This is a genomic window from Anabaena lutea FACHB-196 (assembly GCF_014698305.1).
Taxonomy (GTDB): domain Bacteria; phylum Cyanobacteriota; class Cyanobacteriia; order Cyanobacteriales; family Nostocaceae; genus Anabaena; species Anabaena lutea.
In genome coordinates this window covers 288,357-495,722 of record NZ_JACJST010000002.1, presented here as the reverse complement: position 1 = coordinate 495,722, position 207,366 = coordinate 288,357, and the positions used below count along the sequence as shown (strand labels likewise).

The following is a 207,366-nucleotide window of genomic DNA, read 5'->3' as shown; positions in this document are numbered from 1 at the left end:
TCACCCGTCCGCCACTAAATCCCTAAGGATTCCGTTCGACTTGCATGTGTTAAGCATACCGCCAGCGTTCATCCTGAGCCAGGATCAAACTCTCCGTTTTGGTTCGTTTGCTTCTTTTAGCTCTCTTGACCGTCTTTTTCAACCTCGGTCAGGTTATTTTCTTTACTGACGCAGGGTACTTGTTGTATACTGTCTTTCAAACTATAATATTTTCAAGGTTCGGTGTCCTTCCGAGTTCGCTTTGCGGCGTTCTCTCTCCGGCACTTATTTAATATATCGAACCTCCTTTACAATGTCAACTCTTTTTCCAACTTTTTTCTGGGAATTTTTTTAACGGCTCAAAACTGCTCACAATGCTGGGTTTAGGCAACAATGGTTTATGAATTGTTGACTTAAGGAAGAGTAGAGCGTGAATTTTCAGTCAGTAATAGCTATATTGCATCAGTTTTGGGGCGATCGCGGCTGCTTAATTGCCCAACCTTATGACATGGAGAAGGGTGCAGGTACTAAGAACCCCCATACTTTTTTAAGGGCGTTAGGGCCAGAACCTTGGTCTGTGGCTTATGTTGAACCTTGTCGTCGTCCAACAGATGGGCGTTACGGCGAAAATCCGAACCGCTTCCAGCACTACTATCAATATCAAGTGTTGATTAAGCCTTCACCCGATAATATCCAGGAAATCTATCTTGATTCGTTGAGGGCGTTGGGTATTCGTCCCGAAGACCACGATATTCGTTTTGTGGAAGATAACTGGGAAGATGCAACGGTGGGGGCTTGGGGTACTGGCTGGGAAGTCTGGTTAGATGGAATGGAAATTACTCAATTTACATATTTCCAACAATGTGGGGGAATTGATTGTCGTCCGGTGTCGATTGAGATTACCTATGGATTGGAGAGATTGGTGATGTACCTCCAACAGGTGGAAGCAATTACGAATATCCAGTGGACGGACAATATTACATATGGTGATGTTCATCTTCAGGGTGAGATTGAACAGTGTACTTACAATTTTGAAGCGTCGAATCCAGAGATGTTGCTGACGCTCTTTAACTTATATGAGCAGGAAGCTACTCAATTAACTGAGAGAGGCCTTGTTTTACCCAGCTTAGATTATGTAATTAAGTGTTCCCATAGTTTCAACCTGCTCGATGCACGAGGTGTAATTTCAGTAACAGAAAGAACTCGCTACATTACGAGGATTCGGCATTTGGCGAGGAAGGTGGCTCATTTGTATGTTGAGCAAAGAGAAAAGTTGGGATTTCCACTTCAGATGACTACTGTTGGTACGAAATAGAAATAATGTTAGCGTTACCGGGTTTAAACTGGTAACGCACAAACTCTGAGGCTATCTTCTGTTATATGTTAATGCTCATCATGATCAATTCCAGTGGAATCCCAGGCTGAATTTTCTTACGATTCTTCCAAATCAGTTCCTTCAATTCCACAGGTCCAACTTCCATGACAGGATTATAAAGAACATGAGAAAGCGTCCACATCAATGTAACTTGAGAGGCATTCTTTTTGAATACACTCAAAGGATCATAAGCAGGATTTTTATCATCCCATAGACCGATAGCTGTATATTCAATATCGCCACCATCATCGTACTGCTTATTATTGACCCAAGAATGGAAGAATGTGCAGTGATAGATAATATATACGCACAATTGCTTCAAATCGTCGATGCTCTTAATAGCAAGAGTTCCCAATTCTGGTTTTAAAATTGAGTGTTCTATCAAATCTGTGGACATACCTTCAATTTCTGACCAATTAGCTTGGATAGCTGCTTTATTTTTTTGGAAGAAATTTCTGACATATTCTTCTAAAAGATTCCACATCGCCAAAGCAGCTTTGTCAAAATGATTGTTATCAATTCGATCTGGTAAGGCTTGAATCGAGGGTTTCCAATGGTAAGAAAGTTGGCTAACATACTCTGTAAGAATTTCGTCTACTCCTGTTGGCTTCACTACAGAGGCCTCAGGGATAAAACCTGTCTCTCCTATAATCAATGCAGCGCCAAGTTTGTTAATATTGAGCAACCCTTCCAAATGAGGCTCAATCAGTTGTTTGATCGGATGATTCACAATATTCCGATAAAATGCCATTGCGTACTGATCCATATTCATATGAGTACGCCCTAAATGGGACTGTATCTCGTGGAAGACAAACTCAGCACTGCGGAATAATTTTTTCGACCATTCCCACTTCTCATCACTAGGAACGTGAGTTGATGTGATTCCATCTAAAGAAAACTGAATTGAGTGAACTTGCAATTCAGCTTTTTTCAATATGAATCGAGCTTCGATGACATCAGGCAAAATACCAGCAGGATCTTTTTGATAATCAGCGCAATTGTAGCGCACTACGTATTGCCAAGGTTTTCTCTGAACTCGATTGAGTTTACCAGGGTTAAAGCCATTTAAGCGACGCTCTACGAAAAATTCATTGCTGAATTTATGGGGATGACACCTGGTTAAGTTTGCTGGCATCCATTTAGTAACATTCGCTCCCATCATACCAAGCACGCCGTAAATACCCGATAAAGGAGGTGTTGGTGGTGTTGCGGACGGAGGATTAAGCGTCACCATTTTTGTCAGCGCAGCATAATGAAGTGTAGGCTGTACATTTTCTGGTAACGGGCTATTGAAATCAAATCTCGCTATGTCTTTTCCTGGTGTGCCGTAGTAGACAAAGATATCTTTAGGGCTTGGGGAATTGGTGTTTGCACTCATAATTAATTCAGCAGGGTTGTGTTGTTGTTTGTTACGTATATTCGCAAAAATTTAATATATGACTGAGCATATATAATTAATCGAGCCTGTTTCTTTGCTAGATTGTGCTAATATCAGTGCTAAATTTGCGGGAGCATTGTAAAAATTGAATTGTAGTGGTTTAGCAATTTCATTAGGAATGATTGACTTAACTGAAATTAATGGAATATTTCATAATGGGCAAACTACTTCATCCCAAAATATTGTGCAATCTTTAGCTCATTCATTGCACTCAAGAGACGGTTAAATTCCTCGTAACTGGACTTGTAAAATATACGGTCATTCACGGTTTTTAACCTGCTGACAAAAAAGGAATGGGTTGCTCGCATCCCGTCCTGCTTTACCACTTGTTCAAAAGCTAAGGCAATTTCCGATATTAGTTTCTGAAAGACCAGATCAATATCCCGAACCAGAGGATCATCTTGATGCTTAATTGGCAAATCTTGAAACATAGGCAATATTTTTCCCCGGCTGTATAGGCTTAAGTTCGGTTTTTACACTGTTTTGTATTTAATTGTTTGCTAATTTTTAACTATTGACGATAGTATTACTTACTGTCAAAAAAGTGAGAAATGTTTTAATTTTCTTAATGATTACGACTTAAATACTCAAAATCAATCTTTTTCTGTTGGTAATAGATAGGAAAACAGAAAAAATTTAAGTATTTTTATTAAAAACTGATTAAATTACTTAAGACATAATTAGGTTAAACTTAGTTAACTTTAAGAAAAGTAAAGAAGATGAGCGAAAAATTGAGTGAACTGCTAGAACCAATTGCGGCTTGGTTTCGTTCACTGGGTGTTCCTGAACTGATTGTGCATTGGGGACATCCAGTGATGATGGGAATTGTGATTTTTGTAGTGGGGATTTTTGTGGGAGTGGCAGGTTGGCGTGGTAAGTTACTGGAGGGTAAGGATAAAGATGCAGCCATTAAAAACCGTAGCGCCCATCGTCAGTTAGCTCCTTGGTTGTTTGTATTCTTGGCAGGTGGATACATTGGTGGGGTTTTGTCGTTGGTGATGCAGCGAAAACCACTATTAGAAAGTCCTCACTTTTGGACTGGTTCGCTGGTGTTGATACTGCTATTAATTAATGGTGTAATTTCTCTAAGTGGATTTTTTGGTAACAAAGCCAGTTTACGTGCGGTTCACGCTTATTTAGGGACTACAGCACTGGGAATTATGTTTCTTCATGCTGTATTAGGGTTAAATTTGGGTATATCTTTGTGATGATGTTATTGCCAAAGCCACCAAAGATGAATTATTTGTGTGAAAAGCAGATTAAGTATTTATAAACTTTTCTACAGGAAAGTTGATCGGGTATTTTCAATGCTAAGTGCTTTGGCAATAAAATTTTATGATGCAGACTAGTGGAATAATTATTTGTCTTAGTTATATTTTGGGCTTGCTGTTTACAGCAATTCCTTGGGGTGGTGTATGGATGTTGGTTATGGGTGCAGTGGGAGCAATTCTATTTCCCAGAATATATGCTAATCCCCGGAAATTTACCCTTAAACAAGAAAATGCTCTGACCAAAAGCAGGTCAGTAGCTAACGGTTGGACAAATGTTGCTCATCCTAACGTATGGCTAATAGCTGGCTTAGTTGGGGTTTTAGCAACTTTATATTTTCAATTGCGGATACCACAACCAGGGATTAAGGATATTAGTCAGTTTGTTTCTGGGGAAAATAATAGTAATCAAGAACAATTGGTGATTGTACGTGGCAAAGTTGCTAGTAATCCCCGTTTGACTCGCAGTCAGCGGGGACAGTTTTTGCTGGAAGTGACACAGATGGATGAAGTAAAAAATGCCACAAGACCAGCAGAGGCACCAAAAGGGGTAACAGGTAAATTATATGTGACAGTACCCATACTTCAGGTTACTGGTTTATACCCTGCTCAACAAATTGCTGTGACAGGGATTTTATATAAACCGCAAGCAGCATTAAATCCAGGTGCTTTTGACTTTCAGAAATATTTAAAACAGGAAGGTATTTTTGCGGGTTTGATTGGTAAACAGATAAATTTCATTGATGAAGAGAGAAAATGGGGCTGGTGGCTCTTAAGGGAGCAAATTGTGCGATCGCAAGTTCGTTGGTTGGGTGTTCCCGAAGGACCACTTGTCAGTGCTATGGTTTTGGGTAATAAAGCTGTTGATTTACCCTACGATATTCGTGATTTATTTGTGAAGGTGGGGTTAGCTCATGCTTTAGCAGCGTCTGGGTTTCAAACTTCCTTAATTTTGGGTGTAATTTTACAACTGACAAGGCGTGCAAAAAAGAGAACACAGATTATTCTCGGCTCATTGGGTTTAGTTATTTTCCTCTGTTTAGTAGGGTTTCAGGCTGCGGTACTGAGAGCCGTAATTATGGGTTTTGCAGCCTTGATTGGTTTGGCCTTAGATAGGAAAGTTCAGCAATTGGGGTCATTGCTACTGGCAGCTACACTATTATTGTTATTTAATCCTCTCTGGATTTGGGATTTAGGCTTTCAACTCAGTTTTTTGGCAACACTGGGATTAATTGTCACCGCATCACCAATCACTAAACGATTGGATTGGTTACCACCTGCGATCGCATCTTTAATTTCTGTTCCTTTAGCTGCTACCATTTGGACTTTACCGCTACTGTTACAGGTGTTTAGTGTGGTAGGAGTTTACAGTGTGCCATTGAATATCATCACTACCCCATTAATTTCTGTTATTAGTATCGGTGGCATGATTAGCGGTTTAGTAAGTTTAATCTTGCCAGATTTAGGAAGTACTGTAGCGAGTTTTTTATATTACCCAACCCATTGGTTAATTCAACTAGCCGAATTTTTTGCAAATCTACCTGGAAGCTCAATTGCAGTTGGTAGTATATCTACTTGGCAAATGCTGATGGTTTACGGATTAATTATATCTACTTGGTTAGTGCGGTGGTGGCAAAAAAGATGGTGGTTTGCTTATTTAATTTCTGTGGCTTTAGTACTCATCCCAGTTTGGCATTCTGCGAGTAATTTATTACGAATCACATTATTAACAACGGATACTGAACCAGTTTTGATCATTCAAGATCGAGGCCAAGTCACTCTAATTAATAGCGGGGATGAAGGTACAGGAAGATTCACTATTCTACCGTTTCTACAGCAACAGGGTATTAATCGCATAGATTGGGCGATCGCGAGTAAATTCTTACCTAATCAAAGTGATGCTTGGTTAGAAGTTCTACAGAACTTACCGATTAAAAAGTTTTACGCCTATTCCTCTGGGCTAGAAAATAATATTGAATCTCAAGCAATTCAACAAAAACTGCAAAAGCATCAAGGATTTTATCAACCTTTAACATTAGGAGAAACTGTGAATACTGGTTCGACTCTTGCTCAATTTGTCAATGAGAAATTACCTATTTTACGATTACAGATTTTTGGACAAAATTGGTTATTAGTAAGCAGTGCCAAGTCTCAACAAATAGCAGAGTTAGTCAAAACAGGGGGTTTATCTCGTCCGCAAGTGCTTTGGTGTCCATCGGAATCTTTGAAGGATTTAGTTCTAGCACTAAAACCACAAGTTGCGATCGCTACTTCTAATAACCTGGATAGAGAAACTATGTCTGCATTAAATACAGGAAACACAAAATTGTTCTTCACAGGCAAAGATGGAGCTATTCAATGGACACCCAATGGTGACTTTGAAGGGTTTGTTCAAGTACAAGAAAACAAATCTTCAGGTTTGTAAGAAGTTTGGGGATAGCAGCGTAGCCATAATATCCTGAATCCAGATGCTATTATGATATAATGGCGTAAAATAGTATTGCCCTTGTTCACTAATATTTGGTGAATGAAAAATTGGAGAGGTGTCCGAGTGGTTGATGGTGACGCACTCGAAATGCGTTTTGGGGTAACTCAACGGGGGTTCGAATCCCCCCCTCTCCGTTGATTTTCTTAACTACGAACTGTTGCTGGCCAAAGTTCTCGCAATGCGGGTGGCATCATGTTAATAACATCTTCTATTTCTCCTGGGGAAACCCGTTGAGCCATAATCTTGAATACCGCACGCACCAAAGATTCAGCATCAACATCAGGATTAATGTTGTGGAAGTAATGACGGATATGGTTCAAAAATTCTTCCTGTGTCCGATCCTTGGTTTGTTTTGCGCCTGGTCGCCAATTTTCGTAGTAAAATCCCGCTAGTAAGATAGGTAACTGCGCTCCTAAATGAGCAGCTTCTTCTACTGTTAAGCGGTCCCGCAATGCGTGTAATGTCGCTCGCAACCCTTGGAAAACTTGGTGTTTATTTTCCCAACCCAATTCTTTTCCTAACTCATTGATCCAAGGAATTGTTTTCTGTACAGTCGCATCAAAAGTATCTAATCCTGTCATCGTCATAAATTTTACTCCTGTTTCTGTCGATATGCTGAAATAAGTCCGCCTCGAAACCCGATTATTACCAAAAATCATGGGTTTTCATGGGCTGTTTTCTCTTCAGCGCAATACTGTGAATTCTGTTTTTAATCTCAAAAACTAGTATCAGATCAGATTATAGAAATCCAGATATGTCCTTACTTCTAGCTAATGGAGCATGATTTTGTATCCATTCCTATATCTAGTAGGAGATTAAAAATAAAAAAGCTTCACTTTGGTAGCTGAAGCTAGAGAGTAGTAATCATGACTCAGCAGTGAAAACTCAGCACCACTGAATCAATTTTGGGTTAAACTAATCTCAGTGTGTGAGAAGTCAAAAATGCCAAATCGCAACCAGACGCAAGTATTTGCTTTAAGTTTTCTGAGTGTCTGTTTTTGTCTAGGTATTAGTTTAGGAGTAACGATCAAGTTTGGAAAAATACAGCAATCAGACGCTGCTGCGACAGAAATTCCCTTATTTTCCCCTGATTTCCCATCAGGTGTAAGTGAGGAGCAACAAACAATCACCATTAAAGCCGTTGGGGATATTATTCCCGGTACAAATTTTCCTAACTATAGATTACCAAGCGATAGCTACGCTCGCCGAAGGCATCGCAATCAGTTATTACCACAGTCCGTCAGAACTCAATTACAAGGACCCGACGACTTATAATTTTTTTTAAAATGGATTATCAGCAGCCAAACTTAACACAACCCATTCTTAATTCCCCGAAGAAGTAGAATTTGTTTCTTGAGTTGGTACTACCACCGCAGAAGAATCAGAACCCTGAGATGCTTTTGGTGTTTCAGGTATAACTACAGAATTTTTAGGTTGTGGTGCAGATGGTACGACAACAGAATTGTCTGGTTTTGCAGGTTTGGGTGAGTCGTTTTGGGGAATAGGAACTGGTGGGATATTTTCTGAAGCTTGTGTGGGAGCAACTTCAGGATATGATTTGGCTTCCCTGAGTTTCTCGCTTAGGGACGGTGTAGGAGTAACAACAGGTTTAGATCTGCGTTGCTTAGTTTTACGAGGTGAGGATTCGGAATAGTTATTTTGAGGTTTTTGAGTTGAGGATTCGGAATAGTTATTTTGAGGTTCTTGAGTTGAGGATTCGGAAGCAGCGCTACTACTATCAGGAGTTGGTTCTGGAGAAACACGACGATTGCGCTTACGTCGTTCATAAGTAGAGAAAGATGCAGATTCACGTCGAGAATCAGTTTGATTATCTTTACTTTCAGGTGACTGTGTATTCTTAACCACAGGTTTTGGTGTAGCAACTTCAACTTCTGGCTTAGGTTGCTCAGAAAGCGGCTGAGGCGCTAACTTTGACTGCGATTGAGGTAACATTTTCGTGAGACTAAATGCTGCTGTTCCCGTAATTAAAAATACTCCAATCCCGATAAATACCTTAGATACTCCTACTTTTTTTGGTATTCCTGTGACTTCCGTACTTGGTGATGGTGTGGAAAGAATAGTAGGTGCAGATTTATTTACCAAATTTTCTAACTTTTGGGTAGATAAATCTATAGTCGGTGCTGGTTGAGTTAGTAATTGCTGTGTTATGTCTGACCCACTTCCAGGTAGTATTTGCAGCCACTCTGCGACTGTGGGAGGACGAAAACGGGACTCAACCGCCATACCACGCATGACAGCTTGATTAACAGCTGCACTCAAGTGGGGTTGTAGTTCACGGGGAGAGGGCATTGGTTCGCGATCGCGCAATAATGATGGTAAAGGAACTTGTCCTGTTAACAGTGCATACAAAGTTGCAGCCAAACCATAAACATCCGTTGCTGGTGTACGAGGTGCTTGGGTTAAATACTGTTCAATAGGTGCATAACCCTCACTAACTAAACCTGTGTGGGTTTGCCTAACACCGCTATTAAATTCCCTGGCAATGCCAAAATCAATTAGCACGACCTCCTGAGTTCCTTGGCGGAGGATGATATTATCAGGTTTAATATCCCGGTGCAGCAAACCATTTTTATGTACTATTTCTAATGCTGCGCCAATTTGGCGGATATAATGAATTGCTATTTCTTCTGAAAGCGGTATTCCTGGTAAAACAAACGCTTCACCTAAATTTTCCCCAGGAATATATTCCATCACCATGTAAGGTAGCCCATCCTCAACAAAAAAGTCACTAACCCGAACAATATTGGGATGGACGCAAGAGGCTAATCTTTTGGCTTCGTCTTGGAATTGTAGCTCGAATTTGGGAAAATCAGAATGTTGTCGTAACCGTTCATTAATAGTCTTCATCACTACCTCTTGACCCAAGTAGTGATGCATGGCTTTAAAAGTAATACCAAATCCCCCTTTCCCTATTTCCTGGATAATGGTATATTTTCCACCTTGCAAAATTGTACCTGTTAACATCGGGAATCTGGAGTCCTAAGTGAGCAGTTGACACTCCCCTAAACGGTTTTGTCTTTCTCATCATACATTCAAGAAGATTGGGGAGATGGGGAGAATTGTCTGTTCCCCGTTGAAAGTTCTTAAAACCTTTGACCTAGTCCAATATGCACTTGGCTATCTCCTTGGTCATTAATGCCATAATCAGCCCGAATTAAACCCAAAGGTGAGTCAACCCGCACTCCTGCACCATAACCAAAACCATTCCCCGGCTTACCACGTACACCCGCTGGATCTCCTAAAACCGTGTCCCCAGAACCTAAATCGGAAGCAAAGTCGGCAAATAGTACACCCCCAGCAATGGGAAAAATGGGAAAGCGGTATTCAGCAGAAGCTAACACATAACTGCGACCACTACCAACTTTTCCAGAATCATAGCCGCGTACTGAATTAGAACCACCCAAATTGAAGGTTTCGTAAGGAGGTAAATCACCAACTACAGTACCAGCTTGCAAATTTAAAGCAAATACTTGTGGCTGTTTGCTGTTAAATAATTTGACTGGCATATACTGGCTATAATTGCCCCGAAGACGATTCATGGTAATTTGACCATGACCAATGGGGATAGATTGTTCAGTGCTGAAAGTTAGGATAGAACCTTGAGTAGGTTTAACAGGATTATCTCGTTCGTCTTTAGTGGCTGAGAAAGATACGGTAGTCAGGTCATCAATTCCCGTTCCACTGAATGATAATTGGTTTTGATTGGCATCAGTTGGGGTAATATTACCTTGGCGATCGCGGATAGTAGTACGAGAGTAGTTAAGTCCTACAGAAGCGTCCCAACCATCAGTTTTCTGCTGAAGACTCACACTACCGCCAATTCGTCCTTCGCGTACCTTATCGTCATTTTCTAGCCTAATTTCATCATCAAAAGTATCCGAAAGTTCCCGCCGGCGGAAGGTTTTGATGTTGTAACCTAAGCGATTGGGGTCAGTTGCCCGATAAGGACTGGTGAAATTAGTATTAAACAGTACATCTTGTCTATTTATCTCAACATTGGCTGCCAATGTGTCATTAACTCCGCCAATATTTTGATCTCTGTAACTTAAGATGACTGACAGCCCATCATCAGCATTATAACCGCCGCCCAAATTAACTGAACGCGCCCCAACTTCCTTGAGTTCGTATATCAAATCTAGTTTGGTTGCATCTCCTTCAAAAGCTACATTGACGCTTTGAAATAAACCCAATTTATATAAAGCTTGTATATCTTGCTGGGCTAAATTGTCTTGAAAGACTTTACCTGGTTGTAACTTCAGTTGCTGTTTGATAAAATCGGCTTTAGTACGGCCCTTGACTGGGTTTCCATTGCTATCAACGTTTTTTCCCTCTTCGTTTAGAAAGCGAAATTTGATCTCACTTACCAAACCTTCAGCTACATTCACGGTGAGGATACCTTGGCGGTTGGGTTGAATCGATAGTACCCTCGCTAGGGTATAACCATTATCGGTATACCACTGGTTAATTTGTTTAACGGTTTGTTGTAGTCCTGCTGGGCTAATATCTTTACCAATCTGAGATTGAAAACTTTCTAAAGCTACTTTATAGGTGAGAACCTTGGCACCAGATAGTTGCAGAGTTCTGACTACTATTGGTTTGACTTGATATACTACATTCAAGCCTGTGGGCGTAATGCTGCTGTTGACTGTGGCACTGGCAAATAAACCAGTATCTAAAATTGCTGTTACATCTGTTTGGAGTTGGTTTTGGCTAGTATCTCCACCTATTTGGGTTTTAATAACTTTGCCAATTATCTGCTCTAATTCGGGACTAGCTCCAATTATCTGGACATTAGTAGCGGTAACTACTAAGTTATTGTCTGTAGGAATAATATTGCTGGCACTTTTTGACACAACCACTCGCTCAGGGGCAAATTCCATAGCAAATGTAGTTTCTGGAGATGCTACGGTTTCTAATTGTGTTGGCTCGGCTTCTACAAATGGTACTACCACCACATCGGTGGTTGTATTGGTTTGTTCTTCTTGATTTGTGATGGCAGTAGGCGCAGCAGTTGCTTGCTGAGTGACATTACTAGCTGCTACAGTAGCTAATGTAAAAATTGCCGCAGAAGAAAGTCGCATAATTAGTATTGATTAACTTAATTAACTCAGTCAGCAGTCAACATTGAAGAAGACACGGGGACACGGGGACACGGAGACGCTCTTACACCCCAGGTCTAAAGCCAGGGGATTCCAGCAAGGAATGTCTTTTTTCTTCTCCACGACTGTAGTCGGGGGCTTGAAACCATTTGCGTCGAACGTCGGACACAGGCGACTCTCCGCGTCCTCTTCAGTCAAGTCAACTACTGGGGATAATATGTAGTTCCCATACCTGTAGATAAACAGACTATTAATTGTAATTTTTTGTTTCTTGTCAATTTCTGTTGCTGATCTGCAAGATGGTTGATGAGTATTTAGATCTAGGGAGTTTTTACCAGATTAAATTTAGGCTTACTTGGTAAAGGACAATACCTATTATGAGATTTTATGATCACAAATTGCAATAGGCAGTTATATCGCCTCCGGTTGACTACTTATGATTAGGTCTGACGCTCTTACGCGGAGAGTTCTTGAATAAGCAATTAGCCGGACTTAATAAGTACCCCGACAGAATTAATTACACGGATTGTTTTCCTGTTAAGAGTTCCCTCTCTCTACTATTGAATTTAATTTTGTCCGACTACTTATGAGACAGGATATAGTGCATTTACCCGAAAATGGCTGTAAAGAAGACACGAAAGTCTAAAATCTAAAATTTAAAATCTAAAATTTAAAATCCTATGCGTGATTTATCCCCATTAAACCAAGTTGCAGACTCGGCAGCTACTACTTCTCCTTTGCAGTTACTAGTTTTAAGTAATGGTCATGGAGAAGATGTGATTGCTGTCCGCATTTTGCAGGAACTTCAACAACTCTCTTCCCCACCAGATATCTTTGCTTTACCTATAGTGGGTGAAGGACGTGCTTACCAACAGTTGAATATTCCTTGTATTGGTTCGGTGCAGACTATGCCTTCTGGTGGCTTTATTTATATGGATAGTCGCCAGTTGATGCGAGATGTCCGTGGCGGTTTAGTGCAACTGACTTGGAAGCAAATTCAAGCTGTTCGTGGTTGGGTGAGTGATCAAACCAAGTTAGGTAATAAAAAGGCTATCTTAGCGGTGGGAGATATTGTACCGCTGTTGTTTGCCGCGATAAGTGGTGCTAATTATGCGTTTATTGGCACGGCCAAATCTGAATATTATGTCAGGGATGAGGTGGGTTTGTTACCCAGAAAGTCAAAATCGGCACGGTGGGAAAATTTTTCTGGTTCCATTTATCATCCTTGGGAAAGGTGGTTGATGAGTCGTCGTCGTTGTCGTGCGGTGTTTCCTAGAGATTCGCTGACTACGGAAATTTTAAAAAAATGGCCAATTCCGGCTTTTGATTTGGGTAATCCGATGATGGACGGTTTGGAGAAGACTTTTAGCACTCCAAAGTTTTATGCGGCTGATACTGAAAATGAAGAGCTAGTTCGTCCTTTGATTGTGACTCTGCTCCCCGGTTCCCGTGAGCCAGAGGCTTATAGTAACTGGGAAATAATGATGGTTGCTGTGTCTGGGTTGATGGCTAGTTTTCGGGAGCGAGATTCTATTTTACCCTCGGCAGGGACTGTGATTTTTTTAGGTGCGATCGCTCCTGGGTTAGATTGCACCATTTTATCCCAAACTTTGCAAATCCAAGGTTGGCGTTCCTGTCCTGAATCTCCTATCCAACTTTCTGATGCTAATATTTTGACTTTTAAGCAAAGAAATGCATACTTAGTTCTTAGCCAACAAGCTTATAATGACTGCTTACATTGGGGAGATTTAGCGATCGCTATGGCAGGGACAGCAACAGAACAATTTGTTGGTTTAGGCAAACCTGCGATCGCAATTCCAGGGAATGGTCCACAATATAACCCTGCTTTTGCTGAGGCTCAGAGTCGTCTTTTAGGTGCATCTCTGATTTTAGTAGACCAACCAGCAAAAGTTGCCCAAGCAGTAAAATCCCTACTCAAAAATCCCGACAGTTTACAAGTAATTGCTGAAAACGGTGTTCAGCGCATGGGAAGATCAGGTGCAGCAAAACGTATTGCCGAATGTTTACAAGCTCGATTGTGAAAAAATAATCTCAACCAACTAACCCAGAACGCAAGGCTCTAACAGCAGCTTGCGTCCGGTCATCAGCACAAAGTTTATTCAAAATGTTACGAACATGAGTTTTGACTGTACCTACTGTGATGTAGAGTTTTTCCGCAATTTGTCCATTACTACAACCAGCAACAATCAACTCTAGAATTTCCAATTCCCGTTGAGTCAAAGGGTAGGTTTCCAAAACTTGCTCATATTCTGTAGCTAGAGCCTCAATTTTTACAGTCTTTGGCTTATCAGATGATTGGCTATCTCCTGGTATCCCCTGTCGCATCTTTCGTAACACCACATTGGCAATGGACGGATCAATCCAAGAGTTACCACCATAAGTTGCTTGTATGGCCTCAGTTAACTTACTGATGCTGGTCTCCTTCATATAATAAGAATCTGCTCCAGCGGCAAAAGCAGCCAGTACGGCATCTTCTGTATGATCCATTGTCAAAATGAGAATTTTTGTGTTCGACTGTCCAGTTTCTGTTTGGTACCGCTTGAACTTACGTGTAAGCTCAATGCCATCCATATCTGGCAACCCAATGTCCACCACAGCCACATCTGGCTTAGTAGTTTCTAAAAGTTTTAATCCCTGAGTGGCATTTGCCGCTTCACCAACAACTTTTAACGCGCTGTGTGACTGCAATGCAGCCCTTAGTCCCATACGCGTTAAATCATGATCTTCAATTAAAACAATGCTAATTTCACTCATTTTTACACTCAACTCTTTATCTGACTACTTTTCCAAAGTTAAGACTTTAGTGTAAGTGTTGGCTCTGATTTCCCCACACTAAAGGTAGATGATATTTTGGCTGTCCTGCATCCATCGATAGAAATAATAAATTTCCCTTTTTTATGTAAGGTGAAAGTAAAAATCTAACTACGGGTATATAGCTATTCGCCAAAAAAAGGTGAAATATGGATCAGAATAATCCTGCATCATACTATCCATTGGTTACTACTCCGAGTTTATTGAGTCGAAACTCCTCCTTAATTTTATTTGCCAGCCTGGGGTAAAGCTGACAATAATCCACAAATTATCACAAGCTAAAGTTATTTGAGAAACAAGTCACAAATTCTCAAAAGCCATCTTGAGCTAGACTATCGAATTCATAAAATTCATGGAGCTATATGTCATATTCATAAAACTCACCTTTTCTCAACTCTCATTCTTCGATTATAGGTGTGGATTCCCAAAAATACTTATTGACAGAAAAATGTTAAATTTTATATTTGGGATTGCCGATCAAAAAATAGCCGATTTTTGAGCCAATCGTATTAACTATGGCAAAAATAGTCAATTGCAAATTATAAATTTTAAACTTGGGAGATTGAAGCCTGGAGACAGTTAAAAATTTAAATTGGAGATAGTAAAAATATGTAGTTTTTTATCCAGATTATTCAAAGAATAGCTTCAGTTAAGCTTAATTTTTCGACAAAAATTTTGACTTTTAGCACCTGACTTAATCAAGCAACAGATTTAGGTAATTTTTATAAATTTTACAAATTACCATCTCACAGCTAAATGTCAAGTATCCCAGAAGTCTACTCACAAAAGTAGGTATTTTTTTAGATAGGCATAGGTGAAACTATTTATTCAAGATAATTTTTTTAAGCTCAGAGGTTAATACCATTTTGGATTTTAGATTTTGGATTGTCAAGGACTTACTACATCAAATTTGCAGGTTTCCATTTGTCACCATCATTTTTAAAATTGTGTGAAGAGAACAGCCTAAAAGTATTTATTTTTCCTGAATGGCTAACATTAAACATGAAAATCAATACATAGTACTGCTCAGACTTAAAAAAATAAATTTCAACTATTTCATTTTTTTAATAAGGAGTCAACTAACACTAATTATTCAGCATCTAGCAAAAATCTACTGAATGAAAACTCTCAAATCCTTGATATGTAATGTTTCCATGCAACTCTCACTAATGACTGAGGACGGCGAACACTTACTCATTTACAATTATATTGAGATGAGTAAAGTACATAATTTGACTGCATATCAATTTCACTTAACTTAGGAGATAATGATTTTAATATGCATAATTACTAATTACTTACCAGTCATTAGTAATTAAATTGAAGTGATTGTACTTTAACTACAACTGTAAAAAGTAGATTCAATTAAAAGGATTTAAAGAAAATATAAAATATTCTCTTTAAATGCTAGTAAAAGACAGCAAAATTGATTAATATAGTATAAATAGATAAATAGAGGATAAAAAACTTAATGTAATAAACCTGAGTTCGATATTGTGTGAAATACCTAAATCACTACCGAAATATAGAATTCCTAGTTAATTTGTTTGAAAGTGATCTGCGCTCTATACTTAAAAAAACTCAGTATCCTTATTTCCTATTAAGAGTTAAGAGTGAAAAGTTAAGAGCCTCCATGAGTAACTACAGCCATGTCACGTCACCTATCAGTAATCAAACTGGATTTCTATAGATATTAAATGCTCAAAATCAACAGGGGTAAATGTTGTATTTACATAGCTTGAAAACCTAAATCCTGTACATCAACCTGTATTGGACAGCGAAAATAAAAACCGATGGAAGAGACGCTGAAAATCTTGGTTGTGAATAATGATGAAGCAGATCGCATGGCAGTACGTCTAGCCCTGGCTAAAGCAGGTATTTGCATGGAACTGCATGAAGTCAGTGAAATTAATAAGGCACTGGCTGCTCTCAAAAGTACTAATTTTGATTGTGTTTTTCTTGATAATTCTTTACCAGATCAAGATGGATTAAATTCAATTCACAAGCTACGTTCTTTAGAAATCAAAGTTCCTTTAGTCATTCTCTCTGCTCAAGGAAATGAACAAATAGCTGTCGAGTTAATGAAAGCAGGTGCTACAGACTATCTTCCTAAGTCTAAACTATCTCCAGAAACTTTGGCACAGACTTTGCGGAATGCAATTCGGTTATACCGTGCTGAAATGGAGGCAGCTTTAGCAAATCAAAAGCTGAAAGAAAGTTATGAACAACTGCTTCATAAGAACCAAGAATTGGAGAAACAACGCCAACAAATTCAGCTACAAAACTTGAAATTATTGGAAGCATCACGGCTCAAGTCACAATTTTTAGCAACTATATCTCATGAGTTGCGAACACCGATGAATGCCATTATTGGTTTTTCACAAATATTGTTACGTCCCAAATTTGCTCAACTTACCAATCAGCAAGCAGATCTGGTAGAGCGTATCCTCAATAATGGTAAGCATTTGCTGATGTTACTCAATGAAGTGTTGGACTTTTCTAAACTGGAGTCTGGTAAATTAGATCTAAAGCCGGAAATATTTGACTTGTCTAAAATAGTTAATAAGACGGTAGAAGAAATACGTTCTTTAGCTGAAGCCAAAAAATTATCTCTGGTAGTAAAAACAGATTTACAAAATACTTTAGTTTTTAATGATCCAGTGCGAGTACATCAGATTGTAATTAACCTATTATCCAATGCAGTTAAGTTTACAGAAAATGGAGGTATTTGGGTAGAAGTAAAAGAAACGGCTAACAATCGAGTAACTATTAGTATTAGGGATACAGGAATAGGTATTTCTCCTGGAGATTTTGAACATATTTTTGAAGCATTTCGACAAGTAGATCAAGGAATTAGCCGCAAATATCCGGGAACTGGTTTGGGTTTAGCAATTATTGATTCCTTGGTACAAATGATGGGAGGAGAAATATTTCTAGAAAGTCAATTAGAAGTAGGTTCAATATTTATAATTGAATTACCACGCCAAATAATATTAGCACCTAGTTTAGCAGATAGTTCTAGTTTAAATTTTGGTAGTGATAATTTGTATTATTCTCATAATAATCATCCCGAATTTCCATCTAAATTTAGTAAATATTCTCTGGGATATCCTAATCTCAAACTCTAATTAAATTAGATAATTTAGACCCTTTATCAAGCAGTTAATAAACCATGTCTGTTGTCATAAACGATAAAATTGATCGAATCCTGGCAGTTGATGATACTAGAGATAATCTCATTTTAGTACAAACAATTTTAGAGAGTGAGGGGTATGAAATAGATTTAGCAGCCGATGGTGCAACTGCTTTACAAAAAGTGGCTCAATTTCCACCTCAGCTGATTCTCCTAGATGTAATGATGCCGGGAATGGATGGTTATGAAGTTACGCGTAGAATTCGTAATAATCCTGAACTGGGGTATATTCCGATTTTGCTGATCACAGCCTTTCACGAATCTAGTGTTGTCGAAGGATTGGATGCTGGGGCTGATGATTTTATTCGTAAACCCTTTGATACAGATGAATTACTAGCTAGAGTGCGATCGCTCCTTCGTCTCAAGCATAGTATAGACGAACAGCAAAAAATGACACGCCAGCGAGAAGATTTTGTTTCTCGTCTAACTCATGATTTGCGAACACCTTTAGTAGCTGCTGATCGAATGCTGAGTTTGTTTCAACAGGAAACTTTCTGCAAGATTTCTCCAGAAATGAAACAAGCGATATCTGTCATGATTCGCAGTAATCAAAATTTAATGGAAATGGTCAATACCTTACTAGAAGTTTATCGCTTTGAAGCCGGAAAAAAGACTTTAAATTTACAAAGCTGCGACTTAAAAGAAATAGCACAAGAAGTAGTAAGTGAACTCAATCTCCTTGCTAATGAGAAAGATTTGACTCTGAAATTAGATACGCATCAGTTAAATCAAAAAGGCGATGATGCTGGCTTTACTATTGGTGATAGACTCGAACTCAGAAGAGTTTTAAATAATTTAATTGGTAATGCTATCAAGTTTACAGATAAAGGCAGTATAGAGATTCGCATTTTTGAAAATTTACCTAGTACTGCCGATCAAGCTGAAATTATCATTGAAGTTGCCGATACAGGTTATGGAATTACACTTGAAGATCAAGCAACTATTTTTGAGAGGTTTCGTCAAGGGAGAAACAAAAGATCAGGTAGTGGTTTAGGACTACATTTATCACGCTGTATCGTAGAAGCACACGGAGGAAAAATCGAACTTTTTTCAGAATTAGGTAAAGGTAGTGTATTCACAGTTCGACTACCACAAAAAACTTGATTGATGTCATAAAACATAGTAAACATTTGGGAATTTTTAATTTTGCAGTTTCAATTCCCCAGAGGGGTTGACTGATTTACAGCGGGATTAGCTATTCCTGGTATACTTCAACAGCTGAATGTGGCTGCAATTTTTCTTGTAGCAAACGACAAATAATCATCTCTAAATCTTCAAGCATATAGGGTTTACTAATATAGTCGTTAAAACCCGCTCTCAGGAAGCGATCTTCCTGATCTCTACCAGCTAAAGCAGTGACTGCAACTACTGGAATATTCCAGGTTAGTGGTTCACGCTTTAAATATTTCATCACATCCAAACCACTCAGACCAGGTAACAGAATATCTAATAAAATTAAGTCTGGCTGATAATTTTTGGCTACTAGTAGAGTGCTGGAACTATCCGTTTGACAAATAAATCTACACCCAATTGATTCCAGGGCATAACTAAGTAACAGTAGACTGTCATCATGATCTTCTACAACCAAAATCAAAGGCTTCGGAGAAGTTTGCTTTTTTTCATCACTCATGAATGAATTTGCCAGATACATCTCTTATCCAGAAGATTATATTGGGATAGATCCTTTTTCTCCTATAAACAAACGACATATCCCACGAACTATCAGATAAAGCTAAATCTGGTTGATATCTTGTTTCATTTGGGTTCAGTTGAGAACCTTTACCCATCTTAAAAAAACAGGACAATCTTGAACTAAATAAATTTATTATACACTTTTTGATCATATGCAAAATTACAGAATATTTTCTTCATGCCTTCATCATAACTTTACATAAAAAAAATCAACATTGACTTCCGTACTATCCGAGTAATTATTGTCATAATTGGGGAATTGATAAAATTGATAAATATGACTTCGATATCATCTGAAGAACTGTCAATTTGTCAATAAATTAGCTGATACTGGCTCAAACATAACTATTTTGAACAGAATACTTGACACAGATGAAATATTATATTACATTGTAATATTAAAGTTTAGTGTTAATTAATGCAGGAAAATTTTCATGTCATAGCGAGTGAATTATGTAAAGTTATGTTATGCATTGCTCTTTTCACAATTTCATAAAAATTACTGAATTTTACGGCTTGCGTACATTTGTATAAAACTTACAGCAAATTGCCAGTTGTAGTAAGTACAAACTAAAAATCAAAATTTATCTCTAGGTAGCGTAAACCATATATTACCCTACGGTATCAAAGAGCAAGCAGCTTTCACTCCTGACTTCTACTAAGAATAAACTCTTTGGCTCTGGCAACTTGCGCTCAGGTAGTTTATAGTACGAGAAAAGTTTTGCTCCCATCTCCTGTATCACCAGAAAATAATTCGACTTTCCTAAATCACATAAAATATGGATTTTGATTATTTCCGAAGCAACGACGGTAATTCTACGAATAACAACCGCCAAAACCTACTCGCTAGTGGTTGGCGGCCATTTCATCGTGACTTTGATTGGAACTATCTCTGGCAAGTAATCTCTCATGATACCCAGGAGTTGACCCAAAAAAGTATTAATCTAGCTAGTTATTATGCTGATGCTTTAGCTAGAAAAGATTATGCTTGGTGGGCAAATATATTAAATCTAGCTTCTGACTATACTCGTGGTGAATTACAAAAATATTGGAATTTCATTACACCAGAACCACTGACACCAGATTATCGCTACAAAGATGTTTTAAGTACAGAAACGCCTATAGTACAATTTGTCAGTCGCAACAGTATTCCCATTGATTATGTACTTAATCTCTTGCAAGAAATTACTGTTTTGCGAGTTTTACGGTTATTAGATCGTCCTGATATTATTACCCAATATTATTCAGAGAGAGATTTTTATTTTCCTGTCGAGAAGTTTGTAAATTGGGAACGTTTAGATGTATTAAATACTGTCTATGCTTATTGGGCAAAGTACGATATTTGGCTGCAAATTGATCCCTATGATCGCGGACGAAGACAATATACTTTAATGTCGCAAAATTTGGCATCTTTAATTAATAAAGCTACTTATGATTTAGCGGTGATGTTGAGTGGATATCAAAGTCGTGTAGGTAAGGTTCACAGTCAATTTCCTATTCGCACATTTCCCAAAGATATTCAAGATTTCAGTGATTTAGTTCAGCAAGCCATTCTCAATCAAAATCAACTAGCAGTTGTAGTACATGGAGAACCAGGGACAGGTAAAACAGCATGGACACAATCAGTAGCCAAGGAAATTCTTGTACCTTTAGGGTATGTAATTTTTATTTTGGATCATGATGCTATCACCAACTTTGTTCCGCCAACTTACTTAGAAAAAATTTGTATTATTATCAATGAAGCTGACAATTTAGCACAAGATCGGGCTTCTGAAGTAGCACAATATAATAACAAAACTGAACATATTTTGGCGTTGCTAGATGGAACTTTGTACCAGAGTGTTATTGACGAATCTGGAGTGCAGATAAAACAACGTTTGGTGGTATTAATGACTTGTAACACCACGGAAAGATTAGATCCAGCTATGTTACGTAAAGGCAGAGTAGATTTGATATGTGAGTTTACTGAGAGATTTGTTTAAAAATCAGTTATCAGTAATTATGATGATTTCAGTCGCATTAGCCTGGATAGGAAAACAAATTTTCTCAATTTAATCTCAATTGAAATATTATGAGTCCACAATCTCCCTTGCAGTTAACTAAAGGGGCAATTCTGCGTTTAAGCCTGTTATTTTTGGCAATGCTGGGGTTTGTTTTGTGGTTAAATCAGTCTGGTTCAATAGAAAATGCCCAACTTTTAGAAACTCTTTACCGTCAGGGAAATTACATTGAGGCAGTATTATGGGGTTTATTTTCCTTGGGATTTATAGTATATAGCTACAAACGAGATTCGCTTATTGCTAAACGCAAAAATCAAATTACTGCGGTGATTTTTCTGTTGTTCGGGTTATCTGATATTATTGAAGTTCAAACTGAAGGATGGTGGAAACCTTGGTGGTTGTTCCTCTGGAAAGCAAGTTGTGTTTTAGGCTTTCTGGTTTGCTTTTGGGATTATTGGAAAACTCATCGTTCAAATGAACAAAATTTTAATCACCTGTTTTGTGCCAAAACGCAAAAACCGAAATAGATTAACTGACAATGAGTAATTCACGCTTAGTTAAAATCAGCAAATTTCTGAGTAAATATTTACGTCATCAACCAGAAGAAATAGGAATTAAATTAGTTCCTGGTGGTTGGGTTTCTGTGGATGAATTGCTAACTGCTTGTGCTAAAAACAAATTTCCCATTACCCGACAAGAATTACAGGAAGTAGTTACCACTAATGATAAAAAACGCTTTTCCTTTGATTCTACTCATACTTTCATTCGTGCTAATCAAGGACACAGTATAAAAATTGATTTACAGTTAGAACTGGCTGTTCCCCCAGATGTGCTTTATCACGGTACAGGACACAAATCTGTAGATGCGATTATGCAAACAGGAATTTCTAAAATGTCACGTCATCATGTGCATTTATCTTCTGATATGGCCACAGCTAAAATAGTGGGTGCAAGGCATGGTAAACCCGTTATTTTTGCTGTAGATGCTGGTAAGATGTATGCAGCAGGTTATATTTTCTATTGTTCTGATAATGGTGTTTGGTTAGTGGATCATGTACCACTTGAATATTTACAGCTATTTTTAGGTAAATGAATCACACAGCAGAAATTAAAACAAACCCTCTCCTTAACAAGAAGAGGGATGTGCTTCAGGACGTTATTGAGGTTTTATGTAATGCCCGCGATCGCCCTGGAATCTTAGTATTCATTAAAGAAAAAGACCAACTTAAGCAATCACCTTTGCTTTTGACCAGACACCATTCTCATCTTCATCAAATTGTTGGCGAACAGCATTCCAAGCTGATTGTTCAGCTGTAAATTCGTCATTTGTTTCATTAAGTACGACGTTATAGCGCTCAATAAATAGTCCTTGGGCTTCTTTTGAAAGATGAGTGCGAACTTCTGGAGCTAAATCCTCTGGACTGTTACATCGGCCAGGACAAGGATGATCCAAGGCTTTATCAATTGTGTGAATTTCTTCACCACCAGCGCTTTCAAATAGCAATTGAAATTCACCTGTGCGATCGCTCGGAATTTCCGCCATCAATAGGAATTCCCCAGCTTCTAAGCGGGTTTGGTAAATAGTGGCTTTGTCTTCTGGCATTCCCAAAGTAGTGAGAACCGATACTAAACCAGCACCTGCACTACCTGCGATCGCACCACTAGCTGCCCCCAACAACACTGCACCAATTGGTCCTGCTGCCACAATCGGTCCCACAAAGGGAATAAATAATACACCGACACCCGTTAACAAACTCAGGAAAGAACCAAACAAAGAACCAAAAATTGCTCCTGTTTTCAAACCTCCCAGAATTACATCTCTCTTCGTCAGAAAACCAGAAATTCTTGTTTCAGACTGGAAATTTCTGCCCATCACAGAAATATAATCCTTGGGTACGCCTCTATCTAGCAAACGGCGAATTACATCATCAATTTGCTTTTGTTCTTTAAATACAGCCGAGATAGTACGTTCAGCTTGATATCCTTCAGACACTTGTATACTCCTTTATTATTTGTGTTGACAATTCTTGACTACACACCCACTGGTGTTTTAGTCTTTGTTGCTTGCTGTTTACCATCTGGTTGCAGCGCCTCTCCTTCAATAAATGAGCGCAACATCCAAGCTATTTGCTCATGTTCTTCCATGAGATTAGTCAAAAAGTCAGCAGTTCCCTGATCATGAAACTCATCACTACACTGATCTACATGATCTCTTAAATTGCGAATAATCTGCTCATGATCTTTAACCAAGTGAGCTACCATCCCCGTGGCTAAGGGAATTTTATCAGCGTGTTCTTTGAGAGTAGCAACCTTGAGAAATCCCTCCATTGTGCCAATGGGATAACAACCCAAAGCCCGAATTCTTTCAGCCAATTTATCAATATTTTCGGTCAGTGCGTTATAGTGTTCTTCCCAAAGCTGGTGCAGAGTACGGAACTGAGGACCAACAACATCCCAATGATACTTTTTAGTTTTTACTAGCAATACATAAGAGTCTGCTAAATCTTGATTCAGCAAATTCACGACACTTTGGCGTTGTTCGTCTGTCAAACCAATATTTATTTTATTCATTGTCATCCTTCCCTACCTTTACCTACTTATATAAGTAAGTTCACAAAATATAGACATAATCCACATCGCTCTAAAGGAATAAAAGAAAATTAACTATTCATTCTTGATGATTTTTAATTTATGTTATGACTCTAAATGATCTGAAAATCTCAAGCCAGACAACACAAAATAGGATCAATTTATAATACTTACATTACTCATTGATCCTACACCAAATTATGAATAATTCTTACTTATCTTTGCCTGTAACTTTTTCCAAAAAGCCTTTTACTTCCTGTTCTACTGAAGTTGCATTCTGGGAATTTGCGGGAGTCTTCATCTTGTCAATGTCAGCATCTCCTTGGACTTCGTTAAGTCCTCTCTTTGTTTTTTCTTGAGTTTCTTTCAGTCCTATTGGTGGAGCTTTAGCCGCTTCATCAGTTTGGCGTTGAGTTTCCAGTAATTGTGTCGTACCTTCTGTGGTATCACTTTGATAACTACTGATAGCTAAAGCAGGAAAAGCATTAAATAAAAATATGAATGCACAAGCAAAAGCCACAATTAGAGATCTAGATGCTGACTCAAATCTAGATTTAGCAAAATCAAGAATCTTCATTTGATATTTTCCACTCTATTCTGTTCTTCAATCTTAGTAAGGTTCAACATTTATTAAATCAATCTTCAGAGAGAATTAGCCTGAATATCTAAGGAGATAAAAATCACTCTTTAGATATAAAACAAGATTGATAGCTCATATCTTGCACCATGATCCTTGCCGCAAAATCATGGTTTATAACTCTGACAATTTCGTGTTCAAGGGTATTATCCACCTACCTTTATTGAGAAGATGCAAGATGTGAGAATATGCCAATGTTAGATATTATGCAAAATTACGAAAACCTGCATTTGAGTATTTTCTTGCTCACCTTATAGCGGTTCTCGGTTGAGAGAGATACAAGAACCCCCCCGCAAGCGAGGAGAGGGCTATGATGTACCTTATTCAAGTGCATACCGCTATATCTTGTTGACAGCATCACGAAAACTAGAATGATAAAAGCCGTAGAAAATATTCCCTGGGATAGATGGCGGATTTAAAAACTCTACCCAATTTTCTAACAATTCTTCTATTTCATATTCATCTGTATCTAGAATTTCCGCTATATCAGCAACGGATATAGGTTGTGTTTGCTGCGCTAAAACTTTCAACACCGCTAGGGGAAAATCTTCACCTTTGGAGGGGAGCATTTTTTGTAAATGCTGTTGGTAATAAGATTCTAAACCAGGAGGTAGAGATGTTTCTAACTGGGAAGGTTCGCTATAGAAACCGTCAGCAATAGCAGCTAAAACTTGACTCACATACATAAAATTATTTTCGCTGCGGTTGGTTAAATTAGCAATAAATTTTGCTTCATTTATCTGGTGGGTATTTAACCAAGATTTGAGAATTGACCTCTCCCCCAACTTCTCTCCTACAAGGAAAGGGGAGTTAGATGATTCTTGTTCCCCCATTACCTCGTAGGGAAGGGGGGTTAGGGGGGTTAGGTTTTTTATAATATAAGCTTGAATATCTCGGTTATTTTCCTTTGGATAATCTGCTAAATTCAAACTTTGCACCGGTGCTTCAATTAATAAACCAGAATTATCTGATAAAAACGGATGACGGGAAAGGAGAAAATAAACCCCATGCGGAAGGTAGCGGGGAAGATAAAAAATATTTGTTCCTGGTGTTTGTAAATTGCGGTTGATGCAGTTTAACCCATCAATGGCAATAATTAATTTTTGATTTGCTTGTAATAAATTTTCGCTGATTTGTTGGAGAAGCAAGGATAAAAACCAACTCCCTTCTGTTGCGTTATCTGGTAAATTTGGCAGGGATATATTTTGAAAGTTGGCGATGATTTGAGAACATATATAAGTTAAAAACTCCTCAGCATGATTTTTTCCCTCTAACTCCGCGTTGTAATAAATAACATGAGGATTTTCCTGAATATATTTAAAAATAATCGCACTTTTACCGCTACCCGGTGCGCCGATAATAGTAAAATAACCCCGGTTATAGCGGTGGAGAAAATTATTAATAGCAGTGAAGACAAAATCACGACCGATAAAATTCGCGTTTTTGGTGTTAATAACTTCCGTGAATTGTTGCTGAGTATCCAGGTAATTATTAACCGTTGGTGGTCTGGGTGTGGAGTTCATAAATTTACTCTCCCGCATTTTCCAACTTTAAAAAATGCACCATCCCCGAATCGTCACCCGCAACAATTGTTAACCCATCGGGTGCAACTGCACAGGAATTGATGGGATATTCACCTGTGAAAGTAGCTATCTCCTCCCCTGTCTCTAAATTCCACACCTTGACAGTATTGTCATCAGAACTAGAAATTAACCTTTGACCGTCCGCTGTTACTGCTAATGCGTATACCGAAGAACGATGACCTGTTAGGCGGAATATTTCTTTTCCCGTCTCTAAATTCCACACTTTCACAGCACCGTCACCAGAACCAGAAATCAACCTTTGACCATCCGCTGTTACTGCCACGGCGTTTACCAAACTACTATGATCTGTGGGAACGGTGAAATTGTCCTCCCCTGTCTCTAAATTCCACACCTTGACAGTATTGTCATGAGAACCAGAAATCACCTGTTTACCGTCGGCTGTGACTGCCACTGCTTTTACCAAACTACTGTGACCTTTCAGGGTAAACAGTTCTTCTCCCGTCTCTAAATTCCACACCTTGACAGTATTGTCATCAGAACCAGAAATCACCCGTTTACCGTCGTTTGTTACTGCCACTGCGTTTACTAACCCACTATGACCTTTCAGGGTGAACAGTTCTTCTCCCGTCTCTAAATTCCACACCTTGACAGTATTGTCATCAGAACCAGAAATCACCCGTTTACCGTCGGTTGTGAATGCTATTGCGTTTATTGAAATCATATGACCTGTGGAGATGAACAATTCCTCCCCAGTTGTTAAATTCCACACCTTGACAGTATTGTCATCAGAACCAGAAATCACCCGTTGACAGTCAGTTGTAACTGCTACTGCTTCTACCAAACTACTATGACCTGTAAAGGTGAATAGTTCCTTTCCCGTTGTTAAATTCCACACCTTCACAGTTCTGTCATCAGAACCAGAAATCACCCGTTCAGAGTCTACCGTAACTGCCACTGCATTTACTGAACCACTATGACCTGTGAGGGTAAACTTCTCCTCCCCTGTCTCTAAATTCCACACCTTCACAGTTCTGTCATTAGAACCAGAAATCACCCGTTCAGAGTCTGCCGTAACTGCCACTGCATTTACTGAACCACTATGACCTGTGAGGGTAAACTTCTCCTCCCCTGTCTCTAAATTCCACACCTTCACAGTACCGTCACCAGAACTAGAAATCACCCGTTTAGAGTCTGCCGTAACTGCCACTACGTTTACCGAACGACTATGACCTGTGAGAGTAAGAAGTAAGCATCCCCCTGGTGGTGTGAGACCGGGGGTGAGGGGACGCAACCAAGGGTAAGTTTGAATTTGTGATATTTGTTGTAATAGTTGTTTAATTTCTGGGGTATGGATAGCTTGTAACCTTCCCCATAATTGACTGGGTAATTGTTGTTTATCCTGGGTGACTATGTGTGCAGAGAGTCGCAAAGCACTTTGAATATATTGTAAGGTTTTGATTTGGTCTGGGTGGATTTCGGTTTGGGTAGCATCCAGTAAATCATAATCTTCAATTAATGCTTGGATGCCAAATTCAGGATGATTGATTTTGGCGGATATGAATTGATAATCTGTGAGGATGTGGTAATACTTTTCATACTGACCAGAATTAACCAAACTATAAGGATATCTACCCAGACGAATTTTTTGTTTATATAATTTTTGAGCAGAGGATTTTTTTTCAATTTGTTTCATTTTCATCCTCATCCTGTTCTAAATAATTAGCAATACGTTTGTTTACGTCCTCAAATAACTTACGAGTTCTTTTAACTTCTCTTTTTGCTGTCAAGAAATCTAAGAAACTAGCATGATAGATGCTGTAACAGGTATCTTCATCTATGGTTTGTTTTCTCAAATATTCAATCCATTCATCTAAAATATTCTGCACATCACATTCATCTTGATTGAGAATATCAATTATCATATTACAGGGAATTGGTGTACCAATTTCCACTAAAGTAAACAGAATCATTACTTTCATTTGTTTAGATGAATCATTCATTTTCATGCGTTCCCAATGGGTTTGATAATAATTCTGTAACCCTTCAGGTAGTTGGTTTAAATTCAAATCATCATATTTACCCTTTGCTATGGTTGGTAACACATAGCGCAAGTACATAAAATTATTTTCGCTCTTTTCTGCTAATTGCTGCACAAAAGCGTCACGGGTGATATTTTGGCTTTTTATCCAATTTTGTAACCCTGCTTTATGTTCTGGATCATTTTCTAAACAGAAACGGATATACTTTTGAATATCATTCCGGTTTTCTTCATCATACTTCTTGTCAGTTAAATCTAATTCTTCTTGCTTGACTCCTTCAGTATAAAGTCGTTTTTTACTCGGTTCATAGCGTCGTCTGGTCAGGAAGAAGTAAACATTGTCTGGCAGAGTTTTTGGTAAATATAAAATATTTTCTGCTCCTGGTTCTTGGTCTACTTCATCTAACGCATCAAGGACAATGATTAATTTTTCATTATTGCTCAGGTTTTCCGTAGCTTTTACCAGTAATGTTGATAAATCTGCTTTTTCAACATTTGCTAATTGATAGCGGTCAATTAGTTGTTTGCAAATGCTTTCAAGGAATAATTCAGGACGGTTACGACCATCTACCAAGACGTTAAAATAACAAATTGCTTTATTTTCAGAAACGTATTTTGCAGCGATGGTACTTTTGCCCATTCCCGCATCACCGATAACTGTAAAATAGCCTTTACTATTGGTTCTGATGAAGTTTTCAAAGGCATCAAATACAAATCCACGACCGCAGAAGGATTGTATTTTTTCGGTGATTAATGATGTAAATTCTGGTGAGATGGATTTATCAGTAATAGGATTTTTAATATCATTTGATTGAGTTTTATGATATTGCTTTTTTAAATAAGTTCGTAATTTCTCAAATTTACCTGCACCGTCTTTTTCTCTCAGTTCAGGACATACATTTTCAAACTTTTTATAAATCTTTTGTAGGCGACTGGTGACTGTAGATTCCTCTATTTGAAATTCTTCACATAGTTGAGTTTTATTGAGTTGTGCATTTTCATGAGGGAGTGCTTTTAATAAACTTTCTGTTTCTTGAGTAGATAAACCTTGTTTACCTGCTTCTTGGTTGAGAAAATCTTGCCAATTCATAGATGTTGTTTAGATTTTAGTAAGGATTATAACTGATTTTTGGTAAAAATGGTCTGGTTAATGTTTTTTAACCGTAATTTTTCGATTTGCATTATAAACCGCCTGGGAATCAATTCCCAGTCTCATAGCTCAAGTCCACTTTAGTGGACTAAAAGATTTTTCCAACGATTTGGGATAAATTGTACTATAAAATTGCTTTGATTGAAATTGATAGATTAGGAAAAAATGAAATGGCTGTACTTTTAATATACCTTAAATGTACTTTGGATATACTTCGTTTATATGTACTTCTAATATACCTATCTCTATACTTTTGACCAACTTTATTGCTTGAAATTGATGACAAGATAAAGATGTGTAAAAAATCCACAAGCAAACTTAAACCTTAAACAAAATTAGATAGTTATGTCTTTTAACTTCTTCAACAACCACAATAATGATGATCTAGTCAAAATCAAAGTAGAAGCGCAGCAAGTAATAATCGACCGGTATAAATTAGCCTCTTACATTGCTGCTGGTGTAGTTGCTGCTTCTGCCATGATGGCTTTAGGCGGTGTTGGTTTGCTATACTTTGGTAAAATTTCAGAAGCAACTTTAACAACAGGTGTGGGTGCTTTAGCTACCATGACTAGCATTCAATATGCAAAACAAACCAAAGATGAATTATTTGATATGTTGAAAGACATAAAGGAAGATCATTAATTAATATCAGTTACCATGCTGCAAATTATTTAGTCATCTTTAGATGACTTCAGCTATGAGACTGGGAATTAATTCCCAGTCGAAACTACCCCAAATTTAGATTTTCTGTTAAAACTGTAAAAGCTTAAATTCCCATGCTGTGAAATATATCATAAAACTTTATGCCGCCAAGTTATAATTCTACTTCCATCAACAATGATAACAAAACAATAAAAATAATTAGTATTGCAACAATAGCATTATTTTTAGCCGCTTGTAACAACACCGAAATCAAAACCGAATTAAAAACAAACAGCCAACCATTAAAAGTTGCCATTCCTGAAAATCAAGCAAATACAAAATCACAACCACCAGCTAAAATCGAAAACCTGAATTTTACCGTTCCTGCTAAATTCCAAGGAAAGACAGTTTATAAAGTCGAACCCAGAAACAAGGAGAAAGTCATTGCTTTAACTATTGATGATGGACCCTGGCCAAAAACCACAGTAGAAATGTTGGATATCCTCAAACAAAATGATGTGAAAGCCACATTTTTTTGGGTAGGAAGTGCCTTAAAATCCAATCCCGAAATCGCCAAACGAGTTGTAGCGGAAGGACACGCTATTGGAAATCATACCTGGAATCATTTATATAAACGCATGGATGCAGCCACAGCTAAAAATGAAATTGAAAAAACCAATGAATTAATCTATCAAACAACAGGTGTAAAAACATCTATATTCCGTCCACCAGGAGGCTATTTAAACAACGGATTAGCCACTTATGCTAAAAGTCAAAAAAACTCTGTTGTCATGTGGTCATTGACTTCAGCAGACACCGATCCTCGTGCAAAATATCAAGTATTTGTGAAAAATGTTGTTAAAGGTGCAAAACCAGGAGCAATTGTGTTAATGCATGATGGTGGAGGAAATCGTGAAAGAACTGTCAAAGCCTTACCAGAAATTATCACTGGACTAAAACAACAAGGTTATAGATTTGTTACCATTCCTGAATTATTAGAAATGGAAAAATAGATATAGCATTTCCTAGTCTAATGAAGTACAAAATTATCTGCGTACCCTGCGGGAAGCAAGCTATATCTGCGTCCATCTGTCTTGAAAAGTTGAGCCACTTGCTTGCGGGGGTTCCCCCCGTTGTGCAAAGTGGCGTTCCTACGCCGGGAAACCCGGCTACGAGGAACTTTTCGCTGCGTTTAATTATTACTGCTTGTACCTCACTTGAATGGGAATTGCTATAGCCGTGGACAGGGTGGTTAGGACATCAATTGATAATGAAACTCTTACTACAAGAGGGTTTTACTCCTGAACCGGAGGTCTGCGAAGCGTCTCCTGACTCCTGCTATATAATACATAACTTTAAGTCAAAGCCTTGCCAGAAATCATCAATAGACTCAAACAGCAAGGCTACCGATTTGTCACACTTCCTGAATTATTAAAAATGCAACAATAATCGCTAATCAACATTCAGCACTTTTAACAGAATCACAAACTTGAGACTCATGCCAAAGTTTATTTAAAAAGAACTCGGTGCGATCGCTCATAGTAGTCACAAACACGCCCACAGCATCATCAGCACCATCTGATAACCAAGAACCTTGGAGCGTCACTTCCAGATATTCAGCATCACCAGTACACAGGGCAATGATTTCACTATCATTTCGTTGCACCTCCAACTTCAGCCTTTCTACTCCCGGTAAATCAACAGGAAGCAAAAAGGAAGCTGTACTAGGTTCACAGCAGAGAGGTTGACCAACCCGTAGTGCAAAAATCGCTCTTTGCGCCACCCATTCCTCTATTGGCAGAGTAAGACACTCTAAAAAAAAGCTCCCTTCAGTGTAAGTTAATTTAAGCATTTTCTATGCTCTCCTGTTATTCCAGGTTTGCTTGGATATCAACCCAAAACTTTTCCGCAAAAGAAACAGCTGGGTGAATTGGTGGTTTTGGCTTGCTCCGCAGTTGCATACCAACTTCAGCTGGAGTCTTATCGCCTTTACGAGAGTTACATCTTTCACAAGCTGTGACTACGTTATCCCAGGTATGTGGACCGCCTTTAGAACGCGGAATCACATGATCTAGCGTTAGATGTTTCTTGCTACCGCAATATTGACAATTATGGTGATCTCGTCGCAGCACTTCCCGCCGATTGACTGGGGGAACTTTCCACATCCGTTCAGCAGCAGCAATTTTTAGGCGGATGTGCTTGGGTACAGAAATTACCAAGCTAGGTGAGTGAATTAACCAGCCGTCTTCTGTGGAAAAATCCACCGGTTCTGCCTTATTGGTCACTAACAACACAATCGCTCGCTTGATATTTACCCGACACAGTGGCAAGTAATTTTGAGAAAACACCACTACGGATTGCTCTAACATTCGCATTGCGCTCGTCACAGCCTGACTCCTTATTAAAAAACCCCCACTTCTGATTTAGATGAAGCGGGGGTTAGAAATTGACCTGATGGCTTTCTGGTCTTATTGTGGTCAAGCATTTCTTCGCTTGTACCTCCCGCTTCTTACATCTAGTTCTGGTTTGCTATTCAGCACATTTAGGCTGATATATCTAGGATCATAATAAAAATCATCATTACCCTCTGTGTTTTGCCCTTGATGCTGGCTATCGGCACTTATAGATAAATACTCCACTTCCGCAGCACCAAATTCCCAACTGCCAGGGAATTGGGCGACACGCGAAGAAGTAGAGATGGGGTAAATGGATTTCACGGAAAATTTCACCTATTGAACATTTCTTTAAACATACTACACTTGTATTACTATCCTGTCTATAGTTATAAGGAGAAAAAATCATGCAGACAATCGCACGCACCTCAACCACCGATATGGAAGTCACCAGCATCCGTTTGGAGCGGGAACTGAAAGATAAACTCAAAGAGATAGCTGGCAATCAGGGATATCAAGCTCTGATTAGAGATATCCTCTGGAATTATGTACAGCAAAAATCAGGTGAGTGGAAACCGCGATTTTCACGCGCAGATATTCGAGCCAGTATTCCTGCTACTGCACAGCAAGAAGAGCGATGTGTACTTACAGGTACATCAATTCAACCTCAACAGCCCATGTTACTGGGATTAACAAGAAATGGCGATATGGTTCCTCTGAGTGTCGAGAGTCTGGCTATCTAGTACATTAGTCTTATTTTTTGGTAACAGGGAACATACTGGATATGGTGTGGTGTAAAGCCACACCATATGCCAATTACTAATTGCTAAGAGAACTCCACAAAAAAGATGATCCAATTTCACCAAATCAAAGCGACTTTTCTTCCCCCTGCTCCCTGCTCCCCGCCCCCCTGCCGTTACAACGACGGGATATTTTTTTAGTTGGAAGTCTCTAAGGGGTTTTAAACGCAAATTTTCGATAACTACCTTCCGATAGATAGCTATTGGAAGTTAATCGTGAAAAAATCAAACTTTAGTACCTAGAAAATCCCGAATTCATACTTTACTCAAATCCAGTCGGACGCTGTTGAGGGGATTAGCTTTGATGTCTGCCAATCAATCTTTAACATCCACACCAGTTAAAAGTTGCATTCTCGTGCCTCAGCATTATCAGAGGCAACCAGTGATTTCTCGCTTAGTTTCCCGTTACAGCCTGACTGTGAATATTAAAGCCGCGTCACTAATATCAGGCAGTGATAACGAAGGTTGGTTTGATTTGGAAATTTCTGGTAATCCCCAAAAACTAGTAAATAGCTTATCTTACTTGCAAGAATTGGGAGTAAATTTAGCACAAATAGCGATCGCAAACCAAATTCAATCTCCACAAAACCAACCGTATTTTCCCAATATAGATAAAAATTTGATTTTCCAAAAGCTCGGACGCGTCAAAACTCAGTGGCCAGAAGAATTCCAGCAATTGATCTCTACAGGTCAGACCAATAGAGTCCGCTTACAATTATGCATTCTCAAAGCCTATCATGAGAAACCTATCATTTCCCAGTTAGTTTCTCGCTATGGTTTAACAGTCAACATTACCAACGCCTTACTCCCTCCCAATGAAGAAGATGATGGTTGGTTTGACCTAGATTTGTGGGGAAGAAAAAACCAAATCTACTCCAGTTTGATTTATTTAGAAACCCTCGGTCTACCTCTGTGGTTAGATTTGTCTAAATTTTATAGCGATCGCAATTTAAGTCAATAGCTTCATTGTCTAAATCTCATAATACCAAATATCCTCTTCTCTCACCATAATTCGATTTAGAGATAGCCTATCAATCAAACCCTCTTGCTCCAATTGTCCCAGCAGACGAGTGATTGTGACACGAGTTGAACCAATTAGTTCTGCCAAGTCTTCATGGGTTAGACGCATATCTATTAAACGTCCTTGCGCCATTTCTGAACCAAACTTTTGTGATAGCCATGCTAATAATTTAATCAGCATAGTTTCCACTTTTTTGTGACTACGAATCACCATCAATTCTTCTGCTTGTTGGATATGATTCAGCAAAGTTTCTGCCAATTCAGTCCACTCCTCCAAAGGTAAAGCAATCGCCTCTACTTTTGTCAAGCACTCCATCTGATAGGGGTTCATTCTAGAAATATCTCTACTAACAACATCACCTGGTCCCCACAATCCCAAAGCTACTGTTGTACCGTCTTCTAGATAAGTAAAAGTCCTGACAAAACCGCTTTCTATTTTCCAAAGAGTATGTTTCTGATTTGGCAATAGAGATCTCCGTGTAAAATGCTGCCGAGAATTTTTAGTAGCTGACTGGGTAAGACCTGTGTATAATGACATCATCTTCTATCTTACAGTTTGCCGATGTACTAACCGTAGTATACATAATATCAGCTTCTAAATTTCTGCATCATCTAGAAACTCGGACAGCAGGAGACAAGAGGAAAGTTTCTCTACCAGACGCTGCGCGAACAGTGGGGAGTCTGATGGATCTTATTCTCCACCAGAAAAGAACAGCGGTAAAACAAATGCTGCCATAATTCCACCCAATACAATCACCTCGATAATTTTTATTAATAAACTACTCGCTATAAACTGATTAATTTCTTCTCTAAAATTATTGGGAAAATTACTCAACCAACCGCACAAAAGACTATACCAGTTAGCAGGACTATCTTCTGGGCGGAATTTCCATGACAATATTGATAGTAATAATGGTACACCACCAACTTTAGCCGACATCAAAACATGAATGGCTACAAAACAAATCATAATCACCCAAGCTATGAGGTGAAGATAATACCAAATATGATCAAGTTCTCCTGTAGGTAGCCATTCTTCCTTCATCATTCTGCCAGATATTACTGCTAAAACAGCAGCAATTAAAATTTTAGTATTTACTAAACGTTGCAGGCTAACCCACCAAGTTGGTTTACCAATTTGAGTCAGTTTTTGGATTGAGTCTGGTTGTAGTAAGCGTCTTTTTCCAGCATGAAAGCTATAAAGAGCGAAAACTGGGAGTAAAATTAAGAAAAATAGCCCCAATGTCCCGTGAATATCCTGTATGGGATTAATTTTGGGAATAGGGATTTGGCCAAATCTTTTATCAAAAGTATTGTAAACAAGGAATCCGCTAATAATTGCGCCAATTGCTAAAATCCCGCTCAAACCATGCAGGATTCGCAATATCAAGGGTTGATAGGGTGCTGAACGATTCATAAGCTAATGGGGTAAGTTTTTCAATTGTCTAATTTTGCCATAGATATTAATTCGTAATTCTTCAGGAGTACCGAGTAACCCCATAACTAAAGTTAGGGGACTGAAACAAGGAAGCATTATTTCTCTGGCAATAATCTTGAAATAAACATTTTTCCTTCTTCCATGAATGAATTCAGGGGCTTTAGACCTATTTGTGCTGAGTTCTAAATAGGATTATCACTCATTACTAGTACCGCTTTCTCGGAATTAAAAATTAACAATTAAAAATTAAAAAAGTAGATTAAACAGGCTTTTTCAGTATTTTTAATGCTTGCTTAACTTACGGACTGTTGTACTAGTTACTCAGTACTGACTAAACGCCGAGCTACCGCTAACAGCACTATTTCGGTAAATTACTGCACAATCTAGAAACTCGGCCAGCAGGAGACACGGGGAAAGTTTCTTTGCTATAGGCTGTGCGAACACAGGGAAATTGAGTCTGAGTTTATACCAGTTATGAACTGAAGTGGATCTGGCGAAAAATGGCGTTTTCCTTCTTCTTCCCATATTCTGGATAATTTCCCTGAAAGATGACCCATGATTAAGAATTCTGTAGAATAATCCACGGCAAGTCGATAGAATTATGATAGTTAAATATGTTTAAGTGGGATGATATGACATCTAACACTTAAATAAAAATTAATTTCGCAAAAACCACGATAAATCTATCAATGTACCGCACTATACTGAATACAGACTTGAATAGCCAAAATTACACCCTCCTGGATCTTTCAGCCAAAGTCGAATATGCACTACTGGCACTGTTAGAACTGGCAAGCCACCATGACAAAAAAGTGCCTCGGACAATGAGCGAGATAACTGCCAAGCAACCCATACCAGAACGCTATCTAGAACAAATTCTCACTCACCTGCGCCGTGCTGGTGTGGTGCAGAGTCAGCGAGGCTCTAAAGGAGGTTTCGTTTTAGTGCGTGAACCTTGGCAGATCACTTTGTTAGAAATTGTCACTTTGGTAGAAGGTGAGCGGAAAGAGAAAGAAGCCTCGGAGTCTACCACTCTAGAAAAAACTCTGGTTCATGAAGTCTGGGAACAAGCCAATATAGCTTCAATTGAAGTTTTGCGTAGCTTTACACTCCAAGACTTATGTCAGCAAAGAGAGACTCGCGCCCAACAAAATCCCATGTATTACATTTAGCCATCAAAGGGTACACCTATGCGAATAGCAAAAAATATCACCGAGTTAGTCGGAAAAACTCCTCTTGTTCAGTTAAACAAGATTCCCCAAGCTGAGGGTGCAGTGGCGCGAATTGTCGTCAAACTAGAAAGCATGAATCCATCTGCTTCCGTTAAAGATCGGATTGGTGTGAGCATGGTGGAAGCGGCAGAAGAAGCGGGTTTTATTCACCCTGGAAAAACTACTCTAGTAGAGCCAACTTCTGGTAACACGGGAATTGCCTTGGCAATGGTAGCGGCTGCAAAAGGCTATCATTTGATTCTTACCATGCCGGATACAATGAGCCAAGAACGGCGGTTGATGCTGAAAGCCTATGGCGCTCAATTGGAATTAACGCCGGGGGTGGAAGGAATGCGTGGGGCTATAGGCAGAGCCGAGGAAATTGTAGCGAGAACGCCTAACGCCTATATGTTGCAACAGTTCCGTAACCCTGCTAACCCTAGAGTTCATGCTCGCACCACAGCGGAAGAAATTTGGGAAGATACGGACGGAGAAGTTGATATTCTCGTAGCAGGAGTGGGTACTGGGGGGACAATTACGGGAGTTTCAGAAGTGATTAAACAACGGAAACCCAGTTTTCAAGCCGTTGCGGTGGAACCAACCACGAGTCCTGTTTTAGGAGGAGGAAAAGCAGGCCCACACAAGATTCAGGGTATTGGCCCAGGATTTATCCCTGCAATTTACCGTGCAGAATTCATAGATGAAGTTATTCAGGTGACAGATGACCAAGCGATCGCTTACAGTCGTCGTTTAGCCAAGGAAGAAGGATTGCTATCGGGCATTTCTGCTGGTGCGGCTTTATTGGCTGCAATCCAATTAGCACAGCGTCCAGAAAACGTAGGTAAGTTGATTGTGATGATTCAGCCTAGCTTCGGTGAACGCTACCTCAGCACTTCCCTATTTAAAGAACTAGAAGAAAATGAATGGTTGACTAAAGTTTAATACAGCCGGAGGAGGCCGGGAGCAGAAAAGTCGTTGTGATTTTTGAAAAAATGCGTAAACCTGTGCCTAACTATCGGCTGTAACTTAATTGTCTCCAATTTCATGGGGATAATCATTTTTTTTCAGCAAAACTAGTAAGCAAATACAACTAGCAACTAGCTTTATTGGACTTAAAGCTCCACCTTTCAAAACGATAAAAGCACCTAAACCCATCAGTATAAAAGGTACGAGATGATTACCATAGCCTGTAAAAATCTCTGCAATCCCTCTCTGATGGGTTAGCTTGTATGCGGCATAGCACCAAACTGCTAATAGTAAAAAAAATAAACTTATAGTTACCAACAAACTACATAAGTTATTATTAGCAAATAATGGCACATAAATGCTAATATTATCACTCCCATTAGCAACCGTTAAAGATGCTACTGTGTACGTTTGGGGATTTAAAAAATTAGTAATAGTGGAGGTTTCAGAAAGTAGGATTTCATCTGTTATTTCTGCAAAGGAATCTGTTTCCTGATTCACCAAGCTGCTGATACCGATGACGATAGGTATTAAACCCAGTAATCCCATCCATTCTGCTGGGAAGATTAAACCACCAAAGAAACCAGGTAAACTGAGAATGACTAGAACAATGAAACCTAAATACTGACCTGCAACAATATGATGGGGACGTAAAGTAGCATTTACCTGAGAAAAAAACAGCAGGAGAATGAGAATATCATCAATATTCGTGGCGCTAAATGTAATTAACCCTGTAGTAATTGTAGTAACTAACTCACTCATTTAATTTAGGACTGTTTCATATAGGGACAAATATTGCTATGTTGATCAATTATATTTGATAAAATCTACCATGAATCGGCTTGAGACAGCTTTTACAGAAGGGATAATCGCCTTTGCAGCTACTAATATTGATGACATTGTTATCCTGCTGCTGTTTTTCTCACAGCTAGATAGTAATTTTCGACGTAGACATATCGTAATTGGGCAATATTTGGGTTTTACTGCCATTATTTTAGCCAGCTTACCAGGGTTTTTTGGTGGTTTAGTCATCCAGCGAGAAATAATTGGATTATTAGGACTATTACCAATAGCCATTGGCTTGAAGCAACTACTAAATCGGGAATCAGAAACTACGGAAGTTCAGACGGTGACTACTGATTTTAAACAGTCATCACACCCTAATCCGGTATTATCTTTTCTATTGAGCATTTTGCATCCTCAAACTTATAAAGTTGCAGCTGTAACAATTGCTAATGGAGGTGACAATATTAGTATTTATATACCTTTATTTGCTGGTCATGACTTTGCCAGCTTAGGAGTGATTTTAGGTGTATTTTTGGCTATGGTCGGGGTTTGGTGCTATATTGCTTACTTGTTAACCCGTCAAGCTACCATTGCTAATATTTTAAGTCGCTATGGTCAGGCTATTGTGCCTTTTGTGTTAATTGGCTTAGGTTTATTTATCATGTACGAAAGAGGTACATTTAACTTAATACCCTGGACGCAGAGAAATTAAAACATTTCAGGGAAATAAAATTAAATATCAATCAAATTACGCTTGAGCAACTAATTTCCAACTTACCATCATCAAGATGGCATAAACAATAAACCGCAGTGGACGTTGAGGAGTTATCTGACAGATTTTAGCACCTAGTAATACCCCTGGAACTGAGCCTATCCATATTGGTATAACCAGACTCCAATCAACTGTTCCTAATGTTAGATGTCCGAAAGAGGTGAATAGCAATAAAATTGCCGCCTGTGCAATATCTGTACCGACTAATTTACGTGCATCGAGACGAAAAAAGGCAATTAAAACTAAAGCAAACATGGAACCAGAGGAGACACTGGTTAAACCCACGAAACATCCTAAAACTGCTGCTATGGTGATGGTTAGAAAACGTCCCCACTTGGTTTTTACATCTAATTTTGGCAGTTCAGGTAAATTGAATTTGGGGAAAAATGTCATCAGCAACAATTGTATTAGTGCTAACACAGTGACTAATAGAATCATGACCCCCAGTAACCGCAACAAAATGTGATCTAGGTTAGATGTTCCACTCTGTCTGATCATGTGTAAGATTCCCACTCCTACCATTGAACCAGAAACACTACCTGTTGCTAACCATTTGACTATTTCTGGATCGAGGGTTTTCTGTTCCCAGTGCTTGATGCTACCAACTACCTTCATGAGTGTGGCAGCGACAACGTCAGAACTGACAGCAATGGAAGGGGGAACTTGAAACACAAAAATCAACATTGGGGTAATGAGAGAGGCTCCCCCAATTCCTGTTAAACCAACGATGATGCCAATGAAGAAGCTAAATAACGGTAGTAATAAATAGTTCATACTCCTGCCCAGAAATGGGGTTTGTAAGGGTGATTCTCTGACTTAAGAAGCTGGAGAGTAGGCTGTAAGCACTTTATATAGCTTTTACCTTTTTCTAGCCGCATCCTAATAAACGGTAACTCGATTGGATTACCGTATTTTAAACTTAAAAATGATCAAATGTCTAGTGTCTGTGACTTAAGTTATACCGTTTTACTTGAAAGTTGATACAAACAGACGTTATTATACGGAGATTAATTTGTAGTTTTAATGAAGTGAATTGATATTATGAATACGTTAACGCGTTAAAACAGAATCCGAGCAAACATCCACTAAGTGAGTACCAATCAAAATGAACTGGGTGAAAAACATTAATCCAGAGCGTAAGTCACCACGCAGGTTTATCCAAAATCTAATTTTGTCCCATTGGCGTTCTCTGTTACTCCTGTTTATGGGAGTTTATTTACCTTTGCAAGTCTTTGAAATCTTGGCAGTGAAGTTATGGCAGAATGAGAGCGGCTTTCCCTGGGATGTGCCGATTTTGTTAGCCATTCACTCTATAGCACAGCCACAACTGGATATTTTAGCAGTGGTGCTGACAAAGTTTGGGTCATTTAGGACTGTTTTACCTGTGTTGAGTGCGATCGCTCTGATACTATTAACGCAACGAAGATGGCGATCTCTAACTTATCTAGTCACTACAGCATTCGGAAACATCCTCATCAACCGCACCGCTAAACAATTAATGCATCGAATGCGTCCCCATCTGTGGGAGTCTAAAGCGCCAGAATTTGATTATGCTTTTCCTAGTGGCCATGCGATGACAAGTATGACATTGGTAGCAATCTTGGTAATTTTAAATTGGAATCGCCCTTGGCGCTGGTTAGTAGTAATGTTTGGTAGTTTGTTTCTCTTCGCTATTGCTTGGACACGTCTCTATCTGGGAGTTCACTTCCCCAGTGATATTCTCGCCGGCTGGATGGTTGCATTAGCTTGGGCTATTGGCGTGAGTTTAATTATCAAACCTAATTGGCAACCAACAACTACCATAAATACCAACACACAACAAGAAACTTCCCTACTACCGGAAGAGAAAAAATTAATAGATCAGGACTGAATTCCAGGAAGAGAGGCTCAAGATGGGGAGAGGCAAAAACAGATCAGCAGGAATTTGAAACCTTGACGGAAATAGAGCCAAACCGCGTATCCTACTCTCAGTCAGCTACACCCTTGGCGTACCGGAAGCTCTATTCTATTCGCCAAGGCTGTAATTTTTAGAATTTAATCCCCAAAAGTGACCTAATTTAAGCTTTTTTGGTAGGTGCATTAGTAACTCGTGCATCTACAACTGCTTGCGATACATTAGGGATAAACCAGTTCACTTCACCTGGTTTGAGAATTTTTGTTCCAGCTTGATTAAATTCAATTATTCCAGTTTCTGGATTAGTCTTCAAGACTACATTTATGCCGTTGGGAACCTTAATCACAACGCCACCAGTTAATTCTTGATTTTGTCCATCTTGACCTAAAGCAATAGCTGTGACATCAGTTGGTAGATAAATGCCTTTGCAATTCCATTTATCTTTAGTTATCTTACCATCACCTAGAAAATACAATGCTGCACCAGAGGAGTAATTATCATCTTCTGCATCTGGTTCTGTTCCATATATTGCTAGAGTTTGACCAGTCTGATTACTACATTGCCCCCAGTCAATTCCTGACTCAAAGGCAACTTTTTGAAACTCTAATTCATTGATTTTTTGGTCGAGTGCTTCTGGTGTATCACCTTCTAGTTGAGCCTGTGTCTTTTTAGCAATTTTCAACTGATTCAGTTCTTGATTCAAATTTATGTAATCAGGGTTTTTGAGAAATTCTGGAGCATCGGCTAATACAGGTGCAGTAAATATCAAATTTACTAGCAATACCGCCACCATCAAAACGTATTTTAAGGGTTTCATATCTTTGTCTCAACTTTTACAACTTGCAGCTTATGACTATCTTTCGTCATTGTCAATATTATACATAGCCACAAAATAAAAGATTCAGAAATTAAGTTTTAGCAATACTTAAAATTTGTTCGCATAGTAATTTATCACCTAATAATACCATTTAAAACATAGGTTGGCAAGACTAAATAATATTGTTATTTTTATACTAAACTTTTTAAGCCAGAAAATTTTATAAGTCTAACAAGCCTTGTATACAGCAGGTTTAATGCCTCTACATAACTAGAATGCTACTAATTCCGATTCATTTAAAGTGTATTTTGGATAACACAAATTTCATGCAATTTACTTAAAAAATACCTGCTAAAAATACAGCAATTAATTTGAACTAATCCGATGCATTTACTGTAAATTAAATGATTTAAAAAGATTTAAGGTTTATTTTTAACAAATGCTTGATTAATCAAAATACCTAGGGTAGTATTAAACCTGAATTAAAAAATACAACTATGGATAGATGCACCATTTCATAGACATACCACTATCTAGAAGCGATAGTTTAGGATTTATGCAGCAGAATATTTGACCCGCAGATAACTATAAATTCCTATAAACCTATAGTTATAAGCGCCATTGAAAACGATATAAATTCCAACATGAAACAAGAAATTACATCCTCATCTCATCAAAGTATTCATGGCTTAAAGCCAGATTGTCTTTCTTTTTCGGAAGTATTAGCCCAATCTTTTGCAGTAATTGCGCCCACAACAATACCAGCATCTAACATTGGCTTGATTGTGGCATTATCAGGAAACGGTACTTGGTTAAGTTTTCTGATTGGCTTAGTAGGGCTATTATTTGTCAGCATTAACATCAACCAATTTGCTAGTCGTTCTGCTTCTCCAGGTTCCCTCTACTCTTACATCACAAAAGGTCTTGGCCCGACAGCAGGTGTAATTTGCGGTTGGAGTCTAGTACTGGCTTATTTATTCACTGGAATGTCAGTTCTGTGTGGATTTAGCAATTTTACGGGAATGTTAATAGGTCATCTAGGCATTCATCCTTCCAGCATCACACTCTTAGCTATTGGTGCAGGAATTTCCTGGTATGCAGCTTATAAAGATATCCAACTTTCAGCTGTAGCAATGTTGTGGTTAGAAGGTGCTTCCCTTGTCCTGATATCAGTCTTATGTATCATCATCTGGGCGCACAAAGGTTTTGCTCTCGATATTTCCCAATTGACTCTTTCAGGTGTAACTCCCGGTAACATAGCGACGGGACTGGTTTTGGTAATGTTTGGTTTTTCTGGCTTTGAAAGTGCGACAAGCTTGGGTGACGAAGCCAAAAAACCATTGCGGACAATACCCAGAGCCGTTATGGGCAGTGTAATACTTGCAGGTTTATTTTTTATTTGTACAACTTATATAGAAGTAATGGCCTTTAGGGGTACGGGCATATCCATTACTAACAGTGAAGAGCCTCTAACTTTCCTCTCCCAACAAGCAGGAGTTGGTTTTTTAGGAGAATTAGTGGCTTTGGGTGCATTGTTCAGCTTCTTTGCTTGCATTTTAGGAAGTATCAACCCAGCAGCTAGAGTAGCCTTTTTAATGGCTCGTCATGGTTTGTTTCATGCCTCTTTAGGTAATGCCCACGCAGCTAACAGAACACCCCACGTTGCAGTCACGATGTGTTCATTTCTAACATTTCTCATACCTGCGGTGATGTCTCTATTTGATATCAAACTCTTTGAGAGTATGGGTTATTTAGGAGCAATGTGTAGTTATGGATTTTTAACAGTCTATATCCTGATTTCCATTGCGGCTCCTGTGTACTTACACAAAATTAGAAAACTCCGGACTAGAGATGTGGTGTTTTCAGTTGTGGCGGTAGCATTCATGATGATTCCAGTTGTCGGGAGTGTGGGAATTCCTGGAAGTACGATGTTTCCAGCACCGGAAGCTCCTTATAACTTCTTTCCTTACTTATTTTTGCTTTACATAGTTGCTACTTGTGGTTGGTTCACATTGAAAAGGCAACGTTCTCCACATTTAGTTGCAGGTATGCGTAAAGGTATTGAAGATATTCATGCCAGATTTGCCGATAGGAACAGCCATTAGTTTTTTAGTTGGTTTATTTAAGTACAACGCTTCCCATCTAAATCTAAAGTCCAAAATCCAAAATCTAAAATCTAAAATCTAAAATTAATATGAGCGGGTTAGTTACTGCAATTAGTACAGGGTCATTTGCTTTCAGTGCCACGAACATTGATGATTTAGTTATCCTGACGTTATTTTTCTCTCAGGTGAATTCAAAGTTCCGTCGTTGGCATATTGTGATTGGACAGTATTTAGGTTTCTCAGCTTTAATACTCGCCAGTTTACCGGCTTTTTTTGGAGGTTTAATTTTACCACGTCCTTGGATTGGGTTATTTGGCTTATTACCCATTGCTATTGGTATCAAGTGTTTGTTGAACCGAGATGCAGATGAGTCAGAGGAAGTGGAAACAGTAGCAGAAGTTTCTCCCCAATCACTTTTAGCCAAATTTTTCAATCTGCAAACTTACACTGTGGCTGCTGTTACCTTCGCTAATGGGACAGATAATATTAGTATTTATGTGCCAATATTTGCCAGCAGCAGTTGGCAGAGTTTGCTAATCATTCTGGGAGTATTTTTTCTTCTGGTAGGGGTTTTATGCTACATGGCATATAAATTAACTCACAATCGAGCAATTGCTGATATTTTCACCCAATACGGTAATAAATTTATGCCTTTTGTCTTAATGGGACTTGGTGCTTTTATTGTCTTAGATAGTGGTAGTTTCAGCCTGCTTAATTTATGGAAATGGCACCTATAGCAATATGCTTGTCAATTGCAGTAATAATCATTGCCTGAAACTAGTAATGCTTTGCGGAATTAAAAATCAAAAAAGAAAATTACACAAGTTTTTTAGTAATTTTTAATGTTTGCTTAACTTAAACCAAGGTTGAAGTCAAAAGTAATAAAGCTTGTGAGATGAGAACTTCTTAGTTGATTTGGAATCATAGCTTTATTTCCGCCGTGCTTTACTAGTTAATGTAGAGAAAAATTAAGTTTTTTTTACTAATAATATTTAGCCTGCACAAGCTGGCTACGTAATGAATAATTATCTTAGTTATTTGCTTTCCAAAATTCAATCTGCTAATTCATCTGTAAAGTAGACCAAAATTTCTGGGAGTTATAAAAATAAGTTGTAAAAAAAAGAGGGATATAATTTGAACATACTTGAATTTTCTTTATTAGTGTGGCTGGGATCATTTAGTGCTGGCTTGGTTGGAGCCTTAACTGGCTTAGGCGGTGGAGTTGTGATAGTTCCGTTATTAACTTCTGTCTTTGGAGTTGATATACGTTACGCTGTCGGTGCTTCACTAGTATCTGTTATTGCTACATCTTTGGGTGCAGCATCTACATATATCAGGAAAGGCTACACGAATCTGCGCTTGGGGATGTTTTTAGAAGTAGCCACAACAACTGGCGCGATAGTTGGTGCTTTAATTGCCAGTTTTATTACAGTAAAAATGCTGACTATTGTGCTGGCGGTTGTGCTAATTTATTCAGCTTATTTATCGCAACGACCTAGACCAGAACATTTTGAAAGTGAGACGGTAGAGCCTTTAGCAGAATATCTCCACCTCAATGGTACTTACCCAACCCCGGATGGACTCATGCCTTATCAGGTACATTCTTTACCAGCGGGTTTTAGCATCATGTTAGTAGCTGGAGTGCTTTCTGGTTTGTTGGGGATTGGTTCAGGGGGATTTAAAGTATTAGCAATGGATCAAGCCATGCGTCTACCTTTTAAAGTTTCCACCACTACTAGTAATTTTATGATTGGCGTTACAGCCGCAGCATCTGCGGGGGTTTACCTAACACGAGGTTACATAGATCCTGGTTTGTCTATGCCAGTTATGTTGGGGGTGCTACCTGGTGCTTTTTTGGGAGCCAGAATTTTAATCGGCGCTAAAACACAAATTTTGAGAATTATCTTCAGTTTTGTATTGTTGGTAATGGCTTTAAAGATGGTCTACAACAGTCTAATAGGGGGACTGTAATTATGTATAAAATTAATTCTGGTTTTCGGTGGACGACGACAGCAGAGACAGAACGGGAAATTTTTGCACTAGCTTTAGCTCCAGAAGATATAGATTCTGATATTCAACAGTTAGAAGAACATCGCCTTAGTAATGTGGGGCAGTTAAATCATAACTGTGAGATGGATAGTAATAAAAAACTTACAAAAACTCAAAGTGAGCAAGAATTAGAATATTTACTGAGTAATTTGCTTAAATATGGTGTTCTAATCGCTAGTACTGTGGTTTTATTTGGGGGTATATTGTATTTGATTCATCACGGTTCTGAACCTGCTGAATATCAGTTTTTTCGAGGTACACAATCTGAGTTTCGCTCCCCAGGAGGTGTAGTTACTGCGGTTTTATCAGGTAGTCGGCGTGGAATTATTCAATTGGGACTTTTACTATTAATTGCTACCCCAATTTTGCGTGTAATTGTTTCTTTATTTAGTTTTCTCATCAGGCGAGAATTTATCTATGTCATTATCACCTCTATAGTGTTGGCTAGTCTAACTTATAGTCTAGTCGGGGCTTATTATTAATAAGTTGATCAACTTAATTAAACATAAAAACTTTTTGCATAGAGGCGGAGCATCTGCCCCCAGTACCGCCTGGGAATTCATTCCCAGTCTCATAGCTGAAGTCATCTAAAGATGACTAAATCATCTGAAACTTTAACTTGTCACCAATGCCCCACACTCAGCATTATCTCTATTGACAGAAGTCATAAGCTTACTTAAGCCGATACGCTGAGATTGGTACGTCCGGGTGTAATAGGGCAATTGTCACTAAGTAACATTGCTGAAACTCCTAGAAATTCTTATTTGGCTTCTAGCCTATGTAGTAAATGGCTCTACCTAATATTGCTAGAATTAATCTCAAACGTAGGTTAACCAACGCGATCGCTTTACCAATTGGTTTGATGCTCTTGCTGACAGGAGCTACGCTTTGGCAAATTACACGATTGGTCTCCACAATTAAGTGGGTTGATCATACAGACCTAGTGATTGCTCAAGCAAATTATACCCAACGACTGCTTGTTGATATGGAAACTGGCATCCGAGGTTATCTCTTATCTGGAGAACTGGAATTTCTTGAACCCTATCAACAGGCAAGTCCACGGATTAATCCTGCCTTTAATCGCCTAGCTGATCTGGTTGCAGATAACCACCAGCAAACGCAAAACTTAACTCACTTGCGATCGCACTATGAGATATGGAAAACTTCTGCACCCTCCCTAATTGCATCACGACAGCGAGGTGAACCAATATCCATTATGGCTTTAAGCACCCGTAAGCAGCAAATGGATGCTATACGCACTCATATTACCCAGTTTATACATTTAGAGGAAAGTTTACGGAATGCTCGCACCGATGCTGTTAGACAGACTACCCGCATAGTCATTGGTACAAGTATTGGGTTAACACTTGTTCTTGGTAGTATTCTGGCTTACTTAATCAGGCGGGAAATTCTCTTAGTTTCTCGAACCTATGAACAGGCTTTGACAGTTGCCCACCAGCAGACAGACATTTCTCAACGTTCGGCGGAACGATTAGCCGAACTGCATAAAATTGACCAAGCCATTTTATCGGCTCAGTCTTTAGAATATATGATTCGTGTTGCGCTTTCCCGCCTGCGTCAGATTATCCCCTCTCAACAAGCTTTCGTCATCTTATTTGATTTTCAGACCGGAAAAGGACAAGTGCTGGCAGGTAGTGCAGATGGGGAATTAAAACCACCTGAAGGAACAACTTTAGCGATTGAGGATTTTGCCCCACCAGAAGTTTTACAACAAGGACTCACCCGTTATGTTGAAGATTTGACAATTGTTGAGCAATGCCCCCCTATTTTAGATAGATTATTAACCACGGGAAATCTGAGTTGCATTACTGTACCGATGAAGGTTGAACAAACCTTAATTGGTGAGCTAAATTTAGCAGCGACACAACGGGCGGCTTTTGATGGGGAAACGCACGAAATAGTTCAAGAAGTAGCTGATCAATTAGCGATCGCCATTCACCAATCCCATCTTCGGGAACAATTGCAACGCTATACAGCTGAGTTGGAACAACGGGTGATTGAAAGAACAGCACAACTACAGGATGCTTACACAGAACTAGAATCCTTCAGTTACTCAACCGCCCACGACCTCCGAACACCATTAGTTGGACTCCAGGGATTAACCCAAGCATTTTTAGAAGACTATAGCCATGTCCTAGATACTTACGGACAAGAATACATTCATCGTATTTATGATACAGCCCACCACATGGATGAGTTGATTGATGATCTGCTGAAATATAGCCGCATCAGTCGCATTGAGCTAAAGCTAGAAGCAATTGATCTGAATGTTGTCATCTCGGCAGCACTCAACCAGTTAAAAGCCAAAATTCAACAGCAGCAAGCAAATATTACGATTGAGGCACAAATGCCTAGCGTGATAGGACATCAGACAACACTGGTTCAGGTGATAGCTAACCTGCTGAGTAATGGCATTAAATTTGTGAAGCCAGGATTACAACCGCAAATTCATATTTGGGCTGAAGAAATTTCGCTACAACTGTCAGAAGTATCACCCCAAGCTCATCAGTGGGTACGTCTATGGGTAGAGGACAACGGAATTGGCATACCCGCAGAATATACAGATCGCATCTTTCGTGTATTTGAACGGTTAAATGGAGCAGAAACTTATCCAGGTACGGGAATCGGTTTGGCTATTGTGCGTAAGGGTATTGAGCGTATGGGTGGACAAGTGGGAGTAGAATCCCATGTAAATCAAGGAAGTCGATTTTGGTTGGAACTACCGAAAGCGAATTTTAACTAAATTAAACTCAGAACAAATTTCTGATAAATATTAAAAAATTTATCTATGATAGTACATGGGTTAGTATGTTTTCTGTATGTCAATTTACCATTTGTGTGAACATTGATATTTCCATTCAGGAAATTTGTTTAAATAATAATGTTGAAACAGCCATTGCGAATTTTACTGATTGATGATAGCCCAAATGAGCGAATATTAATCATTCGGCAATTAGAACAAGAATTTGGCGAGGTTGATGTAGAGCAGATTATAGATGCACAAGGACTAGTTCAATCAATTAATTCAGTAAATTTTGACTTAGTAATTACTGATTATCATCTAATTTGGACAAATGGGATTGAAATTTTGCGGGCTATTAAAGCCCGTTATCCAGAAAAGCCTGTGGTGATGTTTACCAACACAGGTAGCCAAGAGATTGCTGTTGAGGCTATGAAACTGGGGTTAGATGACTATGTAATTAAGTCACCAGAACACTATTTTCGTCTGCGAGTAGCTGTCCGCAATGCTTTAGAAAGAACTGAAGAACGTCAAAGAAGTTTCCTGTTAGATTTACGGCTGCAATCGCTTTTAGAACGGTTGAATGTTGGTGTATTTCGGGCATTACCAGATGGACAACTTTTGGAAGCAAATAGTGCTTTTTTGCAATTGATTGGACTGGAAGCTTTTCCTACAGAACAACAAGTAAATTTAAATGACTATGCTTTACAAGTTGGTAATTATTCTCAGTCTAAGCCGTGGGAGAGACAGGTAGAGCTACAACGTTCTGATGGCAGTAAGGTTTGGGTTTTACTGAACGAATCCGTGAGTAAATTTGATGGAACAACATTAATTGATGGTTTAGTTGAAGATATAACTGAGCGTGTTCAAGCGGAACAACAAATTCAACAACTCAACGCAACTTTGGAGCAGCGAGTCGTTGAACGTACACAACAGCTAGAACAAGTCAATAAAGATTTAGAAACATTTGCCTATTCTATGTCTCACGATATTCGTGAGCCTCTACGAACCATTCACGGATTTGCCAGAGTAATTTTTGAAGATTTTGGCGACCGCCTAGAAACAACAGGTCAAGATTATTTGCAACGCATTATAACGGCAGTACAAACTTTAGATGACCTGATTCAAAATCTATTAGTTTATAGCCGTTTTAGCCGTACCGAAATTTTATTACAGCCTGTTGCATTGGATGCAATTGTCGATAGTGCTTTATCTCAGTTAAGAGAAGTAATTCAAGAGCAAGGTGCAGCAATTACCGTTGTCAGACCTTTACCGATTGTAATGGGCAATTATTATATGTTGATTCAAGTCGTCTTGAATTTGTTGAGTAATGCGATTAAATTTGTTGCTCCTAATACACAACCCCAAATCAAAATTTTGGCGGAAGCAAGTGATCAAACCGTTTGTTTTTGGGTAAAAGATCATGGTATTGGAATTGCTCCTGAAAATCAACAACGTATTTTTCAAACGTTTATTCGATTAAATGGTGCTGATTTTTACAAAGGAAATGGCATTGGATTAGCCCTTGTCTGTAAAGGAGTAGAGCGCATGGGAGGCAAAGTTGGAGTACAGTCGGAACTTGGAAAAGGTAGCTGCTTTTGGATCAAATTGCCACTATATGAGGAAAAGTAATGTACACAGGGTCGAGTACGATTTTATTAGTAGATGACAACAATAATGAAGTTTTTTTGATTGAAAGGGCGTTTCGGAAGGCGAATATTGCCAATCAACTCAAAGTAGTTGGTGATGGGGAAGCGGCTATTCATTATCTTTTAGGTAAAGGTGACTATAGCGATCGCCATGTCTATCCTTTTCCCATGCTGATGCTGCTGGATTTAAAACTCCCCCGCAAGTCAGGACTAGAGGTACTGGAGTGGTTGCGCCAACAACCGGGTATCAAGCGTTTACCTGTGATTGCACTGACCTCTTCTAAACAATCTGCTGACATTAATCGCGCCTACGAACTAGGAATTAATTCTTATTTAGTGAAACCCATTACATTTGATCGCCTAGTGGAAGTGATTCAAGCATTTGACAACTATTGGACAACAATTAGTGAAAGACCCGACTTACAAGAATCAGATTTTTAGTGCTGAGTGAGGAATCGGTTATTAGTTTTTCTCTTCTGCTTCCCTTACTCCCCCTGCTTCCCCTGCTCCCCCTGCTTCCCCTGCTCTCCAGTTCCCAGTCCCACCTGTATGTTACACGTTTTGTTAATTGATGACAGCGAGAATGATCGGCTTTTGGCAATTCGTGAGCTGAAGCGAGAATTTGCTGATATACAAATTGAGGAAATCAAAAACCCGCAAGATTTAGCACAGGCACTAGAAAAAGGTATTTTCGATATAGTCGTTACTGACTACCAAATCCTCTGGACTGATGGTTTGACGATTTTGCGAACCTTCAAGCAACGATATCCTAACCGCCCAGTTGTGATGTTCACCAGTAGCGGGAGTCAGGAAGTAGCAGTAGAGGCGATGAAGTCGGGGTTGGATGACTATGTACTGAAGTCACCCAAACACTCTTCTCGGTTAGCAACAGCTGTCAAACTGGCTGTGGAACGGACAGAGGCTCGACACAAAGCGGCACACCTAGAAATTCGTCTCAATTCTCTGTTGAATCAGTTAGAAGTGGGTGTGTTTCGCGCTACATTGGACGGGCAATTATTGGAAGCGAACCATGCTTTTTTGCACCTCATAGGGGTGAGTACGCTCTCACAAGCACAAAATTTTCATTTAAGCGAGATTTTTTGCTGTTCTCAAGATATGGTTCATTATCAAGGGGAGCGATCACCGTTCGCGGAGCGTCTGTCTACGACACGCTACGCGAACGCAGAGAAGGTGGGCGTTCCGCCATCGCCGGAGGCAGATCTGCAAGCATTACAACCAAACCAGTTACGAACTGCGGAAGGAAAACTTCATCGACCTGATGGTACTATCCTTTGGGTCAAATGGAGCGAAACTCTGACCAATGTAGATGGTGAAGTTGTGATCGATGGGTTAGTCGAAAATATTACTAATCGCAAACGCTCGGAGGAAGCCTTACAACTACTAGCACAAGCTGGAGCAGTCTTAAATTCTTCCCTTGACTACGAGAAAACGTTGGCCAATGTGGCAGATTTAACAGTACCATCCTTAGCTGACTGGTGTGTGCTGGATGTTTTGGAAGAAGATGACAGTATGAGACGTTTTGCTGTTGTGCATCAAGATCCAGCAAAAGTAGAATTGGCGCGTGAACTGCAACGTCGCTATCCCATTAATCCTAATACACCTCATGGTGTAACTAATGTTTTACGAACTAAACAATCAGAAATTTACCCAATTATTACTGACGAACAACTGGTAGTGAGTGCCAGTGATGCTGAACATTTGCACATTTTACGGGAACTAGGGTTGAAGTCAGCAATGATAGTGCCGTTATTGGCACGAGGACGGATTTTGGGAGTTCTGACATTAATTGCATCAGAGTCAGGACGAACTTATAACAGTTTTGATTTATCCATTGCTGAGGAATTAGCCACTCGTGCGGCCTTGGCAATTGATAATGGTCGTTTATACTTAGTTGCACAACGCGATCGCACTACCGCCGAAACTGCGAGTCGATTAAAAGATGAGTTTTTGGCTACCCTATCCCACGAATTACGAACCCCACTCAACGCCATTCTGGGTTGGTCGCAAATGCTGCTGAACAAAATATCTAATAGCAGCACTTCTAGACGGGCTTTAGAAACTATTGTCCGTAATGCCAAGGCTCAAACGCAAATTGTCGAAGATATATTAGATGTTTCTCAGATTATTAGAGGTAAACTTCCTCTTCAGGTTGTCCCTGTTGATTTAGTACCGATTATCAAAACAGTGATTATTTCCTTGCATCCGGCAATTACAGCCAAAGCAATTCACCTAGAAGTGCATTTAAACCTAGTGGAAGGAAAAGTATTAGGAGATGCAGCACGACTACAACAAATTTTTTGGAATTTGTTGTCAAATGCAGTCAAGTTTACTCCTCAGTCCGGCGATATCTTAGTACAGCTGGCGCAGGTAGATACAGAAGCCCACATTATAGTTCAAGATACTGGCATTGGAATTAGTGCTGAATTTCTGCCCTTTGTATTTGACCGCTTTCGACAGGCGGATGGTTCCACAACGCGTTTTTACGGAGGCTTAGGATTAGGATTAGCGATCGTCCGCCATCTCGCGGAATTACATGGTGGTACTGTTGAAGCAGCCAGTTTAGGTGAAGGACAGGGTGCTACTTTCACAGTGAAACTGCCGTTGATGCCAAAACAATCTTCAGACAGAAATTACCTAGCTGAAGGCAATACTACAATGTCACATGGTAGCCAAATTCATCATCAAACTCAGAATCATGAGTTGTGCCTTACGGACTTACGAATATTAGTTGTTGACGATGAGGCAGACTTACGAGAGTTGCTGACCTTTATTTTAGAGCAAGAAGGCGCACAGGTTGTTGTTGCTGCCTCAGCACAGGAAGCGATGGTAGCCGTTTGCAATTCTCAATTTAACCTGTTTGTGTTTGATATTGGGATGCCCGAAGAAAATGGATATATGCTACTGAGTAGAGTCCGGAGCCTGGAAGGGCATAATCGACACACTCCAGCGATCGCCCTGACAGCTTACGCGTCCGAGGAATATCGGCAACAGGCTCTAGCAGTTGGTTTTCAACAATACATTGCTAAACCTGTAGAACCTGATGAATTTGTGGCGGCTGTAGCTCATCTGGCGGGACGACTTAAGCAAAATTTGTAACTTCTAAAGTTTAGAGCAACCCCTCACCACTGTTTGTAGGGGTAAATATAGCGAAGACGACTCTTACCATGTAGCCACATATCAAGCAGCCTCTTGTCAGTGGAACCATAATATTGCCGTTTTTACGTACTTATGCTTCTAATTCAAATTGGCAATATTATCCTTCCAATGCCTCTAATCTTTGCAGGTTATATATTTGACGATAAAAGGGTTAATAACGCATTTGGACTAAGAATGTAGGATTGAAATCTCCCAAAAACTCAAACCATTCTGACATAAATATTTGGCAATCATATGCACAACTTAAAAATCAAATCTTAAGATTTACTTTTTTTAGCAAGCTTATGATTCCATTTTTGGATGACGGCAATATTATGGTTCCAATACATCAAAAAAGGATGCGATCGCAAATACGAAAGATTCAACATTACAGCCTTGGTAGCGGCAATATTATGGTTCCAGTCGCGGCAATATTATCGTCCCACCGACACCAATAAAGCTAAAACCGAGACAAATTAGAAGATTCAGCTCAGAGGAAGGCTGAAACAAGGGTATTTTCTAAAAACTGTTTACCGCAGTCTTTGCAGAGATAGCGTTGCTTACCGTGACGATACCCATTTTTAGATAAACGGGATGAATGACAGTGAGGGCATATCATTACTTTCATTACTTGTGGCGGGGCTGGCTGTACATAGGGTGTTAAGTACGCTACTAATAAAGCTTTAATTTCTGCATAACGAGCTTGTCTTTGGTGTTGATCATGGCGTAAAGCATTGAGTAGTAAAGCATTGTAAGATAAATGAACCGTTTCTGCTAAAAGTTCGCTTTTTTCTACAGCTAAGTCTGGATTCCACCTGCGAAACAAGCCAGCAAATTGTTGTATCAACCACTCATTAAAGGTTTCGTTAAATAGCTTAAACAACTCTGGTGCAACAAAATACTGAATATACACAACACGTGGTATGGGATCTGCAAAATATTCACCATAGGTATTCACCACAAGCTCAATAAACTCTGATAATGAATGCTGGTCTGCTGACTGCATCAACTGATCATGAATGGCTGTTACTCGTTCCATGTGACGAGCTTCCAGAGCATGAAAAATTGCCAGTTTATCAGGAAAAAACTGATATAGAGAACCAATTGCCGTTTCAGCTTTCGCCGCTATGATATGGGTAGTTGCGGCTTCATACCCCACTTCAACAAAAACTGCTGCTGCTGCTTGAAGAATTTTCTCTACTCGTTGTTGACTGCGTTTTTGCTTGGGTTGACGGCGCATGGGGATAGATTTTGGTTTGGTCACGTTCTTGACAAATGTGAATAATGTGTCGTATTTTAAAAATTAAAGATGAAACTTTTGTCACAATTTTACTCTAACGATCGCCATGATTGAGCAATAAGCTCGCGCCATCGTATTCATTTCACATACCTTCAAACCAATGCTTGGGAGACTCCTATGGAAACAATTCTGCCGGGTGCGCCTTGGTTAATTGCCCATCGTTCCATGTTGGGCATTAATAAACCGTATAAAGTCACGCTCAATGAACATGATTATGTACTGTGGCAAAATCAGCAAGGTGAAGTATTTGCCCTCGATAACATTTGTCCTCATCTGCAAGCACCGTTATCAAATGGCTGGATTTGCCAAGACACAAATGCGAAGACCTACGGTCGGTCTACGACCATCGCTTGTCCTTTTCATGCACTAAAGTTTGATGGACAGGGAAGACTGCACAACGCAGGTAAAGTGGGCAGTCAACCTCTGCTAAGTCCTCTAGAAATCGTGATTAAAGACGATTGTATTTGGAGCTATGGCGGTCATACTCCCAAAATTCCAATCCCGGATCTTATCCCCAAAGTCAGTGCAGGTATGAGCTTTTTAGGAATTGCGGGAGAAAAAAGTATTTGCGGTACTTTTTTGGACAGTATTTCCATCAATTATGACTACAACCATCAAAACGGTACACACCGGGAGTTATTTGGTATTAAAGCCAATCGCATCCCCGTATTTGAGCATGATGGATATTGGGCAAAAGTTGTGCAAGAACTAGATCGAGACGATAGTACATGGAATGATATCCTCCGCAATCCTGTGATCCTCACTGCTCCCAAAACTTACACCGGAACGTTAGAATATGCTTTTCCCGCACTGACAACTTTTTGTGTTGATTTCCCCATTGGTGAAGTTTTGCAAGTTCATGTCTTGTACCCAGAAACTGCAACCCAAACTAAAACCTTTGTTTTAGTCTACAGTAAACCCAAACACCCAATTTTCAAACCGCTACTAGGGCGCTTTGTGTTAAGTGCAGTGGCCACAGTGGTAGAACAAGATGCACGTACCATTGAAACTTCTTATCCTCGCCAGTCAGCCAAGATTCGCCTCCCCAATGAAGAAATTATGTTTCATGCCCAAAAGCTATATCGTCAATGGTGAGCCACAATTGACGCGTTACCCCTTTTCTGTCACTCTCCGAAAAGCTTTATCATTTCTGAATTCTAAAGCTACTATACAGTAGGCGATCGCCCAGTTATTTCTGAATAGAAATTCCACAAGATGACCAAACCACGAAAATTTAACGATAAACACCTGAATTAGTTGATATTGCGTCTCTTGAGAACTTTTTATTAATAAGAGAAATCGGAAAGTGACAGAAGAGGGATAGGTGTAAAATTTATCACAATGTAAATTTTTTGTAACAAATTCAACGCAGTCGCCATTTTATAATAAATCGTTCCAGATTGCTATATTTCTTGCATATTAATTTCTAGGTCATTCTCAATGATATGATTCATCAAGTTTGTGATTATAGCTATTGTTTCTTTTTTTTCTTTCTCATTAACTCTAGGTTTCCATTGCTCTTGTATAGCTTTAGTTAAAAACCCCAATGGTTTAGGAATTTTATTTTCTTTTTGTTGATAATAGACAGCAATAGCTGTAATTACAATTTCATAATCATTATCCATAATTAAGTGTTTAATAGAAGAATCTGCTTTTACATTGCTAATTTTTTCAAAAACTTTTACAAGAGCAATTTTTTTAATTTTTATATTTAACTCATCTTTAAATTGTCTCAACTTACTAATATTTTGTTCTTGAACTAAAAAATGAGACAAGTAACGTTCCACTCCTTTTCTTTCGGCTAAAACTTTTTCAATTCTTTTGTCAATATCGTTATTCATATCCTGAGTTCTCTTATTAAGAAAATCAGTAATTTCATTATATTCTTCCCAAGTTCTCATAAATTGTATCGGGTTATTTTTAATAAAATTTTCTCCTATAATTTCTTTAAAATTACTTTCGTCTTTATCTGTACAACAAATGATTCTTATATCTTCATAAGAAAAAATAAAATCTGTATTATTTGGCGAAGTATAACGCCACTCTCTCTCCCAAATATATCCTTCATACTTGTTATCTTCTAACAAAGGAAACATTATTTTTTTAATTGATTCAAGAGTTAGTAAAGTATCTTCATGTATTTTTTTTAATTGTTGACTTATTTGGTCATATTCGCATTCTAAAGTTGTCCAGTTATCTGAATCAAACGTTTTAAGCATTTTAATTAAGCCAAAGACTTGGGATTGTACTTGCTTATTTGCATAAAAAGTCGGATAAACTCCTTTTGCGACCATTGCTCTCTTGTCAAAGCCTATACCATATTTTAAGTTTTCTCTATCTTTGCTGTTAGACCATCTATATCTAAAGAAATCAAGCGCAAAAGGGGGGGTATCAGTAAAACATACCATAGGTACATTGTATTTATCGTCGCTACAGTGCCTTGGTGTTTGTGCAATTAATTTTCCCTCATTTTCTCCCACTTCTTGATCTTGTAAAATACTCTGAAGGCTTTCTTCGGTTGTCATATGAAATAAATAAGGAGACATATCTGGTTTTTCAATCGAAGTCAGCTTAAAAGTGGGTGTCCAATTACGCGGTGTGTTTGACATAGATAAAAGTGAAAGTACAAAGTTATGATTAGTATGCCCAGTTTTCTCTTAAAAGCTAACTACTTTTCATCAGTACCGGATACGACATTTGACAACGTAGCCATAAGGATTTCAGGTACAAAAACCAGAGGTGCTTAAATGGTAAAGTATACTTTTTTAGTATATAGATAAAGGCGGTTGCCTTCAGTTTGTTACAAAAAATCTACATCGTGATAAATTTTGCGCGTATCTTGTCTTTACCCCTACTGTAGCTAAAAATTTTGTAGTTATACTGATTTCCCATCCTGTTCGAGTAACAATAGTAGCTTACGCAGCATGGGAATAAATAGTTGTAATTCATCAGTTGTGAATTGAGATAACAGTTGTTTTTCTTTCTCAAACAGAATCGGCATCACAGTATCCGCAAGGTGTATTCCTTTGGGAGTCAGTTGTACTATGACACTACGCCGATCCTCTGCATCTCGGATACGCGTGACTATGCCATCTTGTTCTAGGCGATCAATTCGGTTTGTCATTGCGCCGGAAGACAGCATCAGCAAACTATAGAGTTCAGTGGGTTTTAAGCAAAAAGGTTGTCCTTGTCGTCGCAGTGTGGCTAACACATCAAATGACCAGACGTTCAAGCCATAGTCAACCAGTATACTTTCTCGGTGTTTTTCTAGAAGACGGGCTATTCGTAGTACCCGCCCAATTATCGCTATGGCTGAGGTATCCAACGGCGGTAATTCCTGTTGCCATTCCTCAAGAATGATGTCAATTCGATCTTTACTCATATTGCCATTTTATCTTGACATCGAGATTCTTGACTTTTCTCTTTATTTTAAGTATCTTGATATCAAGATAAATATTCAAGAACTCTCTATCCTCCACACAAAACAACAGCTATGACACCCATACGTTTAAGCATCCAGGGAACTGTCCCTAATAGTCAAAGCTATTTATATGTTCTGCTGGCATTGGTGAATGGTGCTATATTGCCGATTCAAAGCAATCTCAATGCTCAATTAGCGCGATCGCTCAATTCTGTACCCCTAGCCGCAGATATTTCTTACCTTGTCGGCTCAATTGCCTTGATGAGTTTGTTATGCACAGGTTGGTTTGGTCATCCAGATTGGTCTGCTTTAGCCAAAGCTCCCCGATGGACTCTGATGGGTGGTTTATTTGGAGTTTGGTATATTACCGCCAGCGCGTACTTCACATCTATTTTGGGGACTACCTTGACTCAGGGGTTAATTATATGTGGACAAGCAATTACTGGTTTAGTAACTGACCATTTTGGCTGGTTAGGAGTGAACCGCCGTCGCCTCACAGCTAATCGTCGTCTAGTTATAGGACTGTTAATTGTGGCAATTTTTTTACTTTCGCTACCAACCTAATACTTTTTTAGGATCATCATTATGGATATTTTATTAGCATTGCTTGGTGCTGGTTCGGCTGGTGGTTTTTCAACAATTGGAACAGCCATTAATGCCCAATTAAAGACAACACTCCACTCTCCAATAGCAGCAGCAGCAATTAATTTCTTAGTTGGGTTGAGTATCCTCACATTGCTGCTAAGACTTGGTATTTTCAAACCCTTCAATCTTGACTTACTTTTTATAACTCCTTGGTGGGCATTTTTAGGCGGTTTACTAGGGGCAATTTTCGTCAGCTTAAGTACCTTAATAGTTCCTAAATTAGGTTTAACTACAACTACTTTAGTGGTAGTATTTAGCCAAATGTTTATGTCAATGGTAATTGATAAATTAGGATGGTTTGGTGCTATTAAATATCCGATTACCACACCCAAAATATTAGGAATTGCCACATTAGTAATAGCGATTCTAATTAATCAATTGGATACAAACTATTCTCACAAAAATGTCAATTAGTGCCTGGGATAAGTTTGAAAAATTGTTATATTTTTAAACTTATCTGCTCACGGTAAAATTACACAACTTATTCCCTTACATCTAAAATAGCAAAAACTATGGAATGGCTTAATCAACCTCCTAGCTGGTCGCATTCTGAGCAGCAAATCATCATTAAAACTGCACCAAAAACCGATTTTTGGCGGATAACTCACTATGGTTTTATTCGTGATAGTGGACATTTCTACTTTGACCGAGTGAGTACAGATTTTGTTGTTGATGTCAAGATTAAAGGCAAATATCAAGACTTATATGATCAGGCAGGAATTATGATTCGTGCTGATGAAAAACATTGGATTAAAACTGGAATTGAATATGTTGATGGAGTGCAAAATGTGAGTGCTGTCGTCACTCATAACTATTCAGATTGGTCATTTACACCTTTATTAAATCCTCCTCATATTTTTCAGCTACGGGTTGAGCGATGTCAAGAGGCTATTCATATCGCTTATTTAGATGAATATGACCGCTATGTTCCCTTGAGAATGGCTTATTTTCCAGTTCAGCAAGATATTCAAGTTGGAATTATGTGTGCGTCACCACAAGGAAATGGGTATGAGGTAATTTTTGAAGATTATCAATTAACAAAAAAAGGTGAAAATTAATGATAGATATTCAAGATTTAGCTAATTCTATCCTCCAAAAGCAATCAGAATTGTCAATAGATAGAGGTTTTTTAGCAGGGGAAACGCATCTAAATTATATTGACAAAATACCATTTTAGTGTATGAAAACAGAAAAAACATTTACAGCAGATTTCAGGTTTATGAGGTACAGTAACAACAATTAGTAAACCAGTTTTTTAAATGCTGAGGATTAATTAAATCGAGAGCAGTAGCAATGAGAATATCAACCATTTGTGCAGTGGTGGGAGAAAAGGAGCGTAAAAAAGCTTTTAATTGTGACCACCAGTGTTCGATAGGATTGAAGTCAGGAGAATAGGGCGATTGATAAAGAACTTTGGGCAGGGGGCTTTCTCGCAGGGGGAAAAAGGGTTTTATTGTGCTTACCTACTTAGCTTAAGTTGACACCAGTGGGTTTTGACTCCCCTAAGCAACTTACACTTCTTGCACTGGACTTATTTGTAATTTTTGGGTAAACTACAGTAAGTCGATAGCAATAACGTACTTATATGCAAAACCTGCCAAAACTGTCTCAAATCTTCAACAGCATCTCTGAGAAGTTAGAACAAGGTTCACCGGATGAATTAAAAATCAATATTATCCAAAAGCTCAGAGGTGTATTTTTGCTGGTTCTCGGATATTTACTTTCTCCACTCTGTTGGTGGAATGACTTATTATTTAATTTGCCAATTGCTTATTTTTTTGGTTATATTTGCAGTTTCTTTTCTCCAAAATTATTGTTACCCTGCTCAATTATTGGTTACTGGCTTTCTAATGTTGTGGGTATTCTTTTGATGCAATATGGATCTCAAGATATTTTCCAAAAGGAACCATCAGAACGAAACCTGAAAAAAGAGTTATTGAGTGGTTTAGTTTCTTCAACAGTTTATACTTTGGTAATTGTGGGATTAATTCACTTGAAGATTCTTGATATTCCTATTTTATTTGCTAATGGTTAATTAGCATAATTTAACTACCATATTCTACTGTAATTTAGCAATGCTTATATCTCCAAGTTAATGAATAAATTGGAGATATTTTTTAATTTTAATAAGCTTTCATAAATTCTCGAAAATTCCAAAATTTAGGACTTTCTTTACCAACAATTAATGGTAATTTACCATTCCATTTGTTTATAGCTTGTCTTTGAAGTATTTCGCTAGTTAAGCCATCACGAAGTAATCTCTGTACTTCCGCTTCTCCTTTGGCTAAATTAACTTTTGCATCAGCTTCTCTTAATGCCTTGACAGCGATAAATTCCGCTTGTTTAGCTTCCTGTTCGGCTATTTGTTTTGACTCCACTGCGGCTCTAAACCGTTCTGAAAAATGAACATGAACTAGAGAAATATCGTCAACACCAATATAATAATTACCCAGTCGTGTAGTTAATAAATCATCTATTCCAGCTTTGACTTCTCCGCGTTTAGTAATAATTTCTTCAGCAGTATATTTAGCAATAACTGCTTTTAAAATTTCTTCTACTGCTGGGTTAATAATGCGGTTAATTATTTCTTGTTCCTCACCAATTTCCTGAAAAATAGCATTAGCTTCCTCTGGAATAATATGCCAATTCAGCGCTACATCTGTAAAGACATCTTGTAAATCTTTAGAAGAAGCTTCAGCAGATATTTCTTGTTTTTGTATGCGGATACTTAACTTTTTTACAGTATTGACTACAGGAATAATCATGTGTATTCCTTCTCCTAGTATCTGAGGTTGCACTTTACCAAATTCCATTAATACACCACGTTCTCCGGCATTAACAATTACAAATGGTGTGAGAAAGATTGTAATTAGAAATAGTAGTGCAGTCAACTTACCAGCACTATTAATAGTTTGATGTCTTTTCATCTGGGTTTAATTGCTTATACTTACTTGTATTTATTATATTTAAATGTATAAAATATAACTATTTATCTCAAATCCACAAACTCTGCAAAAACATATCCAAATCAGTTGATTTTGTGCGATTTTTACATAAGTACGAAAAACTGATAGGAATATGTGGTTTAATACCATAAATCACATTATCTCATAGTCATGCCTAAGCAGATCAACACTTAAAGGCACAAATCAGTTCAGCAGATTACTTGATCTGCGTGCATACACCTTACTGCCTCAACTTCTTAGTAGTGAAGGATAGGAAAGTTTTGTCTTTTCTATTATCACTAACTATATCGGAAAACAGTAGTATTTATTCGGCTAAATTTGCCCTGGAATGATGGAAATTTCTTCTAAAGTCAGATATGCCTTGTTAGCGCTGCTAGAACTAGCTAGATATTACGAGCGGGGAGAGTACTTGCAAATTGAACAAATTGCCAATGTTCAGCAAATACCAGATCGCTATTTAGGACAACTTTTAATGATACTGAGGCGTTCTGGCTTAGTCCGTAGTCAACGGGGAGCCAAAGGGGGTTATCTACTGAGTAAACCACCACAGCAAATCACACTGTTAGAAATTTTGACTTGTTTAGACGGTATAAATACCCATGAAAAATTTCAGAAAACGGAGTTTTCAACTATGGAAAATATGATTATTGCGGGAATTTGGGAAGAAGCGGCAGGTGCTGCGATCGCAGTTTTTGAAGGTTATACTTTACAGGATATGTGGGATAAAAGACAGCAGGTACAACAGATTCAACCCATGTACCATATCTAGCTGCCTGGTTTGAGTCGATGACGTGTAGTTGGACCTATCGACTCAAGCCGTTAGACAAAACCATCTCATCCTCAGCATCAGAGGCTTTGCCAATTACCCCGCAGCATATTGCTATCACATTAAAAACGAACGAGCCAGGAAAAAACTAGCAATAGATTTAGCATCTACTGGTTCTCCTTCACGAATGGCTTTTTCTAGTTCTTCGGGAGTCAACAAAACTGTTTCTAGATCTTCATCTTCGTCTTGTTTTGGAGGTATCTCCAGCTTTTGCAAATCTCGCGCCAAAAAAGCAAAGATAATCTCATCGGAATAACCAGGAGCCAGAAAAAACTCTCCCAACTTATCCCACTTATGAGCGCGGTAGCCAGTTTCTTCCTCAATTTCCCTTTGTATAGTTTCTAAGGGATCTTCATTGGGTTCTAGAGTTCCTGCGGGAAATTCTAATAACCTGCCCTGTATGGCAAAACGATACTGGCGGACAAGCACCAGTTTACCCTCTGGGGTGACAGGAATAGCAAGAGCGCCACCTGGATGACGAATACACTCCCACTCGCCTTCCGATTTGTTAGGTAAACGCAAGCGATTGACTTCAAAATTAAACTTGCGTCCTTTGTGGAACAAGCGTTGTTTCAGCAGCTGTGGTAATTCTCTACCTAGTGGCATAGTAAGATTGTATGGTCTGCGAATACACAGAATATATACTGTAGCTTTTTTATGTAATCAGTATTTTTCTGTTTTTAAGGATGGTAATTCTTATTGCTCTTAACTAAATGTACATCACAAGTGTCTACATCTTGGAGGAGATCTTGAATTACCCGTTGGGAAACTGGTTCTATCCAATCGGGGGCAATTTCTGCCAGTGGAACCAAGACAAAAGCTCGTTCAGACATCCGGGGATGGGGAATCTGAAGATTTGGCTGATCTACGATTATGTCATCGTATAACAATAAATCTAAATCTAAGGTTCTAGGACCCCAACGTTCTTGACGCACACGCCCAAACTTTTGTTCAATTGTTAACAAAGTCTCTAACAATGCTTGAGGGAATAATTGTACTTTTAAGATGGCACAGCCATTCAAGTAATCCGGTTGGGGTGGACCGATGGCTTTAGTTGTATACCAACTAGATTTGGCTTCGAGGATAATGCCTGGAGTTTGGGCTAAAGTCTCTAGAGATGCTTCTAAGATTTTTTGGGGATCACCCATGTTACTGCCAAGAGCAATAGCACTTCTCTTAGAAACGCTATGCGATCGCCACAATTTTGGAGACAGAGTTGCGCTCTCTAGGTTGGCTCTGATCGCTGTTTGTTTATTGGTTGCAGGTGTTTCCAATGGTTTTTATATTCCCCAAAATTATTTAATAATCGGAAGAAAGCACGTTAACTAACAGGTTGGGAAAAAACCAGAAGTCAGTACTGAATTAAGTTGATTATTTATGGGATATTATACTAGCACTAAGGTTTGAGGCTAACGCCAAATCAGGTCATGATATTTATGTGGCAACGACTTTGAGCAACAGTCAACAAATACAAACAACTGTGACGAGGAGAAACTGCTTTTGCCACTTGGGAATCATCACAAAAAAGAGGAGTCCAGACATGACAACTTACCACAGACCATGTTGGTGAAAGCAAAACAGTTACTGAGCCAGATGACCAACATATCATCTGGGATGGTTGCCAGGATTGGTAAGAGCGATAAACCCTTTTATCGTCGGATTTGGTTTTGGACAGGTTTGGGTTTAGGTGGCGGAATTATTGCTTTTAGTTACGGCATAGGTTCTATAGATCGCTCTTTACCCGATAAAGCTGAACTGAATGCGGTAGTGCGAGAGCAAACACTGACTATTAAAGCTGGGGATGGAACTATTCTCCAACAGCAAGGAGAAGCAACGAGGGAACAGCTGAAGCTAGAACAAATACCAGATAACTTAAAGAAAGCTTTTATTGCTTCAGAAGACCGAAGATTTACACAGCACAGTGGGGTAGATACTCAAGGTATTATCAGAGCCGTTGTGAATAATTTGCGATCGCAAAATGTGGTGGAAGGTGGTAGTACCATCACCCAACAGGTAGCGCGAATTCTCTTCCTCACCCAAGAACGAACTCTCTGGCGCAAACTCAAAGAAGTTCGTTTGGCTCAAAAAATGGAGCAAGAATTAACCAAAGACCAGATTTTAGAACGTTACCTAAATCTGGTTTATTTAGGTTCTGGAGCCTACGGTGTGGGAGATGCCGCCTGGGTATATTTCAGTAAATCGGTAGATCAACTCACTTTGTCAGAAATGGCAACCATTGCCGGATTAGCCCCTGCTCCCAACATCTACGCCCCAGATAAGAATCCCAAAGCGGCAATAGAGCGGCGAAATCTGGTTTTGCAGCGGATGCAGGAAGATAACGTAATTACACCAGAACAAAGACAAGCTGCAATTCAGGAACCACTGACTGTTAACAGTAGTTTACCCAAACGATTACAAGTCGATTTCCCTTACTTTACTACCTACGTTCAGCAGGAATTGCCCAAATATGTTTCTGCCGATGTATTAGCAGGAGGAGGGTTAGTAGTAGAAACAACCTTAAACCCCAATTGGCAAAAAGCAGCCGAAGAGGCAGTTGCCAAAACTTTAAGAAATCAAGGTAGATGGGAGAATTTTAAAGAAGCAGCTTTAGTAGCCATAGATCCCCGCAATGGCGAAATCCAAGCAATGGTAGGGGGTAAAGACTTTAGTAAAAACCAGTTTAATCGAGTTACTCAAGCACAAAGGCAACCAGGCTCGACATTTAAGGGTTTTGTCTATGCTACTGCGATCGCTACAGGTAAGAGTCCCTATGACAGCTACTTAGATCAACCTTTGGTAGTAGATGGTTATGAACCAAAAAACTACAACGAAAAATTCTATGGCTGGATGAACCTCAGAGATGCCCTGACTCGCTCCATCAACACAATTGCCGTCAGGGTATTAATCGATGTAGGATTTGAGCCAACCATCAAACTTGCCCATGAGATGGGAATTAAATCCGAACTTAAGCCGACTTATTCTTTGGCTCTCGGTTCAAATGAAGTTAATCTCCTGGAATTAACCAGTGCTTATGGTTCTTTTGCTAACCAAGGATTACATACAGAAGTTCATGGCATTCGTCGGATACTGAACCGTCAAGGTGAGGTAATTTGGTCTGCTGATTTCCCTTCTAAACAGGTCTTGGATGCAGATAGTAGCGCCATTATGACCTGGATGCTACGCAACGTAGTCTCACAGGGAACTGGTGCCGCCGCCCAATTAGATGATAGACAAGTTGCTGGGAAAACTGGTACTTCCGATGAATCCCGTGATTTATGGTTTATTGGTTATATTCCTCAAGTCGTAGCAGGGGTTTGGCTAGGTAACGATAATAACCGCCCAACCTATGGTAGCAGTAGCAGCGCCGCTTATACCTGGCATGAATTTATGGAAAAAGCGGTGGAGGGTATGTCTGTAGAAAAGTTTCCTGCCCGTCCCAAGTTGGAAGATCGTAAAGGGACAATTACAGCCAAGCCTATCAAACCGAAAAAACTTGTCAATGTCTCGGTTTCTAATAACGATGAAAAAACAGATGAGGATAATACCAGCAATTCTGATTCATCTAGGAGACGCAGACGCAGAAGACGAGATACGCAAGTAGAAGAGCAGTCATCGAACTATACCCCCAGACGCAGAAGACGTTACCAACAACAACAAGAAGATACCACTCCTAGAAGAAGACGGCGCGATCGCTCTCAAGAATCAACCAGTAATTCTGCTTCAGAATCATCTCCTCGTTCACGTCGGCGCAACAGAACCAGAAATAATGGTGCTTCTAATTCTTCACCTGCTGTAAATAATGGTTCTTCTTCATCTGTGCCTTCTTGGCGGGAGAGACTTAAACCAGGTGCTTCTTCTGAATAATTAAAATCCCCCTCAACATCTTTTTTCACCCTCAAATGTCAAGTATTTCCAGCTAGAGGGGGATGTAAGTGACAAGCTCGTTTTATACTTTGTTAAGAAGTGTTACCTCAAAGTAGGAGAATATACTCGTGCATTTATTACTTGAATCAGCAGCGCCTGCTGCCGCAGGCCCACATTTCCCATTAGCTTTTACTTTGGTGTATGTAGTTGGTTTTATTGCTGCTGTCACCATTGGCTCAATTGCTTGGTACAACTCAAAACGTCCCGCAGGCTGGGAAAGCAAAGATCGTCCTGACTTTGTACCCAAGATTGATAAAGAGTAAGGTTTAGTAATTGGGAATCGAGGATTGGAAATTCGATTTTGGATTGCTGATTTTAGATTGTATTTAAGAGACTCCAATCTAAAATCTAAAATCTAAAATCTAAAATTTTCTTCCCCATTCCCCATTACCTTAATTTTGAACCTCAACCCAACGACGGTAAAGCTTTTGAATTTGTTTAAGCAACCCCATATGAGCCGATTGGCTTGACTCATGAGACTTGCTTAACTCCTCCAAGGTTGTTAGCAGTCTGGCTTCTTCAATTCCTACTTCACCGTCACTGTAAATTAAGCCACTGATGGCTTCAATTAAATTTTCACAATCTTCCAAACTAGGGCAATCGCCTAGATACTCCCGGACCCATTTATAACACTCTTTTGGCTGTACTGGAACTAATTCATACAACCAAGGCTTAATTTCCGGATCGTTAGCCAAGCCTTTAGCCTGGGCTATTTCCCGTAAATATTGCCTTTCCTCAGGCTGGATTCTGCCATCAATCCAAGCGGCTCCAATCAGGATTTTAACTAAGTTTTTTACATTAGAATGAGTAACCATTGCTGCCTCCTCTGGTAGATTGCGGCTTCAATCAAATCGTACAATCGTTAGCAGTATTCACTCTGAATTATTGGTTTTTCTTAAGCGCACCATGAAAAAGCCATCCATATCCTGTTGATGAGGCCATACTTTCAAGCAGCCTGAACGCTCACTATAGGCAGAGTATGGTAACTCCAGCTTAGTAGGAGGCTCAATTTGCCAAGCCGGATAATCAGCTAAAAACCTGGAAATTACTTCCTCATTCTCCGTTGGATGCAGTGTACAAGTTGCATAAACTAGAAATCCACCTGATTTGACAAAATTAGATATATGTGATAAAAGACTCAACTGGAGTTGAGAGAGTTCCTTGACAGATTCTGGTGTCTGTCGCCAACGCGCATCAGCATGACGGTGCATAGTTCCCAAACCAGAGCAGGGGGCATCTAGTAATACACGGTCAGCAGTTTGGTAAAATTGTGGTAGATTACGGCTGTCACCAGTGCAGATTTCGATAGATTGTAAATTCAGACGTTGAGCATTTTCTTTGAGTTTGCGTAGCCGAGAAGCAGTTTTGTCGCAAGCCCAAACCTTACCCCTATCTCCCATTAACTCAGCAATATGAGTTGTTTTACCCCCTGGTGCAGCACAAACATCAATCACCACATCACCAGGTTTGGGGTCAAGCAAATAACCAACTAATTGAGCGCTACTATCTTGGACAGTCCACCAACCTTCACGGAAACCAGGTAAATTTTGAATTCCGCCAGTATTACCAATTAACCGTAAAGCTTGAGGTAAATGGGGAATGCGACTCACCAAAACACCAGCAGAATTAAATGCTGATTCAACTTCTTCTAAGGAACTGCGAAGAATATTTACCCGCAAATCAATAGTTGGCGTTTGATTCATCCACGCACAGAGTTTTTCCGTCTCCTCAAAACCCAATTGTTCTAACCACACCTCAATTATCCAGTCAGGAAAACTATATAAAATACCCAACCGTTCCACCGGATTTTCTGGTAATTTCAAAGGGTCTGGTGATGTTTCAGCAAGACGTAAATACTGACGTAACAACCCATTGACAAAACCTGTGAGTCCAGAAAAAGCATTTTCTTTTGCTAGTTCAACGGTAGTGTTCACAGCCGCAGAAGCAGGTATTCTTTGTTGATAACGTAATTGATAAAAACCAATATGTAAGATAGTACGGAGGTCTGGTGGTTGCTGCTGGGCTTTTTTGGTAGCGATTTGGTCAATCAGAGTATCTAGGGTGCGTTGTCTTCTCACACTGCCATAGACTAATTCTGTCATCAGGCGACGGTCATGATCGGGTAACTTTACTTTTTGCAACACACGATCTAGTGCCACATCAGCATAAGCACCTTTGTGAACTTCTCTGAGAGCAATAAAAGCTAATTGACGGGGATTTGTCATGATATGATAGATTCAAGAATAGAATATTAAAAATACAGCGAATTGTAGGTAACTTAAGTACAAAATAGAAGTTAAAAACCATGCATCAACAAGGTTTTACTTATGTAGACTTTTCTTTTGCATTAAGAGGATGTTTGAAAAGTATTGCATGAAACCAATCAACCCCAAACCAAAAACCTAACCCCCCTTTCCCCCTTCCCTACAAGAGAATGGGGGTTTCAAAGTCTCTCTCCTCGTAGGAGAGAGGTTTGGAGAGAGGTTTTTCAGTAAATTTTTAGACTTCTCAAACAACCTCTAAGACTTGTCAAGTCTAACACGCTATGGCATGAAGTTAAAGTTACTAAAATTGTTTCTAAGATTGTTATTTATTGGCTATGATAGAAGTCAAAAAATCAGTAACTGAAATTGGATTTAGATTACCATTTATTCTTTTTGAACAAGTAAAAGCATGGGAATATTCTATAGATCAACTCGTATTTGAAGAACAGTTAGAAACAGGTTCTTTTAAAGGTAAATTTCGAGTTAGTCCAGCTATTTTACCGATGATGCATATGGCACAAGAACAGGGAAAAATTATGCCCTATTATGGTGCCGGAGGAAGTAGTGGATGTTGTATTTATTCTTTTCAAATTAACGATGATAAATGTAAATTTCAAGTCCACCATTCAGTAGCAGGTGAATTTTTAGTTCTTGATTTAGAAATCAAGAAATTAGATCCTATTGAACCTCTGGTAAGAAAGACAGAAATTCAGTTTTCATTTTTACCATACGTCACTGACGAACCACTAGAACAACCTTGGACTGGTGAAAGAAACCAAACACTTATCTGTAAAATTTTTGACCAAGAATATGAAAATTTAAAACAATGGCAACACTGGGTAGATGAAGAAGCCTTAACATCAAGATATATTTATCAATTTGGACAAGTGAGTATGGGAGCAACAGGTTTTTCCATCAAAGTTCAAGATACTAAAACCGGAAATATTGTTGATATTACTGACTATGACAATTGGTAGTTTTACACCATGTTTTTCAGATTCCCGACTTCAGAGGGAAGCCGGGAGGCGTTTTAAATATTTATAGAAGGGTCTATACTATTGAATTCAAGCTCACAGGCTTTAGAAACTACTTCTAGGGGTAATTTATCAAAACTGATTAATGGTAAATAATCAGGGTTACTTGTCAACTCCTGAGCTAATAAATACCCAGCAATTGTCCAGGTTTGATACTTCCTAGCTTGTTTACCAATTAGTCTGCCTTTTTTACCATCGTAATATTCTGGCCATTCATCTTCACTGAGTTTAGCTTTAGCAATTTCAATAGCTTTTTTTGCTAAATGAAGTTTCTTCGTCTTCACTGCTGCTGCTGCTAACATCCACATCAAAACAGGCCAGCTACCACCATTATGATATGACCAAGGTATGTTTTTCGGATCACATCCTGTTACAACTCTATATTCTTCACCTTGTAAAGCGGGATAACAGATTTTCATCGGCATATCTGCGACTAAATCATCCCATCGTTTTTCAATGAGATTCATAATTGCTTGAGACTGTTCTTCAGTAGACAAATCAGAAATTATCGCCATCAAGTTTCCCAGAGTAAAGAAACGAGGATCTAACTGTGATGGACCGACATTTCCAGCAAAATAGCCGCCTTTTTTGGGTAGCCATTTGTCTAATTCATCATAATGCAAAGAATCTGCATAAATATTGAAAAGATTGACAGCAGCTTTTCCGTACTCTTCACCTTTAAAGCGATAAATTGCATTCAGACGATTAATATCTATCCAATAATGCTGACGAATATGACCACACAATAGAGGTAATCGATTATCAATTGCTTCTACTATATCTTGATTGCCTTTACAAATTAGAAGTTCTCTCGCTGCACGTAAGGCCGCAAAAAATAGAACTTGAATTTCTAGAGGATGTCCATAAATACCCATGCGTCTATCTATCATACACGCGCCATCAGGAACTAATAGCGTTGGGTACATATCAAAACGATTAGCCAAACAGATATCCATAATTAACCTAATTCCGGTTTGGAATTCAGGTTGATAAGCAAGGGAAGAATCGTTAGTAGCGACTACATAAGCACGTAATAAAATTAGCCACCATAAACAAGAATCAACGGGTGTGACTCTAGCAATAGCGTGTTCTCCAAAATCAGCTTCTAAAAATTCTTCCCCATTTACAGAAACTACTTTGAAACTAGCTGGAATTAATCCTCTACCTGGTTTATAGGCATCTAATGCCTTTTCTTTAGGCTGTAACTTTAATGTTTCTTCTAGGAAATTTTTGACAATATCTGTTCTGCCTTTAATCAAAAAAATTAAAGCGGAAGAAACAAAATCACGGACGAAGCATTGGTCATAATTAAGGGCTTCTACAGAAGGATCATAAGCAGCTAAAGTACCTACAGGAAGACCTTTATAGTAGAGAATTGAATTCTCTAATACTTGCCATGCTTCCTTTTCTATATTGTTATTTGTGTCTAATTTGTTTAGTTGCATTACCAGACTAACTCCATTTACATAGTAGATTTGTTGGGAGTAGATGCACCTTTAATTATTCTTTATGCCATTTTCATCATAACTTTGAAATAGCAAATATCAATGCAGTCAAATCCTAAAACTCACGCGATATAAAGCCATGACTGCATAATCTTTAGCAGCTTTTTCAATGACTAAAAATACACACCCCTTGTGTGTATAATATCCTAACTATAGTATATATACTTAATCAGGAATTGACTATTGAGATGACAAAATATATTATTCCCCTACAGACTAACAATTTATAACGTTTTTTATGAATATGCAATATAAACGGTCAAAAAATTGGGGGATTAATACTGATGAAGGTATATATATTCTACACTAATAACCATTTAAAAATAGAGCTTATAGTAGCAAAATCCCCAAATTTTCACTGCTTAATCAATTATGTGTGCTTAATTGCTGCTGAAACTTTTGATATGCCTGATTAACTGCTTGCATGGCAGTTTTAGCACTAGGCAAACTGTTAATATCAGGATGATATAATCTGGCTAATCTCAGGTAGGCAAGTTTTACCTCTTTAGGATGAGTTTTAGGTTCTACACCTAAAATTTCCCACCATTCCCCTGTTAAGGATAAATTATCACCGCTTTGAATTTGTTGCCAAATCTTGATAGTTCCACCTTTACCGCCAACAAATTCATTTCTTGGCTAATAGCAAAATTCAGCTAAAGTGGAATCAATCGCTAATTTTTTAACCCAACATAAATAAGTCAAGCTCATCTATATTGTGAATAATATCCGCATCAGGAACGCCGTATGCTTCAGCTAATTTAATACTAGCTTGCTGTCTTAATTCAAGGTTTAAATTAGCATCAAAAGCTGCCTGAGCTAGATTACCTAATCTTTCATAAGTAGCGATAAGATGAGCAACAGTAGCCTTGTAAGCCTGATCTATTTGAGCAAGGAATTTTTGATAATTTTGCTCTACTTGCTTGCATAGGTTTGTATCTACTCCTAAAAAATCTTTACAAAAATCAGAAACCATACGTCCAGCAATTGTACCAATAACTGCACCAACAACAGGAAGAGGAATTAATGCTTGTCCTATAGATGCTCCAGCCGCTACTATTGCCGAATCTGCACAAGCAAATAAACTTAATTCTACAAACTCTTCCGAAGAAATTTCACCATGATTCAAACTACTAACTAAACTAGCAACTTCTATACCAGCACTGACAAATGCACCAGCTAAAGGAGCAGACATTTCAGCGAAATTAGTTAATCCATAAATTGCCGTTGCTGATATACTACTAAGTGCAGCACTTTTAGCTGTATCTATTCCAATTTCTTGCCAGTCTTGAAGTGTTAACTCACCTTTAAAAATATTTTTTCCTTCTCTATATTTACCATAAATTTTAGTAGTAAATCTAATGCTACCTCCAATAACCGCACCTTTTACAGCAACTCGACCAAAATCAGCTAAGTTAGGTTGAGATTCTGCACGTATTTTGTCTTTAATTTCTGCGTTATCCTTCTTTAATTCTTTTTCATGACGATCTAGTGTTTCATCCACTTTATTTATTTGTACATCTGAATAGTTAGATGATGCTGGTTGAACAGTTTGATTAAAAGGACGGCCAGACATCTGTTCTATATTTTGAATTTTTTCTTGTATATTTTGATATTGACTTATATCATCACCTTTCAAAATTTTTTGAATTTCTTCATACTGGTTTTTAGGAATATGGTAAAAAGAGCCGTCTCTTCCAAAATTATCATATTTCTTCATGTGTTCAATAATATGATCCAGGGTATTTCCAGTACCATTGATAAATTTAGACTGTACCTGAATCCCATTAATTAAATAATCTTCTGGTGCTGTTCTCCCAACTCCCTCAAATGTAGCGCGAGGAGTAGAAGAATTTAACAAAGATTTTGCATTACGAATACCAACTTCTACTTGTTCTGCAATTTCACCATGTTTTGTACTTGCATTTCCTAAAATATTTTCAGGAGTAGCTAAAAAATCACGAACTTTATCAACTTCTTGAATAGCAGCAAAAAAGGCGTGATCTTGCTTACTGAGTTCCGCCGCTATTTGTTCTGCTTTATGTATATTATCTTCTGCTACAATTGCAGCTATAAATTGAGTTGTTTGATGTTTATTTTCCAAATTATCCATATACAAAGCCTTTTATTTTTCAAGTTACAAAATAATTGAGCTACCAACAAAAAAAGGTTAGTAGCTCATAATAAATTCACAAATTATTTCTACAGCTTTAGGTCTACTGTTTTCTTGAGTAACTGACTTAGTGCCTGTATAGAATTAATTAACGCCCCAAGTCTTTGTTGTAAGGACTGACTAAAGCTACTGTAATCTTTAGGCGCATTTTGTTGAAAGTATTTAATTTCGGTGTAAATAAGGTCAGCTAGTCTAACAGTTTCTCTTTCAAGTAATTCTACTTCTTGCTTTGTACTGTTAACTTTAGATATAGAAGTTTCTAGTTCCCAAGCACGACTATTAGCTTCTTTACCAATTTTCTTATTTTCATGCTCTAAAAATAAACCGCCACCCATTAAACTTGCCCCTCCTATAGCCCAACCAACAGGACCAGCTAATGCGAGAAGTGTATTTCCAGCAGCCATTCCACCACCCCCAGCAGCTACAGTACCCCATCCTAACCAAGCTAAAGCAGCATTAGTAGCCGCAGCACCGGAAAGAGAGGAAATTGCTACACCTGTTGATGCTGTCCCAAAAGTGGTTGCAAATGCCATAGCAGCCGTTGGTCCGAGAACAGCTACTCCTGCTCCTGCCATCACACCAGCACCAGCAGTAGAACCTGCGACTAATTCTGTGTTTGGGTTGGCATTAATTAGTTCCCAATCTTTGCCAGTAATTTCTTTAAGTTGAAATTTCAGAGCAGCAACAACTTTGTTAAATTCTTTTGGTGAATTTGCCAGTGTATTTATGTATTGTTCGCATAATTTAATAGTTTCAACACCGCACTCAACTCGTTTTTGATAAAGATTTGCAGCCGAGTTTTGTAAAGACTTACAGGCAGTTTCATAATTATTCGCTGCACGGCGTAGTCTTTCTTGAGCTTCTTTTCTGAATTTCTTTTTAAACATTGATACTCCTAATAGATGAACAAGAAAATTAGTTAATTTTCTAATATTTTATAAACATAGTATTGTGCGTTTTTTATTTATAAATTTTTGTACCTTTAATTGTACCGTACTGTCAAAGTATTTAACATACGATTTTCTGTATTTACAATAGTAGAATTACTGTATCGCAACATCCAGTTACAACAAAACTTATATAAAATTACTTAAAAATATACCCGACATCTTACCTACCCATCGAAAGTCATTCCGCGCTCTTCTCTGCGCCTCTGCGTCTCTGCGCGAAACAAAACTCTTATCCAACTCAAAACGCCAACTTCACATCCCCTAACGGTAAGGTAATAAAAGCCATATTTAGTAAAAATAAACAAAATAAATGACATCCATAGATTCCCACAAAAAAGCCAAAGCCCTCAAACCCGGAAGCGTGCGCCCCGCGAAAGAACTTTGTAGCGAATGCGGACTATGCGACACCTACTATATCCACTACGTCAAAGAAGCTTGCGCCTTCATCACCCAAAGAATAGACGAACTAGAAACCACTACCCATAACCGCCCCCGCAACCTAGAAGACGAAAACGAACTTTACTTTGGAGTTCATCAAGAAATGATGTCCGCCAGAAAACAACAACCCATAGAAGGCGCACAATGGACAGGAATAGTTAGCAGTATAGCCATAGAAATGCTCAATCGTGGCTTAGTGGAAGGAGTTGTCTGTGTCCAAAACACCAAAGAAGACCGCTTTCAACCTATGCCCATCATAGCGCGAACCCCCGAAGAAATACTAGCAGCGAAAGTAAATAAACCTACCCTATCTCCCAACCTATCCGTATTAGAACAGATAGAACAATCAGGAATGAAGCGGTTATTAGTCATCGGTGTAGGTTGTCAAATCCAAGCATTACGAGCCGTAGAGAAAAAACTCGGCTTAGAAAAACTCTATGTACTCGGAACACCATGCGTAGATAACGTTACCCGCGCCGGACTGCAAAAATTCCTAGAAACCACCAGCCGTTCCCCCGAAACAGTAGTCAGTTACGAATTCATGCAAGACTTTCGAGTCCACTTCAAACACGAAGACGGTTCAGAAGAAACAGTACCCTTCTTCGGCTTAAAAACCAACGTTCTCAAAGATATCTTTGCTCCTTCCTGTATGAGTTGCTTCGATTACGTCAACTCCCTTGCGGATATAGTCGTCGGGTATATGGGCGCACCCTTCCGCTGGCAATGGATAGTAGTCAGAAATGATACAGGCAAAGAAATGCTGGAACTGGTGAAAGACCAACTCGACACCCAGCCAGTTATGTCTCAAGGCAACCGAAAACCCGCTGTACAACAAAGCATACCAGCTTACGATCAAGCCGTTACCTTACCGATGTGGGCAGCGAAATTAATGGGAGTAGTGATAGATAAAATTGGCCCCAAAGGACTGGAATATGCGAGATTTTCCATAGATTCGCACTTTGCGAGAAATTACTTGTATGTAAAGCGGAATCATGGGGAAAAATTAGAAGCTCATGTACCGGAGTTTGCGAAGCGGATAGTGGGACAGTATAAGTTACCGGAATGATAGCTCACGCAGAGGCGCAGAGACACAGAGAGTTTTCAGAGTCCGTTGACTACTCGTGTGATGCCGTCTTTGATGAGTGGGACGTTAAAGTTAATTAGTAGTCCAACTTTTTTATTAGCAAGGCGTAGATAGGTTAATAGCTGCTTTTTGTGTACAGGGTGGATAGTTTCCACTGATTTGAGTTCGACAATCACCTTGTCTTCAACTATCAAATCAGCACGGAAACCCTCCTCCAAAACCACACCCTCATAGATGATGGGAATAATTACCTGTCTTTCCACCTCCAACTTTCGCCTCCTTAACTCAACATCCATAACCGTCTCATACACCGACTCCAACAAACCAGGCCCTAAAGAAGTGTGAACCTTGTAAGCCACATCAACAATCACTCCCGAAATCTCATTCTCAATCATACTCTCTGTGCCTCTGCGCCTCTGCGTGCAAAAATCTTAATTCATGCCTCTCCCACAGCCTCAATAGCCGCTTGTAAAGCTATAGATACATGAGTCCAATGAGTCCCCCCCTGGCAATAAACCACATAAGGTTCTCTTAATGGACCATCTGCCGATAACTCCAAGGTACTCCCCTCAATAAATGTCCCCCCAGCCATGACTACTTGGCTCTCGTACCCCGGCATATCGTCGGGTATGGGGTCTAGATAAGAACCTATGGGTGAAGACTGTTGGATGGCTTTACAGAAGGCAATCAGCTTTTTAGCAGAACCCAATTTAATCGCTTGGATAACATCTCCTCTGGGTGCTAAAGGTGCAGGATTGACTGGATAACCAAGTTTGTCAAATACATAACCTGTGAGGTAAGTTCCTTTCATGGCCTCACCTACCATCTGTGGTGCTAAAAATAACCCTTGGAATAAGAGGCGATTTTGGTCAAAGGTAGCACCCCCAGCACTACCAATACCAGGTGCTGTTAGGCGACAAGCAGCCGCTTCTACTAAGTCAGCCCGACCGGCAATATAACCACCAGCACTAACTATTGTCCCCCCAGGATTTTTAATCAGTGACCCCGCCATTAAGTCAGCACCTACGGCTGTGGGTTCTTGGGTTTCTATGAATTCGCCGTAGCAGTTGTCTACAAAGCAAATGGTGTTGGGATTTTGCTGTTTGACTATATGGACTATTTTTTCAATGTCGCCAATCGACAAGCTGGGCCGCCAAGAATAGCCGCAGGAACGCTGAATTAACACTAACCTAGTATTATCAGTAATGCTAGTGTTTAATGTTTGCCAATCTACTGTTCCTTGAGAACTTAACTCCAATTGTCGATAATTTATGCCAAAATCAATAAGGGAACCTTGGCCTTGTCCTCGCAAGCCAATCACCTCTTCTAGTGTATCGTAGGGAGAACCGACCACTGCTAACATCTCATCCCCAGGACGGAGTACACCAAACAGCGCACAGGCGATCGCATGAGTTCCCGAAACAAACTGCACTCGCACCACCGCAGCCTCGGCAGCCATCACTTCGGCAAATACTTTATCTAAGGTTTCTCTTCCTAAATCATCGTGTCCGTAGCCACTTACGCCTGCAAAATGGTGTGCGCCTACTCGGTGATGACGAAAGGCATCTAATACTCGTTTAAGATTATGCTTGACCTGAGCGTCAATACCAGAAAAAATCTCTAATAGTGCCTGTTCTGCTTGCCGCAGCTGTTGTAAGCTGTTCATCGTTTCCTCATCCAAAAAATTAAAATATACATATGCGGATTTTAGGATCGCGCAGATTAGGCTGAACAATTTCTATTCAGGTTACTGCATGACAATTGCTACTTCTAAACCTCAAGTTAACTGGGTTAACACCCTATTTTTCGTTGCACTGCACGTCGGCGCTCTGTTCGTTTTGGTTCCTAGTAACTTTAGCTGGAACGCCGTTGGTGTGGCATTATTTCTCTACTGGGTGACTGGTGGTTTAGGCATTACCTTGGGATATCACCGTCTTGTGACCCACCGCAGTTTTCAAACTCCCAAGTGGTTAGAGTATGTCCTCGTTATTTTTGGGACATTCTCCTGTGAGGGCGGACCGATTGAGTGGGTAGGTACACACCGTATCCATCACTTGCACTCGGATACAGAAAAAGATCCCCATGATTCAAATAGAGGTTTCTGGTGGAGCCATATGGGCTGGATGATTCATTTCGCTCCGGCTCACGATCAAGTTCCCCGTTTCACTAAAGACATTATCGATGACCCAGTTTATCAGTTTTTACAGAAAAATTTCATTTTCTTACAAATTGCTTTGGGTTTAGCACTATTTTTCTTAGGTGGCTGGTCTTTTGTCGTTTGGGGAATTTTCTTTCGGATTATCTGGGTTTACCACTGTACCTGGTTGGTTAACAGTGCTACCCACAAATTTGGCTATCGCAGTCATGAATCTGGTGATAAATCCACTAACTGCTGGTGGGTAGCTCTACTAGTATTTGGTGAAGGTTGGCACAATAATCACCACGCCTTTCAATACTCAGCCCGTCATGGCTTAGAATGGTGGGAAATCGATATGACTTGGATGACAATTCAATTGCTGCAATTACTTGGCCTAGCTACAAATGTAAAGCTGGCAGACAGAAAGCAGTAACCCAACACTATTAAATAGTCACATGGTCAATAGTCATAAGGTCAATTATTTATTGACTGGCGATTATTGACTGTTGGCTTGTGGAGATTAATTCATTTTCTCCAGACACTACAAAATTTTTTCTTCATTTCGGAAATTTTTAGCAAATTTTTTTTGTCCGTGCGTTACGGTAACTTAGCTTGCTATAATCCGAAGAATTAATGTTACAAAACTTTGCGAATAGTTACTTTTTAGTGACTTTGTAAGGGATTTTGTTCTTTTTCAGGTATACATGACTACAACAATTAACAGCCAGATAAATAACGTCTCTACTGACTTTGGTAATTCCCAACTGAAGCTGAAACATATTATCAAAAGTCTGCCAAAGGAATGTTTTCAGAAAAATACTCGCAAAGCTTGGACACAAGCTATACTTAGCCTCTTCATGGCTGGCTTCGGCTACTTTTTCCTGGCAATTTCTCCTTGGTTCCTCCTACCTTTAGCCTGGATTTTTACAGGAACTGCTTTAACAGGTTTTTTTGTGATTGGACATGACTGCGGTCATCGTTCATTTGCTAAACGTCGTTGGGTAAATGACTTAGTTGGGCATTTCTTCATGATGCCTTTAATATATCCATTCCATAGTTGGCGTATTAAACATAATTATCACCATAAACATACAAACAAGCTGGATGAAGATAACGCTTGGCATCCTATCAGACCAGAAGTTTTTCAAAGTTGGGATAAAACCAGACAGTCAGCTTTTGTATTGTTCATGAAGAAACGCCTCTGGTGGGTAGGTTCTATTGGACATTGGGCTGTTGTGCATTTTGATGCCCGAAAGTTCCAACCAAAAGAACAATCTAGCGTCAAGCTTTCTGTAGCTGTCGTTATCATATTTGCAGCTATCGTTTTCCCCACACTCATTGCTACAACTGGTATTTGGGGATTTATAAAATTTTGGTTTATTCCCTGGATGGTTTACCATTTCTGGATGAGTACATTCACAATTGTTCACCATACAACCGCAGATGTTCCCTTTACAACAGCTGATAAGTGGAATGAAGCTTTAGCGCAGCTATTTGGGACAATTCACTGCGATTATCCTCGTTGGGTAGAAATTCTTTGCCACGATATCAATGTCCACGTCCCCCATCATATTTCTACTGCTATTCCGTCTTATAATTTGCGGTTGGCTTACAGCAGCATTAAAGAAAATTGGAGCAGTTATTTACATGATGAGTGTCAGTTTTCATGGTCTTTAATGAAGCAAATTACAGACGAATGTCAACTCTATACAACTGATGTTGGCTATAAGACTTTCTCAGAACATTACGCAGGGCAATGAATTAATAATTCAGGATGATTGTTAGGACTTTAACTTTTATCCTCTTTACCTGATCTATGGCAATTCTCCACGCAGAAATAGTCTGAGGGAAATTGCCAGCTTTTACCTGCTTTTAAGTTGGTTAATTCTGAAAATTTTCTCCAATTTGGCATAGATTAAGGTAATATCAATTACCAACGAAATAAGTTCCGCTTTACATCAAATCACCAAATCCAGTGCAACTAGATACAATCAATTTAAAACAGTCAATTAGCTCTGAATCATCTGAAGAAACAACTAAGTTACCCTTTACCCTTCAGGACTTAAAAGCTGCCATTCCTGCTGAATGTTTTCAGCCTAGTGTGATTAAATCACTTTATTATTTCTTTCGTGACATCTTGATTATTGGTCTGCTTTATGCAGTTGCTAATTATCTAGATTCTTGGTATTTTTGGCCAATTTTCTGGCTAATGCAAGGAACAATGTTTTGGGCTTTGTTTGTAGTTGGTCATGACTGCGGACATCAATCTTTTTCTAAGCATAAATGGTTGAATGATTTAGTTGGTCATCTCTCTCACATTCCCATTCTAGTTCCTTATCACGGTTGGCGAATTAGTCACAGAACTCACCACAAAAATACTGGCAGCTTGGAGAATGATGAAAGCTGGTATCCCATATCTGAATCAGAGTACAATGCGATGCCTTTATTACAAAAAATAGGGCGTTTTTATCTGTTCTTGTTGGCTTATCCAGTGTATTTGTTTAAGCGTTCTCCGGGTAAAGAAGGCTCTCACTTTTCACCCAGTAGCCCGCTTTTCAAGCCGTCGGAAAAATGGGATATCATTACTAGCACCACACTCTGGATTGGCTTTGTAGCTTTGTTAGGTTTCCTTACCTACGAATGGGGTTGGATGTGGTTGTTAAAATACTACGCTGCTCCCTATATTGTGTTTATCATTTGGCTGGATTTGGTGACATTTTTACATCACACTGAGCCAGGAATTCCCTGGTATCGTGGAGAAGAATGGACTTTCCTGAAAGGTGCGATTTCTAGTGTTGATAGAGATTACGGTTTTATCAATCATATCCATCACGATATAGGTACTCACGTTGCTCACCATATCTTCCTAAATATGCCTCACTACAATTTGTTGAAGGCAACTGAGGCGATTAAACCAATTATGGGTGAGTACTTCCAGGAATCGAAAGAGCCTGTTTGGAAGTCTTTATGGCGTTCTGCTGTCAGTTGTCATTTTGTTCCAGATACAGGAAGCAAGGTTTATTATACTTCACACAATAAGTAAATTATCCTGCTATTGCCCCACAGATTTCTAGTCTGTGGCTATATAAATGAAGTTCGCATGAGCGGACTTTTTTTGTTTCAAATCGTCTACTTTTGGTGTTGAAATCTGGGAATTATCTTATTTATTCACTATTAAAATCTGTGAATTTTTTAATCTATCTAACCACTTTTGTAAATAAACTCTATTTGCTTTTTTTTCATCTAAATCTTGAGTATCAAGCGAATAAGGTAATAATCCTAAAATCGCTGCTGTGGTTACGCAAAACATCGACTTTTGAAAACTCATACAAATTTTTACCCGCAAATCATCTTCACCCCGAAGACTGCGACGATAAATATTATGTAAATATTCTGGCAAGTAATGGCGCATATCCTGCATTAACAAGGTGGGGGGAATACCTGCACCACCAATAGGCAAAGGGTCTGCGTATAATGCACCATACTCAAATCGAGATTGATCTGGTGGAATTTGATATGCTTGGGCATTGTAGGAAACTACGCCCATGAAAGGAGTTCCTCGGAAGAAAATAGCTTCTACATAAGGTATTGCTGTATCGGCAAGAAAAGTTAAACCTGCTGATTTGGGAATAATGTCATAGACTTTATCCCTAATTTTGACTGCATAAGTAATTGGCTTAACTGCATCTGCTACTAAAGCTGTTTTAATGTGATCTACAACTTGGGGAATTGATTTAATTTCGCCTTGATCATAACGATCTGATAGGCTCAGAAACATATCTGCCATCACCCGCCAAAATTGACCCAAACCAGTGTAATAAGCAGAGACGCGTAACTGTTCTATTAAAAAGTCTGGAAACAGTTGATTCAGTCCCTGCATTAAGGGATCATTTTTCAATTTAGCAGTAATAACAGCTTTAGCTAATTCTTGAAATTCTTTTGTGTCTAGATATGCATCTAATCCCCCGCCACCATGCCACATCATGGTTTTCATGCAATATTCAGCATACTCAAAATTAATTCTGTCATGCCACCAGTGATGGAGTAATTTTGAGAACGAAACTTTACCATTAAAGTATTTAAAAAAGGGAAAAATTACTAAAAACTGATGTTCGGCTATGTAAATGAGGTTTTGGGAATAAGCATCTAAAACTACACCATAGCTTTTAAGAATACCAACTACTTCCAAAACATTTTCTGGAGTATCTTTAAGTAACGCTTCTCCATTTTCTAAGCGTTGAATATATTCCGATAAAGGGTGATTTACAGGTTTATTTTTAACATTAAGCATTACTATTTCTCCAGATAATTAAAAATAAATAAGGTTGAGGGAAAGGAAATTACAGATGAGATTGTAGTAGAGATTAAGCACTACTACAAACCCAACACTTTTTAAGTTTTCCCTGGTTTCTCTACTGACACAGTTGCAACTAGGCTAGGTGTATTTACCATTGCTGTGATTGTAGGTTCAGTCAAATGCACTAACCAAGAGGGTTGGATACCGAAAATGACGATTAATAGAGCTAGGATAAGTGCAGGAATGCGATCGCTCCAATATACTCTTGGTAAATTGCTCACCTGTGCAGATAAACGCCCAAAAAAGGCACGGTTGAGCAGAATTAGGAAGTAAACGGCAGTTAAGCCTGTACCTAGCATTGATATCAATGTTTGGATGGGGAAAACGGCTAAACTACCCCGAAAAATGATGAATTCGGAAATAAAACCCACCATTCCTGGTATACCTGCACTGGCCATGACTCCTAAAACCATCAAAGTACCAATCACAGGCATTCCCCGTTCTGGGTTCAGCAGCCCGCGAAGCACATCTAAATCACGGCTACCTGCTTTTTTATAGACAACTCCCACCAGCAGAAACATCAGGGCGGAAATTAAGCCGTGACTAACCATTTGCATGACAGCACCTAATACACTTACGGGTGTGGCGGCAGCAGCGGCTAACAAGACGTAGCCCATGTGTCCGATAGAACTATAGGCTACCATTTTTTTCATGTCTGTTTGCGCGATCGCACAAGATGCACCAAACAGCACACTAATCACTGCCCATGTTGCTAACCAAGGGGCTACATATGCCCAAGCTTCAGGTAACAAGTTCATCCCAAACCGCAATAAACCGTAAGTTCCTAATTTCAACAATACTCCAGCCAACAGTACAGAAATTGGTGTGGAAGCTTCGACGTGGGCATCTGGTAACCAAGTATGGAAAGGAACAAGGGGAATTTTAATGCCAAAACCCACCAAAATTCCTCCTAGTAGCAACAGTTGTGTGGACAAAGATAAGTTTTGGGCGTTCAAAGTTGCTAGTCCAAAACTAGGAGAATTACTCAGCCAAACCATTCCCAAGAAACTGGCCAAAATAAAGATGGCGGAAACAGCAGTATAAATCAGGAATTTCGTCGCTGCATAACCGCGTCTTTCACCACCCCAAATTGCAATTAGCAGATAGAGGGGAATCAGTTCCAACTCGTAAAATATGAAAAATAACAATAAATCCTGTGATAAAAAGGCTCCAATTACCCCAACACTTAACAGTAGGATTAAGGAATAATAAAATCTAGGACGTTGAAGAGATTCATCGCTGCTATAAATGGCAATGCAGGTTAAAAGTCCATTTAACAATAGCAGTGGCAATGATAAACCATCTATTCCTAAATTATAGTTTAAGCCTAAAACATCTACCCAGGGCAGTGACTCAGCAAACTGTTGTCCAATTTCCCCAGGATTAAACTGAATGGCTAGAAAAACTGTCCATAAGAAAGTAATTACAGCACAGCCTAAAGCCAATCTGCGGGAAAGTTTCCCACTCATAGTAGCAGGATAGAAACCTATTAGAGTTGCACCCAGCAACGGCAGCAAAATCAACGTACTCAGCATAATCAAGTGTTCAGAAGATGGGGAAGTGGGAAGATAGGGAGGTGGGGAGATGAGAAAAATCATCATTATCTCCAGCAAGACTGCCTCCAGCCTCCTAAAAAGGTAATTTATCGAATAAACCTAATGACAAACTGATGACAAAACCCAGGACGCTAATTACTACCAAAATAGTCAACATATAGGCTTGGGATTGACCAGAAATGCTGTATTTTAGACTTTGCCCGCTAAAAATTGCCGCAAAGCCGACTAAGTTTACCAGACCATCTACTAAATAGCGATCGCTCCACGCAGAAATCCTGGATAATAAAGCTACTGCTCCGACAATGGTGAGGCGATAAACTCGGTCAATGTAAAAGTCATAACCTAACAAGTCTTGGATAAATCTCCAAGCCAGAATTCTTGATCTTGACCAAGCTTTGTGCAGATAAATTGTTGAACCAATACCCACACCCAATAAGGTAGAAGCTAGTAAAGACAATAATATATACCAATCAATACTTTCCCAGCTAGGTAGTAAATACCATTGTTGAAGCATTAGAGGTAATAATAGTGTCAAGATAGTCAATGTCACCATGGGGAAGGCCATTTGCCAACCTACTTCTGGGGCGCGGCGAGTTTTCGGCTGTGGTGTTCCCCAAAAGACTAAGCGGAAGATTCTAGTTAAATTCAATGCTGTCAAGCCATTGACTAACACTAAAACCACAATTACCCAAGGGCTAACTTTCACTAAGCCATCAGCCCATCCTAACATTGCCCAAAAGCTTCCCAGTGGTAGCAATGTCACCATTCCCGCTGAACCGACAACAAAGGCGGTGGTAGTAGCTGGCATTCGTGACCACAAACCACCCATTTCTGTCAAGTCTTGACTTTGGGTGGTATGTATGATCGAACCAGAACTCATAAATAATAATGCTTTAGCGATCGCATGGGTTAACAGTAACATGAGAGCCACGCCCCCTTGTTCTAAACCCACAGCTAAAAATACCAAGCCCATATAGGCACTGGTTGAGTGAGATAAAGCCCGTTTAATATCAATTTGGGCTAGTGATACCAATGTTGCACCCAGCGCTGTCACCGTACCCATAACTACCAAGGCATTCAGTGCCACTGGCGATAGTGCTAACAATGGTTGAATCTTGTATAACATATAAGCCCCACCAGCTACCACTAGTGAGTTACGCATTACCGACGCTGGGTTAGGACCTTCCATGGCCTCATCTAACCACAAATGCAGAGGAAATTGAGCGCATTTACCCGCAGGACCGGCTATCAAAGCCACACCTAACAAGGTTGATGTTAGTGGATTTAACTCAGCAGTTTGCGCCCACTCATACAAGTCAGAAAAGTTCAAACTACCGGCTAAAGTAGAAAGTGTTACCACAGCCATTAGCAGTAACAAATCTCCCACCCGTTTTGTTAAAAAAGCATCTCGCGCTGCTGTGACTACCAATGGTTGAGCATACCAAAATCCCACCAGTAAATAAGTGGAAAGGGTCAGAACTTCTAGTAGGGCATAACTGAGGAACAAAGAATCGCTAATGGCTAAACCACTCAGTGCTGCTTCAAAAAATCCTAGCAGTCCAAAAAACCGTGCTAACGACCAGTCTTTTTCCATGTAGCCCAGGGCATAAATTTGGGCTAACAGACTTAATCCTGTAATTAAAACTATTGCCCCTATACTAACTGGTGAGATTTCCAACGCAAATGATAAATTGAAATCCGCAGCTTGGAACCAATTAACTACTAAGGTTTTTGGATCTCTCTCCCATATATCGTTAAATACAAATAAGCTATGGAAAAAAGCCAAAAGAGTCGTCAACAAGTTGAAGTAGGCAGCAGGTCTTGGTCCTGTACGTTGAATTATTCCCATGCCCCACGGCAAGGTTAAAATTGCACCTAATAAGCTATAAAAAGGCACAAACCAACTTGTGAAATATAAAAACTCATTCATTTAGATTTTCCTTAATCACTCAACCTTTAGTTTCTTAAACAGCCTTAAAACCATCATTCGCTTAAAAAAAATTAATTTTGCTAAAATCAAGTTTTTCTTAACTATTTTTCCCATAAACTTAAATGAGCATTTTTACTTTAGCCTCCGTTATTAAATGGCAGTTAAATATAACTTTACATATTTAAATGCATTTATATGTTTTCAGAAATTCTCTGGTTGTAAATTTCTATTTCTACTCTGAACAAAGAATTTTATAGAATATATTAAAAAAAATTATATATCTTTTAATGGGTCTATGTACAGATAGCAAAACATGAAAAAAGACTGAGACAGTATAATATACAGCCTCTGGATGCCCCTGATCTAATAGGATTAGCCCTGGTTATGAATGTTATTTTCTAAATGTAATAAAGAAATTATAAAGCATAAGCGTCCCCTCTAGGAATCCGTGAACTTTGATCTCATTAGAGGGGCTATTAAGTTTTGTTAAGTTTTTTAAAACTTTTTTATTACAAACTATTATAGTAATTTATGTTGCCAGGGATGCCAAGGTTTCCTATGCTTAATTTTAGAAGTGTTTTCTTCGCTCAAGATGAGCATCCCCGTCAAAAATTTCAACCCATAGTACAGATTGAATTAATTTTTTAGGAGTTCTGCGATGCCAATTGCAGTTGGAATGATTGAAACGAAAGGCTTTCCGGCAGTAGTAGAAGCTGCTGATGCGATGGTGAAAGCAGCCCGTGTAACTCTGGTAGGATATGAAAAAATCGGTAGCGCTCGTGTTACCGTGATTGTCCGGGGAGATGTATCCGAAGTGCAAGCTTCAGTAGCGGCTGGTGTTGACGCAGCTAGAAGAGTCAACGGTGGTGAAGTGTTATCCACACACATCATTGCCCGTCCCCACGAAAACCTAGAATATGTCTTACCGATTCGGTATACAGAAGCAGTAGAACAGTTCCGTACTTAAAAACTGTTTAAACAAAGTGATTAACGGGGTTGCTTGCTTGAGTAAAAATTTGGCCAGGTCTGAACACGAACAGCTTGGCGCAAGCCATAAACTTAATTTAAGGATGAAAACTAATGTCAATTGCAGTGGGAATGGTTGAAACGCTGGGCTTTCCAGCAGTAGTAGAAGCTGCTGATGCGATGGTGAAAGCCGCTCGCGTTACCCTAGTAGGATACGAAAAAATCGGTAGCGGCAGAGTGACAGTCATCGTTCGGGGTGACGTTTCTGAAGTACAAGCTTCAGTAGCAGCAGGGATTGAAAATGTAAAACGAGTCAACGGTGGACAAGTGCTGTCTACTCATATCATTGCTCGTCCTCACGAAAACTTGGAATACGTCCTACCAATTCGTTATACCGAAGATGTAGAACAATTCCGGGAAGGTGTAAATGCAATTCGTCCTTTCGGTAGAAGACCGTAATTTATAATGCAAATTGCCAAAGTTCGTGGCACAGTAGTCAGCACGCAAAAAGATCCAAGTCTTAGAGGTGTCAAACTACTGCTGTTGCAATTAGTAGATGAAGACGGAAACCTCCTGCCCGAATACGAGGTAGCAGCCGATAGTGTGGGCGCAGGGGTGGAAGAGTGGGTACTGGTCAGTCGAAACGGTGCCGCTCGTCAAGTTCTAGGCAATGAACAACGTCCGTTAGATGCAGCAGTAGTGGCGATAATAGACACCATTCATGTTGAAGATCGCCTCATCTACAGCAAAAAAGAACAATATAGATAGTCACCCCTGACAGGGAATTCAAAATTCAAAATTCAAAATTGATTTACTGTTTTGAACGCTGAATTTTGAATTGGAGCGTAGCGACCGACTACTAACAAAAAGCTTAATTCAGGAGGAATGTCCCAATGGTAGTCCGCAGCACGGCGGCCCCCCCAACCCCGTGGTCAAGGAGTTTAGCTGAACCCAGAATCCATGAAACTGCATTTGTACACTCTTCTGCCAACATTATTGGGGATGTATTGATAGGTGCAAATGTCATCATTGCTCCAGGGACTTCAATTAGAGCGGATGAAGGTACACCCTTTTATATTGGTGAAAACACTAATATTCAAGATGGTGTCGTCATTCATGGCTTGGAGCAAGGTCGAGTAATTGGTGATGATCAACAAGAATACTCGGTCTGGGTTGGTGAAGATGCTTCTATTACCCACATGGCTCTAATTCATGGGCCAGCTTATGTAGGGGATCACTCCTTTATTGGCTTTCGCTCTACGGTATTTAATGCCAAGGTGGGTGCAGGTTGCATTGTGATGATGCACGCTTTAATTCAAGATGTAGAAATCCCCCCAGGTAAATATGTCCCTTCGGGAGCGATAATTACTACCCAGCAGCAAGCTGACCGATTACCAGATGTACAAGCTCAAGATCAGCAGTTTGCTCATCATGTAGTCGGTATTAATCAGGCATTGCGGACTGGTTATCGCTGTGCTGCGGATAGCAAGTGTATTGCACCCATTCGGGATGAACTTAATCTTTCTGGGGCTAAATCTTATACAAGTATTGTTGTTGAAGAATTGGAAAGGAGTAGTGAAGTGGCGAGCAATAGCTTGGGTGCAGAAACGGTAGATCAGTTGCGTTATCTACTACAACAAGGGTATAAGATCGGTTCAGAACACGTTGATCAAAGACGGTTCCGCACAGGTTCATGGCAAAGCTGTCAGCCCATTGAAACCAGGTCTTTAGAAGCAGCGATCGCAGCTTTAGAAAGTTGTCTGGTAGACCACAGAGGCGAGTATGTCCGTCTGTTTGGTATTGACAATGGTAGACGGAGAGTACTAGAAACCATCATTCAACGTCCAGATGGTGTAGTTGGTAGTGCATCCACCTTTAAGCCATCTGCGGCTCCCAGCAATGGCAGCTACAACGGCAATGGTAATGGTAACGGCACCAGTAGCAGTAAACTCAGCGCCGAAACAGTAGACCAAATCCGTCAACTTTTAGCAGGCGGATACAAAATCGGTACAGAACACGTAGATGAGCGCCGGTTCCGCACAGGTTCTTGGAACAGCTGTAAGCCCATAGAAACAACTTCTGCTAAAGAAGTGGTTTCCGCCCTAGAAGAGTGTATAGACAGCCATCAAGGCGAGTATGTGCGGTTGATAGGGATTGACCCCAAAGCCAAACGCCGGGTACTAGAAAGCATTATCCAACGTCCAAATGGTCAAGTAGCCCCATCTGGTAGCACCAAATCATTTGTAAGTGCATCTTCTGGATCTGCTACTGCCACGGCAACAGTTACCAGCACTCGGTTGAGCGCAGAAGTAATAGATCAACTGCGGCAATTATTGGCTGGTGGATTTAAAATTAGCCTAGAACACGTAGACCAACGCCGTTTCCGTACAGGTACTTGGGCTAGTTGCGGTCAAATTCAGGCAACATCTGAACGAGATGCGATCGCAGCTTTGGAAGCACATCTCTCTGAATATCCAGGAGAATATGTGCGCTTAATTGGTATTGATGCCACAGCCAAGCGCCGGGTATTGGAAGCAATTATCCAACGTCCATAATAATTAGGGAACAGGGAACAGGTAACACAACTTTGGATTTTAGATTTTAGATTTTAGATTGACCCCAACAGTCAAGCCGGGGGCTTCTCTACGAGACACTATCGCGTTCAGACCTGTTTGGATTTTGAATCTTCAATCCAAAATTCAAAATTTAAAATCTAAAATTCGGTGATTCTTAATTTTTTCCCCACCTCCCCACCTCAAAATTATTCTCAATACTCATTTTTCCGGCTTCCAAGGTGACAAATTCCATGTCTGTGCCGCTGCTACGCTTGGGCAACAGTTTTGATTCTCACATTAGTGGTGAGGTGAATATTCATCCCAGTGCGGTAATAGCATCAGGGGTAATCATTCAAGCAGCTGCCAACAGCAAAATTATTATCGGACCTGGTGTCTGTATTGGCATGGGGTCAATTCTCCAAGTCAATGAAGGTATTCTAGAAGTAGAAGCAGGAGTGAACCTGGGAGCCGGTTTTTTGATGGTTGGTCAAGGCAAAATTGGCACTAATGCTTGTATTGGTGCAGCAACGACAGTATTCAACTGTTCTGTCGCATCGGGAGAAGTAGTTGCACCCGGTTCTCTTTTGGGAGACACTAGTCGCCAAGTTGGCAAAACCCAACAACTTGAACCATCCTCCAATAATTCCACTGCCACAAAAGTTCCAGAGGAAAAGCCAGAAGAACCGATAATTTCTTCAACTCATTTCTCAGCTTCAGCCTTTGTGGAGTTCCAACACCAGCCTAATTCCGTTCATCAGCCTTCTCCGACTCCCAAAAGCCAATCTCCCCCAGTAGAGGAACAGGTTCAAGTTGCTGAATCTAACGAAGAAGAAGCTACTTTCCCCGCATCTACCGAAATTAGTAATCCAGAATCAGCACCCAGCCCAGCTGAAACTGAACCCCATAATACTTTTGGGACTCAAATTTACGGGCAAGGTAGCATCAATCGGCTTTTGATCACATTGTTTCCCCATAGACAATCCTTGAACGACAAACACTCTGACAATTCCTCGTAGTAAGTGTTAATTGTTAAGTGGAGAGTTTTGTGAGTATCCTGGAGAATTCATGATGGAAACATCTAATCAACGGTCTCTTACCACTATCCAGCCTGTACGTCGCCGTCATCGAGATAACTTCAAGGATACTGCCTTGGGTTTAGTATCTACTCTGAGCTTTCCAGCCATAGTTGGAACAGCTGACATGATGTTGAAATCGGCTGGAGTTCATTTAGTGGGTTATGAAAAAATTGGTAGTGGTCACTGTACGGCAATTATCCGAGGTGGTATTGCTGATGTACGCTTGGCTGTAGAAGCTGGTGTCCAAACTGCTGAACAATTTGGTCAACTGGTTTCTAGTTTGGTGATTCCCAGACCTTATCCCAATCTAGACATTGTGCTGCCTATTACTAACCGTATCAGTAAATTGATGGAAGAAGGCAGTTATAGCCGATTGAGTAATCAAGCAATTGGTTTGGTAGAAACGCGAGGTTTTCCAGCTATGGTAGGCGCTTGTGATGCCATGCTTAAATCTGCTGATGTTCATTTGGCAGCCTATGAAAAAATTGGTGCGGGTTTGTGTACAGCGATTATTCGAGGTTCTGTAGCTAATGTTGCCGTGGCAGTAGAAGCGGGAATGTTTGAAGCAGAACGCATTGGGGAATTGAGTGCAGTGATGGTTATTCCTCGTCCATTGGATGAAATGGAGCTAACTTTGCCTGTGGCTAGTTGTTGGATAGAAGAACGTGAACCATTAAATATACCTTTAAATATTAGGGATAAAATTGTAGACGCGGAAGCTGTGGAGTTGCCAGATTTAGCTAAATTACCTATGAAAGTTAAGGAAGAGCTATGGAATGATGAATGATGAATTCTAAATAATAAATTATTCAATATTCAGCATTCATCTGGAGTTGGAAGGCATTTTTTGTCTTGCTTATTTTTTGATAATAACTTCTTAACTCCATAAGTCCAATACCGCACTTCTGATAGCGAGCATAGATTTTTATCTATATTAAACCTCATAACTTTGTATCACTAAACATTACATCAGGGAGTAGTGTTCAGTGATACTAGATTTATATCTACGAATTGCTATTAGAGGAGAATCACCTTGAACCAAGCGACGTTGCACCAGTTGAAGGTGTTCGAGGCTGCGGCACGGCACGGCAGCTTTACTCGTGCTGCTGAGGAATTATTTCTCACCCAACCTACCGTATCGATGCAAATCAAGCAACTAACAAAATCGGTAGGATTGCCATTATTTGAGCAGGTGGGAAAACGCTTATTTTTGACGGAAGCCGGACGGGAACTATTTACTACTTGTCGTCAAATTTTTGAGACTATAGCTCAATTTGAAATGACGGTGGCAGATTTAAAAGGGCTAAAACAAGGGCAATTGCGGTTGGCGGTGATTACAACAGCAAAATATATTATCCCGCGTTTGTTGGGTCCATTTTGCCAACTTTACCCTGGAATTGATATCTCCCTACAAGTCACTAATCATGAACGGATTTTGGAACGCATGATTGGGAATATGGATGACTTGTATATTATGAGCCAGGTTCCAGAGCATTTAGATGTCCATGTCGAGGCATTTTTAGAAAATCCTTTGGTAGTTTTTGCACCTGCCAATCATCCCTTGGCACAGGAGAAAAATATCCCCATAGAAAAATTGGTAGATCAACCATTTATCATGCGCGAACCTGGTTCAGGTACACGCCGTGCGGTGCAATCTCTCTTTGAAGAACATGGGATAAAGGTGAAGGTGAAACTGGAATTGGGGAGTAATGAGGCAATTAAACAAGCAATAGCCGGGGGTTTAGGAATTTCAATATTATCTCGTCATACTTTATTGACAGATAGTTCTGAGTTCAGCATTTTGGATGTGCAGCACTTTCCCATGAAGCGCACTTGGTATATGGTTTACCCATCTGGTAAACAATTATCGATTGTGGCTCGTACTTATTATGAGTATCTACTAGAGGCGGCTAAGAAGATTGTGGAGCATGAAGTGATTACTTCAGTTCCACAACAAACTTTACATTCAAAATCTGAGATCCCTTGACGCTGAAACCGGAAACCATTGACAATTAACCAGCAGAACTATTAAACCAGGGAAAAGGATTCAGAAAACTCTTAACTGGTAACTGATAAACATGGGGAAAAACTGGCAATGGTGAACCCGGAAATATTATCTTGGCGCAAAACAGTAGAAAACCAGATTGTTGCTGTCACTGTCTATGGTGACAAAGCTTTAGTTACAAGACGAGGTGTTATTTCCTTAACGGGAGAAGAACGAGAGTTGTTAATTACACCATTGCCTGTAACTCTAGAAACTGAGTCTGTGAGGGTAAGCGGTACTGGTACGGTAGGGGTGCGGTTGCTGGGAGTGAGTAGCGATCGCATTTATACTACCGAACCTGTGGTTGAAAGAGTGGCGCAGTTAACGAAACAAATTCAGCAACTAGAAGCAGAAAAACGCCATTTACAAGCTCAAATAGATGCTTTGGCATTGCAATCTCATTTTATTACAGGCTTGGGGGAAAAGACAGAAGAACCCTTTGCTCAGAGCTTGTCACGGAAAAATCTGAGTTTGAGTGAAACTTTGGATTTTCTCAACTTTATTGGTAGTCAGTATAGCGAATATGCGATCGCTTCCGGGGAATGCAAAACCCAACAGCAAGAATTAGAAAAGCAATTACAACCACTCCGCACCGCATTGCAAAAAATCCCAACACCACACCCGAAAGAAAGCTTGAGTGTGATTGTCGGTGTGGAAGTTGCGGGGGAAGGTGAGTTTGAGCTAGAGATGTCTTATTTGGTGAATCGTGCTAACTGGAAGCCGCTTTATGACTTGCGGGTTGATAGTAGCAGCAATATCTTATATCTGAGCTACCTGGCAGAAGTTACCCAAACTACAGGTGAAGATTGGCTTGGTGTAGCGCTGACTTTTTCTACCGCTAAACCGGGATTAGGTACAATCCCACCCAAGCTAAAGCCTTGGTATATTGATACACCACGTACACGCGCAGATGATTCTTTGACTATGCAGCGTTCAATGTCTCCTCCACCTGCTATGGCTGTGCTGATGCCTCCTCCTAATAATGCGCCAAAGGCTGCAAAAAAGGAAGAAGAGGAAAATTTCATCAGTGCTGAAACAGTCGTAACGGAAGTATCTAAACAAGGCAGCGTAGTTACTTTTAAACTAAATAGTGGTGGTAATATTCCCAGTGATGGCGCACCTCATAAAACCACAATTTTTCAAGATGATTATCCTTGTAAATTAAATTATGTAGGAATGCCACGTTTAGTTAGTTTTGCTTATTTACAAGCTACTATGAAAAATAGTCCTGATGGTGCAACTTTATTACCAGGGAAGGCAAATATTTTTCGGGACAGTATCTTTGTTGGTGCAACTCAATTAGAACATATTGCTCCAGGACAGGAATTTAAAATTAATTTGGGTATAGATGAAGGTTTAAAAATTGAACGCGATTTAGTTGAACGTCAGGTAGATAAGAAACTGATGAGTAGTCAACGCCGGATTACTTATGCTTATCGGGTAGTAATTACTAATTTGTTAAATCAAGAAGCAAGTTTGAAATTAACTGAACAATTACCAGTTAGTCGCAATGAGCTAATTAAGGTGCGTCTTTCTTGTTCTCAGCCACAAATTCAATTAAGTGAAATCGGAATTTTGGAGTGGGATATTGTGTTGGCAGCGCATGAACAACAGGAGGTATATTATCAGTTTACTGTTGAACATCCGCCAGAGTTAACAGTGTTGGGGTTGGATATTTGAATTGGGGATTGGGAATGATCACACTAATAGGAGAATTAAAAAGAAGGTAACCGTTCAGGGGGGTAGGAGAGCGATGCCTGCGGCGAGCTTCGCTATCGTTAAAAATTCCCCAAAAAATCTGTTAAATAATGTAGAGAAGTGTGATCATCTAAAAAAGATCACACTCCCTAAATTACGCCTTCATCAAAGATAAAATAATCCCAACTAATGAACCTAAAATTAGTCCTATACCACTCAAAGAACTGATAGCAAAACCTATCACGCGCTTTTCTGCTGCTTGATAATATCCCCAAGCATAAGCAATACGTCCTATTATCCAAGTTGTACCGAGAACAGAACCCCAAATGGGACTAACGTAAACAGAAAACAACCATAAAGCGGGTAAAAATAAAGCAAGTTGTTCTAAGGTGTTTTGCTGAACCCTTAGCACTCTTTCAAAATCAAGATTTCCTGTGGTTTGTGGTACGGGAACTTGATATTTTACTCTAGCTCTACCAACGTTAATTGTGACAACAAAGTAAAGTATGAGCGCGGATACGGTAACTAAACTAGGAAAAGGAGACATAAATCAAAATTCTAGTACATAGGCTGATAATGACATATTTAACTTCATTTACTTGCCATTACCAGAGATTTTGTCATAACTTAGATAGGATATGGTTTGTAATTGCTAATCTAAATAATGTTCGCGATCGCAATCACCAGACTGGAAAGTACTTAAAATATGATCAGATACAAATCTTGAAAGCGGGCGATGGGACTCGAACCCACGACATTCTGCATGGGAAGCAGACATTCTACCACTGAATTACACCCGCAAGTTGGAATTATGTTAATTACTAGGTGATATTATATCATAATTGAGCAAAATCTCAGAAGAAGCTTAATTTATTTATATATTTTTTATCCTCCCCCAAGGATAGATGAGGAAAAATTGAGAAGGATAATGTACACTTAATCAAATGGGAGTCTAAAGCACCAACGTCTCTGACTATACTCACTTCTTGATTCCATGCTCTTCATAAACTTTCAAAGCTTTGCCCTTCTGAGGAAGCGATCGCTTGTTTTAGCGATAACACCCCGGTTTAGCTGGCACCACCACCTTTATCCATAGCGAAACCGAGGGCTTTCAATTGACCGAAATTTCAGCAGGCGAACTCGATTATACAAAATATATACCCTGAGAATCAAGTATGTTCAATACAACTGAAATTATCATTAATGCTTTTGTAAATCAAATTCGAGAGGGCTATCAACGCACCTACGGTAACTTAAAAACTGATTATCAAGACATCATTGCTTGGGCTGGTAACATGGCATTAGAAAACATTGCCAACAGTGATGCCCTATATCACAATGTTGAACACTCCGTCCTCGTCACCCTTGTGGGACAAGAAATGTTGCGTGGTAAACACATTCGAGAAGGTGGTGTTTCCAGCGAAGACTGGTTACACTTCATTATCTCCTTGTTGTGTCACGATATCGGCTACGTGAAAGGAGTTTGCCGCGAAGACAGAGAATCAGAATCTCTATATGCAACAGGGCAAAATGGTAACATGATTGCTCTCCCCCACGGTGCTTCTGATGCTAGTCTCACACCTTATCATGTAGATCGAGCCAAACTATTTATTGGTGAACGATTTGGTGGACACACTTTAATAGATGCTGAAGTCATTAAGGTAAATATTGAATTAACTCGGTTCCCTGTACCAACAGCAGAAGATCATCAAGATACCAATCACTTTGCCGGTTTAGTACGTGCTGCTGATTTAATCGGGCAATTAAGTGATCCACGTTATTTGAGAAAAATCACTAGTTTATTCTACGAATTTGAAGAAACTGGGATGAACAAAATTTTAGGCTATCAACATCCTGGAGATTTACGCAAAAATTACGCCAAATTTTACTGGCATGGTGTCTATCCATATATCAAAGATGGACTGCGATATCTATCTCTAACACAACAGGGAAAACAGATCATAGCAAATCTTTATTCCAATGTATTTGTAGTTGAACATGAAAAGCAAAATGAAGACCTACTGTATTTAGTTGAAAAATTACACGCTTAAATATCACAGTTTTCATTTGATTCTCAGAGGATGCTTAAAAGGTATTTTTGGTAACATCAAAAACCCAGAAAACTAACCCTCCATCTCTAGGATAAAATGGGGGTTTCCAAGCCTCTTTCCTTGCAGGAGAGAGGTCAATGTGTATTTACTACAAAGGAGAACCGCCATAAAAAAAGTTAAATTAATTTTGCACAGATCCTTAATACATCACCTTTAATTTGTGAAGAAAAACTATGAATTGGTGGCAGAGACTGAAAAAAAATCCCTTGGCACGATTTGGGGCAATCTTACTGTTAGTGTTCTATTTATCAGTAATCGCAGCTGATTTCATCGCACCTTACAACCCTTATAATTCTCAGCCAAATGGTTCACTACTGCCACCAACTCGCATTTATTGGGTTTCCCAGACAGGTAAATTTATTGGACCCCATATATATCCGACAACTCAAGGGGATACAAATTTAGAAACAGGGGAAAGAAAACTAATTGTTGATTTTAAAAAGCCTTCCCCTCTCAGTTTATTTGTTGCCGGACCCGAATATCGATTATTCCAGATGAATTTGCCCCTACCACCAAAGTGGGATGAAGTCACCATTATCCCTGGTATACCCTTAAATCTTCATTTGTTTGGCTCAACTGGCGAAGCAAAATGGAATATTTTGGGTACTGATGAACAAGGACGAGATCAATTTAGCCGTCTGCTTTATGGTGGTCGTATTAGTTTATTTATCGGGATTTTCGGCATTATTATTACCTATCCCCTTGGTTTACTAATAGGTGGTATTTCCGGCTATTTTGGTGGTGTGATTGATAGTGTGATCATGCGCTTGGCAGAAGTGTTGATGACTTTTCCTAGCATTTATTTATTAGTAGCATTATCAGGAATTTTAAGTCCACAATTAACTAGTACACAGCGCTTTTTACTAATTGTTGTGATTACTTCCGTTATTAGTTGGGCAGGTTTAGCTAGGGTAATTCGCGGACAAGTACTCTCAATCAAAGAAAGAGAATTTGTACAAGCAGCACAAGCTATGGGTGGTAAACCAATTTATATTATTCTCCGCCATGTTTTGCCGCAAACTGCTAGTTATGTGGTTATATCTGCAACACTGTCAATTCCCAGTTTTATTGGTGCAGAAGCAGTATTGAGTTTAATTGGTTTAGGCATTCAACAACCAGATCCTTCTTGGGGAAATATGCTTTCTCTGGCTAGTAATGCTTCTATTTTAGTATTACAACCTTGGCTAATTCTACCGCCGGCAATCCTGATTATTCTCACTGTTTTGGCATTTAACTTATTAGGTGATGGGTTAAGAGATGCCCTTGATCCTCGCAGTTTACAGAGATAGAATTCCTCTAAAGTTATTCTTAACTATGTCGAGACTCCTGGTTACTCAATATCAAGCCGAAGTAGAAAAAATCATTCAATATGGTGGTTCTCGGAAAGAAACATCTATTCGTGTTGCTTTTCAAAACCTTCTCAATGAATATTGCAAACCTAGAGATTTTCTACTCATTCCTGAATTAGATTATAAACTACCAAATGGTAAACTTGTTTATCCAGATGGGACAATTAAAGATGCTTTGCGGTTAGATTGGGGTTATTGGGAAAGTAAAGACCAATATGATAAATTAGACGAAGAAATAGAAAAGAAATTAAATAAAGGTTATCCAGATAGTAATATTTTATTTGAAGATTCCCAAACTGCGGTTTTAATTCAATCTAGCACAGAAACTATGCGTGTATCTATGAAAGATGCTGACGCAATAGATGGGATTATTACCAGTTTTATTAATTATGTTCGTCCTGAAGTTAGAGATTTTCGGGAAGCGATAGAAATCTTTAAACAAGATTTACCCACCATCTTAAATTCTCTCAGAGATTTGATTGATAGTCAAGGAATAAATAACATATCTTTTAAAACTGCGCGAGATAAGTTTTGGGGAATTTGCAAAGAATCAATTAACCCAGAAATCACTTTACTTGATATTCGGGAAATGATGATTCAGCATATTTTAACAGAAGATATTTTTATCAATATTTTTAGTGAGTCACAGTTTCATCAAGAAAATAATGTAGCGAGAGAATTACAAGGAATAATTTCTACCTTTTTTACTGGAAGTGTCAAGCGCAATACTCTAGGAAGCATTGAAAGATATTATGCAGTTATTAGACGGACTGCGGCAAATATTTATAATCATCAAGAAAAACAAAAGTTTCTCAAAGCTTTGTATGAGAATTTCTACAAAGCATATAATCCCAAAGCTGCGGATAGATTGGGAATTGTGTATACTCCTAATGAAATTGTCCGGTTTATGATTGAAAGTGTCGATTTTTTAGTTCATAAACATTTTGGGAAGTTGTTAGCGGATAAAGATGTAGAAATTTTAGATCCTGCGACGGGAACAGGGACTTTTATTACAGAATTAATTGATTATTTACCGCAACATAGTTTGGAACATAAATATAAACATGAAATTCATTGTAATGAGGTAGCGATTCTACCTTATTACATTGCAAATTTGAATATTGAATTTACCTATAAGCAAAAGATGGGTGTGTATGAGGAGTTTGAAAATATTTGTTTTGTAGATACTTTGGATAATACTTCTTTTGCGGGTAAGCAAATGGATTTATTCGCTATGAGTGTGGAGAATACCGCAAGAATTAAAAGACAGAATGATAAAACTATTTCGGTTATTATTGGTAATCCTCCTTATAATGCAAAACAGGAAAACTTCAATGATAATAATGCTAATCGTTATTATAAAGCCATAGATAAGTTAATTAAGGAAAGTTATATTAAATATAGCAAAGCTCAAAATAATATTGTTGTTTATGATATGTATACTCGGTTTATTAGATGGGCTTCTGATAGATTAAGTAAAAATGGGATTATTGCATTTATCACTAATTCATCGTTTATTGATGGTAGAACTTTTGACGGTTTTAGAAAAGCTGTAACTGATGATTTTAGTTATATTTACATTATAGATTTACATGGTGATGTTAGGAAGAATCCCAAACTTTCAGGAACAACTCATAATGTTTTTGGGATTCAAACTGGTGTCGCTATTATGTTTATGGTGAAAAAACAGAAAAGTGATTTTAATAGTTGTCAAATATTCCATATTCGTCGTCCAGATTTTGATACAGCAAGTGAAAAATTAAAGTTTTTATCTCAAACTAAATTTAATCAAATTCCTTTTGAACATATTACCCCAGATGAAAAACATAATTGGATAAATCAATCTGATAATGATTTTGGTAGTCTTTTACCTTTGGTTGATAAAGATGTGAAAGTAGGTAAAGGAGAAGAAGCAGTATTTAAGTTATTTTCTTCAGGTTTGAAAACACAGAGGGATGAATGGGTTTATGATTTATGTGATCAAAATTTAATAAATAAGATGAAATGGTTTGTTGACATTTATCAAAATCAATTTGATAAAGAACCAACAGAAGAACTATCACAACAAATAAAATGGGATGAGGACTTAAAAATCTACTTTAAAAGAGGTATAAAAAAAGAGTTTGATAAATTAAATATCAAGTCAAGTCTTTACAGACCATTTTATAAAGAGAAACTTTATTTAGATCAACACTTTAATGGAAGAACATACCAATGGTTTAACATATACAATGATGAAGATATAAACTATTATATATCTATACCTGGTATTGGTGCATCAAAACCGTTTCAGTGTTTAATAACAAATAAAATTACTTGTCTTGATTTTTTGGAAAAAACTCAATGTCTCCCCCTTTACCGTTACGATAAAGAAGGAAAACGCATTGATAATATTACCGACTGGGGATTAAAACAAATTCAAACCCATTATCAAGATACAACAATTACCAAAATAGATATTTTTCATTATACCTACGCAGTCTTACATAACCCAGCATATCGCAGCAAATACGAACTCAACCTCAAACGCGAATTTCCCCGTTTACCATATTATGAAAACTTCCAACAATGGGTTAACTGGGGAAAACAACTCACGGAAATTCATATTAATTATGAAACAGTCACACCTTATAATTTAACCCGTCTTGATATTCCTTTAAAAGACAATCAAAAAACACCAAAACCCAAACTTAAAGCCGATAAAACCAAAAATAGCATTATCTTAGATGATGTCACTACATTAGAAAATATTCCTAACATAGCTTGGGAATATATGCTAGGTAATCGTTGCGCGTTAGAATGGATATTAGATCAATATAAAGAAAAGAAACCAAAAGATCCCACAATTGCGGAAAAATTCAATAATTATCATTTCGCAGATTATAAAGAAGAGGTAATTGATTTATTAATGAGAGTCTGTACAGTGAGTGTAGAAACAATGAATATTATTAGAGAAATGGAGAATGTCTGAATCAGGATAACCAGGATTTTAGGATTTACAAGATTAATAAATATAACATCCTGTTAATCTTTAAATCCTCCAAATCCTGATTCAGACAATAAAAATATTTAATATCTAATTCTTGGATCTACATAAGCATTGAGAATATCAATCAAAATGCTTGCACTCACAACAATTGCTCCAAAAAATACTAACACTCCCTGAACTGTGGGATAATCTCGGTCAGAAATCGCTTGATATAATCTATTTGCTAACCCCGGCCAGGAAAATGTCACTTCCGTTAAAATTGCTCCACCTAATAAGGAAGCAAATGTTAATCCTAATACCGTAATTACAGGAATCAAGGCATTTTTCAAAGCATGGGAGACTAAAATCTTATTTTCAGAAATTCCCCGCGCCCTAGCGGCTTCTACATAATCTGCTTTTAAGGTTTGTTTTAAATTCACCCGCACAATGCGCTCAAAAATTCCACTCAGCAAAATTCCTAAAGTCAAACTTGGTAAAGCTAAATGATGTAAAGATGTGAAAAATTGACTGAAATTACCACTCAACAAACTATCAATTGTATATAAACCCGTGATAGTTGCAGGTGCGGGAAGATTGGGGGGAAAACGGTTGGAATTGGGAAACCAACCCAGTTGAACTGAGAAAATTAATTGTAACAGCATTCCCGCCCAAAACATGGGTAGTGCATAGGTGATAATACCAAACAAACGCCCACCAATATCAAAATAAGTACCCGGACGAGAAGCGGAAATAGTACCCACTAAAACGCCGACAATGAGCGCTACAGCCATACTAGCAAAAGCTAACTCTACAGTTGCGGGAAAATATTGTCCAATTATTTCGCCAACATTCTGTCCTCGACTGGTTAAAGAAGTTCCTAAATCAAAACGTAGTAAATTGGCTAAATAATTGAGATATTGTAACCAAATAGGTAAATCTAAACCGAGTTGTTTTCTTAATTCTTCTTTAGCACTTTCTGGCGCACGTCCACCCAAAATTGCATCTGCTGGATCTCCTGGGGTTGCTCTCAGTAAAAGAAAAACAATTGTGATAATGGTTAATAGTTGCAGTGGCGCAAATAGCAACCGGGAAACAATGTAATACTGTAATGCTTTAGAACGAGACATATTTTTATTAATTCAAAATTCAAACTCCAACTCGTTCCTTGTCTATGGCAAGGAATGCAGCCTTGAGACTCTGTCTCATAAATTTAACCTCGTTTTTTGTCTCTGACAAGGAATTTAGTCTTGAGGCTCTGCTTGCATAAATTAGCATGAGGCAGAGCCTCTAAATGGCATTCCCAGCCGGAGTCTGGGAACGAGATTAAACCTGTTCCCTAGTGATTATTTTTTAATTGTTTTATAAATCAGGTTTTGGGTAGGATCAATTTTGACATTATTTACACCTTTTTGGGCAAATACATAATCTTTGTTTTGCCATAAAGGAATGTAAGGAACATCAGTAAGTACTTGTGTTTGAATGTCAGTAAATATTTTCTGACGTGCTTGTGGATTTTGTTCTTTACGTTGTTGATCAATTAGTTTATTGACAGCTTCGTTATAGTAAAAAGAACCTTGGGTTTGACTTCCTCCATTTTCGCATCCTTTAGCAACGGAACCTTTTTCACAAGCCAAAAATGGCTGAACGTAATTATCTGGGTCTAAAAAATCTGGATACCAATCTAGTAAAGCTGCTGGATATAAACCTTTGCTAATTTCTTTAAAAAAGGTAGCACCTTCTACAGTTTTAACTTCTAATTGTAAGATCCCATCCATTTTGGTATCAGCCAGAGATTTTAGTGTCTGCGCTGCTAAACTGCGAGTAGGTGAACTTGCTGGATACCAAACTTGGACTTTGGCAGGATTTTCTTTAGAAAAACCAGCAGCAGTTAAGGTTTTTTTGGCTTGCTCAAAGTTAGCATCACCATATTTATCTTTAAATAATGGTTGGGAAACATTGAATGTGGTGGGAATCATGCTGTAAAGTGGTTCAGCTTGACCAAATAAGACCCGATCATTTAATAATGGACGATCAATTAATGATGCGATCGCATTTCTGACTTCTGGTTTGTCTAACGGTTTCTGATTGCGATTCAACACCATATAACTAACTACACTACTTTGGGCGTTAATGGCTTGCCAATCTCCTTTTTTAGCACCTTCTTCTAAACTGCGAATTTGGTCTGGTTGCAAAGATAAGTAAGCTACATCTACAGCACCAGTTCGGAAAGCATTAAACAAATTAACTGGACTAGTCTGAATTTGGACATTAATACCTTTATTGGCTGGTTTTTCACCCCAATACTGCTCAAATACATCAAATCGCAGCGAATCAGTCCCATACTGCGCTAACTTATAAGCACCAGTCCCGACAAAGATATTCGGCTTAAATTTCCCAGTCCCGATTTCATAAGCTTTGGGGGAAACGGCACACACCCCAGAAAAGGCTAATAGGGAGGGAAACGCCGCAAAGGGCTTTTTGAGTTTAATTGTTAATTCATAGTCCCCTGTCGCTTTCACAGAAGCCACTGTATCGGAAAGCAAGAAAGATGGCTTACCTTTATTTTCGATAAAACGCTGGATACTAAACTCCATTGCTTTAGCGTTGAAGGGAGTCTGATCATGAAACACCACTCCCTGACGGATAGGTATGGTGTAAGTTAAACCATCTGCACTAACTTTAGGTAATGCTGTTGCTAGTTGAGGCTTAATTTCTGTACTACCTGGTTCGTAGGTGTACAAGCGATCGCTCATATTGAATACTAAACCTAATGATGCCAATTCATACGCATCAGCCGGATCAAGAGTTCTGGGCTTTGATGTCGTACCTATGGTAATCCGTCCATCACCAGCAGGAGTATTGACAACACCAGTTGTTGGGGTAGTTGTCTGTGTGCGAGGGGTACAGCTAACAGCCAACAATAAACATAGACAGAACAAAGATAGGAATTTTGCCATCCTAACCGACTGTCTCATAGACAAGGAAAACCAAGTTCTTATCATTAATATTTTTTCAATCAGCAGTTAATTATTCTAGGATATATATTTAGCTAATTACATCTTGTCAGATTGTCTTCACAAGAATAGCATCTCATCCTTGTAAAACTTGAGCAGCCGTCAACTTGAGATCAGGAAAGAGCAAAGAAACAATCAAGCTATCATTTTCATATACCTGTTGTTCATAAAAACCCTCCACCCATTCCAATACTGTCACCTTTTGGTCAATGGGATCAACAATCCAATATTCAGCAATACCCCGCGCTGCATACTCGGATCTCTTGTAGCGATAATCACGGTTAGCCTGATTAGGACTCACTACTTCAACTACCAGTAAGGGTGGTGGCATATCCATATATACCAGTGAACGAGTAGCACCTGCCATTGCAACAGCTAACTCTTCAGAAAAGACTACCAGATCAGGTACACGCACACCTACTCGTCTGCTATTCACAGCCACCTCAGCCTTCATCCGCAATCTAGAGGAAGGAATTCCACAGCTTAAAAAATAGGCAACCAAAAACATTGCGATCCTTTGATTTATATCACTTTCTGAAGGCATGGAAATTAATTCTCCATTTTCCAACTCATATAAATTATCTGTACCATCGTCATAGTTGAGAAATTCCTCAAAGGACATCTTTTTAGCAATTGCTACTGTCATGGCCTTTTCTCCCGTGGGTTAGCTCGTCTTAATTATCGCTTAGTTTTTTTGCTCTCTCATTCTTCAATTAAGTCTCTCTCAACAACCTCACCTGCTTTTACTGATTGAATTAAGCCGAGAAGATGCTTGGCTTTAACAGGATTTGACAGTAAATATAATGTTTCTTGCCATGATAAAAATTCGTCTAGAGAAATCAAAATAGCTTTGTTGCCTTTGTTATTACAAATAATAGTCGGTTGTACATCTGCAATAACACGATCTATCAAACCATCTAAGTCATGACTTGCCTCTTGAGTAGTCATTGCATCCATTTCATCCTCCTGCAAATAATCATTTATTTGATTTGCTAGAGTCTTCGTGGCTTTCTTTTAGTCTGGAATAAATTTCATTGGCTCGTACTAATGCTTTAATTTATGATTCCCATTATTTATGTTCCAAAATCAAGAATAGTAAATGATAAATCAATTAAACAATTTTAGAAGCAATATCAATATCCAGGTATTACACAAAATTTTTCGGAATATATACCCAATTACAGGCTTTTGCGTCTATTTCTCCCTAAAAGTCAGAATTTATATGCGTAAACTTAGTGTAAAATCAAACTTGTAATTATTCAACAAGCGATAGCGTTCGCGGAGCGTCCCGGAGGGAACTAGCGCTGCTGCAAGCAGTTCGCTGGGTATTGTGGACTTAAAAAACTTCAGCTTTCCAGATAGATCTGATGATAATCAGCAGTAGCTTGGGGTTTGGTCGCGATATTTGAGACACAAGCTAGGTAATCGCATCTATTTACACGCTTGCAAACCGTTCCATCAAAAGTTACAATTTTTTAAACATTCTCATTTTTGCTTGGCAATTGCGTAAACGCTCAAACAGAAACCTCCTGAAAGTTCGCAAGCCTCACCCAAAAGTCTTATAAGCTTTTGGCTGCTGACCAACCCTCAGCAGTTATACGGTCGTTTCGCGACTTTCAAGGATAAAGCTTTTGTAGCTGAAAAGCATTGCTAAACCACAGGCTAATCTGTGGTAAAACTCAAGACTGGCAATAACAAAAAACTCAGAGAGTTCTCTAAAAAACGAGCGTCTTTTATGAGAACCTCAGTAAGAAAATTGCTTTGTAAACTAACTCATCTAGGAGGATTGTAGTCAATGGGACTACCCTGGTATCGAGTACATACAGTTGTCCTGAACGATCCAGGTCGGCTGATTTCTGTACACTTAATGCACACAGCCCTAGTTGCTGGCTGGGCTGGCTCAATGGCGCTGTACGAACTAGCTACTTACAACCCCAGTGATCCAGTTCTCAACCCCATGTGGCGACAAGGGATGTTCGTTCTCCCCTTCATGTCACGGTTAGGTGTCACCCAATCTTGGGGCGGTTGGAGCGTCACTGGCGCTCAAGCAACTGACCCTGGTTTTTGGTCATTTGAAGGCGTTGCAGCCGCTCACATCGTTCTTTCCGGTCTGTTATTCCTAGCTGCCGTTTGGCACTGGGTTTACTGGGATTTGGAACTCTTTAGAGATCCTCGCACCGGCGAACCTGCACTAGACTTGCCAAAAATGTTTGGCATTCACCTGTTCTTATCTGGTTTACTTTGTTTTGGTTTTGGTGCTTTTCACCTCACTGGACTATTTGGCCCAGGTATGTGGGTTTCTGATGCCTTTGGTGTAAATGGTAGCATCCAGGCAGTAGCACCAGAATGGGGCCCAGCTGGGTTCAACCCCTATAACCCCGGTGGCGTTGTGGCTCACCACATTGCAGCTGGTGTTGTTGGCATTATCGCTGGTTTATTCCACCTCACAGTTAGACCCCCTGAAAGGCTCTACAAAGCCCTACGGATGGGGAACATTGAAACAGTACTTTCCAGCAGTATCGCAGCGGTTTTCTTTGCCGCTTTCGTCGTGGCTGGTACTATGTGGTACGGTAACGCTACCACCCCTATCGAACTGTTTGGCCCTACCCGCTATCAGTGGGATCAAGGCTACTTCCGCCAAGAAATTGAGCGCCGTGTGCAAACTAGTGTTGGACAAGGTGCAAGCCTTACAGAAGCTTGGTCACAAATCCCCGAAAAACTGGCTTTCTACGATTACGTCGGTAATAGCCCCGCCAAAGGTGGACTGTTCCGTACAGGGCCAATGGTTAAGGGTGATGGCATTGCTCAATCTTGGCAAGGTCACGCAGTATTCAAAGATTCTGAAGGTCGGGAACTGACAGTCCGTCGTCTACCTAACTTCTTTGAAACCTTCCCAGTAATTCTGACTGATGCTGATGGTGTGATCCGCGCTGATATCCCCTTCCGTCGGGCAGAATCCAAATACAGCTTTGAGCAAACAGGCGTTACTGTTAGCTTCTACGGCGGCGATCTCAATGGTAAAACATTTACAGATCCTGCTGATGTGAAGAAATATGCCCGTAAGGCTCAAGGCGGCGAAATATTTGAATTTGACCGGGAAACCTTGAACTCAGATGGCGTATTCCGCACATCTCCCAGAGGTTGGTTTACCTTTGGTCACGCTGTATTTGCGCTGCTGTTCTTCTTTGGACACCTGTGGCACGGTTCTCGGACAATCTACCGAGACGTATTTGCTGGTGTGGAAGCAGATCTAGAAGAGCAAGTAGAATGGGGTCTGTTCCAGAAAGTGGGTGACAAATCAACCCGCCGGAAAGAAGCTCTCTAAATTCTTGGGGAACTGGGCATTAGGAACTGGGGATATTACCCAACACCTAATCCCAGTCCTTGGTACACTAATATTACCGGCTGGATAAACAGGAACTCGGAATATGGAAAGTGTTGCGTACATCTTGATTTTGACTTTGGCAATAGGCGTTCTCTTTTTTGCGATCGCATTCCGCGAACCTCCCCGCTTTGAGAGAAAAGATAAATAGATACCTATTTCCAGGCTTGTAAAGCAATCTAAAGATTCTATCCGTTGCCGCCTGTTTAGGTAGCAACGGATAATTTTGCGAGTATCTTTTGCTAAACTTATGAGGCTACAACCGCCAACTACTGAAAAACTTTTTGATATGTGATATAATATCCTATCTGGAAGTTCATATGTGTGAACCTAGCTCTTCTGCGCTAGGATAAACAAAGGTGTAAGTGTAAACTTCTTTAAAAAAAGCCCTTACCCGTTGTGGGACAGACAATCGCTCCTTGTGGTGGGTAAAGTCATTAGACTCCCCGTAAAGCAAGAAACTGCTTTTCTTGATCAGCAGCAGACAGTCGAATACACATTGTTAATTGTGGCAAAAACTTGACGGAGAACAGAACCAGGAACAAATCAGCATGGTCAATCAGAACTTAACCGCTACAGAAATTGGATTTACTCACGAAGATTTCGCTGCTCTACTCGATAAGTACGATTATCACTTTAGCCCTGGTGATGTTGTGCCAGGTACAGTTTTCAGTATAGAGCCGCGCGGCGCTCTGATTGACATCGGTGCTAAAACAGCAGCATACATACCTATACAGGAAATGTCTATTAACCGGGTGGATAGCCCGGAAGAAGTCTTACAATCAAACGAAACACGGGAATTTTTCATCCTCACTGATGAAAACGAAGATGGTCAGTTAACCCTTTCCATTCGTCGTATTGAATACATGAGGGCATGGGAGCGAGTACGGCAGTTACAAGCAGAAGATGCTACTGTCCGTTCTGGTGTGTTTGCCACTAACCGTGGGGGAGCATTGGTACGAATTGAGGGATTGCGCGGCTTTATCCCCGGCTCCCACATCAGTACCCGCAAACCTAAAGAAGAATTGGTAGGCGAAGAACTACCTTTGAAATTCCTAGAAGTAGACGAAGAACGTAATCGCTTAGTTCTCTCTCATCGTCGCGCGCTAGTTGAGCGGAAGATGAACCGCTTGGAAGTTGGTGAAGTAGTAATTGGTACTGTTCGCGGTATTAAGCCCTACGGTGCATTCATCGACATCGGTGGTGTGAGCGGACTGCTCCACATTTCTGAAATTTCCCATGAGCATATTGACACACCTCACAGCGTGTTCAATGTCAATGATGAAGTGAAAGTGATGATCATTGACTTGGATGCAGAAAGAGGAAGGATTTCCCTGTCTACCAAACAGTTGGAACCTGAACCTGGTGACATGATTAAGAACCGTGATTTGGTCTATGATAAGGCCGAAGAAATGGCAGCTAAGTATAGGGAACAGATGTTAGCGAAACAGCAAGGTATCACTGCGACACCAGTGGAAGCTGTAGAAGCCGTGGAAGTTGTGGAATCTGTGGAAGCTGAAGCAGAAATCCCACCAGCAACTGAAACTGATGAAGAGATCCCAGCCGCTGTTGAAGAATAATACATTGTTAGTTGCAATAACTTGCAACTAAGCGCATCGAACCATTTAATAAAGAGGGATTTTCCCTCTTTTTTTGTGCTAATAGGGGATTAATAACTGATGCCGACTATTAAATGTAGAGAAATCAAGTTTTCTGATATTCAGGCAATTTTATTTGATAAAAATGGTACTTTAGAAGACTCAGAAGCCTATTTGCGATCGCTTGGACAAAGAGGCGCACGCATGATAGACGCGCAAATTCCTGGAATTGGGGAACCTTTATTGATGGCTTTTGGTATTAATAGCGATAAATTAGATCCTGCTGGTTTAATAGCAGTAGCAAGTCGCCGAGAAACCGAAATCGCCGCCGCTGCATATATTGCCGAAACTGGTCGAGGCTGGTTTGAGTCTTTAAAAATCGCCCGTCAAGCTTTGGCAGAAGCTGAACAATACATTGGTAAAACTCCCGCACCGCTGTTTGTGGGTAGCTTGGAGGTGCTGAAGTCTCTATCAGCAGCAGGTTTAAAACTTGGTATCCTCTCAGCAGCCACAACTCAAGATGTGAGGAAATTCGTTACCCATCACCAATTAGGCAATTATCTTCAACTCGAAATGGGAGTTGATGAAGGACCAAGTAAACCAGATCCAGTACTATTTTTGCAAGCTTGCCAAATTTTGGGAGTAGACCCAGGTAAAACACTCATGGTAGGTGATTCCGTCGGTGATATGCAAATGGCGCGGAATGCTCAAGCCGCAGGTTGCATTGGTATTACTTGGATTGGTAATTCTGGTAACGTTCAAGGTGCAGATGTAGTGATTAACCAGCTTGATGAAATCCAGGTTATGGAATTTTGATTTGGCGGCATCTGCACTTTACACATAGACTCCAAATCAAAATTTTAAATTAATGAATTAATTTAAATTTGGAATTGTTAACTCACCACAGGAGTTGACAATATTAATCATGCTGCCAAATTTTGATAGTATGATCAGCACTACCACTAATTATAGTTTTTCCATCAGGGCTGAAAGCTACACAATAAACAGTTAATGAATGTTCTGAGAGAGTATTGATTAATTCTTTTGTCCCTAGATGCCAAAGCTTAATTGTTTTATCATTACTGCAACTAGCTAAAGTCTTACCATCAGGACTAAAAGCAACACTATTTACACAATTGGTATGACCGTAATATGTGTGAATCAGATCTCCTGTCGCCAAATCCCAAAGTTTAATTGTATTATTATCACTACCAGTAGCAAAAATTTTCCCCTCAGGGCTAATCGCTATAGTATTAACAGACTCTTGATTGGTAATGGTAATATCTACCATACCAGTTTTTAGATTCCAGATCTTGATATTTTGATCACAACCACCGCTGATGAGATTTTTGCCATCAATACTAAAGACAATTGAGTTAACAGAATTTTCATGTTCAGTGAGAGTATACATTAACTTTTCATTGCTTAAGTCCCATATCTTAACTGTTGTGTCTAAACTTCCAGTAGCATAAGTTTTACCATCAGGACTAAAAGCGACTGAAGTTACAGCACCTGAATGCTCAATGAATGTTTTACCTTTAAGGGAATGCCATAGTTTAAATGTTTTGTCATAGCTACCACTCGCTATAGTCTGTCCATCAGTAGAGAAATTAACTGAACGAACATAGTTTGAATGCCCAGTTAAGGTCTGAATTATTTCACCAGTTTCTATATTCCAAACTTTAATTTTGTGATCAGCACTGCCACTAGCAAAAGTTTTACCATCAGGGTGTATAGCAACAGAAAAAATTTGATCTGAATGCCCATCAAGTGTATTAACACAGCGCCAAAATTTTGGCCTTTCTTTTTGAGAATTGGCTGATACTTTCAATTCATTATAATAAATATTTCTATATGTTTGCCTAATTAATTTTAGCTTTTCTATCATTTTATCAGTCCATATTGAAGGAAAATCAGAACTTAAGTTAAATAACTGAGGTTCATAATTGGGGTTGATATTTAGGTAGTACCAATCTGCTAAAAATGCGGCTAATAGCTTGTGCAGAATCACAATAGTCTGCCTAATTGCTCGCCAACTCTTAGTTTCATCATTTCCTGCTTCTTCCAGTTCTCTTTTGAGTTCTTCCCAGTTTAAAGGTTCAAAAGATAAAGATACTGGTTCTTGAAGTCCCCAAAATCTGACATTAAAGTAAATTTCATGGTCTGTAATATCAGTGTAGATAATTGCTGTTGGTACAGCAGATAAAATTGTTTCCAACTGCTTAACTTCAGCGTCAAAAACTGAGCGCTCAAAATATTTACCATAAAATTCTACAGGGCAGAAATCACTACCAAGGGGATAATACTTCTCTAAAAATAGTTTTAATTGATTGCGAATTTCTTTTTTGAGACTATCACGAAACGATATAGGAAAATCATCGCTAATATCTGGTGGAGGAACTAACATTAATAAGCGTGGTTTCTTTTGTTCATCTACAAATATTCTTTGCGCTTCATCACGACTTAAGACACCCGGCCACTTCTGCTGATCAAAAATTCCCTGAATTTCTTGTTGTTTGAGTGCGATTTCACTAGCAGTTGTTTCTCGGCTCAAGTCCAGATATAAGATGCTTAACTTACTTATATCTTCTATTTCTTCTCGCTGAATTTGCTGTAATCTTTCCTCTTTTTTATCTTGATCTACTGTATTTTGTAAATCTGTCTCAGTCAGTATTTTTTGAATTTGCAAGAATTCTTTTTTTCTGGCTTCTCGACGATTGTAATAATCTATTTCTGCCTGAAGCACTCGCTGATCTTGTCTAACTTCCTGAACTTTGGCAGGTAAATTAATGATATTTTCCTGAACAAGAGTTTGGTTAATAAACGCTGAGATAATGCGGTTAGTGGTATGAGTAACAAAATCGACAGCAGCACCCACAGTATCAAATGCCATAGAATCTTTAAGCTGACTATTTACTATTTTTGTCAACTTCATTATGTCAACTATATTGATTTATGTTATCAGTGTATAAATTCCGGCATTGGTATTAAATCTGTTTAATGACCCAATATCAAATATTTCACCCCTAATAAGCTCTTGTTCTGATGCTTCGTGCCAGGGTGTATATAGAGAGAATGGAGCAGGTGAAAAGCGAGACAATTCTTCACTACTGTAACTTAAAGCCTGCTCCTAGATTTGTTGTTGAAGTTCTTTTAAATGGAATAATAAATAGGGAAAGACTTAGCATCTTTGGGTTTGACATACACACGCTCTTGTGGTTCTAATTTCAACTCATCAAAGCGATCACGTGTTAAATGTGCTGTCACCATTTGCCCATCATCTAACGCTAATTCTACTTGAATTTCCCAACCCAGATGAATCACACGGTTAACTTTAGCAGGTGCAGTTGTACCGTTAGCGACCTTTTCCACAATCACATCTTGCGGACGCAAAAATACTTCTGGGTTGACTGAATCGAAACCACTGCTTTGGAAAATTTTGGAAGAACTTGGTAATACGTTCACAGGGCCAATAAAACTCATCACAAATGCTGACGCAGGATGGTCGTAAATTTGCGCTGGAGTTCCTACCTGTTCAACTTTGCCTTTATTCATCACCACAATTTCATCTGCCACTTCCATTGCTTCTTCTTGGTCGTGGGTAACAAAAACAGTGGTAACATGAACTTCATCATGGAGACGACGCAACCAAGCGCGTAAATCTTTACGGACTTTGGCATCTAATGCACCAAATGGTTCATCTAGTAATAATACATTCGGTTCTACAGCCAATGCTCTAGCCAAGGCTACCCGTTGTCGTTGACCACCAGAAAGTTGAGAAGGATAGCGATCGCCTAATCCACTCAATTGTACCAATTCTAATAACTGCTCTACCTTTCCCTTAATCTTCTTTGGCGGTGCTTTGCGAATTTCTAAGCCAAACGCGATATTTTGTCGCACAGTTAAATGCTTAAATAGAGCATAGTGCTGAAATACAAAGCCAATATTTCGTTCTTGCACACTTTGATATGTTGCATCTTTCCCAGTCAGTAATATTTTGCCACTATCAGGCATTTCTAAGCCGGATATTAATCGCAGCAGGGTAGATTTACCAGACCCAGATGGACCTAGTAAAGCAACCAGTGAACCACTATTAATTTCTAGACTTACCTGATCAACCGCTTGGAAACTGCCAAATTGCTTAGAGACATTCTCAACTACTATGCCCACTGGTTATACACCTCTATGATTAATCTACGGCTTGCAGCTAGGATTACCGTGTTTTTATTTATATCATAAAACACTTGCTTTTGGATTAATTGAATTACATAAAATTGCCAACTACAACCACCACAATCGAGAAAACTACAATCATCACCGCTACCATGTTTTTTACGGCTGACCGACTTAGCAGTCCTATAGTTACCATTGATTAATATCAACCAATCAAGCCATATCACCTGTTTAAAACCGCAGTTTTGATGTCGAAATATTAAGGAATATTGCATTTTTCTCAAAACCTGAAGGGAAAGCGCCAAATCAACCAAAAGACCGTGATACGATGCTTTCGGTAAATGTGAAGATTGGGAGAAAACCTTTGACACTACGGGTTGCAGTTGTTGGTTCAGGCCCAGCTGGTTCATCTGCCGCTGAGACATTGGCAAAAGCTGGAATTGAAACTTACCTAATTGAGCGCAAGCTCGATAACGCCAAGCCATGTGGGGGAGCCATTCCCCTCTGTATGGTGAGTGAATTTGACCTACCACCAGAAATCATCGACCGTAGAGTGCGGAAGATGAAAATGATATCACCATCGAATCGTGAAGTTGATATCAATTTAATAAATGAAGATGAATATATAGGAATGTGCCGTCGGGAAGTGTTGGATGGGTTCCTGCGCGATCGTGCGGCAAAATTAGGCGCAATTTTAATTAATGCCACAGTTCATAAACTTGATATACCCACAAATAACACTGATCCCTATACCATTCATTATGTTGATCATACAGAAGGTGGGGCGCAGGGGATTGCCAAAACCCTAAAAGTGGATTTAGTGATCGGGGCTGATGGAGCGAATTCCCGCATTGCTAAAGAAATGGATGCAGGGGATTATAATTATGCGATCGCTTTCCAAGAACGCATTCGTCTACCCCAAGACAAAATGGACTACTACAACGACCTCGCCGAAATGTATGTTGGCGATGACGTTTCTACCGACTTCTACGCTTGGGTATTCCCCAAATATGACCACGTAGCAGTAGGTACTGGCACAATGCACGTCAACAAAGCCAGCATCAAAAACCTGCAAGCTGGTATCCGCGCCCGTGCTTCTGAGAAATTAGCCGGCGGTAAAATCATCAAAGTAGAAGCGCACCCCATACCCGAACATCCCCGTCCCCGTCGTGTTGTTGGACGCATAGCTTTGGTGGGAGATGCCGCTGGTTATGTTACCAAGTCCTCCGGTGAAGGTATTTATTTTGCCGCTAAATCTGGGCGGATGTGTGCTGAAACCATTGTCGAAGCTTCCAATAGTGGTGCGCGGATTCCCACAGAAGGCGACCTCAAGATTTACCTGAAGCGTTGGGATAAGAAATACGGACTCACCTACAAAGTTCTGGACATTCTCCAAAGCGTGTTCTATCGTTCCGACGCTACCCGTGAAGCATTTGTAGAAATGTGTGGTGACATGGATGTACAGAAACTAACATTCGATAGTTATTTGTATAAAACCGTGGTTCCAGCTAACCCCATCACTCAACTGAAAATTACTGCCAAAACCATTGGTAGCTTAATTCGGGGTAACGCTCTGGCTCCCTAACCCTCTTTCAAGACAGCAAGATCGAGATAACGCTTCCCTGCTGCCTTGATAATAAGTCTTGAACCGGACATGATCTAGGTCAGTGTTGATTGCTCAAAGCCTTGAAGCAACTAGGTTTATACTCAGCACGGGGTAACTGCCCCCAAGAAAGCTAATAGCACTTTGTAATATTACCCATCTTCGCCAGCGAGGGTGGGTATTTTAGTAACAACCAAAATGGGTAGGTTCCTAGAAATCCGCATATCATACAAAGGTACAAATTTGTCACGTATAAAATAAGTTTCATAGAAAATTTATCAACGTTTTTTATGCCTACATCTTCAGAAAGAGGATAAATCCTTTAATCACAGTACTTATACCACGCAAATACACTTAAGGGGGAAATTGCTAGTAGAAGTTAAATTTATTTTTTTAGTGAAAATACCGAGGAAATATTTCCGTAAATGGGTTTTATCTGTCACTATTGACTAAGATTAGTGTAAGACTGACGTTATTAATCACATAACTATACAGCAATCTACGTATCAAGAGATATGTATAGTTCCATAAATTTCATATCCTGCTAGTTTTTTCGGAGTCGCCAAATGACTCAGTGCCGAGCTACCCAAACTTTGCCAATGACAAACATCCCTACCTTGGTCGAACTACTACGCTGGCGTGCCACTCATGAGATGGACAAGCTCGCCTATATGTTTCTCATCGACGGAAAAACAGAAGGAGCCAAGTTAACCTATGGAGAACTTGACCGTCAAGCCCGTGCCATAGGCGCACTATTGCAGCAACATAATGGCAAAGGCGAGCGGGCTTTATTGCTTTATCCTCAGGGATTGGATGTCATAGGGGCTTTCTTGGGTAGTCTTTATGGTGGTGTAATAGCCATACCAGTACCACCACCCGATGCAGGAAGACTAAAGCGAGCATTGCCTCGGTTACGGGCAATCGTCAAAGATGCAAATGCTGCCTTTGCCCTAACCACGAAGCGCTTTTTAACAATTCTGCAAGAAGCAGAATTAGATTTTCCAGAATTTCAGGAAATAAATTGGATAGTCACTGAAGACATTGATTTAGAACTAGCAGACCAGTGGCAAAATCCCCAAGTTAGCCCAGATACACTGGCATATCTGCAATACACATCCGGATCTACCTCCACACCCAAAGGAGTGATGATCAGCCACCACAACATCATGCACCACTGCGCCTACCTTCAAAAAGCCTGTGGCTATGATGAACAAAGTGTTTCCATTACCTGGATGCCTTATTTCCATGATTACGGACTGGTAGAAGGATTGACTGTGCCACTATACAATGGTCATCCTTGCTACGTCATGTCCCCCCTAGCCTTTATTAAACAGCCGGTTCGCTGGCTCAAGGCCATCTCGCGCTATCGAGGCACTCACAGTCAGGCTCCCAACTTTGCCTATGAGCAGTGCGTTGGACGTGTAACCGACATACAACTGGATAGCCTCGACCTTAGCAGTTGGGTAGCCGCAGGTAACGCCGCAGAACCAATCAATCCTAGAGTGTTAGAAGAGTTCTTTGAAAAGTTTGCCAATTGTGGATTCCGGTGGGAAACCTTCGCGCCCGCTTATGGATTGGCAGAAAATACACTCCTAGTATCAACAAGTCCCAGAGGACAAGCACCTGTACTCTGCCTGGTAAAAACATCAGAAATTGAGAAAAACAAAATTGTCGAAGCCACAGATTGGGGAGAAGGAGTACGGGCTATTCCTGGATGTGGTCAGTTGGTATGTGATACCAAAGTAGCGATTGTTAATCCCGACACCCTCACCCGTTGCCAACCCGATGAAGTCGGAGAGGTTTGGGTGTCTGACCCCAGCGTGGCAGACGGTTATTGGCATCGCCCCGAAGAAAGTGAAAGTACCTTTCGCGCCCGTACAGCTGTTACCAACGAAGGTCCATTCCTACGGACAGGCGACCTGGGTTTTATGAAAAATGGTGAATTATTCATCACAGGACGGATTAAAGACTTGATCATTATCCGGGGAACTAACCACTATCCCCAAGACCTAGAGTGGACAGTACAGCAAATTCATCCTTGCCTCCGTCCCGATTATGGTGCAGCCTTTTCTATTGATGTAGATGCCGTTGAGCGACTGGTGATAGTGCAGGAAGTGAAACGCAATGCCGAAGAGTTTAAACCAGAAGAAGTAATTAGCAGCATTCAACAAGCGATCGCAGAAATTCACGAACTTCAAGTCTACGCCGTTGTTCTAGCCAAGCCGGGTAATGTCCTCAAGACATCCAGTGGCAAGATTCAGCGTCGCGCTTGTAAAGCCAGTTTCCTCGCAGGTGAATTGGGCGTGATAGCAGACTGGAGCGAAAACCCCAAGTTTAGCGCCAGTTACCAACAATTATCACAGGAAGTCGATTCCTTGCTGGATCAAGTGCAAATTACCCACTAAGGAGAAAACCATGCCGCCACTCAAGCAATTTTGGGTCGCCGAAGCACTAGAACGGGATTTAGGCGACCCAGGCAACCCAGACAATATTATGTCCTTCAAACAAGTAATAGACCTGGATGAAAAAGAAGAGTTTCCTCACGAAATTATCAACTGGCTCTACAACTGGAAACTTCAGCATTATTACATCCCCACAGAGTGCGGTGGTGAATTCACCACTTTTGATGAATTCATCTCCTTTGTGCGGGTGCTTTCACGGCGTGACCAAACAGCCGCAATTGCCTTCACCACTATGTTCTGGTCATACCTAGTATGGATGGCAGGAACCGACGAGCAAAAACACACTTTGGCAACCTTCATGAAAGATGCCAACGGTGCGATGTGCCTAGCTTATTCAGAAAAAGCACATGGCAGCGATTTGCTGGCTGGTGATATGCAAGCCACGAAAGTTCCAGGAGGCTACATCCTCAACGGGGAGAAATGGCCAATTAACCGTGCCACCATTTCTGGAGTCGCTTTTGTACTAGCCAGAACCGACGAGGAAGGGGGAGCGAGAAGCCTTTCTCTGTTCATGGTAGAAAAGAGCAAAATTGACCCAGCCCACTATAGCAACCTCCCCAAAATCCTGACTCATGGGGTGCGTGGTTCGGATATGAGTGGTATCCGCTTCGATAACTGCTTCATTCCAGAAACCATGAGATTGGGAGCAGAAGGACTAGGACTAGAACTAGCACTTAAAGGTTTCCAAATTACCAGAGCTTTATGTGCAGCCTTTTCCCAAGGTGCGGCAGATACAGCACTGCGTACCACTCTCAAATTTGCCCTCGCACGCAAATTATATGGCAAAACAGTTTTCGATATGCCCCAACCCAAACGCACCCTCACAGATGCGTTTCTGGATATTCTCATTTGTGACTGTGCCACCATTGGAGTTGGTCGTGGATTTAATACCATGCCAGAGCAAATTAGCGTCTGGTCAGCAGTAGTAAAATACTTTGTCACCACCACTTTAGAAACAACGGTGCAGAACGTCTCTGTCGTTTTAGGCTCACGTTTCTATATGCGGGAAGCCCACGAATGGGGGATTTTCCAAAAAGTTTTGCGGGATAACGCCATCATCAGTATGTTTGATGGCAGCACCGTGGTCAATCTCCATGCCCTGCTGCTGCAACTACGTCAGTTAGCCAAATCTCGCGCCAGAAACGCTGGACGCAATCTAGACACACTGCAAACACGTCTAGCTACCACTTTTGACCTGACACAGCCTTTACCCACCTTTGATGGCAAAAAACTGGAACTGGTAAACCGAGGTGGAGATGATGTTCTGCAAGGCTTAGACCTAGCATTGACATCTCTGCAAGACCTGAAGGCTGACTCTAACCTCGACCCAGATATTCTGTACCAAATCATCACCTTCACAACAATGGTACAGGAGGAGCTAAATGCTTTTGATCAACAGGTCACAGCTTCCACCTTCCAGTTTGGCCATGAGCAATCGCCAGAAGTATTCGATATGGCGAAACAATACTGCGTCATGCACGTAGCGGCGGCTTGTGTGCATACGTGGCTTCATAACCGCAATCATCTGGGAGACTTCTTTGCTAACGGGGAGTGGTTAGCACTTAGCTTGCGTAAGCTAATGCTGACATTTCGTCCTGCGAAAGCATTACCTGGACGAATCGACGACGGGGCTGTTACCCAAGAATTGATTCGATTGTATAGGGAAGACCGGATGTTTTCCATCGTTCCATTCCAACTAGCAAAATCTGAACAACAAGAGGCTACTACTGATGCAACTCCAAAACTCCAACTCCATGCCTAATACCATCACTGCTGTTGATACCATCCAAGGGTGGTTGGTTAACCAAATTGCCAAACAATTGGGCATCAATGCTCAAACCATCAAAGTTACTGAACCTTTGACTCGCTATGGTTTAGACTCTATCGACTCGGTCACAATCGTTGGTGATATGGAAGATTGGCTAGATGCAGAACTTCCCTCCACCTTACTTTGGGACTATCCCACCATTGAAAAAGCTGCTAATTACTTGGTTAGTGAACTGAGTGTATTGCCTTCGGAAACCGTCGCCGCCCAGCCTGTAGTCCCTACCAGCAAACCTAAAGAAGAAGCTACCCAAGGCAAAGGCTGGGGTGGCCTTTGGAACAAAATCAGTGGTAGCTGATGTAGGGAACTCTTAATAGGGAATAGGAAGTAATTACCAATTACCCATTCCCATTACTCTAAATTTCAGGCATTTCGCAGACCGGAGGAAGGGTGAATTGAATTTTTCGGAGTTTTCCTTCTGGTGGGTGCTAATACTATTCAGCATCCCTTACTTTACAGTTCGCTATATTGCCAAGTCTTTAAACCTCTGGAAAGGTGCTTTTGATGCCTTTGGTTTGGCGGCAATGTCGTTGTTATTATTTGTCAATGCATCTAAATCCAGCTTTGCCATTTTCATCTGTGAAATCATCTTTAACTACATCATGGTGTGGTTAATGCTGCGACAAGAAGGATGGAAAGCCAAGGCAATAGCTACAGTTGTAGTGGCGATAGATATTGGTATCCTGGCCTATTTCAAATACCTGAACTTCTTTATAGAAGACGTTTTAGGGTTATTAGTGCCAGGATTGTCAGAAAATTGGCAGTCGCGGAATATTCCTGGACTAGGTTCAATTCCACCAGGATTGTCGTTTTACACTTTCCAGATGGTGGCGTTTGTTGTTGACTCTTACACCAGTGCCAAGAAACAACCCATTAGTGCATTAGAGTACGTTAACTTTGTTTCCTTTTTTCCCCAAGTAGTAGCCGGTCCTATCGAACGTCGGGCTGATTTCTTTCCCCAGATTGAAAATTTTACTTTTAAATTCACGCTTGATAATTTTGAAGCTGGGTTTCGCTGGCTTTCCCTGGGGTTATTTATGAAGTTTGTCTTGGCTGACAATATTTCACCCTACATCAAAGTAGCTCAAGCTGATAATCCTTGGTTAGTCTGGTTTTTTGCATTTTTATTTACCCTGCAAATTTACTTTGATTTTGGTGGATATAGTTTTATTGCCTTGGGTTTAGCCAAATTTCTAGGTGTTAACTTAACCATTAATTTTCTTGCTCCTTACACTTCCCAGAGTATTAACGAATTTTGGCGCAGGTGGCACGTCACTCTCAGCACTTGGTTTCGAGACTATGTTTTTCTGCCGCTGATGGGTAGAAATATGAAATGGGCCCCATTTTATTTATTTATTACATTTACCCTATCAGGCTTTTGGCATGGAGCAGCCTGGAATTTCATTATCTGGGGGGCTTACCACGGATTACTGCTATTAGTACTACGCTATGCGGGACGACCTTTTTATAAATTTCTGGGACAGCAAAAGTTCCTCATGCCGCAGTTTATTTCCTGGGTATTGACTTTTGGCTCGGTGATTCTGGGATGTTTGTTTTTTATGGAAACTAATAGTTCTCGGTTGCTAGAAAAGTTGAAAGTTATTGTAATTCCCTGGAATTATTCTCTGGCTAATTTAGGTGGGGCTTGGACTTTTTTAACTGAAAATGGGGGAGCAACTTTATTAGTGGCTCTGTTGCTGGCATTTGCAGTATTGTTGATGGAACAAATTGGTGTTTGGCAACAACGGGAGTGTGAGTATGATGTATTGCTTTCCCCATTGGTGTCGCGGGTGCTATTCGCTCTCACCATTTTGTTAGCTGCGACTGCACCTTCTCCGTTTATCTACTTTGAGTTTTAGCTAATGAACAAATTTTTGAGGCTCTCTAGTTGGTTTGCGATCGCAGGTTTAACTTGGGGTGTAGGTTATCTCTACAATGCCCGTTACGGTGGTGAACTTAGCTGGTTGCGGATGATGTATGAGCAGAAAATGGCAATAGCTAAGGAAGTCCAAGCACCTCAACGCATTCTAATTGTAGGAGGCTCTGGGGCGCACTACACCGTAGATGCGGAACTCATGCAAAAAGACTTGGGTATTCCCACTTTGAACATGGCTACAGATGGGCCTATCGGCTTAGATGTGATTCTCCCTAGCATCTCTGATGTGATCAAAAAAGGCGATATTGTGGTGCTGATTCCAGAGTATCTATTGCTTTTAGATGATGACGGTTTTGGCGATCGCTCTGGTCAGTTTGGTGCTGCTATCGGTAAACCCGGACTGGGAAATATACCTACTAAACAACTGGCTCAGGACATGATGTTGTTAGGTGTATCTACCCTCAAAGCAGTAACTAAATCATCTCTTGATCTGGTGGAAAAAGGTCGTTTAACTGGCTATTACTCAGACCCCATTACAGCCAATGGTGATCCGACAGTGATGAAACAACGGACTAAGAGCAAATGGTGGTCATTGACAATCAACGATAGCGTTTCTCCCCATTCTTTGCGGCGGATTCAGCAATTTAAACAAGAAGTTGAAGCTAAGGGAGCAACTTTGGTATTAGGACTTTCCTGGATTTATGGCAGCACTGACTCCACAACTCTCGGTAATATCCGCAAGACAGCAGAAGAATTAGGCAAAATTGCCCCAGTACTTTATGACAAAGAATCCTTAAATGTCAAAACAGATTCTAGTCTATTTGCAGATACTCACTATCATCTTAATCCCAGCGGCCGCCGTACCCGGACTACTGAACTTGTTCAGCAGTTAAAAGCGGCAAATATAGTTCCTAATTGAATTACATCTTTTTTGGCTCACGCAGAGGCGCAGAGGCGCAAAGAGGAATCAAGAGTGTGGTCTGAGAAGAAATTTGTATTAATTACTAATTATTAAACCATGTATCAAGTAGATGATAAATTTCGTAACCAGGGTAAGTTTAAACAACTTTCTGTTAGTAATACTCATTTGCTGCGGATTTGTATTTTAGGAGGTGGTTTTGGTGGGCTGTATACGGCTTTGGAATTGGGTAATTTTGCCAAATGCCCCTACAAATACGAGATTAAGCTGATAGAAAGAAGGGATAATTTTTTATTCACTCCTTTACTCTATGAAGTGGTGACTGGAGAATTACATAATTGGGAAGTTGCACCATCTTATAAAAAGTTGTTGGCAGATAGTAGTGCGAAATTTTGTCAGGGTGAAGTTAAAGATGTTGATTTAGAAGAAAATTTGGTAACTTTGCAAAATGGAGAAATACTAACTTATGACTATTTGGTGTTGGCTGTTGGTAAGGAAACAAGGTTAGATTTAGTCCCAGGAGCAGCAGAATACGCCCAAACTTTTCGCACTTTGGCTGATGCTGAATATTTAAAAGAAAGGTTACGGTTTCTTGAAGCATCAGATCTTCCCGTGATTAAAATAGCGATTGCTGGAGCCGGTCCTAATGGTGTGGAAATAGCTTGTAAATTGGCAGATAGGCTAGGAAAGCGGGGAGAAATTCGCTTGATTGACCGAGGAAATGAGATACTTAAAACTTTCTCTAAAGGTAGTCAGACTGCATCATACAGAGCTTTGGTAAAACGTGGTGTGCAGATAGGTTTGAATACTAATATTGAAGCTATTAAATCTGATGCAATTATCATCAATCACCAAGGTAAAACTCAGCATTTACAGACAAATTTGGTTTTGTGGACAGGAGGAAATCAATCAATCCAATGGGTAAAAAACCTCAATTGTCAACATAATCAACAAGGACAATTAGTTGCTACTCCAACTTTGCAATTGGCAGGATATCCCAATGTATTTGTATTAGGTGACTTGGCAGAAATTCGAGATGCTCAAGGTAATGAAACTCCGGCTACAGCCCAAGCAGCTTTTCAACAAGCTCCCTGTGCGGCTCGTAATATCTGGGCAAAAATTACAGGACGTAAATTAAAGTCATTTAGTTATTTACATTTGGGAGAAATGCTAACTTTGGGTATTAATAATGCTGTAGTTTATAGCTTTGGTATCACTATAGATGGTAATCTAGCTCGCATCATTCGCCGAGGAGTTTATATTCAACGTTTACCAACTTTTAATCATAAACTTCAGGTAGCTAGAAGATGGATATTGGCAGGAATTAAAAAGCTGCTGAGACGATGAATTATGCTCACGCAAAGGCGCAAAGACGCAAAGAGTAAAACTTTACTATCTTCCTGCTAAAAAAATAATTATCTTTTTCCTTTCTTCTTCCTTCTTCCTTCTTCCTTTCCTTCTCCTGTCGGAGACGCTGCGCGAACGGAACGTCTTCGACGAACGTGTTCTATGCCTACGGCACACTATGGCTAACGCCACGCTCCACGAACGTGAACGCGTCTATCCCTACGGTAAGCTTCGCTAACGCGGTTTATTAAAAAAGTTTTATGGTTACTCAAGAACAAACATCAAAAACATCCTGGAAAAAAAATCTAGATACTGTCTTAGGACTAGATTTGCGATCGCTTGCGGCTTTCCGCATCGGTATTTCTTTAATCATTCTCACAGATTTATTTACTCGCTTTGGGGATCTCACCGCTCACTATACTGATGTCGGTGTTCTTCCCCGCGCGTTACTAGCGGAAATCGCTAAACCGGGGTATTGGTCTTTACATACCATTAGTGGAGCGCCGATTTTTCAAGTAGTATTATTTGCGATCGCAGCTTTTTTCGCAATCCTCATGTTGGTGGGTTATCGCACTAGGGTGGCAACTATCGCTTCTTGGGTATTGTTGATTTCCCTCCACAATCGCAATCCAGCCCTGATTTTTGCTGCGGATGATGTCCTTCGCGCTCTCATGTTTTGGGCTATGTTCCTGCCTTGGGGTGCTTGTTATTCTCTTGATAGAGCGCTGAATACTTCTCATCGTCAGTTACCGGAAAGAGTCGTATCTGGTGCTACTTTCGCTCTGATGTGTCAGCAGTGCTTTATCTATATATTCTCTGCTGCAATTAAGACAAAAAGCCCCATTTGGGTTGACGGTAGCGCTGTTTATTATGCTTTGAGTTTTGACCAATATGTTACTCCCTTTGGTCATTTTCTCCTCAATTTTCAGCCTATTTTAAAAGTATTTACTCAAATCACTTTGGTGTTGGAATGGATTGGGCCTTTGGTGATATTTATTCCTTTTCGGAATAACTTGTTTCGGATAGGTGCTGTGATCACTTTTATCGGACTTCATGCCGGATTTGCCTTAACTTTGAATATCGGCATTTTTCCATTTTTGAGTATTTTTAGTTGGTTAGCATTCCTCCCCAGTTCTTTTTGGAATGCACTAGAAAAACGTCTGCGAACACCAGCACGTCAAGGTTTAACAATTTATTTTGATGCTGATTGTGGCTTCTGTAAAAAAGTCGTACATATATTACGGACTTTTTTGATTTTACCGGGAACGCCGTTATTAATGGCGCAGGAATACCCAGATATTTATGCTGATATGCAGGCTTATAATTCTTGGGTAATTGAAGATTGGCAAAGAAACCGGCATTTTAAGTTTAAAGGCATTGTTTATGTAGTCAGTCTGTCGCCAATATTTAAGTTTTTAGTGCCGTTGCTAACCTGGAAACCAATAATGGCAGGGGGGACAAAGTTTTATGAAGCGATCGCTTCTAACCGCAAGTTCGCTGGTAATTTCACCAAACCTTTCAAATTCCGTCCTCTAGAAATTCGTAAATCACGCTTTTTGAATATCCTGGTCTTGGTGTTGTTAATTTACGCTTTTATCTGGAATATCAGTAGTTACACTCCTGATTTATTTAAGCGCAAAATCTGGCAACAAACTTCATTTATGGGCAGAGTTACACGCCTTGATCAATCATGGAGTATTTTTGCACCTGCTCCCCCTAGAGATGATGGATGGCATATAATTCCTGGACGACTTGAAGATGGTAGCGAAGTTGATATTTTTAGAAATGGGGATCCTGTTAATTGGGATAAACCTAGTTTGGGTGTCAGAAGTGCCATTTATCGCAATATGCAATGGCGCACTTATTTTATTAATCTCAATCGAGCAATTGGTAAAAAGCTTTATCCTTTTTATGGCGAGTATCTATGTCGTAACTGGAATTCTCAACACACAGGCAGTAAACATCTAGATAAAGTCGATATTTACTTTATGGATGAGCGTACTGTTCCCCCAGGTGAACAGCAAACCGTTGAAAAAAAGCAAACTTGGCAACAATCTTGTTCTCAAACTTTATAATCGAGAAAAAAGGCTAATAAAAATGAAAAATGAGAAATTAATATGGTGTCAGGTTTTCAAGGATTTTGAATAGGTGGTTTATGCCCTACTACCGTAATTACAGCAGTTTTCAACTAATTAGACCAAAGTAGAGACGTTGTATGCAACATCTCTACAAGGGTTTTGAACTTGGTTGTGGAGTTCTCTTACCTGAAAATCGCTGTAAATTGGCACACCCTGAATTACTTCAGAATGGAGTGCCAATTTATTAGATCAAAGCATTATGTAGCGTTAGTTTACTCAACCACTGTAGCGACAGTTCCCTCAGCCGAGGGAGGTACACTGGGTAACTCTAAACAGTATCCCGCGCCATAAACTGTCTTGATATAGCGGGGATGACGAGGATCTGGTTCGAGTTTAGTCCTCAAGTGGCGGATATGCACCCGAATTGTTTCGATATCATCATCAGGATCGTAACCCCAAACTTCTCGCAGGATTTCACTGGGAGAAACTGTCTGACCATGACGTTGAAGTAAGCAGTGAAGTAGCTCAAATTCCAAGTGAGTCAGTTTCACAGTTTCATTAAACCAGATAGCCTCAAACCTTTCTGGAACTAAAGTAAGAGGCCCATAGCTGAGAATCTCACTGTGCTTTGCTGCTTGGGGAATGCGGTCAGTACGCCGCAACAAAGCCCGTACTCGTGCCAGCATTTCTTCGACTTCAAATGGCTTAGTCAAGTAGTCATCTGCACCCGCATTGAAACCCTCAACCTTATATTGAGTTTGGCTCAAAGCCGTCAGCATTAAGACTGGAATCTCAGCGGTGCGGTCATCCCGACGTAGGCGTTGGCAAATGGTAAATCCATCTACTCTGGGTAACATGAGATCAAGCATGATCAAGTCTGGTTGTAGCTGGAGGGCCAGCGCCTGACCTTTAATGCCGTCTTCAGCTTGACTAACATCGTAGCCAGCCATTTCCAAGTTGACAGCAACGAGTTCTGAAATCGCTGGGTCATCGTCTATGACAAGAATCCTCGGCATTCTTAAAAAATTATGACTACTTATTTAAGGATAAATAAGAACCTTTGAGATATACAAAGATTGTTATTAGGATTATCAAAAAGATTTAAAATCTAACATAAATATTAAGATTAAAAGGCTTTGAGATCAAGATCAATTTACACGAAATTTTTAGATGATGTGTGACTCTACCTACAATCCGCCTTATTTTTTGCGAAATGGCGTGACAATGACTGCCTACACTGCTTTGTGGGGAAGCCGTCATTGGGAAAGTACAACTATACATCCAGAACCACTTTATCAGAAAGTCATCTTTACAGGTGGGCAAGGTGTGCCAATTTTTGGTTGGGTTGCTATTCCCCCAAATGCCCACAGCACAATTATTGGTACTTATGGGATTACTGGAGAGTTGAATCAACAATGGTTTTTGCGGCTATTGGGGCGTAAGGCATACGCTCAAGGGTACGCTGTGGTGTTATTTGATTGGCGAGCGCATGGTAAAACCGCAGAATTATCCCCAACTTTAACTTCCGATGGTTTGTATGAGGGTGAAGATTTTGTCCACATTGCGGCAGCAGCAGCGGCTATGGGCTGCCCAAAAAAGTTTTGGTTTACGGGGTATTCTTTAGGGGGACAATTGGCGCTGTGGGCGCTGAAAGCGGCTGTAGATTTGACTAGAGCAGAGGATTTAGGAATTAAAGAGAGTGACATTGCTGGGGGGGCGGTGATTTGTCCAAGTTTGGATTCACTGCGATCGCTCACGTATTTAGTCACAACACCCTTTGGCAAATACGTAGAACCACGGATTGCCAGGGAATTAAAAAAACTTGCATGGAAAATACACGCTGCTCACCCTGGTAGTTTGGAAGCAGAAGCAATTGAACGAGCTAACAGCATTTGGGGATTTGACGAAGAACTAGTAATTGAACGTTTGGGTTTTGCGTCTGTAGAAGACTATTATGAAGCCAGCAGTGCTTTAAATTTATTACCTCAGTTATCAAAACCAACCTTGATTCTTTATGCTGCGGATGACCCATTATTTCATCCCGACATTATTCCCGATTTAAAAGCTGCTAGTGCCAAAAATTCAGCTATAGATTTGTTACTTACCTCTTACGGAGGTCATGTTGGTTATATGAGTAGTAAAAAATGCCAGCGCCAAGCACAAGATCCTGACCCCTGGTGGGCTTGGAATCGCATTTTACAGTGGATAGAAGCAAAGCGTAGTCATGAAGTTGATAAAGTGGCTATGGTGAGATAATTTATCCAGAAGACAGCGCCACCTCTTCCCGCGCTTTCTGTCCCCGTGTCTCTTCTTCAATTTTGAACTGCTTGTGAATAATTCTAATTATATTTGGCTACCTGCACCCACAGATTTAACTTTGTCATCGGCTCATGTGCATATCTGGAAAATAGATCTAAATCAATCAGAATCACAACTGCAAGCTTTCAGAAAAACCCTATCAAGTGATGAACTTGCTCGTGCAGAAAGGTTTTATTTCCCAGAACATCGCCAGCGTTTCATTGCTGGAAGGAGTAGTTTACGCTCTATTTTAGGACGTTATTTGGGTGTTGAGCCTTCACAAGTAGAATTTGAATATCAACCACGGGGAAAACCTTTATTATCGGCTAAATTTGCCGATAGAAAGCTGTTTTTTAACTTGTCTCACTCTCAAGATTTAGCTCTGTGTGGGGTAAGTTGCACGCGGACAATAGGTGTGGATTTAGAACATATTCGCCCGATGTCAGATTTAGAAAATCTTGCCAAACGCTTCTTTTTACCCAGAGAATATGAAGTAGTCAAATCTCTGCCTTTAGATCAACAGCAACAAGTATTTTTCCGTTACTGGACTTGCAAAGAAGCCTATTTAAAAGCAACTGGAGATGGTTTAGTTCAGTTAGAGCAAATAGAGATATTTTTGACATCAACCGAACCTGCAAAATTGCTTGTATCTGGAAATTGGAGTTTAAGAGAATTATCACCAGCAAATAATTTCACTGCTGCTGTTGTGGTTGCAGGTACTATTGGGGATTTGTATAGTTGGAACCTAATTTAGATTGAAGAAGGAGTCAGGAGTCAGTAGCCAGGAGTGGAGCCGGAGACGCTCCGCCTCCGGTCAGAATCAATCAGTCGGGGATTGGGACCCGCAACTAATTGTTCGTCCTTGGCTTTCCCGTTCACGGAGTGTCCCGGAGGGAAGGGTAGACCACCAATTCGTAGATTTGGTGGGGGTTTTAAACCCGGTTATTCATCCGCCACTCGCACGGAATACCCAACTGAATTCTGACTCCTGACTCCTGAATTCTGTTCGATAAAATTAGTTAACATTTTTGCTTAATTACGCGCATGATTGAGGTTCTCCCAGCATGACAATCGAACACTTCAAATTGTTAATCACCTGGGTTGTCACTTCACTAACGGCTAATCCCCCAGCGGTGCGATAGCGCACAGAACGCAAAACCACTAAATCAAATGCTTGAGCTTGCTCAATAATGACTTTGGCAATATCATCACCAACAATTGTTTGGATATTTGTATTTACTTGTAACTTGCTTTGATTAGTAATATCAGACAATTGAGATGTAAAATTTGTAACCTGATGAGCAGGTATGCGGCGTTGGCGTAGCCCGCCGGAGGCATCGCTTACGTGCAACAGTACAACTTCAGCTTGATTGGCATCAGCTAAAATTTGGGCAAACCTCACAGTACCGATAGTCGCCCTCGTTAAGTCACCAACGGGGACAAGAATTCGCTTGATTTCTGTAGGACTTTTTAACAGGCGTGTTACTGCTACCGGACAGTGAGAAGACCAGAAGACCTTATCAATGAGACTACCGAATAAACGAGCGCGGAAATTTCTGGTATTTCCCCAACCCATCACCACTAAACTAGCATTTTGTTCCCTACTAGCGTGACTAATCCCCAAAGCCACATCATCATCAATCCGAATTGTAGGTGATGCTTTTACCTCAAATTCTTGACTGATTTCTAAAGCCAACCTCAATCTTTCCTGACTTTTTTCTAGTGCCGTTACTAACGTCGGATCATCCATATTCACATGGGCTTGAGTAATGGCTAAAGGCATAATCTGTCCAGATTCATGGCGCGCCAGCAGTGCTGCCATTTCCAGTAAATAGCGTTGCGTGAGCGGGTTATAAATGGGAACCACGACAATGAATGGCGGGTAATCTTGCTGCAAACGGTTGTCTGCTTTCTCTGGTTTCTTAATCACCGCTTCCTGAGATTCCCACCACACCGATAGACTGTCTGTTTTCCAGTCCGTGGCTGGGGTAACTTGTAAAAACCTAGCAACCCTAGCTGTAATTATTGGACCAATGATGGCAGTAACCAACATCAAGACAATGACACTGTTTAAGACATCCTCACTGATTAGTCTTTCACCAGCAGGATTTAGGGATTGATAAGCAACTAATGTTGCTGCTAGTGTGGCTGCTACCTGCGGTAGAGATAATGACCACATTGTTAACATTTCTGAATTGTTATAGCGATAAAATATTTTCGCTAGAAATGCCGCAACAAATTTACTGCTAATCAGCGCCACTACAATTGCCACAGTCAGACCAATTGAACTGAGAGTTTTGATAAATGCAGGTATATCAATTAGTAATCCCATGTCCACAAAGAAACAAGGGATAAAGAGAACACTACCAACGAACTCTACCTTTTCTTTAACCGGACTATTTCCCAAAACGCCGTTGACTGCTAAACCTGCCAGGAATGCACCGACAATTTTTTCTATTCCAATTACCTGCGCTCCTACAGATGCCAAAAATAACGCCAGCAAGATAAACAAAAATTGATTACCTTCTTCCTCCCCAGTGCGGCGGAAGAACTCTTTTCCTACCTTATTAAAGCCAAATAATATCAGAACTGAATAAATTGCCAGTCCAGCCAATAAAGTGAATAATTTAAAAGCTGTGAAATCTCCTCCGTGAATACCAACACAAATTGCCAATACTAACAAAGCACCTGTATCGGTGAAAATAGTTGCCCCAATTGTCACAGTTACTGCTTCATTTGCTACGACTCCTAATCGACTGACAATGGGATATGCCAACAGAGTATGGGAAGCAAGTAAAGAACCAATCAGAACAGAAGCATTCCAACTAAAATTGAATAAACGTCCAGTAATGATACCAGCAATTAAAGGAAATAAAAATGTTAAACTCCCAAACCCCATTGAGCGATTTTTGGTGCGGCGAAACTGCTCAATATCAATCTCTAAACCCGCCACGAACATTAAATAAACTTTACCAATATCTGACAGCAGTTTTATGGTTTCGGAGTTAGAGTTTAGGAGCTTGAGTCCATTGTCACCCAGCACTACACCTGCTAATAGCAAACCCACTAATCCTGGTAATTTTAATCTCTCAAATAGCGGCGGAACAATAAAAATAGCTAGGAGGAGAATTGTAAAAGAAATGAGCGGTTCCGTAGGAAAATTTACTGGCATTTTTAATAAAAAAAGGTTATGTAAGGCAAATTGTGCAATAGCATACACAGTATACAGTTTGCTATCTTCCTAACTGCTCTATCTCCAGATGTAATTAATTGTTTCCTGCCGGAGAGAATGGCAACGAGAATACCACGGGCATCGCCCGACAGCACCAGTAAGCTAATACTCTTGATCAGGCTTATTAATTATAGTTGATACTTACTCTCGTTCAAAGCATTGGAGTGCAAGGTCTCAGCAAATCGACTTATTTAATACAGTATTTGTATCAGTTTTTTATAAAGATGCGCCTTGGTTGAACTCAATCACTGCCACGCCATCACCTACCACTCTAACATATTTCACCGCTTTTTCTAGTTAGTTCTTGTTGACTCTCTTTTATCTCGACTTTTAAACTCAGTCCTATCTATTTTCTACCAAATGCAGCCTTTTTATGAAGAAAGCGCATCTATGGCTACGCCATGCAAGCTATCATACTGAATTGGTATAAGCAAAAAAATAAGTCCGTTTAGAAGGACTTTACTAATTTAAAAACCATTGATAATCACTAAAACTACTTATCTTCCTGCATTGTTCTCACAACTTTCGTCACCAGCTTTCTAGGAAAAAATCTGACACTTTTAGCCAGTATTTTATTTAAAAGTCCGGGAATCACAATCGTCTTACCTCGCATTAAACCATCATAACCAAGCTGGGCAACAGTTTGAGCATCCATCATTCTCTGACCCTTAACCAGCTTAGAATCTGCCATTCCTGTTCTTTCATGAAATGCAGATACTGTTGAACCTGGACAAAGAACTGTCACCGTCACACCAGTTCCTTCCAATTCATTAGCTATAGCTTCAGAAAACGATAAAACATAAGCTTTAGTTGCAAAATAAACCGCCATTAAAGGCCCAGGTTGAAAAGCAGCAGCGGAAGAAACGTTTAATATTTTGCCCTTACCTTCTTTAACCATCTCTTTGAGAAATAACTTAGTTAAATGGGTAAGACAAACTAAATTTACCTGCAACATTTCTAATTCAACAGTCAGGCTTGTTTCATTGAATAAGCCATAAGTACCAAATCCAGCATTATTTACCAGTACATTAACTTTGATCTCAGCTTGTTGTAACTCAGTAAAAATTTCTTCAGGCGATGTTGATATAGATAAATCTTTAACAAGAATTTTAGGAAAAACTTTGAATTTTTTTTGAAATTCAACGTTTATTTCTGCAAGTTTTAATCTATTTCTATCGACCAAAATAAGATTGTAATTTTTGGAGGCAAAAATACAGGCTAATTCGTAACCAATTCCACTAGCTGCCCCCGTAATCAAAGCAGTTTGTTTGTCTTGTATATTCATGTCAAAAATTTTGTGAAATTACCCGTAAATACTGGCATTTCAACAGAGTAGAGTGGGCATTGCCCACCCCGTTTACTTAATAACTAAGCAAGACTCAAGAAACCAGTCTGAACTAAATAAGAAGTGTAAGTCATCAATAATTGAGAGTCGAGTGGTGGACAAACAATCGCACTACCAGCTAGTGCATCTAGAGTTTCTTGGCAACTAATAATCGGTCTTCGGGCTTGCAAATACAAATCGGGAATAGTCAATTGTTCATCAGACCAACGCTCTAATAAAAATGGTCGCAGAGTGTATAAAGGATTCTCAGGAGAAGTGACATTATTAATTAACTCTGCTTGCCACTGTTCATAGGGAACCATCTTAATTGAAAAACCAAATGAGCGTACCCAATCAACTAAAGATGCTAAAGATGCGGGTTGAGGATGTTGTAAATGAAAAGCTTTACCAATGGATTTTTGTTGACGTGATAAATAAACAATAGCTTTGCTGACATAATCTACAGGAGACATATCTAACATATAATCTACATCAGGAAAAGACCCCATTTGTAGACAGCCTTTAATCATCAAATTGATAAAGTCATGGGTATTACAAATACCAGTTGTGCTGTCTCCAGAAATCAAAGGTGGTCTGTAGATAGTGATAGGAAGTCCCCGACTACCAGCAATTTTTACTAACTTTTCAGATACCCATTTAGTTTGTGAGTAACCGAGAAAAATGCCTTCCCAATCATTAAAGTCTTGTTGTTCTGTAACTACTTTGCCAGCATAAGCAGTTGATTCAAAAACAGCCACACTAGAAACGTAATGAACAGGCTTTACTTTGGTTTGACAAGCCAAGCGTAAAACTTCCTGAGTTCCCAAAACATTAGCAGTTTTTAAAGCTGAATATGGATAAACATAATTCAGCAAAGCTCCACTATGATAAATAGTATCAATATTAGCTGCTAAGGTTTGGAACTGTTCTGCATCAATACCTAAAAGTGGCTGTGCTAAATCACCAACAATGGGAATAATTCGGGAGCTATAGCTATCATCCCAAAGTCCATATTGTTGGAGATTATTTTCTAATTTGCTTTTACCTTCTACAACATCAATAGCACGAACTAAGCAATACATATTTGCTTGAGTTTCTTGCAAAAGTCCTTTGATAATAAAAGCGCCTAAATAGCCTGTACCCCCAGTCAAAAAGATATTTTTGGGGTCGCTGATAGACACCGGAGAATTACCAACTGGTTGGATAGTGGGGTCGAGGACAACTTCAGCAGCTAAATCGAGGAAAGGAGGAGCAATATTTACAGCAGCAACTGTTTTACCCTCAGAATCTGTAATCTGAGATGTATTTGGTACTTCTTCAGATAAACGCTGGGAAAGTGAAGCAATAGTTGGATAATGCCAAAGTAGAACAGGAGAAGGTTTAAATCCTAGTAATTGCTCTAATTTACTGATAATAATCATGGCTTGGGCAGAATCCAAACCATAATTTTCTAAATTTTCGTCAACATCGATTTCATCAGTTGAAGTTGAAATTACTTCAGCTAAATTAGTCACCAAGAATTTTTGAATATCTTCAGCAGAATAAGACGGTTTTAAATTCATATTTACATCTCCAATGTAGACTGGACTGGGTGATATTGACCGTAGTAATTGGGTATTTGCAATCCCTGAATTTTTAAATTTTGGATGCGGTGTAGAAAAGCTGTACCTTTCATAATTTGATTAGCAATATCGACTACATGACGATTATTTGGTTCAGATAAATATGAACCTCGCACCCAGTCATTAAAGCCACCCATAGCGGGACCGCACCAAATTTGATAATCTACTTCTCTACCTTTTTCTCCTGAACTAGACCAACGAGAAGATAATCCTAAATACCAGCGGAAAATCAAAGCCATTTTGAGTTTAGGGTTATTAACTGCTTTACCTAATTTTTCAGGATTTTTTTGGGATAAATAAGCAGCAGTTCCTTCCCAAACTTCAGCGAGACTTTTGCGGAAGATTTGTTTTTCTAATTTCTCTCTTTCCGCTACAGGAATATCTTCAATTGAGTCATAGCTACGATATAATTCATATAATTTCTGCGCTCGCATGGGGAACATTGTTCCCCGTTTGAGAACTTGTAATTTGACTCCCATTTCAAACATATCTGCGGCTGGAGCCATAATCATATCTGCCATTTCTGCTTGAGCTAATAACTTTTTGGTATGTTCAGAAGCTCCAGATTCAACACAAGATTGATTAATTGAACCAGTCATTACATAAGCAGCACCCATCATAAACCCAGCTAAGGCTGATTCTGGTGTGCCAATTCCTCCAGCCACTCCCACTCTAATGGGTGTTGTGTAATGATATTGTGCTTGAATTTCATCCCGTAAACTAATAATTGAAGGTAGCAAACAAACTAAAGGACGATTATCTGTATGACCACCAGAATCGGCTTCGACGGTAATATCATCAGCCATAGGAACTTGGCTGGCTAGAGTTGCTTGTAACTCAGTTATTAGTCCTTGCTGAATTAATTCTTTGAGAATTCTAGCCGGTGCTGGTTGCATAAATTTAGTTGCAACTTCGCGGCGAGAAATTTTAGCAATGACTTTATTTTTGATTTCAACTTGATTAGCACTATTTAAACTTAGCCCAGATACACGATAATAGACTATGTTAGGAGTTAAGTCTAAAAATGCTGAAGCTTCTACAGTTCTAACCCCATAATTGAGGTATAAATCTACAGCACGACGTTCAATAGTAGGTTCATTAGGACTGTGAATTAAATTAAAAGCATAAGGTTTATCAGGTAAGGCTTGTTGAATGCGGTTAATGGCAGCTTCTAAACGGTCTGGTGTTAAACCACCTGCACCAAAAGAACTTAAAATTTTCTCTTTTCCTAGTGCAATTACCATTTCTTCGGAAGCAATACCACCTGCCATTGCACCAGTCACATAGGCATATTTCACACCATAAGCAGTGAGAAAATTGGGGTCGCCAAATTGTTGTAGGTGAATTGGTGGAACTGAGATTAAAAGTTCTGCTTGTCCTATAGAACCGTTATCAGCAGGTGCTAAATACCCATCGTTAGTAACACCAATTTTGCCACCAACTCTAATAATATAACAAGGTTTATCTGATGCCAGCAATTTATCTTTGATGGCATTTTGCTCAAAGGAGATACAATCTAATGAACCTTTCCAAATTTGTTTTTGATTTTGAGACCAAGAAAAAAAACTTAGACCATTATTATGTTGATTTCGTACCGTCTCTACAGTTGTCACGGCAGTTATTCCTCAAGTTGTAAGCAATGGATATGAGATGAAGAATTTAGATCACGCTCAAGACGTAGAGACACAGGTTAAGAGGTTTGATATTTCTACGTCTCGGTGTGATATAGGACTAATATTTGATTTTTGAAATTTTACGTAGGTAGGGCTATGCCTTACAGAACCAGGATATCGTGGGCATTGCCCACCCTACACTACTTAAAATTTTATGGCTACGCCACGCAAGCTATCAAATATCATTTATGATTCCTATAGATATTTGATTAAGTTTCTTCGTTTAGCAAGTTTTGCGCGCAGGTTAATTGCAGTTGAATGATTTCGCTCATTTGCTTACTGAAGTCTTGTCTGGCTTCTAAAAAGCTGATGTGGGCTTTAGTCAATTTGGAATTATTGATACTCAGTTTTTGATACTGATGGGTTTTAAAATCATTCATGCTGATTGTCGGTTCGGAGTCTTGAATGAGTTGATTAGTTGGCTGTAAAGTTGCGGTTAACTCAGAAGATTGTACGTTTTCTCTAGATTCAAAACAGTTATCAATGATAGTTTTCATGACAATGTTTTCTGGCTGAGGGTAAATTTCACTGGGGCTAATTTGATTATTGCTTTGGAGAGAATTAATGATTTTATACTCTCGGTAATTAGAAAGATTTGGCTGCTGATTTTGAAAATTGCTATGGGAGAAAAGTTTGCGGTTTTCGTCACTCAATATGGCAGTAGTCATAGAATTACCACCTAGGGTAATTTTTTTCAGCGTCGCTTGATTTTGATTGCCAGTTTTTGAGGATAAGTTGTAGAGTGGATCTAAGTTCAAATTCACTCGATGACTGAGCAATTTTGCTAGTCCTTTAACAAGTGATGTATGGTCATCCATACCGCGACGATTTAGGGATACGGTGATGTGTTCTTGGTTGCCAAGAATTTTATCTATCCAACGAGAACATACACCACCAGCACCTGCTTCAATGAAGATTCTAGCTCCATCTGCGTAGACACGATTAACTAAGCGGGGAAAATCGAGTTGTTGCGATAATCCTTTGGCAATGTTATGAGCAATTACTTGACTATCAAGTGTAGTTGGTTGATACTCGGCAGCGGAATAAAAGGTAATACCGGGAATTGTTTGTGCTGGTAAAGTGTAGAGTTTTTCCAATTCTTGCGCTTCTGATTGCATTGTTTGACAATGAATCACATGATCAAAAGGTGCTGGAAAAGCGTTACAACCAAGCTTTTTAATTACTCGCTCACAAGCGGCTGGTTCACCAGCAATTAATACTTCTTCTGGTGTATTAATCTGAGTTAGGTAGACGCGATTTTCATCTTTTAAACATTCTTTGACCTGGGTAGGACTGGCTATGAGAACGTAGTTACTCCAGAAATTATTATCAGAAGTTGAGGATGCTTTTGGTAGTCCCCAATACTCACGCACAGCATTTTTGGGGCCTGATAATCTATCACCAAATAAAGCTGAGGAATTAAAGGTGTGACTGACTTCATAAAAATTGCTCCACACTCCTTGAGCAACCATCATACTTGTTTCACCTAAACTATACCCAAAGATATATTTAGGTTTAACTTGAAAATCTTGGCTGATAATTGTCGTGATCATTCTGGTAAAAAGCACTTCGGCTTCAAACATAGCCAGAGAATCATCAAGCAATTTTTTTTCTAGAGTTTCTAGTTGTCGTGTTGACAATTTGCTCAGGCTTCTGGGAAAAACAAGTAGTTCCACATCAGCAGCACGTTTGTAAAGACTTTTGATGATTAAGTCATCGAAAGATTTGGGAAAAAGACGGAATAAAGTCCGCCCCATGCCCACATAGGAATTAACTGCGGCAGGATAAATATAGGCAATTTCTCCATTTTTACCAAGTGGTTTTGGTGTAAAATAACTACCAAGAGGAGTTTGCCAATCTGTACCTTTTTCAAAGGCAATATTTACACCTTTACGCGCCGAGTTAATTTCTTTGAGTAATTCTTTGTGGTTGCGTCCGGTAATAGATAAGGCATATTTAGCATTTGAATGCTGCTGAAATTTAACAAACGTCTGACTCGCAGTAGCTTGAAGATTATCAGCATTTTCAATGTTTTGTTGCAAATTATCTAAACCTGCAAACAAAGTGGCATAATCATCAGCAGCGATAGGAAAAAGATAAAAAGGTCGTGACTCTAAATAGCGGCTGACCCGTTCTTCTTGATGGGTGTCTTCTGATAAAATGACATGAGCAAAAGAGCCATCACAGCCGATACTATTAATAGCGGAAATTCTACATCTGCCTTCTTTTGGTGAAAACCAAGGTCTTGATTCGGTCGCAACGTAGAAAGGGCTACCTTCCCATACTTGCGGTGTTTTGACACCAGACCAATTGGGGGTTCCGGGAATATATCTATGGTAGAGACTGAGGGCAGTTTTAATTAAGCTGGCTATTCCCGAAGCGACAAAGGTGTTACCGATATTGGCTTTGACGCTACCAATGGCGCAGTGTAAACCGTTACCAACGGGGGGATAAGCTTGGAGAATGCCGTTAATTTCGGCTTCGTCTTCTGCGGGAATTCCACTACCGCAGACTTCCAGGTAATTTACCTCTGTGGGTTGAATTCCCGCTTGTTGAAAAGCTTGTTTGCAGATTTGGCTAATGGTCGCTTCGTCTACAGCCATTGAGGGAGATTGTCCGATGCTGATACCGTCAATGACTGCATAGATGCGATCGCTATTTTCCAAAGCTGTATCATGACGTTTGAGGACAACTGCACCTGCACCTTCTCCCACAGTCCAACCGTCGGCGTTTTGATCAAAACTTAAGGTATTAATGCCTGTATTTATTTTTCCGAATTGACTGCGGAGTAAGACATTTTCCACACCACCGGCTAAGTCAACAGCACCAACAACAACTGCGTCTACTTCATTTGTCGCTAGTAGCATTTGTGCGAGTTCTAAAGCTTTAAATGCGGCAGTTTCTACAGCGCTAAGAGTGAATGAGGGGCCTGAGAAATTCCACAACGAAGAAACGCGACTGGCCATAATATTGCCGACATAGCTGAGATATTCACCCAAATCAACTTGGTGGTGAATACTATCTTTAATTATGGTTTCTAGTTGGGCAATTTTTTCGGGAGGTAAGGCGATTTCTGCGGCGTTTAAACCGTCTTTAACTTGCCAAGCTGAATTCCAACGTTGTTGTAGTTGGTGTACAGATAATTCTGTGTCCGCAGCGATAATGACCGCTACATTACCATCTTCGGGTATTTTTGCATCTTTGAGGGCGCGATCGCACACCTTCAATAATAAAAGTTGTTGCGGGTTAACTTTTTCAACTTCGTTAGGGGGAATTTTGTAAGCTAAAGTATCAACTTCAAAATCTCTAATATATGCACCTTGGGGTACTTTTCCGGCTTCTAAACCGTACTCTTGCAGTAATGTTTCTTGCTCATTAATACCATGCCACCTTTTTTCTGGCAGGGGAATAAAATGCTGTTTTCCGTCGTAAATGCTGCTCTCAAAAGCATCTAATTGATCACATTCACCGAAAAAGGCATCCATGCCTACAATTGCCATTTTTGCAGTCATATTTTCTTGAAGACTCATTTGCTGACTTCCCCCTGTTCAAGAATTAAATGAGAGTTATTTCCACCAAAACCAAATGCACTTAAAGCTACGTACTTATTTCCTTTACTCGGCCAAGGTGTGGCAGTTCTGACAATGTTTTGAGGCGAAATCACATTATTTTCAGAACCCACAGGTTCACTGACATTGATAGTTGCAGGAATAACACCGTGAGACATACTTAAAATCGTCTTTGTTATCCCCACCATGCCAGCAGCAACGAGTAAATGACCGACGTTAGTTTTAGCTGAACCCACCAAAGGCGTTGCTTGGTATTGACCGAAAAAGCCTTCAACTGAGTTGCATTCAGTGGTATCTCCCAACAGAGTACCGGTAGCGTGACACTCTAAATAATCAATTGCTTGGGGGTTAAGTTTAGCCTCAGCATAAGCTCTTTGATATGCAGTGGTTTGTCCGTGAGCATTGGGACTGAGGAGGTGCTTACCTTTACCATCATTAGATAGACCATTACCGCAGATTGTTGCGAGAATTTTGTCTCCATCTCTGACAGCATCACTGTAGCGTTTGAGCATTACCATTCCTATGCCTTCGGAGGTAATTAACCCGCGTGATGCTTTATCTAGAGGACGGCTAATACCGTTTTCTGGATATCCTTGAATCCCGGAAAACAACATTCTTAAAAACAACGGATCTGCACAACTAATAGCACCAGCTAACATCAAATCAGCTTTACCAGATTGCAGATAATAGGATGCTAATTTAATGGCATAAAATGCTGATGAACAAGCAGCATCTATACAGAAATGAGTTCCAGAAAGAGAAAATGCACGGGAAATTATAGCAGCAGGTAAGCCGCTCACCATCGCATTATATGGAGATGCTTTCGTAGCAGTTAATGAACCACCTAAACGGAAGTCTTTTTCCTGTAAAAGTTCACCAATCGCAGGTTCAATAGTTTGCTGATAAATGGGAGCAAACAATTGATTAGAAGCTTTAGTTGGTAAAGCAAGAGTTCCTAAAATTACGCCGCATTTCGAGAGAGCAGATTGATTTCCCCAATAACCACTGTGGATAATTGCCTGTTTAGCAGCATACAGTGACCATTTAAAAGTATTATCCAGACCTTGGACAAATGTTGCAGGTAAATTATACTCACTAGCATCAAAGTTGAAATTGCGGATAAATCCACCTTTTTGGAAGTAAATTTTTTCCGGTTTCCCCTTATTAGCATCGTAGAATATGGCGGGGTCTACTCCCAATTCAGCAACACTTACAGATGAAGTTGAGTCTTTTTCTGCGCTGAGATTCTGCCAAAACTCTTCAGGATTATTAGCATCTGGAAAGAGGCAAGATAACCCAATGATCGCTATTTTTTCCACTGTTGAAATCCTCGTTGGGGCATAAGACGTTAAGGAAATAAAAATTTCCTTAGTTTTTAAGGATTTACGCTATTCCCCCAATCGGCAAGGATTAACAACTTTCGCTGTTATTATGTAAGGATTCAGGTGAATTTGTTGGGTTGCGCTGTCGCTTAACCTACTATTGCTTACGATTGAGCATTTTCATTGGCCAAATAACTGCTTTTGCTCCAAGAATACGTGAATATATTTTTCCCTCACGATTATGAATCAAGAAATTAGCATTTATGCCAGTATCGGTTTTGCTAATAATTTCACAAGACACATAAAAAGGTACATTGGCTGGAACACTTAAAAATTGTTCACAGTATGTTAATTGTCCTGGTAAACACACTTCTTGATGGAAATGATTTAACCATAGCCATAGAGTTTGAGTACTCAAATCAATTATGTAGGGATTGTGCCATTTAACAGGGAATTGTCCTTGTTGTTTGGCTGTGATTTCTTGCCAACAGCATTCGGCTGTAAGTTTTTCTGGGCTAATATTTAAGACTTTAGTAATTTCTTGGAATGCTGGACCATGAAATAAGGATAAATCTCCATTTTGATAAAAACCTTTACCAGTGGTAGTGACAATGTTATCTTCCCTGAGATCCACTGATTCATAAATGGGAGATTCTGGCATTTTGCGGACTATTTTGATGAGAGCGCTAAAATGATAATGAGTTCTTCCTTCAGGGGTTTTACTCAAAATTTTGGTCTGAAATTCAACAAAATTACCATCGCTTTTGGAGACTTCTTGTATTTCTAGAATATGTTCATGAGCCAAACTAGAGTTAAAAGTAATTCCTTTCAAAACTTTGAAATCTTGACAACTGAAATATGTATAGCCTGGATAAATTTCTTCACAACCATTAACCATCCAAGATTTAGCACAAGTAGCTGGTAATACTGGAGAACCTGCAATTGTATGATCATACAAAAATGGATTTTCTGCTAATGTCATTCGTCGCCGAATGCGATAGGTTCGCAATTGTAAATCTAAAGGCATTGCCGGTGGAATCATCGTGCTACCAATGACAATTTGTGTATTATCTTGATAAGCAGGGTGCAGTTCATTAACTAACATTTGTGTACCCACTTCCAGAGGAATAATACTAATTCCCCTTTCTGCAAATGCCTTTTTTAATTGTGGTGTCACCATACCACTATCCCAACCACCCCAATTAATTGCCACTACATGACATTGAGGATGAGATTGTTTGATGAGGTGGGCTGATTTGTTGAGAATTTCGTTAGCGATAGCATAATCACTTTGACCAATATTCCCATAAAAACCAGTCACAGAAGAAAATAAAACTAAATGCTGTAATTGCTGGATATTAACGCAAGCGAGTAGATTTTCTAAACCCTGAACTTTAGCGGTGTAAACCTTTTCAAAATCTTCTTGTGTTTTCTTTTCAATTAATTTATCAGCCAAATTACCAGCACCGTGAATAATGCCTGTAATTTGACCAAACTTTTGAACGACAGCGCCAAGTTTGGCTTTCAATGTTACGGTATCTGTAACATCAACACTAATATATTCTGCCTTTGCACCTGCTGCTTCAATAGCTGCCAAGGTTTTATTAATTTCTCGGCTAGAATTAATATCATTAAATATTTTTTGTACCATCATGGGTGTTGGTTTCTCACCTTGAGAAATCAGATTTTCCATGATGCGTTTTTTCAAGGCGGAATCTTCTAAACAATTACGAGCATATTCTGGTTCTGTGGTGATTTCAGAACGACCAAGCAGAATAAATTTACAAGGTTGGTTTTGTGCTAATTTAATGGTGCATTGTGCAGTGATTCCCTTGGCTCCACCACTGACGACGAAGACAGATGATGGATTAATTTGAAGTGTTGCTGTCATGTTTCCAATTTATAATTGATTATGTGTTGATGAATAAGTTTATGATTTTCTCTCGCAGAGGCGCAGAGGCGCAAAGAGGAAGAGAGGAGTTTTTGTGAGGTGGGCAATGCCCACCCTACTGGTTATTCGGGTTTAGCTATGAGGGTGACTCTTCCTTGTGAACTATAGCCAACTTCACCTATATATCTGTTGGAATCATGCAATTCGGCAACAATATATTCTGCTGATTGGTGAGGATCTAAGGTTGGGCTTAAGTCTATTGCTCTTAAGAATACTTTTGGCCATTCCCATCTCAAACTTTTGGTTAATCCAAATAAGCCAGCACCGATAACTCCAAAGTTTTCTTTGTGTTCTAACCCAAATGTGCCGTCAAGATGGGCTACTGTACAGAAGCTTACTCTTCCTTCTAAATCAGCGGCTGTGTTCAATGTTGGTTTGAGATGTTTGGCTATCAAGAACACTTGTTTGACTATTGCTTTTTCTGTTTCTAGATAGGAAATTTTACCTGTGTTTTCTGTGTTGAATTGAGGATGAAGATGAATGAATGCCCCAATTTTTCCATGTTGAGTAGTTATGCTTTGTAATAGTAGTTGTAGATGTTGTTCGCTCATATTTGCCATGATCACGCGGCTAACACCTAGGGGTAATGGCAATTGTTGAGGAACTAATGTTTGGGGGAAACTCAGAACTACTACTTTCCAACCTTGTTCAACCAGTGCGTGAGCTAGTTTGGTGGTGGTGAGGGAACCATCATCAGTAATTAAACTAATGTGTCCCTCTGGTAGTTTGCATTCCCAAAAATCCGGTCGGGGTAAGGTTTTTAGTTTTACTGGGCGACGGGGAAGATTTGGGTCTACTATTGGCGGTGGGGTTAAATCCACTACTTCTGGAACGGAGGGATTAAGAGGGTGGGGAGACCCCGCCCCTACCGGGTCAAAATCAAGCTTTTTTTTTTCACCTCCCACCAGCTTTTGGAGGTAGTCTACTATTTGTCCAATTGTTCGCAGGTCGCCTAATTCTTCTATATTTGGTTTGGGTAAGTTGGGGTACGTTTCTTGCATTGCACCCAGTATTTCTACCCGTTTGATGGAGTCAATCCCTAAGTCGGCCTCCATGTCCATGTCTAGTTCGAGCATCTCAACTGGGTAGCCTGTTTTTTCACTGGTGATGTTTAACAGGGTTTGACCTAAATCTGCGTATTCGTCGCTTTCTTCTAGGGACTGAGAAGAGGTAATAGGTAATTCTTCCTTTGCTTCTTCTACTTTCTTCTCTGTCACCTGTAACCTGTCACCTGTCACCTGTATTTCTTCTGTTAACTTGTCACCTGTCACCTGTTTTTGTAGATACTCGACAACTTGACCAATGGTGCGTTTTTCTGCTAGTTCTTCTAAGTTTGGTTTGGGTAAGTTGGGGTATAGTTCTTGCAATCCTCCCAGAATTTCTACCCGTTTGATGGAATCAATTCCTAGGTCGGCTTCCATGTCCATGTCGAGTTCTAGCATTTCGATGGGATAGCCTGTTTTCTCGCTGGTTATGGTTAGGAGGTTTTGACCTATGTCATCAATATTAATGTTGGTGGTTGCTGGTTCGGGTATTAAAGCTACAGGTGCTACCGATTCAGGTTGAGTTTCTACAACTGGGGTAAGTTCTGGTGTAGGTTCTGCAATTTTAGGAAGGGGAATTGCTGCTATTACAGGTGCAGCTTCTTCAACTACTGGCTCGATTACGGGTTGGGTTTCTACGATTTTGGCGGTAGGAGGAACAACTGTTTCTGTTACAGGTGCTTCTGTTATCAACTCCCGTAAACTGTTGGTGTGTGTTTCTGTGAGTTGGGGGGGAATTAAAGGTTGAGTTGTTTCTGTACCGGCAATTAGTTGAGAATATTCTTGTTGTATGAGTTGGAAAAAGTTTTTGGTGTATTCTACTTGTTCCCGCAGATATTGTTCATGAATGCGGAGGGTTTCACTTTGTTGGTTGTGAAACTGCATCATGCTGCGCTCAAAACTTTCCATAACAACTTGTTTGAGTTGGGCGGTTTCGGAAGATTTACTATTGATAAATAGGGCGTTCTGTTGTTGCATCAGTTGGAAGAACGTTTTGGCGTATTCCATTTGATGACTTAGATAAGTCCCATGAATTTGTAAGTTATCACTTTGGTTGTGTTGAAACTGGTTCAGGAGGTTTTCTAAACTTTCGAGAACCTGTTGGAAGTTGATATTTTTATCTGGTGTTTCCATTTTCCCTCCTGGACGCTGTGCAACTGCTTGGCGTGCTGTAGGTAATAATTCTGGGATTGCTTGATTTGAACGGGGTGCAGGAGTCATCTGAAGCTGTTGTGGGGTGCTAATTACAGGGGTTTTTTTGTGTCCGTTACCGTTATGACCGTTGGTTGTCTGTGCTGGAATGTTGTTTGGTTTGACTGAATTTTCTATGAAAGTTTCAGGCTGGGGAGTGAGAGGGCGGGGAGACTCTGGGAGAGTAAGAGGGCGGGGAGACCTTGGGCGGGGAGACCCCGCCCCTACGGTGAAACCATCCTGTAGGGCTTCAGTGAAGGCGTTTCTGGTTTTTTCGGAAACGTAGTTAACACCGTTTAATTTGACGTTTAATGCCTTTTTGGTGGCAGTTGGGGGGATGACTGGGGGTAGTTGGTAGGGGTCAAGATTGCTCAAAGCCATACCCATGACGCGCAGTTGGATTGCTGCTTCTCTGAGGGAGCGATCGCTATTCTTTTGAGTACTAGGGTTGAGTGATACGGTAAGATGAGGGCGATCGCCTAAGATATCTTTGACTAAGTTGGTGAGAATCCGTTTGGGACCAAATTCTACGAAGCAATAACCACCAGCAGCGTAGATGTTTTCAATCTCTTGTTTGAACATCACTGAACTGGAAAGGTGTCCTTCTAGAACTCTTTGAATTCCTGAAGGTTCTTGGGGATATTGTTTGCCGGTAACGTTGCTGAAAACGGGAACTTTGGGATTTTGGAAATCGACAGACTTGGTAGCGATCGCAAATGATTTTTGAGCAAATGCAATCAAAGGTGTGTGGAACGCAGCAGAAACTGGTAACAACACCGCCCCATAGCCTAATTCTTGGAATTTTTGCTGGATTTTCTTAATTTCCGCCGTTGGCCCGGCGAGGACAACTTGCGTGGGAGAATTAAAATTAGCGATCGCAACTTGGGGAAAATGCCTCAGCACCGCTTCCACCTTACTAATATCTTCCTTCACCGCCAACATACTACCCGCATCATGGTCTGGGTCTTTCGGTGCAGCCATCGCTTGACCTCTAGACTTAACCAAGAACAAATAATCCTCCTCAGTCAGCACTCCCGCCGCCCACAAAGCCGTCAATTCACCAAAACTATGTCCGGCGACAAAATCTGACTTAAACCCAGCTTGTTGGAAGATAGAATACAACCCGGCACTAAAAACCCCAATTGCAGGTTGAGCATATTCAGTTCTTTGCAAAGCTGCAATTTGAGCAGTTTTTTCCTCTTCTTCAAAAGTTGGATTCGGGAAAACAATTTGCGAAATTGGTTGCAAATTATCCTTAATTAACAACCCATCCATCTGTCCATACAGACGACGCAAAGCCGGGAAATTCATCACCGCTTCTCTACCCATTTCCAGGTATTGAGAACCTTGTCCAGAGAATAAAGCCACAACTTTTCCGCCTAATTCCATCCCCGCAGCCCGGTAATAAATACCTTGAGGATGTTCCCAAGAAACGGCTGACTGCTTATTTTTCAGTAAATCAATACTAACTTTCAGCAACTTACAAGCTTCTTGGATATTCTCAGCTACAAACCCAATTCTCGCCGCAGTTTTGGGAATAACTAAAGACTGACATTCTTGGATTAATTGCGAATAATGTCTTTCTCCCTCGTTAGATTGCAAATTATTGAAAGTTGCTTCTAACTTAGTGATCAATTCTGCTGGAGTAGAACCAAATAACAACACTTCACTAGCCGCATTATGTAAACGATAAGCTTGTTTTTGTTCTGCTTCGTATTCTTCCAAAACCACGTGATAATTAGTCCCACCAAAACCAAAAGAACTCACACCAGCACGTCTTGGCGCTTCCCCTTCTGCCTTGATCCAAGGTCTAGTTTCAGTGTTCAAATAAAAGGACGAATTTTGAATATCGAGTTTAGGATTTGGCTCTGTAATATTGATAGTTGGGGGCAAAATTTTGTGATGTAAAGCCAACGCAGTTTTAATTAAACTTGCTGCACCTGCTGCGGCTTTTGTATGTCCAATTTGCGATTTTACACTACCCAAAGCAATATGCTGTTTTTTGTCGTCATATTGAGTAAAGAAATCTCGCAAAGAACCGAATTCTGTGGGATCTCCAGCCATTGTTCCTGTACCATGTGCTTCCATCAAACCCACAGTCGCAGGAGAAAAACCAGCATCATCGTAAGCACGTTCTAAAGCTTTGACTTGTCCTTCTTTGCGAGGAGCATAAATACTCTTATAACGTCCGTCGCTAGAAGTGCCAATACCTTTAATAACTGCATAGATTTTGTCACCGTCTCTTTCGGCATCTTCGAGACGTTTCAGAACAATCATGCCGATACCTTCACCTAACATCATGCCGTCAGATTTAGCATCGAAAGGTTTGACATTTTCGCTAGGAGTAACAGCAGGAGTTTTGCTAAAAGAAATGTAAGCCATGATGCTGTTATCGGTGTCTACACCACCCGTCAGCATCATATCGCTACGATATTCAATTAGCTCACTAATTGCCATCTTCAAAGCACCGAAGGAACTAGCACAAGCAGCATCAACTACACAGTTTGTACCGCCAAAGTTGAGCCGATTAGCAATTCTGCCAGCAACCACATTTGCTAACATTCCAGGAAAAGCATTTTCATCCCATTTGATATAAGCAGTTTTGATTTTATCGACGATTACTTTAGTATCATCGTCAGATAAACCACTACTTTTGAGAACTTTTTCCCAAATCGGATATTCTAACCTTGCAGATAGTGGTATTCCTAATTGTTTGGCTTGCGCTACACCTAAAATTACCCCCACATTCTCGCGGTTAAATTCACGCGATTCACTATAACCAGCATCTTCCATTGCTTCTTTCGCAACTACTAAACTTAATAGTTGTGATACATCAGTAACTTCTAAAATGCTGGGAGGAATACCAAATTCCATCGGATTAAAATCTACCTCAGGAATAAATCCACCGCGTTTACAATAGGTTTTATCTTCTGGGGTTCTGGGGTTAGGATCATAATAATCTTTCACACTCCAATGTGTTTCAGGAACATCAGTAATACAGTCAGTTTTATTAACAATATTGCGCCAATATTCTCGTAAGTTTCTGGCTTTTGGTAATAAAGATGCCATGCCGACAATCGCAATCGGATTTTGTTGCAGTTGTCTATTAATTTTGTTAGTAGATATCGACGTTTCTGATTTCATTTGTTTTTCCTCTATAAACCTAATCAAATCCTTTTCACAACTGTTAATCTGAGCTTCTAACTCCGACAAGGCAGTATTAATTGAAGAAGCAGATATCATGGCATAGACTAATTTTGAGTACTGTGGATTGTTTAGCAACAGTAATTTCTATTGCTGACAAATAATAAAGCTATCTCTTCTTACCAGCAGTTAGCTATCCTATCTGCGTAAGGAATAAGGTTTTTTCAATCAACACCACACGGTAAATACTGCCTTAGCTCCATATCTAAATAATTGGCATTTTTTGTGCTTTGAGGCAATTTGGGAACACTGTAGTCCTAAAAAAATACTATGCAAGTTTCTCTTCCCTTTTGTGCTTTTCTCAGAGACGTTATGAATGAAAATTACGGTATATTAGAAACACAAGTTAACCGTAATATTTACTAACCTCTACACAAACAATTCTTGATATTGTGGCAACTGGTAAAATATTCTAGGTGTGCTTTAGGTAATAAATTGGTGAATTGCATCCCAGATTAATAGTAAAGATTTCGGCGATTTTATCCCTCTGGAACCAGAAAAACTGAGGAGTCGTGATGAAAATAGCAATGTGTTTTTTTCTCGCACCATTGAGATAATCTAGCTTGGCTACAGAAAGGCTATTAGTATTAATCCTATGTGCTGTATTTTGATAAATACCATAGCTATTTTCACCATCTAGGTTAATATATTTTATGCTATTCGACCAATAAAAGCTGCCAAACTTGTTACAGAAAGGGCAACACCTTTAATCTGAATTCATGCAACCTGAAAAATACTTAAACTTTTTATATCCTCTAATAACCAGGCTAGGTTATAGTATTTTTTCTTTTTCCTTTTTTATTTCAATTAATTACCTGACTATTATGCAGCTTTTACGCCTTGAATTAATACAAAGACTAGCACAGCTTAGAGAAATTGAATAGTTCATTTAAAGTCAGTTTAGAAAGAAATACTTTGTCACTCATATTGCTTTTGCAAATAAAATGAATAAAAAGGTATAATCTTTAACTAAAATCAACTAATCACTAGTTCAAGTAATTACGGGTTGAACGACAAGTTTGTCTTGATGGAGCAAGCTTTATACCTCTGTTGTCTACTAAGTCACAAATCAATAAATACACATATATATTCCTTGAACATAAAGGTATTTTTTTCAGAAAAGCATCATAATTCCATCTCCTTTTTTTATGAATTTATAAGATAACTTGGCTTCCCCAACAAAATAGTTATTTATAAAGCAAATATTAATTTACAGGATGTTGTTAGCTAAACATCTTCAGCATGACTTGTGATGAAATCTGCACATTTACCAGCCGATAATGACTATTTGATAAGCAAAATACAGATTTAATAGCTAATTTATGAGTTTATAAGATCATGATGAATAGAAAAGATCTAGTTTCATCTATGTTGTTCATCTCAACTATTGTTGTTCTTGCTAGAGAAAAGTACCTGATTAATTTTGTTGACAAATAGGAATTATTTTGGCAGACTTAAATATAAGTTAATCAAGTTTTGATAGTTCAGTACAATCACCGCTTCGTTACATCTTGAGATGAGAATTTTATTTGGCACTATGGTATTTTACGCTACTTTACCAAATGCCCATTAAGCATAAAACTGAGGATACTTGGAAGTAATATCACTGTTGATTTGGTGGTTCATCTTTTTATCTATATCGGCTACAAATCCTAATTAAGCTGATAGCATTTCCCACATTCATGAGATACAGCAAGAAAGAATTAACCGCAGATGGACGCAGATAACTTTATCTTTCAACTTGTTCATCAGCCAACTATTAAACGCTATATCCACTGACTAAAACTACAAATATGGGGGATAAGTTATTTTAGATAATCTGCGGATATAACTATTACAACTATCCCTGAGCAGAAAATACTTGGAATAAAAATATGGCAGTAAACAAAGAGCGCCAGTTATTGAAAAAAGCTGCAATTAAGTGGAAAATAATTTTGGCAGCTTCTATTACTTTAGCTACTGGTTTTATATCTTTCTACAGTTTTTCTCAGTTGAAGCTAAACCCTGAGAATCAGGTTCAATCTTCTCCAGTTAATCCCCTCAACCCAACTCCTATAAAAGTTTCTGTAACTGCTTTGGGACGATTGCAACCACAAGGCAAAATTACTTATTTATCTGCTCCTAATTCCATCAATGGTGTGCGTGTAGAAAAACTGTTGGTAACTGAAGGAGACGAGGTAAAAACGGGGCAAGTATTGGCTTATTTAGAAGATTATGCTCGTTCTAAAGCAGCTATTAAGCAAGCCTTTGATAAATTATTAGTTGCTAAATCTAAATTAGCACAAGTAAAAGCTGGGGCTAAACCTGGAGACATCAACGCTCAAAAAGCAACAATTACTCGTTTGAATTCCCAATTAACAGGTGATATCGCATCTCAAATTGCAACAATTAACCGCATCCAAGCCGAAGTAGATAATGCTCAAAAAGAGAGCGATCGCTATCAGCAATTATACAAAGACGGGGCAATTTCTGCTTCCATAACTGATACTAAAGCTTTGCAACTTAAAACTACTCAAGAACAATTAATAGAAGCTAAAGCCTCTCTTGTGCGTACTCAAAATACCCTGAAAGATCAAATAAAAGAAGCAAAAGCGAAACTCAACAGCATTAGCGAAGTACGTAACGTCGATGTTCAATTAGCAGAAAGTGAAGTCAAAAGTGCTGAAACTGCTATTCAACAAGCCAAAGCCGATCACGATTTAACTTATATCAAATCTCCCATAGATGCCAGAATTTTGAAAATTCATGCCAAAAATGGTGAAGTAATTGCTAATTCTGGTTTCGCTGAACTTGGTAATACATCAGAAATGAATGTGGTTGCTGAAGTTTATCAAACCGATATTCAAAAAGTACGTGTTGGTCAAAAAGCTACTATCACCAGTGCTGCATTTCCTGAGCAATTACAGGGAACTGTGAAAGAAATTGGTTGGCAAGTTGAGAAACAAAGCATTTTTAGTATTAACCCCAATTCAGATACTGATCGACGCATAATTGAGGTAAAAATAGCCATTGAAAATTCTGCTGATAATCAAAAAGTAGCTCGATTAACCCATTTGCAGGTGGATGTTTCTATTCACATTTAGTCACTAGTCATTGATTGTCGATCAACTGACAACTGACAAATAACAAATAACAAAATATATGAATATCAAAATTCCTTTAGCATGGCTACAGCTTGCCCAGCAAAAAGTGCGTTTTGTGGTAGCTGTAGCTGGGATTGCATTTATTGTGCTGCTGATGTTTATTCAACTTGGTTTCCAAGATGCACTTTATTCTAGTGCTACCGCAGTTCACCAAAATCTCAAGGGGGATTTATTTTTAGTCAGTTCTCAATATAAATCCTTGACTTCTAATCAAAGCTTTTCTCGGACTCGTTTATACCAAACATTAGGCTTTGATGGTGTTGAGTCTGTTAGTCCCATGTATTTACAATTTGCTAAATTAAAAAATCCTGCTACGGGTGAAAAATATTCAATATATGTAATTGGTTTTGATCCAGGAAAACCAGTCATGAATATTCCCGAATTAGAGCAGAATTTAGATAAACTAAAAATTCCTGACATCATGTTTTTTGACAGAGATTCCCGACCAGAATTCGGTCCAATCGCTGAAAAATTTGAGCGGGGAGATACTGATCAAACAATTGAAATCTTTCCTTTTGATGCTGTAAAAGGTTATCGGGTAAGAGTAGGGGGTTTATTTAGTTTGGGTCCTTCCTTTGGTGTAGATGGAAATTTAATTGTTAGTGACTCAACTTTCTTAAGAATAAATCCTAATTCTCGTCCTGTAGAAAAGATAGATGTGGGTATTATCAAACTTAAACCTGGGGTGAACACAAATCAGGTTTTGAAAAATTTACAAGCAAGTCTACCTAATGATGTTCAGATTTTTACTCGTCAAGGCTTTATTGACTTTGAAAAAAAATATTGGGCTGTAAGAACTCCTATTGGTTTCATACTTAACTTAATGCTCACAATGGCTTCTGTTGTTGGTGTAGTTATCGTTTATCAAATTCTTTACAGCAATATTGCCACTCAATTTATTGCCTATGCAACTTTAAAAGCTATTGGTTATGCAAATGGTTATTTACTGAATGTGGTTTTTCAACAGGCGTTAATTTTGGCAATCTTAGCTTATATACCAGGGTTTATCGTTTCTGTAGCTTTATATGATTTTGCTATGAAATCTACTAATTTACCCATCGTCATGACCCTTAACAATGCATTGATTGTCTTAACATCTATAGTTTTGATTTGCATCACTTCTGGAGCCTTAGCTATTAATAAACTTCGCTCCGCAGATCCTGCTGATATTTTCTAGTTAATCTAGATTAAATTCCGCAATTTCAGTCAACATATTTACCTTTCCATAATTCACTATGAACTTCAACAACAAAACTATTCTCATCACCGGAACTGACGAATTTATCGGCTTGCGTGCAGCCGAGTTAGCTCTAGCTCAAGGGATGAAAGTCAGAGGATTACAAAGTTCTTCGGAGCAGGATAAGAACCTCCAAAATTTGGGAGTTGAGATTATTGTTGGTAGTATCACCGATGCAAAAATAGCTCAGAAAGCTTGTCAAGGAGTAGACATTGTTTTACATACCAATCAACTTGCTGAAGAAGCTGGAGAACTCAAACATTTTCGAGAAATAAATGTTAGTGGTACTTTGAATATAGCCAAAGCCGCAAAGCAAGCTGGTGTGAAAACCTTTGTACATCTTTCTACTGTTCTAGTTTATGGCTTCAATTATGCTAACAATGTCACAGAAATAGGCACACTTTCTAGTGAAAATAATCCCTATTGCCAGACAAAAATTGAAGCAGAAGCAGAACTTTTACAACTGAATTCTCCATCAGAATTCGGTGTCATTATTATCCGTGCTGGAGATGTTTATGGCCCAGGTAGTATGCCTTGGATAGTACGGCCAGTAATGATGATGCGACAAAAATTATTTGCCTATGCAAATGATGGTCAAGGTGTGATGAATCATTTGTATGTTGATAACTTAATTGATGCCGTCTTTTTAGCTATAGAAAAAGAAACCTACGGCGAAATTTTTAATATTACAGATGGTGAAGAAACTTCGTGGAAAGAATATTTTATTCACTTAGCTGCCATGGAAGGTTTACCAGCACCTATGTCTCTTCCTAAAGAAGAAATGAAATTATTTCTCCGCGTCCGTCATCAAGGACAAAAGCTATTTCGTAAAAAGGCGGATATTCTTCCTGAATCTGTCGATTTTATGAGTCGTCCTTATGCTTATTCTATTGCTAAAGCTACAAATATCTTAAATTATAAACCCAAAGTTGACCTCGAAGAAGGAATGAAGCGTACTCATCAGTGGTTGCAAAAAACTGACCTCCAAAAATTGATGAAATAGGTTAATTTATTGGGTAATTGCATATGTACAAATATCAGCCACAAGTAAGCATTGGATTACCTGTATATAATGGCGATAAATTTCTACAAGAATCTCTAGATTCTTTGTTAAACCAGACTTTTGGCGATTTTGAGTTAATCATCTCAGATAACGCATCTACAGATAATACTGAAGAAATTTGTAGAACCTACGCTGCACAAGATAAACGTATTCGTTACTATCGAAATGCGAATAATATTGGTTGTGCTTGTAACTTCAATCGCGTTTTTGAATTGTCCAATAGTGAATACTTTAAATGGGCAGCTTACGACGATTTACACGCTCCTGATTTTCTCAGTAAATGTATTCAGGTACTTGAAGAAAATCCCAATTATATCTTGTGCCATTCTCACACATCTTTTATTGATGAACAGGGTGAATTTCTGCAAAACTACGGCATTAAACTCCTCACTGATTCAGCAAAACCACATTTGAGGTTTCATGAACTACTAACCAAACATTTGTGTTATCAAATGTATGGTGTAATTCGTCAAAGTGCTTTGAAAAAAATTCCTCCTATGGGTGGTCACGGTAATGCAGATGGGATTTTATTATTAAGACTGGGTATGGTCGGGCAGTTTTATGAAATCCCTGAATACTTATTTTTTGCGAGGAGTCATTCTCAGCAATCTCTGAGTATGTTTTTCCCAAATTATTTGGCATTTACTCACGAAAATCCTCAATACTCATTAGATATGTTACCAGATTTTTATGAGTATTCAGTCTGGTTCGACTCAAAGAATAAGGGCAAAATTTTATTTCCTCATTGGCGAATTTTGCGGGAATATATACTTTCTATTAGTCAAAGTTCTTTGAGTTTTTTTGAGCAAGTATTTTGTTACTTTAGTATAGTTAAAAAGCTATCTGGCACAGAATCTTTATTAATTAAAGATTTGTTGATAGCTGCCAAAATACTGCTGTCAACTAAGTTCAAAAAAACCAAATCTACAATTTTAACCGATTACTCTGGCATCAATTCATATGTTGAAAATTTCTCAACTTCATTATCTGTTTCTGGCAACTTTATTAAGCCTAAGTTGCGCTAAAACAGTTCATGCAGAACCAAACACCACACTGACTGTAATAGTCAATGGGGTACGTCACAAAACAGGTGAAATCTGCTTCAGAGTTTATGATTCTGAGAAAGGATTTCCCATGAGTAATTCTAGTGAAGTTCAAAATGGCTGCACTAAGATTAATGGTACTTCTGTAAAGAAAGTATTTTCTGGTTTAAAACCTGGAACTTATGCTGTTGCAGTTGTTGATGATCAAAATGGTGATCGCAAACTAAATAAGGACTTTTTTGGGATTCCTAAAGAAGGTTTTGGAATTTCTAAAAATCCAACTGTTTCTGTTCAAACTGGTACACCAAAGTTCCGCAATTCAAGTTTTAAAATGACAAAAAATACCACTATTAATATCTCACTTAAATATTCTCTCGATCCCTAATCAGTGACTAGGAAAAGGGAATGGGGAACAGGTAATTCTCCCCATCTCCTTATCTCTTCATCTCCCCATCTACCCTAATTCTGCCGGAGACTATAGATTTCATGCAAGATGTAATGACATTTCTGTCTAAGTCTTTGATAAGTTGGCTAGTTATTCAGGTATGTTTAACGCTGCTATTTTTATGGTATTTGCGCTCATATAAACAACCTGTATTATCGGATGACCAATTACCAAAAACGGCAGTAATTCTTTGTTTACGAGGTGCTGATCCGTTTTTACCTAACTGTGTGCGATCGCTCTTAAAACAAAATTACCCACAGTACGATTTAAAGCTGATCATTGACAGTCCAGAAGATCCAGCTTTTAAAATTGCCAAAGAAGCGATCGCAGAAATCGGTGCAACTAATGTCCAAATTAGCACTTTAAGAACCGTCCGCCATAATTGTAGTCTCAAATGCAGTTCTTTAGTGCAAGCTGTTTCAGATTTAGATGATTCTTACAAAGTACTTGCTTTAGTAGATGCAGATACAATTGTTCATCCTAATTGGTTACGAGAATTAGTTAGTCCTCTCACCAATGACAAAGTGGGATTAACAACAGGAAACCGTTGGTATGTACCCACAGGTAAGTATTGGGGGTCGTTGGTACGCTATGCCGGCAATGTCTCGACCGTCGTCCAAATGTTCCTGTTTCAAGTTCCTTGGGGTGGGAGTTTAGCAATTAAAACAGAAGTGCTACACCAAACAGAATTACTTGAGAAGTGGGGAGAAGCTTTTGGTGATGATATGCTGCTACATAAAGTCATCAAAAAACACGGTTTAAAAATAAAATTCGTCCCTTCTTTATTAATGGTTAATCGAGAAGAATGCGATTTAGTTACTTTATTTGCATCTCTCAAACGCTTAATACTTTGCTCCCGACTTTATCACCCAAATTGGTTGGCTTTAGTAAGTGATGCTGTTTCTAGTATTCTATTCCCGACTGTAACAATCATATTAGCTCTAGGATTGTTGTTAGCAACAGAATGGGAAGGAGCAGTCTTCTTATTAAAATCCTATAGCATCTACACAATTGGATTACTCTTATTGATGCTGGTGATGGAATTAGGAGTACAAGAAGTAATTCGCTCTCAAGGTCAAGTAATTGCTAAAGTGTCACTGACTACAATCATAAAAATGTTAATTGCTATTCCTCTAACACAGTGGATTTATGGATTAGCAATGCTATCTTCTCTGTGGATGTCAACAGTTACATGGCGCGGACTTACTTATAAAATTCAAGGGCCATGGAATATTCGCTTAGTTGAATATCATCCTTATGAATGGTTAGATCAACCAATTGATGGCAAACATTCTCTGTAATCTCATGCTGGTATTTGGTTAACTAAAAAATACAAAAGCCAACATTTTTATGAACTATTTCCTTTGATTATGAAAAAGCAACCTCTTCGCATAGCATTATTCACAGGCTTATTTGCTCCGTTTTTAACAGGAGTTTCAGTTGCAGTACATCAGCGTGTTCGTTGGTTGCTTGAGCAAGGACATGAAGTTTTTCTTATTCACCCAGAAATTAATAATCTATATCCTAAAGCCGTTGGTAATCGCCCCATGCCGGGATTAGATGAACTACAATCTTTCCCCAACTTTTCATCATTTGCTTTCCCCACAAAACCACTTATTTTCTACAAATCTCTACCCCAACCCTTGCATTATCGCCATTGGAATGATACTCAATTACTAGAAAAATTTCAACCTGATATCATCGTAGTTGAAGAAGCAGCGCAGATGAGAGGGTTGTACTCATTTTTCTTACAAGGTTATGGTCGCCCTGTGGGAGTTCAATACGCCAAAAAAAGTAAAACCCCGATTATATCCATCTTTCATACGGATATTGTTGCCTATATTAGATATTACTTAGGAGATGTATTCTTCAATTTAGTCAGTCCCATTGTGCCACTTTTAGTTAAGCAATTTAGTGAGTCTTATAATCTCAATTTATTTTCTTCGAGAGAACAACTAGCTAAATATCAAAAGCTAAAATGCCAAACAGGTGAATACCTTCCCTATCAAGGAATTAATTGTGAAAAGTTTCACCCCCGGAACATCACTTATGATCCAATTCCCACGGATAAACGGCCGACAATTCTCTTTGTGGGACGCATTACCGCAGAAAAAAATGTCACTCAACTTTTAGATGCATATCCATTAATTGCTGCTAAAATTCCTGATGTTCATTTGGTTATTGTGGGTAGCGGTCCTTTAGATGCAGAAATTCGTCGTCGCGCTCAAAATTACGAATCTGGTGTTACTATTTGGGGTGAGTCTCACGGCACACAACTTTTAGGATGGTTCGCTAGAGCAGATGTTTTTATTAACCCTTCAGTCACCGAAAACTTCTGCACTACAAATAACGAAGCTTTAGCTTCTGGAACTCCTGTCGTTGCTGCTATTGCTCCCTCAACGGCTGAACAGGTGATACCCGGTTACAACGGCTTTCTGGCTCAACCCAACAACCCCAAAGATTTTGCCGAAAAGATAATTGCAATTCTGGAAAATCCTGACCTCAAAGCACAATTATCTCAGCAAGCTCGACCCTCCATATTAGAATTTGATTGGTCGGTATGCACTCAAAAATTTGAAGATAAGCTGTACGAGTTAGTTGAAATACCCGAAAAGTTAGAATTGTCTAATCATTCTTAATTAGAACTGTTGCACAAATGACGCAAAAGCCTTGATTTACTGTAGGGGCAATTCATTTAGCTTGCTTTCCGAAGGTTATTGCCCCTAATTGTGTACTTAATACGTAAGTCATATTAATTAAGCTAATGTGCCTTTAATTTGCATAATTCGTAATGTTTTAAAGACGTTCTGCTGAAGTTTAAATAATGATCAGCTTACTAATGAATCTAGAAACAATAGCCACTTTGGCTACATATTCTCGATTAGTTCTGGTAGAGTATTGCAGTAATTGACCTGTGGACTTTTAGGAGCTAAGTTCGAGATACCTATAAACTTTGCCATAGTGTTCTCAGTCGAGAAATGACCTACTCAAATTGATAGCGCTATTGGTATTGTCCTCAACTGTGCCTAAAAATCTATAGACCTCATAGGTAATCACTTATGGGGTCTTTCTTCATCTTAAAATATAGAGATTAAGGAAATAATAGACAAAATTCCTCTCCTTATGTCTGTTTTTTTGGCTGATTAAATTAAGGATATGATTCTTAAATAAGGGGTAATTGGTAAAAATTATCACCTAATTACTATTTCTTGTTTTATCTTACCTGTTTTCCTAAATAGCAAATTACGTTATTTTTATCAACTATCTACAATAGTAAATTAAGATATTCTAAAAGTTAAAATTACCTTTTACCAGACATAACTCCTGAAATTATGTCCTAAAGTTTCCGTTGATAGACTTGATATTTTATATTTTGTCAGTAAAAATACAAATAAGTCTAACATCTTGTAGGCTCTCTTGGTGACAACTTAACCTTATCCAATTTCCTTAGTCCGCACCTGCGGACTTTATTTATTTGTACTTACGCAAGATTTGACTAAAAACCTTATTATTGTGTAGCAGTAATTCATGAATTACTGCTATTTTTATTCTGTTTATTTGTACTCAACGTTGAGTAATAGATTTTCACTTGATTCTAGCTAGTAAATGATCTCCCACTCGCAAGGCATTTGCCATAATAGTTAGTGATGGGTTTAAAGCATTACTAGAAGGAAAAAAACTACCATCAACGATGTAAAGATTATCGATATCATGAGTACGACAATTGATATCTAAAACCGAAGTTTTTGGATCTACTCCAAAACGACAAGTCCCACATTGATGTGCAACTTCTCTCATCCCCATGTTTTGAGGAATATGCCAAGATAATTGTCTGGTTATTTGAAATTGTGTAATTGATTTTAATACTTCAGTCCAACGGTTAAGTAAATGATTAAACGCTATCTGGTTATTTTTGGTATAGTTAATAAAAATTTTGTTATTATTAACACTGATTCTATTATCGTAATCGGGTAAATCTTCTGTTATCATCAACCAAGAGATAGAATGACTAGCTACAGATTCAGCAATAAACTGTGGCATTAAAGGCGGTCCATAAGCAGTTATTTTATCTTTATTGACATTACCAAGTAATTGCACGCTACCCATTGGGTAACTAAACTTTTTTTCTCCCCAATAAAAATCATTGACTGCTAAAGTTTTAGGGAAAATTGTCGGATTTAACTTAGTACTCAAACTCATGATCACCCCACAGTTATGTGTCATGTAATTTCGACCTACCAAATCAGAACTGTTAGCTAATCCTTTGGGGTGTTGATCATTGGCAGATTTAAGCAATAATGCGGCGGAATTAATTGCACCACAAGCAACAATCACAATATCTCCAGAAAACATCTGAAGTTGTCCTGCTATTTCTGCTTCTACACCAGTTACTTCTCGACCAGATGCACTAGTATGTAAACGGACTACTTTTGCTTCAGTTATTAATGTGAAATTTTTATATTTTATTGCTGGACATATACAGTTAATATCTGCATCAGATTTAGCATCAATTAAACATGGAAAACCATCACAAGTCTTACAACGAATGCAATTATTTAATTGACGATTAAGCTTATTTAGTTTAATAGCAAGTGGTAAGTAAAAGGGATGTAAACCTTGATCTTTTAAAGCATAATTAATTTCTTGAATATAAGGTTCATGACTGACTGGGGGAAAAGGATAATTTGAATTAGTATGTGGTTCTGTAGGATCAAGACCTCTTTGACCATGTACTTCATAGAGTTTTTCTGCTTGGTCATAATAGGGTGAAAAATCCTGATATTTTAATGGCCATTCGGGAGAAATACCATCTTGATGAATGACTGTTTCAAAATCACGTTCACGAAATCTAAACAGCGCACCACCATAAAATTTAGTATTGCCACCTACATAATAATGAGTTAATGGTTTGATGGTTTCACTATCTTTTTTATACCAAAGTTCTTCAGTCCGATAGCGTTCTTTGTACGAAACTTCATGAGTATCCCAATTGGCTTTTTCTTTGGGAACAAAATTACCCCGTTCTAAAACTAAAATTTTCTTGCCACTGCTGGCTAATTGATATGCTAAAGTACCACCACCAGCACCTGTACCAATGATGATGAAGTCGTAATGACAATGAGTCATTTTTTTCTCCGTGGTAATTAAAACTTGAAAATGAGTAATACTAATTTTATGTGAGGCTGCACAGAATCATCCAATTCATTGATTTATCTGTGTTTATCAACGGTCAATTATTCTTGATCTTTTCTTCTATAGGAATCATAAATGATATTTGATAGCTTGCGTGGCGTAGCCATAAAATTTTAAGTAGTGTAGGTAGGGCTATGCCTTACAGAACCAGGATATCGTGGGCAATGCCCACCCTACGTAAAATTTCAAAAATCAAATATTAGTCCTATATGCAGCTTCATTTTCAGAAAGGTAGAACTTAAAGTTTTGGTTTTGAAAGATCACGTATTTGATTTTCAGCGCAGGTTTTGTTGAGTTGATTTACACCAATCCACCGAAAAATTAAATCACCAAATTTAGGAAAAAGTTGTATATTGGAAAATAAAAGTTTTGTTAAAATTCCATCTAGCATGACTTCTGGTTGATTATGCTTAATGGCTTTTATTACAGCAATTGCAACTTCTGTCGGTTCAGAAACACGCGCTAAACGGGGTGCAGATAGTCCAAAAGTATGAAACATTCCTGCATTGGTATATCCTGGACAGACTACTGATATCCCTATATTACTATCAGCTAATTCCTGCCTAACTGCATCAGTCCACATAATTAAACCAGCTTTACTAGCTGAATAAATGCTGTTATATGGCGCTCCTTTTTTACCGGAACCAGAGGCAATGTTTACAATATGTCCACTATTTTGATTTATCATTTTAGGCAAAATTAACCGAGTTAATTCCATGCCTGTAATCAAATTTGTAGTTAATATAGAGTGAATATCTTCTAAGGTATAATCCTGGAAAGGTCGATATTTTTCTATGGCTGCATTATTAATTAAGATATCAACTTTTTCTGTAATTTCATAAATCTGATCTAATAAAATACCTAGTTCTGTAACTTGACTAATATCAAAACAAAAGCTAACGCATCTACCACCTAATTTATCTACTTCATTACATATGTGTTTGAGCTTTTCTGGTGAACGAGATACCGCTAATATAGTTGCTTTCTCTTGGGCTAAAGCACGAGCAATATATACTCCAATTCCTCCTGTAGCCCCAGTTAAAAGGACTGTTTTACCTGAAATAGATTTCATCATCAATCGTAATTAATATATTGTTCTTGCTTGCAGATTGAAAATTTTAACTTGAGGTTTTTCGTATGTTGATTTGAAACAACACTTGGATCTTGAATGTTGTAATTGATTCATTTCCTAGATTTGTTTTCAATTTAGCTTATTGATGAAAATGATTTTAGTAAATTTGATACTTTTTGGAAAAATATCAAGTTAGGATATAGCATTTTCTATAGGGCTGAGGTATAAATTTATTTGTAAATTGTTTGAATCTAGAACAATATACCCAACTTATCTAACAAGTCAGGTATCTACAGCAGGGAACAGGGTTGAAACTCTTTTTTTATATGGCTTTGTTCTTAAATTTTGTACCACATTTACCTGAAACTTGCTGTAATACTTTTGAGTTTTTATTAATTAAAAGTTGGTTTTTGATAAGGTATCAATTTTCTGAGTAAAGTAGGTTTCTTCATGTTTAAGTTGTTGTGCTATTTCCAATCCCATTTGAAAAGCTGTTAGTGCTTTTGAATACTCTTGGCGTTCTGAATACAATTGTCCAATTTGGTCATAAGCTTGCATCAATCCATAAAAGTTAGTAGCTAGTTTTTCTGTCTCCAGAAGAATCTGGCTGGCTTGTAAAGCTTCATCTATTTGTTTTTGTGAACGGTAAAGCGTGATTAGTTTTTGCAAAGCTTCACTAGCACTAACATACTGCTGTAATTGCCAAGCAATTGTATAAGCTTCTTGATAGTTATTAAAAGCTTCTTGACGTAAATTAGGATTTTTCTGTGCGAGAGATTCGTAATTGGCAGCGATCGCTATCTTTAAACCAGGAACTTGGGTAAGATTATTCTCATTGGTGTAAATATTTACTAACTTACTCAAGACATCTATCCCTTGTTGATGCTGTTTAGCCTTTTCGTAAATGTAGGCTAGTTGTTGCAAATATGCTACTTCACTCAGCCTATTATCCTTGTTAGCAGCTAACTTCAACAATTCTTGGTATGTGGTTGCGGCTGATGAATAATCAAACCAACTCAAATGGATTTCCCCAATTGTATTTAAAGTTTCCAGTTCCGCAGTGGTATCATTTTGCTGACGCACTAATGCTAAAACTTGCTGATAAACTCCTACAGCCAACTTAGGAACGCGAATTTTTTGATATGCATCACCTAGCGATCGCCATAATTCTAAATCAGTGCTTTTCTGGGTGAGCATTTGCTTTTCAATTACTTGTAAGCGCTGAGTAATATATTTTACTTGGTCTCCGTCATTTTCATTCCAAGCGATCGCACCGACTCGTGACAATGCTTCCACCTCAGCTAATGAACCTAAAAAGCGTCGCAAACGTAGTTCCCTGTTCCAAATCTCAAACGCCTTTTCCTTATCCCCCCCTTGCAGCGTCACCACAGCTTGTTGATTTAACTCATCTAAGGAAATCTTCAACTTTTCCATTTCTGCCAGAGTTAAAGGTTGTTTATCCAGCGCACCTCGGATCAGAGGATCAGGTGTGGTAATCTCTAATGGACTAGGAGGAAATTTATCCAGTTGTTCTAGCTTTTTACTCTCTGCCACTGCCAACGGGCTACACAGATGCCAGAACATAACAGTAGTAACTATAAAACTTAAACGCTGTAGCATAACCAATTTACCTGTCCTTCTTACTTAAAATTATTTGGAGAATAGGGCATTACGCATTTGTTTGACGCATACCTGTCTGTTATAGCGTTTTCTAGTCTGCCGATGTAGAAATTTATCTGCGTCCATTCTCTTCTATCTGCGGTTCATTCTTTCTTGATGTATATCACGAATGTAAAAATTGCCATATTCTTCATAGTTCCAGAAAAAGTACTATAGTAATAATTAGTAATCAAAATTTTGTAAAAGTCCAAATTACGGTAATATAATTTCGTCAACATCTAGTAACTAGGTATTTGCTGTTTATCAATTTAATTTATTCATTGCTTTCTCTACCAAGCAGCATAGTGAAACAGCAATATTAATTTTCACTACATCGCTCCCTTAATATTGGTTTTACAGGGTTTGTCAGCATGAGTAAAATAATTCCTGCCATAAAAGTTAAAAATTTCAGTTTCTATTACAACACCAAAAAAATCATTGAAGACGTATCGATTGATATTCCACAAAATAAAATTACCGCAATTATCGGTCCCAGCGGTTGTGGCAAGTCTACTTTTTTGAAATCTCTAAATCGCATGAGTGAATTAGAAGGAGAAGTACGTGTTGAAGGAAAAGTAGAATTTTTTGGTCAAAATATCTATGGTCGTCGTGTCAACTTAACTCGGCTACGTCGTCAAATAAGTACAATTTATGCCAGACCAAATCTTTTTCCTATGAGCATTTACGATAATGTTGCCTATGGGGTAAAATTGATCGGCTGGCATCCAAAAGCAGAATTAGATGACATTGTTGAATTAGCATTGAAATCTGCTAATTTATGGGAAGAAGTAAAAAATAAACTCTCTAAATCTGCTTTAGAATTATCTTATGGACAACAACAGCGGTTGTGTATTGCCCGTGCTTTAGCAGTTAAACCCCAAGTTCTGCTGATGGATGAACTTTGTGCTGGACTTGATCCTATTTCTACCACGCAAATTGAAGAATTAATCGAGTGTTTGCGTTCTGAATTGACAATTGTCTTTATCTCTCACAATATTCAGCAAGTTTCTCGCCTATCAGATTTTACAGTTTTATTTCACTACAACGAAAATGGACTTGGACAAGTGCTAGAATGCGCCCCCACGAAGAAACTTTTACCCCACACGATTGATTACCGTCTTCGTGACTATGCGTCTGGGCGTATGCACAGTAGCGTCAATAGCTTTTAGGAAGAAACTATATTTTTTTCAAAAGTATTGCACCACAAAGTTTATAGCCGTTGTGTGGTGATAACCGTCAGTTTCGGTCATCTTACCCCAAACAGGAGTTTTGTGATTAAGAAAGAAGAGAGGGGGCGCAACGAGAAAAATACTCATGTTTAGAAAAATTAATTTATAAGAAAATAGGACTTATGCACTGTACAAATTGATCATGGTGTGCATTTAACCAAATAGTTTCTTTCAGGTTTTGATTAATAATTTTGTTGATGTCATGTTGTAGGGGTAAAGCGCAGTGCTAAACTCCTACGGAAAATGTGGATTTTTGAGAACACATATTTGCTGTTCTCTGTCAATGCGTAAGTTCTAGAAAAATAAAAAAGAGTCGCCCCCTGTCTAAAACAAAGAAAGGGTATTTTTTTATTTGGAAGTCCCTGTTTCCTCTTGACATCACTCAAATTGATTAAATACTTAGAAAAGCATTTGCTCAATTTATACCCGGTATTAACGCGGTTTATCTTCACAATAGTTTTTATTTAATTCTAGAGAAATTACGGTTTATGAAAAGTAACAGACAGGATATCGTGGTATAGAGACAGTAAATTAACTCTAGATCAAGCTAATATCGAAAATATTTGAAAAAATGTGTTGGGATAGAGAATATAATTATACGGTGGGTACTAGAAATTAATTCAGTAAGCAGGTATATAAAGTTAATTAGAATATACAGAGGTAATAACTAGTGAAAGTTTTCATAAAATAATCTTGACTCATCCGCTTTCTGCAATAAAACTAAAGGTTAAACAGATGCCAAAAAGTCGGATGCCAAGGAAAAAAATGGATCATTATCCACAGGCGTAACAGTAATGAAAAAGCATTTATTATCACCGCCTCAATACATAAATAACGTAGAACCACTACAAGCATACCAAGTCAAGCTAATGCAGCAACAGGAAAAAACTGCCCATGCGTTGGCACAAAGCATCAACTATATAATCTCCCATAGTCCTTCAGCAGCCTCGATGCTGCAAGAAATCGCTCATTTACTAGGAGTCGCATTTAAAGTAGATTGCTGTTGCTTAGTGAAAGTGACAAGTGATAGCTCTAGTGAAGCAGCAACGGCTAATTGGTGTAGTGAAAAATATCAGGGATTACCACACCCCGGCGAGATATTAGCAATGGAACAGTTGCTGATGAGTTCACCTGTGGTGCAATGTGCGGCCGAACCATTGACTATGGATGATATTTCCACAATTCAAAAAACTCTGGTAATTGGCTGTCAGTCTTTACAAATACCGATTAAATCGGTTTTAGCAATTCCCACGCGATTTGGTGGACAGAATAATGGTGTAATTAGCCTAATCAAATTTCAACCCTATGATTGGGATGAATCAGATAAAGAATTACTCAAAGCAGTAGAGTCATCTTGTGCGATCGCATTTGCTCAAATAGCACAAACAGATATCATCGCTACCCAACAACAGTATCTGCATAAAAGCAGCCAACACCAAAGTTTAATTAAGCAATTAACTATACTAAGTCTTAGTAACTTGGAGTTGAATCAAATGCTCCAGTTAGTTATTTCCTCGACGGCTGAATCGTTAGAAGCAGATCGCGGGTTACTCATTTTATTGAAATATACAGATCCACTGTTTAGAACTCGTTCAAAAAAACAAATACCCACTGCCAAAGCTGTAGTAGTTGGGGAATGGAATAAGAATCAACACACCGAGAAAACCCAGACTGATAAGTTAGAACATTCTTTTTTATTGTCAGATTGTGGTTTATGCCAGCGTGTATTTACAGAGTCGGGGAAACCAATCATGATTGATAACTCGATAGAGCAAAAAGATAATTGGAAACCCAATCCCTTATTTGCTATTGAGGAGTTTCCTGCCACACTGTTAATGCCATTGGAAAGTCAAGGCAAAGTGTTAGGATTTGTGGTGTTACAGCAAGCTGTAGCTCGCAGTTGGCAACCCGCCGAATTAAATCTTGTAGAAATGGTGTGCGCTCAATTGAGTAACGCCATAATTCAGTCACAAACACTCCGACAAGTCCAAAATCTGGTAGATGAACGCACAGAACAACTCAAGCGCAGTTTAGAAGTACAGGCCAAATTGTACGAAAGAACAAAGCAGTATGTTGAGCAACTACAAGAACTCAACGAACTCAAGGATGAATTTGTCAGCAACATTAGCGATCGCTTGCGTTATCCCCTCACCAATATGCGGATGTCAATCCGTAACTTACGTTTACCAGGAATTTCCCCAGAGCGTCAAGCTCGATACCTAGATATTCTTGAATCAGAATGTACTAAGGAAATTAATTTAATCAATGATCTGCTCACACTCCAGAAACTAGAATCTCATCAAGAAGCACCACAATTTGAAACCATAGACTTAAACACCACAATTAATCACATTGTCGCCTCTGCTGAAAAGCTACTCACAGATAAGGGATTAGTTGTTTCCGTTGATTTACCCAAAGAGCCGTTAAAACTCCAAACCGAAATCGAGAGTTTTGATCGCATTTTGCAAGAACTGTTAACCAATGTCGGTAAATACTCGGAGCATGATACTGTTGTCCACTTACAAGCTACTCATAGAGTTGAACAACAACTTGATCAAGTTATTATTAAAGTGACTAATACAGGACGTGGCATCTCCCAAGAAGAAGCAGCTTATATTTTTGATAAGTTCCGTCGTGGCAAAGGACGCTGGACTCCAGGTACTGGCTTGGGATTGGCTTTAGTCAAGTCTCTGGTACTGCATTTAAATGGTGCGATCGCTATTGAGAGTACTCCAATTGCCAATTCTGACTTGAGCGAAATTTGTTTCACCTTGACTTTACCTCAGTTTTCCGTCGCCAACAAAGCATATTAAATAATTCGTAATTCGTAATAGATTAATTAATGGTAGGGGCGGAATTTCCCCGCCCTTGATTGTATTGCTATTTTTAAAAGACGAATCCTGACAGCGCTACTATTTGCCCATTTTTTCTATTTTCTCCATCACTCCTAATTTCATTAAGGATTTAACTAATAAATATAAACAAAAACCACCTACACAAAAAATCGCTATCGCCCAATTATTATACTTGGTGATGATCAAGATTAATCCCGTCAACATACTAAATCCTGTTAAACAAGCATAAATTAATGTTTTGACTGCTAGATAAATTCGTCTTAATATGCGATCACTTTCAACATTTTTAACTCTTAATTGTAACTCTCCCCTTTCAACTCTCTCTTCTAATTTTTTAACTAAAACTTCGGTTTTATTAGGTTTTGTCAGTTGATATTGGAGAAAATCCCTTGCTTGTTTGCTTAATTGGGCGATCGCATTTCCTCTACCTTTTGTCATTGCCAGACTTTTTATAAATGCTTGAGATGATGCTGTAGGATTATATTTAGGATCTAAAGTTCTCGCTATACCATCTAATGTGGTTAAAGCTTTTAAGATAAATGTCATTTGAGCAGGTAGACGAAATGGTTGCTGTTCAAACATTTCATACAGTTCGCTTTTCAACTCACTTAATGCTTTAATATCTAAGGGTTTATCGGTGAACTTATCTAATAAAAATGTGACTAATCTTTTTACTGGAGCCATATCTGGGATAGGTTCCAGTAATCCCATACTCATTAGAGTATTTACTAGCTCATTACTATCCTTTTTTAACACAGCAAAAAAAGTTTTAATCATCTGATCTTTATCCAAAGTTCTGATTTCTGCCATCATGCCAAAATCATAGAATATAATACTACCATCTGGATTGACAGCCATATTCCCCGGATGAGGATCAACTTGGAAAAAACCATCTTGTAATAGTTGCTTTAAATAACAACAGATACCCGTTTCATTTACCTTATTAATATTAATTCCACAAGCTTCTAAAGCTGCTTTATCATTAATTTTAATTCCCGGTTTATATTCTAAAGTTAATATCTTAGTTGTGGTATATTGCCAATATACTTTAGGGACAATAATATGCGGATATCCAGAAAAGTTTTCCCTAAATTTATCAGAATTTTTACCCTCTTGAATATAATCAATTTCTTGAAATAACAAATCAAAAAACTCATTATAGATAGCTTGTAAATTATACTTTCTAACCCAAACAAAATATTGATTGCAAAACTTAATTAACTGTAATAATATCTTAAAATCTAAATTAAATAAAACTTCTAAACCCGGACGTTGTACTTTGACAACCACCTCATCATTATTGTATAACTTTGCTCTATGAACTTGACCTAAACTAGCAGCAGCTAAAGGATTAAACTCAAATTCTTTATAGATAAATTGTACAGATTTACCTAATTCCACTTCAATCATAGCAATCGCTTCTTGACTACTAAAAGCCGGAACTTGATCCTGTAAAGTTCCCAAAGCTTCCACATATTCTAAAGGTAATAAATCAGCACGAGTTGATAAAGTTTGACCAATTTTAATAAAAGTAGGTCCTAAATCAATTAAAGTATTAACCAACCAAATAGCGCGGTTTTTCTTATGTTCTAAAGAATCTTGAGGGAAAATACTATCCCACCAAAGAAATAACATAAATTGACCAGCAGCCATGAAAATATCTATTTTTCGAGATAAAGCAGAATATTTAGGTTTTTGCCAACGAAATTTTTTAGCTTTTGCTATCATAAATATCAACAAAAATAGTAAGCGTTCAGAGGGTGTAAAGAAGAAAAACAACGCCAAAAAATAAATTCATAAAAATTAAGCAGCTGGCAACTTTTCAGAATCATCAGAACAAGTAGCAGTAACAACAGCCTGAATTATAAACTCGAAAACATTAGGCTTTTGAGATTTAAGAATTGTAACCACAGTTAACATCCGACACTACCAGCATGGCTTTGAGAGTAGAAACTGGTACGTCGCCAGATGTTTGCACTTTGGATATTTTGGACATAATGTTTGGCTTCATCTACAGAGTAGCCCAAAGCGTTACTTCTTGAAGCAGGTGATGATGAGTTTTGTGATGTTCTATTGATTTTTTTGGTGGAACTGTTCTTGAACTGTCAAGACTCCTGTTAGTTTCTTTTCCTGTTGTTCTATTTGCCGCGCCATTTCCTCCACCAGTTTCTTGCTGCTGGTTGGAGTCTTTTCCCAATCTTCTGGGGGTATCTTCTCTAAGTGATTAATGCGCTTCTGTTCCATGCCACTTAATTTATCAGATTCTGAGGGGAATTTTTGGTGATTTCTTTTCTACCCCCCCTGAATGGTGACGCTGACGATGCCAGTATCAATCATTAAACGCCGCCTCAGCAATGACTGACAACTCAGCCTTATGGCTACTAGTCAACGTGCCAATTTAAGCACTATGTAAATCTGTAGGTCAGATAAAGTTATTTGTTAGGTAGAAAAGCAATCGATTCAATCTTTTCTAGCTTTCTTTTTATCTACACCTTTAAAGTACCCCCAGGGGAATTCGAATCCCCGTTACCTCCGTGAAAGGGAGGTGTCCTAGGCCTCTAGACGATGGGGGCATTGGACTCAGACTTTTAATAACATAACGGATTTTTCAGAGTATGTCAACAGGTTTTTCCAAAAATTTTGACAAGTTCTAAAATTTGATTGAGCGATCGCTCTTTTGGGACTTAGATTGCTGTCCACATAACAAATTTAGCGCCGCTTACCTTGTCGCCAGCCGATAGAAAAGGATGTACCATAAGAAACTAAGCATGAAAAAATCTCTTAATTTCTTAACAAGGGGTGTGCTGTTGTACCCTGTAGAGTTAGTATTTATGATTCTTTACAAAGGATTTTGAAATCAATCGCTCAAAATCTACAACATGGAAGCATCTTTTGACATCACCCTACAAATGGTGATCACAGTTTTTGCAGGCATTAGCGCCCAAGTAATGGCTGCCTACTTCAAACTACCCAGCATTGTCTTATTACTCCTGTTAGGCATCCTACTGGGTGCTGATGGTGTGGGATTGCTGCATCCCCATATGCTAGGAACTGGACTAGAAGTAATTGTCTCCCTAGCCACAGCAATTATCTTGTTTGAAGGCGGACTCAAATTGGATTTGCGGGAATTGGGTAGAGTTTCAGTCAGTTTGCAACTGCTTGTCACCCTGGGAACATTAATAACCCTGCTGGGCGGCAGTATGGCGGCTCATTGGCTGGGAGAATTTCCTTGGAACATAGCTTTTCTCTATGCTTCCATAGTCGTTGTTACAGGGCCAACAGTTATTGGTCCTCTGCTCAAACAAATTAACGTAGATCGGCAAGTGGCAACGCTTTTGGAAGGTGAAGGAGTTTTAATCGATCCAGTGGGAGCTATCCTCGCCTACGTTGTCCTAGATACGATTTTGAACGGTGATGCAGACCCCATTAACGCCATCATCGGGTTATTGATGCGTTTGGGTGTGGGAGGCAGTATTGGTGCCGTTGGCGGTTACTTGATGAGTTGGATTTTCAAACGCGCCAATTTCATCTCTTTTGAACTAAAAAACTTAGTAGTCCTGGCAGTGCTGTGGGGTTTGTTTACCCTAGCGCAGACGATTCGCAGTGAGTCAGGAATTATGACTACAGTAGTAGCTGGAGTAGTATTTGCTAACTCATCAGTTCCAGAAGAACGACTGTTGCGAAGCTTTAAAAATCAACTGACAATTCTCAGCGTTTCTGTACTGTTTATTCTTCTAGCTGCTGACTTATCTATTGCCAGTGTTTTAGCTTTGGGTTGGGGTAGTTTATTGACTGTTTTGGTGTTGATGTTGGTGGTTCGCCCCATTAACATCCTGTTTTGTACTTGGAACAGTGATCTCAATTGGCGACAGAAACTATTTCTCAGTTGGGTTGCACCAAGAGGGATAGTTTCGGCTTCCGTGGCATCTTTATTTGCGATTTCGCTGACACAGCGGGGTATTAATGGTGGTGATGCGATTAAAGCTTTGGTATTCCTGACAATTATCATGACAGTTTTCTGTCAAGGCTTAACAGCTGGCTGGATTGTTAAATGGCTACGCATCACCTCGAAAGATGCAACTGGAGCTTTAATTGTTGGTTGTAATCCTTTGAGTTTGTTGATTGCCCGGTTTTTTCAAGAACGGGGCGAAAGTGTAGTGATGATTGATACTGACTCCCAGTATTTTACCCAAGCTGAAGCCCAAAATCTTCGCGTGATTGCGAGCAGTGCGCTGGATGCCGAAGTGTTGGAAGAGGCGGGAATTGCCTCTATGGGGACTTTTTTGGCAGTGACGAATAATGGGGAAGTCAATTTTGTTTTGGCTCAACGGGCAGCTGAGGAATTTAGTCCGCCCCGTGTTTTAGCCGTGTTCCCCCGTGATCCTCAAGCTTCTAACTCGACTAATTCTAAAGTTGATCAGGCTTTTGCGTCCGATTTACCGATTAAAACTTGGAATGAATACTTGAATGATGGCCGGGTGAAGTTGGGAACAACAACTTTAAATGAGGAGGAATTTGCCAGCCAGCAGGAGCATATCCAAGAAAAAATCCAGACTGGGTTATTAGTACCATTGTTGGTAGAACGAGAAGAACGCCTACAGGTAATGTCCGCAAATCAAGAGTGGGAAATTGGCGATCGCATTATCTACTTGTTATATGATTCTAGACCCAATCTGTTAAAACGCTTATCGGGCGCTAGTCAGTCTACGCCTCTGTCTTTAGAAACTTTAGCGGAGGTGGAAGAACTCCCCGCCGCTAAATTGTCTCAACTTTCTGCTAGTGAGGCATCTACTAATTGAATCACCGAAACAGTGCTGAGTAACGAGTAACGAGTAAAAAAGTAAAATTAATTGCATGGGCTAAACGCTCCGTTCACGAACGCGAACAGCGTGTCCGCAGGACGAGAGCGTCTCGTAGAGAAGAAAGCTAACTAACAGTACATTCATGTCTATACCCCTGCGGGAAAGCAAGCTACGCGCAGCGTCTCGCAGAGAAGTCCCACATGGTATGGAAAAACAAAAAAAGATTTATTTCCAGCCGAAAGTGCCACAAGAAATAATGCGTCCTTACTTACTCCACTTCCCTAGTTTTAACTATGCGGTCACTCAGTACTCAGTACTCAGCACTCAGCACTCTTAAAACTGTTTTCTTGAGACATTTCCCACTCTTGCCATAACAAAGCCGACAAATTCACTATAGCCAGAATGAGGGCAGCAGTCCCAATTACGTAGGTGTGCAGGCTATAAAGATGTTGCACTGTCAGAGTGTTAATGGCTCCCCCACCAACTAAAATGTCTCGCAGTTGCCTACCAATGAAAGGAATGGCTTCAATGGTTCCTAGTTCAATTTGAAATCGCCAGTATCCTTCCTGATTCCAACCCAGGAGCATTGCTGTCCAGCTTAATCCCATTGCACTCAATGTCAACAAAATTCCACTGATCCAAGCCGCCAGCCAACTAGGACGAAATTGCCGACCTAAAAACATGACTACGAGATTAATAAGTGCGATCGCAATGACGGCGTTACCAGCAATTTCATGAGTTCTATAGAATAACCAGCCGTAGGATACTTGCGTATTAATCATCTGCAATGAATTATAAGCACCACCTGCTGTTGGTTCGTAGTAAAAAGACAGTAAAACTCCTGTAGAGGTGTAAATGAGCATCAAAGTCAGAATCACAACGGATAATATCGTCGCCAGTCGCCGCAAAAACCGATCAACTAAGGTACTTTGCATAGACAAACCTCTGGTTTGAGTAGTTGTATATTTATATTACAATCTTAACCAAAATTTTTAGGAATCCTGTAATTTTTCACGCCTAATATCCCACCCAAGCTGGTAGAACTTCTGTTACGGAGTGCCTCGGCTGATAGTGCTGAGTGATGCGATAGTTAAAATAGGAGATTGAAGTGACTTTTTTAAATGGGCGGTAAGCGATCGCACATTCTCAATAACCTGGTAGAATCACCATTGATTATGGCATTGTCTATTTTAAATGCACAGAAACATTTAAGAGTTAGTAATGTCAAAAGTATTGCCAGAAAAGGGTAAGCTATATCAGCTAATAACCAAATTTAGTCAAATAGGTGGTAATTTTTTTAACCATTTTTGCGAAAATTCAACTTATAGCAGGAGTCAGGAGACGCTTCGCAGACCTATGGCTTACGCCACGCTGCGCTATCGGTTCAGGAGTAAAACCCTCTTTTAGTGAGAGTTTCATTATCAATTAATGTCTAATGTCCTAACCACCCTGTCCACGGCTATAAAACTATAATTTATCCCTTAAAAAAATAAAAACTTTAATATCACTTGAATATTCCTGTTTTGAATGGCAATATAGGAAGTTATTATTTGTTAGAGAACCCCATCTCTCAAATGGCAAAAGAGTCTAAAAAATAAAATTGCTAGTGCAGCGCGTCAGAAATAGCCTTGGGCCATGCCGCCCAACAAAATAGCTTCCCTTCTGCCTTATGGTACTAGTCAACTGCAACTGAGCCGAGTGAACGATAAAAGCTATGTCTTACGTCTCCCTGCTGAAAAATATACCAGAAATATTAAGCCAACCAACTGGGATAGCAGCTATAGCCTCTCTTGGCATCCACGGTGCTATTGCCTTAATTGTGCCATTAATGCCTGTTGATTCTAATAAATCCTCAACAACTGATTCATCAAAAGTAGTCGGATTAATGGAATTGAGTCCGGCTGATCAAAACCGATTGCCCCAAACTCCTGACACATCTAAAGTTGCTTTACAACAACCCCAACTGCCGCTACAACAGCAACTGCCTCCTGCAAACTTTGACAGCCAATTGACAACATTACCACCCTTAGAAGCACCTTTACCTAACCAAGCGGTATTGCCCCCTATCCCTACGTCATCTGGTAACTATAATCTTTCTTACCTGCCCAGAAGCCAGCCTAGTTCGAGATTTACAAGAAACGACTTTAGCCGGCAAGTTTCCAATTTTCAAGCCAGAAGTAACTTCTCTCCATCAGTTTCTCCTTTTGTTAATGATCTAGACAGCAAAATTCGAGAAACCGAACCACTAAATTTAAACAGGTTGCCACAAGTCGAAGCAGACAACAAAATTCCAGAGCAACCACTAAATAACCCATCTCCTGATCCAATTGATATTGGATCTAGTACCCCACAGGAAGTTTCTCAACCCCAAAAAATGCAGTTGGGAGATAAGTTAGCTCAAAATTCTCCGTCTGAAGTTCCTGGAGAACAATCTTTAGCAGCTAACGACCAATTAGCATTAGCAGGACAAGGTTTACCACCGTTACCAGAAACTGCAACGAAAAAGCCACCGGAACTACCTGCTTTTAAGCAGTTGGATTCACAAGGTAAGACAACGCAACAGTTACTGGCAAATCTCAACTCTTACAATAAGCTGAGAACAACAATCAAGCAAGAATACCCTAACGCTAAAGAACAAGCAGTAATTCGTGAAACCATTTCTACGGATAAACAAAATCTGGAAGGTAATGTTTTGGGTCGATTAGTTGTGGATTCTGATGGCAAGGTCTTAGATATTAAGTTCCAAGATCGGTCAGTTGCCCCTGAACTGCAATCAAAAGCCAGGGAATTTTTCAACGCCAATCCACCTAAAACTGATAAGCGAACTAGCTCTTATCCATTCCACTTACGGTTTAAAAATCAAAACAATAGTAATATTCCTGAAGGGACTTCTGAGCCAAAGCCCTCACCAAATAACAATTCTGAAAAAGCACCTGAGCCTCAAAACAGAAAAATTCAACCCTCAACTCCAGGTGTAGTAATTATCAAAACGTCACCTACCGCAACAGTAAGCAGCACTCAGCCTGCTCCATCTAGTGAATCTACTCAAAAATTAATACAACAGTTACGTCAACTCAAGGAACAAAAACAAAACTCTAATCAAGAACAATAAAATCACGTGGGGATTTAGCATTCTGGGTTGGTTATATCCCCAGTTATTTCTTTCGGGCAATTCAAAATTCCTCTTGCATTGAAAATTGAAGACTCCAAGAATGAATACGGAGACTTGAATAACTGGGCTGCGCTTTTTTCTACATCAATTTATAAATTAAGGAGATTTAAACCGTTGCCCCAATTCAATCTCAAATTCTTTTCTTCAGGTAATTGAAAATTTTTTGAATTGAAAAAATAAAATATATAAACATGGAAGCAGGGAGATAGGAACAGTCACTTTACCAGCTTGTTTCCGCTTTCTGGAAAACATAAGCGGCTACCTCCAGTATTTCCTGATAGCTTAACTTGTTCTTGAAGGCGGGCATAGCACCTTTACCATTCTGTATTTGGTAAATAATAGCCTGGATCGGTTCAATATCATAATTTTCTAAATATTTTGATAATGCTGCTTTTTGTAAAGTTTTATGCTCAATGAGGATATTAGCACCTCCGATATGGCAGGCAGAGCAGTTATCATTAAAAATTTTGCCTCCGTTGAATGTTTCTGCGGCTAAGGCTGGATGAATGCCGGTTAAGTTAAATAGAGCGATCGCTAAAACTAGAGTTAATAATAGTATTCTCAAGAGATTTTCCTCGTAACAAGCATCCAGCATCTAAAAATGTAGCTAGCAAGTATATATCCAAATCTATCCACATATGCCGAAACTATCATCCATTCTTTTATCCAAGGTAGGGAGAATGCCTATATGTGGAGTGGACTGATAGATTTACTGAATATCCACATCTGTAAAATATCATGTATAGTTCTCATACGGATTTACTGATTTCCTGATTTTTTGGGCAAATGGGATAAAAATTAGCGGTAACTAGTTTCTCCCTTGATTGCCATACAGTGTTTACTCTGTTAGACCGGGATAAAACTGATTACCGCTGCACCACCTAATGGTCTATAAAAATCCAATCGGTCAAAATTGAAAGTTTTCTAGCCTGCAACAGTTATTTTACCAACCATCCCAGCACCACGGTGAGGTTCACAATAGAAGGTATAGTCACCAGCTGGTGCATCTGCGGGGATAGTTGTTGTTTGCTTCTGTCCAGGAGTCATTAACAACTTCTTGTAAGACAGAGATTCAGCTAAAACGGCATCATTTTTGGGATTTTTTGCTTTGTCAAACACAACATTATGGGGAGGAACTTTGTTGTTAACCCATTCAATTGTGTCACCTGGTTTAACTGTCAACTTACTGGGTTGAAATTGTAACAATCCTTTGTCACTACCCAACTTGATCTGATATGTTTCCGCAGATGCGGTGGGAGCAAAAACAGCAAAGCTGCTAACAACTACAAGAACAGTCAATACGGCTAAAGTCAAGCGTCTCCAACTTGCTGCAATTAATTTCATGGCTCTCTCCTGAGATATAGTTTTATTTTCCTGTTCTCATTTTAAATACAATTAACGCCAAATATGACAATCTGTCATAGATAAATTTTTTTTCAATAATTGCCGACTATCAAGCACAACAAATTAGGCAAAGAGTAAATATTATTCCTAGATTGCCAGCAGTCAAGAGGGCAGGGGGCAGAGGAAAGAACCCCCTACCTTGTCCTGATTCCAGAGAGCAAAGCAAAATCAGCAGCAATACTTAACTAAGGTTGAAAATTGTGCTTTCATCGAAGATGACGCGGAGCGTCTCAAGCCCCGTGTCTGTAAAGAAAGTTCCAGGGGTCTGAAACTCCGTCTGAATTTTCTATTTAGACACTTGAAATTGGGCGGGGTTACAATCGGAGTCTAATTTCTGTCCCCGTGTCCCCATGTCCCCGCGTCTCTTCGTGAAGCTCTCAGGTATGAGGAATCGGAACTCAGGTTTTATTAAACGAGGCTAGCTAGCAGAGGTTTAGTAATAAATCTTACCGCCACCCCATTTAGTACCAACAACTTTTGGTTGTACGAGAATGTGACCTGCGATCGCACTTAAGTCATCATCGGTCAAATTTCTCATTTCTGTAAAGATATCCGCACTCTTGAGGCTGGGATGTATTTCAGAAATCTCTTCTTCACCGTCGTAAGTTGTAGGATTTTTCATGTAGTCCACCAACCCTTCAATATTGTTACGCTTGGGTGTAGCTCCAGCCAAAGCTTCGGGTTCTAGTCCCACGTTTTGGTTAGTCTTGGTTACACCTCCAGCATGACATTGAGCGCAAGTGTCATTAAATAATTTCTTACCTTTTGACAGTTGTTTCACACTGATCACAACAGTATCACCCTGCTCATTCAACGTAACCGTTCGAGTGGCTTTATCCAATTCCACTGCTGTTGCACTACCGACAAATAGCTGAAAGGTCAGCAAAACGGTAGTTAGAAAACCAATTATTGTTCTAAACATATTTCCCCTTAAAGATTTTGATGCTCAACACAGCTAAGATAACGATGCTCAATCTCCATATTGCTACTTGCTGACTTTTAAATTTTCTTTGCTAGTAGCAATTATCACCCACTTAGCAGCTGAGTGGATTGCCGAAAATATTTGGCATATAATTGCCTTTACATCCTCTAACGCCAAACGGGTTTTCTGGTGTTTATAGGCAATTAAGACTGAGTTGAACAGAGAAAACTGCTTGTCCACAGTGTTTCCGTGGTATTTCGCTATCTCTGCACTCCACAGGTTTGCAAAACCCATAACGCTTTTTATTTAGATAGAGATTGAGTCGCTCTAATACCAATATCATGTAAGGAGTCCAATTTATCAGCCAAAATATGGTGGACTCAGATTGGGGGAGTTGGGGAGTTGGAGAGAATTAAGAGCTAGACAACTGGTAAAAATTAAATATGCGTCATCCAGAAGTCTGGAAAAAACCTTCCTTGGGTAAGGATTCTCACCTTTACATTCTTTTTGACTCTATGTCTAATTAAGAATTAACAATTATCAATACCTAACCTTTTCCGCCTGTAAAGGTAACACTTTGAATAAAATAGCGGTTGAAAAAGGCGTAAATACCTAAAGCTGGAAGGGTAAAAACCATAGAAGCGGCCATGATGTAGTTCCAATAGCTGATGTATTGTCCTTTAAAGGTGTTCAACCCTAGAGGTAGGGTAAACATTTCTGGGTCAAATAAGATTACTAGAGGTAGTATAAAATTGTTCCAACTGCCCATAAACACAAACACAGCTTGTGCTGCTAGTGCCGGTTTTGCTAAGGGTAAAACAATATCTCGGAAAATTTCCCAGGTGTTTAAACCATCAAGTTGCCCTGCTTCTTCTAATTCTTGAGGAAAATTAACAAAAAACTGCCGCATCATGAAGATAAAGGTGGCGTTTACCATGCTGGGTACAATCATACCTTGGTAAGAATTGAGCCAACCCAAGGCTTTTAAAATCAAGAATGTAGGAATTAGGGTAATCTGTGCGGGTACTGCTAGTACAGCTAAAATCAGGAAGAACCAAAAACGTTTACCGACAAAGCGTAGTCTGGCTAAGGCGTAACCAGCCATTGAATTTAAGAGTAAGTTTAAAACTGTGACACTGAGTGCGATCGCTATACTATTAAATAACCAGCGCCCAAATAGCGGTTCTTGGAAAAAGATTTGTTTGTAGTTATCAATAGTAAAATTTTGGGGGATGAAATTTGGCTCACCGCTGATAATTTCTGACAGCGGCTTAAATGATGCTGAAAGCGCCCACAGGAAAGGAATCAGGGTAATTAGACCATAAATTGTCAAAAAGAGGTATAAAAGAACTTTGAGATAGGGAAAGCGAGAGATATGAGTCAAATTTTTTCACCTCCAAAGACTCTCCGCTGAATCACAGTGATGATAATGATGACTGCTGCGAGTAAAAATGCGATCGCAGATGCATATCCTAATTGTAAATTTCTAAATACAGCTTGATAAATTAGCAATACGACTGTCAATGTAGCGTTATTCGGTCCACCAGTTCCACCAGAGAAAATGTAAGATTGATCAAATAATTGAAAAGTGCCAATTATCCCCACTGTCACCACAAAAAAAGTTACAGGTTGCAGCCAGGGAAGAGTAATATAAACAAACCTTTCCCACCAATTCGCACCATCTAATTCTGCTGCTTCATAAAGTGTTTGGGGGATATCTTGTAAAGCTGCTAAATAAATCACCATATAAAAAGGTGCTGTTGACCAAATATTCATGATCATAATGCCTTTGAGTGCAACTCCTGGATCTCCTAGCCAATTATATTTAGGTAGACCGACAAAAGCGAGAAAATCATTTAGTAATCCATCGGTGTTATAAATCCATATGAAGATAAGTGTTAGCACCGCAGAAGATGTGACTGTGGGTAAAAAATAAAGGATACGCCACCAGCTTTTACCACGAATACCAGAATTTAAAGTTACAGCTAAAATTAAAGCTAAAATAGTTTGACTGGGGACAACAATAGCAACATATTCTGCGGTGTTTTTTAAAGCAATCCAAACCTGTTCATCTTCTACTAATCTGCTGAAATTGCGAAAGCCAATAAATTTATCATCAATACCGCCTAAAAGTAGAACTTTGTGGAGGGAAAGAAAGACAGCGTAGAGAATTGGCAAAATTACAAAAGTGCCTAAAACGAGAATTGTAGGCATCATAAAAAGATACCCTGTTAGGTTTTCTGTAATTTTCCAGCGTGGGTTTCTGCGTTGTCTGTTGATGGGAAACACAAATAAACCTCGATAATTTATCTCGTTCCCAGTCTCTGACTGGGAATGCCTTCCGCGAGGTTCTACCTCTTGTTCAAAAGTCGTCTTAGGTATCTTTACATAATAACAGAAGGCAGAGCCTTCTAAATTGCATTCCCAGGTAGAACGAGAGAACGAGAGAAAATCCGTATTATGTCTAGTTTCATCTTAGTTGCGTAATTATTAATACTGTTTTATTATGATTATATAAGTTGCTTTTAAATCCAATATGAATATAAATTTACCTTCGGAAGATATTTTAGCTATTCAACTATACAAGAATTCAACCAAAATACAGAGAATTAAATTTTATGCGAACCCTTAAACAATCACCGGTACTGCGGGAAAAATTCCAACAACAAGTAGACGGAAAAAAATCGGTCAAACATCAAGAAGTTCAAGAATTATTAGGTAATGGCTTTTTGGGTTCATTGGGTGCAGCAGTATTTGAAATTAAACAATTTCAAAACCAATTGAAAGGTAATGCGGGAGAATGGAGTGTTTCACTGCTGCTGAAATCATTACCTGATAGTTGGGTAATGTTTAATAACGCTTTAATACCTACCTCTAATGTAAATACTTTAACAGAAATCGACCTTTTAATTATTGGTGCAGGTGGTATTTTCTTAGTAGAGGTAAAAACTTGGAAAGGTTCATTTACTGCTTATAAAGATAAATGGAAACGACGAGAGGGAAACAACTGGGAACCAATATCAGATAGTCCAACTTCTCAAAGTATCTACCATCAAAGAATGTTTAGTCAGTGGGTTAATTCTTTGATTCCTAATTTACCGAATGGAGTAGTTAAGGCTCCTGTAATTTTTCCTGTAGCTAAATGGTTGGGAGTGACTGATTGCTCAGTTCCAGTTTTGCAAGGTATACCCGCACTGCTACAAATGATAGTTAATTCTACTGATTGCTTAACACCAATGCAAGTGCAGGTAATTGCTGAAGCAGTTGAAGATTTGAAGATTCTCTCGAAAAATGTTGAAATCTCTAAACCGATTTCTAAGCCTAAGCTTATTAAGCGTGAGAATTTTAAAGATTGAGTTCTTCAAAATGTTGGGTTTCCTTCCATTGCTCCGCAACGCTAACGCGAACAACCCAACCTACTATTCCATCATTTTAATCTGCTGATTAGCGTTATTCTGCGCCTTTAACATCGCCTGATTTAATGGCTGTTCCCCCAACAAAGCACTAATAAACTGATTATCAAAATTATTCACAATTGCTGCTGGATATTTCCCCACTTGCAAAGGAGTAGCGTAATCAACACCCGCTACTAAAGCAGCCCTTAAAGGATCTTTATCATAACCTAATTTCTCAGCTACAGATTTACGAGTTGGTAAAGCGAAACCTGTACCTGTCCACTTTTCCATTCCTTGTTTACCGGTGAGATAAGAAATTAATTCCCAAGCTGCTTTTTTATGTTTTGTTTGTTTATTCATTACATAGGCAACAGTATAAACCATTGTGCCTTTTTTATTATTAATTTTGGGAACTTCTGCTGTTGCAAAATCTATCTGCGGGAAGGTTTCTTGAAGATAAGGAATTGCCCAGTTCCCTTCAATTACCATTGATACTTTACCTTGACCAAACATATCACTACCAGAACTAGCACCAACATCGGATTTAAGGGCTGAGGTTCTGTCTTTTTGATATTGGTCAATCACCAAATTTAAACCTTGTAAACCTGCTTCACTAGCAAAAGCGGCATAACCATTTTTATCAACTATTTTACCACCATAAGCTATAATTTTATAAACCTGACGTGCCAATTCTGGACTTTCGCCAAAGCCGTATTGATTAAGTTTACCTGTTAATTTTTGAGAATAGCGGCGTAATTCATCCCAAGTAGTTGGGTGACTGTTTAAACCTGCGTTACTAAAGGCTTTTTTGTTATAAAATAAACCTAAAGTAGAATAGTCTTTAGGAAATCCATAAATATGGTTTTGGTATTTAAAGCTATTAAGTAAATTGTCTTCAAAATCTGCTAAATCAAATTCTGGTTGGATGTAAGTATCGAGAGGTTCTAAAACATTCTGACTCATTAAAAAAGGTGCTTCTAACGCATCAAGATAAAATACATCAGGTGCTGCTTCTCCAATTAAGCGGGTTTTAATTACATCCATATATTGATCAGAAATTACCTCATATTTAACTTTGATAGTTGGATGTTTTGCTTCAAAGTCTTTTAATACCTGTTTGAGAAGTTTTTGTTCTACAGGAGAACCTCCCCAACCACTGAGTTTAATGGTGACTGATGATGTACTGGATGGTAAACTGTGGCAGCTAATAATGATGATATTCACAGCTATTACCCAACCCCAAAAATATAAACACTTGCTTTTGTTCACAAATAAGTAAAAATCTCTCTCACCTTACTTATACATTCTGTAACTAGGGATAGATATTTAAGTAAGATAAAGTTTTGTTGAGAAATGGTAGATAGAATAACAAACAATTATGATGAACTGAAATTTTGCTAATTTCGTCACTGATAGACGATTATTTATGGATTCTGTTCCAATTGAAACGGTTGCATCTTTAAACCTAGAAATTGCTCAGATTGATTCATTAACAACAGTCTTATCTTCTCAATCTCCATCTAGCTTTCGTTTTCCTAAGAATGCTATTCGTACTAGTTTAAAAGCATCTACTTTAGATGCTATTTTTGCAACAATTTTTTCTATTACTACTGGAGGTATTTTACTTAGTAACTTTTTGGTGGAGTTGGATGCTAGTCCAGTGATTTTTGGGATGCTTTCCTCCATTCCCATGTTGGTGAATCTGATTCAGCCGTTGGGTGCTTATATTTCAGAACGGACTACTAGCCGCTTTCAGTATTCCATGCTTGTTTATGGGACTTCTCGGCTATTGTGGCTAATTCTGGTAATTGGTATTATTGGTGCGGGTTGGGGAGTCGTAAATTCGCAGCAGTTGGTTATATTAACTCTGTTAATCGTCTTTTTTAGTCATCTCTCAGGTGGGCTGGGAAGTGCATCTTGGATGAGTTGGTTAGCAATAATTGCTCCCCGACGGTTGCGTGGAAGGTATTTTGGCATCCGCAATAGTGCTACCAGTTTGACTAATTTGTTGTGTGTACCTTTAGCTGGGTTTGCTGTATCGCATTGGTATGGGGGAACTCTCCAAGGTTATGGGGTAGTTTTGTTTGTAGGGATTTTGTTTGGATTGATTAGTTTAGGATGTCAGTATTTCAAAATTGATGTTAATCCCCAATTACAAAACACTCATATAGTTGATTCTTCTAACATTAAAAATGAATTGGGCGAAATAACTGATACGGTATCAATTCCTCAAAAACAAACGGGTAAGGGTTTAGCGATGCTCAACCCCTACAATATCGGTAAAAATTCTAATTTTTGGATTTTTATACTGTATTTCAGTTTATGGATGCTGGCTTTTAATCTTTGCGCCCCTTTTGTTAACCTCTATCTACTAGAAACTTTGAATATAGATGTAGGTTGGGTGACAGTTTATAGCAGTCTGCAAGCCGGGGCAAATCTGCTCATGGTTGTGCTGTGGGGTAAGTTAGCAGATAAAGTGGGAAATCGCCCAATTTTGATATTTGTAGGGATGGTTGTTGCTGTTACGCCTTTGCTATGGTTTGGAATTGGCAAGAGTAATTTAGATGTCTGGCTGTGGCTACCACTGTTATATATTTTTATCGGTGGTAGTGGAGCAGCGGTGGATTTATGTAACAACAATATGCAAATTGGCATTACTCCAGTCAGAAATCAATCAATCTATTTTGCGATCGCAGCTGCTATTGCTGGAGTAACTGGTGCTTTAGGCACAACCATTGGCGGTTTTATCGCCCAATCTCCCCACTTTGGCGGTTTATTAGGTCTTTTTGCCCTCTCTAGTATTTGCCGACTTGCAGCACTTATCCCGCTGATTTTCGTTAAAGAACAGGTTACAGGGAACAGGGAACTCTTAACAGGGAACAGGGAATAAATAGGCAGGGGGCAGGGTGCAGGGTGCAGTAGATATTATTTCTCCCCATCTCCCCATCTCCGCGTCACCGCGTCACCGCGTCCTCTTCTTCCCCATCTCCCCATCTCCTCTTTTCCCTACTCGACACTGGTAGAACTCAAACTCATGCTTTCCCACAAAACCATGTTGGGTGCAGTTGGTAGAGGTTGGTGCAAAGCAATTAGCTGTGCCAATGTATTTTTTAACTGAGTACGGGGAACGATTTCATCAACAAAACCATGCTTGAGCAAATCTTCAGCAGTTTGGAAATCTTCGGGTAGTTTTTCCCGTAAGGTTTGCTCAATTACTCGTCTTCCCGCAAAACCAATAGTGGCTTTTGGTTCGGCGATAATCAGATCACCTAACATGGCAAAACTAGCTGTAACGCCGCCTGTAGTGGGATTTGCTAAAATGGGAATGTATAATAAGCGGGCATCTTGATGGCGTTGTAATGCTGCGGAAATTTTCGCCATTTGCATTAAGGAAAGCATTCCTTCTTGCATTCTCGCACCGCCCGAAGTACAGACGATAACAACAGGATAACGACGTTGAGTGGCTTGTTCGATTAAGCGGGTGAGCTTTTCCCCGACAACGGAACCCATACTACCACCCATAAACCGGAAGTCCATAACTCCCAAAGCGATTGGTAAACCGTTGATTTGACCTAAGCCGGTTTTGACTGCGTCTATTAAACCGATTTTGTCTTGAGTTTCCCGCAAGCGATCGCTATAGGGTTTACGATCTTTAAATTGTAAAGGATCAGTGGGGCGTAAATGCTCATCTAGTGGTTTCCATGTATTTGCATCTATCAATTGACGGATACGTTCATCGCTATCCACCCGATTATGATGACCACATTCAACACAGACCATTTGATTGGCTTTTAAGTCTTTGGCATAAGTTAAAACACCACATTTAGGGCATTTATGCCACAGCCCATCCGCAATTTCTCGTTCTTGGCGTTCTAGGCTGCTAGAGCCAGGTTTACGGCGATTAGCAAACCAATCAAATAGAGACTTTAAACCGCGTGATTCTTCGTTGTTCGCCATTTTTATCTTAATGTAAGTAGGTATCGAGGTCAAAAACAGGTCATTCTATTTTGATTTGAATTGACCATTCCCACCGGTAGAGTGGGTATTGAAAATTTGTAGATTGTAGATTTTAGATTGATGATTTTTTCGGCTTAACTAAATCATCCAATTAAGATTCTCAGCAATTTAGACCTGATGTCAGCGTTTTTTGGTTGCAAACTTAACAAAAATAATGATGACAATACCAGTCTGTTCCTGCTGTAATAGAATACTTAACTTATGTCAGCTTAGTTTTTATTTGCCAACTGCATCTTGTTATTTGAGGTTAATGCAAGTCACAGGTTAATTGTACCAAAATATCACGTGTCAAGTGGGTAATGAAGGTGACAGTCATGGGCGATATAGGTTTCTGATGATCTATCTGGTCATGGGTTAATATAGAAATCCTATGGTGAGGGAAGGTAACAGGGAACTATTAACAGAAGTGTTTATGAATCTTTTAGAACTGCTATAGGTAAGTAATCAGAAAAAAACACCTTTGAATTTTGAATTTTGAATTTTGAATTTTAAGTTTGTTTCCTATATTTCAAGATATATGAACAAATAATCGCAGATAGTTAGACAAAATCCCTTGGCCGCTAAACACAGTCATAACAGCACCTAAAGCTAAGAAAGGCCCAAAAGGCATCTTTTGTCCCATTTTATGACGTGACAGCATAATTGCTCCTCCACCTATCAATACTCCTAAGGTGCAGGCCGTGAAACTAGCTATTAGTAAATATCTCCAACCCAACCAAGCTCCCATCATGGCAGCTAATTTACCATCACCCGCACCCATGACAGCTTTTCCAAAAGCTAGAGAACCCAAGATTGAAATGCCATCAAATAGCCATAAGCCAATCACAGCACCAGCTATGGCTGCTATCAAGTGATTTACCATTCCCACCCAGTTAGCTTCTGATAACAAACCAACAGCCATTTGAAACACTATTCCCAAAATCAAGCCTGACTGAGTAAGTGGATTTGGCAAAGTCATCGTATCTAAATCTATCAGGGATAAGGCTAATAACCAACTGCAAAAAGCCCAATAACCTATTGTCCAAATCGAAAATTGAAAAACCCAAAATGTTATCAAAAATATTATGCCTGTTAATGCTTCTACCACAGGATAACGGAGAGAAATCTTGCTTTGACAATAACGGCATCGTCCTTTTAACCACAACCAGCCAAACACCGGTACATTATCGTGAGCTTTGAGTCTATTTAAGCATTGAGGACAACGAGAAGGCGGCCAAAGCACTGATAATCCAGAAGGTAGGCGATAAACCACAACATTGATAAAGCTACCAATAGATGTACCCAAAGCAAAGACAATGATACTCGCAGGGACGACAATCAAAAAGTCCATATAGTCAGTTACCAGTTAACAGTGGAAATAGGCAATAACCAATAGGCAATAGGCACAAATTCTTGAATTTTGAATTCATTTCTCCCCTGTTCCCTGTCACTAATACATATAGGATTCAATTTGATTTAGCGGCACAAAACACTCTTGCGGTAACAAGATGGGGTGTTGAGTGAAAATCACCTTACCCCGATAAGTTACGCGACTAATTGCTACTCCTGAAGGTTGTCCAACGATTTCGGGATGTACCTCACAGTATGTATAGTAAATTTGACCAGCCGCTTTGATGACGGTGGGATCAACCAAAGGCGGATGGTTTTTGGGTGCGGAAAAATTCGCCTGTCCTTGTTGTGCAGCGTACACTATTGGTGTTTATGTGATTTATAGATTTGCTTCTAGTTTATCCGAAACTTTTAGCAAAAAATGTTAAAATCCTCAAGCGATAATCAGGAAATTATTTTGCTTCCAGGATTTGAATCAGCGCATCGCCCATAGCGCGACAACCCAACAGATTCATCCCTACAGACATGATATCCCCAGTGCGATCGCCTTGTTGTAAAACTTGTAACACTCCATTTTCAATCAAGTCTGCCGCTTCTGGCTGGTTTAAACCATAGCGTAACATCATCGCTGCACTCAAAATCTGTGCCAAAGGATTGGCTTTATCAAGTCCTGCAATATCTGGGGCGGAACCGTGAACAGGTTCATATACACCAGGGCCAGAAGCTCCCAAACTCGCAGAAGGTAACATCCCAATACTACCAGTCAGCATAGCAGCCGCATCAGATAGAATATCACCAAACAAATTACCTGTAACAATAGTATCGAATTGTTTAGGAGCGCGGACTAACTGCATAGCTGCATTATCTACATATAAATGAGATAGTTCAATATCTGGATATTCTGAAGCCAGCTTATTCATTTCTTCTCGCCACAGTTGAGATACTTCTAACACATTAGCCTTATCCACAGAACAGAGTTTTCCGCCCCTTTTTCGTGCTGTTTCAAAAGCTACTCGCCCAATGCGGTCAATTTCCGATTCTGTGTAAACCATTGTATTTACACCACGTCTTTCTCCAGTTTCAGTAGCAAAAATGCCTTTTGGTTTACCGAAATAAATCCCGCCTGTGAGTTCTCGCACCACCATAATATCTACACCTTCCACAACTTCTCGTTTTAAAGTAGAAGCGTCAATTAACTGGGGCAAAATTTTCGCTGGACGTAAATTGGCAAACAGTTCCAAACCCGCACGAAGTCCTAATAAACCCGCTTCAGGACGCTGATGTGAAGGCAGCGAATCCCATTTGTAACCACCAATAGCAGCGAGTAATACTGCATCGCTATTGCGACACATATCCAAGGTAGCTGAGGGTAGGGGTTCACCTGTGGCATCAATTGCTGCACCACCAATCAGGGCTGTTTGGAATTCAAACTGAATATCAAAGCGTTTTCCTACAAGTTTTAGCACGTCCACCGCTACATTCATAATTTCGGGGCCAATGCCATCGCCGGGAAGTAGGGTAATGCGATAGTTTTGAGTCATAACTAGTTGTGATGATGTAAAAGTTTAGGCAGATTTATTATCATACCGAGCAAAATGTACCTATGGAGTTTTAAATTTGGGAGAACAGATCAATGATGTAATTAAATTGACTTAAACTCAAATCAGAATATTGGGAATAGAAGTACTGAATTAATGCCATAAATATTTTTGTAATGGCACAATTGAGGCTTTGATTTGAGATATATAGGGAAAATAACTCTAAGTTAGGAAGTATATTCTATGGATTTGAAGTATTTTTTCAAGCAACTTATTTGATAATATTTTATACATAAAAAACTTTAAATAAATTATTTTTTACCATAACTAGTTTTCAAAATCATGTCCATCAATATTCATGTTGTTTGGATTTATACATAAAAATTTATTGTTTTTATCTCTATTAATTTCAAAAATAAATATTAAATAAAGTATATATTATCTAATATGAAGAGTATGTAAAACATGAATATTCAATCTAGACAATTATAAAAAATCAATTACGATGTATTTAACAAATAAACTTGGTATTGCTGAATAGCAAGATAAAATACACCAAAAGCACAAGATTTATTTCATCAGCAATGGGTAAAAATACTACTGCTTTTGTGAATGAAAATTCTGCTTTAAGCTTTCAGAAAGACCAGGCATAAAGCGAACTTTCAATATATTTTCAGGGAAAAATGGTTCGCACCATATTAAGCGTAAGGAGTCAAGAGTTAGAATTCAGAATGCTTGTCAGAATTACAATCTCAATCGTAGACATTTTTATCTTTCATCACTCCAATAGCTACAAGCATTGTTAATTCCAAATTCTGAATCCTTACTATTAAGCTACAAACAAATCCACGTCAATTCGTATTTTTCTACCAGGCGGCTATAACATTTTTCATTAACATGAGTAATTGACAAACTGGATACAGCCTTCGTCTATCAGAAATGGCTTTTGGGTATTTTTTCGCGTTTTCAATTAGCAAGACCTAGTTTCCGAACAGCTTCATTAAAATTCGGAGAAAATTATGGCACGTTACGTTGGCACTAACAATCAAGATATTTTGGTTGGAACAAATGATGACGATCAATTCCTCGGTGGAGAGGGAGACGACAACCTAGATGGTCGTGAGGGTACTGACACCATAAAAGGTGGCGCTGGCAACGACGTGCTATTCGGTGGTAATCAAGATGACATAATAAATGGTGATGGTGGCCACGACACAATCTATGCTGGTGAGGGCAACGATACCCTCAAAGGTGGCACAGGCAACGATAGGCTCTATGGTGAAGCAGGCAACGATGTTTACTTCGTTGATAGCCTTGGAGATTTTGTCAGTGAGGAAAATTCCTCTGGTGGAGATGCAGGCGGTTTTGATACAGTCAGGTCTTCTGTAAGTTGGACTTTGGGTAATTATTTTGAAAACCTTGTCCTCCTCGGCACAGATGCCATTGATGGTACTGGCAATAGCTTGAACAATATTATCAAAGGCAATAGTGCCGATAATACACTTGATGGTGGGGCTGGGAATGACACTCTTGAAGGTGGCGCAGGCAACGACACAATCTACGGTGGTGATGGACGCGATGTCTTAAATGGTGGCACAGGTAACGACACCCTTTATGGTGGAGCAGGTGACGATACTTACATCGTTGATAGCCTTGGAGATGTTGTCAGTGAAGATAATGGCTCTGGTGGAGATGCTGGCGGTATTGATACAGTCAGGTCTTCTGTGAGTTGGACTTTAGCTGATAATTTTGAATACCTTGTCCTCACTGCCACAGATAGCATTAATGGTACTGGCAATAGCTTGAACAATATCATCAAAGGCAATAGTGCCGATAATATTCTCTCTGGTGGGGCTGGTAATGACACTCTTGAAGGTAACGAGGGCAACGACACCCTCTATGGTGGCGCTGGCAACGATCGCTTGACTGGTGGTGTTGGCTCTGATATTTTTGGCTTCAATAATCTCGGTGAAGGCGTTGATACCATTACTGACTTCTGCTTTTGTAACGACTTGATTCAAGTATCCGCTGCTGGTTTCGGCGGTGGTTTAACCGCAGGTTCATTCGCTCCTGGTCAATTTACCATAGGTTCAATTGCAACAACCGGCGATCAGCGATTTATCTATAACAGCGCTACTGGCGAACTATTCTTTGATGCTGATGGAATGGGTGGCGGCGCTCAGACAAAATTCGCCAAGTTATCTACAGGACTATCTCTAACCGATGCAAATTTCAGCGTAATTGCCTAATTTGATGCGACTGACGCAAAGCAAGATCAATTAATGCAATGAGAATCCACCTCTTCAACAACATGAAGGGGTGGTATTTTTTTCAATACCAAGATAAGACCTGTTTCCATTTCCGAAACAAGAGTGACAAATGTTGTAGAAAAAGGTTAGCTTAACTGATAATCACAAGCCGCACTTCAGCAGCTATGGCAAAAGAATTAGCAATTAGCACCCGTGGACTAACTAAGCAATTTGAACGGCACATTGCTGTGAACGACGTTGACTTAGAAATCCAGATGGGAGAAGTTTACGGATTAATTGGCCCCAATGGCGCGGGGAAAACAACTCTGATGCGGATGTTAGCTGCTGCGGAGGAACCAACTACAGGTGAGATTTATATTAATGGCAATCGCTTACTGCGAGACCACAGTAATCCCACCCTCAAGCGTCACCTGGGTTACTTACCCGATGATTATCCACTCTATGATGATTTAACAGTCTGGGACTACCTAGATTATTTTGCTCGTTTGTATCGTTTGCGGGAACCACGACGCACACAACGCTTACACGAAGTTTTAGAACTTATCCAACTCGGTAATAAACGTAACAGCCTGATTTCTACTCTCTCACGGGGGATGAAGCAGCGCTTAAGTTTAGCCCGCACTATTATTCACGAACCGATTTTATTGCTGCTAGATGAGCCTGTTTCTGGACTTGATCCCATTGCGAGAATGCAGTTTCGGGAAATTATTAAAGCTTTGCGAGAAGCGGGAATGACAATCTTAATTTCTTCCCATGTTCTCAGCGACTTGGCTGAATTGTGTACTTCTGTGGGGATTATGGAATTAGGTTTCCTCGTAGAAAGTGCCTCACTGCAACAACTTTATCAACGTCTGGCTCGACAGCAGATTTTAGTATCAACTTTGGGCAACATAGATATATTGGTGCGTGAACTCAAAAATCATCCTTTGGTGGAAGAGTGGGAAGTGATACCTAGCACAAATAGTGTGCGAGTGAATTTTACTGGTAAAGAGGAAGATTGCGCTGATTTATTGCGATCGCTTGTGAGTACAGGCATTCCCTTAACTGATTTTCACTGCACCCAAGAAGACCTAGAAACTATTTTCCTTAAACTAGGTCATAAACAAGCATCATAGACAATTCAAAATTCAAAAATCACAATGCTTAGGGATTTTGATTATGTTACTAAATTTCATAGACAGAGTTGGTGAATGGAATCCGCAACTATTCCGAGAACTTAAAGGACGACTCAAGCCTTTTAATGTGGTAATTGCTGTGGCATCTTCCTTACTATTGCAATTAGTAGTTTTTTTATTTCAATTACGAGAATTTCCCGATGATAAATACTCTCTCATGGCAAGTTACTGTACGTTGAGACAAGGATATCAAAACCAAGAACAACAACTTTATCAGCAACAAAACTTACTTCAACAAAAAATAGATAACTATCGACAAATTAAACTATCAGACAATACCATAATTCCCAACTTAGAAACACAGATTGAGCAAGTTAATACTGAGATAAATAACTTGCGGAGTTATTTGTCTCAGAATATTTGTCCTCCTGATCAAATTAACTGGCAGTTGTGGTGGAGAGATCACTGGGAATACTACTTTCTAGCATTTAGTGTGATTTTTGTTTTTACCCTATTAGTTGCTGGAACCTATTTACTAATCAGCGATTTAGCCAAAGAAGAACAGCGTGGTACACTGAACTTTATTCGCCTCAGCCCGCAGTCAGAAACCAGTATTTTAACTGGAAAAATGCTAGGCGTGCCGAGTTTAATTTATCTATTCATTCTGACAGCAATTCCTCTCCATTTCTGGGCTGGACATTCGGCTAATATTGCCTCAAGTTATATTCTCAGTTACTACGCTATTCTTGCTGGGAGTGGCATTTTCTTTTACAGTGCTGCACTCCTATTTGGTTTAGTTAGTCGCTGGTTTAGCAGCTTTCAACCTTGGTTAGGTAGCGGTGCAGTTCTCCTGTTCTTATTCATGACAATGGGGATAGCATCATCTCATAGCAACGAAATAAATAATCCTCTGGCTTGGTTGAGATTTTTCAGCCCTTGGGATATGACCAGTTATTTGTTCCCCAATTTATTCCGTGTCTATAAAGGTTCATCGCTAGATAACTTACAATTTTTCTATTTTCCAATAGGTCAGAGTGTAGTTAGCTTAGTTGGCATTCATTTACTCAATTACGGAATTTGCACTTACGGTATTTGGCAAGCAATGAAACGTTGCTTTAAAAACCCAAATACTACTATCTTAAGCAAGGGACAAAGTTATTTCTTTATTGCTTTTTCTCAGTTAATGTTTGTAGGATTATCCATGCAAGACATTACAAGTAACCGAGATGCAGATTTTATTGGTTTAGTAGCAGTTCTCAACCTAGCTTTAGTTTTCGTCTTAACCGCCATTCTCTCACCTCATCGCCAAACTGTACAAGATTGGGCAAGATATAGACACCAAAATCATAAAAACGAATCTTTATGGCAAGATTTGTTTTCTGGAGAAAAAAGCCCTGCAATAATGGCAATAGCAATTAATTTAGCAATTGCTGCTATACCTTTAATAGTTTGGATTTCACTAATACCAGAAGAAGATTTTAACAATAGTGACTTTGGAAAAATCAAAGCATTATTAGCTGTCGCTTTGTCTATTAGTTTAATGATGATTTGCGCTACCATTGCTCAGTTAATGTTGTTGATGAAAAATCCCAAGCGTCACATTTGGGCAATTGGTACTGTAGCTGTGGTGATGTTTTTACCACCTATAATTTTCCAAGTTTTTGGTATCTACGCCTCCGAAAGTCCTACTCTGTGGCTGTTTTCTACTTTTCCTTGGTCAGCTATACAATACTCTGGGACAGTAACAATTTTCATGGCATTACTAGCTGATTTTACGGTTCTAGCGTTGTTAAACTTCCAATTAACAAGAAAAGTTAGAGTTTTAGGTGAGTCAGCGACAAAAGCATTATTAGCAGGACGTTAAAGTAAGTCGAAAGACAAAAATCAAGACTAGTTAATTAATTAAACACTTGATAACCGCCGCTAGACACCTGTCTCGGCGGTTAAAATTTGTGACCGAAAATACTTATTATGTCAAATAATGATAATTAAGATTATAGATGGAAATTACACAGAGAAATTCATGACACCTTCACTAAAGCTTCCCCAAAAATTGATGCTGCTAGGTTCAGGAGAACTAGGCAAAGAATTTGTAATTGCTGCTCAACGCTTGGGTAATTATGTAATTGCAGTTGACCGTTATGCAAATGCTCCCGCTATGCAAGTTGCAGACTGTGCTGAAGTTATTTCTATGCTCAATGCGGATGATTTAGAAGCTGTTGTCAGTAAACATCAGCCAGATTTTATTATTCCAGAAATCGAAGCAATTAGGACTGAAAAACTACAGGAATTTGAGCAAAGAGGAATTACAGTTATTCCTACAGCAGCGGCAACTAATTACACAATGAATCGTGATAGAATTAGGGAATTGGCACATCAAGAACTAGGAATTAGAACAGCTAAATATGGTTATGCAGTAACTTTAGAAGAATTAGTTGCTATTTCTGAACAAATTGGCTTTCCCAATGTTGTTAAACCTGTAATGTCATCATCTGGAAAAGGTCAATCTGTAGTACAGGATAAAACGGAAGTTGAGAAAGCTTGGAATTATGCTATTTCTAATTCTCGTGGTGACAGCCAAAAGGTGATTGTCGAAGAATTTATCAACTTTGAAATTGAGATTACTTTACTAACAATTAAACAATGGGAAGCACCGACAATTTTTTGCTTTCCCATTGGACACCGCCAAGAAAGAGGCGATTATCAAGAATCTTGGCAACCAGCAAATATTTCTGAAGATAAAATATTAGCATCTCAAGAAATCGCTAAAAAAGTTACTGATGCTTTGGGAGGTGCGGGGATTTTTGGAGTTGAATTTTTTATCACTAAAGATGAAGTAATTTTTTCTGAACTTTCTCCCAGACCTCATGATACAGGTATGGTGACATTAATTTCCCAAAATTTGAATGAATTTGAATTACATTTGCGGGCTATTTTAGGTTTACCAATTCCTCACATTGAACAGTTAGGTTTTTCTGCAAGTGCAGTAATTTTAGCTTCTGAAAAATCTGATTCTATTGCTTTTACTGGTGTGGCTGATGCTTTAGCAGAAAAAGATGTAGATATTAAGTTATTTGGTAAACCGACTGCTCATCCTTATCGACGTATGGGAGTGGCTTTAGCAAAAGGTGTTGATGAAAAAGAAGCGAGGGAAAAGGCGACAAAGGCAGCTAGTAAAGTTAAAATAATTCGTAATTCGTAATTCGTAATTCGTAATTCGTAATAGAGTAGGGCTGGCAATGTCCACCCTACGTATTCCTGTTATATCAATCTCCGAAAAGTCCTACAATTTCAAAATACTGTAACTGTTGTCAGGCAGGCGTTAGCTCAGTTATTTCTTAATAGAAATTCCTCAAGATGACCAAATAAATAAATTCCAACTACAAAAACCTCAATTAATTGATATTGCGTCTTTTGAAAACTTTTTATTAATAGGAAAACTCGGAAAGTGATAAAAGCAGGGTATATTTCAAAAATCAAATATTTGCTATATTTTGATTATAGTCCCAAATCAACAGCGATGCGATGAGCGCAAGCAAACCCAGAAAACGCCACCGCATTTAAACCCTGTCCAGGAAACGTGCTATCCCCCACACAATACAGCCCAGGAATAGCAGTACGATTAAAAGGCATTCCCAACAACCCCCACAATTTACGTTTGGGTATAGGGCCATAAGTACCATCTGTGCGACCTAAAAAGCGACGATGAGTCAGCGGTGTCCCTACTTCCAAATAATCTAATCCAGCATCTAAACCGGGAAAAATCTTTTCTAGTTGTTCAATAATTGCTCCTGCTGCTTGTTCTTTGTTTTCTTCATACTCAGTTGGTGTAAGTCCTTGCCAATGAGCAATCCAATCTGGTGTAAAAGCATGGATAATGTGGTATCCTGTTGGGGCTAAATCTGGATCAAGCAAGGTGGGAATAGAAACGAAAATTGTCCCTCCTGCTAACTCCATTTTCTCCCAATCTTCTAGCAAAATATGATGACACTCGGTTCGGGCAGGTAAAACTGACGCTTTTACCCCTATATGCAAACTTAAAAAACTGGGAGATTTTTGATATTTTTGTTGCCAATTCTTCTCATTATTTGGCATTTTATCTGCGGGCATTAGTTTTTCAAAGGTATCCCAGCGCGTAGTATTAGATACAATATATTTGCCATGATAAACTTTACCATTAGCTAATTGGACACCTACAGCTTTTCCCTGTTCAGTCAGGATTTTTGTCACTTTGGCTTGGTATTGAATTTTACCTTCATATTTTTCTAAACCTTCAACCAATTTTTGAGCAATTTTTCCTACTCCGCCTTGAGGATAGTTTACTCCGCCATAGTGTCTATCAGAAAAAACCATTCCCGCATTAATCATCGGTGTCATCCTGGCTGGAACTACTGACCAGCAATAACACTCGATATCAATAAATTTCAATAACAGCGGATCTTTAATGTAGCGTTTGGCAATATCTCCCACATTTAGGGGTAAATACTTAGCTAACCCCAGACAGGCTAAAGGTTGTTGGAAAAATACCCGCATGAGATACCCTGGTTCTTCTAGGGAAAGCAATTCAAAGCTATTCAGGTAATTAAAGACTTTTTGACATTCGTTATAGAAACTACGAATTCCTTTTTCTTCATGAGGGAAATAAGCGATAAGATTTTGCAAAAACTGGTCATAAACTTGGTCAACTTTCAAGTCTAAACCGTTAGGCAGATGATAGTGAATTTGTACAGGATCTGCAATTGATTCTATACTGACATTTACAGCTTCTAAGGCGCGGGTAAGTAGGTTTGTTGTGCCTTTATCTCCCAAACCAAAAATCATAGATGCGCCAACATCAAATGTATATCCTTGACGTTGAAAATAGCCAGCGCTACCCCCAGGGATAAGATAACTCTCTAGGACTAAGACTTTTGCTCCTTTGGCTGCTAATTGGGTGGCTGTTACTAAACCCCCAATACCAGCGCCAATGACAATAACATCAAATACTTCGTAATTCATAATTCGTAATAGTGCCTACGGCAGGCTACCGCCAACGTAATTCATAATAGTGCCTAGGGCAGGCTAGCGCCGACGTAATTCGTAATTCATGATACCGCTACGCGGAAATAAGCAACTTAACGGGACTTAGGCACTTTATACGAAGGTAATTTAAATGTATTTAACATTACTTACATTTTATTAGATAATACGCAATAAAAATTTTCCTGCCTAAAAATAATCAAAAAAAAGAGGGACAAACCTGCTGCTGCTGGCTATCCCGTCTGCCGATCCTTTAAAGAGAGGAGAACACTTTCTAATAGTGTAGCCTTGATTGAGAATTTATGTCAACTATTAATGAAAATCTATCTCAATAGATAGGTAGGATATGAAGAAACTTGGCTATTGCCAATCCCTATTTGGGATCAGCCACACACGGGAAAGAGTATGATGATGTTTCAGTTCCTATATAATGACCGGCTGCCCATTTCTGGCTATGACACAACAACTGCTTGTTTATGTCCCACCCCATCCTTTAATCAAGCACTGGCTGGCCGTTGCCCGTGATGCGGCTACGCCTTCAGTATTATTTCGCTCTGCGATTACTGAGTTAGGAAGATGGTTGACTTATGAAGCGGCGCGAGATTGGTTACCGACGCTAGAAACAACTGTGGAGAGTCCGTTGGCTCCTTGTCCAGCCACTGTAATTGATCCTTTAGTGCCTGTGGCAGTTGTGCCGATTCTCCGGGCTGGGTTAGGCTTACTGGAGGGGGCGCAGACGTTACTGCCTTTGGCAAAAATTTACCATTTGGGTTTGGTGCGAAATGAGGAAACACTAGAAGTTTCTTGTTATCTGAATAAATTGCCAGAGAAATTCGACCCCGAAACAAGGGTGTTAATTACCGATCCCATGTTGGCAACGGGAGCGTCTATAATGACGGCAATGGCAGAATTGACACAGAGAGGAGTTGATCCAGCATTGACGCGAATCGTTTGTGTGGTAGCGGCACCACCAGCTTTGCGACAATTGAGTAGTGCTTATCCTGGCTTAACAGTTTACAGCGCTACTATTGATGAAATAGTGAATGAGAAAGGGTATATCGTACCAGGATTGGGAGATGCAGGCGATCGCATTTTTGGGACTATCAGTTAGTAGGATGCAGCTAGAGGCAGAAAATAGCTTAAATACTTTGGAAGTTGCAGGTTTCTTGAAGGCGGTAAAGATATGAGTCAGCGAGATGGTTTTGCTAGTGGTTTTTTAGTTGGGACTTTAGTTGGTGGTGTGGTTGGTGGGATTCTGGGTGCAGTGCTGGCATCTCGAAGGGACGCGCAGTTGGCAGCAGAAGACGAAATCGGACTCTCGGATAGCACCATTGAAGGAAATAAAGTCACAGCCAAAAGACGGCAGATGAGAGCCGCAGCCAATGAAGGTTTAGAAATGGAAACAGCACGGCGATCGCTAGAAGATAAAATTGCCCAACTCAATGCCACAATTGATGATGTACGTAACCAGTTAGGTAATGTCAATGGCAGTTCAGGGCAAGCAGTAAATCCGCGTAGTCTTTCCCAAGACTCTTGAACAACTGTTGTTACGTAGTGAACTCTTTTAAATCAGTGAAAAGCTTGTTAAATCAGCTTTTTGGGTTTTAAATATAGAATTTAGAATTCCGTAAAGCGTTACTACGTCATCGGCTCAATTAAAATCAATCATAAGACCCCATTTGACAATTAGCAGGAAACCAACGAATCCATGTATTTACTATTTAACACGCTGGCAACCTTTGTTACCTTTTATAGCTCTTTGCTAATTATTCGAGTCTTATTAACCTGGTTCCCGCAAATCAATTGGTATAACCAACCATTTGCGGCTTTGAGCCAAATTACCGATCCTTATCTGAATCTGTTCCGCTCAATTATTCCTCCTTTGGGTGGGATGGATTTTTCTCCAATGGTAGCGATTCTACTGCTTCAAGTTTTAGGTAGTGGATTGCAAGCGATCGTCTAACCTAAAATTTGCAGTTTGTTCTACATTCAAAAGCTTTTATATCTGGGCTAGTTAGCCCAGATTTTTTTATATCATTATTAACGCCTAACTTGTCCGCTAAAGCCAGTGGCTTTAAATTGCTTTAACTTCAATGGAGTGGGCTGATTTGCAGGTACAGAAATTCTTAACTCAAAATCACTGATGCCTGGGGGTACTTCGGGAATAGAACCTAAACGGGTACGATTTTGTAATATGGGGTCGTTGTTGGCATCATAAATGCGTCCAAAGATATCTGCATCGTAAACTGTTTTATAAGTGCCATTTTCGGCTTTACCAGTGACTATAAAGCAATTAGCAGCTGCTGAACCGCTACTAATAACAGCACCTTTTGCTAGTTCTGGGGGACAATCATTAGAGGAAATATCAAATAGTCTAATCTGTGTCAGTGCTACAGCCGGAGGAGTAAACACCCACGAAAGGAACCCGATAACGACAGAAATCAAGATAAGCGTGAGTGAGCGCGATCGCATAAAAGACACCGTAACTTTATTAAAAGTATACGCAATTTTTAACCTCAGTTGCCCTAAATTCTACTGCTAGAGAATTGGAGAGTTGAATTTAACATTTTGAAATACTCACCGTCCTAAAGGAGCGGCGATTCTTGACACTTCACTGGATGACGCTACCGAAATAGTCTTACTCTGCCTCTGCGTCCGTTTAGAGTCGTGGCGATTCCCCATCCCGACTTTATTTATATTTTTAGCTGCGTTTTCGTCTCGGTCATGTTCAGTGCCACAATTTAGGCATTGAACCGTCCGAACTTTTAAGTCAAGTTTGCCCCATTTATAACCACACTCAGAACAAATTTGGCTTGTCGGTTGCCATCTACTAATAACAACAAACTTGCGTCCGTATTTTTGAGACTTAGCCTCACATAGTGTTCTGAATTCTCGCCAACCTTGTAGACTGATTACCCTAGAAAGTGTACGGTTTTTAACCATTCCTGACACATTCAAGTCTTCTAAAACTATAGTTTGGTTTTCGCTAACAATTTTAGTTGATAATTTATGCAGGAAATCTTTACGGGTGTCTGCAATTTTATTGTGGGCTTTAGCTATTCTTAACCGAGTCTTATTTCTACGTTTTGAATTCTTGGGTTGACGAGCTAATTTTTTTTGTAGCTTGCGAACTTTCCGCTCTAAGCTTAAATAACAAGGACTTTCGGCTTTTTCACCATTACTCATAAAAGCAAAAACCTTGATCCCCAAGTCAATACCGATGCTTTGGTTTTTAGCATCAATATTAACAGGCTCGATGTCTACCACAAAGCTTAAAAAATAGCGGTCAGCGCAATCTTTTATTACTGTGACTGAACTAGGTGTAGATGGCAATTCTCTAAACCAAACTGGTTCTATGTTGCCGATTTTAGCCAGATAGACACATTTATTATTAATTGAAAACCCACCACGAGTTAATCGTGCTGATTGTTGATTTGTCCTTTTCTTAAATTTAGGACTACCCAGTTTTTTACCTTTTCTTTTTCCTTTTAAGGAATCAAAAAAGTTCTTATAAGCAGTTCCCAAATCTGCCACTGACTGTTGCAATGGGATGGCAGAGACTTCGGACAGCCATTCTCTTTCTAGCGTTTTCTTTGCTTGGGTAATGACGAGTTTTTGTAAATCTCCATTACTTGGTAACTTCTCAGACGAATGGCACAAAGCCAGTGCATCATTCCAAACTACTCGAACGCAACCAAACAACTGAGATAAACTCTGTCGTTGTTGGTCGGTTGGGTAGAATCGGTATTGATATCTGGCTTTCATTACTTATAATCTAATTGGTCTACAAATACATTATATATTGGTCTACATAAAATGACAAGCCAGTTTCGCAGAGAAAGGCATAGTGTTACAGACCTAAAAATTCATTTGGTCTGTGTTACGAAGTATCGTCAGTCTGTATTCACAGCCGAGAGTCTTGGTTTGCTTGAGAAATCGTTCCATGAAGTGGCTGAAAAAATGGATTTTAAGGTGCTTGAGTTTAATGGTGAAGGAAATCACATTCACGTATTAATTGAGTATCCACCTAAATTATCTGTTTCTCAAATAGTTAATGCGTTAAAAGGTGTTTCTAGTCGTCGTTATGGACAGGCAGGATACAAAAAACCTCATAAAGAAGCCTTATGGAGTCCTAGTTATTTTGCTATTTCCGTAGGAGGTGCGCCGTTGGAAATACTCAAAGAATATATCAAGCATCAAGAAAAGCCGTCCTTCTAGGACGGGGCTTTAAACCCAATTCTTCGGTAATAATTATAAAAAGAGACTCTTAGTTGCTATTGTCCTATGAACCCAGATGAGATTGAAGCAGCTTTGCAAACAGCTTTTAATCGTTGTGATGCAGCCAGCTGTCCTCTCACTGATATGCAAAAACAAATATTATTACAACTAGTTGAGCAAATTCCGAGAGATTCGACTTCTAGGGTATCAGATGCTGCCAATCCTTTGGATGAACTGACATCAGAGGAGTTAGAAGCGTTTTTACAGTTTGTCAAGGCAGAGGAAAAACAAAATCGCACTTGGAAAGTGCAATTGCTGAACGACTGGCTTTTGGCACAAGATTCGGGAACAGTGCAATTTATCCGCGATCGCTATGGATTACAGTGGTTGAATCGGGTGGAATCATACCATTTTGATAAATATTCTTATTTTGAAGAAGCGCTACAGTTAAGGATAGGCGATCGCATTGAAGTTTCTAATGCGCTGTGGGAATGGATACCAGAAGATGACTCCCATCAGCGGGAATGGTTTCCCTGTATGGTGATTAAGGTTGATGAAATTAGCGATGGTGATGAAGTCTTTACCAGTTGTCTGATTCGCTTTTTTAATGGTACTGAGTACGAGATTCAAGGTATCTATGAATGGAATCGATATAACTGGCGTTGGCCGCAGAAGTAGACAACTAAGTAGGTTGGCGTTAAAAATTGTCGTTGGGATAAGGCAGGGGGCAGGGAGCTTTCTAGCAGGGGGAGAAAAGGTTTTAGCCTTGTTTACTTTTCTTTACACAGTTTGGTTTTATTGTGCTTACCTACTTAAAAGATAAATCATACCAATATATAGCCGTTCTCATGCTAGTGAGGTGCAAAGTTTTTTCGTTTTAGGGAACAGGGAACTCTTAACAGGGAAGAGTGAATAAATAGGTGTGTACTTCATGATACTGGGAAACCTATATTTAATCAATAAATAAATAGCCAATAAGTGACTTTATTCCTATATAAACTGTTAAATATCAATGACTTTATTCACGCACTGAATTTTGGCTATAGGGTGATAATTGCTTACATAGCTGGATAAGTTTCCTACGCTGGAACAACAGCATAATATAGCAACAAAAATACAAACAAAGAGCCTGTTTCATGTTAAACCAAAAACGTGCAATCCTCTTATTGGCAGCAGCAGCTATGGTTGCTCCCATGTTTTTAGCTGCACCTGCTAATGCTAGTCCTAGATACAATAATAGAAGGGTGCAACAAAGTAGACCAGTTTATCAAAAAGTAATCAAATTACGGAATGGTGACTATAGACTTCCCAATGGGGAAGTTATTTCATCTAGGAGAGTTTCTAGACTCCGTAATCCAGGTTATTGGAGACTTCCTAACGGGGATATTATTGTTCCTAGTCAAGAAATTGTCCCTGCTAGAACTGTAATCAGATTGAGAGATGGCAGTATCAGACTACCTAATGGAATTATAGTCAGAATCTAGGAACTACTTAATGATTTTGAGTAAACCTAGTTGCAATTACTAAACGATTGAATTCTCTAGAGATAAGTCAGATGCTTACAAGGCTACAGTTCTAGTTCTGAATAACTAGCATTGTAGCCATTTTTCCTGAGCAAAATTTATCTGATTTATAGCAGGAGTCAGGAGTCAGGAGACGCTACGCAGACCTCCGGTTCAGGAGTAAAACCCTCTTGTAGTGAGAATTTCATTATCAATTGATGTCCTAACCACCCTGTCCACGGCTATAAAATCATAAATTGCTGTAATTTTAGGAAATTTAGATGCGTTAGCTAAAGGTGAAAAGGAGATGCTTTTAAAATAGTAAGTAATCAATCGAACATCTTCTTACCTCACCAACTGCATAGCATCATTAAAAAACTGACGACATAAACCTTTAGTAACTAATACCGTTGTCAGCAAATTTGCGACAACAACCATAAACATAATCACAATTTCATAAGATACAGCCTCCAAAGCGGTGACTCCAGCAAGTAACTGTCCACTGGTAAAAGCTGGTATTGTTACCATGCCTATTAGCATCATTTGATTCAGGGTAGGGAGCAATGCGGCTCTAATTGCATCTTTGCGGTATTGACTTATTGCTTGCTGGGGAGTAGCACCTAAACTTAAATGTGTTTCTATTTCTGTGGGAAATTGGTTAATAGCACTAACCAGCCTTTCTCCAGCTACTGCTGCGGCATTCATGCCGTTACCAAGCAAAATACCTGCTAAGGGAATGATATAACGTGGCTCGTACCATCTGTCTGGTTGGATAATCAAAAAGTTGGTGTAAAGCAATGTTAAGGCTGTACTGACAAAAATTGCTCCCCACACTAGGGGAAGTACCAGAGGACTTTTTTGGCTGATGCGATTTCGTGCGACAATCGCCGTAATTGTCAGCATGATTGTTAAAATCCCCAAAACAGCCCAAACATTGTTAACAGCAAAGATGAAGTCTAAAACGTATCCTAAGACGATGAGTTGGAGGATGGTTCTACCGGTGGCTAAAGCTAAGTTTAACTCTAGTCCTAACTTTTCCCAGGCAGATAAACCCATAGCGATCGCTATTAATGCCACAGCTAAAGCTAAATCCACAATATCCAATTTGATCAAATCCGGCATGGTTTCTTTACTTCCGGGGATTGTTTGCTTAAAACGGCTTACACAAGAACTATTCAAAATTCTAAATCGTCTGCATTTATCATGGCAGTTAGCAGTTATTTTAAATATTGAACAAATTTGAGAGGTTATATCACTTAATCTTCCGGTAAATTCCGTACAAACTCTGAACATAGGAGTATTTTGAGCGATCGCGCTTTTCAGGCTTTTGGAAAAAATTTAATTAGCTATCAGCACCCGTAAAAGTGTATCTTTTGTATCTGCATTAAAATAAAAACTTATGATCCAAAGCGTAAATTCCATCCCTGCCTTTGATATCAAGCAGCAATATGCCACCATTGAGGCAGAAGTGAGTACTGCTGTGTTAGAAGTTCTGACTTCTGGACGTTATATTGGTGGGCCGGTTGTTGAAGGTTTTGAGCGCCAGTTTGCTGCTTATCATGGTGTAAGTGAATGTGTAGCTTGTAATTCTGGTACTGACGCGCTTTATCTGGCGCTACGGGTACTAGAAATTGGTGCAGGTGATGAAGTGATTACCACACCTTTCACATTCTTTGCGACGACGGAAGTCATCAGTGCTGTGGGTGCAAAACCGGTGTTTGTGGATATTGATGCAACTACGTTTAATTTAGATGTAGAGCAAGTTGCAGCCGCAATTACACCCAAAACCAAGGCTATTATGCCGGTTCACTTGTTTGGACTACCTGTGGATATGACGGCATTAATGGCGATCGCACAGACTCACAATTTAGCAGTAATTGAAGATTGCGCGCAAGCCACAGGTGCAACTTGGGATGAGCAAAAAGTTGGCAGCATTGGACACATTGGCTGTTTTAGTTTCTACCCAACCAAGAATCTCGGTGGTTGTGGTGATGGTGGCGCAATTACAACTAATGATAGTGCGATCGCAGCCAAGTTGAGAGTATTACGGGAACATGGCAGTAAAGTCAGATATATTCACGAAGAAATCGGTGTGAATAGCCGATTAGACTCTATCCAAGCAGTAATTCTGCAAATCAAACTGCGCTATTTAGATACTTGGAACAAACAACGACAACAAATCGCAGCTTATTATTATCAATTCCTCAGTCAAATTCCCGGTATCATCGCACCCCAAGAATTACTAGGAGGAGTAGGTGTCTGGAATCAATACACCATTCGTATTTCTGGTGAGGGAAGAAATGGTGCAAGTGCGAAATATCGAGATTGGGTAAGGAGTCAATTACAAGATAAAGGCGTGAGTTCCATGCTTTATTATCCCCGTCCTTTACATTTACAGCCAGTTTATGAAAATTTAGGCTATCAGCCCGGAGAATTGCCCATATCTGAGCAAGCCTGTCATGAAGTCATATCCTTGCCTATGTTCCCAGAACTGAGACAGGAACAGCAAGATCAGGTGATTTATGCTTTGAAGGATTGTTTGAGTTAAAAGAGGTGACAGTATTGTAGGGTGCGTTACATTTCATTAACGCACCATTATCTGATTTCTATAAAATTTTATACACAAAAATTAAATTAGATTATAAGTAGCCTATTATTTACAGGACATATCGGTTGTGTGATGATGTGAAATTGTCTTAATCAGGATGTCCAGGATTTAAGGATTTACAGGATGTTGTTTGATGGTTGTCTGTTGGTGGTTCTGGTTTTTGCTGTCTGAATCAGGATAATAATGATAATGTTCACTTATGCTAATTTGATTTGACTTTGCATATTTAAAACTTACCGCTATTTGTCCTTTACTTTTCTTAATAATTAATTGAGAATTATTTTTATTTACCAACGAGGTTGCAATATTTTCAGGCATTTGCTATGATTATTTAGAATTTCATAATTGGGTTTTTATGACCAATTTTGTGTTCTTCATAAATTGTCATCCTTAAACCCTTAATTTATAGTCATTTCAAAAATTCTGTCCGGCAAAAGATACAAATCTTCACAAAAAAAATTGCTCTTGCTATAACAATTTTAGGAGTAAATTTATCCAGCCGGAATAAGTAGTACAAATTTACTCTTGACGAGAAGCTCATCTGCGTTTTTTGTGGAAGCATTCCAAATGTGTAAGTTTATTTTTATCTAACAACAGAAAATGACTTTTTCAAAATTGGAATGCTCCCTTTTTTGTGTTTCAGCAGCTGAACTAGAAAATATAGGACTGGGGAAGAAAATTTTAGATTATAGATGACAGTTGGTTACATACAATCCAAAATCCAAAAATCAATCCCCATTCCCTATAGAAATCTATGCAAATGTACGAACGTTTGCAGTTGCTAGAGCTTCCACCAAGCCACGGACAGCAGCAATCATAGCAATTTCGCTATTAAGTTGGTTGATAGCAGAACCGACACCAACACCTGCCGCACCAGCTGCGATCGCTAGAGGTGCAGTAACATTAGAAATGCCAGAAGCACACAATACAGGCACAGAAACCACGCGGGAAATTTCATAAGCCGCAGCCAAAGTAGGAGCAGCTTTTTCAATTAATCCCAAAGTACCACCGTGAGCAGGTTGACTGCTAGTACCGCCTTCGGTTTGGATGATATCAGCACCAGCTTTTACCAATTCCTCAGCCAGTTGTACCTGTTGATCCAATTCCAGGATGTGAGGAACAGTCACAGATAGGGTAATTTCGGGTAACAAGGCGCGGGTTTGGCGAGTTAGGGCTAAAATTTCCTCAGCCTCAAATCTACGTCCTTGAGCGTAAAAAGAATCGAAATTCCCGATTTCAATCAAATCAGCACCAGCAGCTACCGCTTGAACAAATTTTTCCGGTTCAACTGCTGACACACAAACTGGTAAGCTTGTTAAACTTTTAGCTAATTTCACCAAAGCTGCGTCAGCAGCAATATCAACAAAAGTTGCACCACCCAATTCAGCCGCTTTCACAGTAGCAGCAACACTTTGGGCGTTGAAATTATTCAAACCGCTAATCACTTTGAGAACACTGCGGTTAGCAAACGCACGTTGCAAATTAGAATGCATAGTCATAATTCTTATTTTGAGCCTATTGAGGTAGGAATATTTTTACACTATATAGACGCTGGAAACTAGAGGCTACAGCAAGAGACTTTAAGAATTTGAGACAATAGCACTAAAAATCCTGCTAGTGCTAGAAATGGGAAAGACACATTTGATTAAACAACAATGAACGCCCAGGAAAGCATAAATCAGCGAGATTGGTCATGGCCTTTTTGGCCTGCGCTACCACTTTATCCCTACGGTAAACGACGAACAGTTCGAGGGGAAATAGTGAAGGATAGCGTTTGGACATTTGACCAATTACAAGGCATCCTGTATACCATCGTACCAATTCGGATGACGGTGATCAAGCTGCAAGCAGGGGGTCTTTTAGTTTATGCACCTGTCGCACCCACAGGAGAATGTATCCGTTTAGTTAAGGAATTAGAAGCAAAACACGGTGAAGTTAAATATATCATTTTGCCTACTAGTTCTGGTTTAGAGCATAAAATCTTTGTTAGCCCCTTTGCCAGAAAATTTCCTCAAGCTGTAGTCTATGTTGCACCTCATCAGTGGAGTTTCCCATTTAATTTACCACTGAGTTGGCTGGGCTTTCCTCAAAAACGAACTTTAGAACTAAGGGAAAATATTCATCAAAATCCTTTTGGTGATGAATTTGAATATAAAATTTTAGATATAAATTTGGGAAAAGGTGCTTTTGTGGAAGTGGCATTATTTCACAAACCATCGCGTACTCTCTTACTCACAGATACTATAGTTTCAGTTAAAGAAGAACCACCAGAAATTTTACAATTAGATCCATATCCTTTATTATTTCACGCTAGAGGAAATGGACAAGAGATTATAGAAGATAATCAAAAAAATCGTCGTCAAGGATGGCAGAAAATATCTTTGTTTGCAATTTATTTTCGTCCCAGTGCTTTAGAAATTATGGGAATGAGAGAAATGTGGCATGATGCTAAAAAAGCTCCAGACCATTCTGCAAAAGCTTACTTTGGTTTATTTCCCTTTCGCTGGCGAAATAACTGGCAACATTCTTTTGATGCGTTGTCTGGAAATGGTCGCCCTTTTGTAGCACCGATTTTACAAGTTCTCATTCTTCCCCAAGCACCAAAACAAGTATTAGACTGGGCTGATAAAGTTGCCAGTTGGGATTTTGAGCAAATTATTTCTTGTCATTTTGATGCACCAATTAAAGCTAGTCCGCTGCAATTCCGTCAAGCATTTACTTTTTTAGAAAAAGAACCATTGTTGAAAGATGATTATCCTTTATTGCTTGAAGATTTGCGATTTATTCAGGAACTAGAAGCGGGTTTGGTAAAACGTGGTATTGCCACACCTGTTAAGGATAAGGTGTAAAATAACTTTACTGAATGAATATTGTCTAAGTTTACTTTTTAGGAATAATAGTTAGATTTTACGACTATTGATATTTTGTAGACGATATGTCACAATAAAGAAGACGTTGAAATTACTTAACAAATGCAAGGAATACAACTTTCATTTTTTCCTCATGGAGAGGAGCATAAATCTATCAGCAAGCCAAAGAAACCAAAGTTAGGACGTTATGAACGTATCCAGCGAGAACTAGAAAAAAATGACTCTGATCCATATAAGATATTTATTGATATTAGTTCTGTACCACTTGCATCATCTCAATATACCTTTGTAGATCTGTTTTGTGGTGCAGGGGGAATTACACAAGGGTTCTTACAAGCTGGATTCACACCTTTAGCTAGTTTAGAAATTAGTCCAATTGCTTCTGCTACTCATAAAAGAAATTTTCCACAATGTCATCATTTATGTGAAGATATTGAACGATTTAATTCCAAAGATTTTCTGCA

General features: G+C 39.3%; 168 protein-coding genes, 3 tRNA genes, 1 rRNA gene and 1 pseudogene (1 of these 173 cut by a window edge). 93 read left to right on the top strand and 80 right to left on the bottom strand.

The window, feature by feature from the left end:
• A 16S ribosomal RNA gene (locus tag H6G59_RS04375) occupies positions 1–100 on the bottom strand; the annotation flags it as partial.
• 309 nt (positions 101–409) lie between these two features.
• Between H6G59_RS04375 and glyQ the strand changes: the two genes are divergently transcribed.
• A complete protein-coding gene (gene glyQ, locus H6G59_RS04370; RefSeq protein WP_190711914.1) occupies positions 410–1,294 on the top strand; it encodes a glycine--tRNA ligase subunit alpha in 885 nt (294 codons plus the stop codon).
• Positions 1,295–1,355: 61 nt separating this feature from the next.
• Here the strand turns inward: glyQ and H6G59_RS04365 are convergent, their stop codons facing one another.
• Positions 1,356–2,732, bottom strand: coding sequence for a lipoxygenase family protein (locus H6G59_RS04365; protein WP_190711913.1), 1,377 nt, complete (start codon positions 2,730–2,732; stop codon positions 1,356–1,358).
• Between the two features lie 224 nt (positions 2,733–2,956).
• Positions 2,957–3,223, bottom strand: coding sequence for a hypothetical protein (locus H6G59_RS04360; protein ID WP_190711912.1), 267 nt, complete (start codon positions 3,221–3,223; stop codon positions 2,957–2,959).
• A gap of 288 nt (positions 3,224–3,511) precedes the next feature.
• Between H6G59_RS04360 and H6G59_RS04355 the strand changes: the two genes are divergently transcribed.
• The 3 genes from H6G59_RS04355 to H6G59_RS04345 all read left to right on the top strand — a co-directional run bounded on the left by H6G59_RS04355 (position 3,512) and on the right by H6G59_RS04345 (position 6,682).
• A complete protein-coding gene (locus tag H6G59_RS04355) occupies positions 3,512–4,000 on the top strand; it encodes a DUF4079 domain-containing protein (protein WP_190711911.1) in 489 nt (162 codons plus the stop codon).
• 127 nt (positions 4,001–4,127) lie between these two features.
• Positions 4,128–6,485, top strand: coding sequence for a ComEC/Rec2 family competence protein (locus H6G59_RS04350; RefSeq protein ID WP_190711910.1), 2,358 nt, complete (start codon positions 4,128–4,130; stop codon positions 6,483–6,485).
• Positions 6,486–6,597: 112 nt separating this feature from the next.
• Positions 6,598–6,682: transfer RNA gene (locus tag H6G59_RS04345), tRNA-Ser, on the top strand.
• A gap of 9 nt (positions 6,683–6,691) precedes the next feature.
• On the opposite strand, the gene H6G59_RS04340 is transcribed toward H6G59_RS04345, so the two are convergent.
• Positions 6,692–7,135 carry a DUF2267 domain-containing protein gene (locus H6G59_RS04340; RefSeq protein WP_127054493.1) on the bottom strand — a complete coding sequence of 148 codons (444 nt, stop codon included), beginning with the start codon at positions 7,133–7,135 and terminating at the stop codon, positions 6,692–6,694.
• Between the two features lie 355 nt (positions 7,136–7,490).
• Here H6G59_RS04340 and H6G59_RS04335 point away from each other — a divergent pair, with 355 nt between their 5' ends.
• Positions 7,491–7,823 carry a hypothetical protein gene (locus H6G59_RS04335; RefSeq protein WP_242038777.1) on the top strand — a complete coding sequence of 111 codons (333 nt, stop codon included), beginning with the start codon at positions 7,491–7,493 and terminating at the stop codon, positions 7,821–7,823.
• 48 nt (positions 7,824–7,871) lie between these two features.
• Here the strand turns inward: H6G59_RS04335 and H6G59_RS04330 are convergent, their stop codons facing one another.
• Positions 7,872–9,533, bottom strand: a complete 1,662-nt coding sequence (locus H6G59_RS04330; RefSeq protein WP_190711909.1) for a serine/threonine-protein kinase — start codon at positions 9,531–9,533, stop codon at positions 7,872–7,874.
• Between the two features lie 119 nt (positions 9,534–9,652).
• Positions 9,653–11,650 (bottom strand): BamA/TamA family outer membrane protein, encoded by a 1,998-nt coding sequence (locus H6G59_RS04325; RefSeq protein WP_190711908.1) that lies wholly within the window; start codon positions 11,648–11,650, stop codon positions 9,653–9,655.
• Positions 11,651–12,348: 698 nt separating this feature from the next.
• Here H6G59_RS04325 and H6G59_RS04320 point away from each other — a divergent pair.
• Complete coding sequence (locus H6G59_RS04320) at positions 12,349–13,710, top strand: lipid-A-disaccharide synthase-related protein (RefSeq protein ID WP_190711907.1); 1,362 nt, start codon at positions 12,349–12,351, stop codon at positions 13,708–13,710.
• Positions 13,711–13,720: 10 nt separating this feature from the next.
• Here H6G59_RS04320 and H6G59_RS04315 read toward each other — a convergent pair whose 3' ends face one another.
• Positions 13,721–14,443, bottom strand: coding sequence for a response regulator transcription factor (locus H6G59_RS04315; RefSeq protein ID WP_190711906.1), 723 nt, complete (start codon positions 14,441–14,443; stop codon positions 13,721–13,723).
• A gap of 1,850 nt (positions 14,444–16,293) precedes the next feature.
• Here H6G59_RS04315 and H6G59_RS04310 point away from each other — a divergent pair.
• Both H6G59_RS04310 and H6G59_RS04305 read left to right on the top strand, forming a co-directional pair.
• Complete coding sequence (locus H6G59_RS04310; RefSeq protein WP_190711905.1) at positions 16,294–17,628, top strand: ATP-binding response regulator; 1,335 nt, start codon at positions 16,294–16,296, stop codon at positions 17,626–17,628.
• Positions 17,629–17,672: 44 nt separating this feature from the next.
• Positions 17,673–18,797 carry a hybrid sensor histidine kinase/response regulator gene (locus H6G59_RS04305; protein ID WP_190711904.1) on the top strand — a complete coding sequence of 375 codons (1,125 nt, stop codon included), beginning with the start codon at positions 17,673–17,675 and terminating at the stop codon, positions 18,795–18,797.
• 91 nt (positions 18,798–18,888) lie between these two features.
• On the opposite strand, the gene H6G59_RS04300 is transcribed toward H6G59_RS04305, so the two are convergent.
• Positions 18,889–19,344: a response regulator gene (locus tag H6G59_RS04300; RefSeq protein WP_190711903.1), complete on the bottom strand. Its 456-nt coding sequence runs from the start codon at positions 19,342–19,344 to the stop codon at positions 18,889–18,891.
• 820 nt (positions 19,345–20,164) lie between these two features.
• Here H6G59_RS04300 and H6G59_RS04295 point away from each other — a divergent pair.
• The 3 genes from H6G59_RS04295 (at position 20,165) to H6G59_RS04285 (ending at position 22,478) form a co-directional block, all read left to right on the top strand.
• The gene (locus H6G59_RS04295) at positions 20,165–21,367 is read left to right on the top strand and encodes an AAA family ATPase (protein WP_190711902.1); all 1,203 of its coding nucleotides are present in this window, start codon (positions 20,165–20,167) and stop codon (positions 21,365–21,367) included.
• Between the two features lie 89 nt (positions 21,368–21,456).
• Positions 21,457–21,912, top strand: coding sequence for a hypothetical protein (locus tag H6G59_RS04290; protein WP_190711901.1), 456 nt, complete (start codon positions 21,457–21,459; stop codon positions 21,910–21,912).
• Positions 21,913–21,923: 11 nt separating this feature from the next.
• Positions 21,924–22,478, top strand: coding sequence for an RNA 2'-phosphotransferase (locus H6G59_RS04285; RefSeq protein WP_190711900.1), 555 nt, complete (start codon positions 21,924–21,926; stop codon positions 22,476–22,478).
• A 132-nt stretch (positions 22,479–22,610) separates the two neighbouring features.
• On the opposite strand, the gene H6G59_RS04280 is transcribed toward H6G59_RS04285, so the two are convergent.
• From H6G59_RS04280 to H6G59_RS04255, 6 genes are all read right to left on the bottom strand, one after another.
• Positions 22,611–23,378 carry a ChaB family protein gene (locus H6G59_RS04280; protein ID WP_190711899.1) on the bottom strand — a complete coding sequence of 256 codons (768 nt, stop codon included), beginning with the start codon at positions 23,376–23,378 and terminating at the stop codon, positions 22,611–22,613.
• Positions 23,379–23,416: 38 nt separating this feature from the next.
• Positions 23,417–23,956, bottom strand: coding sequence for a Dps family protein (locus H6G59_RS04275; RefSeq protein ID WP_190711898.1), 540 nt, complete (start codon positions 23,954–23,956; stop codon positions 23,417–23,419).
• 229 nt (positions 23,957–24,185) lie between these two features.
• Positions 24,186–24,551, bottom strand: a complete 366-nt coding sequence (locus tag H6G59_RS04270; RefSeq protein WP_190711897.1) for a hypothetical protein — start codon at positions 24,549–24,551, stop codon at positions 24,186–24,188.
• A gap of 398 nt (positions 24,552–24,949) precedes the next feature.
• Positions 24,950–26,134, bottom strand: coding sequence for an ATP-binding protein (locus H6G59_RS04265; RefSeq protein ID WP_190711896.1), 1,185 nt, complete (start codon positions 26,132–26,134; stop codon positions 24,950–24,952).
• A 4-nt stretch (positions 26,135–26,138) separates the two neighbouring features.
• Positions 26,139–27,848, bottom strand: coding sequence for a WD40 repeat domain-containing protein (locus H6G59_RS04260; protein WP_190711895.1), 1,710 nt, complete (start codon positions 27,846–27,848; stop codon positions 26,139–26,141).
• Positions 27,835–29,283 (bottom strand): P-loop domain-containing protein, encoded by a 1,449-nt coding sequence (locus tag H6G59_RS04255; RefSeq protein ID WP_242038776.1) that lies wholly within the window; start codon positions 29,281–29,283, stop codon positions 27,835–27,837. The genes H6G59_RS04260 and H6G59_RS04255 overlap by 14 nt, the downstream gene beginning before the upstream one ends.
• Before the next feature lie 405 nt (positions 29,284–29,688).
• Here H6G59_RS04255 and H6G59_RS04250 point away from each other — a divergent pair, with 405 nt between their 5' ends.
• From H6G59_RS04250 to H6G59_RS27235, 3 genes and pseudogenes are all read left to right on the top strand, one after another.
• Positions 29,689–29,985 (top strand): TRADD-N-associated membrane domain-containing protein, encoded by a 297-nt coding sequence (locus tag H6G59_RS04250; RefSeq protein ID WP_190711894.1) that lies wholly within the window; start codon positions 29,689–29,691, stop codon positions 29,983–29,985.
• A 161-nt stretch (positions 29,986–30,146) separates the two neighbouring features.
• Positions 30,147–30,998 (top strand): polysaccharide deacetylase family protein, encoded by an 852-nt coding sequence (locus H6G59_RS04245; RefSeq protein ID WP_190711893.1) that lies wholly within the window; start codon positions 30,147–30,149, stop codon positions 30,996–30,998.
• A gap of 346 nt (positions 30,999–31,344) precedes the next feature.
• Positions 31,345–31,434 (top strand): annotated as a pseudogene (locus H6G59_RS27235) (polysaccharide deacetylase family protein); the annotation flags it as partial.
• 7 nt (positions 31,435–31,441) lie between these two features.
• Here H6G59_RS27235 and H6G59_RS04240 read toward each other — a convergent pair.
• The 3 genes from H6G59_RS04240 to H6G59_RS04230 form a co-directional block, all read right to left on the bottom strand.
• Entirely contained in the window at positions 31,442–31,837 is a 396-nt protein-coding gene (locus tag H6G59_RS04240; protein ID WP_190711892.1) for an alr0857 family protein, read from the bottom strand.
• Positions 31,838–31,853: 16 nt separating this feature from the next.
• The gene (locus H6G59_RS04235) at positions 31,854–32,360 is read right to left on the bottom strand and encodes an HNH endonuclease (protein ID WP_127054526.1); all 507 of its coding nucleotides are present in this window, start codon (positions 32,358–32,360) and stop codon (positions 31,854–31,856) included.
• Between the two features lie 102 nt (positions 32,361–32,462).
• On the bottom strand, positions 32,463–32,702 hold the full coding sequence (locus H6G59_RS04230) for a hypothetical protein (protein WP_339327920.1): 240 nt from the start codon (positions 32,700–32,702) through the stop codon (positions 32,463–32,465).
• An 83-nt stretch (positions 32,703–32,785) separates the two neighbouring features.
• Between H6G59_RS04230 and H6G59_RS04225 the strand changes: the two genes are divergently transcribed.
• Positions 32,786–33,121 carry a ribbon-helix-helix domain-containing protein gene (locus H6G59_RS04225; RefSeq protein ID WP_190711890.1) on the top strand — a complete coding sequence of 112 codons (336 nt, stop codon included), beginning with the start codon at positions 32,786–32,788 and terminating at the stop codon, positions 33,119–33,121.
• A 361-nt stretch (positions 33,122–33,482) separates the two neighbouring features.
• Positions 33,483–34,139: an NIL domain-containing protein gene (locus H6G59_RS04220; RefSeq protein ID WP_190711889.1), complete on the top strand. Its 657-nt coding sequence runs from the start codon at positions 33,483–33,485 to the stop codon at positions 34,137–34,139.
• Between the two features lie 9 nt (positions 34,140–34,148).
• Here H6G59_RS04220 and H6G59_RS04215 read toward each other — a convergent pair whose 3' ends face one another.
• Positions 34,149–34,736: a Crp/Fnr family transcriptional regulator gene (locus H6G59_RS04215; protein ID WP_190711936.1), complete on the bottom strand. Its 588-nt coding sequence runs from the start codon at positions 34,734–34,736 to the stop codon at positions 34,149–34,151.
• Positions 34,737–34,889: 153 nt separating this feature from the next.
• Positions 34,890–35,615 carry a cytochrome b/b6 domain-containing protein gene (locus H6G59_RS04210; RefSeq protein ID WP_190711888.1) on the bottom strand — a complete coding sequence of 242 codons (726 nt, stop codon included), beginning with the start codon at positions 35,613–35,615 and terminating at the stop codon, positions 34,890–34,892.
• Between the two features lie 710 nt (positions 35,616–36,325).
• Between H6G59_RS04210 and H6G59_RS04205 the strand changes: the two genes are divergently transcribed.
• Together H6G59_RS04205 and cysK are read left to right on the top strand one after the other, a co-directional pair.
• Positions 36,326–36,808: an RrF2 family transcriptional regulator gene (locus tag H6G59_RS04205; protein ID WP_190711887.1), complete on the top strand. Its 483-nt coding sequence runs from the start codon at positions 36,326–36,328 to the stop codon at positions 36,806–36,808.
• Between the two features lie 18 nt (positions 36,809–36,826).
• Positions 36,827–37,789: a cysteine synthase A gene (cysK, locus tag H6G59_RS04200; protein ID WP_190711886.1), complete on the top strand. Its 963-nt coding sequence runs from the start codon at positions 36,827–36,829 to the stop codon at positions 37,787–37,789.
• An 84-nt stretch (positions 37,790–37,873) separates the two neighbouring features.
• Here cysK and H6G59_RS04195 read toward each other — a convergent pair whose 3' ends face one another.
• Positions 37,874–38,575, bottom strand: coding sequence for a cadmium resistance transporter (locus H6G59_RS04195; RefSeq protein WP_190711885.1), 702 nt, complete (start codon positions 38,573–38,575; stop codon positions 37,874–37,876).
• 70 nt (positions 38,576–38,645) lie between these two features.
• Between H6G59_RS04195 and H6G59_RS04190 the strand changes: the two genes are divergently transcribed.
• Entirely contained in the window at positions 38,646–39,311 is a 666-nt protein-coding gene (locus tag H6G59_RS04190) for a cadmium resistance transporter (protein ID WP_190711884.1), read from the top strand.
• Between the two features lie 36 nt (positions 39,312–39,347).
• Here the strand turns inward: H6G59_RS04190 and H6G59_RS04185 are convergent, their stop codons facing one another.
• A complete protein-coding gene (locus tag H6G59_RS04185) occupies positions 39,348–40,145 on the bottom strand; it encodes a sulfite exporter TauE/SafE family protein (RefSeq protein ID WP_190711883.1) in 798 nt (265 codons plus the stop codon).
• Between the two features lie 331 nt (positions 40,146–40,476).
• On the opposite strand from H6G59_RS04185, the gene H6G59_RS04180 reads away from it, so the two are divergent.
• Positions 40,477–41,241, top strand: a complete 765-nt coding sequence (locus H6G59_RS04180; protein ID WP_190711882.1) for a phosphatase PAP2 family protein — start codon at positions 40,477–40,479, stop codon at positions 41,239–41,241.
• Positions 41,242–41,428: 187 nt separating this feature from the next.
• Here H6G59_RS04180 and H6G59_RS04175 read toward each other — a convergent pair whose 3' ends face one another.
• A complete protein-coding gene (locus H6G59_RS04175) occupies positions 41,429–42,082 on the bottom strand; it encodes a hypothetical protein (RefSeq protein WP_190711881.1) in 654 nt (217 codons plus the stop codon).
• Positions 42,083–42,726: 644 nt separating this feature from the next.
• Here H6G59_RS04175 and H6G59_RS04170 point away from each other — a divergent pair.
• The 9 genes from H6G59_RS04170 to H6G59_RS04125 all read left to right on the top strand — a co-directional run bounded on the left by H6G59_RS04170 (position 42,727) and on the right by H6G59_RS04125 (position 54,282).
• Positions 42,727–44,187 (top strand): APC family permease, encoded by a 1,461-nt coding sequence (locus H6G59_RS04170; RefSeq protein WP_190711880.1) that lies wholly within the window; start codon positions 42,727–42,729, stop codon positions 44,185–44,187.
• Between the two features lie 89 nt (positions 44,188–44,276).
• A complete protein-coding gene (locus H6G59_RS04165; protein WP_190711879.1) occupies positions 44,277–44,924 on the top strand; it encodes a cadmium resistance transporter in 648 nt (215 codons plus the stop codon).
• 397 nt (positions 44,925–45,321) lie between these two features.
• Positions 45,322–46,158, top strand: a complete 837-nt coding sequence (locus H6G59_RS04160; protein WP_190711878.1) for a sulfite exporter TauE/SafE family protein — start codon at positions 45,322–45,324, stop codon at positions 46,156–46,158.
• A 2-nt stretch (positions 46,159–46,160) separates the two neighbouring features.
• Positions 46,161–46,718 (top strand): DUF1634 domain-containing protein, encoded by a 558-nt coding sequence (locus H6G59_RS04155; protein ID WP_190711877.1) that lies wholly within the window; start codon positions 46,161–46,163, stop codon positions 46,716–46,718.
• Positions 46,719–47,023: 305 nt separating this feature from the next.
• Positions 47,024–49,000, top strand: a complete 1,977-nt coding sequence (locus tag H6G59_RS04150; protein WP_190711876.1) for a CHASE3 domain-containing protein — start codon at positions 47,024–47,026, stop codon at positions 48,998–49,000.
• 138 nt (positions 49,001–49,138) lie between these two features.
• A complete protein-coding gene (locus tag H6G59_RS04145; RefSeq protein WP_242038775.1) occupies positions 49,139–50,629 on the top strand; it encodes a sensor histidine kinase in 1,491 nt (496 codons plus the stop codon).
• On the top strand, positions 50,629–51,087 hold the full coding sequence (locus tag H6G59_RS04140; protein WP_190711875.1) for a response regulator: 459 nt from the start codon (positions 50,629–50,631) through the stop codon (positions 51,085–51,087). The genes H6G59_RS04145 and H6G59_RS04140 overlap by 1 nt, the downstream gene beginning before the upstream one ends.
• A 153-nt stretch (positions 51,088–51,240) precedes the next feature.
• Positions 51,241–53,763, top strand: coding sequence for a response regulator (locus H6G59_RS27230; protein WP_242038774.1), 2,523 nt, complete (start codon positions 51,241–51,243; stop codon positions 53,761–53,763).
• A gap of 360 nt (positions 53,764–54,123) precedes the next feature.
• Complete coding sequence (locus tag H6G59_RS04125; RefSeq protein WP_190711874.1) at positions 54,124–54,282, top strand: hypothetical protein; 159 nt, start codon at positions 54,124–54,126, stop codon at positions 54,280–54,282.
• Positions 54,283–54,292: 10 nt separating this feature from the next.
• Here the strand turns inward: H6G59_RS04125 and H6G59_RS04120 are convergent, their stop codons facing one another.
• A complete protein-coding gene (locus H6G59_RS04120) occupies positions 54,293–55,066 on the bottom strand; it encodes an IS1/IS1595 family N-terminal zinc-binding domain-containing protein (RefSeq protein ID WP_199331907.1) in 774 nt (257 codons plus the stop codon).
• Positions 55,067–55,219: 153 nt separating this feature from the next.
• On the opposite strand from H6G59_RS04120, the gene H6G59_RS04115 reads away from it, so the two are divergent.
• The gene (locus tag H6G59_RS04115) at positions 55,220–56,197 is read left to right on the top strand and encodes a Rieske 2Fe-2S domain-containing protein (protein ID WP_190711873.1); all 978 of its coding nucleotides are present in this window, start codon (positions 55,220–55,222) and stop codon (positions 56,195–56,197) included.
• A 308-nt stretch (positions 56,198–56,505) separates the two neighbouring features.
• On the opposite strand, the gene H6G59_RS04110 is transcribed toward H6G59_RS04115, so the two are convergent.
• Together H6G59_RS04110 and H6G59_RS04105 are read right to left on the bottom strand one after the other, a co-directional pair.
• The gene (locus tag H6G59_RS04110) at positions 56,506–57,711 is read right to left on the bottom strand and encodes an abortive infection system antitoxin AbiGi family protein (protein WP_190711872.1); all 1,206 of its coding nucleotides are present in this window, start codon (positions 57,709–57,711) and stop codon (positions 56,506–56,508) included.
• A gap of 266 nt (positions 57,712–57,977) precedes the next feature.
• A complete protein-coding gene (locus H6G59_RS04105; RefSeq protein ID WP_190711871.1) occupies positions 57,978–58,484 on the bottom strand; it encodes a MarR family winged helix-turn-helix transcriptional regulator in 507 nt (168 codons plus the stop codon).
• A 111-nt stretch (positions 58,485–58,595) separates the two neighbouring features.
• On the opposite strand from H6G59_RS04105, the gene H6G59_RS04100 reads away from it, so the two are divergent.
• The 4 genes from H6G59_RS04100 to H6G59_RS04080 all read left to right on the top strand — a co-directional run bounded on the left by H6G59_RS04100 (position 58,596) and on the right by H6G59_RS04080 (position 61,203).
• Entirely contained in the window at positions 58,596–59,087 is a 492-nt protein-coding gene (locus H6G59_RS04100) for a DMT family transporter (RefSeq protein WP_190711870.1), read from the top strand.
• Positions 59,088–59,108: 21 nt separating this feature from the next.
• The gene (locus H6G59_RS04095; protein ID WP_190711869.1) at positions 59,109–59,582 is read left to right on the top strand and encodes a DMT family transporter; all 474 of its coding nucleotides are present in this window, start codon (positions 59,109–59,111) and stop codon (positions 59,580–59,582) included.
• 98 nt (positions 59,583–59,680) lie between these two features.
• On the top strand, positions 59,681–60,226 hold the full coding sequence (locus H6G59_RS04090; protein ID WP_190711868.1) for a DUF1349 domain-containing protein: 546 nt from the start codon (positions 59,681–59,683) through the stop codon (positions 60,224–60,226).
• Positions 60,227–60,753: 527 nt separating this feature from the next.
• Positions 60,754–61,203, top strand: coding sequence for a DUF7980 family protein (locus H6G59_RS04080; protein WP_190711867.1), 450 nt, complete (start codon positions 60,754–60,756; stop codon positions 61,201–61,203).
• Between the two features lie 88 nt (positions 61,204–61,291).
• On the opposite strand, the gene H6G59_RS04075 is transcribed toward H6G59_RS04080, so the two are convergent.
• Complete coding sequence (locus H6G59_RS04075; RefSeq protein ID WP_190711866.1) at positions 61,292–62,095, bottom strand: prohibitin family protein; 804 nt, start codon at positions 62,093–62,095, stop codon at positions 61,292–61,294.
• A gap of 367 nt (positions 62,096–62,462) precedes the next feature.
• On the opposite strand from H6G59_RS04075, the gene H6G59_RS04070 reads away from it, so the two are divergent.
• Positions 62,463–62,903: an RrF2 family transcriptional regulator gene (locus H6G59_RS04070; protein ID WP_339327919.1), complete on the top strand. Its 441-nt coding sequence runs from the start codon at positions 62,463–62,465 to the stop codon at positions 62,901–62,903.
• A gap of 114 nt (positions 62,904–63,017) precedes the next feature.
• On the opposite strand, the gene H6G59_RS04065 is transcribed toward H6G59_RS04070, so the two are convergent.
• Together H6G59_RS04065 and folK are read right to left on the bottom strand one after the other, a co-directional pair.
• Positions 63,018–63,566, bottom strand: a complete 549-nt coding sequence (locus H6G59_RS04065) for an NUDIX hydrolase (protein WP_190711865.1) — start codon at positions 63,564–63,566, stop codon at positions 63,018–63,020.
• 74 nt (positions 63,567–63,640) lie between these two features.
• Entirely contained in the window at positions 63,641–64,174 is a 534-nt protein-coding gene (gene folK, locus H6G59_RS04060) for a 2-amino-4-hydroxy-6-hydroxymethyldihydropteridine diphosphokinase (protein WP_277924618.1), read from the bottom strand.
• A gap of 346 nt (positions 64,175–64,520) precedes the next feature.
• Between folK and H6G59_RS04055 the strand changes: the two genes are divergently transcribed.
• Together H6G59_RS04055 and psb35 are read left to right on the top strand one after the other, a co-directional pair.
• A complete protein-coding gene (locus H6G59_RS04055; protein ID WP_190711931.1) occupies positions 64,521–66,824 on the top strand; it encodes a transglycosylase domain-containing protein in 2,304 nt (767 codons plus the stop codon).
• Between the two features lie 128 nt (positions 66,825–66,952).
• Positions 66,953–67,147 (top strand): photosystem II assembly protein Psb35, encoded by a 195-nt coding sequence (gene psb35 / locus H6G59_RS04050; protein WP_127054427.1) that lies wholly within the window; start codon positions 66,953–66,955, stop codon positions 67,145–67,147.
• Positions 67,148–67,276: 129 nt separating this feature from the next.
• Here the strand turns inward: psb35 and H6G59_RS04045 are convergent, their stop codons facing one another.
• Together H6G59_RS04045 and H6G59_RS04040 are read right to left on the bottom strand one after the other, a co-directional pair.
• The gene (locus H6G59_RS04045) at positions 67,277–67,699 is read right to left on the bottom strand and encodes a tellurite resistance TerB family protein (protein WP_190711863.1); all 423 of its coding nucleotides are present in this window, start codon (positions 67,697–67,699) and stop codon (positions 67,277–67,279) included.
• A 57-nt stretch (positions 67,700–67,756) separates the two neighbouring features.
• Entirely contained in the window at positions 67,757–69,109 is a 1,353-nt protein-coding gene (locus tag H6G59_RS04040) for a 16S rRNA (cytosine(967)-C(5))-methyltransferase (RefSeq protein WP_190711862.1), read from the bottom strand.
• A gap of 374 nt (positions 69,110–69,483) precedes the next feature.
• Here H6G59_RS04040 and H6G59_RS04035 point away from each other — a divergent pair, with 374 nt between their 5' ends.
• Positions 69,484–70,125 (top strand): hypothetical protein, encoded by a 642-nt coding sequence (locus H6G59_RS04035; RefSeq protein ID WP_190711861.1) that lies wholly within the window; start codon positions 69,484–69,486, stop codon positions 70,123–70,125.
• 53 nt (positions 70,126–70,178) lie between these two features.
• Here the strand turns inward: H6G59_RS04035 and H6G59_RS04030 are convergent, their stop codons facing one another.
• The 4 genes from H6G59_RS04030 to H6G59_RS04015 all read right to left on the bottom strand — a co-directional run bounded on the left by H6G59_RS04030 (position 70,179) and on the right by H6G59_RS04015 (position 74,744).
• Positions 70,179–71,627, bottom strand: a complete 1,449-nt coding sequence (locus H6G59_RS04030; protein WP_190711860.1) for a glycoside hydrolase 100 family protein — start codon at positions 71,625–71,627, stop codon at positions 70,179–70,181.
• A 426-nt stretch (positions 71,628–72,053) separates the two neighbouring features.
• Entirely contained in the window at positions 72,054–72,224 is a 171-nt protein-coding gene (locus tag H6G59_RS27220; RefSeq protein ID WP_339327924.1) for a J domain-containing protein, read from the bottom strand.
• Positions 72,225–72,366: 142 nt separating this feature from the next.
• On the bottom strand, positions 72,367–73,797 hold the full coding sequence (locus H6G59_RS04020; RefSeq protein WP_190711859.1) for a hypothetical protein: 1,431 nt from the start codon (positions 73,795–73,797) through the stop codon (positions 72,367–72,369).
• 89 nt (positions 73,798–73,886) lie between these two features.
• Complete coding sequence (locus H6G59_RS04015) at positions 73,887–74,744, bottom strand: hypothetical protein (protein WP_190711858.1); 858 nt, start codon at positions 74,742–74,744, stop codon at positions 73,887–73,889.
• A gap of 373 nt (positions 74,745–75,117) precedes the next feature.
• Here H6G59_RS04015 and H6G59_RS04010 point away from each other — a divergent pair, with 373 nt between their 5' ends.
• Positions 75,118–76,311 (top strand): Coenzyme F420 hydrogenase/dehydrogenase, beta subunit C-terminal domain, encoded by a 1,194-nt coding sequence (locus tag H6G59_RS04010; protein WP_190711857.1) that lies wholly within the window; start codon positions 75,118–75,120, stop codon positions 76,309–76,311.
• A 35-nt stretch (positions 76,312–76,346) separates the two neighbouring features.
• On the opposite strand, the gene H6G59_RS04005 is transcribed toward H6G59_RS04010, so the two are convergent.
• Both H6G59_RS04005 and H6G59_RS04000 read right to left on the bottom strand, forming a co-directional pair.
• Positions 76,347–76,724 carry a GxxExxY protein gene (locus tag H6G59_RS04005; protein WP_190711856.1) on the bottom strand — a complete coding sequence of 126 codons (378 nt, stop codon included), beginning with the start codon at positions 76,722–76,724 and terminating at the stop codon, positions 76,347–76,349.
• A 41-nt stretch (positions 76,725–76,765) separates the two neighbouring features.
• Positions 76,766–77,995, bottom strand: a complete 1,230-nt coding sequence (locus tag H6G59_RS04000) for a methionine gamma-lyase family protein (protein WP_190711855.1) — start codon at positions 77,993–77,995, stop codon at positions 76,766–76,768.
• A gap of 88 nt (positions 77,996–78,083) precedes the next feature.
• On the opposite strand from H6G59_RS04000, the gene H6G59_RS03995 reads away from it, so the two are divergent.
• From H6G59_RS03995 to H6G59_RS03985, 3 genes are all read left to right on the top strand, one after another.
• Positions 78,084–78,899, top strand: coding sequence for an acyl-CoA desaturase (locus H6G59_RS03995; RefSeq protein WP_190711854.1), 816 nt, complete (start codon positions 78,084–78,086; stop codon positions 78,897–78,899).
• A 271-nt stretch (positions 78,900–79,170) separates the two neighbouring features.
• Positions 79,171–80,226, top strand: a complete 1,056-nt coding sequence (locus H6G59_RS03990) for a fatty acid desaturase (RefSeq protein WP_190711853.1) — start codon at positions 79,171–79,173, stop codon at positions 80,224–80,226.
• Between the two features lie 215 nt (positions 80,227–80,441).
• On the top strand, positions 80,442–81,509 hold the full coding sequence (locus H6G59_RS03985; protein WP_190711852.1) for a fatty acid desaturase: 1,068 nt from the start codon (positions 80,442–80,444) through the stop codon (positions 81,507–81,509).
• Between the two features lie 117 nt (positions 81,510–81,626).
• Here the strand turns inward: H6G59_RS03985 and H6G59_RS03980 are convergent, their stop codons facing one another.
• From H6G59_RS03980 to H6G59_RS03970, 3 genes are all read right to left on the bottom strand, one after another.
• Complete coding sequence (locus H6G59_RS03980; protein WP_190711851.1) at positions 81,627–82,757, bottom strand: CO2 hydration protein; 1,131 nt, start codon at positions 82,755–82,757, stop codon at positions 81,627–81,629.
• Between the two features lie 101 nt (positions 82,758–82,858).
• Positions 82,859–84,358, bottom strand: a complete 1,500-nt coding sequence (locus tag H6G59_RS03975) for an NADH-quinone oxidoreductase subunit M (protein WP_190711930.1) — start codon at positions 84,356–84,358, stop codon at positions 82,859–82,861.
• 94 nt (positions 84,359–84,452) lie between these two features.
• Complete coding sequence (locus tag H6G59_RS03970) at positions 84,453–86,309, bottom strand: NAD(P)H-quinone oxidoreductase subunit F (protein ID WP_190711850.1); 1,857 nt, start codon at positions 86,307–86,309, stop codon at positions 84,453–84,455.
• A 658-nt stretch (positions 86,310–86,967) separates the two neighbouring features.
• On the opposite strand from H6G59_RS03970, the gene H6G59_RS03965 reads away from it, so the two are divergent.
• From H6G59_RS03965 to H6G59_RS03930, 8 genes are all read left to right on the top strand, one after another.
• Positions 86,968–87,276, top strand: a complete 309-nt coding sequence (locus H6G59_RS03965) for a carbon dioxide-concentrating mechanism protein CcmK (RefSeq protein WP_015212739.1) — start codon at positions 86,968–86,970, stop codon at positions 87,274–87,276.
• Positions 87,277–87,389: 113 nt separating this feature from the next.
• A complete protein-coding gene (locus H6G59_RS03960) occupies positions 87,390–87,734 on the top strand; it encodes a carbon dioxide-concentrating mechanism protein CcmK (RefSeq protein WP_016950894.1) in 345 nt (114 codons plus the stop codon).
• A 6-nt stretch (positions 87,735–87,740) separates the two neighbouring features.
• Positions 87,741–88,043 carry a beta-carboxysome shell vertex protein CcmL gene (locus H6G59_RS03955; RefSeq protein WP_071188696.1) on the top strand — a complete coding sequence of 101 codons (303 nt, stop codon included), beginning with the start codon at positions 87,741–87,743 and terminating at the stop codon, positions 88,041–88,043.
• A 125-nt stretch (positions 88,044–88,168) separates the two neighbouring features.
• Positions 88,169–89,830 carry a beta-carboxysome scaffolding protein CcmM gene (locus H6G59_RS03950; protein WP_190711849.1) on the top strand — a complete coding sequence of 554 codons (1,662 nt, stop codon included), beginning with the start codon at positions 88,169–88,171 and terminating at the stop codon, positions 89,828–89,830.
• Between the two features lie 251 nt (positions 89,831–90,081).
• Positions 90,082–90,846, top strand: a complete 765-nt coding sequence (locus tag H6G59_RS03945; RefSeq protein WP_190711848.1) for a beta-carboxysome scaffolding protein CcmN — start codon at positions 90,082–90,084, stop codon at positions 90,844–90,846.
• Between the two features lie 52 nt (positions 90,847–90,898).
• Positions 90,899–91,693, top strand: a complete 795-nt coding sequence (locus H6G59_RS03940) for a beta-carboxysome assembly protein CcmO (protein WP_127054518.1) — start codon at positions 90,899–90,901, stop codon at positions 91,691–91,693.
• Between the two features lie 246 nt (positions 91,694–91,939).
• The gene (locus H6G59_RS03935) at positions 91,940–92,893 is read left to right on the top strand and encodes a LysR family transcriptional regulator (protein ID WP_190711847.1); all 954 of its coding nucleotides are present in this window, start codon (positions 91,940–91,942) and stop codon (positions 92,891–92,893) included.
• Positions 92,894–93,001: 108 nt separating this feature from the next.
• On the top strand, positions 93,002–94,630 hold the full coding sequence (locus tag H6G59_RS03930; RefSeq protein ID WP_190711846.1) for a mucoidy inhibitor MuiA family protein: 1,629 nt from the start codon (positions 93,002–93,004) through the stop codon (positions 94,628–94,630).
• 172 nt (positions 94,631–94,802) lie between these two features.
• Here the strand turns inward: H6G59_RS03930 and H6G59_RS03925 are convergent, their stop codons facing one another.
• Together H6G59_RS03925 and H6G59_RS03920 are read right to left on the bottom strand one after the other, a co-directional pair.
• Positions 94,803–95,195, bottom strand: a complete 393-nt coding sequence (locus H6G59_RS03925; protein ID WP_190711845.1) for an MAPEG family protein — start codon at positions 95,193–95,195, stop codon at positions 94,803–94,805.
• A 181-nt stretch (positions 95,196–95,376) separates the two neighbouring features.
• A tRNA-Gly gene (locus H6G59_RS03920) sits at positions 95,377–95,448 on the bottom strand.
• A gap of 375 nt (positions 95,449–95,823) precedes the next feature.
• On the opposite strand from H6G59_RS03920, the gene H6G59_RS03915 reads away from it, so the two are divergent.
• The 3 genes from H6G59_RS03915 (at position 95,824) to H6G59_RS03905 (ending at position 101,079) form a co-directional block, all read left to right on the top strand.
• Positions 95,824–96,699 (top strand): Npun_R2479 family HD domain-containing metalloprotein, encoded by an 876-nt coding sequence (locus tag H6G59_RS03915; RefSeq protein WP_190711844.1) that lies wholly within the window; start codon positions 95,824–95,826, stop codon positions 96,697–96,699.
• A 233-nt stretch (positions 96,700–96,932) separates the two neighbouring features.
• The gene (locus tag H6G59_RS03910; protein ID WP_190711843.1) at positions 96,933–98,048 is read left to right on the top strand and encodes an ABC transporter permease; all 1,116 of its coding nucleotides are present in this window, start codon (positions 96,933–96,935) and stop codon (positions 98,046–98,048) included.
• A gap of 25 nt (positions 98,049–98,073) precedes the next feature.
• Positions 98,074–101,079, top strand: coding sequence for a type ISP restriction/modification enzyme (locus H6G59_RS03905; protein WP_190711929.1), 3,006 nt, complete (start codon positions 98,074–98,076; stop codon positions 101,077–101,079).
• Positions 101,080–101,177: 98 nt separating this feature from the next.
• Here H6G59_RS03905 and H6G59_RS03900 read toward each other — a convergent pair whose 3' ends face one another.
• From H6G59_RS03900 to H6G59_RS03885, 4 genes are all read right to left on the bottom strand, one after another.
• On the bottom strand, positions 101,178–102,203 hold the full coding sequence (locus tag H6G59_RS03900) for an ABC transporter permease (protein WP_190711842.1): 1,026 nt from the start codon (positions 102,201–102,203) through the stop codon (positions 101,178–101,180).
• 216 nt (positions 102,204–102,419) lie between these two features.
• The gene (locus H6G59_RS03895) at positions 102,420–104,033 is read right to left on the bottom strand and encodes an ABC transporter substrate-binding protein (RefSeq protein WP_242038772.1); all 1,614 of its coding nucleotides are present in this window, start codon (positions 104,031–104,033) and stop codon (positions 102,420–102,422) included.
• Positions 104,034–104,166: 133 nt separating this feature from the next.
• Positions 104,167–104,736, bottom strand: coding sequence for a Uma2 family endonuclease (locus H6G59_RS03890; RefSeq protein ID WP_190711840.1), 570 nt, complete (start codon positions 104,734–104,736; stop codon positions 104,167–104,169).
• A 56-nt stretch (positions 104,737–104,792) separates the two neighbouring features.
• Entirely contained in the window at positions 104,793–105,038 is a 246-nt protein-coding gene (locus H6G59_RS03885; RefSeq protein WP_242038771.1) for a type II toxin-antitoxin system Phd/YefM family antitoxin, read from the bottom strand.
• An 847-nt stretch (positions 105,039–105,885) separates the two neighbouring features.
• On the opposite strand from H6G59_RS03885, the gene psbB reads away from it, so the two are divergent.
• The 4 genes from psbB to H6G59_RS03865 all read left to right on the top strand — a co-directional run bounded on the left by psbB (position 105,886) and on the right by H6G59_RS03865 (position 109,886).
• The gene (gene psbB, locus H6G59_RS03880; RefSeq protein WP_190711838.1) at positions 105,886–107,415 is read left to right on the top strand and encodes a photosystem II chlorophyll-binding protein CP47; all 1,530 of its coding nucleotides are present in this window, start codon (positions 105,886–105,888) and stop codon (positions 107,413–107,415) included.
• A 103-nt stretch (positions 107,416–107,518) separates the two neighbouring features.
• Positions 107,519–107,623, top strand: a complete 105-nt coding sequence (locus tag H6G59_RS03875) for a photosystem II reaction center protein T (protein ID WP_084776914.1) — start codon at positions 107,519–107,521, stop codon at positions 107,621–107,623.
• Between the two features lie 400 nt (positions 107,624–108,023).
• The gene (locus H6G59_RS03870; protein WP_190711837.1) at positions 108,024–109,052 is read left to right on the top strand and encodes a 30S ribosomal protein S1; all 1,029 of its coding nucleotides are present in this window, start codon (positions 108,024–108,026) and stop codon (positions 109,050–109,052) included.
• Positions 109,053–109,151: 99 nt separating this feature from the next.
• A complete protein-coding gene (locus tag H6G59_RS03865) occupies positions 109,152–109,886 on the top strand; it encodes an HAD family hydrolase (protein ID WP_190711836.1) in 735 nt (244 codons plus the stop codon).
• Positions 109,887–109,989: 103 nt separating this feature from the next.
• Here the strand turns inward: H6G59_RS03865 and H6G59_RS03860 are convergent, their stop codons facing one another.
• From H6G59_RS03860 to H6G59_RS03850, 3 genes are all read right to left on the bottom strand, one after another.
• Complete coding sequence (locus H6G59_RS03860; protein WP_242038770.1) at positions 109,990–112,005, bottom strand: WD40 repeat domain-containing protein; 2,016 nt, start codon at positions 112,003–112,005, stop codon at positions 109,990–109,992.
• 218 nt (positions 112,006–112,223) lie between these two features.
• Positions 112,224–113,240: a TOBE-like domain-containing protein gene (locus H6G59_RS03855; protein WP_190711835.1), complete on the bottom strand. Its 1,017-nt coding sequence runs from the start codon at positions 113,238–113,240 to the stop codon at positions 112,224–112,226.
• Positions 113,231–113,518: a hypothetical protein gene (locus tag H6G59_RS03850; RefSeq protein WP_190711834.1), complete on the bottom strand. Its 288-nt coding sequence runs from the start codon at positions 113,516–113,518 to the stop codon at positions 113,231–113,233. The genes H6G59_RS03855 and H6G59_RS03850 overlap by 10 nt, the downstream gene beginning before the upstream one ends.
• 53 nt (positions 113,519–113,571) lie before the next feature.
• Here H6G59_RS03850 and chlP point away from each other — a divergent pair, with 53 nt between their 5' ends.
• The 8 genes from chlP (at position 113,572) to H6G59_RS03810 (ending at position 125,350) form a co-directional block, all read left to right on the top strand.
• Complete coding sequence (chlP, locus tag H6G59_RS03845) at positions 113,572–114,828, top strand: geranylgeranyl reductase (RefSeq protein ID WP_127054218.1); 1,257 nt, start codon at positions 113,572–113,574, stop codon at positions 114,826–114,828.
• A gap of 584 nt (positions 114,829–115,412) precedes the next feature.
• The gene (locus H6G59_RS03840) at positions 115,413–117,251 is read left to right on the top strand and encodes a fatty acyl-AMP ligase (RefSeq protein ID WP_242038769.1); all 1,839 of its coding nucleotides are present in this window, start codon (positions 115,413–115,415) and stop codon (positions 117,249–117,251) included.
• 10 nt (positions 117,252–117,261) lie between these two features.
• Entirely contained in the window at positions 117,262–119,070 is a 1,809-nt protein-coding gene (locus tag H6G59_RS03835; RefSeq protein ID WP_190711833.1) for an acyl-CoA dehydrogenase family protein, read from the top strand.
• Entirely contained in the window at positions 119,063–119,431 is a 369-nt protein-coding gene (locus H6G59_RS03830) for an acyl carrier protein (RefSeq protein WP_242038768.1), read from the top strand. The genes H6G59_RS03835 and H6G59_RS03830 overlap by 8 nt, the downstream gene beginning before the upstream one ends.
• 97 nt (positions 119,432–119,528) lie before the next feature.
• On the top strand, positions 119,529–120,992 hold the full coding sequence (locus tag H6G59_RS03825) for an MBOAT family O-acyltransferase (protein WP_190711831.1): 1,464 nt from the start codon (positions 119,529–119,531) through the stop codon (positions 120,990–120,992).
• 3 nt (positions 120,993–120,995) lie between these two features.
• The gene (locus H6G59_RS03820; RefSeq protein ID WP_190711830.1) at positions 120,996–121,928 is read left to right on the top strand and encodes a hypothetical protein; all 933 of its coding nucleotides are present in this window, start codon (positions 120,996–120,998) and stop codon (positions 121,926–121,928) included.
• A 99-nt stretch (positions 121,929–122,027) separates the two neighbouring features.
• A complete protein-coding gene (locus H6G59_RS03815) occupies positions 122,028–123,275 on the top strand; it encodes an NAD(P)/FAD-dependent oxidoreductase (protein ID WP_190711829.1) in 1,248 nt (415 codons plus the stop codon).
• Between the two features lie 260 nt (positions 123,276–123,535).
• Complete coding sequence (locus H6G59_RS03810) at positions 123,536–125,350, top strand: HTTM domain-containing protein (protein WP_190711828.1); 1,815 nt, start codon at positions 123,536–123,538, stop codon at positions 125,348–125,350.
• A 275-nt stretch (positions 125,351–125,625) separates the two neighbouring features.
• On the opposite strand, the gene H6G59_RS03805 is transcribed toward H6G59_RS03810, so the two are convergent.
• Positions 125,626–126,369, bottom strand: coding sequence for a response regulator transcription factor (locus H6G59_RS03805; RefSeq protein ID WP_127054202.1), 744 nt, complete (start codon positions 126,367–126,369; stop codon positions 125,626–125,628).
• Positions 126,370–126,523: 154 nt separating this feature from the next.
• Here H6G59_RS03805 and H6G59_RS03800 point away from each other — a divergent pair, with 154 nt between their 5' ends.
• Both H6G59_RS03800 and hetI read left to right on the top strand, forming a co-directional pair.
• Positions 126,524–127,609, top strand: a complete 1,086-nt coding sequence (locus tag H6G59_RS03800) for a YheT family hydrolase (protein WP_190711827.1) — start codon at positions 126,524–126,526, stop codon at positions 127,607–127,609.
• Positions 127,610–127,682: 73 nt separating this feature from the next.
• Positions 127,683–128,405: a 4'-phosphopantetheinyl transferase HetI gene (gene hetI, locus H6G59_RS03795; RefSeq protein ID WP_190711826.1), complete on the top strand. Its 723-nt coding sequence runs from the start codon at positions 127,683–127,685 to the stop codon at positions 128,403–128,405.
• A gap of 282 nt (positions 128,406–128,687) precedes the next feature.
• Here the strand turns inward: hetI and H6G59_RS03790 are convergent, their stop codons facing one another.
• The 8 genes from H6G59_RS03790 to H6G59_RS03755 form a co-directional block, all read right to left on the bottom strand.
• A complete protein-coding gene (locus H6G59_RS03790) occupies positions 128,688–130,823 on the bottom strand; it encodes a cation:proton antiporter domain-containing protein (RefSeq protein WP_190711825.1) in 2,136 nt (711 codons plus the stop codon).
• Positions 130,824–131,376: 553 nt separating this feature from the next.
• Positions 131,377–132,168, bottom strand: a complete 792-nt coding sequence (locus tag H6G59_RS03785) for an SDR family NAD(P)-dependent oxidoreductase (RefSeq protein ID WP_190711824.1) — start codon at positions 132,166–132,168, stop codon at positions 131,377–131,379.
• An 83-nt stretch (positions 132,169–132,251) separates the two neighbouring features.
• Positions 132,252–133,769, bottom strand: a complete 1,518-nt coding sequence (locus tag H6G59_RS03780; protein ID WP_190711823.1) for a thioester reductase domain-containing protein — start codon at positions 133,767–133,769, stop codon at positions 132,252–132,254.
• A gap of 2 nt (positions 133,770–133,771) precedes the next feature.
• Entirely contained in the window at positions 133,772–135,442 is a 1,671-nt protein-coding gene (locus H6G59_RS03775; protein WP_190711822.1) for a PfaD family polyunsaturated fatty acid/polyketide biosynthesis protein, read from the bottom strand.
• A 269-nt stretch (positions 135,443–135,711) separates the two neighbouring features.
• Positions 135,712–139,032: a PfaB family protein gene (locus tag H6G59_RS03770; RefSeq protein ID WP_190711821.1), complete on the bottom strand. Its 3,321-nt coding sequence runs from the start codon at positions 139,030–139,032 to the stop codon at positions 135,712–135,714.
• Positions 139,029–140,390 (bottom strand): polyketide synthase, encoded by a 1,362-nt coding sequence (locus tag H6G59_RS03765; RefSeq protein WP_190711820.1) that lies wholly within the window; start codon positions 140,388–140,390, stop codon positions 139,029–139,031. The genes H6G59_RS03770 and H6G59_RS03765 overlap by 4 nt, the downstream gene beginning before the upstream one ends.
• A 160-nt stretch (positions 140,391–140,550) precedes the next feature.
• Positions 140,551–142,284: an SDR family NAD(P)-dependent oxidoreductase gene (locus tag H6G59_RS03760; protein ID WP_190711819.1), complete on the bottom strand. Its 1,734-nt coding sequence runs from the start codon at positions 142,282–142,284 to the stop codon at positions 140,551–140,553.
• Between the two features lie 122 nt (positions 142,285–142,406).
• Positions 142,407–147,821: a type I polyketide synthase gene (locus H6G59_RS03755; RefSeq protein ID WP_199331906.1), complete on the bottom strand. Its 5,415-nt coding sequence runs from the start codon at positions 147,819–147,821 to the stop codon at positions 142,407–142,409.
• Between the two features lie 1,835 nt (positions 147,822–149,656).
• On the opposite strand from H6G59_RS03755, the gene H6G59_RS03750 reads away from it, so the two are divergent.
• From H6G59_RS03750 to H6G59_RS03720, 7 genes are all read left to right on the top strand, one after another.
• Positions 149,657–150,865, top strand: a complete 1,209-nt coding sequence (locus H6G59_RS03750) for an ABC exporter membrane fusion protein (protein ID WP_190711818.1) — start codon at positions 149,657–149,659, stop codon at positions 150,863–150,865.
• A 58-nt stretch (positions 150,866–150,923) separates the two neighbouring features.
• Complete coding sequence (gene devC, locus H6G59_RS03745) at positions 150,924–152,102, top strand: ABC transporter permease DevC (RefSeq protein ID WP_190711817.1); 1,179 nt, start codon at positions 150,924–150,926, stop codon at positions 152,100–152,102.
• Positions 152,103–152,160: 58 nt separating this feature from the next.
• Positions 152,161–153,165 (top strand): NAD-dependent epimerase/dehydratase family protein, encoded by a 1,005-nt coding sequence (locus tag H6G59_RS03740; RefSeq protein ID WP_190711816.1) that lies wholly within the window; start codon positions 152,161–152,163, stop codon positions 153,163–153,165.
• 23 nt (positions 153,166–153,188) lie between these two features.
• Complete coding sequence (locus H6G59_RS03735) at positions 153,189–154,250, top strand: glycosyltransferase family 2 protein (protein ID WP_190711815.1); 1,062 nt, start codon at positions 153,189–153,191, stop codon at positions 154,248–154,250.
• Entirely contained in the window at positions 154,186–154,653 is a 468-nt protein-coding gene (locus tag H6G59_RS03730) for a DUF2141 domain-containing protein (protein ID WP_190711814.1), read from the top strand. The genes H6G59_RS03735 and H6G59_RS03730 overlap by 65 nt, the downstream gene beginning before the upstream one ends.
• Positions 154,654–154,754: 101 nt before the next feature.
• A complete protein-coding gene (locus tag H6G59_RS03725) occupies positions 154,755–156,014 on the top strand; it encodes a glycosyltransferase family 2 protein (protein ID WP_190711813.1) in 1,260 nt (419 codons plus the stop codon).
• A gap of 69 nt (positions 156,015–156,083) precedes the next feature.
• Positions 156,084–157,352, top strand: a complete 1,269-nt coding sequence (locus tag H6G59_RS03720; RefSeq protein ID WP_190711812.1) for a glycosyltransferase — start codon at positions 156,084–156,086, stop codon at positions 157,350–157,352.
• A gap of 946 nt (positions 157,353–158,298) precedes the next feature.
• Here the strand turns inward: H6G59_RS03720 and H6G59_RS03715 are convergent.
• From H6G59_RS03715 to H6G59_RS03705, 3 genes are all read right to left on the bottom strand, one after another.
• Positions 158,299–159,840, bottom strand: coding sequence for a GMC oxidoreductase (locus H6G59_RS03715; protein ID WP_190711811.1), 1,542 nt, complete (start codon positions 159,838–159,840; stop codon positions 158,299–158,301).
• Positions 159,841–160,144: 304 nt separating this feature from the next.
• Positions 160,145–160,978, bottom strand: a complete 834-nt coding sequence (locus H6G59_RS03710; RefSeq protein WP_190711925.1) for an SDR family NAD(P)-dependent oxidoreductase — start codon at positions 160,976–160,978, stop codon at positions 160,145–160,147.
• Between the two features lie 396 nt (positions 160,979–161,374).
• Complete coding sequence (locus tag H6G59_RS03705; RefSeq protein ID WP_190711810.1) at positions 161,375–162,598, bottom strand: tetratricopeptide repeat protein; 1,224 nt, start codon at positions 162,596–162,598, stop codon at positions 161,375–161,377.
• Positions 162,599–163,008: 410 nt separating this feature from the next.
• Between H6G59_RS03705 and H6G59_RS03700 the strand changes: the two genes are divergently transcribed.
• Entirely contained in the window at positions 163,009–163,806 is a 798-nt protein-coding gene (locus tag H6G59_RS03700) for a phosphate ABC transporter ATP-binding protein (protein ID WP_190711809.1), read from the top strand.
• A gap of 854 nt (positions 163,807–164,660) precedes the next feature.
• Positions 164,661–166,679 carry a sensor histidine kinase gene (locus tag H6G59_RS03695; protein WP_190711808.1) on the top strand — a complete coding sequence of 673 codons (2,019 nt, stop codon included), beginning with the start codon at positions 164,661–164,663 and terminating at the stop codon, positions 166,677–166,679.
• Positions 166,680–166,778: 99 nt separating this feature from the next.
• Here H6G59_RS03695 and H6G59_RS03690 read toward each other — a convergent pair whose 3' ends face one another.
• From H6G59_RS03690 to H6G59_RS03680, 3 genes are all read right to left on the bottom strand, one after another.
• Positions 166,779–168,449 carry an ABC1 kinase family protein gene (locus tag H6G59_RS03690; protein WP_190711807.1) on the bottom strand — a complete coding sequence of 557 codons (1,671 nt, stop codon included), beginning with the start codon at positions 168,447–168,449 and terminating at the stop codon, positions 166,779–166,781.
• 342 nt (positions 168,450–168,791) lie between these two features.
• Positions 168,792–168,965 carry a hypothetical protein gene (locus tag H6G59_RS03685; RefSeq protein WP_190711806.1) on the bottom strand — a complete coding sequence of 58 codons (174 nt, stop codon included), beginning with the start codon at positions 168,963–168,965 and terminating at the stop codon, positions 168,792–168,794.
• 256 nt (positions 168,966–169,221) lie between these two features.
• Positions 169,222–169,294: transfer RNA gene (locus tag H6G59_RS03680), tRNA-Glu, on the bottom strand.
• Between the two features lie 306 nt (positions 169,295–169,600).
• Between H6G59_RS03680 and H6G59_RS03675 the strand changes: the two genes are divergently transcribed.
• Positions 169,601–171,520 (top strand): cation:proton antiporter, encoded by a 1,920-nt coding sequence (locus H6G59_RS03675; RefSeq protein WP_190711805.1) that lies wholly within the window; start codon positions 169,601–169,603, stop codon positions 171,518–171,520.
• A 320-nt stretch (positions 171,521–171,840) separates the two neighbouring features.
• Here H6G59_RS03675 and H6G59_RS03670 read toward each other — a convergent pair whose 3' ends face one another.
• The gene (locus H6G59_RS03670) at positions 171,841–172,458 is read right to left on the bottom strand and encodes a cytochrome b N-terminal domain-containing protein (protein WP_190711804.1); all 618 of its coding nucleotides are present in this window, start codon (positions 172,456–172,458) and stop codon (positions 171,841–171,843) included.
• Positions 172,459–173,237: 779 nt separating this feature from the next.
• Between H6G59_RS03670 and H6G59_RS03665 the strand changes: the two genes are divergently transcribed.
• On the top strand, positions 173,238–174,635 hold the full coding sequence (locus tag H6G59_RS03665; RefSeq protein ID WP_190711803.1) for an energy transducer TonB: 1,398 nt from the start codon (positions 173,238–173,240) through the stop codon (positions 174,633–174,635).
• A 280-nt stretch (positions 174,636–174,915) separates the two neighbouring features.
• On the opposite strand, the gene petJ is transcribed toward H6G59_RS03665, so the two are convergent.
• From petJ to H6G59_RS03640, 5 genes are all read right to left on the bottom strand, one after another.
• Entirely contained in the window at positions 174,916–175,290 is a 375-nt protein-coding gene (gene petJ / locus H6G59_RS03660) for a cytochrome c6 PetJ (protein WP_190711802.1), read from the bottom strand.
• A gap of 329 nt (positions 175,291–175,619) precedes the next feature.
• Complete coding sequence (gene petE / locus H6G59_RS03655; RefSeq protein ID WP_190711801.1) at positions 175,620–176,039, bottom strand: plastocyanin; 420 nt, start codon at positions 176,037–176,039, stop codon at positions 175,620–175,622.
• Positions 176,040–176,532: 493 nt separating this feature from the next.
• Positions 176,533–177,021 (bottom strand): photosystem II cytochrome c-550, encoded by a 489-nt coding sequence (gene psbV / locus H6G59_RS03650; protein ID WP_190711800.1) that lies wholly within the window; start codon positions 177,019–177,021, stop codon positions 176,533–176,535.
• Positions 177,022–177,568: 547 nt separating this feature from the next.
• A complete protein-coding gene (locus H6G59_RS03645) occupies positions 177,569–178,405 on the bottom strand; it encodes a carbohydrate ABC transporter permease (RefSeq protein WP_190711799.1) in 837 nt (278 codons plus the stop codon).
• Entirely contained in the window at positions 178,402–179,238 is an 837-nt protein-coding gene (locus H6G59_RS03640) for a carbohydrate ABC transporter permease (protein WP_199331905.1), read from the bottom strand. The genes H6G59_RS03645 and H6G59_RS03640 overlap by 4 nt, the downstream gene beginning before the upstream one ends.
• Before the next feature lie 401 nt (positions 179,239–179,639).
• Between H6G59_RS03640 and H6G59_RS03635 the strand changes: the two genes are divergently transcribed.
• Positions 179,640–180,377 (top strand): nuclease-related domain-containing protein, encoded by a 738-nt coding sequence (locus tag H6G59_RS03635; RefSeq protein WP_190711797.1) that lies wholly within the window; start codon positions 179,640–179,642, stop codon positions 180,375–180,377.
• 63 nt (positions 180,378–180,440) lie between these two features.
• Here H6G59_RS03635 and H6G59_RS03630 read toward each other — a convergent pair whose 3' ends face one another.
• The gene (locus H6G59_RS03630) at positions 180,441–181,646 is read right to left on the bottom strand and encodes an ABC transporter substrate-binding protein (RefSeq protein WP_339327923.1); all 1,206 of its coding nucleotides are present in this window, start codon (positions 181,644–181,646) and stop codon (positions 180,441–180,443) included.
• A gap of 196 nt (positions 181,647–181,842) precedes the next feature.
• Here H6G59_RS03630 and H6G59_RS03625 point away from each other — a divergent pair, with 196 nt between their 5' ends.
• Positions 181,843–183,306 (top strand): MFS transporter, encoded by a 1,464-nt coding sequence (locus tag H6G59_RS03625; protein WP_190711795.1) that lies wholly within the window; start codon positions 181,843–181,845, stop codon positions 183,304–183,306.
• A gap of 116 nt (positions 183,307–183,422) precedes the next feature.
• Here the strand turns inward: H6G59_RS03625 and accD are convergent, their stop codons facing one another.
• From accD to leuB, 4 genes are all read right to left on the bottom strand, one after another.
• Positions 183,423–184,373, bottom strand: coding sequence for an acetyl-CoA carboxylase, carboxyltransferase subunit beta (gene accD / locus H6G59_RS03620; protein WP_190711794.1), 951 nt, complete (start codon positions 184,371–184,373; stop codon positions 183,423–183,425).
• 568 nt (positions 184,374–184,941) lie between these two features.
• The gene (locus tag H6G59_RS03615) at positions 184,942–185,763 is read right to left on the bottom strand and encodes a prepilin peptidase (RefSeq protein ID WP_190711793.1); all 822 of its coding nucleotides are present in this window, start codon (positions 185,761–185,763) and stop codon (positions 184,942–184,944) included.
• 99 nt (positions 185,764–185,862) lie between these two features.
• Positions 185,863–186,123: a hypothetical protein gene (locus H6G59_RS03610; protein ID WP_127054344.1), complete on the bottom strand. Its 261-nt coding sequence runs from the start codon at positions 186,121–186,123 to the stop codon at positions 185,863–185,865.
• A 91-nt stretch (positions 186,124–186,214) separates the two neighbouring features.
• The gene (gene leuB, locus H6G59_RS03605) at positions 186,215–187,303 is read right to left on the bottom strand and encodes a 3-isopropylmalate dehydrogenase (RefSeq protein WP_190711792.1); all 1,089 of its coding nucleotides are present in this window, start codon (positions 187,301–187,303) and stop codon (positions 186,215–186,217) included.
• Positions 187,304–188,319: 1,016 nt separating this feature from the next.
• Here leuB and H6G59_RS03600 point away from each other — a divergent pair.
• The 4 genes from H6G59_RS03600 (at position 188,320) to purT (ending at position 193,887) form a co-directional block, all read left to right on the top strand.
• Positions 188,320–189,549, top strand: a complete 1,230-nt coding sequence (locus H6G59_RS03600) for a calcium-binding protein (RefSeq protein WP_190711791.1) — start codon at positions 188,320–188,322, stop codon at positions 189,547–189,549.
• Positions 189,550–189,734: 185 nt separating this feature from the next.
• The gene (locus H6G59_RS03595; RefSeq protein WP_190711790.1) at positions 189,735–190,685 is read left to right on the top strand and encodes an ABC transporter ATP-binding protein; all 951 of its coding nucleotides are present in this window, start codon (positions 189,735–189,737) and stop codon (positions 190,683–190,685) included.
• A gap of 43 nt (positions 190,686–190,728) precedes the next feature.
• Positions 190,729–192,549 carry an ABC transporter permease family protein gene (locus tag H6G59_RS03590; RefSeq protein WP_190711789.1) on the top strand — a complete coding sequence of 607 codons (1,821 nt, stop codon included), beginning with the start codon at positions 190,729–190,731 and terminating at the stop codon, positions 192,547–192,549.
• Positions 192,550–192,708: 159 nt separating this feature from the next.
• A complete protein-coding gene (gene purT / locus H6G59_RS03585; protein ID WP_190711788.1) occupies positions 192,709–193,887 on the top strand; it encodes a formate-dependent phosphoribosylglycinamide formyltransferase in 1,179 nt (392 codons plus the stop codon).
• A 296-nt stretch (positions 193,888–194,183) separates the two neighbouring features.
• On the opposite strand, the gene crtH is transcribed toward purT, so the two are convergent.
• Positions 194,184–195,683: a carotenoid isomerase gene (gene crtH / locus H6G59_RS03580; RefSeq protein ID WP_190711787.1), complete on the bottom strand. Its 1,500-nt coding sequence runs from the start codon at positions 195,681–195,683 to the stop codon at positions 194,184–194,186.
• A gap of 475 nt (positions 195,684–196,158) precedes the next feature.
• Here crtH and upp point away from each other — a divergent pair, with 475 nt between their 5' ends.
• The 3 genes from upp to H6G59_RS03565 all read left to right on the top strand — a co-directional run bounded on the left by upp (position 196,159) and on the right by H6G59_RS03565 (position 197,667).
• On the top strand, positions 196,159–196,815 hold the full coding sequence (gene upp / locus H6G59_RS03575) for a uracil phosphoribosyltransferase (RefSeq protein ID WP_190711786.1): 657 nt from the start codon (positions 196,159–196,161) through the stop codon (positions 196,813–196,815).
• A 72-nt stretch (positions 196,816–196,887) separates the two neighbouring features.
• Positions 196,888–197,241 (top strand): ssl2009 family thylakoid membrane protein, encoded by a 354-nt coding sequence (locus tag H6G59_RS03570; protein ID WP_190711785.1) that lies wholly within the window; start codon positions 196,888–196,890, stop codon positions 197,239–197,241.
• A gap of 171 nt (positions 197,242–197,412) precedes the next feature.
• Positions 197,413–197,667: a YggT family protein gene (locus tag H6G59_RS03565; protein WP_127054361.1), complete on the top strand. Its 255-nt coding sequence runs from the start codon at positions 197,413–197,415 to the stop codon at positions 197,665–197,667.
• A gap of 77 nt (positions 197,668–197,744) precedes the next feature.
• Here H6G59_RS03565 and H6G59_RS03560 read toward each other — a convergent pair whose 3' ends face one another.
• Positions 197,745–198,176 carry a biotin carboxylase gene (locus tag H6G59_RS03560; protein ID WP_190711784.1) on the bottom strand — a complete coding sequence of 144 codons (432 nt, stop codon included), beginning with the start codon at positions 198,174–198,176 and terminating at the stop codon, positions 197,745–197,747.
• A 105-nt stretch (positions 198,177–198,281) separates the two neighbouring features.
• The gene (locus H6G59_RS03555) at positions 198,282–199,469 is read right to left on the bottom strand and encodes an RNA-guided endonuclease InsQ/TnpB family protein (RefSeq protein ID WP_190711783.1); all 1,188 of its coding nucleotides are present in this window, start codon (positions 199,467–199,469) and stop codon (positions 198,282–198,284) included.
• Between the two features lie 51 nt (positions 199,470–199,520).
• Here H6G59_RS03555 and tnpA point away from each other — a divergent pair, with 51 nt between their 5' ends.
• The 3 genes from tnpA to H6G59_RS03540 all read left to right on the top strand — a co-directional run bounded on the left by tnpA (position 199,521) and on the right by H6G59_RS03540 (position 201,406).
• The gene (tnpA, locus tag H6G59_RS03550) at positions 199,521–199,922 is read left to right on the top strand and encodes an IS200/IS605 family transposase (RefSeq protein ID WP_190711782.1); all 402 of its coding nucleotides are present in this window, start codon (positions 199,521–199,523) and stop codon (positions 199,920–199,922) included.
• Positions 199,923–199,988: 66 nt separating this feature from the next.
• On the top strand, positions 199,989–200,600 hold the full coding sequence (locus tag H6G59_RS03545) for a hypothetical protein (RefSeq protein WP_190711781.1): 612 nt from the start codon (positions 199,989–199,991) through the stop codon (positions 200,598–200,600).
• A gap of 458 nt (positions 200,601–201,058) precedes the next feature.
• A complete protein-coding gene (locus H6G59_RS03540) occupies positions 201,059–201,406 on the top strand; it encodes a hypothetical protein (protein ID WP_190711780.1) in 348 nt (115 codons plus the stop codon).
• 363 nt (positions 201,407–201,769) lie between these two features.
• Here H6G59_RS03540 and H6G59_RS03535 read toward each other — a convergent pair whose 3' ends face one another.
• A complete protein-coding gene (locus H6G59_RS03535; RefSeq protein WP_190711779.1) occupies positions 201,770–202,546 on the bottom strand; it encodes an ABC transporter permease in 777 nt (258 codons plus the stop codon).
• 277 nt (positions 202,547–202,823) lie between these two features.
• On the opposite strand from H6G59_RS03535, the gene H6G59_RS03530 reads away from it, so the two are divergent.
• The gene (locus tag H6G59_RS03530) at positions 202,824–203,972 is read left to right on the top strand and encodes a DegT/DnrJ/EryC1/StrS family aminotransferase (protein WP_190711778.1); all 1,149 of its coding nucleotides are present in this window, start codon (positions 202,824–202,826) and stop codon (positions 203,970–203,972) included.
• Positions 203,973–204,140: 168 nt separating this feature from the next.
• Here H6G59_RS03530 and H6G59_RS03525 read toward each other — a convergent pair whose 3' ends face one another.
• A complete protein-coding gene (locus H6G59_RS03525) occupies positions 204,141–204,350 on the bottom strand; it encodes a hypothetical protein (protein WP_190711777.1) in 210 nt (69 codons plus the stop codon).
• 434 nt (positions 204,351–204,784) lie between these two features.
• Positions 204,785–205,531, bottom strand: coding sequence for a DUF561 domain-containing protein (locus H6G59_RS03520; RefSeq protein ID WP_190711776.1), 747 nt, complete (start codon positions 205,529–205,531; stop codon positions 204,785–204,787).
• A gap of 156 nt (positions 205,532–205,687) precedes the next feature.
• Between H6G59_RS03520 and H6G59_RS03515 the strand changes: the two genes are divergently transcribed.
• Together H6G59_RS03515 and H6G59_RS03510 are read left to right on the top strand one after the other, a co-directional pair.
• The gene (locus H6G59_RS03515; RefSeq protein ID WP_190711775.1) at positions 205,688–206,881 is read left to right on the top strand and encodes a DUF4336 domain-containing protein; all 1,194 of its coding nucleotides are present in this window, start codon (positions 205,688–205,690) and stop codon (positions 206,879–206,881) included.
• Positions 206,882–207,004: 123 nt separating this feature from the next.
• Positions 207,005–207,366, top strand: the start of a protein-coding gene (locus H6G59_RS03510) for a DNA cytosine methyltransferase (protein WP_190711774.1). It continues 832 nt past the right edge of the window; 362 of the gene's 1,194 nt are visible here — the first part of the coding sequence; the start codon lies at positions 207,005–207,007; its stop codon lies off the right edge, out of view.

What these genes read in the sequence shown, in the direction of transcription:
- H6G59_RS04030 (WP_190711860.1), bottom strand. Translation starts at nt 71,627, where the DNA reads ATGCAACTAAACAAATTAGACACAAATAACAATATAGAAAAGGAAGCA.
- H6G59_RS03665 (WP_190711803.1), top strand. Translation starts at nt 173,238, where the DNA reads ATGTCTTACGTCTCCCTGCTGAAAAATATACCAGAAATATTAAGCCAA.
- H6G59_RS03720 (WP_190711812.1), top strand. Translation starts at nt 156,084, where the DNA reads ATGAAAAAGCAACCTCTTCGCATAGCATTATTCACAGGCTTATTTGCT.
- H6G59_RS03555 (WP_190711783.1), bottom strand. Translation starts at nt 199,469, where the DNA reads ATGAAAGCCAGATATCAATACCGATTCTACCCAACCGACCAACAACGA.
- H6G59_RS04300 (WP_190711903.1), bottom strand. Translation starts at nt 19,344, where the DNA reads ATGTATCTGGCAAATTCATTCATGAGTGATGAAAAAAAGCAAACTTCT.
- H6G59_RS03830 (WP_242038768.1), top strand. Translation starts at nt 119,063, where the DNA reads ATGCCTAATACCATCACTGCTGTTGATACCATCCAAGGGTGGTTGGTT.
- H6G59_RS04330 (WP_190711909.1), bottom strand. Translation starts at nt 9,533, where the DNA reads ATGTTAACAGGTACAATTTTGCAAGGTGGAAAATATACCATTATCCAG.
- H6G59_RS04175 (WP_190711881.1), bottom strand. Translation starts at nt 42,082, where the DNA reads ATGAAACCCTTAAAATACGTTTTGATGGTGGCGGTATTGCTAGTAAAT.
- H6G59_RS04015 (WP_190711858.1), bottom strand. Translation starts at nt 74,744, where the DNA reads ATGTTTAAAAAGAAATTCAGAAAAGAAGCTCAAGAAAGACTACGCCGT.
- H6G59_RS03770 (WP_190711821.1), bottom strand. Translation starts at nt 139,032, where the DNA reads ATGAGTCTTCAAGAAAATATGACTGCAAAAATGGCAATTGTAGGCATG.
- H6G59_RS03685 (WP_190711806.1), bottom strand. Translation starts at nt 168,965, where the DNA reads ATGGAACAGAAGCGCATTAATCACTTAGAGAAGATACCCCCAGAAGAT.
- petE (WP_190711801.1), bottom strand. Translation starts at nt 176,039, where the DNA reads ATGAAATTAATTGCAGCAAGTTGGAGACGCTTGACTTTAGCCGTATTG.
- H6G59_RS03600 (WP_190711791.1), top strand. Translation starts at nt 188,320, where the DNA reads ATGGCACGTTACGTTGGCACTAACAATCAAGATATTTTGGTTGGAACA.
- upp (WP_190711786.1), top strand. Translation starts at nt 196,159, where the DNA reads ATGACACAACAACTGCTTGTTTATGTCCCACCCCATCCTTTAATCAAG.
- H6G59_RS03870 (WP_190711837.1), top strand. Translation starts at nt 108,024, where the DNA reads ATGGTCAATCAGAACTTAACCGCTACAGAAATTGGATTTACTCACGAA.
- H6G59_RS04290 (WP_190711901.1), top strand. Translation starts at nt 21,457, where the DNA reads ATGAGTCCACAATCTCCCTTGCAGTTAACTAAAGGGGCAATTCTGCGT.
- H6G59_RS04365 (WP_190711913.1), bottom strand. Translation starts at nt 2,732, where the DNA reads ATGAGTGCAAACACCAATTCCCCAAGCCCTAAAGATATCTTTGTCTAC.
- H6G59_RS04110 (WP_190711872.1), bottom strand. Translation starts at nt 57,711, where the DNA reads ATGTCAAACACACCGCGTAATTGGACACCCACTTTTAAGCTGACTTCG.
- H6G59_RS03595 (WP_190711790.1), top strand. Translation starts at nt 189,735, where the DNA reads ATGGCAAAAGAATTAGCAATTAGCACCCGTGGACTAACTAAGCAATTT.
- H6G59_RS03545 (WP_190711781.1), top strand. Translation starts at nt 199,989, where the DNA reads ATGAACCCAGATGAGATTGAAGCAGCTTTGCAAACAGCTTTTAATCGT.
- H6G59_RS03640 (WP_199331905.1), bottom strand. Translation starts at nt 179,238, where the DNA reads ATGATGCCTACAATTCTCGTTTTAGGCACTTTTGTAATTTTGCCAATT.
- H6G59_RS04305 (WP_190711904.1), top strand. Translation starts at nt 17,673, where the DNA reads ATGTCTGTTGTCATAAACGATAAAATTGATCGAATCCTGGCAGTTGAT.
- H6G59_RS04190 (WP_190711884.1), top strand. Translation starts at nt 38,646, where the DNA reads ATGAATCGGCTTGAGACAGCTTTTACAGAAGGGATAATCGCCTTTGCA.
- H6G59_RS04340 (WP_127054493.1), bottom strand. Translation starts at nt 7,135, where the DNA reads ATGACGATGACAGGATTAGATACTTTTGATGCGACTGTACAGAAAACA.
- H6G59_RS03750 (WP_190711818.1), top strand. Translation starts at nt 149,657, where the DNA reads ATGGCAGTAAACAAAGAGCGCCAGTTATTGAAAAAAGCTGCAATTAAG.
- H6G59_RS04335 (WP_242038777.1), top strand. Translation starts at nt 7,491, where the DNA reads ATGCCAAATCGCAACCAGACGCAAGTATTTGCTTTAAGTTTTCTGAGT.
- H6G59_RS03710 (WP_190711925.1), bottom strand. Translation starts at nt 160,978, where the DNA reads ATGAAATCTATTTCAGGTAAAACAGTCCTTTTAACTGGGGCTACAGGA.
- H6G59_RS04065 (WP_190711865.1), bottom strand. Translation starts at nt 63,566, where the DNA reads ATGCCACTAGGTAGAGAATTACCACAGCTGCTGAAACAACGCTTGTTC.
- H6G59_RS04220 (WP_190711889.1), top strand. Translation starts at nt 33,483, where the DNA reads ATGTCTGCCAATCAATCTTTAACATCCACACCAGTTAAAAGTTGCATT.
- H6G59_RS04215 (WP_190711936.1), bottom strand. Translation starts at nt 34,736, where the DNA reads ATGTCATTATACACAGGTCTTACCCAGTCAGCTACTAAAAATTCTCGG.
- H6G59_RS03520 (WP_190711776.1), bottom strand. Translation starts at nt 205,531, where the DNA reads ATGACTATGCATTCTAATTTGCAACGTGCGTTTGCTAACCGCAGTGTT.
- H6G59_RS04165 (WP_190711879.1), top strand. Translation starts at nt 44,277, where the DNA reads ATGAGCGGGTTAGTTACTGCAATTAGTACAGGGTCATTTGCTTTCAGT.
- H6G59_RS04145 (WP_242038775.1), top strand. Translation starts at nt 49,139, where the DNA reads ATGTTGAAACAGCCATTGCGAATTTTACTGATTGATGATAGCCCAAAT.
- H6G59_RS04100 (WP_190711870.1), top strand. Translation starts at nt 58,596, where the DNA reads ATGACACCCATACGTTTAAGCATCCAGGGAACTGTCCCTAATAGTCAA.
- H6G59_RS03690 (WP_190711807.1), bottom strand. Translation starts at nt 168,449, where the DNA reads ATGATAGCAAAAGCTAAAAAATTTCGTTGGCAAAAACCTAAATATTCT.
- H6G59_RS04350 (WP_190711910.1), top strand. Translation starts at nt 4,128, where the DNA reads ATGATGCAGACTAGTGGAATAATTATTTGTCTTAGTTATATTTTGGGC.
- H6G59_RS03965 (WP_015212739.1), top strand. Translation starts at nt 86,968, where the DNA reads ATGCCAATTGCAGTTGGAATGATTGAAACGAAAGGCTTTCCGGCAGTA.
- H6G59_RS03930 (WP_190711846.1), top strand. Translation starts at nt 93,002, where the DNA reads ATGGTGAACCCGGAAATATTATCTTGGCGCAAAACAGTAGAAAACCAG.
- H6G59_RS04035 (WP_190711861.1), top strand. Translation starts at nt 69,484, where the DNA reads ATGATAGAAGTCAAAAAATCAGTAACTGAAATTGGATTTAGATTACCA.
- H6G59_RS03615 (WP_190711793.1), bottom strand. Translation starts at nt 185,763, where the DNA reads ATGGACTTTTTGATTGTCGTCCCTGCGAGTATCATTGTCTTTGCTTTG.
- H6G59_RS03865 (WP_190711836.1), top strand. Translation starts at nt 109,152, where the DNA reads ATGCCGACTATTAAATGTAGAGAAATCAAGTTTTCTGATATTCAGGCA.
- H6G59_RS04180 (WP_190711882.1), top strand. Translation starts at nt 40,477, where the DNA reads ATGAACTGGGTGAAAAACATTAATCCAGAGCGTAAGTCACCACGCAGG.
- H6G59_RS03980 (WP_190711851.1), bottom strand. Translation starts at nt 82,757, where the DNA reads ATGCTTAATGTTAAAAATAAACCTGTAAATCACCCTTTATCGGAATAT.
- H6G59_RS03840 (WP_242038769.1), top strand. Translation starts at nt 115,413, where the DNA reads ATGACTCAGTGCCGAGCTACCCAAACTTTGCCAATGACAAACATCCCT.
- crtH (WP_190711787.1), bottom strand. Translation starts at nt 195,683, where the DNA reads ATGAATTACGAAGTATTTGATGTTATTGTCATTGGCGCTGGTATTGGG.
- H6G59_RS03815 (WP_190711829.1), top strand. Translation starts at nt 122,028, where the DNA reads ATGTATCAAGTAGATGATAAATTTCGTAACCAGGGTAAGTTTAAACAA.
- H6G59_RS04090 (WP_190711868.1), top strand. Translation starts at nt 59,681, where the DNA reads ATGGAATGGCTTAATCAACCTCCTAGCTGGTCGCATTCTGAGCAGCAA.
- H6G59_RS03730 (WP_190711814.1), top strand. Translation starts at nt 154,186, where the DNA reads ATGTTGAAAATTTCTCAACTTCATTATCTGTTTCTGGCAACTTTATTA.
- psbV (WP_190711800.1), bottom strand. Translation starts at nt 177,021, where the DNA reads ATGTTTAGAACAATAATTGGTTTTCTAACTACCGTTTTGCTGACCTTT.
- H6G59_RS04355 (WP_190711911.1), top strand. Translation starts at nt 3,512, where the DNA reads ATGAGCGAAAAATTGAGTGAACTGCTAGAACCAATTGCGGCTTGGTTT.
- H6G59_RS03835 (WP_190711833.1), top strand. Translation starts at nt 117,262, where the DNA reads ATGCCGCCACTCAAGCAATTTTGGGTCGCCGAAGCACTAGAACGGGAT.
- H6G59_RS04185 (WP_190711883.1), bottom strand. Translation starts at nt 40,145, where the DNA reads ATGAACTATTTATTACTACCGTTATTTAGCTTCTTCATTGGCATCATC.
- H6G59_RS04275 (WP_190711898.1), bottom strand. Translation starts at nt 23,956, where the DNA reads ATGAATAAAATAAATATTGGTTTGACAGACGAACAACGCCAAAGTGTC.
- H6G59_RS04055 (WP_190711931.1), top strand. Translation starts at nt 64,521, where the DNA reads ATGTTGGTGAAAGCAAAACAGTTACTGAGCCAGATGACCAACATATCA.
- H6G59_RS03990 (WP_190711853.1), top strand. Translation starts at nt 79,171, where the DNA reads ATGACTACAACAATTAACAGCCAGATAAATAACGTCTCTACTGACTTT.
- H6G59_RS03780 (WP_190711823.1), bottom strand. Translation starts at nt 133,769, where the DNA reads ATGAATTTAAAACCGTCTTATTCTGCTGAAGATATTCAAAAATTCTTG.
- H6G59_RS04325 (WP_190711908.1), bottom strand. Translation starts at nt 11,650, where the DNA reads ATGCGACTTTCTTCTGCGGCAATTTTTACATTAGCTACTGTAGCAGCT.
- H6G59_RS03905 (WP_190711929.1), top strand. Translation starts at nt 98,074, where the DNA reads ATGTCGAGACTCCTGGTTACTCAATATCAAGCCGAAGTAGAAAAAATC.
- H6G59_RS03915 (WP_190711844.1), top strand. Translation starts at nt 95,824, where the DNA reads ATGTTCAATACAACTGAAATTATCATTAATGCTTTTGTAAATCAAATT.
- H6G59_RS03790 (WP_190711825.1), bottom strand. Translation starts at nt 130,823, where the DNA reads ATGCCAGTAAATTTTCCTACGGAACCGCTCATTTCTTTTACAATTCTC.
- H6G59_RS03570 (WP_190711785.1), top strand. Translation starts at nt 196,888, where the DNA reads ATGAGTCAGCGAGATGGTTTTGCTAGTGGTTTTTTAGTTGGGACTTTA.
- H6G59_RS03800 (WP_190711827.1), top strand. Translation starts at nt 126,524, where the DNA reads ATGATGTGTGACTCTACCTACAATCCGCCTTATTTTTTGCGAAATGGC.
- petJ (WP_190711802.1), bottom strand. Translation starts at nt 175,290, where the DNA reads ATGCTGGATGCTTGTTACGAGGAAAATCTCTTGAGAATACTATTATTA.
- H6G59_RS03590 (WP_190711789.1), top strand. Translation starts at nt 190,729, where the DNA reads ATGTTACTAAATTTCATAGACAGAGTTGGTGAATGGAATCCGCAACTA.
- H6G59_RS03515 (WP_190711775.1), top strand. Translation starts at nt 205,688, where the DNA reads ATGAACGCCCAGGAAAGCATAAATCAGCGAGATTGGTCATGGCCTTTT.
- H6G59_RS04140 (WP_190711875.1), top strand. Translation starts at nt 50,629, where the DNA reads ATGTACACAGGGTCGAGTACGATTTTATTAGTAGATGACAACAATAAT.
- H6G59_RS04205 (WP_190711887.1), top strand. Translation starts at nt 36,326, where the DNA reads ATGTACCGCACTATACTGAATACAGACTTGAATAGCCAAAATTACACC.
- H6G59_RS03925 (WP_190711845.1), bottom strand. Translation starts at nt 95,195, where the DNA reads ATGTCTCCTTTTCCTAGTTTAGTTACCGTATCCGCGCTCATACTTTAC.
- H6G59_RS04270 (WP_190711897.1), bottom strand. Translation starts at nt 24,551, where the DNA reads ATGAAGATTCTTGATTTTGCTAAATCTAGATTTGAGTCAGCATCTAGA.
- chlP (WP_127054218.1), top strand. Translation starts at nt 113,572, where the DNA reads ATGCTTTCGGTAAATGTGAAGATTGGGAGAAAACCTTTGACACTACGG.
- H6G59_RS04310 (WP_190711905.1), top strand. Translation starts at nt 16,294, where the DNA reads ATGGAAGAGACGCTGAAAATCTTGGTTGTGAATAATGATGAAGCAGAT.
- H6G59_RS03875 (WP_084776914.1), top strand. Translation starts at nt 107,519, where the DNA reads ATGGAAAGTGTTGCGTACATCTTGATTTTGACTTTGGCAATAGGCGTT.
- H6G59_RS04075 (WP_190711866.1), bottom strand. Translation starts at nt 62,095, where the DNA reads ATGAAAAGACATCAAACTATTAATAGTGCTGGTAAGTTGACTGCACTA.
- H6G59_RS03715 (WP_190711811.1), bottom strand. Translation starts at nt 159,840, where the DNA reads ATGACTCATTGTCATTACGACTTCATCATCATTGGTACAGGTGCTGGT.
- H6G59_RS03900 (WP_190711842.1), bottom strand. Translation starts at nt 102,203, where the DNA reads ATGTCTCGTTCTAAAGCATTACAGTATTACATTGTTTCCCGGTTGCTA.
- H6G59_RS03975 (WP_190711930.1), bottom strand. Translation starts at nt 84,358, where the DNA reads ATGCTGAGTACGTTGATTTTGCTGCCGTTGCTGGGTGCAACTCTAATA.
- H6G59_RS04010 (WP_190711857.1), top strand. Translation starts at nt 75,118, where the DNA reads ATGACATCCATAGATTCCCACAAAAAAGCCAAAGCCCTCAAACCCGGA.
- H6G59_RS03525 (WP_190711777.1), bottom strand. Translation starts at nt 204,350, where the DNA reads ATGCCTGAAAATATTGCAACCTCGTTGGTAAATAAAAATAATTCTCAA.
- H6G59_RS03850 (WP_190711834.1), bottom strand. Translation starts at nt 113,518, where the DNA reads ATGCAATATTCCTTAATATTTCGACATCAAAACTGCGGTTTTAAACAG.
- H6G59_RS03670 (WP_190711804.1), bottom strand. Translation starts at nt 172,458, where the DNA reads ATGCAAAGTACCTTAGTTGATCGGTTTTTGCGGCGACTGGCGACGATA.
- H6G59_RS04265 (WP_190711896.1), bottom strand. Translation starts at nt 26,134, where the DNA reads ATGAACTCCACACCCAGACCACCAACGGTTAATAATTACCTGGATACT.
- H6G59_RS03805 (WP_127054202.1), bottom strand. Translation starts at nt 126,369, where the DNA reads ATGCCGAGGATTCTTGTCATAGACGATGACCCAGCGATTTCAGAACTC.
- H6G59_RS04210 (WP_190711888.1), bottom strand. Translation starts at nt 35,615, where the DNA reads ATGAATCGTTCAGCACCCTATCAACCCTTGATATTGCGAATCCTGCAT.
- H6G59_RS03940 (WP_127054518.1), top strand. Translation starts at nt 90,899, where the DNA reads ATGGAAACATCTAATCAACGGTCTCTTACCACTATCCAGCCTGTACGT.
- H6G59_RS03535 (WP_190711779.1), bottom strand. Translation starts at nt 202,546, where the DNA reads ATGCCGGATTTGATCAAATTGGATATTGTGGATTTAGCTTTAGCTGTG.
- H6G59_RS03540 (WP_190711780.1), top strand. Translation starts at nt 201,059, where the DNA reads ATGTTAAACCAAAAACGTGCAATCCTCTTATTGGCAGCAGCAGCTATG.
- cysK (WP_190711886.1), top strand. Translation starts at nt 36,827, where the DNA reads ATGCGAATAGCAAAAAATATCACCGAGTTAGTCGGAAAAACTCCTCTT.
- H6G59_RS04125 (WP_190711874.1), top strand. Translation starts at nt 54,124, where the DNA reads ATGACGGCAATATTATGGTTCCAATACATCAAAAAAGGATGCGATCGC.
- H6G59_RS03960 (WP_016950894.1), top strand. Translation starts at nt 87,390, where the DNA reads ATGTCAATTGCAGTGGGAATGGTTGAAACGCTGGGCTTTCCAGCAGTA.
- H6G59_RS03530 (WP_190711778.1), top strand. Translation starts at nt 202,824, where the DNA reads ATGATCCAAAGCGTAAATTCCATCCCTGCCTTTGATATCAAGCAGCAA.
- purT (WP_190711788.1), top strand. Translation starts at nt 192,709, where the DNA reads ATGACACCTTCACTAAAGCTTCCCCAAAAATTGATGCTGCTAGGTTCA.
- H6G59_RS04240 (WP_190711892.1), bottom strand. Translation starts at nt 31,837, where the DNA reads ATGCTTAAATTAACTTACACTGAAGGGAGCTTTTTTTTAGAGTGTCTT.
- H6G59_RS04255 (WP_242038776.1), bottom strand. Translation starts at nt 29,283, where the DNA reads ATGAATTGGCAAGATTTTCTCAACCAAGAAGCAGGTAAACAAGGTTTA.
- H6G59_RS04225 (WP_190711890.1), top strand. Translation starts at nt 32,786, where the DNA reads ATGCAGACAATCGCACGCACCTCAACCACCGATATGGAAGTCACCAGC.
- H6G59_RS04170 (WP_190711880.1), top strand. Translation starts at nt 42,727, where the DNA reads ATGAAACAAGAAATTACATCCTCATCTCATCAAAGTATTCATGGCTTA.
- H6G59_RS04235 (WP_127054526.1), bottom strand. Translation starts at nt 32,360, where the DNA reads ATGCGAATGTTAGAGCAATCCGTAGTGGTGTTTTCTCAAAATTACTTG.
- H6G59_RS04360 (WP_190711912.1), bottom strand. Translation starts at nt 3,223, where the DNA reads ATGTTTCAAGATTTGCCAATTAAGCATCAAGATGATCCTCTGGTTCGG.
- H6G59_RS03890 (WP_190711840.1), bottom strand. Translation starts at nt 104,736, where the DNA reads ATGACAGTAGCAATTGCTAAAAAGATGTCCTTTGAGGAATTTCTCAAC.
- H6G59_RS03950 (WP_190711849.1), top strand. Translation starts at nt 88,169, where the DNA reads ATGGTAGTCCGCAGCACGGCGGCCCCCCCAACCCCGTGGTCAAGGAGT.
- H6G59_RS04295 (WP_190711902.1), top strand. Translation starts at nt 20,165, where the DNA reads ATGGATTTTGATTATTTCCGAAGCAACGACGGTAATTCTACGAATAAC.
- H6G59_RS03695 (WP_190711808.1), top strand. Translation starts at nt 164,661, where the DNA reads ATGAAAAAGCATTTATTATCACCGCCTCAATACATAAATAACGTAGAA.
- H6G59_RS04245 (WP_190711893.1), top strand. Translation starts at nt 30,147, where the DNA reads ATGCCGCCAAGTTATAATTCTACTTCCATCAACAATGATAACAAAACA.
- H6G59_RS04000 (WP_190711855.1), bottom strand. Translation starts at nt 77,995, where the DNA reads ATGAACAGCTTACAACAGCTGCGGCAAGCAGAACAGGCACTATTAGAG.
- H6G59_RS03785 (WP_190711824.1), bottom strand. Translation starts at nt 132,168, where the DNA reads ATGAATATACAAGACAAACAAACTGCTTTGATTACGGGGGCAGCTAGT.
- H6G59_RS03625 (WP_190711795.1), top strand. Translation starts at nt 181,843, where the DNA reads ATGGATTCTGTTCCAATTGAAACGGTTGCATCTTTAAACCTAGAAATT.
- H6G59_RS03760 (WP_190711819.1), bottom strand. Translation starts at nt 142,284, where the DNA reads ATGACAGCAACACTTCAAATTAATCCATCATCTGTCTTCGTCGTCAGT.
- accD (WP_190711794.1), bottom strand. Translation starts at nt 184,373, where the DNA reads ATGGCGAACAACGAAGAATCACGCGGTTTAAAGTCTCTATTTGATTGG.
- leuB (WP_190711792.1), bottom strand. Translation starts at nt 187,303, where the DNA reads ATGACTCAAAACTATCGCATTACCCTACTTCCCGGCGATGGCATTGGC.
- H6G59_RS04005 (WP_190711856.1), bottom strand. Translation starts at nt 76,724, where the DNA reads ATGATTGAGAATGAGATTTCGGGAGTGATTGTTGATGTGGCTTACAAG.
- H6G59_RS03735 (WP_190711815.1), top strand. Translation starts at nt 153,189, where the DNA reads ATGTACAAATATCAGCCACAAGTAAGCATTGGATTACCTGTATATAAT.
- H6G59_RS04040 (WP_190711862.1), bottom strand. Translation starts at nt 69,109, where the DNA reads ATGACAAATCCCCGTCAATTAGCTTTTATTGCTCTCAGAGAAGTTCAC.
- H6G59_RS03755 (WP_199331906.1), bottom strand. Translation starts at nt 147,821, where the DNA reads ATGATATCTGCTTCTTCAATTAATACTGCCTTGTCGGAGTTAGAAGCT.
- H6G59_RS04115 (WP_190711873.1), top strand. Translation starts at nt 55,220, where the DNA reads ATGGAAACAATTCTGCCGGGTGCGCCTTGGTTAATTGCCCATCGTTCC.
- H6G59_RS03910 (WP_190711843.1), top strand. Translation starts at nt 96,933, where the DNA reads ATGAATTGGTGGCAGAGACTGAAAAAAAATCCCTTGGCACGATTTGGG.
- H6G59_RS03895 (WP_242038772.1), bottom strand. Translation starts at nt 104,033, where the DNA reads ATGGCAAAATTCCTATCTTTGTTCTGTCTATGTTTATTGTTGGCTGTT.
- H6G59_RS03635 (WP_190711797.1), top strand. Translation starts at nt 179,640, where the DNA reads ATGCGAACCCTTAAACAATCACCGGTACTGCGGGAAAAATTCCAACAA.
- H6G59_RS03995 (WP_190711854.1), top strand. Translation starts at nt 78,084, where the DNA reads ATGACAATTGCTACTTCTAAACCTCAAGTTAACTGGGTTAACACCCTA.
- H6G59_RS03955 (WP_071188696.1), top strand. Translation starts at nt 87,741, where the DNA reads ATGCAAATTGCCAAAGTTCGTGGCACAGTAGTCAGCACGCAAAAAGAT.
- H6G59_RS03970 (WP_190711850.1), bottom strand. Translation starts at nt 86,309, where the DNA reads ATGAATGAGTTTTTATATTTCACAAGTTGGTTTGTGCCTTTTTATAGC.
- H6G59_RS03700 (WP_190711809.1), top strand. Translation starts at nt 163,009, where the DNA reads ATGAGTAAAATAATTCCTGCCATAAAAGTTAAAAATTTCAGTTTCTAT.
- H6G59_RS04070 (WP_339327919.1), top strand. Translation starts at nt 62,463, where the DNA reads ATGATGGAAATTTCTTCTAAAGTCAGATATGCCTTGTTAGCGCTGCTA.
- H6G59_RS03810 (WP_190711828.1), top strand. Translation starts at nt 123,536, where the DNA reads ATGGTTACTCAAGAACAAACATCAAAAACATCCTGGAAAAAAAATCTA.
- H6G59_RS03740 (WP_190711816.1), top strand. Translation starts at nt 152,161, where the DNA reads ATGAACTTCAACAACAAAACTATTCTCATCACCGGAACTGACGAATTT.
- tnpA (WP_190711782.1), top strand. Translation starts at nt 199,521, where the DNA reads ATGACAAGCCAGTTTCGCAGAGAAAGGCATAGTGTTACAGACCTAAAA.
- H6G59_RS04250 (WP_190711894.1), top strand. Translation starts at nt 29,689, where the DNA reads ATGTCTTTTAACTTCTTCAACAACCACAATAATGATGATCTAGTCAAA.
- H6G59_RS03705 (WP_190711810.1), bottom strand. Translation starts at nt 162,598, where the DNA reads ATGCTACAGCGTTTAAGTTTTATAGTTACTACTGTTATGTTCTGGCAT.
- H6G59_RS03675 (WP_190711805.1), top strand. Translation starts at nt 169,601, where the DNA reads ATGGAAGCATCTTTTGACATCACCCTACAAATGGTGATCACAGTTTTT.
- H6G59_RS04315 (WP_190711906.1), bottom strand. Translation starts at nt 14,443, where the DNA reads ATGAGTGAAATTAGCATTGTTTTAATTGAAGATCATGATTTAACGCGT.
- H6G59_RS04080 (WP_190711867.1), top strand. Translation starts at nt 60,754, where the DNA reads ATGCAAAACCTGCCAAAACTGTCTCAAATCTTCAACAGCATCTCTGAG.
- H6G59_RS04320 (WP_190711907.1), top strand. Translation starts at nt 12,349, where the DNA reads ATGCGTGATTTATCCCCATTAAACCAAGTTGCAGACTCGGCAGCTACT.
- psbB (WP_190711838.1), top strand. Translation starts at nt 105,886, where the DNA reads ATGGGACTACCCTGGTATCGAGTACATACAGTTGTCCTGAACGATCCA.
- H6G59_RS04155 (WP_190711877.1), top strand. Translation starts at nt 46,161, where the DNA reads ATGTATAAAATTAATTCTGGTTTTCGGTGGACGACGACAGCAGAGACA.
- H6G59_RS04195 (WP_190711885.1), bottom strand. Translation starts at nt 38,575, where the DNA reads ATGAGTGAGTTAGTTACTACAATTACTACAGGGTTAATTACATTTAGC.
- H6G59_RS04150 (WP_190711876.1), top strand. Translation starts at nt 47,024, where the DNA reads ATGGCTCTACCTAATATTGCTAGAATTAATCTCAAACGTAGGTTAACC.
- H6G59_RS04260 (WP_190711895.1), bottom strand. Translation starts at nt 27,848, where the DNA reads ATGAAACAAATTGAAAAAAAATCCTCTGCTCAAAAATTATATAAACAA.
- devC (WP_190711817.1), top strand. Translation starts at nt 150,924, where the DNA reads ATGAATATCAAAATTCCTTTAGCATGGCTACAGCTTGCCCAGCAAAAA.
- H6G59_RS03565 (WP_127054361.1), top strand. Translation starts at nt 197,413, where the DNA reads ATGTATTTACTATTTAACACGCTGGCAACCTTTGTTACCTTTTATAGC.
- H6G59_RS04020 (WP_190711859.1), bottom strand. Translation starts at nt 73,797, where the DNA reads ATGGATAATTTGGAAAATAAACATCAAACAACTCAATTTATAGCTGCA.
- H6G59_RS04285 (WP_190711900.1), top strand. Translation starts at nt 21,924, where the DNA reads ATGAGTAATTCACGCTTAGTTAAAATCAGCAAATTTCTGAGTAAATAT.
- H6G59_RS03945 (WP_190711848.1), top strand. Translation starts at nt 90,082, where the DNA reads ATGTCTGTGCCGCTGCTACGCTTGGGCAACAGTTTTGATTCTCACATT.
- H6G59_RS04045 (WP_190711863.1), bottom strand. Translation starts at nt 67,699, where the DNA reads ATGGTTACTCATTCTAATGTAAAAAACTTAGTTAAAATCCTGATTGGA.
- H6G59_RS04105 (WP_190711871.1), bottom strand. Translation starts at nt 58,484, where the DNA reads ATGAGTAAAGATCGAATTGACATCATTCTTGAGGAATGGCAACAGGAA.
- H6G59_RS04095 (WP_190711869.1), top strand. Translation starts at nt 59,109, where the DNA reads ATGGATATTTTATTAGCATTGCTTGGTGCTGGTTCGGCTGGTGGTTTT.
- H6G59_RS03560 (WP_190711784.1), bottom strand. Translation starts at nt 198,176, where the DNA reads ATGCGATCGCGCTCACTCACGCTTATCTTGATTTCTGTCGTTATCGGG.
- H6G59_RS03885 (WP_242038771.1), bottom strand. Translation starts at nt 105,038, where the DNA reads ATGACTACTCAAGAGGCAAGTCATGACTTAGATGGTTTGATAGATCGT.
- H6G59_RS03860 (WP_242038770.1), bottom strand. Translation starts at nt 112,005, where the DNA reads ATGAAGTTGACAAAAATAGTAAATAGTCAGCTTAAAGATTCTATGGCA.
- H6G59_RS03820 (WP_190711830.1), top strand. Translation starts at nt 120,996, where the DNA reads ATGAACAAATTTTTGAGGCTCTCTAGTTGGTTTGCGATCGCAGGTTTA.
- H6G59_RS03725 (WP_190711813.1), top strand. Translation starts at nt 154,755, where the DNA reads ATGCAAGATGTAATGACATTTCTGTCTAAGTCTTTGATAAGTTGGCTA.